Genomic DNA, 230,686 nt, shown 5'->3' with positions numbered 1-230,686 from the left:
TTCTTCTGTTTTTTCCCATGGCGATCGTCATGGTAGTAGTGCTGATAGTGTTCGTAATACTTCCCCCCCAGGCTCGTGGTACTTGCATTGTTATACACCATCCCCAGCACGTTTGCGCCTTTCAGAACCTCGAACATCTGGGTAAGGCCCTGCAGAGAAACACCGCCCTCTTTTACGACAACGAGGACCCCGTCGACAAGCATGCTCATGGCCTGGGTCTCGGCAAACAGAAGGATCGGCGCCGTATCAATAATGATATACCGGTCCTGGTATCGGTGCTTCAGCTCCAGCAGGAACTCCCTCATCCGCTGCGATGAAAGAAGCTCACTGGGGTTCTCCACTTTTTTCCCCGCCGACATAAATGAGAGTTTTTGTATCCCGGTCTTCACCATGGCCTTCCCGGCATCTATCCTGTCTTCAAGACAGTCGGCAAGTCCGACGTGGGACCCCATGCCGAGATACTCATGGAGTGAAGGCCTTCTCAGATCGGCATCGACCAGCAGCACCGTTTGTCCGTATTCCCTGGCCAGCATGATGGCCAGGTTTGCGCTGGTCAGGCTTTTCCCCTCGCCGCTTACCGCGCTGGTCACCATGACCGTATTCCGGAATTCCTCCCTGGTCATCCGCAGAATTACGGTTTTCAATTTTCTATATTCTTCGGCAATGGGTGAGTCAGGATTCCCATTCGTGATGATACAGGGGTTGTTTGGATGCATCGTCATTCCTTTTGGAGAAGTATTTTAGTATCTACTCAGGTCAATATCTTTTAGCCGCGAATGGCCTGTAAAATGAACCGGCCACTTCGAGAAGCCCGCAAGGAACGCAGAGAGCATTAAAACTGAAATACCTGGTTCCTGGTTTTTTCGTTGAGTTCTTGGAGCCTGCCCTCGAAATGTGTTATCGGGGGTTCTTTTGCGGCCAATCTTAATAGTTACGATTTTTATTCATGCAGTATCTTGGCGATCACTCCCAGTTTTTCCAGAACGATGACCGCACCCAGAAGCACGAGGTACAACCCGGATAACGTGTATAAGAAGATGTCTTTTCTCCTCGACTTGATCAATGCATGGGGGTCCTGAATATGCGGGATCATTGCAAGCACGGGGACGCCTAAACTCCTGATCGCATCAACGTTCTTAATGGAATCATCAAAGGTATCGAGGAGCACAATAAGACCGGCTGCGCCCGCGAGCCCCCCAACGATCCCCAACAGCATGATCATAAAGCGGTTCGGGCTGACCGGCGCGATGGGAAGCACCGCGGGATCCACGATCTTGAACGTTCCCGCTTTGTCCTGCAACTCTGCCTGCGTGGACACCTCGGATTTGCCGTAGGCCGCTGTCAATTCGTCAAATATCTTTTTGCTGGATTCGCGTTCGCGCTCAAGGACGGTCAGCCGGTTGATCACATTTGAAGCGCGCACCAGTTTTTTCTGTGAAATGGCGTATTTTGCCTTGAGCGCCTCGATCTCGGATTGTACTTTGATCACCTCGGGATGGTCCTCCGTGTACTGGACGAGAAGATCATCGCGCCGCTTTTGCAATTCAAGATATCTGCCATACAGGACAATACTTTCGTCTCTTTTCAGCACCGAGATCTCTGCGTCAAGTTTGCCCACCTTCTCCTTGTGCTGGTTGATCTGGTCAAGGAGAAACCTGTTGGCGCCGAATGATTCCTCTCTCTTGGAGCCGATGTTCGACTCAATATACTTGCTGACCACATTGTTCACGTAATCCCGCGCAAAGCGGGGGTCCCGGTGTTGAAAAGACACCGTGAAAAAATCAACGTCCTTCCTGCCCGATTTGCTGAATTCGATCGTGATCAGGGTCTTGTCCTGCGTGCTCTTAATGAGGCCCTCAACCTCCGCCTCGGTCTTCCCCTGCAGATCAACGCCAAGATCGCTGATCACTTTTAAAACCAGGGTCCTGCTCTTCATGATCGTTGAAAGTGCCGTGGCTTTATCATCGATCGACTGCGTGCCGCCGATATTTTTAAGAAGGACATCGTTTAAAAAGCTTTTTTCGATGGAAACGACGGTCTTCGCCTCATAAACCGGCGGTATGAAATAACTTATGATGACCACCGCGGTAATGATGAAGGCGGCCGTCATCGCGAAAAGGTATCGCCGTTTCAGAATAAGATGCAGATAGCGTTTTATGTCCAGTTCCTGGGTTTGTTCCACGTCCATCTCCTAAAATATGCCTTCCTTGACAACAATATAATCACCCGGCTGAAGCCGGGCGTTCTGAGTAATGTCGCCGTCATTGATCAGTTTCTTCATCTTGACGGATATCGTGACCTCACGAGCGCCATCTTTCCGATAGATCATGGTATCGTTCTGGCTCGCGTATTTCGTGAATCCGCCTGCTTCAAGGATCGCTTCCATGACCGTAAGACCGTCACGATACTCGACAAACTTCGGTGTATTCACGGCCCCCATCACATAAACGTTCTTATTCACATTTGTCGATATATAGATGATGTCGTTCGATTCTATGGCGATGTCTTCCGTCATGTCTCCCTGAAGATACAATCTGGTAAAATCCTCTTTGATCTTTTCCCCACGCCTGAGCACATAGGCTTTTTTCAGGTCCGCCTTTCTGACGTCCTCTATCTGGCACAAAAGCTGGAGGAGACTCGTGCGCTGGGTCAGGGCAAATACGCCTAACTTTACGCCTCCTCCGAACAGATAGACCTTATTGTTCGTGATCCCGGTGACCATGACCGTCACAATGGGATTTTTTACGATCCTCCCGATCTTTCCGGTCAGCGTCGTTTGAAGGTCCTTTACCGTGGAATTAGCGGCTGTCACTTCACCCACAGTGGGGATCGAGATTTTTCCATCAGGGCGGACGATCACCGGGAGGGTCAGGTCCTTCTCGCCCCAGACGGATATAACAAGCGTATCCCCTTCCCCGATAAGATAATCCGCTGCCGATGCCGACGACGTAAACAAGAGTATGAGCAGAATAACGAATATGTTTATTTTCATAATGGTTACCCTCTTTCTTTGAAGTCAGGAGTCAGGTTCAAGGTTCAAAATTCAGGGTTGCATTGTAAATGTTCGAACGTTGAACCGTGAACCTGGAACCCGATCATCCGCCTTTTGCATCTCAATGCACCTTAACAGGCTGCTGAATGCCCGTTCCGTTTACCCTTCGACGGTGCTTCGACTTCGCTCAGCAGAGCGCTCAGAACGGCGAACGGAACGGGCATTGAAATTGTTGTTCTTTATCCGTTCGTGGTGAGCTTGTCGAACCACTCTAATGACTTTTTCAGCAACCTGTTATGACGTTCCATTCTTCCTGATCTTTTCCAGCAACGCTTTTGCATCCTGATCCTCGGGAAATTCCCCGAGTGCGATCGCCTTCTGAAGATTCTCCTTGGCTTTGGACGAGTCTCCGTTCGCCTTATACGCGAGGGCCAGATGGTACAAAATACTGGGATTCTTCGGGCTGCTCTCCGACGCTTTTTTGAGCATCTTCAATCCCTGGTCGATCCTGTTGTTCTTGAGAAGCACATACCCGAGCGTGTCCCGGATGGAATCATCCTGGGGTGCGATCATAAAAGCCCGCGTGGCATACCGAAGTGCCTGGGGAAGGCTCCTGTTCTCTTCCAAATAGAGATAGGCGAGGTTGTTCAGCGCCATGGCGTGGTTGGGGGACAGCCGGAGCACCTTCTGGTATTCGACTTCAGCCTCCTTCTTCTTCCCCATGGCATGCAGGATGGTCCCCTTCCGGAAAAGAACCTGGTCGGAACCCGACTTTGCCTTCTCCGCCTTGCGATACTGTTCCAGGGCCAATACATAATTTTTCTTGATCGAGTACAGGTCCCCGAGCATAAAAGCGAGCGAGGCGTCATTTCGCTTGTTTGCGTTCCTCAGCACCTCGATTCCCTTATCGACCTCATTGCTGTTCTGATACGCAAGAGCAAGGGTCAGGTATCCGATGGGAGAATCCGGATCTTTCCGGATGATCTCGCGGGCGTTTTCTTCCGCCTCTTTCCTGTTGCCCATACGGAGATGGATCCGCGTGAGTTCCGCACTCAGGTTCGGATTTTCGGGATGTTTTCTGATCTCTGCCCGCACCTTCTCCAGCGCCTTGGCAGGCTCTCCCATGGCAATATACGTATTCACCGTATACGCGAATCCAGCCTGCGGGTTGAGACGTTCAATGGCATCATCCACTGCCAAAACATCTTTAAATTTCCTGTCCGCGAGAAGGATGCTTCCTTTTACCTCGTAGAGGCCGATGTCCGCGGGGGATCTGCTGATCCCTTCATTCAGGACCTTGAGCGCCTGCCCGGTATCGTTTGTTCTTTGCAGATAGCGCGCCGCTGCGACGATGCCATCTGTTTTTTTGGTATCAGCCGCCCGGAGATAGGTTTTGCGGGCCTCTTGTTCGTCCCCATTTGCTTCCGCGAGAGAAGCGAGCAGAAGCAGGGCCTGTACATTGTCCGGTGAATGCTCCACCAGACTGCGAAGTTCCTGGACCGCCTGCTCATGCTTATCCTGCATAACGAAAATTGACGCAAGCTTGAGATAGGCAAGGTCATATTTCGGATCGACCTCCTTCGCCTTCACGAAAAAGGCCGTGGCCTCTTTTACGTTATTTTGCCGGAGATAGGCTTCTGCCATGAGATAATACGAAACCGCATCCGAAGGCCCGCCCTGGATACCTTTTTTGAGCACTTCGACAGCCTTCACCGGTTCATTATGATTCAGGTAGTACAGCGCAAGAAGATGCCTCGTATCCCGGGCTTCGGGCTTGAGACGCACGGCTGCTGCCAGTTCCGACTCGGCCTCCTGGCTCTTTCCCCGTTTCATGGCCACGAGCCCTTTTTTGATATGTACGTCCGCTAAAGAAGGGTCAAGCTCGAGGGCCCTATTCAGTTCCGCAAGCCCTTCCGCATTATTGCCTTTCAGCAAATACGCGCTGCCGACAATGTTGTGCGCCAGGGCGTTCTCATCATCCTGTGCCAGAACCTTCTTCGCTTCCTTAATGGCTTCATCCGCCATTTTCTTGTTCAAGAGAAGCAATGCGAGGTGCACCCGCGCACGGGTAAAGGCAGGCTGAAGATCAAGGGCTTTTTGGAATTGATTTATCGCTTGTTCAAATTCATTCCGGTAATAATGAGTGAGGCCGAGGATGTAATAGGTCCCTGCATTCGGTTGCTGAAGGAGCGCTTTTTGGAGCGGCGCAATGGCGTCGCTATATTGCTTTTTGAAGAACAGGGCGAACCCCTGGAGACGATGGCCTTCCGGCCAATCGGGAGATTGCTTGATTATGTCCTTTGAGATGGCAAGGGCATTGTCAAAGTCATTGCTCTCAATAAAGAGCAGCCCCTTTCGATACAGCGCTTCAATATCGCCGGGGTTGGCCTGAATGATGCGGTCCAGCGTCTTTAAGGCGGCCGCTCCGTCCTTGCGGCGTGTTTGAATATCGGCAAGCAGAAAAAGCGCCTTTCTATTCTCCGGTTCTTTTTCCATGACCTTTGCCAGTTGTATTTCCGCCTCCGGCGCGTTCCCCATAGCGACATATACGGTGGCGAGCGAAAGGGCGGGTGAAACAGTGTTTGCACCACACAGCGCAACGGCCTTATTAAGCAGCATGACGGCTGCAGAATTGTCATCCTTCATGGCACGCGCCCATCCCGCTATCTCCAGCGCATCGCAATCAATCGCCTTATCGCTCAGATAGGAGGAGAGTTCTTTCAGTGCGTCATCAGGTCGATTGGTATGCACCATGACCCTGGCGATCTCGATCTGAACATCCCGGGAGGAGGGATTCTGTCTTCGTACCTTTTGGAGCTCCTTTTCCGCCACCTCAAAATTCCCAACAGCAGTATATGCCCTGGCAAGCTGGAAGCGGGCCTCAAAATAGTTTTGGTCTTTTTCCAGGGCATTCTTGAAAAGAATGATCGCGCCGCGAGGGTTCTTGTCCTGGACTAGTTTGATCCCGTCATTTACGAGCTGTTCCTTCGTCTTATGCTTGTCCGTACAACCGCTAAACAGGATGAGCAATAGCATAAGAAGTGAATATAATTTATACATTTTAACTCCCTGCAAAGACAAGACGTCCCCCCCCCAAACCCTGTTGGTGCACTTTACACTCAGCGTTTTTCTTTTTTTGTATTTAAAAATAGTATTAAATATCAATACAATATAATTTGGCATTATCATTGCATTTACTCTCTCTATAAGCCAATTGCGCTTATTAAGGCTTTCATTGCAGTTGAATTTATTAAAAATAATGATAAATTATATGCCGACTAATTCATGCTGTCAATACCAAAATATATGTTTATTTTTTCTTTCACCTTGCTAAAATAATAATATGGTATTAGGTTTCTACCACGTATAAATAAATGATAACTACCTTGATGACATTCATCACTGCGTACGCTAAAGACGCAGGTGAAACAAAAATATATCTGACGCCATTTTCGGAGTTCGGAATGGTAAAGCGTGTTCTCGAACCCGGCACTATGTTGTTGTTAGGTATCTGCCTTTTAAGCCTTGGCCTCTTTGCAATTAAATTCAAAAAATAATCCGGCATTCTACAGGTTATAATGCCCGCTCAATGAGTGGGGCCTGACCGTTGTGAACCTCGCCAAAGGAGTGTTAATTACCTTTGGTTGACAGGCCAACTCCCTTTCTCAGCTACGGCCAGTAACGGGCCATTCCAATAGCGTTCGATGCCGTTCCAACAACAACGATCTTGCCGTCCTGCTGGATCTGGACATCGGAAGCAGAGTCGTCATTTCCAATGCTAAGGTCGGTTGTGACCATGCCAAAGCCATTTCCAAACGTCGTCGTGTCAAGCACGCCATCTGCGCTATAGCGGAACAGAGCGAAATCTGTGGTCAATATAACTCCCACGACTGACTGGAACGTCGCCGCAACAACGATCTTTCCGTCCGCCTGTACAACAAGACCCGCAGCCACTTCATTGCCATGCATCATGTCATCCGAGATGACAGTCCCGTCCGTGCCGAATGTCGTGTCCAGCGTGCCATTGGCATTGAATCTCATCAGAAACACGTCAGCATTAGTGCTCTCGTTTGTCGTACCGGCAACGATGATCTTTCCATCCGGAAGTATCGCGATATCGGCAAGAACGGGATCCGTACCAGGAGATGCGGTCGCCATCCCGGAGTTGAACGATAGGTCCGGAGCGCCGTTCGAATCGTAGCGGGAGAGGTATAATGATTTTAGTCCGCTTGCGTCTTGCATGTTTCCTCCAACCACGATCATACCGTCGGTTGGTTGTATTTTCACAACAACCGCAGAAGATGTTATAGAGGGCGTCGATACAATTTTACCGTTTGAATTGAAGGATGCGTCCAATGAGCCAGCCTGAGTGAAGCGTGCAACAATAGAGACAGACTGGTTCGAACCCGAGTTTTTTCCCTCACCGGCCACGACGATCTTCCCATCTGTCTGAATTGCCAGTGAACGGACCACATCAAAATCATAACTCATGTCGCACGTTACGGTACCGCTTGATTGAGGGCCAAATGTTGGATCGAGTGTTCCGTTTGCATTGTAGCGCGCAATGAGAAAATCTGAGGTCGAATTATATCTGTTTAGGGTTGTTGTGACATCCGTTAAGATTTCTGTTGCGCCGGTATCTCCGGCCGCCACGATCTTTCCATCGGACTGCACTGCCACAGCCCTGGCTGTCCCGACAATATCATCCGACCAGCCATTCTGCGTAAAGCCAAACGTCGTATCGAGCGCACCGATTGGTTGAAATCGCGCGATCGTGAAATAATGATAATAAATGATAGTCGTACTGTTCGGCTGCATAGTCAAGATGGAATATCCCGCGGTGACTATCTTCCCGTCCATTTGAATAGTTGCTGCATATGCTGCATATGCTTTATCCGCAGAGGAACCAAGCGCTGTCGTGACCATTCCGCCCGTTCCAAAAGATGTATCAAGGGCGCCGGGGGCAGGAATCGTGGTAAAGGACCATGAAAAAGAAGGGGCGATGGCGTTCCCTGCAGCATCCGTAACAACCGTGGTGATAGTCGCTGTATAGAGGGTGTTGTGCTCCAGTGCGCTAATCGTCGTGAATGTTGCAACGTTGTTCAAAGCATCATACGTCACGGTCCCGGCAATCGTTGTCGTGGCAGTGCTTGTCACGCGTTCCAGCAGAAACGTCGCCTCATTGATCGTCGATGCGTTCATGGCCTCGCTGAACGTGCATGTGACCGCCGTGGCAACATCAACGGCAGTCGCGCCATTCGCGGGAGATATTGCCATAATGGAGGGCAATGTCGTGTCTGGTTTCTCAGCGACATGCCTGCTGCTGCACGACACGATCGCAAGAGCGGCAAGAATAACTGCATGCGAGACCAGAAATCGTTTCTTCATAATCCATCCCTTTCTATGCCCAGCCTGACCGGGGAACACCCCGCACAAGACGGGGCAGGCCTGAAAGCTTTTGGACAGGATCTCAGGATAAAATCGTAACCATGTTTAACATCCTGACAATCCGGCACATCCCATTATTCTGTCGAAGGCTTGAGATTTATCCGCACTGTTAGAATAATTTGATTCTTGAGTAACTACTCATCATCCAATGGAGGAGGAATATGCTCCCTTGTTTTCCCATCTCGTAATTTTAACAATATAACATTATTTTCTTTTAACATCAATACCTTTAAAGAGAACATGATGACGGGAATGGACGCCCTTATTATGAGCTGACATGGATTAGATCGGTTGCAGATTAGTTACCGGTTATCTGACTGGTCCGTGTCCAGGAGAGCTGCTTTGTTTTCCGAAACATCGTACGAATGTATCAAAAAACGAGCAATGGACACACGCTGAAGTCTTTCGGGGAGAGGCAGAGTCAACAAAGATGGCAGGATATATACATAAAACTACGAGCTGAAAAACTTTTACTGTGATTTTAAACTTTTCTTGACTTTGTATCAACTATCCACTATATTTATTCAGAAATTTCATGAGTTAATTGTTCATCTCATCATTGCGTCAATATACAGCGCCGCTTCAAATAAAAATATCTCTGGTATTTGACAATCTTCAACAGCGATTTGAATTCACATTTCGCGAGTGGACAGCCTTAACTGTAAAGTTAAGGCTGACAAAAGTGACGTAAAATTTTACACAATAGAATATCTCTATTGAAAATAAATATGTATTATTTATAATATCAATATGTTATGTAATAGCATTGAATTTGCATCTAATTAATCAAACCCAAAACATACATTAAGGAGCGATTAAGACATCCTATGCTTAGACGATCCGTCGAAAATCGAAGAAAGTTTTATGATCCAAGCTACAAGGGCGTTGAGAGGAGAAGTGGCGACGATAGAAGAGCCGTGATAGACCGAAGAAAATCGGCCTCTTCAGACATTCCAAGATAATATAACCAGTTTTCAGAAATGATTGTTATATTTTAACCCGCGCTTATCTGATTTCATCCTTTGCGTTTTTCTCGACTTGCTTACGTGGTGTTTTTTCTTTAACAGATATTTTCTTTTTTTGGATACTTACGTCTGATCACACTCCGTTGCCCGATCCTTTGTCCTTGAAGCTGGTTACATCAATCTGCTGCAAATGCGGAAGTATCTGCAGTTTTTTAACCTCTCCATTCATTTCTTTATGCAATAAATTGAAGAACGTCTTCGTGATCTGCTCGTCAAATTGCGTGCCGCCGCATTTCATTACTTCACGAAATGCTTCATCGAGCCCCAGTTTGTCCCGATACGGCCGGTCCGTTGTCATAGCGTCAAAGGCATCAACGAGCGTGAGGATCTTTTCTCCTTCGCTCAGCTCAACTGCCCTGAGCGCATCGGGATATCCCTTCCCATCCATCCGTTCATGATGATGCAGAACAAACTGTTCAATATTTCTCCACGGAAAGTTTATTTTTGAAAGGATATCGTACGATATCTGAGGATGTCTTCTGATCTCGTTTATCTCCGGGGTTGTGAGCCCTTCTCCTTTTTTGATGACCCTGGTGTCAATGATGATCTTCCCGATATCATGCAACAGGCCGGCAACATAGATACCCTCCACCTCGTTCTTTTTCCATCCCAGTTCCCGCGCGATGGCGACAGCATAACATGCCACACGGTAGGAATGGTTCTTGGTATACCCATCCTTGGCGTCAATGGCGGCGGAAAATGCCTGGATGGTATCATGGTAAATGCGCCGCATGCTTTCATAGAGTTTTTTGTTTTCTACGGCTTTTTTGGTGAGTTCTAAAAATAACATCGCATTATACAGCGTTATCGCCATTTGATGCGCCACAACGCGGAGAACGTCTTTCTCGCTCTGACGGAATGCGGCCCGACCGAGTTTTTTGCCGAGAGAAATAGCCCCGACAAACTCATCTTTTGCAAAGAGCGGAATGAAGAGTTTTGTATTCAGCTGCGAAAATACCTTGTCGTTCCGTTCGTAAAATGAGCTCTTGGCCATCTCATGAACGGAGTGCGGTTCGTTTGGAGTAAAACGACCAATATGCTGAGGCAAAACAGATAAGGTAATCTCCTGGAGCGCTCTCTTTTTATAACCCTTTTCCACGAGAAGTTCGAGACTTCTCTGCTGAGGATGATAAACGAACAACGCCGCCGCCGGCACGGAAAACGTTCCCGTAATGACGTAGAGTGCCGATTTCATTTTTAACGACAGGTCCTTTGAGGACGTTGCCTCCTGTCCGAGATCAACCAGAGATGCAATACTGAACAACAGTCGTTTGAGATGCAGTTTCCCGGCGGACATCTTAGGATCTCCCGTTCAGATAATCGAGAGCGTCCTTCTCATCTTTAAAGACTTTAACATGCTTTATCAATCCCGCCATCTCGAACATCTCGCGATGGTCTTTTTTCATATTCGTGAAACAGAGCATACTGTTCGATTCCAGCGAATTCTGCACAATGCTTAAAAATATTGAAAGGCCGATGGTGTTGATAAATTGAACATCGGAAAAATTAACAACAAGCTTCTTCGATCCTTTGTCGATAAACTTTTCACTCGTCGATTCGAGACGTTCTGCCCCGATGTTATTGATATACCCTTTGGGCATCATGACGTCTATGTCCCGTTCTGATCTGGATGACAGAGAAAAATTACTCATGATTTACGGTATCCTCCTTGTGTATGCCTGCAGATCTCTCGATTTTTTTGACAAGCTTTATCTTCGTACCGTACTTGGTTTTTTCAAACTTGACTTGATCGACAAAGCGTTTAATTAATTTTAAACCCCATCCCCTTCCTGTTGTTTTCGCGGCCTCCTGGTCCCGGTAAGGTTCTCCCGTTTCCTGAATGATGAACTCCTGTCCGGCACTTTCTATCGACACCTCAAGATGGTCATCTTCAGCGGTAATGCTGATATAGACTTTATCATCCATGCCCCTGCCGTGTTCCATGGCGTTGATACAGGCTTCGATAACAGCTATTTGCAGCTGACCTATGGCTTCCTGATTGATATTCAGATTTTTACCGATCTGCTCCAGACTCTGGGCAACAATAAGCTCCGCATCTCTGGCAATCGGCAAGGTCATTTCAAAATACACGGCCGTTTCCTTTTGCGGTACCAACGCTTCAATGAAGTGCCCCTCCAGATCGTGGGCGGACTTTGCCAGGATCTCCCTCATGAAGAGACTATCGACAATGTCACGCAACACCCGATCGTCCATTGCCCTGAACGTACCAAACTCACCGCGAATAAATCCAGCGAGATACAATGCTTGCACAATGGCATGCGCCTGGCTGTCCGTCAGCGCAAAGACCTTCGCGATCCGCTGGCAGGAAAGCGCCTCGGAGGTATGATAGATCTTCGAGGTTATTGCGAGGGCGGTTCTCCTCTGTCCCAGATCCAGGAAAAAGCTCTTCAAGACCGATGACCAGGAGTGGGCGAGTGTTCCTTCCATGATCTCCTGAATGTAGGCATTCCAGAAATCCTTTTCACCGGGATTATTCTTCTCGCACACCCTGTTGACGATGCACCCGAGATAATAAGGGTTTCCGCCGAGATGACGAATAAGAAGAGGAGGCATGCTGCCTTCGGCCTCATGTTCGTTCAGGAGAGAAAGAACCATCGACGAGGTCGCCTCGGGTCCAAGCGGATACACCTGAATCCGCTCCAATCCGCTCACGCCGGGCATTTCCTGGAGTTCGGCCATGTTCCCCGAGATTATATGGGGCGTTTTTCTGTGCGTCATCGGTTCTTGAAAAAGTGATGCCAGTCTTTGATCAGGGACACCGGCAAGATGGAGCCCCTGTATCAGTTGAAAATCATCGATCAGAACGGCTACCGGCATTCCGGTAGAAAGCGTCGAGCGATGCGGCGCCGCAAGTGCAATACGAAGCGCATCGAGGGGATCTCCGGAGCAGCGCATATACTGGTCAAGAATTTCCTTTGCCCAGAAAGCCTCCCGCTCCTCCACGAGAAGGGACAGGTCATCTATTGATATCCCGTCCTGATAAAAAAGTGCTTGATCTTTTTTTGGGAAAGCGAGTCGCTGGCAGATAAACCGGGCCAGATAGTTCTTTGAAAAGTCTGTTACCGACAACAGCGCTGGATTGACCGAGTACCAGAACGGGACCACCCGGTCCTGCTTCCAGAATAGCTGCCCGAATAAATGCTTGAGCAGTTCCGTTTTCCCGATGCCCCTTTGACCGGAGAGAACAGCGCTGCGCGCCTGGCCCTTCTCCGCAAGAAGCACCCTCTTGAAGAGGTTGGCCTGCTCTTGCAGTCTTCCGATAAAATCCTTTTCCTGAAGAGAATTGAATGGCATGTTATGAGAACACCTCTATCCTGTTTTTCCCTTTGTTCTTGGCGCGGTAAAGCGCCTTGTCAACATTTTCGAGAAGAAGTTCGATCGTTTTCCCGTGCCCGGGATAGCATGCGATGCCGATACTGGATGAAAGCGTATGCGGCCCCTTACCTGCCGCGTTCCGGGGAAGCACCGCATACTTCTCCACATTGCTCCTCAATCGTTCCGCGATATCGATCGCCAATGTTTCCTCGGTCTCGGGAAGGATCACCATGAATTCATCTCCTCCGTACCGTGCCACAATGTCCATTGACCGCACCGTGTTTAACAACGTTTCAGCAATGTCTTTGAGTGTCTTATCGCCGAACAGATGCCCCATCGTGTCGTTGCAATATTTGAACCCGTCAAGATCGAGCATGAGAAGACTGAGGTGGTGTCCATACCGTTCGGACCGTGCCAATTCATCCTTCAGCCGTTCATTCAAATATCTTCGGTTCAAAAGCCCGGTCAAGGGATCGGTTATTGTCAACTTTTTAAGCTCCTCCGCCCTATTGAAGAACACATTCCGCTCCATAACGATAGCGGCATGGGTCGCAAAGGACTGGATGAGCTTCAAGTCTTCTTCATTAAAAACCTCGCCGGATGTCTTGTCCGACAGATTGAGGACGCCGATGATGCGATCATCGATCATGAGCGGTACGCTTACGAATGACCGCGTTTTATAATTTTGTCTGTTTTTATGCTTGACCCTCGGGTCATTTTCAAGATTTTCAACGAGGATGGCCTCGCCGAATTCGGCAACCCTGCCGGCTATGCCTTCACCCCGATTGATTCTGAGATTTTCCATCACTCTTTCGATGTTGCCTTTTTTCGCTTCCACGAGAAGGTCTTCGGTCTCGTGGTCCAGAAGCATGAGTGACCCCTGCTCTGCCCTGAGCAGATCTGCGGATTTATCAAGGATCGTCTGGAGCAATGTTTCATAATTCCGAATGTGCGTTATTGTCTTTGTCAGTTCCGAAACTTCAGCAAAGCGGTCAAATTTTTTATCGAGGTCCTGGTGCAGACGCTGGTTCTCCATGGAGAGTGACGTCTGCTGGCAGTACGCTATAATGATCTGTTTGTCACTCTCTTTGAGAACCCTGTCGGTTATGCGCAGGATCCCTTCTAATTTTTTGAAAACCATGATGGGGAAAAAATACAGGGCACCCATGCCGTTCAGAAAGTCAGCCCTGGGATCTTTTACGGGTTCTGCTGAAAGGACAAACGGTTTTCCGCTGTTGAGTTCCTGCACGATCGTATCGTGCTCGTTGATGGTAATGGCCCCGGTCGTCCCGCAGCTTCTCGATAGACTATAGAGGCTGACATAGTTTTTCTGTTTGCGGTCAAAAACAAGGATGGCAATGCTTTCGATGTCGAGCAGTGAGGACAACTTGTCTATCATCTCTTGATAGAGCGTTTCCGGCCGTTCCTCTGCCGAAGCACCCCACTTTCCAATAATGCTTTTCAGGCTTTCGATCTTGCTCTTGAGCGTAACCGTTTCCCGGGCATTATTGATAAGCCGTCCCACGGAGTCGGCAACAAAACCCATGACCTTCCAGGTTTGCTGGGCGCTGGTAAAGGTGAGCGGTGTTGTTATGGAAATCGTGTCGATATCGCTGGACTCCAGGATATTCATGCATTCGCGAAAATCCTCGAACGAAGAGAACGAGCCATGACCCACTACCACTGCATGTTCATCCAGGTATTCGATAGGGAAAGAAAAGCACATGATCTTTGAATAACACTTGAAGACATCGGGTTTCCCCTTCGCGATCGTGTTCATCATGATTGGATGACAATATGACTCACACTGCGACTTGAATGATGCGGAAGACAAGCAAAACCCCTGGCAAAAGGGAGGAGTATTCATTGGAGCGAAGATAAGCGTCCCATCCGGTGAATAGATGCTCAGAGAATATCCAAGGCTATCGGAAAGAGCGGTGAATTGGTCCTGCCAGGTCTCGGTCGTGAAGAGATCTTTCAGCTGTTCTTCAGTAATCGCGCTCACCACTCTGCCTCCGACGTTCCACGCTTTCGTCGTTGAACAACTTTTTTATGCCCTAAATTCTGAGGAGTGGACATGTCAAATTCTGCAGTAAACGCATGCCGTTTTCGATGAGCGCGTGCAAAGCAGTGCATGTAAATTAGATCATAAATAGAATTACACGCTCAGTTTACAATATAGAGTACACTGCATTTTCATGCCTTCATTCCTCTGTTAACGTCTTGTTTTTTGATGAGTAATCATTATTATTACTTTGTTATATTTAACACAATACATGTAGTGCGTCAATATATTTTATATCAATATATAGTGTTTGCAATTACCCTTTGGAGAAGCACGTTGCTTTCTTCGTTCATGCAGCTAACAAGCAATGAGCAACCAAAAACAGGGGTGTTCTTCGAAAGAACACCCCTGTTTTTGGCTTTTATTGTCTTTCACTCATTTAGCCTTTAAATACTTTTTTCATGATCCCCACCCCAACAAGACCTGCGCCAAAAAGAACCATCGATGCTGGTTCAGGCACTGTAGCCACACCAGCTAACGCCAGTGAGGGGATACTCATGACCATAATTATCGCTGCCGATAGATTTTTCTTCATACTGCCTCCTTGTCTTATTATTGCCAATATTGATCGTATCCCCAAGACAGCTCATTGGGTATAATATTAGAACTTCTTTGTTATTCTCCTCAAGCCAGCCATACCAGCCAGGCCAAATCCAAGAAGCAGCATGGTTGCCGGTTCAGGAACTTGATGGTACAACTGGTTCTGAACATCACGTTTGCTACTATCGACAATATTGAGCACCTGAGTTCCCCAGGAATGTTGCAAATATGTGTAATTGTTATAATTGAGCAGATCAAGGGACCAAGGAGTCCCGATTAATCCATGATAAGAACCTGATACCTGCAGACTCCACATTGTCTTCTGCAGATCGGCCTGATTTATCTTGTTGTCATTTAACTCATCAGCGTATTCTCCACTCGCGAACCTATAAAAAAGGTAATCAACCGATTCTTTAAGAAGAGGGCCATTGGTACCTACCCTGTTTGAGATACCCTTTACTTCATACCACGTATTTGGATAGATGTACACATGTTCCTGAATGCAAAATGTGTCATATGAACCTGATACGAATCCGTCTTTGCTCTCTGACACCGCATAGGTCATTATACCGGCATTGTCGAGATTGTTATAAGCAATAAGCGTAATCCAATCATCGACGTTTATTGTAGTCGCCATAGCTGTCGGTGACATACACAGTGCAGCTACCAGTATCAGCGCCGATAGTGTTAAATTAAAATGCTTTTTCATGAAGTATCCTCTTTCAATAACGTAATTATTATTTCTTCATTACTACTATTGCAGTATATATGCCATTTTATAACACATTGTTTTTATATTATATTTTTATTTTACTCTTTTCAAATCACCTTTATGTAAGAAAAGCCGACAATATTATAGCAACTGCTATGGATTCAAATAAATAAAGCCATCAGAGTATCTGATGGCTTTATTTAATGGTGCCCCTGGGAAGACTCGAACTTCCGGCACGCGGTTTAGGAAACCGCTGCTCTATCCACCTGAGCTACAGGGGCAGTGATTAAATTGATAATGGCGAATTGAGAATAAAAATGCAGGAATTGTTTCGGCACCCTAACCGTTGTCATCCAACTTTCATTATCCATTTTCCATTGACCTTATTTCTACAACATTTCCTCAAAATCGATTTTTTTCCGTCTCGTGATGACCCTCAGTTTGTTGAGCGCCTGGGTCTCGATCTGCCGGACCCGCTCACGCGTGATACCAAACTCCTTGCCGATACTATCGAGCGTTTTGGGATCGCCATCACCCAGGCCAAACCTCAGTTCAACGACCTTCCGTTCACTCACCGAAAGCTGCTGAAGCCAGTCATCAATATGTTCCCGTCTGCGGATGTCCTCTGAAGCACTCGCCGGCGACAGCGAGTTGGTGTCCTGAAGGATGTCCTTGAGCGTTTCTTCCTCCTGATCGCCGATAAGCATGTCCAGAGAGTAGGTCTCTCGCACTACCTGTGAGATGCTCCGTACCTTATCGACGGTGACCTTCATTTTTTTTGCAATTTCTTCTATTTGAGGATCGCGGCCCAGGGTTTGTGTGAGTTGGCGCACCGAGCGCATGTAGGAATTGACGATCTCGGCGATATGGACAGGCAGGCGAATAGTTCGTGTTTGATTAACGATCGCCCGTTCAATGGATTGTTTGATCCACCACGAAGCGTAGGTGCTGAACTTGAAACCGCGCTGGTACTGAAACTTTTCCACGGCCCGGATCAGGCCAAGATTTCCCTCTTCGATAATATCCGAGAACTGCAAACCCCGATTGATGTATTTTTTTCCGATCGCCACAACGAGCCGGAGGTTCGCCTCGATCATTTTGGCGCGGGCATCCTGGTCGCCCTTCTCGATCTTCTTGGCAAGCTCCTGTTCCTGCTCAAACGTTAAGAGGGGTGTCTTGCGGATTTCCTTGAGATAATACTTTATGGCATCAAGGCCCTTCGATGCCGGGATCTCGGATGCGCCATCAGACGAGGAGTCCGTACTTGCCTGCTTATCTCTATTTTTACTGTCCTCGCGTTCCTCGCTGTAGGGATCTGAGCCTATCAGATCATCAACCGGCCGTTCCCTCTCACTCATGAACACCTCGTGTCGTGCAAAATAGGATTCAAGGTGCTCCTTTTACTGACTCGTTCCCGCGAACAGTCATTGAAAAAATGGTCGGGGCGAGAGGATTTGAACCTCCGACCCCTTGGTCCCGAACCAAGTGCGCTACCAGGCTGCGCTACGCCCCGACAAAACCGTCTCATAATATACTAACTAAATCCGCATGTCAACACCGTTAGAGATGAATAACGGATTATTTTGCCGCAGAATAAACCTTCATCCCGGACGGCGAACGCATGCTGCGATAATGCCAACAGGGTCAACGACTATTTTTCTTTTGTGCCGCTGCCATAAAATTATCGAAAGCTTCTTGATAGTAGTCTTTCTTTATCCTGATAAGGCTGGGAACGCGCCCTTCATACAGTTCCCTGCCCTCTTCAACATCCTTCCTGAGAAGATCATAAAAGGTCCCGTTCTTAAGCCCTTCGATCACCGCCTCCTGATTATAGAGGGCGATATCTGATACGATGATCCGCGCGAAACGTCGCGCCTTCTCCACGGCCTCGGGATCGGCTTCATCCACCCGGGGAATATTGCACTCCTCTTTCTGAAAGATCGAGGCCTCGAGACTGAGCGACTCGGGATACAGCGCGGACCCGTCCAGCCCGTCCGAAGATCCAGTCCTCTGAACTGCGGACCCGGATGGAATCGCTTCAGGGAAAGAGCGTTCCGTCTGCGCGTGATGCTGGGGACTGAGCAGAGCTGACTCGAACTCCCGTGCAGGAGGCCGTGACATCTCCGGCAGATCGTGGTGAGCATGGTCTTTGATCCCGCGTAATTCAGCTTCGACCTGTTCAGGGAAAATAAGTTTGCGCAGCTTGTTCACCAGAGAATCCGGGATGTGGTGCTTTTCGATGTAATCGTCTGCGCCATACAAGTTGGTCGGCGTACGTTTATACCGCCGCATGTCATACACCGAGGAGAGCAATATTATTTTGATCGATGATGTCTCCGGATTATTCTTCAACCGTTCGCAGAGTTCGAAGCCATAGATGCCCGGCAGCCCCACATCAAGTACCATGCCCCGAGGTTTGTTCTCGATCGCCTTCCTGAGCGCTTCAATGCCGTCAGCCGCGGTATCCACCTGGAATCCTGCTTCTGACAGAAAATCAGCGACCATCTTTCTGACAACATCGCTGTCATGCGCAACGAGCACCAGGGGGCCGGATGCTGACGCAGGAGGTGCGGTTGGAACTGGTGTTGCAATGGTTCTTGAGGGCATTGATGACGCCGGGGCCGGCTTCTGAACCGGGATCACATTTCCGCAGCGCGGACAACGCACCTTCACTCCCTTGCCGGATATCTTGGCATCATCGATCTTGAGTTTTGCGCCGCACTCACAGGAAACGATCATGGATAGCGAAATCCCCTCTTACCGCCGGACAACACGTCTCTGCGCTTGAACAATCCTATCAGGAATATCCCGGCTACGAAACCGGCGACATGCGTACGCCGTACCTCCACCCGAGCCGGCAACATAACCGGACAATTATCGCGATCAGTTTCACCCGTATACGAAAGACCGTCCTCAAGATACAAGAAATAGTATGCTTTGTCAATAAAATGGAACGGTCAATCCAAAGTGAGAACGCTAGGGCAGGTCGGGCATGTTTTCATGGAGCGATGAGTATAGCGCAGGACGACATTTATTTTCGCTTCTTAATTGCAGATTCCTTCACTTCACTGACATAATTGGCGGTAAAAATATAATCATCGATATAATCTCGTTTGCCGTCTCCGTTCAGATCGAACTTTTTCAATTTCGCGGATTCTCCGGCTTTGAGGAAAACAGTAAAGTCAGCTGCAGTCATCGAGCCCGATCCGGTTGGTTTCATGCTGATCTTCGGCGTGATCGTCAGAGGAAATACCATTTTCGCCTCTCCCCGAGATATGGCAAAGCCAGCCTTGTAGCCGCCTTTTTCAGGAATAAGCTCAATGATCCACGTATTCGTGTTGTCCGTATCGCTTTTCAAGGAAACAAGCCGCGCTCCCATGACCGCAACATCGGAAAACGTTATTTTTCCCGGAGGCGTCAGGAATACAACCTTCACCACGGATTTCCCGTCCGAGAACGCTATCGGAGGTTCTTGCCTGCACGCCACACCCGCCTGGTCGAACAGAGCGATGAACGCCTTGGGTGTCCGTTTACCACGGTACGCCTTGAAACGAGCAAGAACGCTTTCCTGGCTATAAATTCCCATATCCCCTCTTTGCGCATTTGATAGGGTGCCGCTGCTACTCATGACACTGTCGGTCTTCTCCCTGGGCATATTCGGTTCTCCGGTGGACTCCTGTGTTAACGGCAGCTCATTTTGCTCTTTTGCGATGCCTGTCTCTAAAGTCGGTTTGGCTTCTTCCCGCTTGCCCGGCTGACTAACAATAACGATCATCGAAGACGGCGCTACCGCTGTCACCGAATCATGAGCCTCGGTTAAAGCGGCACTGGTTGTCCCCTCGGCAGTTGTGACAGGCGGGTTGCTGACCTGCACTATTGTCGTGAGTGGAGCGCCATTGATGTTTGAGAGTTTGGCATTAAGAGAAGTGATCGTGCCCTGGCCATTTCCCAGAAGGTCAAAACTCAGCGTGGCGATAAGACCGTTGCCCGTAACAGGGGCCGTGCGGATAATCGCAATGCGCAGGATCCCGGGGACATTCGGGTTGACCGCCGTCATTGCTCCCGAAATCAATGGACCTACAACAACCCGGGGATTGGAAAGGGTTGCGGCATCATAGGAAAGTGTAATATCCATCGAGGCGACACCAGTCATATCGCTGCCCGTAATCTGAAATATACCGTTGTCTGTTGAAGACACTGACAGAAGTGCTGCGGATGCAATGGATGTCGGAACAAATAGAAGCGGCAAAATAAAAGACGACAACAAGATAGCGATAAAAACCTTTTTTCTCATATGCACCCCTCAGTAAATAAAAGCCCCTGCATGGGGTCGCGGCTCGCACATCAGGGGCAACATTCCGAAATTATGGCTGGGATCAATGCTAATGTATATCAGCGGTTAAGAATGCGCTCAGACCGCTGATTGCGCTTCCATTCAGATTCTTCGCTGTCATATTCACAGCGCTAAAATCCGCCTGCGTCGGATTACTACCTACCGCAATATCGCAATTCACCGTGACGAATGCCCCGGTGCTGAAGCCGTTCTAATTCGCGTGGATATTCTGATGAGGGTGGTTCGGCATTTTCACTGCGGAAATAATCAGGGTCGCGTGTCAACTCTTGTATTGATTGAAGTTGAGACGAGACCCTGATTTGCTCTCCCGTGTAAAACTCAGTCGTCTACTTCAACTTTTTTACATTTTAGGTTGCCTGTCTCATTTGAGGTGCATAATAACATTCCTGTGTGAACGCCCATAAAGTGAAAGCTGGTAGGTACATAATAAGAACCCGGTTTGTCAGCTTGACTAATACCATTCCAAGTTGTGCAACCTGAAATTAAGACAGTAGCCGAGGCCATCAATCCCATCGCAACTAAAATATTCTTCATATACCCCTCCCGTGCCGGTTATTTGTTATACAATATTTGTGTACCCTTAAAACAGTATAAACGTCAACTATTGATTATTGATTAGATACCGACCATGTAACACCTTCTGAGCTTGATATTGGCATCACAAATGTTCTCTTTTCGCTGGCTTTTGCCGTGCCGACAGGGTAGAACATACCAGACTGGTAGGCATCGTCGGAAATGTAATGTCTTACCGGAATATTCAGCAGCATTAAAGCTTGTTACTGTGTTAGACTTCCACAACAAGCACCTCCTCCCCTGCAATGCCAAATACCACAGCAACAAACAAACCCAACATCACTTTGACTACAGAGGTTCTTGCAAAAGTCTTTATTCGTCATTCCCGAAGTCTTTATCGGGAATCCAGTATCCTTTAAAAGCAAACACTTCTGGATACCCGCCTTCGCGGGTATGACGGCAAAAACGGTTTCTTCGATACATTTGCAAGAGGCTCTACATTCCTTCTTATGTCCTATCTCCCTGTTTGCGACCCAGAAAGATACTGTTAGACGCCAATCGCGCGACTTACCCTCCGGGCAAGTTCGTCGGAGTCGAGCCACTGGTCGAAATCAATTTGTTGCATATCATACGGCACAGGACGATCTTTAAGATTGCAATAAAGTGATGTTCTTAGTGAATGTCAGCGGTTAAGACTGCGCTTAGACCGCTGATTGCGATTCCATTCAGATCCTTCGCTGTCATATTCACAACGCTAAAATCCGTCTGCGTCGGATTACTACCCGCCGCAATATCGCAATTCACCGTGGCGAATTCCCCGGTGCTGAAGCCGTTCGGATTCGCCAGAACTATGTGCACCGTGCCGGATGACGCTGTATAATTCGCAACGACACTCGAGTTCGAAACAGCGAGTCCTGATGCCGTCACAATTCCGCTGTCTGTCTCGGGAGGATTAGTCGTGCTCTTGATGGTAACGCCCGCCGGCAGATGCATGGTAATGTCAATTCCACCAATTTGCGTACCCGTTGCGAGGGTCCCTGTTGCGGATAGTTTTACTATCGCCTGTGTGGACTGCGTCGTGGTGTTGCCTCCCGTGGTGTTGCCTTCCGTGGTCCCGCCGCCACCACCGCCACCGCATGCTGAGAAGAGCAGGGCCGACGTCACAAGCAGCAAAAGAATGATAAACGATGTTTTCTTCATGTAGTATGCCTCCTAATGTATGTCTCCTCCCCGTAGATCAAAGGAGGATTGATGGATTAATTCTTTCACGTCGTTAGAAACTAACCAGCCCTACCGATTTCCTCAAGATGACCACAACATCGCCGACATCAATCACGTCGTCCGGCTGTGGAACGTCGCTCACCAAGGGGGCGACATCGGAATGGGACATATCCGTTGCCGTAGCTGTTATAAGTCCGGCTGTGATCCTGAGCGCACGGAGCGCATCGGTGACTGCAACTCCTCCGCCGTCAAGATCACCGTCCGGCGGAATGATGCTTGCAGTCATGCTCGCTGTCATGGCAGCAAGACTGTAATTGGGAGCGTCTGTTCCGCTGAGGGTTATCCCCGAGACTGCAACAGGTTTGTTCTGGCCAACACTCTTGTCGTTGAATGCCGCCGAACCGCTGACCGTAAGCACATCTCCGGCAATGCGGTTGTCGGTAAAGGTAACCTGAGCCGCTGCCGTGCTGTCGTACATCTTGTCCGCGGCCGTTGCCGTTATGGTTAGCTGGATAGGAGTGATGTTCGCGCTCGCGCTTGCACTCGCCGCCGCGAGCGTGTAGTTGCCCACGTCTGCGCCGCTGATCGCAATGCCGGATATACTCACCGGTTTGCCCGTGCCGACGTTCTTATTGGCGAAAACATCAGTTGTAAATGAAATGTTCAACACATCCCCGCTTATCCGATTATCCTCAAGGGTTACGGTTGCGGCCGTAGTACCGTCGTACACCTTGTTGCTGCCAATTGCGGATACCGTCAATGACCGCGCCGTTATGCTGGCAGTTAGGTTTGCGGTCGTTGAAGATAGGATGTAGTTTCCGGCATCCACGCCGCTGATGGCAATACCGATCACGCTGACGGTCTTGCCGACGCCAACGCTCTTGTTTGCAAATGCGGCCGTTCCGGCAATGGTGACCGCATCCCCTGGAATTACGTTGATGTTAAACGTAGCTGATGTTGTTCCGTCATAAACCTTGCTATTACCGCTGAAGGTCAGCGTGAGTGCCGTTATGTTTGCCGTTGAGCTTGCAGTCGTCGATGTAAGACTGTAGTTCCCGGCACCCCCGCCGCTGATAGTGATACCGGTTATGTAAACGGCTTTTCCCGTACCCATGGTCTTGTCGGCAAATACCGCAGTTCCACTGACCGTGAGAACATCTCCAACCAATCGATCATCACCATACGTTACGGCTGCCACAGTCGTGCCGTTGTAGACTTTGTTCAAACCGGTTGCGGTGACTGTCAGCGATCTCGCGGTGATATTCGCGGTAATCCCAATCGGGTTTGTGACCGTGTAGTTGCCTGCCTCCGTACCGGACAGAGTGACGCCCGTAACAGATACCGCCTTGCCGGTCCCGACGTTCTTGTCGCTGAACACTCCGCTCTGTCCGCTGAAGGAGACTATATCGCCGGAGACAACACCCGATAACGCTCCGCCGGTCAGTGTTGCCGTTGTGTTTCCATCATAGGTTTTGTTGTTTGCTGTCATGCCGGTGACAGTGATCCCTTTGGAAGTAATGTTCGCGGTCAAGCCAATCGGGTTTGTGATCGTGTAGTTGCCCGCATCAACACCGGACAGCGCTATCCCTGTCACCATGACCGGCTTGGCAGTGCCGACGTTCTTATTATCAAAGGTACCTGTTTGTCCTGAGAATGTGACGACATCAACTCCGCTAACAGCTGCCAACGATCCACCGGTAAGGGCAGCGTTGGTATTCCCATCATAGACCTTGTTCGATGCAGTCATACCGTTTATCGTTAGGTTCTTTGGTGTGATATCTGCGGTCAGCCCTGCGGGATCAGTAACGGTGTAGTTGCCCGCATCGGTTCCGGAGAGCACGACGCCAGTCACTGTGACCGCTTTGGCGGTGCCGACATTTTTATTATTGAAGGACCCCGTCTGGCCGGTGAACCTCACTGAATCCCCTCCCACAACGCCAGACAGCGCGCCGCCCACGAGCGACGCAGCGGTAGTGCCGTCGTAGATCTTGTTCGATGCGGTCATGCCGGTAACGGTAATCGCCTTGGGGATGATGTTCGCTGTCAGGCCGATCGGGTTTGTGACCGTGTAGTTGCCTGCATCCGAGCCTGAAAGTGTTACACCCGTGACCGTTACGGTCTTGGACGTGCCAATGCTCTTGTCGCCAAACGTTCCGCTCTGGCCGCTGAAGGAGACGATGTCGCCGGAGACAACACCCAATAACGCTCCGTTGGTCAGCGTTGCAGTTGTGTTTCCGTCATATGCCTTGTTGCCCGCTGACATCCCAGTGACGGTTAAGTTTTTTGCGGTAATGTTCGCAGTCGCGTTTACGGTTGTTGCGGCCAATGCATAATTGCCCGCATCCGAACCGCTGACTGATATGCCTGATACGCTAACTGTCTTGCCGGTTCCGATGTTCTTGTCAGCAAAAGTAGCGCTTGTCCTCGTGATTGTAAGATTGTCGCCTGAGACCCGGTCATCGCTCAGTGTAACAGTCGCTGTCGTAGTTCCGTCATAGACCTTGTTGGCAGCTGATGCGTTAACCGTCAATGAATGTACGGTTATGTCAGCGATCGTGCTAGCCATATTCGCCGCCAGCGTGTAGTTGATGGCATCCGTTCCGCTGATCGCAATTCCCGTAACACTGACTGTCTTGCCGGTTCCCACGTTCTTGTTCGTGAATACCGCCGTTCCAGTGATAGTCAGTGAGTCGCCTGCCACTCGATTGTCACCGTAAGTGACTGTTGCGGTGCTCGTGCCGTCATAGACTTTAGTAACGGCTGTAGCAGTAACGGTTAACGTTTTTGCTGTAATGCTGGCCGTAGTGCTCGCTGTGGTTGAAGCCAGGGTGTAATTGCCCGCATCCGTACCGCTGATCGCAATGCCAGTCACATTAACAGTCTTTCCGGTTCCGACGATCTTGCTCGCGAATACGCCCGTTCCAGTGATCGTCAGTGCGTCGCCTGCCACCCGATTGTCACCGTAAATGACTGTTGCGGTGCTCGTGCCGTCGTAGACTTTATTTACACTTGTAGCGGTGACGGTTAAAATTTTTGCGGTAATGTTCGCAGTCGTGTTTACGGCTGTCGCGGCCAATGCATAATTGCCCGCATCCGTACCGCTGATCGAGATACCGGTTACACTTACGGTCTTGTCGGTTCCAACGGTCTTGGTTGCAAATACCGCGCCTATGTATGCGCTTGTCACAATGTCGCCTGCGATACGGTCATCTGACAGTGTGGCTGTAGATGTGACCGTACCGTCATAAACCTTATTAACGCCTGTGGCTGTAATAGTTAACGTTTTGGCGGTGATATTGGCAGTCGCGCTTGCCGTGGTCGCGGCCAAGGTGTAGTTGGCGGCATCGGCACCGCTGGCCATGATGCCGGAGACGCTGACAGTCTTGCTGACGCCGACATTCTCGTTTGCGAATACTGCAATTCCGCTGATTGTCAGTGTATCGCCTGCCACCCGATCATCGCTATACGTGACGGATGCGGCAGCCGTGCCGTTGTAGACCTTATTAACGCCTGTTGCTGTAACTGTCAGAGATTTTTTAGTTATGTTTGCGGAGGCGATTGCTGTATTCGACACCAGTGCATATTTTGCAGCGTCAGGGCCGCTGATAGAAATACCCGTCACCGTGACTGTTTTGCCTGTGCCAACGCTTTTGTCGGCAAAGGCTGCAATGCCGCTTACCGTGATATCATCGCCTGCCATACGGTCATCACCGAAGGTAACGGTTGCAGCCGCTGTCCCATCGTACGTTTTATTCGCTGCACTGACAGTGACATTCAGCATTTTGCCGGCCACGGTCAGCGAATCATTCGCACCACTCATGGCAAAAAGCCCTGAGTATGTTGCGGTCAATATATGACTTCCGATATTGGGCTGTGTAATAGTGAAAACTGCCGATGCTGCAGGCGGATTGGAACCATTTACAGCGGAAAGCGCTTGCGTTGTTGCGGAGCCGCCGTCCACGCTCAACAGGACATTTCCGGTAGGTGTATTCGATGCCGAACTAACCAACACCGTCACTATCCCATTGGCGCCGTATACCACAGAAGGAGCATTGATCGTCGTTGTCGTCGCAATGTTTTGCGGGTCAAGAACAAACAAAGCGAGTATCTGGTCTATATAATCCGACGGGTTTCCGGAATCCGTCACTCTGACCGTGAATTGCGTGCCCTGTGCATATACCTGCGCAGGTGTTCCTGATATCTGGCCTGTTGAAGCGTTTAATGAAATTCCGGAAGGCAGGCTGCCGGCAATGATCGAATAGACATACGGCGATGCTCCACCGGAAGCAAGGATCGTGTCCGTATACGGTACACCCCTGACAGCTGTCTTGAGACTCGTAGTGTTTATGCTCACTACGGTATAGGTCGTAACATCGTAATGCTTTGTGGCTTTCTGCATTGGATTACTTGAGTCAGTCACCGCAATCGTAAAGGAAGAGGTCCCGGCGCTGATCGGCGTGCCTGTTATTGTAGCAACAGTCGGCGATGATTGAAGGGTGAGACCCGCTGGAAGCGTTCCACTGTCCACAGTCCAGGCATAGGGTGGGGTGCCAAGCTTTGCCCCGATTGTAGTTGTATATGCCTTTGTGACCCTACCATTGGGTATGGTATTGGTGTTAATATACAGGCTGTCATACACATTCATGCTGAAGGTCTTCGTCGCGGTCTGCGCCGGGCTGTCACTGTCGCTCACCCGAATGGTGAATGAATAGGCTTGCTTTGTCGTCGGCGTACCGGACAACACGCCGGTGCTGCTGTTCAGTGTGATACCGGAAGGAAGTGTCCCGCTCTGCAAAAGCCACGAATAAGGAGGTATGCCGTTGCTCACGTTTAGAGCGTAGCTGTAGGGAGTCCCCTTCGCCCCATCAGGAACGGCGCTCGTTGTTATCGTCACGGTGTCGGATACATGCATGAAAAACTCTTTTTGAGCAGTCGCACTACTTGAGTCCATCACGGTCAGCGTGAAGATAAAATCGCCGGCTTCCGTTGGAGTGCCGGAGAGCTGGCCGGTTGCAGCAGCGAACGTCAATCCCTGCGGAAGCGCCCCACTGGTGAGCGCCCACGTGTACGGGGATGCGCCGCCCTTCGCAACAAAGACTATCGGGCTGATTGCAACACCTTTTTTGTTACTCGCAAGTACAGCCGTCGTAGTGATTGTCAGCTGGGTCCAAATGCGTATGCCCAGGTTCTGCGTGATGGTTTGATGAACGGGGTAGGTACTGTCGGTCACCGTGATGCTCACGTTCGTCAATCCCGCCGCAGTCGGTGTTCCGGAAATGATACCTGTAGCTGTATTCAACGTCAGCCCTGCAGGCAACTGGCCTGTCATGCTGAAAGTATACGGCCCGATGCCGCCAGCCAGCCTAATCGCCTCTGAATAGGCAGAGTTCAAGAAACCATTCGGCACCGACGCAGTTAGTATCTGGAGGGGATTGGAAACCTTGATGTTGAAATCTTTATACGTTATCCTGCCGTCTGCATCGGCTACTGAAAGAATAATAATTGAATTGGTCGCCGTTGTCGGTGTGCCCGAGATGATGCCTGTCGATCCATCAAGTGAAAGACCAGCGGGCAGGCTACCGGAATAGACGTCCCACTGATATGTTCCATAGCCGCCAGTGGCCGTGAGGGTCTGATTGAAGGATGAGCCGACGATGCCGTCATTGAGCCTCGTTGTTGAAATAGAAAGAGCATTGTCAATATTGAGGGTAAATTGTTTGGCTACGTTACGTCCTGAACTGTCGGACACGTTTATTGTAAAATTATGTGATCCGAGAAGGGCTATGGGAAATTTGATATTGTCAATTTTCGAAAAGGTATTTACCCTGGTAACGTTACTATTGTATGATTCCCATTTAAAAGTATGCACTCCTGCAGTAATGGCTTGCGCATATGCATTGATTACATTGTAATCAATGTGATACCAGCGTTTTTTTTCAACGCCATCAACATAGAAAATAAGATGCCCACAAAAATCATTTCCGCAATAAAAATAGTCGGTGAAATCAAAAGAGATATTTCCAGCCGTGCAATTTACCGTAATCTGAGCAGTTGCTGTAGTGTAATGTCCATCTAGAAATAGCTTATTCTCGCTATTAATGTAGGCATTACTGACACTCCACGACTTGTTCAATACACCTGACTCAAAGTCTATTGTATCAGTAATCTTATTCGTAATATTGCCGAGATTTGTAAGATATAGGTCTAAAGGAAAATCTCCTGAATACGAAAAAGTATAGGGTGCGGTACCTCCGGTGACATTTAGGCTTTGTTGATAAGATGCACCTATCGTGCCCCTATCTAAAAGAGAAGGTGTAGTAATTGTCAGCGGTGCTGTTACTTCAATAGTAAACTCCCTCTCAGAATATAAAGCATTATTGTCTGTCAAGCCGACAGCAAAAGTATAGGAGCCGACAATAGTAGGAGTTCCCGAAATGGCACCATTATATATATTTAGGTTTAGCCCGGGCGGAAGTGAGCCATAGGCTGTTGAAAACGTGTAAGGATATGAGCCACCGGTGACCATTACCCGGGAGCTATACGCATGACCTGTATCCGCTGGTGGAAGTGATGTGGTTATGATATTTAGCGGGCCAGTCGTAGGTAGCATGACGTTTAGCGTCTTCACCTGCCCAGCTTCTAAAACGATATTTTTAACAGTTACTGTCTGATAGCCTATTGCGCTAAAGGTGACGTTATACCAAGTATTGTAATTAATACCGTTAATAGAGTATATGCCACTGCTGTCAGTCTGGGTTGTAGTCCCGCCTAACACTGTAACGGTTACGCCCGCAATCGGACCGCCTGTTGCAAATGATGTAACTGTTCCAGACAACGCAGTCCCAAGTGATCCTTTTTGTCCAAGACGTACGGGCCATACATATTCACCACTGGACTTGTTAACGTTGTATGCTATGCCATAATAATCGTTTATACCGATGACCCATGCGAACTGCGCATTGCTTACGGAGGTTGTAGATGACCAATAATAGGGCATCACGTTTAAGAAAGGATTACCAGATGGGAGTGCATGGTTTGATTTGTCTGTGAGACTGTAAAGTTCTTTTCTGTTTGGCAATTTCCAGTCATTGTATCCCAAATAGTTATTGCTGTTCAGACATTTAATATAGTCTAGTGCCTGTTGCCACGTTTTTAACCCACCGGGGCTACACGCAGACGGTCCGGGCGAATTTGCATTCTTCGTCCATACTAAATATGTCAGACCATCGATTACAGTATTGCCGTTATCCGCGAAGCGCGTAGTAGGCCAACTTATGCCCTTTTGCAGGGCTCCATCGTCATTTGCATAGTAGCTAGCGGACTGCCCGGTTTTCCAAACTGCCGAAGGCACTATCAATAAAGTCTGGTCGGTCCGCACAGGCCATCCATAGCCTGAATTAGATTTAGAGTTTGAATCGTACACTGCACCAACGCCCATGTCGAGTACCCATGCCATAGCAGAGTACGTAGAATAGCTAGTGGACGTCCAGTATAGTCCCGCCTGCGTACCCGCAAAGCCCTGTGAGTTAAGCCACATTGCAGGATTCGCTTGTCCTGCATTAACGAGACTTTCAAGCTCATTAACATTAGGTAATCTCCAATCATTATATCCACACAAACCACTGCCCGTATTGATGGCCGAAATATAATCCATTGTCTGCTGCCACGTCTTATATCCGGGTAGATTGGCATTCTGCACCCACATGAGGCCAGTGAGGTGATCTGTTACGCAATTGCCTTGGATAACAAATCTAGGTTGAGGCCATGACACACCAGACTGCAATTCGCCATCCTGTCCTGTTGATGAACATGTTACAATATTACCCGTACCATCATAGCATATGGTCTGGCCAGTCTTGGGAAGATCAACAGGATAAGAGGTCAACGTTTGAGCACTTAGGACTCTATCGACTGCTAAAAGGAAAAGTCCTGAATACTTTACTGCTTGATTGAGTTGATATCTAAGAAAATCTACTTCATAGGGAGCACCACCCAATAAAGGGTTCATCATAGCAGTTTCATACGTAAATGAGAACTGGTCATCAGAATCCGAACCCGGTGTTTCGTAATATCCTTTCGGTCCATCGTCACAAACATTAGGCATAGTAGAAGTCGCCCAATTATCGCCACACCAGTCGTCACCGGTACCCTTATGCCAATAGGTCGTAAATACTGGGCTGCTCACAACAAGGTTAATCGTATTATTCCTTGCCCTTCTGTAGTATTCCGTCGGAGTCGGGCTGTCAGTTTCAGCAATGGTGTACGACGCGTAAAAAGGATTCTCATGCGCGAATATCTCCCAACCAACACCTTCAAAGTTATCGCATATAGCCGGATTAAAGGGGCAGCTATCTAATGCGGAGGTAGCTGCATGCTTGATATTCAAAGCGTGTGCAGGTACTGCCATATCTTCAACTAGATGAACTGCATATCCCAGATTCGATACCGCAGTCGCGAGAGCGGCTGAGTCACCAGGATCCGCTATGTATGCTTGATAAGCTGTCAGAAAATTCTGATAAAAAATATCAATTGGACCGCCATTTCTTGTGCCATCGCCGCGGTGCGCGGCTTTGTCCCATTCAGTGCTTAGGGCAGCATTATTATGGAATGTATAGTCCATAATATCCGCCAACTTATCCTTAAGAAACTGATTTTGCAGTTTCCCCTGAATTATCGAGCTGGTCTGCTTACTGATCAGATCATGAGTAGATTGGATGTTTGCATTCAGCGTTTCCGACCACCATGCATGCGATACATTGGCCATTACAGAAATCAGTGCAAATACCACCGTCATCACCACCAACAATGTCTTTCTCACAACAGCACCTCCTGGTACTTTTTTATTGGTTATCTGTCATCGACCACTCAAGGTCGATCTTATTCCATCTGTCTTGTCAAATGTTCTATAACTCTTTCCCGTTTAGTTGCACGGCGGGGCGCTGAAACACTCATGGGTTGTTATGATCTCGAATCTCGCTGGTGATTCACACGTCATCCCTGTCAGATTATCCGCGCCTCTTGTAAATAGGTGCGCACCTAAACCATTCGCACTGTACGAAAAACGATAGACCGGACAAACATTGTAATTCGTGCCGAGATATTTTTTGCTTCTATCCACCGCGTTCAATCTCCATGCGTACCCCAAATCCGCAGTTTGCGTGTATCCGGCATTGATTAATGCCTGGTAATCCGCGCTGTTCTTTTCAACCAAAATATGATCAGTTAATTTTGAGCACTGAACAACATGGAATGTATTGGGTATGGGATTGGTTGCGGCAACCCAGGCTTCAATCTCATATACATAGCCCGAGTAGGCAGCAGGTGGTGTTGTGATGTTGTTCCACATTCTGGCCCCGGTGTTTGGGTCTCTGAAGCGATATATAGCAATCCAGCACGATGCACAATCATCGATCAATCCATTGGCGTCATCATCAATTCCGTTTGCGATTTCCTGTACCGCTGTACTGATTTTGAATTGCGACAAATAGGGTATGGGGTCTTTCCAAAGAGCTGTATCAACGGTGACGGCGTAACCCGGTGGGCTCAGCCAAACACTGGAAAAGCGGCTATACAAGCCGGTGCCTATCTGAAAATGTAAATGTGTTGGCCAGGTATGTGTCCCGCTTTTTTCGATCTTCGCTATCACGCTGCCCTTACTCACGGTCGTATTCAGCGCGGGTCTGCTCGCATCATCGACATGACCATAGATGACAAAAAACGGCTGCGGTTGCGTTATTTGAAGTATGATGATACCGCCCCAGTTCCCGGTACCCGGCCTGAAGGTGGAAAGTACGATTTGGCCGTCTCCGACAGCCAAGACATCGCTATATTCGGTTGCCGCTAAATCAAGCCCCAAATGATAATCACCCGTCGAACGTTGATGGAGAAAATTATTGGTCATTGGCAACACCTCGCGCAACGGTGCGCCGAATGAATTGTCCAATGGCCATTGCAACGGTCCGCCACCGGCATTTACGACGGAACCACCTTCGTCTGCGGAAAATACTGTTTCTGCCGTCGCTGCCGTCGAACCATTAGTGACATCCTTGTTGTTGCCTGTATTGCAGGCACTAATGCATCCAAGTATCAGAAACAGAGCTATTATAGATTTATTAGAATTTCTCATTGTCTTTTTCATTTTTTCAAAAAATATTTCGTTAATCGCATTCTGTATAATCTGTCAGATAGCCATACCAAATCTTCTTTAGCTATAAATTTACGTAAATGATGACAAATAGATATAAGGCTTTTACAATTTGGATTCATCTTGTCTATAAAAACTCACCTTGACAATCTCCAGCTAAGAACTGCTAAATTGTCAAGGTGAGCGAGGCATAACGCTTAATCTCACTGTTCGTACGGTACACTCAATTTGAAGTCAGAAATACAGCCTGCCTATCGCGCATACGTCTTCAATGCGCTGGCCAGCGAAAGCGACAGGTTTTTCTCCGCCTTACTGACCATTTCCTCCTCTGATGGAGCCACCATTTCACTTTTCCGGGCGAGCGCTGAACTGCTACTGCTTAAAGCTTTTTCATCGCCGGTGAATGCTGCCCATTCGCAACTGAAATCTTCTTTCCCAATAAAGGAGTCGCTTTTCTTGAGCTTGGCGGTTTTAACCTCGATCAGTTTATAAGACCCCGCAATGGATGCCCCTGCGGAGCGCGAATAAATCGTTACTGTCGCAAAAACATCACCGTAAATATTTTTTGTCTGTTCCCTGCCTTTATTGTCTGTGTATTTTTGTTCACCAACAACAACACTTTCCTTCTCGCGGACATTCTTTTGTGTTGTCCTTTCAGGCGTATATGCAATCGAGGTGATTTTTCCCGTCAATATCTCATGCACACCAAGTATCTTGCCGACCTTGACGGCTGTTTGTTCATCGAGCAGACCGGTCATCCCGAGTTTCTGCTCCTGCATGACCTGCTCCATTTGATCTCGCGAGATTACTTCTAAAAATTCCATTGCGCTTTGATCATTCATCACATCACTGACAATCTGATCCAGAACGGTTTCCGCTACAGCGCCATATTTGCCGCCTTTGCCGGATTTATCCTCAAAGGGGATAATGGCAATTCTTTTTATTCCTGACTTGCGGCACTTTTCATAGAGCTCTTGGGCATCTTTGTAACCAGCGACAAATTGCCCTGCAGCTTTAAATTCCTTGGCTGCCTGTTTCTGGACATCCACTTCATCGTTCTTGCTTAGGCGCAAACCCTCCTGATAATGGGCTTCCGCGGCGCTCGATTTCGCCTTCGCAAAATTATCTGAATAGTTTTTTAGATCGAACTTAATCGTCTCTTTTGTTTTTCCTTCCGCCAGCGGCGGCAAACTTTTTATTGCCTGATGGATGCTTGTTAGGGCATTGTACTCTTGAACAACTTCGTCCCATTTGAACTTCGCGGAACCGGCACTCAGTTCTTGAATCCTACTTTCATGTACATCTACTGCTTTCGGGTAAGCCTCCTTGATTAACGCCTGTGACTTATCATACGTCGGATCCAACTTGAGCGATTTGACTACAGTAAACACAGCTGTGTCATAGTTCTTGGCCTCATAAGATTCACGGGCGCTTTTTTCCAGCTTTCCATATTCCATGAATGAGGCGCAACCTGTCACCACCGACAAAACACCACACAACGCCATCAGTACCGTAAACTTAAACAACCGATTCTTCATTTTGCATATCCCCTTTCGATTAGACATAATTGTGTTCTATGCTATAGGGCAGCATCAACTCGATGTGTGGCAATCTCGTTATTTCTCGGATATGTATAAGAAAGGCTGTCATTTAGACAGCTCATTATTCCGAATAAACCGCGAATGCACCAATGACACAAACCTTTTCAACCGATTGCATTCAAGCACATATACGCTTTATTGTCAACATATAATTCCGTATCATAGTCCCTGTTTTTTTGTTTTCGGTTCGCCTAATATACTGACCAAAGGTGAACTAATGGCGCACAGTGATATCTCCAAAAAAATACGAGAACTCCGGAAAGCGCTGAAACTGACACAGAGTCAGTTCGCGGAACTTGTGCATTTAAGCGTAGACAGCGTCGGCAAGATCGAAAGGGGCCTCGGCGGCGTCCCTACTGTTGAGACCTTGAAAAATATCGCCGCCGCACTAAAAATGCCGGTCGAAGACCTTATCTATCCCTCGAAAAAGAAGATTACGAATAAGCCAGCCAGAGAACTTGCAGACTTGATCGCATATCTGCAAACCCGCACTCCGGCGGACATCAAGTTCATCCATGAGCTGGCAATCAAAATATTGGAGAAAAAGTAATTCGATTTCGTAATTGATAGATCGAATAGTGCTTATTTATCCAATATTCTTCCTTGATATCACGACAGGCACCATAAGGAATGAAAAAAGGATACCAAAGGCGCTTTTTACTCCTCTCGCATTCATACTTCCCCGGCTCATCATGCCTCTTCATCCTCGAACAAAGCCTCGATGATCCTTACCGCTTTTCGCACTTCCCGGCGTTCTCTTCCCGCAAGCAACTTTCCGATTATATCAGCGGCATCGCTGCACGGGCACACGCGCTCATGCAGTGAATTCAGAAGCGAGCAGACCGGCGAATCCAGGGCTGCGGCGATTTTGCCGACCATGACGGCAGTGGGGTTTTTTATTCCCCGTTCCAGCTCTCCCAGGTACTTGGCATTGATGCCGGATTGTTCGGCCAAATGTTCCTGGGTTAGCCGTCTTTTTTGCCGCAGCTTGCGTATCCGGCGCCCGAGCTCCGTCCTGAACTCGTTTTTTCGTCTTTCGCCAAGCGCCGTATGGTCGCCATTATAGCGTTTCATTAATCCCTCTTGAACCAGCTATAGCCGGTATCATTCGGCAAGCCGGGGCCGAAGATGTATGTTTTTACCGAGGAGATTATACAAGACGGAAACACACGGATAACACACGGATTCGCGCAAATTGTAATTTTAGGAGGAGGGTTGTTTCCGCAACGACAAGATAGTGACGTTTTCGACCGGGGTGGCTTGTTCGCATCAAATCGAATGTCATTAGCTACCGCGAAACCGAAATACCACTTGAAATGCAAACGTGCATATCATACAATGTTGCTATGATCGAAACAGTCCGGAACGGAGGACACATTGTGGACAGACAATACACCGCTGTAATGAAACAATCGGAGAACTGATGGATCGGCTGGATAGAGGAAATACCCGGGATAAATTGCCAGGAACGAACACGCGAGGAGTTGATCGACAGTCTTCGACAAACGCTCAAGGAGGCCCTTGATTTTATCCGTCAGGATGCCATATCCGCAGTCGGTTCCGAGTACATAGAAGAGTCAATTACCGTATGAAGCGGGAAGCGCTGCTGAAGTATCTGCGAGCCCATGGATGCGAATTCATACGGGTAGGCAGTCGCCATTCATGGTGGTTGAATCCGGGTCAAAATAAACGATCATCAATACCATGACATGCCGAAATCGACGACAACCTCGCAAAGAAATCTGTAAAGATCGCAGAATAAAACAGGGAAAGTAACGGAAAACATCATGCGCTGCTGATAGCGCGATAAATTTCTTCCGTTATTGACGATGGAGTGATGCCGAGAGCTGTTAATAGACGATTACAGCAACATTGATAGGTCGTAGCCGCTTCGGCCTTGCGGCCGAGCTTGAGATTGCAGACCATGAGCCGTTGATAGAATTCTTCGCATAAATCATCGATTTCAATCCCTTTTTGAAAACAGGCAGCGGACAGATCGAGCTTTCCCTCTTCTTCCCAGTGCCTGCCCAGCATACCCGTGAAATGGATGAACTTGCTTTTCAGGCGGTCCCGAAGCGCCGATGTCCAAGGCTCCTTTACATCGCCCGTTAGAAAGTGTCCTTTATACTGCGAAAGGATCTTTTCCGTCAGTTGAACAACATCCTTCCGACAAACTCTTTCCTTCTCGCTCCTTTTCCCCTTCACGTCCTCCTGAAGCGCCCTCCAGCCCTGTTCGGCCATCTCAATCATCCGTTCAAGGTTCCGTACATCCACTGAGCAATGCCTCAGGTCAAGAGTGAGCTTGCCGGCATGAAGCCGAACCGCATTGTCGTTGCCGAGAATTTTTCGCAGGCGGTACAAGGCCAGTTCGCAGGATCGGTGCGCCGAATATCCGTCCGCCTCGGGCCAAAGGGCATCGGCAATCCGCTCCTCGGGCACAGCCTCCCCCCCCAGGGCAATGAGCGCTTTGAGCAGCGCAAGCGGTTTCTGTTGCGCCTTGCCGGAAAAAACAACAGGTTTCCCGTCCTCCAAGATCTCGAATCTTCCCAAGGTATGCACTTGCAGCGGATATGGCCAGTTTTCTGGGACAATAGAATTTTCCACCGGCACAAGTCCGCGCCTACGGATAAGACTCTGGACATATTCCGTCTCGATTCCGGCCTCCAGTGCCTTTGCGCAAAGGTTCGCCATGACCTCTGGCCGCCAAAGATACATATTTGAGAAGCCTTTGTCGCGGCCAAGTTTCATCGCCTTCCGAAGCAGCCCCAACCCTTTTCTTTCCTGTTCACTGCTATATGCTTGATCGGCCTCAATTATGTAACACATGTACGCAAGCATGGAGCTCTTCATGCTTATCGCAATTTTATATGCTTGAGATAAATAGTGCCGGGCTTCCTCTTTTTTATCATATTCGTAAAGCGCTTCGCACGTAAAAATACAGCTGGCCGCAATTGCTGGAATAAATCCTATGTTCCGGAATAGATCGGTTGCTTCCTGACAGGCTTGTATTGCTGCACTCATTGAGGCTTTGCTCATGCATTCCCATGCTTTGATCAATTGATATACAGCATAATCAAGTCGTCGGATCGCGGCGGGATCCGTATTTATGGTTTTTAAAAGAGTTTCAGCGAGACCCAAATCACCCATGCTCAGGGCTGCGGCGATACCATGTTCAGTAACATGAACATCCCACACATGGATGCCGGTTTTTCCTGCGAGAGCAATCGTTTCACGGACCGTTTTAACGCAGGTTTCGCAAGCGCCAGTGAAGAAGAGATAGAGCGCTTCAGTGGTTTTTACGGACAATCGCATGAAGTCGGTGACTTTCTCCGATTTTACCGTTTCAAAAAGTATGTCAAGCGCTGAACGGGCTTTGTCTACTTCTCCAACCCACAAATTATAGACCACGATATACATTCCCGATTTAATGCGAAGGTTCTCATCAGGAAAAGCGCGCAGCACATTCCATGCCCGTGTCTCCCAAAGTGGAATCTCATGGTGGGATGGCTGTCTCCACGCAAGCGCGCTGAACATACCCACGCCAACTACAGCCTCGATCTCCTCGGATGGAAATTCCGGATATTCCCTCCGCATTTTTCCCATGATGGAAATCAGCCGATCAAGCATGGTAAATTCGGAGCCGAAGAAAATGCTATCCACCGCCCCAGCCCAGGAAAGATACAAGCCTGCCCTGTCATCATTGCCTTTAAAAAGCTCAAATGTTCTTTCGAAATCTTCTCTGCTCTTCACCGGGCTATAGGGCATCATGGCAATGCCACGCCAATAGAGTAGCCAGGGCGCCCGTTCAAGCGCATCCAGCGGAAATCGGGCCGCCCAGCCTTGTACTACAAGCGCGCGGCCCTGCGCGATAATGCCGGGCGCAAGACTCGCAATCAATCGGGCCGCATTTTGCCAGTCGCCTGCCTGCTGAAATAGTTCTACCGCCGCTTCTCCCTGTCCGGCTTCCTCGAGTATGATTGCGGTGCCAATCTTGAGGCTTGTAAGCTCAACCATGGAGAACACGCGACCGCAGTGGGCCAGTAAAAATTCACGGAAAAGCGGATGGTATTGATATGCGGTGTCATGCTGAGCATGCTTTGTCGTAAAGAAATTGTGACGGTTCAGGTCAGACAAAATTTGTTCGGCTTTGTCCAGGCTGGTGAGTTTATGTGCCATTGCAGCAGTTAGTTTGGGAAGGTATGCTGTTTTGAGAAGCAACTCCTGGGTTTCTTTTCCCAATCTCTCGAAGACCTCTGCCGCGAAATATTCAAATATTCGCTCTTTGGGAAGCGTTGTCTGTGCGGGCGTCATGGCTTTCTCGGACGCGCCCCCTTCAACCATGAGCACCAAGCCGGCCGCCCACCCGTCGGTCGTGTCGCGCAAACGGCGCAACGCTTCTGGTTCCAGCCTCTTCCCCAGCTTCAGCCGTACGAATTCTTCGATTTCAATGGGATCGAGCCTGAGTTCGTCCCATCTGAGTACAGCCATGACATTGTTGGCCTGCAGACGCATGAGAGCGAACGGGGGTTCATTTCTGCTGATCAGGATAATCTGGAGGCCTTCGGGAACCTGGGAAAAACCGGCATGGATGATTTCGTGGAGCCCGGAGCCGGGTGGCACATCTTGATAATTGTCGATGACGATAGCGGATGGCTTCTTTAATCGCCCATAGAGACCTTCAAAGTACCTGCGTGCGAAAACTTCAACTCCGAGCAGGTATTCCGGGGTCAAAATGGGAAGTGGTTTCCTCGCCTTGGGCGCGGCTTTCTTGGCGGCAAGGCTCAAATAATAGAAGAACGTCGCCAAGTCCGCGTCTCCAGCATCCGCCTGGTACCAGAGCGTCGGAACCTTGCGAGACGCGAGAAAAGAGGCAACGAGCGTGGTTTTGCCAGATCCTCCCGGTCCTGAGACCCATATAATTCGCTTGTTTTTCTCCATATCAAGATGGGTGAACAAGCGCTGCCGTTTTATGATCCCGAAGAGAACAGGGCAGGTTATTTTTGTTATCGTATTGTAACGCTTGGCTTCCATCGGTGATCTATTCTGTGGAGCAATTATTCAGGTCCACTACCTCGTTTCGTCGCAAGGCGCGCCTGCTGAATCTCATAAATGGAAATCTGAAGCGATAAATCGACAATAGCGGGTCAAGTATAACAGTGAGCTCTTTGTCTTGTCAACATGTTTTGCCGAGTATCCATCATAAATATGGGGTATTTTACGGCTATGGGATTTTGCAACATATGAGTGGGGCCTACCCTGCGCACTGACGCCTGGTCCGTTCGGATATGATGCCCGTCGCCTGACGCAGTTTCAGCCAGTATAACCGTTCACGCCCCTCTTTCAATGAGAGCACAGAGGGGGAGCTTAGATGTTTTCCCATACCCGCTTAATATTTCAATATTTTCTCGGTGTTCTCTGTGGTTGGTTTTGGCAATACGGCGGATCGAGCCGGGAGGGTGTTTTAGGGCATTACAATTTTCTATCAGAACAATACCGGACAGATACCTCTATTTTTTCGGCTCAAAATCACGCTTGATCTTGAGAAACGTCGGCAGGTTCCTGAAAATCCGATAGGTACTGTGGGGAGACTTGAACATCAGCGGACCGAATTTACGGGTCCAGTTCTTCCCGGTGTAAAAACGCTTGATGAACTGTTTGTAAAGTTCATCGAGCCGCTCCTTGGACTCGATCCCCCGGGGCACGAAGACAAAGTTCAGGCAGTTCATGAGTTCCCACTTTTCCTCAAACACGCCTTCTTCACGAATGGTCTGGTAGATGGGGGATCCGGGAAAAGGCGTGAATTTGGTCATGTTCATGTCATCGAGTTCAAGGTCCGTGATGAAATCGGCCGTCACTTTTATCGTTTCCTCTGTTTCACCAGGAAGTCCCATCATGAAAAGGCCCTTGGCCCTCAGCCCGCTCTTCTGGATCCGTTTGACGGTGGTCTTCATTTCGTTGAAATCCACTTTAGTTTTATGCCGGGCAAGGATCTCGGGTGCGCCCGACTCTATGCCGAGGCTCACCATCCAGCAGCCTGATGCCTTGAGCATCTTGAGCAGCGCGTCATCGATATGCCCCACGCGCACAGCGCAATTAAAGGTCATTCCCAGCGGTCTGGTCTGCAAGAGTCCGCAGAATTTTTCGATCCTCTCGCGGTTGAAGGTGAACAGGTCATCATAGAAGAAAACGTGCCGGATATTGAATTCTTTTTTCAGGAAGGCCATATGATCGTAAAGATATTCAGCGGAGTTATATCGAAAACTTCTGCGGTACACCGAGCGGTCGCAATACGAACACTGGTAGGGACAGCCCCGGCTTGAAATAATCGTCGCTGACGGCGCTTTCGGGTAATTGAACAGCGCAGCCTCGAACTTTTTCGGGAACCCTTCAAGCTTGTGGTACGCGGGAAATGGCAGTGAATCAAGCTCGCACAGATCGTTTCTGAGACCGTTGTCCCTGATCTCCGTGCCCTCGCGATACACCAGTCCCTGGATCGAGCCAAGCTTTGCTCCCGCGGCAAGCTCGGCCATGGCCTTCTCTCCCTCACCGGTGACCAGAAAGTCGATGGCGGGATAGGATTCAAGAATCTTCGCGCGCAGAGCAGAGACATGCACGCCGCCGAAAATGATCGTAACATCAGAAACCGTTTTTTTTATCTCCTCCGTCAGGCGATAGGCATTCAGAAAACCTGACGTCACTGCCGTGAAACCGATCATATCGGGTTTGAAGGACTTGACTCGGGAGAGGACATCGTCAGCGCCGATGCGGCTGACAGCGCCCCGGCAGTCGTGAACCTCCACCTCATGCCTTTTTTCCAGCAAATAGGCGGCGATAGACAGGATTCCGATCGGCGCCATGCGAATGGCGGTCTCGGAAACGTCTTCCCTGCCTTCGACCCAATTCGAGCCAAAGGGATTGATCAGCAGGATTTTCATCTCTTCAACTTTCCACTTGCGGTTTTCGCCAACTGGTCCACAAATTCAAAATCCTTCGGTACTTTGTACCGCGCCAGGCGCTGGTAGCAGAACCGCCTCAGAACATTCGCATCCATAACATCGTTCTTGTCCCGTAATACGATCTTCGCCATGGGAAGCTGACCGCATTGAGCGTGCGCAGCGCCGTACACCAGAGACTCCTTCACCTGAGGATGCGTATTAAGAACAGACTCCACTTCCTGGGCGAATACTTTCATTCCCACAAAATTGATGACGTCCTTTTCCCTGCCTACAATGGTCAGGAAGCCGTCCTGGTCTATTTTCCCCAGATCGCCGGTCTTGAACCATCCATCGTTCAAGATCGCCTCCCTGCCCTGCCAGGGAGAATAATAGGCATCGAGCATCCCCTTGCCCTTGATCCTGATCTCCCCTACTCCATCGGCATCCTTCTTGTCGAGAAATATCTCGAAATCCGGCAGCGGCTTGCCCACGGAGCCTCGTTTATCCTTATCTCCCGAAAGGCGGATAAACGGCAAACCGACCTCGATGATCCCATAGGCCTCGGTCAGCTCAAGACCGAACTTGGCAAAAAACTCCTCTGCCACCTGTTCGGGAAGCTTCATGGCCGTTGAGACCGCAAGACGGATATGTTGCAAGGCATCTCCGGGCAGGGCCACGGTGCGGGCCAGGAGGCTGTAATAAAACGGCGATGAATAGATAAACGTCCCCTTATGCGACTTGATCCCCTCTATGAGGGATATCGGATATCGATGACCGCAGAGCACGATAGTCGCGCCGCGGCGCAGGAACAGGAGAATCGTAACCACAAAATGAAAGCTCATGGACAGGACCCAGAGCACCGTATCGTTCGACGTTATCTGCAACCCTTTGTCCGCGGCATCGGTCCGTTCTATGATCGCCTCATGAGAAAGGACCACGCCTTTGCTCATGCCGGTCGTGCCGGAACTGAACCGGATAAACGCCGGGTTGATCCTGAAATACTCTGCCTTCGGGCGCTCTCTCGTCGTCCTTTTCACGATGGTGAATTCTTTTTTAAAGAGACCGTTCGATTGCAGCGGATCGCCGTATCCACCCTGCCACAGACGCGGTTCGGCGATCAGATAATCAATGTCGATTATGTTGATGACGTTCTCCGCTTCTTCAGCCGTCTGCTCCGGAGAAATCGGAACGACAACCGCCGAGAGAGATAATATTGCCAGACTCGCGATAATATAGTCTATACTGTCATCGCAGAAAAGACCGACGCGATGGAGCCGGCCGACACCGCGCTGACGCAAGGTATCGGCAAGCCGTTCCGCGCCGTTGATCAGCTGCCCATAGGTAATGCGGTCATCATCCTCAATAACCGCGGTCTTCTGCGAGAGCGCTTCCGTCTCGCGCTTTATAGTGTCAAATATGTTCATGCTCTTTTCTTCGGTAAATAATCCTTATAGATGTTCCGCATGGCGAAAATATACCGCGTGCCGAGGTAAATGATCCTCACCAGTTCCTTGAACGGCACTTTGACCTTGTTCACCCGCAGCGGGTTCGCCTGAAGGGCCACCCGCGACAGTTTCGCGAAGTGAGCGTAGAACGTGTTCATATCGAGCTTTGTCGCCAGTATGGTATGCATGCAGTCGTAATAGAGATAGGGGTCGACAATATAATCGTTCTTATGCGTATGCCAGAGGTCGGTCCCGGGCGACGGCGAAAACACGGTGAAGGTGACCTCGGCCGGACAGACCTTCATGATTTCCTTTTCAAGATCCCTGAAGTCCTGGACCGAGAAGTCCGGATCCACCATGAAGCTCGCATGGAGGGTGATGCCGATCTCTTTCAGTATCTCTATGGCCTTTCGGTTCGTATCCACGGTCGTCCGCTTCTTATACTTGTCGAGCCGCGATCCGACCATGGCCTCGAGGCCGACGTAGACCACGCTGAGACCGGCCTGCTTCCAGAGTTTGAACAAATCGGGATATTTTACGATCGTATCAGCGCGCGCCCAGCTGATATACTTCTTTTTGATCCCCTTCTCGAGCAACAGGTTCGCGATCTTTGTCAACCGGTCCTTGTTCAGGAACGTCTCGTCGTCCACGAAATAAATATGGTTCTCCGCGATCTTCTCGATCTCATCCACCACGTCCTCGGGCTGTCGTTGGAGGTACTTGCCGCGCATCAAGTGATGCACAACGCAAAAGGAGCACGAAAAAGCGCATCCGGTCGACGTGCGCATGCTCGCGGTCCTCGGGAATATGGTGTCGAGCCTCTTCTCCGTGCTTGAGGTCCAGACGCAGAAATAGCGTGAGCGATCGACCAGCTCGCGCCGTGCCCGCGGTATTTGGTCCACGGGAGGAAATTCCGGCGGCAGGGCCGCGGCCTTTTCCGCGAATCCAGGATCTTTGGGTGAGAGAACAGCTTCGCCGAACGCGAGCGGTTCGCCTTTTTTAAAGCGTCTTACGATCTCGGCGAATGCCGTACCCCCTTCGCCGCGCACGATGATGTCGATCCCCTCGCCGTTCAATGCGTAATCCGCAGGTATGATCGTGGCATGCGTTCCGCCGACCACGGTCACGATCTTCGGATCATGCTTTTTCACGAGACCAGCCAGGGTCTTGACCAGGGCCGACTGGCTGCTGTAGCCGGTGAAACCAACGATATGGGGCTTCATCTCGCGTACTTTGTTCTGAAAACCGAGGATCGGGTCCTTCTCGAAGCTCAGGTCCTGGATCACCACTTCATCTTCCAACGGCACACCGCCGGCCACCATTTCGAGCTCCAGCGGTTCGAGGTGAAGAAATCCCTCCTGGAGACGCTTTGCCACAAGCAGCTGAGGATGCGGTTTGACGAGTAATATTTTCACTAAGACCCCCTATTTGGATAAACGTTCAAGCAACAAGAAACGTAACTACTCAGGTCAAGACATTGTCCGCAGATTACGCAGATTTCGCAGATTAAATCAAACGTGACTTATTTTTTATTAAAATCTGCGTCCATCTGCGAAATCTGCGGATAGAAAGGTTTCTATCTGGCGTAACACCTTTCGGGGTTCAGATGTGTTGAGTAGTTACGTTTTTATCAATACTCCTTTATGTTCTCAGGATACTTCCCGTTCCTGACCCGGTACGCCGCCGCTTTCCCAGCCTGTTCCCCCAGCGCCACGCAGGCGCCCATCACGCGCGTCGAACCGAGCGCCTCACGAGTGACCGATATGCAGCGTCCCGCGGTGAGCAGGTTCTCAACATTCTTGACCGTGATACACCTGAACGGGATCTCATAATAATCTCCGCGAGGGACATAGTAATAAACCGTCCCTTTCAACCGGTCCCAGAGTTCGATAGGCCAGGCATTCTTCACAATCCCATCGGAAAACTTTCTGGCGGAAAGGACATCATCTTTCGTAAGCGTGTACTCTCCCATGACCCTTCTGCCTTCGCGCTCAAGCACCTTGAGAGAAGTCCCGGCAATAAAGGAACCGTTAAAAGCCGGAATAACCGATGCGAGATAGGCATGCACTGCAGCGGCCTCTTTTCTCGTTTGTTCTTCCCTGCGCGGGCCCTCTTCAGTGTCAATGCTCATCTTGCAATACCCCTCAGTGATCGCATCTCCGGGACTGAAGGTCGTAAACCTTACCGTTGGCGAGAACGTCCCCTGTTTCACAGCCTGGGCAAGATGATAGGGGACTTTGAGCGCAAGCGCATCATCGGCGCCCTGCAGGCCCTTTATGTGAAGCGTGAAGCCTGCCAGCTGACGTTCTTCCGGACTGGACAGGTCGAATTCAGCACCGGCCAGAGCTGCAATCTCTCCGCTTCCTGTACAGTCGATAACCATTTTCGGTGAGATGACCTGCTCACCGTCAGGACCCTTGACCTTGATGCTCTCGATCCCTGATGACCGCTTCGTGACCGCGATTGCCGCGGTATCATACCGTACGGTAATGTTCTGTTCAGCACTGCAAAGCGAAGTGAGCACAGATTGCAGATCTTCACTCGAATACGGATGCACGTACACCCGGCCCATCTTTTTCATTGTTCTCTGCGGCGACTTCACGCTCAGAAGAGCAGCAAACTCGCGCGCGAGCCCCTGGTTCAATGTCTCTGTCGGGGCCGCATCACCATTCAGATAGAGGCCGCAGATATGTTGGAACATGCCCGCGGTACCGGTACCGCCGAGATAGCGTTCCTTCTCTATAAGCATCGTGCGCGAACCGCCCCGTGCTGCTGCCACTGCTGCCGAAACGCCGGCAACACCCGCGCCGACCACGAGAACATCACCGGTAATATTCATGATGCCTTCGAAACTCCGAATCGATCCCGTATCCCCTCTTCGAGCATCCTGATATCTTCATCACTCAGCAACCCATCCAGAGAGGAGATCACCAGGTTGAGTCGGTTGTTGTAATAATTACTGAAGAACCCGAGCCCGGGAGGCACGGGCACGCGCGGCATGTGAAACATATTCGCGATCCGCTTTTCCATGAACACGGGATGCTGGTAAGCGCTCTTCCCGAGATGGGAGAAGACAAAGGTTGCCATCTTCCCCTTCATCGGGAGGTGCAGCAGTTTCCCCAGCACGGGCAACGGTGCGATGCGGGTCAGCAAGCTCGCTTCCACAAGGTCTTTCGGAAAGCCCGATTTTACCTGGTCGTACATCTGTTGCTTGAGCAGGGCAATGAGGCCTTTGCGGTCATCGATCTCAAGGACCGGAACCTGGTAAAAAAGGTACGACACGTAGTTGAAAAATACTTCCTGCAGCGGGTCCAGGCCGGGCCGCAGGTCCATGGTCACGGGGATAAGGTAGCTGGCGCCGGTCAACTGCCTGCTCTTGAACAGTTCGCGCATGCTTTGAATGATCACGGACAGCAGGTACGGCGATTCCATAAGATACCCTGCCTCGGTGTATGCCCGTTCATAAATGCCCGCAGTCTCCTTTTCATTGAATGCAAGGAGATGATAACGGTAGCATCGATCTTTTCCGGACGGAAGATGCAGGGCTTCCGGTGTTGCTGTTTTCGATAGCATCATGATCCTGCGGTTCACGTTCCTGCCTGCCAGGAACCTTTTCGACCATCGGGTCAGGGCCGATGAAGAGACAAAGGCAATATCCCCGGACACCTCGGGTGCACCCCTTTTCAGGCTCTTCTGGAACAGGTCCAAAAACAGCTCTGCCCCGCGTGCGTCGAGGATGCGATGGTCGAAGGTCATGGCGAGCATGCTTCGCCCGTGGCCGATGAAAAGATGAAACGCGAGGTGATCGTTGTCGTCCCTAAACGCCGTATTCACGCTCTGCGCGAGCGCAAGAGGGAACGCATTGTCTGACGACCGGTCGTCCACGCGATGAACAACGAACGTGACCTCGTGCACGCCTTTTGCGGGTATCCTCCAGTAAGGCGCAAGTTTGAGGTCCCGCCCTACGCTTCCCTGCAATACCGGGAACCGGCCCGCGAACCTGCTCACCTGCGTTCGGACCTCATCCTCATCAAGCAGGGAATCGAACTGGAGCACCACCTGCGACATATTACCCGCGCAGGTCGAGGCCTTCATCAGATGATCGAAGGTATTGATCACCCAGTCGGAACCGGAGAGGTAACGTTTGCGTTTGGACACCAACATGACCGCTCCCACACTACACTTTTCCGCTGATGAACGAAGCCAGGGCGTGAATGGTCTCAAAGTCCTTCCTGGTCAGGTCCGATGCGATCAGCGGCAGTTTAAAGGTCTTTTCAATGAACACGAGGATCTCGATGAACCCGAGCGAATCGACCCCCAGATCGTGGAACGGTACATCAGGAGAAACGGCCGATGCCTCCTGGTTCGTGATCGAAGCGATCCCCTGAATTAAGGTATCTTCAATTTCCTGTATGGTCATGATTATTTATAACCTCTATCCTAATCCGTACAAACCGGAACCATAATATATATTTACCACGGATGCACACTGATGAACACGGATAATACATCAGGCTTTTTTCATTTGCTTTATTCAATCAGTGTCAATCCGTGCTACTCCGTCGTAATGTTCTTTAGATTTTATCCATTTTGAAAAGTATTTGATCGGTCAACCACCAAACTAAACTCACACCTTTGATAAATAGATCACCGACCTGTCAGCGTAACAGTTGATCCCGATACAGCGTATCGATTCGATATGACTGCTGCCGGATTCCGTGAGAAGGCGGATCCCTTGAGGGTTATCCAGCACCGGAGCGGCGTAGCGCGTTTGCTGTTTCAGCATCAGCGCGCCTGCCGCGGCATTGAAGGCGCTTCCGATCATCATGCTGCCGAAGAGCGGCGAATAGGCCGCTGTCGGGATATCCGTTGACAGGGACGAATGGTACGCGGACTCGTCGGGCAGCATGCCGTCGGCATCGATGATGTTGATATCGACGGACTTCCCTCTATCAGGATCGTCGCCCGTGTGAACAGCGTTGATGTCGCAATACACGTTGCCCTCGTTCCCCTTGCTTAAAAGAAAAAAAACAGCGCCTTCGCCCGGGACCTGACAGGTGGGATTGAAGGTGAAGGGTTTGATCCTTCCGTCCTTCGCCGTCGTGAGTTTATGATCGGAAACATACCCCAGGACGTCTCCGTACTGGTCCACTGCTCCGGCAAGGACATGATCGCAGCGGCCCTGGTCCAGCCATGCCTGCGCAAGCTGCAGCGCCGCCTGGAACGAGAACTGGAATTGGGAGATCGTCAGTGTAGGACCCTTTATGTTCAGGGAGGTTGCGACATAGGAGGCCGCTGCATTGTGTACCGAGTTCGAAAACGTGGTCGGCGATACTGCAGCATCGCCGTGGTCAAGGATGTCGTCCAGAAAATCGAACGTGGTCACGTGGGGACCAAAAGCGGTTGAAATGATGATGCCGATCTTTTTCCGGGCACTATTCTCGATCCCGCTGTTCAGCAGTGCGTCCGACGCTGCGACCACGGACATCTTGCTCAGCGTATCCGAGCGCCGCACTTTCTTTAACAACGCTTTAACGGGCGCCGTGGCAAGATCGACCAGGTACGCCGGCAACGTGCCTCCCATGACCGGATGAGCAGCCACTTCACCCGGCTTTTGCCATCCATTTTGCATGGCCTTCTCAAGACTTTCTATGCCCAGACCCTGCGTAAAGATCAGGCCGATCCCGGAGATCTTCATGCGTTTTTCTCCCGTCCGATCACGATCGCGGCATTGGTGCCCCCGAAGGCCAGCGAAGTGGATAGCGCGAAGCGTCCGGTGATGACGGTCTTTCCCCGCACAGGAGAAATGGGGATGGCCTCATCCCTGGTATGATAACCCGCGCTGGCCGGAACCCATCCTGCGCGAAGTCCTGCCGCCGTAAACACGGCCTCGATGCCTCCTGCTGCGCCCAGGGTATGTCCCGTGAACCCTTTGGTCGACAGCATGATGAGATCCTGTCCGAAGACGTCCGCCAGCACATTTCCTTCGACCAGATCATTTTCATGGGTTCCGGTGCCGTGGGCATTGACAAATCCGACCTCGCGGGGTGCGATGCCCGCTTCCGCCAGTGCGTCATGCAATGCAGCTCTCAAACCCACACCATCGGGACTTGGCGCGGTCAAATGATAGGCGTCGCTCGATGTGCCATAGCCTGAAAGAAAGAGAGGTGATACAACGCCCCTCGTGCGCGCTGTTGCTCTGGTTTCGATGACCATGACTCCCGCGCCTTCTCCGAGGTTTAATCCCTTGCGGTCCCGGTCAAAGGGCGCGCAAAGACCGGGATTGGCGATGCCGAGAGAGTTGAATCCGCAATAGGGCACGTGGTTCAACTCATCCGCCCCGCCAGCGATCGCAATATCGCACAGGCCGCCCTTGAGCCAGGAGAGCGCGACGCCGATCGCGTCGGTCGAGGAAGAGCAGGCGTTCACCACGGAGATCTGCGGGCCCCGCGCCCCGATCCTGCGCGCAATATATTCAGCAAGATTGCCCTTTAAAAATCTGTCCACTGATATCATCGGCGCCGCGCCGTTCTCGCGGTATGCTTTATAGAACTGCAGGGCGTTCAGCTGACTCGCCACGGTCGTTCCCATGCAGACACCCACCCGGAACCCCGTAAGGTCGGCAAGACGCGCGTCCTTCATCGCCTCATCAACAGCGATCAGGGCAAGGCTCAATGTCCGCCACCCTTCCAGATAATATGCATCCGGAAGATGCTTCACTTCAAAGGCCGGAGATTTCAAAATTGTAGGGAAGAGAGTCACCGGTCCCGCGTTCCTCGTCCCAAGCTCAAAGGACGAGAGCGTCTCGGCGACGTTGTTTCCCGCAGCGGATATTACACCGATGCCTGTGATCACCATTGAGGTATCTTGCATAGTTTTCGATTTCTGTTCAGTGTAGAGCCTGTTGCACAAACCCATTTTGTGCTTCGACAGGCTCAGCACGAACGGAATAAATCTGGCAATATCAATAGTCGTACCCGTTCGCCCTGGGCTTGTCGAAGGGTGAACGGAGGCTTGTGCAACAAGCTCAGTACGCTTACCGCGCGCTGTACGCTGGCTGTGCCGGAATCTCCGCCGCCAAAGGCGCCTGTTGCGCGATACCCAGAATGTCCAGCCCCTGATCGATCGTTACGATCCGCATGTCCGGATAGCGCGTGCGGACATACCGTATCATGTCGCGGATCTGGGCCCATTCGTCGTAGAGAATGCGATCGATGCGCGCCGATGCGCCGCTTGACTCACCAATGATCGTGTCCCCCGCCCCCGGTCTTCCCGAGAGCGGAACAAAATACAAAGACCCGAAGAACAAATACCAGGCCGGCGGTTCATACCTGCCCTGAGCCCCCGACGGGCTGAACATTAGTTTCTCCCCGGGGATGAAACTTCCATGTCTCTCTTCAACAGCGACCTTGATGTCCACCCGATGCTGGTAGAAAATGATCCAGGACCTGCCGGCATAAGCGCGGTCGATAAAACGCTCCATCCCGGCAAGATCATGTTTGATTGAATAGGATTTTAGATCATAGGGATCAACGATTGCCCCATTCACAGCGTTCCTGCCTCCCCGTCCTGAACGATAGTAGCGTCTCGCAACCGCCCTTACCATCTCATTGTTCTTGTTATACGGATAGACGAGGTTTTTGATGTTCAGCCCCAGACCTTCGAGCGTTGCTTTTGATCGGGACAATTCACCTTCGACCTGTGCGGACGAGAGAGACCTCAGGTTCGGATGGGTCGCTGTATGGGCCATGATCTCCCAGCCCGCATCCTTGAGCCCGATGATCTGCGCAACGGTCATATAACCCGGTCCGTTGATCCAGTCCGTCGTGATCGCCGAGCATGCAACAGCCCCCTGCTCCGCAAAAATGTCCCTTGCAACCAGATAATCCGTATCGTTCCCGTCGTCGAACACGAACGTGACCAGCGGGATTGACCCCGTTAGACCGCTCGTCAAATTGGATTTATTCGCTCTGTCCCCCGCCATGCTGCCTTCGCTTAAGTGGTCTAACGGGGTTGACCCAATCGGTGCTGCGGTTTCCCTGGTACCAATGCCGACGCAGGAAACAATGAACACCAGAAGCCACGCAACGATAAAATATCGTTTCATACGTTCCTGTGATCAAGCATTATGATGCTTTGTTTTTGTTATCATATACGAAATGGGCCATGGTATCAATGGAATGAAATATCTCTTTCCCCTGATCCATGTTCTTCACTTCCATACCGAAGTTGCGCTGCAGCAGCACGACGATCTCGACGGCATCGAGGGAATCCAGCCCAAGCCCTTCGCCGAACAAGACCTCATCGTCCTTGATATCCTCCGGCTTGATGTCTTCCAGCGAAAGGTCACGGACGATCATCTCCTTGAGATCTTTTCGTATTGCCGCCAGTTCCTGCTCTTTGTTCTTTTCCATCATGTTCTCCTTGCACGTAATATTGTTTTTTATTTTTGTATCTACTCAGATCAAAATCTGTTAGCCGCGAAAGAACCCCCGATAAGACATTTCGAGGGCAGGCTCCAGGAACGCAGAGAGATTTAAAAACCGAACTTCATGATGTCAGCTTTTCTTTGAGATCTTTGCGTTCTTTTGCGGCCAACCTGAATAGTTACTTGTTTTTTTCGTGTCTTCGCCTGCACCCAGCGGTTACGAGTGGTAACGCGAGTGCAGGGTGTGCCTTCGTGTGAGACCACTTTTCATTCTGAATTCTTGTTTCATCAAACTGATGCATTGCCTCGTTAAATATTCCCCTTCCACATGTCGCGAAACACGAACCACTGATAGGGGTAACGAACTGAATACTCTTCCAGGACGCGGGCGAACTCCTGAACACAGGCATGAATCTCCGCGTCCTTGTTTCCCCGCTTTCCCGCGGGAGGATCGATCACGTGCGAGACATCGGTAACGTGTTTTGTTGCTCCGACCTTCGCCGACAGCAGCACTGCCACGGGACATTGCGCTGCGGATGCGAGACTGAACGCGCCGTACGGGAACCGAACGTTCCCGCCGAGCAGCGATGCCTCTACCGAACCGTATCCGTAGGTGCGGTCTCCCATGATCGAAACAATGTCTCCCCGGTTGATGGCCTTCAGGGCTTCTATCACGCCGCCCATGGCGCCGTCGGTATAAATGATCCTGACGGTTTCCTTTTCGCTGTCGATGTTCAGCGCCTCTTTCACCGCGACATTGTCCTCGGGGCGCATCATCAGGTAGACCGTCCGTCCAAGTCCCCTGAGCGCCGTCATCGCCACCTGCCAGTTGCCCACATGAGCGGTCAGCAAAATGAGACCCTTCTGTCCGTCTGCCAGGAGCGCTTTGATCTTCTCATATCCGACGATCTCGAGACTGATCTCCTGTGCGCCGGCGGCCACGGAGAAACGGTCGATGAGGCTTTTCCCCTGGCTCACGAACAGCAAGTATACATCAAACAGCTGCCGGAGCACGCCGTGGTCCGGGAAGCGCCTCCTGACATAGGCCTTGGTCGCGGCAACTGCCGCATGATCAAAAGCCAGATAGTAGAGACAGACGATGGTGAGCAGTCCGTAGGTCCCCCTGAGGCCGAAGATACGCACTGCTGTCCGGAAAAACCAGAAGCCCAGCCGGTTGCCCCGCTTCCGCTCAATATCCTTCTTTTGCGACATTCGCGCACCTTACCCGTTTGATCACTGTCGCGGCGATAAAAATAACGCCTCCGATAATGACAGCGCTCAGAGGAGCAATGATCAGAGCTCCGAGAAACCACTCGTACAAACGTGATGAGAACTGTTCAAACACCGTCCTGAACGAGAGCTCGGTGAGCCACTGACCGTGCCGAAGATAATATCCCGTCTCGATGCACAATGCAGGAATGAAAGGCGGCATGGCCAGGTGCTGTATGTTGAGAGACACGACCTTGTTCAGGTTGAGTCGCATTGAAACATAGAGGATCACGAGCGTATGCACGAACAGGAGCGGAAGAACGGCAAGAAACATGCCGATCGCCCCTGACATCGCCAGGCCGACCGGTGTCGCGTTCTCAAGCAGGAGCATTTTGAGAACCTTTCCCGGATGACGCCAGAGCGAGAGATCGAATGCATTGAGATCCCTTACCAGCTTCTTGTGCGGCAAGGGAAGGAGACGCCTGCCCACAAGCATGGAATGTATGCCCGTGAGGCGCAGGTTGTCGAGAAAAGGCTTGAAACTCGAAACACGATCCCCGGGCTTTGGATAAATCACGCTGACCGGGACCGGTTTAAGTTTGAGCCCTGCCCAGGCCGACCTGGCAAGCGCCTCAGCTTCAAAATCGTAGCGCTTTCCCTTGAAGCGCAGTTGATTAAGATACTGAACAGGATAGGCTCGGAAACCGCTCTGGCAATCGTCCACGGTCAGACCGGTCTCGACCTTGAGCCAGAAATTCGCGAACGCTCTGCCGAAACGGCTCGATGCAGGGACGTTCTCTGTATTAAAATCCCTGCAGCCGATGATAAGACCTGGTTCGTCCTCCTTGATGAGCGGGATTAATCTCTCGATATCCCTCGGAACATGCTGACCATCGGCATCGATCGTGATGAGGTACAGACCGCCGTGGTCCTCAACATAGCGTGATGCGGTAAGGATCGCCTGACCTTTGCCGAGATTCTTCCCGTGTTTCAAAACAACCACGTCGAGACCGGCAAGAAGCCCCGCCACATCAACGTCCGTACTGCCGTCATCGATGACCACGACGTGCTGCAGGATGGCGCGGCATTCCTTTGCTACCTTCCTGACCGTTTCCCGGTTATTATAGACCGGCACTGCGCACCAGATGCGGTCACGCGGTAGTAAGCTACTTTGCGGCATGCCGTATCCTCTCTCTGGGTTTCTTCCCGGGAAGCAGCAGGTCCCACATCGGGCCCGTGTATCCGAGCTTATGGAGGACCTGGAGGCTGTTGTCCATTTTATCGGGCGGAAACACGCAATGACGCACGTCGGCAAAGGCCCTGGTCAATGTTTGCTCGAGCCATTCTTTATCCACGGCCGGAGACAGGTAGTAGACGGGCTTTAACAGCCCCTCATCCGGCGCGATGAGCTTTTCCTTGATCGCCAGACGTGCCAGCGGGGTATTAGGCAGGATGCGTATGCCCATGAAGATGAAGGCCACGCATTTTTTCAGGGCCAGGATGTTCCTGATCCCTTCCTGTACCGTCTCCTCGGTCTCCCCCGGTCCGCCGAACATGAAGAAATGCGACGCGGCGATCTCATGGCGCTCGAAAAGTTCATTGCACGCAATGACGTCATCAAAGGTAAAGCTCTTGCCCATCTTCCTGAGCGTGGTATCGCAGGCCGCGTCAGTGCCGATCTCGGCCGCGGCGAACCCGGTTTTCTTCATGCGTGCGACGATCTCGTCGGTCAGGCCCCCGGGCTTGATGAATGCGGTCCAGGGGATGTTGATGTTCCGCCTCTCCATTTCAACGAGCACCTCGAGATACGCGCCCTCATCATCATTGAACACGGAATCGACAAAGAAAACATATTTGGTCTTGAACGTGTCGCGCAGGAGTTCGATGTCGTCGACCACCGCCCGCGGTTCCCTCCTGCGAAGCACCGCGCCCTCGAGCAGGGGATACGTGCAGTACACGCATTTATAGGTACAGCCCCGCTTTGTCTGGATCGAAGCGATATTGCCGCTGTGGAGATAAAATTCGAGCAGCCGCTCATCGTAGAGGGCAGAACTGATCTGCGCGCCCGGGAGCCTGGTCGCTGAACCGATGAGGCGCTCCTTCGGGTAGATCCCTTTCGCCGCGTTGTCGGCAAACTCAACCGCCAGGACCTCGCCTTCACCGATAATGCCGTAATCAGCGCCGGTCTCTTTGAGGATCAGTTCAGGGATAAGAGAGAACCCCGCTCCTCCCAGAAGCACCTTCGCGTTCGAGGCCCCCCGGACCGTGGTCACGAGGTCCTTTACGTTCTGGATGTAATACTGCTCGTGCATGAGATTCACGTTGTCGATATTGCGCACCGATATCCCGACCAGGTCGGGTCCGAACTCCCGTACCTCCCGGCCGATCGCCTCAAGCGAGTTGTTCTGCTGCAGGAAGTCAGCCTGGTGAACCGTATGACCCGCCTTCGTGAGCACGGCCGCTATAATGCTCACCCCCAGGGGATAGAGCGGGTAGGGCGACAGGGTCACATTGGCCGAGATCAGCAGTATCTTCATCGGGCCGTCTCCGCGATCTCTTCCTGCTGCCATTTCCTGCGCCGGAGACTTGCCCCCCGGTACGTTCCGTCCGCCTTCTCCTTTTCAATGACCTTGAGAAAGAGCTTGGCCATCTTGAGGTTCTGACTGCTTTCCTCGTAGAACGTGTCCCAGGCGTAATAATACAGGTCCTGCAGCTTTGTCGGCGTCATCAGTGCCGGTTGATACACCACCTGCCCGCCTGTGTATTGGTTCCAGTCGTTCGTCAGGATCCTGCCCTCCTTCGCGAGCGCATCACGGACCGGTGTATTCGGGAACGGCGTCAGGATCGTGAACTCGGCCAGGTCCAGCTTGATCTCGAGCAGAAAATCGACAAGCCGCTTGACATAATCCTCATCCTGTTCATCCATTCCGAGGATGATCGTACCCTCGACGCCGATGCCGCGCTCCTGCAGCCGCTTTACGCGCTTCCGGATGTAGTCCGACGTGTCGAAGATGGCCTGGTACACATACCAGCAACCGGCCTCGGCCGCAAGGTCCAGGATCTCGTCGTCGTCCTTGATGGGATGAGAGACCCATTTCTTTTTGAGCGGGATCAACGCCTTGAACAGGTCCTTCTCCCACTGATCGTTCTGGGCCAGGGAGTTGTCCACGAAGAACAGACGGTTGTTATCAATGGCCGCGACCTCGCGAACAACGTCATCGATGGGACGGGGCCGGAACTTCCGTCCGCCCAGGAACGGGGTACAGCAGCAGAAACAGTTGAACCGGCAGCCTCGCGAGGCATGAATGAGATCAACCATCTGCACGCCACGATAGTTGTATCGCTCCCGGTTGAGGATATTCCGCCTCGCCGGCCCGACCACGCTCATGTCGGGAAAGTTCCATTGATAGTCATACACCTTCTTGAGGCTGTTGTTCTTCAGGTCTTGCAGCACTTGTCCAAAACGGCCCTCGGCCTCGCCGAGGAACACGGAATCGGCATGCATCCTGGTTTCTTCGGCATGCAGCATGGCGCCGATGCCGCCGAAGATGACCGGGATCCCCCTCGCGCGGAACCGGTCGGCGATCTCCCACCCCCGCTTGATCTGGCACGTGAGCATGCACGAGATGGCGACCAGGTCCGTCTTCTCGTCAAAATTGATCGCCTCCACATGTTCATCAGTGAACGCAAGCTCATCGTCGCCGGGCACGGTGGCCGCAAAACAGATCGGGCCGTGCGGCGGCAGATGGAACTCCGTCTGCCGTTCCAGCTTGGGCCACTTTGGATAAATGAGTCTGATCTTCACACTATGCCTTTCTTTCCGTCATTCGTATGATTTTTCGTAACAACTCAGCACATCTGAATCCAGAAGGGTGTTACATTAGAGAAAAACCCTTTTATCCGCAGATTTCGCAGATGAGCGTCACGCCTGGGCGTGATGAAATCTGTGTAATCTGCGGATAATATTTTGACCTGAGCAGTTACGTATTTTGCTGAAAAGTTATGAATTTTCTTACCAATCCTGCTACATCGGAGCCCGTTTCTGCAAGAGCCCGGGCCTCAGCCACATCACAGAGGACCGAACCGCCCTGATCGCGTTCCCGACGCAGGACGAAGAACAGTGCCTCATCGGCTTCCGCCTTCCCCGCAAGCATCACCGGCGCTTCGTCGGCAAGGACCATCTCGGTCGCCACGTCGAGCACGGCTGACAGTGCGTTGCTCTCTCCGGCCGCATACAGAACCGGCCCCAGAAATCCGAAATGAATGGCTGCTTCACCGATCGGGCTCGACGGCAGCGTGTAAATGAACAGGTTCCCCCGCGACAGCGTACGCCCGCTCTCAAGATAATCCCGGAAGTACCCGATATCGGACCGGAGTGAACCCTCTGCATTTGTTCCGACGATCCCGATGTCCTGTTTCCCTGTCGGCGAGTATTCGATGCCCGCGTCCTGAAGGGCGAGACTCACGCCAAAAACAGTCATTTTTGATATGGTGTCGAGCCGGCCGAAGTTTTTAAAGGGATGAGAAAAAATGTCCCTCTTCGGCAGGGTGAGAGCGCCTTCGCCGGCCTCATACACATGCTTGAGTTCGCTCCTGATACAACCATAGCCTTCTTTGGTGAGCCATCCTATGCCGTTGACGGAAATTGACATTGTTTCCTAACCTGGATAAACCAGAACCAAAAGGTCGTCTCTCGCAGAGTACGCGGAGCACGCAGAGTTAAAACAACACCGTTAAGTCTTGGCTTTAAACCAGAATATTTTTAAGCTTTTCTCTGCGAACTCCGCGCCTCCGCGAGATATATTCTTCCCCTTTTGATAAAATGCTATTCATCCGTCATAAATCCAGCACCAAGGCCGTGTTGATCCCGCTGAAACCCGCGTTCGTCATCAGGGCCAGAGACCGGCTGCGTACCGGCTGCGGTCGGTCAGAAGCCCATCCCCGCGCATCGTCATCAACCTCGATCAGGTTCACCGTGGGCGGGACAATCCCTTCCCGGAGCGCGCGTTGCGCGATGAGCATCTCCACGAGCCCCGCCGCTCCCATCGTGTGTCCAATGCCGCCTTTGATGGAATACACCGGACGGGGACCATCCGTGAATACAGCGCGAAAAGCACGCATCTCCATCTGGTCGTTGTACACGGTCCCGGTGCCGTGCGCGGCGATAAGCCCCACATCAGCAGGACGGATGCCGGCGGACACAAACGCCTTCCTGATGGCCAGGACAAGGCCTTCGCTCTCGCGAGACGGGCCGGTCATGTGGTTCGCGTCATCGCTCAGACCCCAGCCTGCTATCGTCCCGAGAACAGGACGGCCCTCGCGGACCGCGCGTTCTTCGCTCATAATAAGCGCATAGGCCGCGGCCTCGCCCACGTTCAGGCCTGCCCGGTTCCTGTCAAAGGGCCGTGCAGGCTGTTTGTCCAGCGCCATGAGCGAGGAAAAACCGGAAACAATAAATTCAGTCACGCTGTCGCAGGCAACCACGAGCACGCAGTCAGCGTGTCCGTTCCTGACCATGGCAGCTGCCTGCGCAGCCGCCGCGGCTGATGACGTGCAGGCAGCCGAAAGCACCAGCCCGCCGCCCTTGGCGGAGGTCAGTTCGGCCACCTTGCTGATGAGCCTGCTGACAATTGCTTCCTCAACATCGCCCTTGTTCTCAAGCATGCTCTGTTCGAGCAGGTCAATCTCCCCTTTGGTCGTTGCCAGCATAAGTTTCGCGTCTTCGGGGACGGCTGTTCCTGCAAACAGGGTCCGCAACATCTGCATGACCAGTGATTCCCGTTCGTGGTACCGCAGACCGCTGATGATACCCGCATAGTCAGAGTGGAACGCCGCGGTTTTGAAACGACTGACCCGCGATAGGGCGCTTTGCCCCGAAAGCAGACCCTTCCAGCATGCGTCTGTTCCCCTGCCATAGGGTGTCAGCATATCCGCCGATACGATGACCGGTTTCATAGCGTGCGATGGAACTCCCCTGCCTTCCATCTCCTCCGGCAGCGGTCAAGTAATTCCGGCGAAACCATGAAAGGTTCTCCGGTCTGATGGTCGGTGAACAAATGCACCATGTAAGCGCTCGAGGCAACGCTCTTGTCCTGCTTGAACAGAAGATACTCGATATTCAGCCGCGATCCTTCGTGCCAGATCATCGATGCCTTGATCGTGAATTCCTCATCGAGGAACAGCGGTTTATAGTAATCAATGTGGAATTCGACGACCGGCGCGCGCAGTCCGGCTTCGAAATAGTCCGCATACGACAGACCGCATTTTCTGCCAAGTTCCTCGGACGCCTCTTCGAAATAAAGGGGGTACCTCCCATGCCACGCGATCGCCATGGGATCGGCCTCATTGAAGCGGACCCGCCGCTTGATCTCAACGACAATGGGCTCGGGTACTCCCGGGACACGCTCAAAATAGGTTGTCCTGTTCTTTGACCTCATGCTACCTCTTGTTCTCCCCGATGTCATAGGAGACGCGCAGTTTCATTTCCGAGATCTTGTCGCCCGCCCGTGAGATGGCCGCTTTCACGACGATCTCGCCGCGGGTGTCCCCCATATCGATGATGACACAGGTCACCTCGTCGGCGGGGAACACGGGTGAAAAATACTTGGCAAGCACGACCTCTTTCAGGACCACGGCCTTTCCACTCCCTTTTTCGAGCAACGTGAGCGCGCACTGGATCTGGCACACACCCGGCAGGACCATCTTCTGGGGAAAGTGCCCTTGAAAACCAATGAACCCGGACGGAAACGTAAAACAGGACGTCAGCCTCTTTCCTTCCTTCGCGAGGCCGGTCATGGAGCGTTCGATCTCTGCCTTAATTGTGCTCAACAATAAACTCCTTCTGCCTTATGGTCAACCGGTAGCCGTATTGGTAGTGAATAAGGACAATGCCCTGCGGCCATCGTTTTCCATCCTGGTCATGGTATTCGTAATACGATACGTTCCAGACTATTCCGTCCTCTTCATAATAGTTCTTCTCGATCAGGTCCCCGCCCGTTCCGGCGAATACATACTCCAGAAAACCGGGGCCAAAAGGCTGACGAAAGATCAGTTTATATCTTCTCTTCCAGACAGTCGCTTCGGGACCGGGGGCCAGATCAAAATAAATGCGTCTGATGTCGCTGCCCACCGCAGTGGCGATATCGCCGTATCGGGAGAAATCCGCGATCGTATAATGGCTTGTTACGCTGCGCTGATCGCCGGAGAGCTCGAACAGTTTAACGCCCATGGGATTCATCCCGGCGACCCTGAAAACTCCATCCAGCTTGTTTATCTGCACGGTGCCGATGCCGGAAAATTTGCGTGAATTATACTCAAAAACAACGCTTGTTAGCAATTGAAAACTTGCCGGAATGCCCTTCTGAAAACGCGCTACCATGCCTCGGGGATCTTCGGAATCAAGCACTACCAGACCTGTTTTCTGAAACGGGACCGTGCTGCATCCGGCAATAAATACCTGCAGTATGACCAGCAAGACGAATCGCTTCATTGCAGTTGACCGTCCTGTTTCGAAATCTTCAGGATTCTGCACAGGGACGGTATCACGATCACCGAGGAAAGATATCCCGCGACCATGGAGATGACCATGGCAACGCCCGTGGAAAAAAAGGCGGGATGATGCGCGAAGAGCAGCGCCCCCGCTCCGATCACGTTGGATGCCGCGGACAAGGTCATTGCCATAACAGCGCCGAAGTGAAGGTTGCGGCTGTATTCATACGTTATCCCGATCCCGTAGTCCACGATAACGCCGCTCGCGATAATGCCGGCAACGATACTGATGACGTTCAGCGGCATCTTGAAAATCGCCATGAAGCCGAGCAGCCAGATGGCGCCGGTCACGAGCGGGACGAGCGCGATCAGCGTCTCTTTCCATTTCCTGAAAAAGAGCCAGGCCAGCACGACGTTAAAGAGGACCGCGAGCGGGGCGAGGATCATCGCTTCCCTCGCCGTATATGCGGATATCGACGAGGACAATGCCTTGCCCGATACAATGAACGTGCCGGGAAACTTTTTCGTCAATGCGGACAGCGGGTCGAAATTCTTCGGTTCGTCCGGGAAGAACGACATGATCCGGTATTCTCCGTTCTTCTGTATCACGAACCGGTCCTGCAGCCGCGCAATCATGCCGCCGGGATCCGCTGCAGCGCGTTGATGAGCATACAATCCGTCGAAGAACGGCGTAAACGCGCGCTCCGAGAAGCCGTATTCAGCGGACGTTTGCCTGATCAGTTCCTTCAACCTGCGTTCCCGCCCCTGACTCCAGAAACGGTCCCAGCGTTCCTGATTTTCCCTTCGGTTCTTTTCAGCCGGCCAGAACATCGCAAGGCTGGTAAATTCCTCTCCGCTGATTGTCTTCATTGCCTCGCGGAAGACCCGATCGTTCTTTTCCATGGCTTCCTCGAGGCTTGCGCCCGTGACCACCAGGATCGCCTGATTGGTCTTTCCGCCCCATACCTCATGGAACGATCGCTCGGCCTGCAGCACCTCCGGTCCGCTGCCGTCGAGTTTTTTTACGTCGCTGTCGAGCTTGATTGACAGGGACAGGATGAAAAAGATGATGGTAACGATTGCCCAGATCCCGACCGTGAGCTTTGCGGGCCATTGGATGTTCTTCAGCCGGTCGCCGACGGTCGGATCTTCCACGATCGCATATCGTTTCCAGGAAAGGGTCAACGGCAGCACGAAGAGCGAAAAGAGAAGGCAGATAAGGAGGCAGATGATCGAGAACAATGCCAGCTGATGGTATCCGCGGATATGGGAAAAATACAGGACAACGAAGCTGAAGATTGTCGTAATGGCATCAATGAACACAAGCTTGGCGAGCTGTACGGGCTGCGACGTGCCGGTGCCCCGTTTCATGGCGATATAGACGATCAATCCGTAGTCGGAGATTCCCACAATGGCCGTGCCGAACCCGATGACCAGGTACGATAGTGTGTGTTCAATGCCGGCCAGCAGAATGACGCCCCATATGACGGCGATCAGCGGGAAGATGAATACGAACATCGCCCGGGCGTCGCGGAACGCGAGAAAAAAGAGCAGGAAGAAGGCGATCGTGGCGATGAGGGAAGCGACAGCGATGTCCCGTTTGATCACCCGTTCGTTGCTGACCGTGTGAAGATGGCCGCCGATGACGTCGGCGTACACGTACCCCGGCAGCTTGTTGATGCGCTCCTCCAGCGCCTGCACCAGCTCCTTGCTCTTCCGGCTGTCCATCATCTTGACCGGGGTCTGGATGATGAGCAGGGCATGACGTCCATCGCGGCTGATGAAACGGCCATCCTCGATGGCGACATCAAAACCCATCGAGGCCGGGAGCGCCCGCAACTTGCCGAGCAGCAGCGTTTTGATGCTCAGGGGGTCTGTGCGCGATAAGGAGGTCATGAAGACGCTCTCGGGTCTGAGCGACTGGAGGTAGATCGCCTGCATCTTTTCGGAAACCGCTTTCGGCGTCAACTGGCGGTCGATGGCTGCGAGATCCTCCTCGCCGAGGATCTGCGGCGCGTACTGCAGGACCGAGAATTCCTCCATGGCGTCGGCCACGGAGACTCCCGTGATCACGCTTGTGAAGAGCGGCGGTTGAAGCGATGCCGCCAGCTCATCGACGGCCAGGAAGAGGTCCTGCTTCCCTTTGGACGGATCGGTCAGGGCCAGGGAGATAATAATCTTGTCGGAAAGGCTCGAGTCGCGGAGAAAATCCATGCTGCGGGTGATCTCCGGGTCCGGCGGGAGCATGATATCGATATTGCCTTCATAAGGGACAAAGAAAAGCCCTGCGCCGGCGGCAACCGTGACCAGGAGTACGGTCGCGAGCACCCCTTGTTTGTGCCGGTGCACGAACTGGTACAGCAGCGAGAAATACTTTTCAAACATGCTTTACCCCGTTAGAGAAGGCCACCGGCGCACGATGACCTTCCACAACATCCTTTCGGGATAGTTGGATATGAACGTTATCGGAGAACAAGGAGGTACTCCGTTCTCTAACGGGGTGAACCCCGTTAGAGAATCCGAGGTCTCCAAGAGGATGGTCAACATTCACAAGCGATAGTTGCATTCCCTTGCTGTCCATGATTGTTAGAGAACTATGTTTTCCAATGGGGCGGACCTCAAAGTCGCTGCTGTCGAGAGGCGCATTCAGGAGCGTGTTCGTGAACGTGATCGTGGTGATATCGCCGCTCAGTTCCTGCATACGGATCTGCTGTAAATAGGTCTCGTCCTGTCGGAAGGTAATCGTGATGTTCTTGATCACCTTCCGGGAGTCATTATTCGCGCGGGGAGAGAACTCGATCGTCAGGGGACTGCGTTTCACCAGCCGCACATCATTGGTCTCAAGAAGTAAGCCGTACTCGCCGGAGAACCAGACCGTCAACTGCTTGATCACGTTCTGGAACATCGGGTTTTTCGTCAACGAGAGTTCCTGGACCTGGTCCGTGTCTTCGTCCCACTGACGGATGAATGTATCAGTGATCAGGACGGAATACCGGAGCGGCTTATCCACATGCCAGGCGACCTTGTTCGGTTTCTGGAGATAGATCCTGCCCCTAAGCACGAGTTTCTCCTTGAACATGGCCATCTCTTTTTCCTGGGTGAAATCCGTTTTAAGGGTCTTGAAGTCCGAGACCTTTTTCCCGATGCTGTTCAGCACTGCGGACAGATCGGTTGATTCCGGCGCAGCATCAGTTTTCATGTCCTTTGCGAAAACCTGTCCAGCGTGCACCAGGATAAAGAGGATCAGGAAGAGAACGGCCCCCCCTTTCCCGCTATTTTTGTTCATCATCATACGGCCGCCTTGCTATCGCCCTGCCAGACCTTTACTTCTCCGCTGGCGATCAGGGTATCGCCATTCCTGACCTCTCCCTGGATGATGCCGAAGTCTCCATACCTCGCGACCTTGAACACTGATATGCGAAGGGTATCGCCGACGCACGCGCTTCCGGTGATCGCGAGGTTCTTGATGCCCAGCAGGAAGCCTTCCTGCTGGGGACTACGGCTCCCGAGCTTTCGAAATCCCTCCTGTGCGGCGATAGCCTGGGATATGATCTCGGGATACGAAGCATCATCGAGCTTCCCGTCCTTCCCCACAAATATCATGTCCGCGCGCACGATCATCTCGGACAGGGACGCCCGCTCCTGGATCTCGAGGAGCCGGTCGATGAGCAGCATGGGCTGTTTATGCGGAACGAGCTGACTGGCATCCACCGGCAGGAACATGATATCATCCCGTTTATCCAGGTTCTTCCAGCACAGGGGGTCGGAAGCCAGGTAGTCGCCGGTCATCTGGTATGCCGCTCCCCGGCAGCCGTAACATTCGCTCAACCGTTCGCATTCGCTGCACGGCCCTTTGATGGTCTCGGTATAGTTCTTGAGGTCCTGGACCACCTCACTCTCCCGCAGAATGTCCTTGAGCCGTTGTTTTCGGACATTGCCGATCGGGATCGTAACCCCTACGCACGGCTGCACAAAGCCTTCGGAGTTGACCGCGCAGGAGAACTGGTGACGAAGACACTCTCCGCCCACGAGCGGAGGCTTGGGGTCCCAGGTGTGTCCGTATTTTTTCCGGTCGATCCGGGAGATCCGGTGAAAAAGCTCTTCGATCTGCCGGGAATCGACTTCAAGCATATTGTGTTCTTTAGCGCCGCCCTGCGGGGTGATCATCTCGAAATAGGGTGCGATGTTCTGGTCCCGCAGCCACTCCCACATCCTCGGGAGCTCATCGATGTTCTGCTGACAAACAACCGTGCTGATGCCCATGAAACGGTCCGCCGATGGATAGCCGGCCAGTTTCAGGTTGTTGAAGGCTTCATGTATCTGGGCATACGCGCCTTTCCTTCCCGAGAGCATGTCCTGGATCTTTTCCTCGAACGTGTTCATCTTGAGTACCACGCGCACGCCGAGGTCATACAGTGTCCGGGCCATCTCAAGCGTGATGTTCGTCCCGTTCGTGAAGAGTTCGATGTCCATGCCGAGTCCCCTGATGTACTGGATCATCTCGATGATAGGGGGATAGAGCATGGGCTCGCCGCCGAGGACGATGATCTTTCTCGCGCCCAGTTCCCTGGCCTGGTTGATGAGGTCAAGGAACTCATGTTTGCTCAGCTCGTTCCGGTTGACGTTGCTGTCCGAAGCATAGCAGTAGAGACAACGAAAATTGCAGTTCTTGTTGAACTCCATCTCCATGGAAAGCAACCTGCCCTCACGGACGGCTTCGGCGACCTCCTGATGGGAGAATTCCGCGCCGTAAATACGGCTCTGACAGGATTTCATATTTTTTTTCTCTTATCCACAAATCGAATTGGTTTCCGGGAATTCCCGGGGTATACATCACGCTTCACGCTTTCCTCGCTCACGATGACAACCTCGGGCCTCACCCGCAGGTGCGCCTGGAGCTTTTCCATGATCATGGCCGCTGAACAGGATGCGTCGTTCACGGCGACCTGGACCATGATCACATCGGAGAGGTCGTAGTCGCTGGTCGCAATCACGGAGTACTCGCTGATCCCGGGAAACGAATCAAGGACCGTGTAGATCGAGTTCGGATACAGCGTCGTCCCGCGAAACTTTATCATCTGTTTCTTTCTCCCGAGGATGGGGCCCAGGCGGAGCGATTGCCGTCCGCAGTCGCACGGTTCGTCGATCAGAAAACTCACATCCCCGGTCTGAAACCGCAGCAACGGCATGCCTTCGATATTCAACGGCGTTACCACGACCTCGCCGGATTCCCCGCCCGGAAGCAGCTCACCCCGGTCGTTCACGATCTCGACGATCGCCAGGTCGGGATGCAGGTGTCCGCCCTGCTGTGCCGTGCACTCGCAGAATGAGGTAATGGTCTCGGAGGATGCATAGGTCGAATAGACCTTCGCCCCCCAGACCGCTTCCAGGTTCTCGCCCACCCGAAGAAAAGCAAGCATGCGGTCCCTCACGGGCTCGCCGATACAGATCATTTTTTTCACGCCAAGCGATCGCGGGTCGATGCCCTGGGATTGCACAAACTGCCCCAGTTTGAGCAGGAACGTCGGCACACCCACCAGGGCGGTCGGTGCGAGGCGCCGGAGGATCTCGAAATGGCTGTCAACACTGCTCAACCCGTTCCTGATAGCCGCCGCGCCCAGGCTCCGGACACCTGAAAAGTACGCAAGCCCTGCGATGAAGCAGCGGTCCATGGTACAGGTCAGCAGGACGATATCGTCCCGAGTCAATCCGCAGCTCGTGAAGGAGATCTCTTCGTTGTAAGCCAACCGCCTGAGATCGTTCTCAGTATACATCATCTTGGTCGGCTTGCCCGTGGTCCCTGATGACAGGACGATGTCCACGACCCGGGACATCGGCACAGCAAGAAAATCCTCATTACGAAGACTGAGCGCGGTTTTGTCCGTAAGCGGGAGATCGCTCAACCGGTCGAGCGTAACCGCTCCGGCGTCTATCCCCTGCTCACGGAACAACTGCCGGTAATAGGGAGAATGATCAGCGCAATATTGGACATGCTTTTTCAGCATACCTTCCTGCACCATCCTGATCTCCCCCGGAGCGGAGAATTCCAGCTTCTTATTTCGGTCGAATTCGATCATACGGTTTGATAAGCGCCAAATTACCAATAAATTCCGTAACGGCTCAGGCAAAATATTATCCGCAGATTACACAGATTTCACAGATTAAATCAAATCTAAATTTATTATTTTAAAAATCTGCGCTCATCTGCGAAATCTGCGGATAAAAAGGTTCTTCTTTGGAATTTTCCTCTCATGAATCGTTCTCCATAACGGACAACTCTTTATCGATGATATGCCACACCCTGTTCTTGAAGGCGAAGGCATTCAGGTCCTTATACTCATTCCAGGTAATGGCCGGCAACCTGCGTACTCGTATCGTACCGGGACGCAGAAGCAGCGACCCCTTGGGCGGGATATTTTCGTTCCCGGTGATGCAGAGCGGGACCACGGATGCCTTTGACTCAAGCGCCAAACGAAACGCCGCGCCGTGAAAACTCCCCATAGTCCTGCTCGCAGAACGCGTACCCTCGGGAAAGAAGATGATCGAGACGCCGTCCGACAGCAATTTCGTCGCTTGCGCCATGAATTGTTCGTGGGACATCATCCTGATATTCAGGTATCCGGAAAACCTCGCGTACAGTCCGAGCACGGGTATCCTGAAGGGCCAGACATTCACGATCTGCACGCACTCATGCGGCAGGACGCACATGAGGAATGCGTCAGATGCCGCACGATGGTTGCAGACAAAGATGAACGGTTCTTCCGCTCCATTCTTCCCAAGATCCTCATACCGGAGCTTGATAATCGGATACGGGATCGACGTAATGAGTATCCCATACCAGCTGATGGCGCGGCGAAACCGTTTCATGGTCAGACGGTGCGACAGGAAAATCCTCGAGATCGCGACCATCAGCGTCAGCGCCGGGATCGCGATCGCGGATAATAATACAAAGAACGTATAAAAATACAGATTCAGAAGAAACAGTTTGATCCTATACAACATCGCTAAACGCTCGTTTTGTTTTCCTCGGTCTTCAGCGAGGATATGAACTGGTAGATGTCCTGAAGCGTCCGGATGTCCCTGACCTTTTCCTCGTTCCTGATCTTGACGCCAAAGGCGTTCTGGAGCGCGACCACCAGGTCGACGATATCCAGGCTGTCGAGTCCCAGGTCAGTGAAGATATGCGCCTCGGGGACAAGACGCTCCTTCTCGATCTCAAAGGATTCCTCGAACACTTTATTGATCTTGTTGATGATCTCCTGATCGATCATGATTCCTCCGGAAAACTAATTTCAAATAACAAATTTTACAAATTCGAATAAAACAAAAATTTCACACGAAGGCACAAAGGCACGAAGAAAAGTTAATGAGTGGGGAGAATTTTCCTCTCCGTGGCTTCGTGGCTTTGTGTGAGTCAATACTAATTACGACTTTGTCAATTTTTGCGCTTATATCTTCCTGCACACCAGCGCCGCGTTGATCCCGCCGAAGGCGAATCCGTTCTTCAAAATGGTCTTAATCTGTTTTTTAAGCGGCTGCATTACGTGATGTATCCCTTCGCATTCCGAACTGACGGCGTCAAGGTTCAGCGTCGGGTAGATCACGCCCCGCTCCATCATCGCAAGCGAGGCAGCCAGCTCGATGGCGCCCGAAGCGCCGAGCGTATGACCGATATACCCCTTCAGACTGCTGACCGGAACTGCTGATCCGAAGACCTGCCCGATGGCCTCTGCTTCCTCCTGGTCTCCCTGAAGGGTGGCCGTGGCATGGGCGTTGATATAATCGACCTCTCCGGACTGAACACGGGCGTCGCGGAGCGCCTGCTGCATACAGACGACCATGGAGTCCCGGTTCGACTGGCTTACGTGAAGACCGTTCGCCGTGGTGCTGTAGCCCATTATCTCTGCGTAGATCTTTGCGTTCCGCTTGACCGCCCGTTCGTAGTCCTCGAGGACCAGCAGACCGCTCCCTTCCCCGCAGACCAGGCCGTCCCGGTCCTTGTCGAACGGCCGCGGAGTTATCTGCGGCGTGTCATTATATTTTGTCGACGTCGCGAACAGGATGTCGAACGACCCGGTTACCGTCGGGTGAAGCTCCTCGGCCCCGCCGCAGAGCAGGACGTCCTGTCTCCCAAGCCTGATCAGATCGTACCCCGTGCCGATGGCATGGAGGGCGGACGCACAGGCCGCGGCCGGCGCCATGATCGTGCCGTTCAGTCCCAGGTACTGGGCCGTGTTCACCGCAGCCGTATGAGACATGCACTGAAAGAACATGGTCGAGTTCAGCCGGCTCAGGTCCTTGTTCGGCAGCATGGTCTCAAAGGCGTCGTTGATGCTTTTCGCGCTCCCCATGGTAGAACCTATGACGCAGCCGACCCGCCACAGGTCTTCGCCGGAAAGGGAGATACCCGCGTCAGCGATGGCCTCATCAGCGGCCTGTGCCGCGAAGATGCTCATGCGTCCCATGGAACGCCGTTTCTGTCTCGGAATTCGCTTCTCGTCCTTGATATCCACCGTTGCCCCGACGAGACTGTGCAGGCCGATGTACTGGTCCCATCCTTCCATGCGCCGCACCGCGCTCCGGCCTTCCTCGATGCCCTTCATGAGAGCAGGCAGGCCGTTGCCGAAAGGCGAAACCACGCCGATCCCGGTTATGACGACTCGTTTTAATGTCATAATGCCCGGTTCAGCAGCCTGCCGTACTGCTCTTTGCCCACCACCGCACGGCCAACAATGAGTGATGACATCATGGCGCCGGTGATCCCCGGCAGGAGAGCACTTTGTCCCGCTGCATACAGGTTGTGCAGCGGGAGTTTCCCGATAAGATTGAACTGTCCCATCTTCTGCTTGATGCCGTAGGCACTGCCATCAGGACTGTTCAGGTATTCTTTGAAGGTCAACATGGATGCCGCATCCACGATTTCAAGACTCTCCCGATACGCGGGATAGACCCTGCATATATGGTCCATGATCGCTTCAATACGCTGCTTTTTATAATCAAGGTATTCCCCGGGCCTTTTCCCTCTCCGGGACTCGTTCCAGGGCATTACCTGTTCCGCGTGCGAGGGTTCGAGGATACAGACCGCTTTCCCTGCACTGTCATGACCAGGAGGCTTGATGATTACCACAGCCGGATCCCCTTTGTATAAAGGATCAAGCAGCCGGTTCACATCCTCGATCGGGAAAAGGGACGTGACCCCGGCGTCGGGATACGGGTCACGGGTCCCCGGTTTGATCGTTGCAAAAACGGAGAAGAAACCCACCGATGATTCGAACGACCCGATGCGGTCCGCAAAGGCCTTGCTGAAGTGTTTTGCGGGCAGGACCTTTAATACTTCCTTGGGGTGGATCGTGAATACGCACGTATCCGACGCAATTTCCTCGCCGGTGTTCAGGATAAAGCGGCCCACCTTGGTGTCGCGGATATCCGCCAGTTCCGTGATAGAGCATCCACAGCGGATATCCACGTCGTATTCCTTGAACTTTTTCTGAAAGGCATTGACAAATGCATCGCCGCCGTCTTTTACACAGGCAAAAGATTCGTAAAAGCTGAGCATCATTCTGCTGTGATTGGCAAAGGACATCTCATCCGGCCTTACACCGTAGCACATGGCTAACGCGGACAGCAGGCCGCGCAGTTGCGCATCCGAGGTCACATCCTTCAGGACCGCGTCAAGCGATATATAATCCTCGTCCAGGTTCGGAAACGTGATATTATTTTCATGAATATTGAGGGACGGGCTTCGTTGACAGACAGAAAACATCTTTTCAAAGTACCGGTCTATCGCGTTCGTCTCACCGGGAAAGTAAACCTTGAATTGCTTCTTTATGTTCCCGATCCCGCTGGGGAGTTCGAACGACCTGCCGGTCGCTTCGAACACAAACTGATTTTTGAATGTGTTGGAATAGTAAATCGGCTCGATGGAATCGCGGATCCCGAGGAACATCAGGATATCGGAGAGTATGCCGCCCTCATGAAGCCCGCCCGTGAAATGGAACCCCGTATCGAACGAGATTCCTCTCTTGGAAAATCGCGCAAGAGAACCGCCGATATGCGGGGCTTTTTCGAGCAGCAGAACGCGATGTCCGCTCATCGCGAGCAGAAGGGTCATGGTCAGTCCGCTGATGCCGCTCCCGACCACAATATCGTCATATTTTTTCATGAGAGAGCCTCTTACAAATTTCCCAACCAGTCATTCCCGCCCCTGCTTCAGTCATGCTGGGGCAAGCTTTGAGCGGGAATCCGGTTCTAACTGCGTGAAAAACCATATCCCCGACAGAGGCATTCGGGGATGACAACCAGTTTTGCAAGAGCCTCTATCGTTAATCACTTCGGGATAATTATTCGTTATCAAAAGAGGCCTTTGCTACGACTAAAATAAAGATCACCGGGTAAACACTACATCGCCAGTCCGCCGTTGATGCCGATCACCTGACCATGAATATACATATGCTCTTCCGTGCACAGGAAGTTCACGACCGCGGCCACATCATCAGTGCTGCCCAGTCGATTCAACGGGATCAACGGCAGGATCTGTTCCTTCGGGATCTTTTCGGTCATCTCCGTTTCAATGAATCCCGGCGCAACCACATTCACCACTATGTTCTTTTTCCCGACCTCGCGCGCGAGCGCCTTGGCCGCGCCGATCAGGCCCGCTTTTGAGGCTGAATAATTGACCTGGCCCGCCTGGCCGATCTGGCCCGATACGGATGAAATCACGACGATGCGGCCACGCTTCGCCTTCAGCATCGCGAAGACCACCGCACGGGTCACATTGAAGAACCCGTTCAGGTTTGTGGAGAGGACCGAGTTCCATTCGTCCTTGGTCATCCACATCAGGAGATTGTCGCGGGAGATGCCCGAGTTGTACACGAGAACATCGGGTGACAGGTTTTCCAGGCGCGCGCCCAGGGCGGCTTCGGTCTCTTCAAAACTTGAGACATCGAACGGGATGAGTTCGCAGGCACTTCCCGATGCTTCTATATCTGCTTTCGTTTTTTGCGCTGCCTCGTGGTTGCCTTTATAGGTCAACCAGATGGAGAAACCGGACTTTGCCAGCTTGAGCGCGATAGCACGCCCTATCCCCCGGCTTCCGCCGATGATCAATGCCGTTTTGTTTGTTTGATTATGCATGATTATGATCGAATGCCGATACCTCGCGGTCCCTGACGATTGATCGTCAAAAACCAGGAATAAAAGCCGTCTAAAGCACCACTCCCCTGCTGAAAATAATTCCTCTAACCATGGAATATTTCAGGCGTTTTCAGATAATTTCTGCAAAGGTCTGAATATTACACCAACATTCCTGCACTGTCAAGACTTTTCAGGATCAGGAGCAGCTCTCGCGCTGCTGTCTTCCAATAAAAAAATGCCCCCTTTGTTCCGGGGGCAGTGGGCTCTTTTCATGTGACGGACTGTCAGCAAAAGGGCAATTATTTGCAATCGCCGGTACGTTTTCCGGACATCTGCAAGGTGGACTCTGATTTAGACCCCTTTTTTTCCATCATTTCAGTATGGACTGTGCCGACAAAACTGTTTCCTTTATACGTTATATTCCCCGTACTGTCCGTGACGCCATTTTTATCCTTGCACTGCATGACCCAGGACACTGTATTTCCAACGATCTCATTCTTGATCGTTTTACAATCCTGGTTCTTCTCCTTCTTCTGAGGGATCATGTCCTTTTTGGTAAGACATTGGGTATACGACACCGGGATGGGAGGCATGGGAAACGGCAGCCCTTCGAGCTTCATTTCACCTTTGATTTCCCACATTCCTTCCTGCATGTTCGGTTCCGCAACAGCAACGGTCACGAGAAAAAGCGACACCATGATGATCGCGATCAAACCTGCACCTGTTTTTTTCATAACGGGAGTCTCCTTTTTTCAGATGGCCTTTCGGCACTATTACCGTTGTCGTATCCGGTCCAGATTGATCTCGAAGGCCGCGCAGGGCATGGTGATCTGAGTGCGTTCAAGCACTTCCGGTCGTACTTCGCCGATATAACCCAGTTCAATCCCGCCCACGACCACCCTGCCGCAGCGTCCCTGTATGAAGAGAGGATGTTCCGCCGGATCCAGTTTATATTCCTGACCGAGGTAGTAAAGCAGAATATCGAGCGTTGAATGCATCTCCGAGAAATTGGCTCCCGGGTGAGAAATGATCGCGCCCAGATTCAGGTCCGTGCGCGAGCCCATGTTCTCCTTCTCATCAAGCACGGCGACCTCGCCCACTTCGAACGTCCGGTGCGGATAGAAGGCTTTGGAGCTTGCCGCTTCCACGTTCAGCAGCGACGGAATGACCCGGTTCCTGAGCACCGAGTAGGCAAGCGACATCACGTTGTCCACCTCGATCAGTTTTTCCCCCTTCTGCAAAGCGTAATCAAGTTCTTCCCTCGAACACAGAATATTCGACATGATCTCCTGAAAACCCGAGCCGACCATGTGGCCGCGGATGGTATCGGACAATAATTCGATCCGGGAGATAGCCCCGACCGTCGATTGCCGCGGCATGATCGGTTTGAAGGATTCGTATCCCCTGCTGATCGCATAGTCTTCCACCAGGTCCATGGGATGCATGATATCGTCGCGGTACGGCGGCGCGATCACGGAAACTGTTCCGCGTCCCGCTCTCACGATGTGGCCATAGGAACTGAGATATTTTTTCACATCAGCGGATGAAACATCTTCTCCGAGCCCGGCAGAGAATGTGGCAAGAGGTATGGTGAACGTTCCCGAGGTATCACAGGGAAACGTAACGCGCTTCCCGAGTCCGGTTTCATACGGATAGGTCACCAGCACCGGCTCGATGTCCGCTCCCCGGTCGTAAAAACTCGTTGCCAGGATATTCAGGGTAAGCACCGTCATTCGCAGGTCCGTGCCGGTCACTTCGATCAGCACGTTTTTACTATTCGGTTTCACCTCGCCGATTTCCCTGCTGTTGATGATCGGGGGGAAGGAAAGTGCCCTGCCCAGGCTGTCCGTCAGCACCGGGTACTGCGGGAAGGGTTTCACGATACTGCCGTAGGCGATACCCTTGGGATGTTGTTCGAGGATCTCGGCGAGCGTAAGTTTCTTTTCCATGCCGAGCGGCATGAATGACACAGTGGACGGCCCGGCGAGCCGGTAATCCACGGGAAACTGAATGCGGTCGAGCTCATAGATGCCGATCGAAACCGTATCTCGCTTCCGGCCGAAGATCTCCGAGAGCTTGTCCTGACTCTGGATCATCTGCGCCAGCACGTCGTCGTTCATGTGTATGCCGATCGCGGTGCAGGCCGCGATGTACGGCCTCACTGATTTCATTCCCTTCGCGACCCTGATCTCCCGCGAGGCTTTCCTGCCATGCTTGTAAAAGGGATAGGTCTCGGGCTTTCCGGACAAAGCGATGCGGACCTGGCGCGCGATGCCTTCAGCCGACCAGAGGTCCGGCCGGTTGCTGTCCGACAACTCGACCTTGAGATCGTCGGTCTCCGCGTTGTACTCCTTCAGTTCCGCCTTGGCAAGCATGAGCTTCTTCTCAAGAACTTCGAGGGAGAGCTTTTTGCCGATGAGTCCGTCGAGGTCGTGTTTTTTAATGTCGATTGTTGGCATAGCACTTTAAATTTTAAATTCCAAGTATCTTCTCAGGTCAAATCAGGTCAAAATCTGTTAGCCGCGAATGGCCTAAAAAATGAACCGGCCACTTAGAGAAGCACGCAAGGATCGCAGAGAGAATTAAAATGATACATGGTTTCAGGTTTTTCTTTGAGTTCTTTGCGATCTTTTGCGGCCAATCTGAGTTGTTACTATTTGTTTTTATCATCCCAATTGTATCTTCTTCGTTCTTATAAAATCCAGGTCCCGGGAGAACAGGTCCCGGATGTCCTTGATCCCGAGCGCCACCATGGCCATGCGGTCGAGGCCGAGGCCCCAGGCGATCACCGGCACGTTCACCCCGAGCGGTCTGGTGACCTCGGGACGGAAGATGCCCGCCCCGCCGAGTTCCATCCAGCCGAGTTCGGGGTGCTTCACATGCAGTTCCACAGACGGTTCGGTGAACGGGAAATAGGCCGGCCTGAACTGGAACTCCCCTGCCCTGGCGATCTCCTGGCCAAAGAGCTTCAAGAGTCCGAGCAGCGCCTTGAAATTGATGTCCTCGCCGAGCACGATGCCCTCGACCTGATAGAAGTCGGGCGCATGCGTGGCGTCAACGGAGTCATACCGGAAGCAGCGCGCGATGGAAAAATATTTACCCGGGACCTTCGGTCCCGATGCGAGGGTGCGCGCCGATACTGCCGTGCCCTGACTCCTCAGGATCAGCCGCTTTGCCCGTTCGATGTCAAAGGGATAGCGCCATCCGGTGGAGCCGGTCTTGCCGCCGTTCTTGTGCGCAGTTGCCACGTTCCTGCCGAATGGTGCCTCGATCTCCCTGCATGCCACGGGCTCTTTTACAAAATACACATCGTGAATATTCCGGGCTGGATGGAACTGCGGCATGTACAATGCGTCCATGTCCCAGAACTCGTTCTCCACAAGCGGTCCGCGCATCTCCTCGAACCCCATGCCGACGAATTTGTATTTCACAAAATCGAGGAACTCTTTATAGGGATGTTTCCTGCCGATGCTCTGGCGGGGAGGATTGAGAGCGATGTTGTAGGCGCGGAATTTCTTGTTTTTCCAGGTCCTCAGCTTCAACATCTCGGGAGTGAGCATTGATGCCTCTTCGGCAACGACACCGCGCTCCCTGATCAGTCGGAGCAGTTCCTGCCCATCGTTCGTAAGATCGTAGGTGCGGTTCTTCTTTTCGTTGATGCGGAAGATACCCTTGCCCTTGCCGCGCTTGTGGAAGTTTGCAGTGAGGGCCGCCTGCTGGCCTTCAGAGAACGAGGTCAGATCACGCAGTTCTTTTCCTGCCACGGTCATGATGAGACCGGTGAAAAACTCGTAAACCGATATATCAGCCCCAACGACCAGGACAAGAACGCCACCCTGGGCGACTTGAACAACCTTAGCCTCCTTGAGCGCTCCAACAGCAGAACTCACCTCGGACGGATCCATACCCCAGGTCTGGATGATGTCTTTGACCGTAAACTGCTTTCCTTCACGAAGGGCATTGATGATCCTCATCTCCGGCGTGCCCTTTTCCAGAAACTCCGTTCCTGTTTCGGTAAGTGAAACAAGCGAAGTGACGGATTCGTCCTTCACCTCGAGCAACCCCTTGGACTGGAGCCAGCCCGATGCCATGTCCAGGCGGGACTCATCGAGACCCGATGCTTTCAGGAGTGCAATTGCAGTCAGAGGTTCTCCCTGCTGAAACGAGAGAAGCACCTTGCTTTCAAGCGGGTGGAGACTTTCGAGCAGTTTAATGAGGGGTGATGTCGCCATACGATGCGGATAAGATTACGTTGATTGAAAATATTTGTCAAGAAAAAACAGGGTGAAAGGTGCGTGCCTTTCAGAAGACCAACGGAGGGTGGGAGCGTCCAGCGGAGAAAAATAGAATGTACGCTTCTCTGGGGGCATGAATGAACCCGCCATTCTACCCCTTCATTTTCTCATAAATATTTTCGAAGTGAGCGGCCGTATCCTTGAATGCGCTGAGCACCTGCGGGTCGAAGTGATGGGGTTGCGTCCTGCCATCGCCCTCGGTGATTATGCCGTATGTCGTATTATGACCAATGGTCGGTTTGTATACCCGCGCATTTCGCAGAGCGTCATACTGGTCGGCAATGTTCATAATTCTGCCCTCGAGCGGTATCTGGTCCCCTTTCAATCCGTACGGATAACCACTTCCGTCCCACCGCTCGTGGTGGGAGAGTACCAGTTTTTTTGCCAGTGCCAGCCTTACATGATCGCCCAGTATTTTTGCCCCGAAAATGGTATGACTTTTCATTGTTTCATATTCATCCGGCGTCAGTTTCCCGGCCTTTTTGAGGATATCGGGATGGACATGGATTTTCCCGACATCGTGCAAGGTCGCCTGAACACGGATCCCGTTAATAAATGTTTCGGACATGCCAAGTTCTTTTGCGATCACGGCACAGTATTCACCGACCCGCAGGATATGATTGCCCGTGTCCTCATCATTCGCTTCCGACGCCCGTGCGAGGGCGCGAACGAGATAGTCAAAGGCATGCTCGGTTTCCCTTACCTGGGTGGCAAGGGATTTCATAAAGAGGCTCTGCATGGCAATGCTGTTCAGTACCTCGGCGTCATATCGGGACACTTGCTTGTCGTAATTAAGCGCAAGAATAGCGAATGAGTGCTCGATGAAACAAACTACGTTCGACACTTTGACGGGTATTTGTTCCAATTTCAAGATAAAAGGCCATATGGCAGCATCGGAAAGATCGTCATTATTATAAATGAACGTTTTCGACCCGCCCGTGTCGGTCTTGCGGGGAAGATTTAAGCTGTCGTGGATATCGAGCTTGAGCCACGTCCGGTTTTTGCCCGCCGGCAGTGACTCGAACAAATACCATTGCCACTCGCCTTTTTCGTCGATAAAACCCACGATGACCATCCGCGGTTTGTCCGGCGCCTCGACTGTCCGGCGTATGACATTGTTGACAATATCGTCGAACGACGAAATAAAATTGAAGTTCAAGGGATCAAACGACATCGCCATCTTTTTACCGAAACCGGTCAGATCCTTGATTTTGTCATAGGCGGAATCAAGATCGCCACGGAGGTCCTTCATCTTGAGCAGCATTTTGATCCGCGTGAGAAGCTCCGTTTGGTCGAATGGCTTGCTGATGAAATCCTCCGCGCCAGCCTCAATGCCTTTGATACGTTCCTCCTTCGACGTCAAACCAGTCACCAGTACAACGGGGATGTTCTGATACCGTTCGTCGCCTTTGATACTTTTGCAAACCTCGAATCCGCTTATGTCCGGCATGCTTACATCCAGGAGCACAAGGTCGATCTTTTGTCGATGGATGATTTCTATCGCTGCCCCGCCGCTATCCGAAAGGATGACCGTATATCCGCTCTGGACAAGCAGCCCCTCAAGGATGGTGCGATTCATTTCGTCATCGTCAACACAGAGAATTCGCTGTCCAAAGCTCATTATTCCCGTTCCCCCTTGGTTATAATTTTAAACTAGAAGAACATACCGACAATGCACGCATCATCATGCCGAGATGTCATGATGTCATTCTTAACTTTCCGCAGATCATTTTTTTATGTGCCAGTCCAGGTCCATCCGGAGTTCTCCTTTTTGAAATGTGTACGCACCGGTACGCTCCCTTCGACGCTCTGAGCGACACGACCCGATAATCGGCATAGTCACCCCGTAGGCAGTCCGCGAGTGGAGATGCACCACGCGCGGTAAATCGCAAGAACCAGGAACCAGGGGTAAGAAAGAAAAGGTTTTTTCAACGCACACATTGCATGCTACTGAATAGATAGCAGAAATCCCGCGCGATGACAATCAGGGAATCCCTGACTTTTCGCTTCGATTTTCCTGAGGCGGCGGATGACTGCCGGGGTGTGGAGGATTTATTGCAGATTCGTCTGTCTCTACTCTACAGCGAGGTGAGTCCTTCGCGGACGGCAAATTTGGTGAGTTCCGCTACACTGTGGATGTCGAGCTTTTCCATGATTTGTTGGCGGTACGTTTCAACGGTCTTTGCGCTGACAAGGAGTATGGACGCAATATCCCGCGTAGGTTTTCCTTCTGCCATAAGCTGAAGCACTTCCCGCTCTCGGGCTGTCAGAATCATGAGTGAGGACAACTCGGAATGAGGAAATCGACAGGTATAATCTTTGACTATCATGTCACTAATTTTCGGACTCAGGTACGTTCTCTGATCAGCCAGGGCATGTATGGCAGTAATCAATTCCTGAAAAGCGCATTCTTTCAAGAGGTATCCGGACGCCCCCGCGCTAAGCATCTCCACGATGAATCGTCTGTCAGTATGCATCGACAGCGCGAGCACCTTGACGTTGGGGGTTTTGGACATGATGTGGCGGGTGGCTTCCATTCCATTCATCCGCGGCATGGCGATATCCATGACGACGATATCGGGCTTCAACCTCGTGGCAAGTTCCACGGTGGCCCTTCCGTCGTCCGCCTCCGCAATAACAGTCATACCCTGCTGTTCTTCGATTAACCTGCGGAGACCCTCGCGCAGCATTTGATGATCATCGGCAAGTATTATTTTTATATTCATAGTACCCCTGATTCATATTTCGTTTCGCATGTGAGCGGCGCCTAAAGGCTCGCCGGTATCAGCTAACGGGCCGTCAGTCGATCGCGCAATATTTTTCCACCCGTTCGAACGCTCGTGAATCATAAACAGTCCGGTCCCGCCGTCTCTCCATGTGATCGCTTCCATCTCCCCTTCCGTGATAGTCATCGGAAAGAAATCTTTTATCCGGCGGTGTAACGATAGCAGGAGTAACAGCCTCCAGGAATTGCTACATGAAAAGCAAGTGAAAAGCCGTATCAGGCGTGCCCTATCGTTCCCGATACCAGTTATTGTATCATGATTACGACCGGCCTTTCAATAGCGCGGAGAAAACTGAGTTTTTTTGCTCGGTCAATATATAGAATTCAACACGAGGGCGGTAATTAGTTCTAAAAAAAGATTGACGTGAATGAAATCTGTGTGTTAAGGTATCGCTATGCTAAATCAGAAGATCAAACCACGGTTAAACTACACCATTCTCTGCGATGATGTTCGCCAGGAGATGGGCGGCAAGTTCAGCCTCATGGGCCTGTTCGAAAGCATCTATTCGAACACGTTCCCGGCACTGCACCCCCGTTTTGCAATTGTGAACGAATGGACGGGTGGAAAAGGCGAGTTCCTTTCCCGGATAAGACTGCTTGCCCCGGACCAGAAACAGGTCCTTTCCGAGTCTGATGCAAAGATAAACCTTTTCAACGAAAGCCAGCGTCACCGGGACATATCGGTCCGGTTCAATTCGACGTTCAACGTCCCCGGTACGTACTGGATAGAGACGCTCCTCGATCAGGAGCGGGCCGGCATCATTCCTCTCAACATCCAGATCATATCCAACAAGAATGTGCACTGATACGGGAATCTTTCTCTACTCCGATACAACGATGGTCAATATTCTTTCCTTTTCATGAATCGCCGTTTGGAGCTTTTCCGCCGCTGCCCTGTTCGAGAAACTCCCGATCCTTACGCGGTGCCGCACGCCTTTGCCCGGCAGTTCCGAGGAAACAATGAACGCGGCAAAACCCCGCCTTTTCAGCCGCTTCACCTCGTCCTCGGCCTGCGCCCGTTCCTGATATGACGCGGTCTGCACGGTATAGCGGGCTTTTACATTTGTGGATACAGCAGGCCCTCTTGTTGCCGGTTGTTGCGGTTGTTTAGACGCAACCTGATTGGATCTCGCTGACGGGACCGCCTCTTTGCCAAAGTTGATCTCTATCCGCTTTTCCTTCGGCGCTGAGGGGACCGGCATTGATTTTTGGGCCTCGGCGGCGGGCTGCTGCTTCTCAGTCCTGTTCTCCTCTGTCACGGTCCTGGGCTTGAGGTCGATTGATATTGTCTTGTCGTTCCTGTCGGTCAGTGTCTTGTAGAACGTAAATTCTTCCTGTTTCTGAGCAGCGCTTGACGCTATCTCCGGAAGCGGCGGTGCGATCTCTGCCGACACCCCTGACTTGCTCTGATATTTGCCCACATAATACCCCAAAAAAAAGAAGCCCACCATGAGGACCACACCCAGCGGGATATAAATTAATTTGGACAGAATGCCGCCTTGTTGATTATAGACCATGCTTGTTCCCCTTCGTGATATTCCGCAATCCGCATTCCGAATTCCGCATTACAAAATTGCCATCGCGTCCCCATAGCTGTAAAACCGGTACTTCTCCGCTACCGCCGTACGATACGCCGACAGCGTACGTTCCCTGCCGGCAAAAGCCGATACCAGCATGAGAAGAGTTGATTTCGGCAGATGAAAATTGGTAACGAGACCGTCCGTTACCGTAAATTGATATCCGGGATAAATGAACAGCTCCGAACTGCCTTCACCGGGCGCGACCCTGCTGCCGCCGGCTGCCGCGGTCTCGATCGTTCGCACGCTCGTGGTCCCCACCGCGATCACCCGTCTGCCTTCAGCCTTCGCAAGGTTTATCCGTGCGGCGGCGTCCCCGGTGATCGAGTAGCGCTCGGGCAGCATACGATGGTCCGTGATCCTTTCCACCCGGACAGGCAGAAATGTTCCCGGCCCGACATGGAGCGTGACCATGGCGAGCTGTATCCCTTTTGTTTCCAGCCGTTGAAGCAATTCCCGGGTAAAGTGCAGACCCGCGGTAGGAGCTGCGACCGCGCCCTCACGTGCCGCGTACACCGTCTGATAGCGTTCCCTGTCGGCGTTATCAGCATCACGCTTGATGTAGGGAGGAAGCGGGGTTTTACCGATTTCCGGAAGGGCTATCCGGATGTCGTTTATGCCGTGAAAGCGGACCGTTCTTACGTTGTCCGCGCCTTCACCCGTGATCTCGGCCTCTATTCCCGCTGTGATGCTCAACCGTTTTCCTTCACCGACCCCACCCTTCACGAGTGCTTCCCAGAGGTTCACTCCCTGTTCAGACAAGAGGAAAATCTCGGCCCTGCCGCCGCCTGGTTTTTTTGCCAAAAGCCTGCATGGGAAGACCTTCGTGTCATTCAAGACCAGCAGATCGCCGGGAACAAGATACTGTTCAAGTTCCGCAAAAATGCAATGCGTGATACTGCCGCTCGCGCGATCAACGGCCAGAAGACGCGAACAATCCCTCCGCATTGATGGTTCCTGTGCAATGAGCGATTCGGGAAGGTCGAAGTCGAAGTCGGAAAGTGTGAGGTTCTCTGCAACGGGTGAGGTCATGACGGGATAGTACCATATGATCGGATAAATTCCAAATGACAAAACTCAAATATCAAATAATATCGAGCCTGTTGCACAAATGCTTTCAGAGTGCTTCGACAGGCTCAGCACGAACGGATGAATCTAATGATATCAATGGCCTTACCGTTCGCCCTGAGCCTGTCGAAGGGTGAACGGGTATTTGTGCAACAGGCTCTATCCAAATTCAAAATCACAATATCCAAAACGTTTTGTTTTTTGTGCTTGGTAATTGGAATTTATTTGGAATTTGGTGTTTGTCTCTACTCAAGCGACCTCTTCCACCCGCGCTCGAATTCTTCATAGGACACCATGAGGCCGATGCTGATCGCTTTGCCAATGTCCGCTCCCCGGGCAAGTTCGTCCAGCACATCTTTAACGCGATACATGCCGAATGAATCGATCATGGAGCGGACCGCGGAGAGACTGATTAAATAGGCCGTCTGTGCCTGGCTGCTGCCGAGGCCCATGAACGAGCCTTCCAGGTTCGTGAGCGAGGGGAGCTTTCCGGCCTGCACGAGCTTCTTAAGCGCCTCCTGCTGCCGCGGATCGATCTGCCTCCCCTCGAAGTATTGTGCCAGCCCCTCATTCAACCAGGTCGGACAGCGCCGTGTTATTGCGCGCACGACCGCGTGCGTGTATTCATGGAGAAGAATACTCCTGAGCACCGGCGTCTCCTTTTCGATGCCGCCGATGGGAAGGCGGATCTTCCCATCGAAGAGGCCGCCGCTCCACCCCGGCGCTTCGGTCACTTCCTTAAACTGCTGTCCCGAATACAGGATCACCTGGATCTCCTGTTCAGGATAGTAGGACAGGGAGCGGCCCACCTCACTGTACGCGTCTTCGAGGATCCGGAGAACGATCCTCCCTGCCTCGATCTTTTCCCTGCCCTCATATTTGATCAGAAAGTGGCTTGTTACGTCGCGATTGAAGTCTTTCTCCGCCTTGTGCTCTTTGCGAATGCGGTCGAGCCTCGTGCGAAGATCGGTCGCCGAGGGATTTACTTCAACCGCTTTTTCCCAGTACGATACCGCTGTCTCCAGGTCGTCTTTGCGATAATAAAGCTCGCCGAGAAACTGATATGCTATCGATGCCTTCGGATTGAGCTCAACCGCCTTCGACAATTCCCTTTCAGCGTATTTATCATCCCGCAGGTGGAAGTAGGCAAGGCCGAGGCCAAGGTGGCCTTCAGACTCGGAATCGTTGTAGGTGAGAGCCTGTTCAAAAGAATCGCGCGCGGCCTGATAATCGCCCGCCTTCATCTGCTCGGAGCCTGTTCTCATAAAACGAGCGTAGGCATTCTGGTCAGCTGTCTGGGCAAACACTATGGAAGTTGATGCAATAAAGCCGATAAGCACAACGATGAACAATTTTGCTGATTTTACCATCGGTATCCTTTAGCCCTTACGGTTAATTCAAAAACACAAAGCCCACCTGGAATACATATTAACCAACTTCAAAGCTCCGATGTCTTAGCGGTTGCTGAAAAACATCTGAATAAGTCCAATACGCCAGTCTGGGTCTTTTGCTCGTCATTGTGATGCCCGCATCTCTCACTGCATTTATTTCGTTCCCAGATCCCCCACGATCTCCCGGAACTGCTCCAAAGCCGCTTCAAGGTCTTCAACTATCTCCTAGGCGATGACATCGGAATCGGCTTACATCTCAATCTTTAAGTCTGATAATCATATGAAGGCACCCCATACGTATGCATAAAGTCTCCTTTAATTGACAGGGTTTGTGAAAAAGCGGAGAGACGATATTGACAATGGGTTACCTTATCACCTCCCCAACGCTGCTGAAACAGCCTTCCAGAATACATCGAGCGCTGCATTCACGGCTTTTTGTTTTGCTGCCGTGCTGACAACTTTTGTCATCGAGAGCCCTGCCTCGAAAGCTTCGCGCTCGTCCTCGAGCTGGCGTTTCACATCAGCTTCCGTAATGGAACCGCTTATGTACGCCAAGCTTATCTTTGCAAGCGCTTCTCGCTCTTCTTCAATTACCTTACGCATGGAACTCTGAACATTTGGCCATTCTTTCGCGAGAACGACTTGCATAGCCGCCATCATCTGCTTTTCCGTCTGTTCTGTATTAAACGCCATGATCTTTTCCTCCCGCAAGCCTACTCGTTCGGCTTCTTCGCGTCTTCGGCCCGGACAGCATATCCGAACATCCGTGCCAAACGATCACGATCCAATTCCGCATTTCCTGTACTGTAAGTATTGTCGTTTTTATGTCGGGACTTGTACTTCTGCCACAGTTTTGCTATCCGTTCGGCAATGTCAGTCGAATCTTGGTTCAGACTGCGCACTTTATTCCGAAGAACGAGACCGTTCAGCTCGGACTCGATCGCGACATACTGATCTGAAAACTTGGAATACTGTCTGTTCTGTTCGTCTGCTTCGAGCAGCGTCCCGTAGAATCGATCCACCAAGCTTGCACAACGAAAAGTTGCTTGCTGAGTCTCGGCATTATAGGGTGAGATAAGCTGGATGCTGCATGAGGTGATGATCAGTACCAGAAGGATGCACAGTACTGCTATCCGGACAGATTTTGATTCAGAACGGCCAGAGATTAATTTCATGTGGTTGCCTCCTATTATATCTTATTGCGGTTTCAGATGTTCCTTCCCCGTGACGCCTTATGCCTTACGGCCATTTCCGAGATCAGTCGCAATCTCCCGGAACTGCTCCAGCGCCGCTTCAAGGTCTTCCACGATCTCCTGTGCGATGATATCGGGATCGGGGAGGTTGTCGGAGGCTTCGAGGGATTCGTCCTTGAGCCAGAAGATGTCGAGGCTGGCTTTGTCGCGGCTGATGAGTTCGTCATAGGTATATGACCGCCAGCGGCCTTCATTTTTCCCTTCCTCTCCCCTCCGGGGAGAGGATTGAGGTGAGGGGGAAGGCTTCCACGTCGCCTTACGCTGATGGCGATTCTCGGGATTGTAGTTCTTCACAAACTCGTCAAGGTCAGACCGCTGGAGGGAGCTCGTCTTGAGCGTAAAGTGCATGTTCGTGCGGAGGTCGTAGATCCAGAGCTTCTTTGTCCAGGGCGTTTCGGATGCCGGCTTTTTGTCGAAGAACAGCACGTTCGCCTTCACACCCTGGGCGTAGAACAGGCCCGTGGGCAGGCGCAGGAGCGTATGCACGTCGCACTCGTGCAGGAGCTTTCGCCTGACCGTCTCCCCTGCCCCGCCTTCGAAGAGGACGTTATCCGGCACGACAACTGCCGCGCGGCCATTCTGTTTTAATAGGGTCTTTACATGCTGGATGAAGTTGAGCTGCTTGTTGGATGTCGTGGCCCAGAAGTCCTGGCGCTCGATGATATCGGTCTCCCGTGATACTTTGCCGTTCTCGGCAACGATGGTGGTGCTGCTCTTCTTGCCGAAGGGAGGATTGGTCAGAACGATATCGAACCGGTCTCCCGGGTCGGCGGCAAGAGAGTCCGAAACGATGATAGGAAGGTCCTTGTCGGTCCCGATGCTGTGGAGCATCAAGTTCATGGCGCAGAGCCGGGCTGTGCTCTGGACCAGCTCCCAGCCCTTGAAGGTGGAGCCTTTGAGCTTGCGCTTCTCATCGGCGCTCATGTTCGGATTGTGTTTTACCACATAATCGTGCGCGGCTAAGAGAAACCCGCCGGTCCCGCACGCAGGATCGCAGAGGGTCTCTTTCGGTCTCGGCTGGATCACGTCAACCATGGCCTGGATCAAAGGACGAGGAGTGAAGTACTGGCCGGCGCCGGACTTGGTGTCCTGTGCGTTCTTCTCAAGCAGGCCTTCGTATGCGTCCCCTTTCACATCAGCGCTCATCACTGACCAGTTTTCCTTATCGATCAGGTCGACAACAAGCCGCCGCAGCTTTGAGGGGTCCTGGAACTTGTTCTGGGATTTATTGAAGATCAGACCGAGCAGACCTTTTTCATTGCCGAGGCTTTCGAGCATATGGCGGTAGTGGTCGAACAGATCGTCGCCGTCCTTCTTTAAGAGCGTCGGCCAATTGTACTTCGCGGGAACAGCACTCGGCTGGTTATACGGCGGCTTTGTGCGCTCGTCAGCCATTTTGAGGAACAGCAGGTACGTGAGCTGCTCCACGTAATCGCCGTAGCTCATCCCATCGTCCCGGAGGACGTTACAGTAGTTCCAGAGTTTGGATACGATAGCGGCAGGAGTCATAATTTCCCCGTATTACAAGAACCTCAATATTTGGTATCTACATACATGCCCACTCGTCCATAACAAGGGTACCCATTCTTGTCCTTATGTGGATTGAGCGCTGCGGTGTAAGTTTTGCGCGTAAATTTCTTCCCACACACTGTGCATTCAAAAATATATTGTGGCCCAATATTCGATGACATTCCCCATGAGCTGTTTCGTGATCGGCTTGGACGTGCTGGCCTCACGGTTTGCGGCGCATGAATCGGTCCTGTCTCACTCAATTCAATTACATACCTTGGCACAAATGCTAGCTGAGTGACGGTTGCACCCTGAATCCGGTCAACACGATAAGATCTCGGTTCTCCAGTGGCATGTTTAACTGCGTGCAATAGTAAATTTCCGTCTTGCGTTCTGCGCAGGGAATAAGGCTCAATAATTCGGCTGCTTCCATCGTAGCGGAGATCAACACAAAGCCTGTTCGCCGCCGCAAAACGAATGACTTCGAAAGGAACCGCTGCGTGCCATGCATGAGCCATAACAGGCGGGCGCCATGCGATATCTTCTCCAGCCGCAAGTGGCATCGAAGGCTGAGCAACTTTTTCCGCTGCGCCATGCAGCCACTCGAATACCATAGGCAATTCCTCCCAGAACTGATTAAAAGGAGGCAGTGCCGGTAATTGATGGGCAAGCATGTTTGCCCATTCGGCTTCAAGCTCGGCCCGCGCAGGTTCATGTTCGAGAGATACCATGGTCGGGACTGCGATGCCCTTAAATGCGCATTTCTTTTCAAGAGTGCTCAACACAACTTCTCTATCCGGCCGCATGTCCTTATGTCGATAGAGGTGGACGACATCATAAAGGTCTCTTGGACGTTCGCGCTCAGCCAGAGCTCTTACCTTTTCCGCAAACACTTCCTCAAAAGCATAAGTTTGGACGTGAATTCCGTCTTCCGGCCCGTCTGAATAGGGATGATGTACCTCCCTGCTCACTGGATCAAGAACAAGCACCTCATCGTTTGTAAGATCGAGCTTTATACGGGAGAGATCGCCATCCCTCATCATCGGGCCGCGATAACCGATCCTGCCTTGTACAGATATTTTCCCGCGCGGATTGGTGTACACTTGGAAACGAAGCGTTTCAGCAGGAATTTGAATGCCGGTTGTATCGTAGACCCAGCTTGCAATATCTTGAAATGCTGTTTTTAAATAAACCTCATCAAGATGATCCAGGCTCTTGATCGTGAAATCCAGGTCCTCGGAAAACCTGTACGTTTCGAAGTAACATTTTTTGAGGCAAGTCCCGCCTTTAAACACCCACTCTGGGCCGAGCACTGCATGCTGAGAAATACCCGCAAGGAGCCATCCCAGGACATAGTCTTTCTCAATGACCTGCGAAGCAAGCCCGAACTCTCTTGAAAAGTCCATCACTTCCTGGCGGTCGATCACTCAGCTCTCCTTGACCCAGCTCTGCGGAAGCCAGAGCCGCCACCGTGTGACCAGTTTATCAGCCGGCAGTTTCGGATCGAGTTTGGCATTCCCCGTTGTCAGCCCAGCCTTGCACGCATCCAGGGCGCTCTGCTCTTCCGGAGCATACCGTTCCAGGAGAAAACCGAGACGCTTGAACACAGCACCGTTTTCAAATTTCTTCGCGTACTCGATCAAGACGTCCATATTCTTGTTTTCCGATTTCAGGTAGGCATTGAACATGTCCACAGTTGAACGGATGCCGCCGCCAAGCTGCGGATCGCTCAACATATCGAGGATGGTGCGGGTCGGGTCGGAAACCGATACTTTGACCTGTCCTCGCCACACAGGCTTAAGGCCGAATAGATCCTTTTCCGACATATTACGCAGCAGGAAGTTCGTCCCTTTGATGACAGGCTTGCGGTCCCTTGGCTTTTGCGTTGTGAGCACCAGAACGGTTTTAAATATCTGTTCCGTCAAGTCCCAGTATTCCGCAGCGCTCCACCCGCCGATATAGCAGGGAGCAAACAAACGTTCAGCAATCGGCCACGCATCTTCCAAGGAGATATCGGCATTGCGTGATTCGATCGGAACGGGAATGTAGAATCCTCGCTTTATGCGTGTTACCCATCCCTTCTTTGCCCAAAGGGAAAGCATCTTCGCTGCGTCTGAGGAGGAGACCCCCAAAATACCGGAGGTCTGGGGAACCGAAATCGATCCTTTTGTTCCCCTCAGCACATCAGACAGTCTTTTTCTCTCAATTTTTCCTATGCCGTATTCCATAGTATATTATAGATGCAACAATTCATTCACAGCATGATCTACTACACATATAATATACCATAACCCTACCATTAAGTATACTATAAAGTTAGTAATTCATCATAATGGTGAATTTAGACGACAATACTATACTCAGTAAAAATGATTTTTTACGACCAATCCTCGTGCTTGTATTCTTTTTCAAAATGAATCGCTCTCAAATCCGCAGTACCTCGATAAAGCGGCTGGCCAGTGAGAATAAGGAATTTGATCTTCTCAGCATGTAGCAATAAGCACAATGTGTGCACGGCATAAAAAGGCACAAAACATATTGCTTCTGATCTTTTTCCCCGTATGGTTAATGAACCAATACTCTTCGGATTCTCCAAGCACTTTTCCGGATGTTCCATAACATCCGCAATGTTTCGATCTCCAACGATTCTGATCTCTATCAACCTGCCCTCAAGTTTCTTCGGTGCGAGTAATCGTCCGGTTATATTGATGTCCCTATCCTCTAGAAAAGGACCAAGCCTCGGTAGATCAGGCCGCGGTTTCAAGTCAGGACACGTTGAAAAATAGTAGGGCCAGTTCCATTCGGTTATTTCGAGTGGATAGTAAGTCGATTCATATTGTTCCGGTCGGTCCTTTTTCTTCATAGCGCGCTTTCGAGCATGTGGCGGTAGTGATCAAACAGATCGTCGCCGTCCTTCTTGAGCAGCGTGGGCCAGTTGTACTTCGCGGGCACGGCACTCGGCTGATTGTACGGCGGCTTCGTGCGCTCGTCGGCCATCTTGAGGAACAGCAGGTACGTAAGCTGCTCAGAGCCTGCCCTGAGCGATGTCGAAGGGTAATCGCCGTAGCTCATCCCATCGTCCTGGAGGACGTTACAGTAGTGCCGGATTTTTTGAACAATTGCGGAAGAGGTTATATCCACTATGAGTGGTTACCTTGAGCAGCTAATCGTTCAGCAATTTTTTTTAAATTTTCATAATTACCAGGTGCAAAGACATTATCATATTCTTCAATCTTATATATACTTTGGGGATCTTTAAATACGTCGTCAATGACTCGTAATTGCCGCACTACTTTTTCCTTCAGTGCTACTGTCTCAGCTTTTTCTTTGGCAATTTCCTTTTCTTTATCACTATTCTCAACGCTACGAATTCTTACGTCTTTATCAATTTGCTCAATTGCACCCCACTCCTCATCAGTCAGCTCATCTGGCTTTTTAGTTAATAGGGGATGTTTGTACAATATCGACTGTAATAATTGCCTTAATATGATATTTTTTTTCTGATTAACTTTGAGCTCAACGGTATCTCTTGCTTGTGATAAAAGCAACTCATAATCCTTTTCAGTCATCCACGCAGGCTTTTGTGATTTTAATATCGCTTCTGCATCTGATAAGTTTTTAAATTTAAAATATTCTTTGATTTCTGCGGCGTATGCAAATTTTTTTAGTTCATTTCTTTCCTTATCGTTTAATACATCCAAATCACATTTTTCAATAAACCTCATCGGTTCCCATTCATTCCCTAACTCCTGAAACAACATTGAATTATATTCTCTCCTTAAATACTTTAAATAATCAGCCCAACAATCATCTAATATGCCATCTGGCTTATTTTGTTTTAAATTACTCAATGTAATTTCAATTGATTGAAATAATTTATCTCCCTTTACCATAACGATATATTTTTGATTTAGATCTCTTGCAATTTCTGTCCACTCTTTTTCGGGAAAATGGAGTGGCTTAGGAATATTCAAAAGTTCTACTATACGACTTGGCTTCCAAGCCGTATAACTTTCGAAAGACAGCATCTTCGACAGCTGATTAATTGCTTTTCCCTTTATCGAAAGCCATTCTTCATCGTTTAAATAGTCTGGTTTATCAATCGACAAGATTTGATAGCTCGTACTTTTATCAGATCTTCTTTCCGAGTCGCGCTCAATCTTACTTTCCAGTGCTGTCTTGCGTATAGAATACCATTTGTCGCTATTTATATAAAAAGGCTTCTTTTTTCTTAATATCTTATCTGCATTATATTTGGCTGATGACTCTAAACTGTCTATTGCATTAACACGCATACTAAATAGTAATGATCCCCAAATAATTATTACCCATGCAATAGTGACAAATGAAATGATAGAAGCTATGCCGGTCTTAGCAAATGCTTCCTCCGCTTTCCCTTTACTGTGTGAAATGTCGAGATTTCCTTTATTAACACCGCTACCCACTGACTTAATCAATAATTTCAAATTGCCGCCAGGTGGCAAATTAGGGTAAACAATTTCTAGTGCATCCTTTGTTTTATATTCTTTGGGAGTATCGGCGTTTGAATATTTACGCAATTCATAAGATGAAATGCGAGCAGCAATGACTACTCTGATTTGTTTTGCTTCCGCATTGCCTATATTAAACACTTCTAATTGCTGTATGCTCTCGGTCGTTTTCTCTTCAAGCAGCTTTGTCGGTATTCGTTCAGACAATGCATATCTTATGTCAACTTTTTCAGCATTAAGATTATATGTAAATATAGCTATAATCAGACCAACAATAAGCGTACCTATAATTGTTTTCATATGTTACCCCCAGGCGTTACTGAGATATCTTGTTCTGTTCGCGCTTAGATTTGTCCGGTAAACGCCTTTTTCAATATAGACTGCCGCAGACGTTCACCTCGTCTTAAATTCGCATCAATATCCTTTTCGATATCCGTAATGATTGACATTCTTTCTTCAATTTTCTTAATGATCTCTTTCTGCTCTAGGAGGGGTGGCAACGGCATTGTAATCCATATCATCCGAGTCAATCCAAGATCTTGGTTGCCGACGCCATGGGTATACCGCTGCGATTGCCTATAACAATGCAGCGAATTTAGCGAATGCTGTAAGTAAAACCGCTCTATTGGAGCTACTATCTTTAATACAGCAACATGAACCCAGACGCTGAATTCCCGTTTTACTGTATTTATCCTTGCAATGCCAGTAGTGCCACCCTTTGTATATAAGAGATCACCGAATTCAGGCTTACATCTTTCAGTCAATTCAGCATGTAATGCAGGTGTAATGTATTTCGCCGTCGCAAAGTCTATCCCGTCGGGCCTAATATTTCCACCAGATATAAAAGGAATGCCAGACTGAGAATATTTCGGACTGAAGTGTGGCCCGTCTTTCACTGACCATGATAGTTGCCCCAGGTTAGTCCATACCCATGATTTCGGTATCTTGAAAGTATCCTCAGGCTTGGGTGGGTGTGCTTCGATATATTTTGTTTTCCACTTATCGTCCTTTGGTTTTTTCCCTTTCGCCTTCATCTTCGTCAGTACAGCCTCTTCCCACTTTTCCCTCCGCTCAGCCAGAATGCGCTTTAGAAGTTCACTCGCAGGCTCAACATAAGGATGAACCTTACGCCATTCTTCGGTAAGCTTACCCTCGACAGCAGCTTTGAGGACAGCGGCTTTGTATCGTTTAAGATTGGCCTTAACCCGTTTGAGATTGGCGACGGCTTCGTCCAGGCGGGAGAATTGCTTTTCGATCTCCGCGACGATGAGTTTCTGCTCCAGGATGGGGGCGACAGCTACCTGTACCGCATTGTAGTCATCTCTACTGAGGCCCGGGACAGCAGTGGACTTGTCTAACGTTTTTAAATTCAATCCTTTCAATAGATATTCAAAATAACGGAGATCAATATCTTCTCTTTTTTCGGCAAAATACGTTGTGTCTATTGGCCAGCATGGCTCAGGTGAATAATACACCGCCCCAACAGAACCCTTCCTTCCAATCAGTAACGCGGCTCTACTTGTAAGAGCCTGGGAATGCTGTCCAACTTTTCCACTTGATCCATAAACTGGATGTTTCCCTTTTGCATCGCGCTTCGATTCGGTTAAACTTTTACCATAGGAAATAGGCAAGGCTTCGCCGAGCGTGGTTATGGTCCAATCTTTTGGCAATTCATCAGAAACTTGTAAAGTATTTTTATTCATTGTTTAACATAAACTAAGCTGCTAATACTCCATTTAATTCGTCAAGAATCTTATTCAAGTCATTCCCGAATATCTGATGCACCCTGCCAATTCCACCTTCTTGTGCGAATGGTGCAAAATCAAAATCGTCTGCTTCAATACTCAGATTGGCGGCGATATGATCGCGAATCATTTCGAGCCAGCGAATTTGTTCTTTCGTAAACTCTGGATTCCCGCTTTCGCGGGAATGACGGATTGTTTGTGCCATCCACTTCTCGAAATTCGCATTCACCCGCTCAGGAAACGGGACAAGCTCATCGTCCCGGTGCATGGCAAAGCGCACGAGCGATACGAGATCCGTAAGAATATGCGGGGCGCTTGCGCCTTTGACCTTTGACTTCTCCAATGCTGCATAAGCATTCCAGAGATTATCCACTCTCCACTGATGCGGCGGCTTTTCAATGCGGCTTGCAAGGTCTTTGATATCTTCGTACCGCAGCCGCTGCTTATAAGGCATGCTGTAAAGAACCTGGAGCGCGGTGATCTCGTCCTTATGGTCTTTGATGAACTGCTCGAAGGACTGCACCAGGCCTTTCGCCTTTTCCAATGCCTGCGCGCTGAAACCTGCCTCTATGACCCGGTCCTGACTCACAACATCAATCGTTTGCTCGCTCTTCTTTTTGAGTTCCACGAGAAGCTTCCGAAGCTCCGGATTATGTAAAGGCTTTACTGCTTCCTGAATCAGCACGGCAGCAGCCTTTTGTATCTGTGCCTCGCTCGGTTCTGCCGCACCGGGGTTATCCAGCTTCGCCTGTTCAACCTGTCGGTCAGGATCAATGGCAGTGATGAGTCCTGCGCACAGGATCTTAAGGCTCTTATCCGCAAGCTTCCTGATCTCTGTATGGTCTTCGGCGCTGATGGCGTGCTCCATGCGCGCCATGCGCACGGCTATGGAGGAGATCACCTCGGGTTCGATATTCCCGAGAGACACGAACTGGAGCAGCTTTTCGAAGGACACGTTGCGCTTCTTTTCCATGGGCCGGGAATCGGTCTTATCCTGCTCGCACACGCCCACGGCATCGACGATGATGAAATGGTCCTTGGTCCGGGCATCGGGAGTGACTGCCTTCAGGTCGTCGTCATTGATTATGCGCACGCCGCGGCCTTTCATCTGCTCGAAGAAGCTCCGGGACTTGACCGAGCGCATGAAGAGCACCACTTCGAGGGGCTTGATGTCCGTGCCGGTCGCGATCATGTCAACGGTGACGGCGATGCGCGGCATGGGGCTCGTGCGGAATTCGGCGATCAGGTCCTCCGGCCTTCTGCCGGTGGTCCTGTAGGTGATCTTCTGGCAGAAGTCATTGCCTTTTGCAAACTCCTCGCGCACGATCTTGACGATGTCCTCGGCATGGGAGTCGTCCTTGGCAAAGATAAGCGTCTTGGGCACCCAGGTCCGCCCAGGGAAGATCTCGGTCAGTACTTTATCCCGGTAGGTCCGGACCACGGTGCGTATCTGGTCGGGCGTAACAACCTGCCGGTCGAGTTGGTCAGGATCGTAGGCCAGGTCCTCGTCGAGCCGCTCCCACCGCACGGCCCGGGTCTCGCGGTCGCGCTTGTCCACGTAAAAGCCGGCCTCGACCTTTCCGCCGCCCTCGGTGATCGCGGTCTTGATGCGGTAGACGTCGTAGTTCACGTTCACGCCGTCGGCAACTGCCTGCTCATGACCATATTCCATCACGAGATTTTGATTAAAGAACCCGAAGGTCTGCTTGTTCGGCGTGGCGGTCAGGCCAATGATCGAGGCGTCGAAGTATTCGAGCACCTGGCGCCAAAGGTTGTAGATGGAGCGGTGGCATTCGTCGGTCACGATAATATCGAAGGTCTCGATGGGTATGGCGGGATTGTATTCCAGGGGCGGCACTTCCTTATATACAGTATCCAGACCCTGCGCGGACACCTCGTCCCCTTCTTCGGGCAGATCCACACCTTTGAGCATGGAGTAGAGTCTCTGTATCGTGCAGATGCAGACCCGAGCAGTGGTATCGAGCGTATTTGAAGTGAGGCGCTGGGCGATGTACTCTTCCGTGAACTTGAAGTTGTTGTAGGGCGAGAGGTACTGCTGGAATTCCTTCAAGGCCTGCCTGCCGAGATTGCCCCGGTCTACGAGGAACAGGACCCGCTTGGCACCGCCGAACTTGATCAATCGGTACAGGAAGTTGATGGCAGTGAAGGTCTTGCCGCTTCCGGTCGCCATCTGAATGAGTGCCCGGGGGCGGTTCTCGGAAAGCGACTTTTCGAGGTTCTTGATCGCTACTATCTGAGCGGGCCAGAGGCCGTCTTCGATCAGGGGCGGCATTTGGCGGATGCGAGAGTTGAGGGTTGAGACGCCGCCGTAGATAGGTGACCTGAATGCAGCGTGATCGTCCGTGGCGGGAACGCCGTCTTCAAGCCATTTGGCCATCGTTTCGGGCTGATGAAAGGAAAAAACATTCCGGGACCGGGGCTCGGGATCGAATCCGTTCGTGAAGCGTGTCTCAATGCTCGTCGATTGATAACAGAAGGGCAGAGGCCGAAACCAGGCCGGTAGGCTGTCAGGAAGGCCGTTCTTGTACCTGTCCGACTGGATTTCCACACCGGTAAGGGTCGTGCCCTCTTTCTTCGCCTCGATCACCCCCGCAGCCTTGCCGCCGACATAGAGCAGATAGTCCGCAGTGCCGTAACCGGATTTCAGCTCGAACTCACGGATAGCCACGCCCTGTTTCGCGTACAGGTTAACCGCTTTAGTGTCCTGAACAACCCACCCTGCCGATACCAGCATGCGGTCGATCTGTTCTCGGGCTATGTCTTCGGGTCCTGGGGGCATGCGGCCTTTCAATAAAGCAAGTTTGCTAAAATCACGGCGCGCTGAATTGATTGTGCTGAGGATAGGTTTATGGCTGCTAATGTATTATAAAAAAAGGAATATGTCAAAGACATTCATGCTGTTCTTTATAGCGTCTTAGGGGCAACAAAAAAGAAGGGATCACAGGGCAAGACAATTACGGAAAGCGGATTCTTCACAAAATGGATGGCGAAACTCGTAAAACTAATAGGACTGGACGAATATCCCCCTCTAATCCTTCATCACCTTCACCATCACCCTGCGATCGCGCGGGCCGTCGAACTCGCAGTAAAATACCGCCTGCCACGTGCCGAGCGCGAGCCTCCCCTCCTCCACCATGATCGACTTGGACACGCCGATGATGCTCGACTTGATGTGCGCCGCGGAATTTCCTTCACTATGGCCGTACTGGTCGTCAAAGGGAATGACCTTGTTCAGTTCCTTCAGTATATCCCGCCCCACGTTCGGGTCTGAGTTCTCGTTGATCGTGATCCCGGAGGTCGTGTGGGGCACATAGACGTAACATACACCGGAGCGGATGCCGCTCTCCGCCACGAGCCGCTGCACGCCCTGCGTGATGTCCACAAGCTCTGTTCTGGAATTCGTCTTTACTCTGAGTTGTCTGATCATTGCTACCCCCTCCTTTAAAACGACGGACGATGGACGATCGTTCGCTTCGCTCTCTGGGACGACGGACGTGTATTTCACGATGGACGAGGGACGACCACTCGCTTCGCTCGTTAGGACGATGGACGATAACTTCTGAAATACATGACGGACGATGGACGATCGTTCGCTTTGCTCTCTGGGACGACGGACGCGCACTTCAGAAATACATGACGGACGTGTACCGCACGATGGACGATGGACGATCGTTCGCTTCGCTCTCTGGGACGACGGACGATAACTTCTGAAATGCATGACAGACGATGGACGCTTTTCACCTTGGATCTCAGTCATCTACAAAAGTTGTCAGCTTTTTTCTCCATCGTACTGAGCATGGCAAATATGTGTTCGTACTGTTCGTCCAGCTTATTAAACGTTGCATCATCAATGTAGCCGCACTGTAAAGCAAATTCCAGCCACGTTTGAGTTTCTGAGGCTTCCTGCCCGGAATCAGAAAGCTTATTGATGAACACTGCTTTATAATTCCTTTTTCTCCAGCCCTCGGAAAGATTAGCACACACGCTACGGGAAGACCTTCGAATCTGATCTGTTAATGAATATTTCTCTTCGGACGGGAACCCCTTAGAGATATGGTATATCTCCATGGCAGCCTCAAAAGCCATTTTATAAACATCGAGATCCCTTACGCTATTAATCCTCTTCGCAGTATTCTTTTTATCCATCGTCCCTCGTCCCTCGTCCGTCGTCTCTCGTCCCAAGCGCGTCCTCTCGTCCGTCGTCTCTCGTCCCAAGCGCGTCCCTCGTCTCACGTCCGTCGTCCATCGCCTCACTACGCCTCAATCCCCACATCCTCCCGCCCCTTCCCTCGTTTTTCATCGACGATTGGATAGATGATGTGAGTAATAAGCGAATTAATGCGCGCGAGGTTCCCGATCATGTCAAGGTGGATATGGCTCGTTTCAATGGATTCCCGGAACCCCTTGCGGAGCCGGTCGAGATGCGCCTGGACCAGTTCCCGCTCCATCATGCCGAGTTCTTCCTTGTTCCGGAGCACCTGGTCGGCAAGAACCAGGTCATTGCTCCCGAATGCCGAGATGGCGATATCAAAGTTCTCGATCACCTTTTTGTGGAAGAGGACTATCTCATCCAATCCTTCCTGGGAAAAGGTGATCCCTTTGCTGATCCGCTTCAGCGCCAGCGGCATGATGTTCCTGTCGATGATATCGCCGATATTCTCAAGGTTACGGGAGATCTCGAGCACGGCCATCGAACGCCGGGACTGGGATTCGGTAAGATTCGACGACGAAAGCCGGGTGATGTAGAGCCGGATATGCCGGTCCAGAAGGTCGATCAGGTTGTCCTTGTTCTTGATCGCGTTTATGGACGCGGGATCGTCGCTCTGGAAAACCTTCACCGCATCGATCAGCATCTCCCTCACGATATCCGAAACCCGGAGCGCCTCCCGGCTTGCCTGTCCCAGCGCCAGCGCGGGCGTGCCGAGCACATGCTCATCAAGGTATTGGGGCCCGACCTTTTTCTCTTCCTCCTGTTCAGGCACCAGTTTCATGACCAGCTTCGAGAACGGGCCAATCAAGGGAAGGAAGATGACCGCCATGATAACGTTGAACAGCGTATTGGCATTTGCAATCTGCCGGGTAAGGTCCGGGGTCGTGGTGGTGATCAGATGCGAAAACGTCGCGAGAAACGGCAGGAACAGCAGAACGCCGATTACCTTAAAGAGCAGATGCGCCCAGGCCACGCGCCTCGCCTCGGCAGGCGAGCGCAGGCTTGCCAGGAACGCCGTGGCGCAGGTGCCGATGTTTGCGCCGAGGACAATATAGATCGCGGCGGGAAGTGGTATCAGACCGCTCGCGGCAAGGACGAGCGCCATGCCCATGGTCGCCGCGCTGCTGTGAATAAGTGCCGTTACGCCCGCCGAGAGCACGATCCCGATGACCGGCGTATCAGTGAGGGCGATAAAGACCTGGCGGAACAGCTCGTCGTTCTGGAGCGGCGTCATGGCCTCGATCATGATCTTGATGGAGAGGAAAACAAAGCCGAAACCGAGCACGCCCTGGCCGAAGTTCCTGAAAAGCATTCTTTTGGCAAACAGGGTAAAGGACAAACCGATCCCGACCAGAAGCACGGCATAATCGTAGACGTGGAAGGCGATCAGTTGCACCGTAAGCGTGGCGCCGATGTCCGCGCCGAGGATAACTCCGAGGGTCTGGCGGAAGCTCATGAGCCCGGCGCTCACGAACCCGACGAGCATCACCGACGTTGCGCTGCTCGACTGGATGAGACCGGTGATGAACGCCCCGCCGCCCACGGCAGCAAAACGATTGCTCGTGAGGGACCGGAGAAGCGAGCGGATCCTGGAACCGGCGGCATTCTGGAGCCCGTCGTTCAGGATCTTGATGCCGTAGAGCAGGAGGAGCATCCCGCCGAAAAGGCTGATGAATATCATGGAGCTACTATGCCTATTTTTTTCCCGTTCGTCAACGGGAAACTGACGTATTATACAAAGTCGTCAGGGAGACGGGAACCGTAAACAACACGATGGATTTCCACGAAGCAGCCTCTACGGTTAGCAACCCTCTCCATGCAAGAGAGTGACACCATGATAAAACACCATATAGGCTCACATTGAGGTTGAAACCGCCTTCTGTTCCAAAACCGCATTAAACTGCTTCAGGGTGTCATCCGGAATAGGTTGCATCGAAATATCATTGAAAAGCTATTCCATATTTGCATATTAGTCTTTTGATCACATTCAAATAAATTCAGCTGGATACGTCATACTTTTTCTTAAATTCATTGACCACGCCAGCAATCTATGCTACTGTATTTCGTACCGATAATAACTTTTTATGTATAGTACAAAGAAGGAGAGGACCTATGGCGTTCTTTGAATGGGAAGACGATTATACTGTCAACATTGACGAGATTGATGCACAGCACAAGCGCCTTGTGGCCATGATCGAGGAGTTACACGAAGCCATAACGGCCGGGAAAGGCTCCTCCGCCCTCGACAAAATCCTGGCTGACATGGTGGACTACAGCAAGACGCACTTTGCGACCGAAGAAGACTACATGACCAAGTACGATTTCCCCGGATACGCAGCACATAAGAAAGAGCATGACGCTTTTGCAGCAAAAGCACGCGAGCTTCAGCAGCAAACCGGCAAGAGAACTATGGTGATCACCTTGGAGACTGCCAACTACCTCATGGATTGGCTGCGCGACCATGTGTTGGGTACCGATAAGCTGTATGCCCCCTTCTTGAACAGCAAAGGTGTTCATTGATTGCCTAACAAGAGCCGTCAACGTTACCGGCGCGAACCGCCAGGTTCTAAGGTTCGTAGTTCTGAGAACTCTGAATGCTTCTGAATAATATTTTTACTTCCCCCCGCTCCCCTTCCTCACGAACTCCATCTCCTCATCTCGGTTATGCACGAGACCGTCCAGCTTCGCGTCCAGCAACTCTGCAAGAAGCTTCTTGTACCGGGGTCCGGGCGGGATTCCCATTTTCTTGAGATCGTCTCCGCTCAGTTCCACCTTGATATTACGGAGGCGGGTAAGATACAGAGAAATATACTTCTTGGCCTTGTCCTGCTTTGCCTTGGCCATCATCAACAGAAGCGACTCGGTATCGAGCGTTACGAGCAGGTCATAGACGCGGCTGGGCGCTATTTTCGGTTCTTTGTAGAACGCGGCGAGAACCGCGCGGTACCGTTGACGTGAATGCCGCACCCGTTCCCTGGTCCTTACCGGGACCGACATCCGTTCGAGCGTCTCGTCCACCGCCCTGTCCTTCATCCGGTCAAGCAGCCCCAGAAAGAACACAAGCCATGTCTCTACCGTGACGTCCAGGTACAGAAGTCTGAACCAGGTGAGCGTTTCACTGATCCCGGTAAAGAGCCGGTCCGTTTCAGCCGTGGCCTTTAGATCGGGATGGAGGAACTTCAGCAGGTCGAAGTGCTTCATGCGTTTGAGGAGCTTCAGCGGTTCGGCCTCCGAGAAGAGCAGAACGAGTTCCGCATGCAGCCGCTTGCCGGTCAGCCGGTCAAAGAGCTTCATGTTCACGGCGCTCTTGATCAGGTTCTCGGTATGTTTGCTGAGGGTGAGATCGAACCGCTGTTCGAACCGGATGGCCCGGAGCACGCGCGTGGGGTCTTCCACGAACGAAAGACTGTGCAGCACGCGGAGTGTCTTCTCCTTGATATCGCGAAGTCCGCCGAAGAAATCGATGATCTCTCCCACGCGTTTCCGGTTCAGCCGTACCGCGAGCGTATTGATCGTAAAGTCACGGCGGTAGAGGTCTTTTTTGATGGAAGAAAGCTCCACGGTCGGCAGGGCCGCGGGCGATTCGTAATATTCGAGCCGGGCCGTGGCAATGTCGAGCTTCAGCCCGTTCGGCAGCACGACGACGGCGGTGCCGAACTTCAGATGGGTTTTCATGTGTCCGCCCGCGCGCTTCACGAGCATGCCCGCGAAAACGATTCCGTCGCCCTCGACCACGATATCGATATCCAGGTTCGTGACCCGCAGGAACAGATCGCGCACAATGCCGCCCACGAGGTAGACCGGGAAGCCGGCCTCGTCGGCTACTTCGCCGACCAGTCTGAGCGCTTCGCGCGCGTCCGGAGGGACACGCTCCTCGATCAATCCCTGAACATTCCTGGTGGAACGAAGCATGATCGCTTCGGTCCCGGTCACCTCGGCCAGACGCTCTTCGTGGAGGGAGCGCAGGAGGTCGGTACGGGTGATCGCGCCCACAAGTGTGCTGTTCTTGTCAAGGACCGGGAGAAAGCGCTGGTGCTCCTCGATCATGATCTTTTCCAGCAGTCCCATGGGCATGTCGGGAGACGCGATCGGACCGCCGGTGGTCATGAATTCCTTGACCTTCTTTTTTCCCAGGTTATGGAAAAGCGCCTTCTGCACGACCTCACGGGTGATGATGCCGAGGAACTTTTCATCGCCCATGATCGGCAGCACGTTCACGCTGAACCGTGTCATGGCCTCGCCCGCCTCGGCGATCGTACTGCCGGACGGGATGGTCTTGACCGGCGAGGACATGACCTCGCTCGCCACCTGTCCGGGCTTGATATGCTGTTTGAGGAGCTCGATCAGGCGCTCCGTGGTCTGCACGTGGGTCAGGTCCCTGGCCACCGCCGATGCCGCTGTGGCGTGTCCGCCGCCTCCCAGTTCCCCGGCCACCTTGCCGACATTCACCTGGGGTACCCTGCTGCGGGCGATCACGTGCGTCTTGTCGCCCATCTGCACCACGAGAAAGAGCACATCGAGGCCCTCCATGTCCCTGATCTTATGCGCAAGGATCGCGAGGTCCGGAACATAATGCGGTATCGCCAGCGTTGCGATCACCACCTGCACACCGTTAATGTCGTAGCTTTTGGCGGATTCGATCAGGTTATTCAGAATCGCGACCTGTTCAACGGTCAGCTCGCGGGATATGAAATCCGAGACAATGTTAAGCTGCGCCCCCTGGGAAAGGAGATAAGCGACAACCAGCACGTCCCGCTCCGTGGTGGACACGAACGTGAGCGAGCCGGTCTCTTCATAAATGCCAAGGGCGAAGATGGTCGCCTCGAGCGGCGTGATCGGGATCGCCTTTTGCCTCAGCAGTTCCACCATGATCGTGGTCGTTGCCCCGATCTCTTCCACGACTTCTATTGTTCCCCTGATATCTCCGGCCGTCGACGGATGGTGATCGTAAATGGTCACCGTCACACCGGGGCGCTTCAGCGCGCCCGCGAGCTTGCCGAGCCGCTCAGGGTTCCGGTTATCAACAATGATAAGCCCGGTTATGCCGTCCACATCGATGTTCTTAAGACGGTCCACCTCGAGCGCGTACAACGCCGACTGGAGAAAAAAATCCCGCATGCTCTTCTCCTGCGACCCCGGAAACACAAGCCGGGCGCCCGGATGGAGCTTCTTTGCCGCGACCATGGAGGCCAGGGCGTCGAAATCAGCGTTCGTATGACTGGTGATGATTTCCATAATTAATTATGAAACACGCACGAAATCCGAAATTCAAAATCCTAACCCGGACAATCCGGAACCAATGGCATCTCTCGCAGAGGACGCAGAGTACGCAGAGTTAAATCAAAACCTTTAAGTATTGGTTTTAAACCAGTACATTTTTTGAGCTTTTCTCTGCGAACTCTGCGCCTCTGCGAGAATATTTCTTGCCGTTCATTTGTTTACTCCGAACTCCGAACTCGGCACTCCGAACTATCCACGGGGATGATACTTTTCGTGCACCTTCCTGAGCCGCTCGCGGGAAACGTGCGTATAGATCTGTGTCGTTGAAATGTCCGAATGGCCGAGCATGGCCTGCACCGCCCGCAGATCGGCGCCGTTATCAAGCATATGCGTTGCAAAGGAGTGGCGCAGCGTATGCGGTGAGATGGCCCTGCTGATACCGGCCTTGAGTGCATAGTGTTTGATCCGCTCCCAGAACATCTGACGGGACATGCCCCGGCGCCTCGAACTGATGAACAGGTGGTCGGAATCCGCGCCTTTCAACAGGGAGGCACGCCCGCTCCCGAGATATTGGGAGATCGCGGCCATGGCGATCTCCCCCATGGGCACGGCCCGCTCCTTCGATCCCTTTCCCATCACGATCAGATAGCCCCGTTCAAGATTGATATCGCGCAGCTTGAGCCCCACCAGCTCGCTCACGCGAAGGCCGGCGGCATAGAGCAATTCGAGCATGGCCTTGTCGCGAAGCCCGAGAAGGGTGGCGGGATCCGGTTGTCCGAGAAGCGCGTCCACATCGGTTGTGGAGAGGGTCTTTGGCAGGCGTTTCCATCCCCGCGGGGTCTCGATGTTCTCGGTGGGATCGATGCGTGCGTGCTCATCGGTCATGAGATACTTGTGGAACCCTCTGACCGCGGCAAGGCACCTGGCGGCGGATGGGGTGGATAGCCCCGCTGAGGAAAGATGGGCCATGAACGAAACCACATCGGACCGGGTGATCGTGTCGGGTTCTTTTGCCTTCATGAAAAAGAGGTACTTGCGAAGGTCCCGCTCATAGGACTCCAGCGTATTCCGTGCAAGCCCCTTTTCCACGGCCAGGTAATTGAGGAAGTTCGCGAGAAGTGATTCTTGCATATTAGACGGTCACCATGCAAAGTTTGATGCAATAGGGAGTACGTAGGGATCGCCCTTCGACAGGCTCAGGGCGAACGGAGGAATCAATGCTTTTCTAGACTTTTATCCGTTCGTGGTGAGCTTGTCGAACCACTCACAACAACTTTCAACAGCCTCGCAATTTTTTAATGCATTCAGAATAAAGGTGATAGCGTACATGAATACGCTCCTCACCCGACATTCACCGCGCCGATAAGGTTTTTGATATCATCCACGCCCTGTTCGCGCATGAACGTCTCGATACCGTCGATCACGTTGAGCGTTGCCCGGGGATCAATGAAATTCGCTGTTCCCACGGCCACCGCGGAGGCGCCGGCAAGAATGAATTCGAGCGCGTCCTCTCCCGTGACGATGCCGCCCATGCCGATGATCGGGAGCGGTACCGCGTTTGCCGTTTGCCACACCATGCGCACGGCCACGGGCCGGATGGCCGGACCGGACAGGCCGCCGGTGCAGTTCGCGAGCCGCGGCTTCCGGGATCGCACATCGATGGCCATGCCGAGGAGCGTGTTGATGAGCGACAGGCCGTCGCATCCCGCGTCGCGGGCAATCCGGGCGAACTCGGTAATATCGGTCACGTTCGGCGAAAGCTTTGCGATGACCGGCAGTCTCGTGGCCTTCCGGACCGCGGAAAGGAGCTCAAAGGCCGCCTTGGCGTTCGTGCCGAACATGATCCCGCCCGCTTTCACGTTCGGGCATGAAATGTTCACTTCCAGGCCGGACACGCCGGAAACGTCGTCAAGCCGCTCCACGACGCCGACATACTCTTCAAGACTGTACCCGAAGACGTTCACGATCACCGCGGTGTCGAACTTTCTGAGGTACGGGAGCTTCTGGTTGATGAACACGTCAACACCGGGGTTCTCGAGCCCGATGGCGTTCAACATGCCCGACGGCGTTTCCCAGATCCGCGGCGGCGGGTTGCCCCGGATCGGTTTGAGCGATACGCCCTTGACGATCACGCCGCCGAGCCTGTTCAGGTCAACGAACTCCGCATACTCCTCGCCGTATCCGAAGGTGCCTGACGCGGTGAGCACCGGGTTCTTGAGCTTGATCCCGGCAAAGTCGATGGAGAGGTCGAGCCTCTTTAATTCGGATTTTGGATTTTTGATTTTGGATTTGTTTTTATTCCGCATTCCGCACTCTTAACTTTAGTTCACTTTAGGCACTTTAGCTCACTTTAGTTCACTTTAGGCACTTTTTACTTTGAACTCATTACTCCCCCCACTCGATCTCCCGCGAGTCGAACACCGGACCCTCTTTGCAGGCGCGTTTGTAACCGCCAGCCTTCATCGGGACCGAACAGCCCATACACGCGCCAAATCCGCAGGCCATGCGTTCCTCGGTCGAGACATAACAGGTGATCGAATGTTCAGCGGCGATCCTGCTCACCGCGGCCAGCATGGCATGGGGCCCGCAGGCGTACAGCGCAAAATGGGTCTTCTTCCCCTTCTTCGTCAGGAAGGCATTCAGGATGTCCGTGGATTTCCCCATTCGTCCCGAACTCCCGTCCTCGGTCGCAATGGAAACTTTGAGCGAATGGTCCCTGAAACTCTTCAGAACGCTGACCGGCGGAAGGCTCTCTGTGTTCCGTGTTCCGATAACTACCTGTGCCCGGGCATTGGTGCGAAGGGCTAAAAAATGCAGCGGAGGAAAGCCGCTCCCTCCGGTAACCAGGACCGGCGTTACCGTTTTATCCGGCATCGGGAACCCTTTTCCCAGCGGCCCGAGCAGGGAGAGCGTTTGACCGGCCTCCGCGCGGGTGAGCAACGCTGTCCCCCTGCCCGCGACGCGGTACAGTATCTCTATGGATGATTTTGAAGGAATGGAAGAAATGCCGAAAGGACGGGCGAGAAGGGGGTCCCTGTTCCCGGTGACTCTGAGCATCACAAACTGGCCGGGGACGGCCGCGGCTGCCGCCTCGGGCGCCTTGAGCACGAGACGGTAATATCCCCTGCCCGCGGGTTTGTGCAACAGTATCGTTGCCTTGTGCGGCTTAGTCAAGGGTTATCTCGATCTCCTGGATCTCGTACTCCACGGTCTTGACCGGGGTCTTGATCGACACCACATCGCCGACCTTGTGCCCGATGAGCGCCTTGCCGACGGGCGATTGGATCGATATCTTCCCCTTTTTTAAGTCAGCCTCTTCCTGACCCACCAGCATGTACTTTTTGGTGTCGCCGGAATCAGTGTCCGCGAGGGTGACTGTCGCGCCGAACACCACCTTCTCGTTCGAAAGCTTCGAGACATCGATGATCTGGGCATTCGCGAGCTTATGCTGCAGCTCACGCTTTTTGGCGTCAAGCATGCCCTGCCGGTCCTTGGCCGAGTGGAACTCGGCGTTCTCTGAAATGTCTCCGTGAGCCCGTGCTTCTTCGATGTCCCTTATGTTCTTGGGACGCTCGACCTTGATAATATGATCGAGCTCCTGCTTGAGCTTGTCGTAGCCATCTTTGGTCATGGGGATCTTTTGCGTCATGATGAATGATACTCCTGTAAGGACTTCACCTGCAAGGGTCTTGTTTTGATCGCCGAGATGCCGCGCACCGCGGCCTTTGCAGCCGAGGTCGTGGTGAAATAAGGGACCCCTTTCACGAGCGTCGTGCGCCTGATGGAATAGGAATCCTTCTGGGCTTCGGCGCCGTACACGGTGTTGATCACCAGGTCGATCTTCATATCGGTAATCTGGTCGACGATGTGCGGCCTGCCCTCGGTCACCTTGTTCACGGTCTCGACCGTGATCCCCCGCTTCCTCAGGTAATCAGCGGTGCCCCTCGTTGCGACGATGGAAAAGCCGGCATCCTGTAATCCCTGAGCCACCTCAAGCAGCCCGGGTTTGTCCTTGTCCTTTACGCTCAGGAATACGCGACCCGACACGGGCAGGGGATTGCCGGCCGCCATCTGGGACTTGGCAAAGGACATGCCGAAATCCTCGTCAATGCCCATGACCTCGCCGGTGGACTTCATCTCCGGGCCGAGCAGCGTGTCCACGCCCGGGAACTTGGCAAAGGGAAAGACCGCTTCCTTGACCGCGATGTGTTTGATCTTCACTTCAGTGGTGAATCCAAGTTCAACAAGGGTCTTGCCCGCCATCACCCGTGCCGCAAGCTTGGCGAGCGGAACACCGATGGCCTTGCTCACGAACGGAACGGTCCGCGATGCCCGCGGGTTCACTTCAAGAACGTAGACCCTGCCCTCTTTCACCGCGAACTGTATGTTCATGAGACCGACCACGCCGAGCTCGATCGCGAGCATTCGTGCCTGCCGGTCGATCTCACGAATGATGTCCGGCGGAAGCGAGAACGGAGGGAGCGAACACGCGGAATCGCCGGAGTGTACGCCGGCTTCCTCGATATGCTCCATGATGCCCGCAACGACCACGGTCGTTCCATCAGAGATCGCGTCCACGTCCATCTCGATGGCGTCTTCCAGATACTTGTCAACGAGCACCGGACGGTCCGGGGACGCCTTCACGGCGCGGGACATGTAATTCCGGACGCTCTCTTCGTCGTAGACGATCTCCATGGCCCTGCCGCCCAGCACGTAGGACGGCCGCACCATGACGGGATACCCGATGCGGTTCGCGGCATCCACGGCCTCATCGCAGGAAATCGCCGTGCCGCTCTCGGCCTGCAGGAGCCCGAGCTTATCGAGAAGCTCCTTGAACCGTTTGCGGTCCTCAGCGCGGTCAATGCTGTCGGGAGAGGTGCCGAGGATGCGCACGCCCTCTTTCTCAAGCGGCACCGCGAGTTTGAGCGGCGTCTGGCCCCCAAACTGCACGATCACCCCCATGGGCTTCTCCCGATGTATAATATGTAAAACATCTTCCAGTGTCAAGGGCTCAAAATAGAGCCGGTCCGAGGTATCGTAGTCCGTGCTCACGGTCTCGGGATTGCAGTTTACCATGATGGTCTCGAACTCGTCCTCCTTGAGCGCGAAGGCCGCGTGCACACAGCAGTAGTCGAATTCGATGCCCTGGCCGATCCTGTTCGGCCCTCCGCCGAGGATCACGATCTTCTTCCGGTTCGTCGGATTCGCCTCACATTCGGCATGCGGATGCTCTGAGGGTGCCGCATCACTCCGCACTCCGCACTCCGCACTCCGCACTTGATAGAACGGTTTCTCATAGGTTGAATACAGATACGGCGTATGCGCCTCGAACTCAGCGGCGCAGGTGTCCACGGTCTTGAACACCGGGGTAATGCCGAGCTCCATCCGCCTGTTTCGCACGGCGCTTTCGGTGGTGGTAAGGAGTTTGGCAAGCCTGCGGTCGGAAAATCCGTATTCTTTTGCCTGCCTGAGCGGATGATCGATCGAGGAAGACGTATCGCTCAATAGGCTTGCCCCCTGGTCCCGGATCTCTTTCTCCCGGTCGGTGATCTGTTTGATCTGATGCAGGAACCACGGATCGATCTTTGAAAGGTTGAAAATCTCATCAATACTCATCCCGGCGCGGAAACCGTCGGCGATGTACCAGATCCGCTCCCAGTTCGGCACGCTGATCTTTTGCCGGATATCGGCGATCCCGTGTTCTTCCGCTCCGTCGCGGTCGCGCCGGGACTCGAGTCCGTAGCGGTCGATCTCGAGCGAGCGGAGCGCTTTCTGGAAAGACTCCTTGAACGTCCTGCCGATGGACATGGCCTCTCCCACTGACTTCATTTGCGTCGTGAGTGTCGCATCGGCCTGGGGAAATTTCTCAAAGGCAAAGCGGGGAAACTTTACCACCACGTAGTCAATGGTCGGTTCGAATGAGGCCGGCGTGGCCTTGGTGATGTCGTTCGTGATCTCGTCAAGGGTGTAACCCACGGCGAGCTTTGCCGCGATCTTGGCGATGGCGAAGCCCGTGGCCTTTGACGCGAGCGCTGAGCTCCGTGAGACGCGCGGGTTCATCTCGATCACGACCATTCTGCCGTCCACGGGATTGACCCCGAATTGGATGTTCGAACCGCCGGTGTCCACGCCGATCTCACGAATGATCCGAAGCGACGCGTCGCGCATGATCTGGTATTCCTTGTCCGTCAGCGTCTGCGCGGGCGCCACGGTGATGCTGTCGCCGGTGTGGATTCCCATGGGGTCCAGGTTCTCGATGGAGCAGACGATCACCACGTTGTCCTTAGTGTCGCGCATCACTTCGAGCTCAAACTCCTTCCATCCCATGACCGATTCCTCAACCAGCACCTGGTGCACCGGGCTCGCCTCAAGGCCCCTCGTGATCAGGTCGGTGAATTCCTCTCGGTTGTACGCGATACCGCCTCCGGTGCCGCCGAGGGTGAACGCCGGCCGCAGGATCGCGGGAAAGCCGACTTTATCAAGGATCTCATAGGCCTGCTCCCTGCTCGTGGCAAAGCCGCTTTTCGGCACCTCGAGACCGATATGTTCCATGGCCTTTTTGAAAAGCTCGCGGTCCTCCGCCTTCTTGATGGCGGGCAGCTTTGCGCCGATCAGCTCGACGTTGTATTTTTCGAGTACGCCTGACTCGGCAAGGGACACGGCCGCGTTGAGCGCGGTCTGGCCGCCCATGGTCGGAAGCAGCGCATCGGGCCGTTCACGCTCAATGATCTTTTCGAGCACCTCGGGAGTGATCGGTTCGATATAGGTCCGGTGCGCCATGTCGGGGTCCGTCATGATCGTGGCCGGGTTCGAGTTCACGAGAACGATCTCGTACCCTTCTTCTTTGAGCGCCTTGCAGGCCTGCACGCCCGAGTAGTCGAATTCGCAGGCCTGCCCGATCACGATCGGGCCCGCGCCGATGATGAGGATCTTTTTAATGTCTGTCCGTTTCGGCATCTAACCCTTCCCTCTCAACAACTCAAATCTAACTTTTCTAAGTTTTGTTAACTTCCTCATTTAGAAGCCTTGGCACTTGCAGTGCTCAATATCTCAGCAAGCCAAGTTCTGGGTCTGTCAATTCCATGTTTAATATATGCATCAACAACTTCCTTAGCCTTGCTTTCGCCAGAATGCCCTAATTCAATCAGATTCTTGAATATCCGCCGAAATGCTTCTTCTGGAAAATCAAAACTATAAGATTCGAGCATTTTGATCCAAATCTTTTGAGCTTCGATTGCCTGTGTATCGCTAATCTCAGCAAGACTTTGCAGTAAATTAGACGCATTGTAATTTTCTTCTGCATAAGGTGCGATTTTAAGCAGCCAACCTTCTGTAGTCACGTCAATCTGTTCTACAAATGCTGCCCAATGACACAAACTAGAAGCAAGTATTCTTCCCTCTTTGGAAGTAACATCGACGAGTTCCAATATGCGGGGCCATAACTCATAAACTTTTTCAATTAATTTCTTATTTTTCTTATCGCGCAGTGTCCAAATAAACCACACGAGTTGCCCTAGCTCATCTATATTTCTTCGCTGAATAAGAATAGCAATTAGGCTTTCTGGTTGTTTTACATCTTCAAAATTATTTATGAATGCAATCGCGATGCTCTGAATGATTCTTTCTCTAACTTGCTTTTTAAGATGTTGATCATCAAGAGCCTTAAGAAAGTCGCCATTTATCTTTAAATGTTTATAAAATATTTCGTAAACTGTGCCTACATGGATATAACCTTGCATAGCGCAAAGCCATTTTTGATAATTTGATTGATCAAATATATCAGAAAGATGAGACTGAACCCATTCGCGGGACATATAGTCAAAATTAGGGAGAAACATTGCTACAAGTGTTATGAACTCGTATTCACCTTGATCGCTTCGTTTAAGCTCAGCCTCATATGTATCCACATATTCATTCCATACTTTCGTATGGGCTTTCAGTTCGTTATGCTCCAGACGGCACGAACGAAGGGTGAGATTAATCAGTCCTTCAACACAACGCCCACGAGGGCTGTTGATAGCGACAAAGACTGCATCGCTATCTAGATTAAACTCTTCACCTGCTTGTCGATCAAGCAAAATAAGAATAATATCCTTTGCTTCTGACAATAAGCTTTTATCAAAAGCGTGTTCATCAGTCTTTGTTCCATCTTCAATTAGTTGCCCGATCTCCTTCACTATCCAATGCCGATTTGCAACAAAATTAGACCTTTCTTTTGCTTCTTTATCTAACCAGAAAACATCTTGCTTAACAAGCTTTAGGCAAAAATCGAGCAGAAAGGGCCACACGTCATTCCAAGGCAGTTCTTTCTTTTCGTTCCACAATTCACGGTACGCCGCTATAAGCGGATAGATAAACGCCAAATCACATCCGGAAAACTTCGCCAACTCACGATAAATATCATTCGGCCTTGTTTTCACTACTTCTTTGAAGGTCTTTACCAAACCCTCCAACCCAGGTTCACCAAACCACCCGCGTCCCGTATCTTTGTAACTATTAACCGTCTTGACAAGCGTATCTACATCTAGGGATAGTAAGTTTTCAATAGGGATAGGAGATTTATGATCAACCCAGCCTGACGTCATATAGCTGGAAAAATCCGGGTGATCTGGCTCTACACCTGTGATATTTGCATATGTTTTGTAAAGTTGAGCTAATTTGTCATCAAAATCCTTGATTGCTGATAGCCATATTGCGCGTTTATAAGCAGTCGCCTTCTCATTTACGCCAGCGCCTTCGTCAGCAACATCTAATCCTTCTATTATTTCCAAGGCTCTATTTTGTTGCTCAGCACTTATGTCCCTATAGTGATTATTAAGAAAATGCCACAGCTCATACCGATAGCTATCATGGAAGTATTCAGGTCTGACAACAGAATCAACCAGGTCTTTAAGTTCCACATACTGCTTGTCTACTACATGGATGGCAACACGTCGAAGTGTCTGATATTGGCCATTAAAGAGAGCCCGAACATAGTCCTTAGTCGCTTGAATATTATGTCCCACGAATCCTAAGAGGCAATCTCTATACGCAGCCACTATAACATCATCTGTATCATTAAGACTGCCGTTTTGATCGTGTTCTTCAATTGCTTTGCGCCAGATTGAGGACCACGTATCATGGTCGCCTTCTTCAAGTATCGAAACTAGCCGTCTTTGAAAGAGCTCTACCGCGGGCAGCCCCAACTTCAGCCCGCTTAGCCTGGCAATTTCCTTTTTAGCCAGATTCTCTGCGCGGTAGGAATCAAATCTAAGTACCAGTTCTTTCGTTCCAGAGGAACCGGTCTTCTTATCAACAAAAACTACTTTATATAGACAATTCAATAAACGCAGGGCAATTTGCTGGCTGTGTTCATCCGTTTTATCAAGCAACTTCGGCAGCCACTGTTCTCCGATTTCCTCCGTTACAAGACCGCGCTCGAAAGGATCGTCCATCCAGAAATCAATGAGATCAATATCCTCAGGCAGTATTAATTGAACTGGAATATTTCTAATGACTTTGGCAAGCTGCCACCAAGTTCGATAGTTGCTGAACTTCTGATTCATAGCATACCATGTAACTTTCCTGATTAGTTCGATATACTTTATTGCATATTCTTTGTTATCTGGAATGGATAGTTCTTCGCTCGTAGTAACCAGATACTCCGTAACTGGCCAATGTGGGATGTTAACATATCCCTCTTCCTTCGCTGGCATGGGCTTTGGGTTCTTTTCAGGTGCGAAAAAACCGCCGTCACTTAGTGCGTTATACCAGTGCAAACCCTTTAACTTCCGAAAAAAGAAGGGTTGTAGATCAGGCTTATTTATAACGCGATCCAGTAGATCTTTTTCTTTCGGATTAAGCTCACGCATCAACGAAGAACCTCATCCATAAAATCCAATTCTGCTGCTAACGCTGAAGGTCTCACTTCAATTTGCTCTGACCATGCCTTTACTATGTCTTCCAACTGTCTATAGTCCTTATGGTCTCTAATAAAACCAACCAAATGCACTCCAAATGATTTCACATAATATCCATAAAGCATCGTGTAAAGAGGCATTTGACTTCTGAAAAATGGCATCAAAGCAAAACGTCTTTTATTCTTAGTGTCTGTTACTCTCCCCTTTCTCAATATATGCTCAAGAATTTCCGCTTCCTCAAGCCCGTAGCCGACGAATAGTATAGTCTTTTTTTCAAATAGTTCTCCGAGAAACTCCTTCACGATATCGTCTTCGTAATGTTCAAGGTACTGCTTCGTTGTAACTACCATGGTATCTGGCTTAGCCACCGAACCATGTAAATGCACTACAGTACCTGGCGTGTTTAAACGACCTGCGAGAAATTCCTTTTTTTGAAAAACTCTTGTTATGGGGGTTGCCGTTGTTGATCCATCTTTCACAGGATAATATCGCGGCTCAAGCAACTCGTCATAATTTGTTGTAACACTCGGACAACCAATTTTATTGAGATGGATATATATGCCTTTATCCCCTACCCCGGCTGTTAAATGCTTTGCTAAATCAAGTGAAATAGAATTTTCCGTGGCTATTAGCTCTGCGATAGACAACTGTTTCTTGGGATCAAGGACTTTCAGTTGTTCCAATTCTGAGTAGTTAATATGTCCTTTTCTTCGAAGATCTTCAAGCGCCAATCGTGCGAGGCCCTGCCACGACGGTAAATCAACGAGCATCGAAGTGCCAGCTCCGACGAATAACACGAGATTGCCGTCTAATGCAGCCTGCCGAACCTCGTCAGGTAGGTCTGGCATTTCTCTTAAATCTGGCGGTTTGCTCATCCCTGCACCTTTATCGGTTCACTCAAACTCCTGCACCCAGCCGTTCTTCAATCCGCACCTCATCTTGATATCATATGCCTTGTCGTACTCTTCTTCATTGATCCGTCGATTGAGCTCCTTGTATTCATTCGCCTTATATGCGGGAAAGTACTGTGACATAAGACTGATGTATACGTCCTTTGATATTTCCTCAGCCAGGAACTTCATGACGCCATCGGTCCCCGACAGTCCGCCCGGCAGTACCAGATGACGGATGATCAGGCCCCGCTGTGCCACGCCTTTCTCATCGAGCTCCAGGTTGCCGACCTGCCTGAACATTTCCCTGATCGCCGCTCGATTGATCTCCGGATAGTGCGGGGCGGCGGAATAACGAAGCGCCATTGCATCATCGGAGTACCGCATGTCCGGAAGATAAATATCGACTATGCCGTCAAGCAACCGAAGCGCTTCAAGGGATTCGTATCCGCTCGTGTTATACACGATCGGCAGGTTGAAACCACGCTCCCGGGCAATACCGAGCGCCTTCAGGACCTGCGGCATGAAATGCGTCGGAGTTACCAGGTTCAGGTTATGACAACCCTGTTCCTGCAGCCAGAGCATCTGGCATGCGAGTTCTCCGGTCGTCCGCTCCGCTCCATTGCCCATCTGGCTGATAGGATAGTTCTGGCAATAGACGCACTTCAGGTTGCAGTTGGTGAAAAAGATCGTTCCCGAGCCCCTGGTACCCGAGAGCGGCGGTTCCTCGCCGTGGTGCGGGCTCACGCTCGAGATGATCGGATTCAATCCCGACCGGCAGAAACCATCCTTCTCATTTTTTAAGCGATTGACCCCGCATTCACGGGAGCAGACGCGGCAGGATTCGAGGAGGCCATACGCCGCTTCGATACGTTTTTGTAATTCTGTATCTGAAATCATTGAAACCATTCAAACCAACACTACCACGGAGGCACGGAGACACGGAGAAAAGCAAATCGTTTTGACAGGACGAATAGAATAAAATCTGATCTTTAGAATTCCTCCGTGTCTCCGTGCCTCCGTGGTTATCTCTTATTTTTTTCCATCATATCCACAAATCTCTGGAACAGATACCTGCTGTCATGCGGGCCCGGCGACGCCTCGGGGTGATATTGAACCGAGAACGCGGGAAGGCTCTTATGCTGGATCCCTTCGCAGGTCTTGTCGTTCAGGTTCATGTGCGTCATCACGACCTGGTCCTTCACCGTTTCCATGTCCACCGCGAAACCATGATTTTCCGCCGCGATCTCTACCTTGCGGGTGGAAAGGTCCATGATCGGCTGGTTGCCGCCGTGATGGCCGAACTTGAGCTTGTATGTTCTTCCGCCGAGGGCGAGGCCGAATAGCTGCTGACCAAGGCAAATACCGAAGACCGGCTTTTTGCCGAGTATCTTTTTTATGTTCTCGATTGCATAGGTGACCGGCTGCGGATCTCCGGGCCCGTTCGACAGGAACACGCCATCGGGGTTCATGGCAAGCACTTCATCCGCCGGCAGGGTCGCGGGCACGACGGTCACATCACATCCCGCGCTCGTGAGGAGCCGCAGGATGTTCCGCTTGATGCCGTAATCATAGGCCACGACGTGATAGCGTGAAGACCCCTTCCCCCCATAACCGGTCTTGAGGTCCCAGTCGCCTTCATCCCACGTATACGCTTTTTTGCACGTGACTTCTTTCACCAGATCAAGTCCGCTCATGTTCGGGAGCGCCCTTGCCCGGGCAACGACGCTCTCGGGCTTCATGGCTTTTGTCGTAATGACCCCCGGTTGAGCGCCGAAATCGCGGAGGTGTCGGGTCAGCGCGCGGGTGTCGATGCCCTGGATGCCGACGATGCCGCTCTTCTTGAGATACTCGTGGAGGGACCTCGTTGCCCGCCAGTTGCTCGGGAAGTCGAGATATTCCTTCACGATGAAGCCCTCCACATACGGCTTCTCGGATTCCACGTCCTCGTCGTTCACGCCGTAGTTCCCGATCTGCGTGTAGGTCATGGTAACGATCTGGCCTTTGTACGACGGATCGGTCAGAATTTCCTGGTACCCGGTCATGCTCGTGTTGAACACGACCTCGCCGGAGGCCTCACCTTCCGCGCCAAAGGAGTGTCCTTCGAAAACCAACCCGTCAGCCAATGCAAGAATAGCTTTTTTCATGCTTTTGTCTCTTTGTTTTTCCGCACTCCGCACTCCGCACTCCGAACTCTTAACTCCGAACTATATCTTCCCACCCACGATCGTCTGCACAGCCCTGCCCTTCAGCTTCCATCCGTCAAAGGGCGTGTTCCTGGATCTAGATTTAAACTGCAATGCGTCCACGGTCCAATCCCCATCGGGGTCGATGATCGTGATGTCCGCGTCAGCCCCGATCGTCAGCGATCCTTTGTTCAATTTGAGTATTGACGCGGGATTCATGCTGAGTTTACGGATTGCCTCGGTCATCGAAAGAACGCCTTCCTGTACCAGTTTCAGCGTCAACCCGAGAGCGGTCTCAAGTCCCACGATCCCGAACGGCACGTTATCGAACTCGCCGGATTTCTCATCCATGCCATGCGGCGCATGGTCCGTGGCGATCACGTCGATGGTCCCGTCCTTTAGACCCTGCTTGATCGCGGCGACATCATCGGCGGTCCGAAGCGGCGGGTTCATCTTCGCCATGGGATCGTATCCCCGCACCGCTTCGTCGGTCAGCGTAAAGTAATGAGGACAGGTCTCCGCCGTGACCTTGACGCCCCGCTTCTTCGCTTCCCTGATCAGATTCACGGAACCAACCGTGCTCACATGGGCCAGGTGCAGCCTGCACCCCGTGAACTCGGCGAGCGAGATGTCCCGGGCCGTCATCACGTCCTCGGCTGAGCAAGGGATCCCGCGGAGTCCGAGTTCGGTTGAAATAGCGCCTTCGTTCATCACCCCTTTGTCTGACAGGGTGCTGTCCTCGCAGTGGGAAATGATCAATGTATCGAAGATCTTTGAATATTCCATGGCGCGGCGCATCAGCGCCGCATTCATCAACGGCCTGCCGTCGTCCGATACTGCAACGCAGCCTGCTTGATGCAGTTCGCCCATCTCGGCCAGTTCCTCTCCCTTCGAGCCCTTGGTGATGGCGCCGATGGGATACACCCGGGCCGAACCTTCCCGGGCCTGGGACAGAATGAATTCGGTGATCGAGCGGTTGTCATTCACCGGGTTCGTGTTCGGCATGCAGCAGACGGAGGTGAATCCTCCCGCCTTTGCCGCGGCCGTTCCGGTCGCTATCGTTTCCTTATACTCGAACCCCGGCTCCCGCAGGTGCACATGCATGTCAATGAGGCCGGGGACGATGAGTTTGTCTGCAGCATCGACCACCTGAGATCCATCAGATGAAAGAGAGCCCGGCTTGCCGAGTTTTGTGATCTTTCCATCTGACACGAGGATGTCGAGCTTCCCGTCGATCTTGTTCGCGGGGTCGATCACACTGCCATTTTTTATCAAGATATTCATCATGATCACCTGATTCAAAATCTCCTCAGTAACATTCTTCTCAAAACGGCAAGAAATTTTCTCGCGGAGGCGCAGAGTTCGCAGAGAAAAGCTTAATAAATGTTCTGGTTTAAAACCAATACTAAAGGTTTTGATTTAACTCTGCGCACTCTGCGCCTCTGCGAGAGACGCCTTTTAAGCCTCTGTCTTTATGCCTCCTGATAAGAGGAACATCACCGCCATCCGGACCGCCACGCCGTTTGTCACCTGTTCGAGGATCACCGACATGCCGTCTGCCACCTCGGACGATATTTCCACTCCCCGGTTCATGGGTCCGGGGTGCATCACGAGCACGTGCTTTGCCGCCCGCTTGACGCGAGACTGGTTCAAACCATAGAGTCCCGCGTACTCACGCACACCCGGGAAGAGTCCCGCTGTCTGACGCTCGGTCTGAAGCCGGAGCATCATGACCACATCCGCGCCCTCGATGGCCTTGTCCATGTCGTAGAAGACACTGGCCCCGAGGCTTTCAATACCGGGCGGCATCATGGTCGGCGGACCGCAAACCCGCACACTCGCGCCCATGGTGGTAAACCCGTAAATATTCGACCGCGCGACCCGGCTATGCCCGATGTCCCCGACGATTGCCACGGTGAGACCTTCGAGCTTTCCAAGTTTTTCGCGGATCGTGAACATGTCGAGCAATGCCTGCGTGGGATGTTCATGGGAACCATCACCCGCGTTGATGACCGAGCTCTTGAGCCTTTTGGAGAGATACTCAGGGGCGCCTGAGCAGAAATGCCGGACGATGATCATGTCGCACTTCATGGCCTCGATGTTCCGGGCCGTGTCGAGGAGCGTCTCGCCCTTTACCACGCTGCTGGTCGAGGTCGAGATATTGACCACATCAGCGGACAACCTTTTGCCGGCCAGCTCAAAGGACGTCCGCGTCCTCGTGCTCGCCTCGTAGAAGAGGTTGATCACAGTCTTGCCGCGAAGCGCCGGCACTTTTTTGATGTCCCTCTCGGACACGTCCTTGAACTCCGCCGCCGTGTCCAGGATGAGCTTGATCTCGTCCGCGGTCATGCCTTTTATGCCAAGCAGGTCTTTTGTACTTAACGCCATGGGTCAACCCCTCTTGTAACCACGGATGAATATGGAGACGACTCTAAGATTTGCGATTTTTCCGAACTCCGCACTACATCATTCTCCCATTATTACGATCTTCTCTTCCACTCCATCCTCTGCCAGCATCACTTCCACCTTCTCCTTTGCCGAGGTCGGGAGATTCTTGCCCACATAGTCGGCGCGGATCGGAAGTTCCCGGTGCCCTCTATCTACAAGGACCGCGAGTTGTATGCATTTTGGCCTGCCGTAGTCCATGATGCTGTTCAGCGCCGCACGGATGGTCCTTCCGGTAAAGAGCACGTCATCCACAAGGACCATGATCCTGTCCTTGATATCGAAGGTAATGTCCGTGGCTTGAAGCACGGGCTGGGACTTGCGCGTTGACAGGTCATCACGGTACATGGTGATGTCCAGACTTCCCACCGGGACCTCCACCTTCTCGATCTCGCGGATCTTTTTCGCCAGCCGCCCGGCGATGTGCACACCGCCGCGCTGGATGCCGACGAGTACAATATCCCCGGCCCCTTTGTTCTTTTCCAGGATCTCATGGGCCACCCGGGTAAGCGCCCGGTCGATGCCGGCCTTGTCAAGGATAAGTGCTTTTTCTTTTGAACTCATGTTAGTCACACCTGATTCTGCCACGAAGACGCTAAGACAATGTATAAGTCAAATTTCAAAATGTAAATTGCAAAATTGCGGTATGGCCTTAGGCCATGATTTAATATCCTTGCATTTTGACTTTTGCATTTTGCACTCTGCATTTTGCATTCATCAGTCTTTGTGGCCGTGTTTGATTTTTTTAAAAAAGACAAAAAAAACCTTCTCCCCTGAAAAGGGAAGAAGGTTGGCGTGTGTACAGTGCTTGACGGTGAAGTTAAGCGTTTTCATTTCAGACCCTTCCTGGTCTCACAGGACCAGACTTAAAGAGGATTTCTGCTGACGAACATACGATACCTCAACTGCTGATGTATGTCAAGAATTTTATTAGCGCAAAGCTGTCGTGTTTCACATAGCCTGCCCCGGCATGCTTGAAGCAGGGGTTCAACCCGACCCACTGTTTGCAAATAATTTTCAGATCGTCATGCAGGAAAACACCACCGCAGCCTGAATCAAATAGTGTTATCTCGCTGAAGCTCTGGGAAATAGTCCTCGCGACTTTGATTTTGCTGATTGCATCGCGATATGAGGCTGAGTCGGCTTGACGGGTTTGATGTCACTGGCCAATCCTTTGGAGTATTTCCGATTCACGATCTTTTCCGCTTCAATCCAATCCGAGAAATCGTTTCCCGCGGCGCACCCGCGTTTTTCATAAAGGCCGTAAGCTACACGAGCGATCTCACCACGCATATTCTTGTCCATAGTCATATCTCGTACCTCCTGTTCATTAGAATTTCCCCTTCAGGGTTATTGGCGATAGTCTATTGAATACGGGCTGTTGCCCAAACCCCTTTCACCCTTCGACAAGCTCAGGGCGAACGGTATAGCTTTTGATATTATGAACTTTGTCCGTTCGTGCTGAGCCTGTCGAAGCACACAATCGGTTTGGGCAACAGCCCGAATAGATGTGAACAGTCTGTCCAATAACACCTTGGCACTATTTTCAAATTGTCTATTGAAACGCTTACTCTGTCAGTATAGCAGAAATAATATAGTCAGTAGGAGACAGGTAAAACTCATAAGAAGAACTAATTTTACTAAAAAAATGCGGAAAGAAGGATCAAAGCGATGAATGTATTGCCTATAACGTTAATATATTTTACAATTTTCTCAACAAATAATTCTAAATAATAATATTAAAGTTGTAGATAATTATCATTTCTGAACCTAACATATCAGTAATTAAAACAATTTCGCTAATTGTCTTTTGATGTAAAATAAATAACTATTAATGTTGAAATGTCGGAATATTTTACTATCTTGAGAATATCTCAATTAATCTTATTATTATCCATTATAAATCATATAGTTATATTATGGTACGATACATGCATTATATAAAACAATTAGGCCACATCATATTTCCAATAAGTAAACAATCTAGATCGTAAAGGGGGGTCAAAGTAATGTTTAAGCATTTCGGTAAAATAATCTTTGTCTTGTTATTTGGATTTTTGCTGCTCAGTTTACCAAATACGGGTTCAGCAACAATATCTTTGGAATTTGATCCGATGAACCAGTCGGTATATGAAGGGAATACGGCCAGTGTAGGCGTTTGGGTAATGAACCCTGATACACTTGTGAGCGGATTTGATATTTCTGTAAAGTTTGATTCCAGCATTATTTCCTTAAATAGCATCGATTGGGGAACTTCGTTAGGTATTCTTGATGCTGATAACTCAGGATACGATGTATATGATTCCTATTTAATCAACATCTGGAAGGACTGGGACGGGATAACGTCATTCACTCAGGACACTAACGGCTTCAGCTTGTTTACCATGAACTTTGATACTGTTGGTATTGGAACGTCTGATCTCTTGTTCACAGATTTATTCGAATACGATGCTAATGAACCCGCTCTATATGGAGATTTAGTTCGCAACTTTTTCCTTTCTGATACTACATTTGAGTACATTCCTATCACTAATAATATCGAAACAGGCAGTATAACTGTTGCAAGCGCTACAACTGTTCCGGAGCCAGGGACGGCCTTACTCTTGGGACTCGGCTTAGCCGGATTAGCGTCGTTGAAGAAGAAAAAGGGATAGATCAAGCAGTTTTCTATTCTACAGTGTTATTTACACAAAACCCCCGTTTCCGCGGGGGTTTTGTTTTTACAGCGCGTCTGCAGCTCTTGCTATCACGAACGCGTCTTTTTCAAAAGCCACGCCATATTCTTTCCAAGGTTCTTCATGGTCTGCACACCCTCGGTGTCGTTACTGACCTCTCCCGGCTGGCGACCTATGCCGATGTTCCAGTAGCTCGATCCGGGGATGATCATTTCATTGATCGTGAAAAAATAATTAAGCGAGTTAAAAACATGGATCGCGCCCGCCCGCCTGACCGCCACAACTGCCGCGCCCACCTTGCGTTTGTACATGTCCGGATTCGCGCGCCCCACCATGCCGCACCGCTCGATCAACGCTTTCATTCCCGCCGACACATCGGCGAAGTACGTGGGAGAGCCGAGCAGGATCCCGTCCGCCTCATCCATCTTCCGGATGCACTCGTTGATGATGTCCTTCTCCACATTACAGCGCCGGTTCTTTTTCTCGAAGCACTTGAAGCAGGCAATGCAGCCCTGGATCGGTTTTCCCGCAAGTGAGTAGATCTCCGTCTCGATGCCCTCTGCTTTGAGCTCGTCGAGAACAAGATTCAAAAGAATAGCGGTGTTCCCTTCCTTCCGCGCACTGCCGTTGAATGCAATGACCTTCATAGAGCACCTCCTGTTAAATTCACCGAGAGAATAGTCGGTACCGTGAATAGGTTATACCACAAAAAAGCTTCCTTGTAAAAACAGTTATTGCGGCTTGCTTCGTTTGTGGCAACACAAAAATACCTTTACATACCATGATCGAGCCGCTAAAATTGATCTCATGAGGTGACGCATGATAGAACTGAAGAGTGTGACGCGAACCTACCGGCACGGCATAAAAGATATCCACGCTTTGAGCAATATCACGCTCAGCATACGGACCGGTGAATTTCTGTCCGTCATGGGGCCCTCCGGATCGGGCAAGAGCACTCTCCTGAACCTTATCGGAGGCCTGGACCAGCCGAGTCTCGGAGAGATCTTCATTGACAGGATACCGCTTCACGGAATCTCCGACGACGAGCTCACGCTTATCCGGCGGCGGCGCGTTGGCTTCATCTTCCAGTTCTTCAACCTTCTGCCCATTCTGACCGCGGCGGAGAATGTGGGCCTTCCCCTTCTGCTTGAGGGCATCCCTTTCGCAAAGATCAAACCCAAAGCGGAAGCGCTGCTGCATAAAGTCGGTCTCGGTGAGCGGATCGAACACCGGCCCGAGCAGCTCTCTGGCGGTGAGATGCAGCGCGTGGCCATTGCGCGCGCGCTCATCGCAAACCCTGCCGTGCTCCTGGCCGACGAACCCACGGGAAACCTCGATTCGCGCACCAGCGAAGACATTTTCCTGCTGCTCGCCGGCCTCCACCGGGAAGGCCAGACGATCGTCATGGTGACCCATGATCAGATGGCCGCGACCCACGGCACCAGGACCATAACGCTCAAGGACGGCAGCATAGCCGAGGACACGGCAACGAAAGGATAAATTCCAAACAACAAATATCAAATCACAAATAATATCCAATTTCTAAATCTCAATATAAAAACGTTACTAATTTGTAACAGCTCAAGTCAATACATTGTCCGCAGATTACGCAGATTTCATCACGCCTTGGCGTGACGTCCATCTGCGAAATCTGCGGATAAAAGGTTTTTCTCTGTGGGGGACATTCTTGTGAGTTCAGATGTGCAGAGAGTTACTCGAATTTTGTGTTTGGTACTTGGAGCTTATTTGTAATTTGGTGCTTGTTTTTTGGTGCTTAAGTGATGAACCTCCCCAATCTTCTCAAACATATCAGCCTCAAACGCATCCGGCTCCAGAAGGTCCACACCCTCATGACCGTGGCGGGCATCAGCCTCGGCGTTGCCGCCATCGTGTCCATCGGGATCGTGAACAAGAGCGTCATGCGCTCCTTCGAGGACTCGATCAACCGCGTGACGGGACGCGCCGCCCTCCAGATAACCGGAGCTGCTTCAGGATTTCCCGAGGAGCTTATCGAACGCGTTCAGAAGGTCCCCGGCGTCGAGTATGCCGTGCCGGTGATCGATACGCAGGGCATCCTCGTCGGGGCAAAGGAACAAACACTCATGGTCCTCGGCGTGGACGTGCTCCAGGACGGCAATATCCGCGAGTACAAACTCTCCGATGAAGGCGCCGATATCCCCGACCCGCTCCTGTTCCTTGCCCGGCCCGACTCCATCCTGCTCACCCGCGAGCTTGCGGAACGCGAAGGGATCAAGCTCGAGCAAAAGATACAGGTCCAGACCGTGCGCGGCATCCGTACCTTCCGCGTTCGCGGCCTGCTGAATCCCGAAGGTCCTGCAAAGATCATGGCCGGCAGCATTGCGATCATGGACTACCCCGCGGCCCAGATGGCCTTTGGCAAGGAAGGCAGGATAGACCGCATCGATGTGAGCCTCCTGCGCAACGAGGACCTGGATGTCGTCCGAGAACGCATTATAAAGGCACTCCCCGGAGGATACAGTGTCACAACGCCTGAAGGCAGGACAAAACAGGTCGAGGTCCTGATCTCCCACTTTCAGAAGAACATCAACCTTATCAGTTTTATCGCCGTCTTCGTGGGCATGTACCTGATCTATAATGCCGTCTCGATCTCCGTGGTCCAGCGCAGAAAAGAGATCGGCATCCTGCGCGCCCTCGGCTCCACGCGGAAAGAGATCATATCACTCTTCCTGGGAGAGACCTTTATCATGGCCATCGTCGGCTCCGGGCTGGGACTCGTTGTAGGCATCCTCTTTGCAAAATCGGCGATCGGCGCCGTGGGCCAGACCGTTTCCGAACTCTACCAGAGGACCTCGATCTCGGAGATCTCCATCTCCCTGCCGAATCTCGCCATCGGCTTCGTCACCGGCATTGCCGCGAGCCTTGCGGCGGCGTTGTTTCCCGCCCTCGCGAGCACGCGCATCACGCCGGTGTCGGCCATACGCTCAATGCCCTATTCCGAAGAAGGTTTTTTCTCCGGCAAGCGGCTAAAGATCGCGGCAATTTCGCTCGTCCTTCTCGCTGCCGTTCTCCTGTTCCTGTTCAAGACCTTTACGGAATCAGCGCTCTTTCACAATACCGCGACCATGTTCCTGGCAACGATCTTTTTCCTGCTCGGCATTTCGCTCGCGACACCTTCCGTGCTCCAGGGTTTTCTCGTCTTCTTTCGCAAAACCGTCTCGCCGCGGGTGGGAGCAACGGGCAGACTTGCCGGATTGAACCTCCAGAAGAACATCACCCGCAATGCCGTGGCCGCTGCGGCCATCTTTTATGGGATCTCGGTTTTTGTGAGTTCTTCGGGGCTCATCTATAGCACCAAACAGTCCGTGCTCGACTGGATCGATTCCTATGTGCGGGGAGACATTATCGTAACGTCCGGACATCCTATCGCGACCACGGGCTCTCAGAACATCCCCATGCCCATCGAGATGGGGAAAGATATCGAACAGGTTCCCGGTGTGCTCTCAGCAGACCCGTTCCGTAAGCTTTTCATCGATTATCACGGAAGGCGCATCCTGCTTCTCACTGTGGATATCGAACGAAGGATGGTATACAGCCCCTTAAAGATCGCCCAAGGAAAACGCGAAGACATGGCTCGACTGCTGCCGAACCGGAATTACATCGCCGTAAACGAAGCAATTGCCTCGCAGGAGCACCTCAAGCCCGGCGATGTCATGGTGCTCCCGACTCCTGAAGGGCCGGTCGAGTTCAAGGTCGCTGCCGTGAACGTGGACTACAGCTCGGACTCCGGATCCATCCTCATGGACATAAACACCTACCACCGGTACTGGAAGGAATTTCTGGCGGACTCATTCTCGGTGCGGGTAAGGCAGAAGAACGAGGTTGAAACAGTGCGGGATGAGATCGCGCGAAGGTTCGGGAATGACCGCCGTCTTTTCGTCCTGCCGGCCGGGGAGTTTAAAGGAGAGATCCGGAAGATCATTGACCAGGGCTTCGCCGTGAACCATGCGATCAATATCATCACGATGACCATTGCGTGCTTCGGTATCATTGTCACCCTGCTCGCGTCGGTGCTCGAGCGTACGCGCGAGATCGGCATCCTGCGCTCCATCGGCATGCTCAGGAGCCAGGTGTCCCGCGTGGTCATCATCGAATCCATGCTCCTCGGCATCATCGGCGGCATGCTCGGCGCCGGGGCGGGCATCATCATCGGCTGGATGAGCCTCGAGGGTTTTCTCAAAGGCGATTACGGGGCAAGCATGCAGTATCACGTCCACACAGCTTCACTCTTCTGGGCGATCGCTCTTTCGACCCTGCTCGCCGCCCTGGCAGGCGTTTATCCCGCGCAACGGGCGGCAAAGACCAATATCGTGGAGGCGCTTTCTTATGAGTAAGAGTCAGTTCGGAATTCAGCGTTCGAAGTTCGGAGTAAGGAGCGGCAAAACAAAAGAACCGGAGATAGGAATGGATTACTCAACCCCTGACTCCGAACTCCCAACTCCGAACTGGGCCGGTTGGGTACTGCGTTTTCTTTTAGCAACAATCATGCTCTCTGGAACATTGCAAACTACAGTCGCAAACGCAATGAGCGGCCGCGAAGTGTACGAAAAGGTCCACGAACAGCGCTCCCGGTCACTCGATAGGAAGACCGAAGTGACCATGGTCCTCTTCGACAAGGGCGGCGGCAAGCGCACGCGAACGCTCACGGAGTATGGGAAGAAGTCAATCCCCGGGGCATATAAGGTCCTCATCGTATTCAATTCGCCGCCGGACCTGAAAAACGTCGGGTTCCTGATCCACGCGCATACGTTCTCCGACCGCGACCTCTGGGCCTACTTCCCGGAGTACAGGCGCGTGCGGCGCATTGCCGCAAGCGCTCAGGATGATTCGTTCTTCGGGTCTGATTTTTCGTACGATGACTTCGGCGGGCCGCCGAACATGGATGACTACAATTTCAATATACTGAAAGAAGAGGTCCTCGACGGCAAACAGTGCTACGTTGTCGAAGTAACACCGGATATGCATAGGAAATACACAAAGTACATCGCCTGGGTGGCAAAGAACCTCTGGGTCCATCTGAGGATCGATTACTACCAGGACGATGTAATTTATCGAACCGGTCTTTTCACGGATATCAGGACCATTGACGGGATCCCGACCCCTTTCAAGATGAATATGGAGAATAAGAAAACAGGCCACCGGACAGAGCTTACGATCGAGAGCATCAAGTATCATACTCAATTTGCGGACGATCTATTCTCACAAAGGTCGATGGAGCGAGCAGGGAAGTAATTTTCTCTTTTAAATACCAACTAAGTATGATATTCTATAACTGTAGATTATCGTACCATACCATAGTTGCAGCCTCTCCTGAGTTGTAAGCGACTCTGAGAATGCGTATTCTTGATACTACCAATTATTACAAGGGGGTGTCGCATTGAGAAAAGTGAAGATTAATCTCTTTGACGATGACGTGACTGATCTGAATTTACTCGCTGCAATTCTGTCCCGGAGAAATTACGAGGTACATGTTTTTAATAGGGCGGTTATTTGCCCAATCTCCAGCGACCAGGCAGACAAATGTCCTAATACTAATCCGTGCTCTGATATTATTATAGCCGATAATCAAATGCCAGGCATGTCCGGAGTTGAAATGGTTCGTCTGCAGGCCCAGAGAGGATGTCCGGTTGACTCAAAAAATAAAGCGGTTGCGTCCGTAGATTTTGACAATGAGGCACGGAAGATGATCGAAGGGCTAGGGTGCACATCCTTCAGCAAACCGATTCAATTAAGCAGGCTTTTCGCCTGGCTCGATGACTGCAAAAAACGAATTGATCTGTCAAAACCCGCAGCGATCAAGAGAAAGCACACGCGTTATCCAGCGAACATCGATGTGTTTTATACTTATAGCAGTGACGATAAATTACAAAAAGGAACCGTCCTGAATTTCAGCAACAACGGACTTTGCCTAAAAGTATATACTCATCTTATGGAAAAACAATCTCTGAGAATTAAAACTGAACTGCCCAATGGCTGCGAGAAGGCATCTGTTCAATGGATAAAACAGATAGGCGCCGACTTTTTTCTTACCGGATTGATGGCACAGTAGCAAAACGTAGCTGGTAAAACATTAAAAGCAAATCGTTACGTTATGAACGACATTCAGATAAAAGCAATCTACTCAGTCGCTATCTGGTTTCGATCACTATCCCCCCTGGTCATTATTCTGCTTACCTTTTCCCTTTCCTTCGCCGATGATACCATCGGTATTTCGGGCAAACTTGATCTGCGAGGCGTGAAGAATCTGACCAGCGACAGCGTGAGGGAAGAACCGAGCTTGATCGGGCGGATCAAACTCGACACGCGCCAGTCCGCGTGGCGGTTCCACTCCTGGCTCGAAGGAGGATGGGACGGGACCATGAAGCGTCCGGCGCGGGACAGGAATCTATTCAAGAACTACGATGAAGTCTACCAGAGCAACACGCCTTATCTTGAGTTCAAAGAATTGTATTTTTCCCACACAACTGGGGACATTGAGATTCGGGCCGGTATCCAGCGCTTTGCCTGGGGCAGGCTTGACGAGTACCCGTCGAATGACCTGCTGAACCCCTGGGATTATACGCAGTTCCTGAGAAAACCGCTCGAAGACCGGAAGATCGGCGTGCCGTCGGTCTCTGCGAGCGTTAATACAGGGGACTGGACCTTTGACACGGTCTGGGTCCCGGTCTTCGTTCCCTATCGCCTGCCCCTCCCGAATGAGCGATGGTCGGGCATATCAGAAGCGTTGGCGCTTTCACAGATACCGAATGGCGAGATCGTCCCGGCCGAACCGGACCTGCCGCCGCGGACCATCGCGAACAGCGGCATCGGCCTGCGCGCTCGGCGTGCCGGAGATCTCGAGTGGGCGCTCAATGGTTATCATGGTTACGATCCGAAGCCGGTGTTCAGGACAACCTCGATCGAGATCGTTCCCCTGCCTGGAGCAGTGCTGATCGATCCCGGGTATACACCTGATTTTCACAAGATCACATCACTTGGATTTGATGCGGCAGTGGTAACGGGAGATTGGAGCGTCAGGGCCGAGGCCGCATATATCATGAACCGCTATTTTAATATCCGGCGAGAACTGTGGGGATATCCCGCAATTCCCGCGCCGGGAGCGATTGCCCTGAATCCAATCGAGCAAAAGAGCGACGCGCTTGACTACGGTATCGGCGCGGACTACCGGCTCTTCGAGGACGGGCTCCTGACCATGCAGGCCCAGCAGACGATCATCATCCATCGATTGGATACGTTCTATGAGCGGAGAGCCGAGACCATCCTCTGGGCAAACCTCAAGGCGGGCTGGATGAACCAGAAGATGGAAACAAACGTGAGCATCGCTTGCAACCCGGAGCACGGGGCTACCATGGCTAAAGTGAATGCCTGGTACGTGTTCACGGATTCGTGGAAGGCCGGTATCAGTGTGATCGATCTGAATGGACCGCCGCAGTCAATTTTTGGAAGGTATGCGCAGAATGATCAGGTTGAAGCGGAACTGGTGTATTCCTGGTAGGGAGAGACAGGGGGCAGGGGTCTTAACTCCGCATTCTGCGCTCCGCATTTCGCACTCCCATCACCGCGCTATCATTTTGAGAAACCGGTCAACAACCATCGGATTAAAAGAGGTGCCCTTTCCTTTCATCAGCACGGATACGATCAATTCCAAGGGTTTTGGTTCCTGATAGGAGCGCCGGCTCCTCATCGCATCGAAGACATCTGCGACAGAGATAAACTGGCTCGTAATATTCGGCGTCCATCCGCCCTTGATAGACGGATATCCGTTCCCGTCGAACTTCTGGTGGTGCTCCAATGCCGCGAGGACCGCCAACTTCGGGATTCCCTCGATCCCCATGAGATAGCGCGCGCCCTTGACCGTATGAGTCTCAATGGTCCTCCGCTCTTCCGGAGTGAGCATTCCGGCCTTGCTCAGGATCTCATCCGGGATGAATATCTTTCCGATATCGTGCAAGAGCGACGCGACGCCGATCTGATGCAGGTGCTCACCCGTGAAACCCAGATTCTCCGCAAGGCTCATGGTCAGGATACATACGTTCGTGACATGGGTAAACGTATATTCGTTCACGGACTTGAGCGATGCGAGAAGACCCAGGGGGTTGATCTCCTTCCGAAAACCCTGGATAAACCCCTTGACCATGTCGTCCACACTGCGGACATCGATCTTTTTGTGCAGTTTGGCGCGAAGGTAAAGATCTTTGAGGAGATCGAGTTCCTCACTCGTCAGGGCAAGCAACTCTTGAAGAACCTCCGGAGGGACATCGGGAGCGGAAACAAGGCCGGCATTCGGCACGGCATCCGCCCCGCCAGACGACTGCTGTTCGTCGAGCTTCTTGATCCTGAGTTCCACCTTGCCCAGTTTGATGAACGAGGTAGACCGTATCGAGAGCGTATCCGAAGAGGCGAGCTCCTGAATAAGTGCCCGAAGCTCCTCTTTCGGAAGTCCCGCGGCAAAGGTGATGCGTTCGATCGCCTGCTTTTTCAGTATCCGGATGAAGTTCGTCACATACGACGCGGCTCCCGAAGCCTCGATCGGCCGGTTTTCTGCGACAAGGTCGTTCCCGATGACAAGCAAAGTTATTTCCGGCCTGCTCTGCAGTATTTCCGAAAGCGCAACGTATGCCTTTTCGATGTACAACGCCACCTGGGGATGGATCGCTGAATACAGACCCGTATTCAGTACTGCCGCGGTGAGCTGCGAGATCACCCGCGACAACCCCTCATGCATGTCATTGTCTGCCATATTCCATCCTGTTTGAATCTCAATGGATGCGGAACACACTGCTTATCATGATGCTACTGCTTTTCCCTAAGCTGGCTGCACGTTCGGCGGATCGTGTCATTGTTAAGCTTCTCGCCGATCCTGAGAAGGCCTGCTATTGTATCCCTCGGATATCGGGCGAGCGACGCATAGATAGCTTCCTTCATATGCATGAGACTGGAAGGATAAAGCGACCAGGTCGTGCCGGCAAGTTTTTCAAGTTCAGGCACCGCTCGTGCGTCTCCGATATTCCCGAGTACCCTGATGAGCTCCTCATTCTCGACATAGTCCGTCTCAAAAAGGATGACCCGTTTGATCTTCGACAGGACATCCTCCGTAACATCCCCTATTCGATATTGTCCCGCCAGTACGACAGCCTTATAGGCAAAGTCCGGATCTTTATCATGGATCGCACTTCGAAGCAGGCTAATTGCTCCCGGATCCTTGAATTTCAGAAGCGTGCCGAGCGCTTCGATCCTTACCATCGGATCCTGGTGCCTCAGCAATGGTTTTATTTGAGGGATGGACGCTGCGGTGCCCGCGCGCCCTATTAAAAGGAGCAGATTCCGTACCGTGTGCGCCCGCGGGTCGCGCAGTCGCTTCTCAGCTTCGCGCACGGCCGGTTCACCGAAGAGACACAGCAGGTTAAAAAGAACGCGCCTTCCGCCCACCGTTTCATCATTGCTGAAAATATCCATCAGGCCCGGGATCGTCTCCGGCCCGAGGGCCTGAATCAGTCCGGAAGCCGCCTGTCCCTTTTCCCGCATCCATCGGTCGAATGCGCTCAGCGCCTTGGCGATGAATTCCGGCTCGATAAAGAACTTCCTCGATTCCGCGGCGATCTCCCGTATGCCTTGTATCGGCTTGTCCGTTGAATGCCTGCGGAGCGTCTCTAAAATATCCCAGAGCATCTCGAAATTGCCGGTCTCAAGGAATTGGGGTATGATGGCAACTATTTTTTTTGCGAACTCCTTATAATCCTCTTCATCGATATTTTCTTCTAAAAAAGCGAGAAGCGCCCGGCCGATCTGATAATCCAGATTCTCGTCCTCCAGTGATTGCAAGTGTTCTGTCAGCGAAAACTGTTCAACCGTTGCCTGAGAGGTCTCTGATAATTTCTTGAGCATCGATTGATAGTCATCAGTCACATACTCTTCATACTTTTCACGGTCAAACAGTTTTTGCATATGTTCGGGCTGGAAAACGGGAGCAACAAATCCCTTTGCCGGCTGTTTGCTGTTACCCTGCTGCGAACCGCTCGAGCCTTCGGTATGCGCGTGGGCAAGCTTGCCCACGAGACCCGCAAGCGTCGGCGATATTTCCCTCCCCTCGGCGCTTGCCTGCCCCAGCATCTCGATAACCATATCGTCGGTGAAGCCCCCGATCACCGCTTCGGCCTCTGCGGGAGATCCTGCTCGTGGCGAGATATTTTTGAACGCAACGGACAGAAACTGTTTCCTGAGTTCCGGGTGAAGGTCCTTTAAAAGAGCATTCATGTTCGCAAGTGTCTTTGATTGTTCCTGGGTAATCTGTTTTTTTTCAGCTGTTCCGCGTACATAGGTTGAGATGATCTGGTCATAGCTTTCTATGGCGGCGCTTGCATCCAGCTTGCGTTCATTGAGAAGCCGTGCGAGCTCGGCGGGGTCTATCTGCTCCGCGTCCTTCACCGACACCCCCAGCCCCGGTCCGGCGAGGGTGCCTGCCGAGAGGTGCGTTACAAAATCCTGCCACAGATGTCCGCCTGACTCTTCGCCTCCCCCGGCCCTGGCAGTCGCCTTGAAAATCTCCTGTTCTTCGGTGACGTGGAAACTGCTGTAATCGATGGACTGGATCCTGATATGGGGAATAACAGCCCCGGCTATGACCTGGTTGATCCCGCCCGAAGCCCTGATACCTTCCGGCTTGATGGTAAGGATCCCGTGGAATCGCACGAGTTCGTCCTTTTCCAGACCGCTGAGAAAGGTGACCGATGCGATCCCCTGCTGGCTCATGGAAAGCGCAAAATCCCGATAGACAGGGTTCTTCTGGTCAAGGTAATCCTTGCCGATCAGCAGGGTGTCCTTGGCCACTCCGAGGGTCATCTCGTTTCGGATCTCGAACATTTTCTGGAGAAGCTGGTAGGCACGTTCAATGCTGTTGGCGATCTGAATATGGCCTGGCGGGTAGATGCCCACGTTCTTTCGAGAAATATTCAGCTCGATCACGGCCTCAGTAAGGAGCCGCATATCGAGCGGGACTTCATGCTCGACGCGCTGGGGCGGTGAGGGCTGCGTGTCTTCTTTTTTGTTCTGCGGTTCGCTCATAGGTTTCTTGATATATTATAGATGTTTTTTAATTTATTTTCATACATTCTTCCTGTTTCGTTTGGGTCAAAGTAATTCTGCACTTCGGTGTTTTTTCTTGACAACATAACTTCGTGATGTTAAATTAATCACCTCGTAATGGTAGTGTTCGGGGCTGTAGCTCAGCTGGGAGAGCACAAGGCTGGCAGTCTTGGGGTCAGGGGTTCGATCCCCCTCAGCTCCACCAAAATAAACAAAGCTGGTCATCATTGACCAGCTTTTTTTATTTTTATGAGGGGGATCGAACCAAAGGAAGTTTGAGGGAAAGGATTTCCCTCATGCCTTAGGGGAGTACACGAGGGGACCAGTCCCTTCGTGAAGCGAGCATGCGAAGCGTGTAAGATTCCCCCTCAGCTCCACCAAGAATAAAATAAAAGGGTTGACCGAAAGGTCAGCCCTTTTATTGGTGGAGGGGGAGCGAACCAAGGGAGTTTGAGGGAAAGGACTTTGAAGTTTACTCCGAACTCGCCACTCCGAACTTACCCCCCCCCTCAGCTCCACAAAAAAATCCCTTCATCGTTATTGTTGCCGATCAAATATCTCTTCAAACACGGACGCGGTTTTCTTAAACGCCTCAAGGACAGCGGGATCGAAATGTTCCGGCATGGTCCTTCCGTCGCCTTCCACGATGATTTTCATGGTCTTCTCATGATCTAAAGCCGGTTTGTAGGGCCGTTTGCTCCGCAAGGCGTCATACTGGTCCACCAGCATCACGATCCTTCCCTCGATCGGCGCAGCCTCACCCTTCAGACCATTCGGATACCCCTTGCCGTCCCAGCGTTCATGATGATTCATGGCAATGGACTCGGCCATTTGGAGGATGGCGTGAGGCGAGTTGGTAAGCATCTTCGCCCCGAGAGTAGTATGGGTCTTAATGATATCGAACTCCTCTTTGGTGAGGGCGCCGGGCTTCAAAAGAATGCTGTCCGGTATCGCCACCTTGCCGATGTCATGAAGCACGCTGGCGAGTGATATTGTTTCGATAAAATCCTCGGACAGATCGAGCGCTTTCGCGATCGCTTCGGCAAACCCCCCTATCCGCGAATTATGCAGGCCGGTGTCCGTGTCCCGGTACTCGGCTACCCTGGTCAGGCGAAGGATGATCTCCTCGTTCAGATCCATCAACTCATATGTCTTTTTTCTCACCTCCTCTTCGAGGGCCTGGGTATAATTTTTTTCGAGGGTCTTGAGATTGCGGAACGTGCCCGCCCTGTCGACCGCATGTACGAGATAATCAGGATTGATCGGTTTGGTGATATAATCGAAAATCCCTTTCTTCACGGCATTCACCACTACATCAAACTCGGCATAGGCCGTCATGACCAGAACGGGTATTTCCGGATTAATCTCGTGAATTTTTCCGGCAAGTTCGATCCCGTCCATGCCCGGCATCCTGATGTCCGTCAGCACAATATCCACGTCCGTTTCCCGGAGTTTGTCAAGCGCTGCCTCGGCATTGTCGGCTTTGAGAACCTTATAGTTATGGGCGCTGAGCAGCATGAGAATCGATCCGAGCACGAGCGGGTCATCATCAACGACAAGGATCGTGTGCTTCTTCTGCGTTGCGGCTTGTTCCATGAAAACACCTCCTGGTATCTATTATTTCACCCCATACGGCACACTTCTTACCTTCTTCAAAAGCTTCACCGGATTCAGCGGTTTAAAGATCAGGTGGGCGCCTTCTTCGAGCGACGCCTTCTGCCGAATGATGTCGGGCGCGTATCCGGTGGCAATGATGACCTTCACACCCGGCATTATTGTCCGTATCTCGTCAAAGGCCTCTTTACCGTTTATCTTTCTGGGGAACCATGGTCTCCTCCGCTATCGAAGCGATCAGCGGCAGATATATCCTGAAGGTGGTGCCCTTGCCGGGCTCGCTGGAGAGGTTGATAAAGCCGTCATGCTGTTTGATGATGCCGTACACGACTGCCAGCCCGAGCCCTGTGCCTTTGCCGACCTCCTTGGTCGTGAAGAAGGGGTCGAAGATATGCTTCCGCGTCGCTTCGTCCATTCCCGAGCCGGTGTCAGATACGGTCATCATTGCATACACACCGGGCTTGCCATAGCCATGGGCCGCCATGAAGGCTTCATCCAGATCTACCTGCTCCGTTAAAATCGTGAAGACGCCCCCCCCGGGCATGGAGTCATGTGCGTTCGTGGCGAAGTTCATCAGCACCTGTTCAAGGTGATGTCTGTCGGCAAAAACCATCAACGGATGGTCCGTGACGATTTTCTTACAGGATATATCTTCTCCAATGATCCGCATCAGGAATTTATCGACCTGATTGATCACCTCGTTCAGGTCCACGGCCTTTAACTCGCTTATTTGTTTTCTGCTGAACAGGAGCAGCGATTTCGTGAGTTGCGCTGCCCGGTCCGTAGCCTCGAGGATGTGTTCTACGTTCTGTCTCTGCGGATCGTTCTCCTCCATCTTCATCAGGGTAACATGGCCGTAGCCGATGATCGCGGACAGAATATTGTTGAAATCGTGCGCCACGCCGCCTGCCAGGATGCCGATGGACTCCATCTTCTGGGCCTGAAGAAGCTGGGCCTCAAGCCTGCGTTGCTCGGTGATGTCGCTCCAGACACAGTGGTAAACCGGGTGGCCCGCGATATCAATGAACTGAGCCTTCACATGAATGTTCCGGATCTCTCCCTGACGGGTGCGTTGAAGGGTCTCATAATCGTTCCGTCCTTCGACCATTACTTTTGCCACGCGTTTTCTGGTGTCCTCCGGCTTTTCCTCCGCCTCCAGATCCGCTATGCTCAACCCGGCAAACTCTTCGCGCGAATATCCCAATTGCCTGCAGGCCGTTTCATTGAACTCCAGAAAACGGGTGGTTGTGGGATCAATAATCACAATTCCTTCGGGCGACTGATCGAATAACAGGCGGTAGCGGGTCTCGGCGTTCCGAAGCTCCTCCTCAGCCCGCTTGCGCTCGGTGATGTCCTCAATCATGCAGAGGTGGCGTGGACGGTCTTTATCTTCGACCTTCAGCGGAGAAATCGTCATATTGATCCAGACGGCGGTGCCATCGAGATGAAGATAGCGTTTTTCCATCTGAAATCCGGGTATCTTCCCTGCATTCAATAACGCCATATTATCCAGATCTTCCTTCACATTGTCAGGATGCGTGATGCTCATCCAGTCGATATTCAGCATTTGTTCCCTGGTCCAGCCCGCGATCTTTGCAAACATGAAATTCACTTCATGGATATGTCCGTTCAGGGAATCGATCACCGCAATGCCCAGGGGCGCTTCATTAAATATGGTCTTGAACCGGTCCTCGCTGTTCCGCAGTTCCTGCTCGGAGTAATTCCGCTCGGTAATATCAATTATAATTGCAAAGAATACTCTCTTGCCGTCTTCCGGGTGCAGCTGAAGATGGACCTCGACGGGATACTCGGTGCCGTTCTTCCTTCTATGGATTGTTTCAAAACGGAGCCTTTCCCTATCCTGCGTCATCAGCGGCCGGATCTTGGCCCTGAACGCCGCCTCGGTGAATTCCGGCTTGATATCAACCGGCGTCATGCTGGTCATTTCGGATAAAGTATATCCGAGGTTCTTCAGCGCGCCCTGGTTGAGGTATTCGAATTTCAGCGTTTCGGAATCAAAGACATAGATCTCGTTCAAGCTCTTTTCGATGATGTTCAAGAGCCTGAATTGCCCGCGCTCCGCAAGTTTGCGGTTCTCGATCTCCCTCTGCAAATTCCCGACAGCGGTGTAAGAGTCCCTCAGTTTCGCTGCCATTTTGTTGCTGGCGTCGGCCAGTTCAGCCAGCTCGTTGTTTCCTTGTATCTGGATGCGATGTTCCAGGTCCCCTTCCCCGAGGATCGCAACGCCCTGTTCCAGTTCCGCGATCCCTTTTGACAATATCCTGCTGATGAGCGCTAAGTTTGCTACTACGATGGCAATACCGCCGAACACGGATAATACGATGATAAAGACCGCCCGGTTCCGTGCCGACAGCTCGTTCTTTTCCGCTGATTCATACAGCCTCGTGATGTCGTTGGTCAGTGCATAGGCCTTCATAAAGACCTGGCCGAGGATGATCTTCTCCGCTTCCCCGGAGAGAAGAGCGCTCTCCATCCGGCCCCGGTATTTGGCCCGGTTCTCCATGACCTGTGAAAAAGCGGAGAACGTCACATTGAAATCATCTCGCGCCTCCTTGATCGTTGCCCGATCATCGCTGTTCAGGAACCTTCCCTCGGCCAGATCCAGCAACTTTCTGAGCTCTTCTGTCTTTGCCAGCCATTGCGTCCGTGCCCGGTCCTCATGGCGCAACAAATAATCGTCACGCAATATAATGCGTTCGAACGCGAGCTTCCGCATTTCCGACACCAGGTCCTTGTCCCGGTTCGCATTCGATACTTCCCGGAACGACCAGACGAGAAAAAGAACGATGAACAGGGCGAGACCCAGGGCAATACCAGTAGTGATCCTCAGCCTTGTTTTGATTTTCATGGTTCCCTCGCTTTACCGGATCATTATGACAGCTTCGGGTTTGATTGCCTTAAGTCCGGGGGATGACAATTCTAACTGCTCGTTTTTTCGTCATTCCCGCGAACGCGGGAATCCAGTCTTTGTTAACAATTCTTGTGCTTTCAACGTTTTCAAGAAATATCCATAAATTAAGGTTAATTTTATTCTGACGTTACAGGATGTTCAGTAGATAGCTTATAGCCCCAGAAATTTGCCCGATAAATCTAAAGGAGTTAGCCCTGTAACAGTCGCATAATATTTTTTTCTATTATTGTATCATAATTATCAACAGGTATGGGAAAGGAGCGCCAAAACGGTATATTTATAAGGATTTTCTCTGCGAATTTCCATCATAATTGCTTTTACCGGGGAATTCGAGTAGAATCGGGTTTGTTTACGTTTACCTGGATACATTCGGGAGCCGACCATGACCAGCCTTAACGCGACTCAACCCGCGCTCGATCATTTCACCACGCATAAAGCCGAACACCTGAACGCCCTCAAAGAACTCGTCCGCATACCAAGCATCAGTTTCCCCGGATTTGACCCGGCCCCGGTGAAACAGTGCGCAGGGGCCGTCGCAGCACTCCTGACAAAAAGTGGCCTGGCTGATGTGCGCATCCTGGAGATGGGTGCAGGCTATCCCGCCGTTTTCGGCCAATGGTCCGGCGCGACGGGCAAGCCCACCGTCCTGCTGTACGCTCACTACGATGTCCAGCCTACTGGCCGCGAAGACCTCTGGACCACTCCGCCCTTCGAACCATCCGAGCGCAAAGGCCGGCTTTACGGCAGAGGGACATCCGATGACAAGGGAGGCGTTGTGATGTATTCCGCGGCGATCGCTTCGTATCTTGCCTCGATCAAGAGTCTGCCGGTCAACGTCAAGGTCCTGATCGAAGGCGAAGAAGAGGTGGGGTCAACGAACCTGAACACGCTGCTTGAGCAACACCGGGGGCTTTTGTCCGCTGACGTGGTCGTGATCGCCGACAGCGAGAATTTCGACAGCGGCATCCCGTCGCTCACCGCGTCGCTCAGGGGCATCGTGACCGTGAACGTGGAGGTACGTTCGCTTGCGGCAAGCGTCCATTCAGGCACCTGGGGCGGCCCGCTGCCCGATCCGGTGCTCGCCCTTGCAAAAATGCTTGCGTCTCTCGTGGACGATCAGGGAAAACCCGCCATTCCCGGAATCATGGACAAGGTGCGTGCCCGGACGCCGCAAGAGCAGACAGACCTGAAGAACCTTCCCTTTTCGGAATCCACCTACCGGAAACAGTCGAGACTCCTTGAACGAGTGAAGATCATCGGCGGCGAAGGACCGCTCTACGGTAAAATGTGGCATCAGCCGTCCATCGCCGTCAATGCGATCGAGGCGAGCAGCCGCAAACAGGCCGCCAACATCATCAACGACTCTGCCTGGGCGCGTGTCGGCATCCGCACGGTCCCCGACATGGACCCTGAGGAAACGCTCGGACTTCTCACGGAGCATCTGCTGAAACAGGCCCCCTGGGGGGTACAGGTAACGATCGAGCCCGAGACGCCCTCCCGATGGTGGAAAACCGATACGGGCGGTCCCGCATTTAGTGCCGCGCGGATGGCCCTCGAAAAGGGCTATGGCGAAAAACCCGCGGTGGTGGGCGCCGGCGGATCGATCCCGTTCGTCCAGACCATCACCGACGCCCTCGGCGGGGCGCCCGCCCTGCTCTTCGGCGTCGGTGATCCCTACTCCGCGGCCCATTCGGAAGACGAAAGCATGCTGATCTCTGATTGGGAAAAGGGCTGCCGCAGTCTTATCCTGCTTTTATCGGAGTTTGCCGAACTGAAATGTTGACATCGGAGCCCATCCATGCTTTAATTTGAATTAAGGTCTCCATGTGCTGAAGGGAGTTGTTCATGTCAGCTAAAAAACAGGTCCTCATAATCTGCCATACTGCGGCGGGTCAGATGTATCTGGGCGTTCTCATGAACCGTATCTGGTTCACCCCCGTTCTTGCCACGACCACGGATGAGGCGATCCGACTTGCCCGGAAGGATTCATTCGCTCTCGTGTTATTTGACGGTGACCTGGCAGAGCCCGATCTCTTTACCGCCATCACCCTGCTCAGGACGGACCCCACGCTCAAAGAACTGCCGCTGGTCGTTTTTATAACCGATGATTTTACCGGAAAGAACCAGAAGCTGCTGGACCTTGGATGCACGGCTGTGCTGACGAAACCGCTGGACCTGGCAATCATGTACGGAGTGCTGGCGCGTCTCAGCGGACAGCCGAGGAACACTCCGCGCATCACCGTCAAAATGCGCGTGCACGTGGAAATAGAGGAAGGAACACCGGAAAATGTGCTGGCCAGTGTGAACATGTCGGAAAGCGGCTTGTATCTTCGGACCCTTCAACCGTTGCCGGAAGGTACGTTCATTCACATCAGGTTTACGCTCCCCCATGATACCGAAACAATAACTCTGTCGGCGGAAGTGGTCCGGACCTTGCCGCTCGGCACCCAGTTCGAGTGCGAACCGGGCATGGGTCTCCGTTTTGTCGACGTCCCGGAAGGCACGCTGCTGAAGATCAGAAATTTCATTCAATGGGAATTGACAGGCGACCTGGAATGGAATTCGAACCTCTGAACGTAAAACGGATGTTTGAAGGGTTGGACCTGAAGAAGGCTTGATAACCCTCCACCCATCCAACCCTCCGATCCCCTCAAATGCATCCCGTTACATTGACAGTGCCTTGTCGTCGATCTTGATCTCCGTCCTGCTCTGGATTCCGCTGAGATACGCACTCATGGCGTCTCTTTGCTTTTCCGCGAGGACCGTCATTTTGAACGTTTCTCTGTTCTTCTCGAACTCACCGGGCTTTGCATTGGGATTCTTTATCCGGTAGGAAGCCGCCAGTTCGGCATCAGTTACCACGACACTGTCTCTCACAATCTGCTCCAGCTTCTGCCTGAGCAAAAACTCCCGCTGGCTGGCCTCAAATGCCGCCGGTTTCATATTGATCTGATCCAGGATGCGCTCATAGGTTACTTTGTCGAACTTGCCGTCCCTGGCAAAAGAAGGCGTTTTCAAGATCACGGCCTGAAGCTCTTCATCGCTGATGCGCAGGCCAATACGTTCAGCCTCCTGAACAAGCAGTTTTCCCACGACCAGTTCCTGCAAGGCTTGTGATTTCAGGGTTTTGGCAAAGGACTCGTTGAACTGGTCCTTAAGCAGCTGCTTATAATTATCGTACATGGTCCGATATACCCTGTTGTACTCATCGGCAGTAATCACGTCCCCGCCGACCTTTGCCACCGACCTGCCGCCGATATCGGACGGATAGATCCCGAAGAACAGAAAAGTCACGGTGATCAGTACCACGATGGCCCACATTATCCAGCTCATGTGTTTGTGAATTGATTGAAGCATTTCAAGTCCCCCTGTAGTATATTTATTTTGAACCTTATCCTTGATAATTACATAGAAAGTCCTGTCTCACACAAAGCCACGAAGTCACAAAGAGAATAAAACTTCGTTATTCATGGGATTTTCTTCGTGATCTCCGTGCCTCCGTGTGAAAATTTGCTTTTTTTCGAGATCATCCTTCTTTATTCGCTTAGTTTCTTCTTCAGCAACTGGTTCACCATATCCGGATTTGCCTTGCCCTTGCTCGCCTTCATCACCTGCCCGACGAAAAAGGTGAACAGCTTCTCCTTGCCCGCCTTGTAGTCCGCGTGCTGTCCAGGGTTCGCCTTGATCACCGCGTCGATGATCGTTTCGAGAGCGCCGGAGTCCGATACCTGCACCAGCCCCTGCTCTTTGACAATGACTTCCGCGTCCTTGCCGCTCGTATACATCGCCTCAAACACGGTCTTGGCGATCTTGATGCTGATCACACCGGCCTCGATCATCTTGATCATGCCCGCCAGCCGGCCGGGTTGAATGGGGCTGTCCTCGACCTCCTTGTTGTCTGCATTCAACAGCCGCATCAGCTCTCCCATCATCCAGTTCGAGACCGTCTTGGGCTGTCCCGTAAGCTTCACCGCTTCTTCGTAATACGATGCGAGGGCCCGGCTCTGGGTCAGCATGTCGGCGTCGTATTCCGGCAAACCGTATTCCTTCGCGAACCGTTCGCGTTTCGCGTCCGGCAGTTCCGGAATACTCCTTCTGAGCTCTTCGACCGTGTCCCGCGAAACCACCACGGGAACGAGGTCCGGCTCGGGGAAATAACGGTAATCATGCGCCTCTTCCTTGCTCCGCATCGAGAAGGTGACGCCTTTGTTCGAGTCAAAGAGCCGGGTCTCCTGCACCACCCGACCGCCTTCGTCGAGGATCTGCGCCTGGCGCTTGATCTCGTACTCGATCGCTTTCTGCACGAACTTGAAGGAGTTTACGTTCTTAATCTCCGCACGGGTGCCGAATTCCTTTGCACCGACCGGCCGGATCGAGACGTTGGCATCGCACCGGAAGTTCCCCTTTTCCATATCAGCGTCCGAGACCTCGATGTAGCGCAGGATCGCGCGGAGCTTCTGCAGATACTCGGAAGCTTCCTCCGGCGTCCGGATGTCCGGTTCGGACACGATCTCCATCAGCGGCGTGCCCGCGCGGTTCAGGTCCACCAGACTCGCCCCGCTCTCGGCCTGATGAAGGTTCTTTCCCGCATCCTCCTCGAGATGGATGCGCGTAAGCCCGATGCGCTTGACAGCGCCGTCAACAACGATCTCAACGTACCCGTGCTCACAGATCGGCAGTTCGTACTGCGATATCTGGTAGCCCTTCGGGAGGTCGGGATAGAAGTAGTTCTTGCGCGCGAACCGGCTGAACGCGCTGATGGTGCTGTGCGTGGCAAGACCCGTCTTGACCGCGTACTCCACGGCCTTCCTGTTCAATACCGGCAGCACGCCGGGCATGCCGATGCAGACCGGACAGGTCCTGGTGTTCGCGTCCTCGCCGAATTTTGTCTCGCATCCGCAGAATATTTTCGTATTGGTCTGGAGCTGTGCATGCACTTCCAGACCGATGACCGCCTCATATTGCATGGATCTCTCCCTCGCCGTTGCTGTTACTCCGAACTCTGAACTCCGTACTCCGAACTAAAGCGCAGCGCGCTTCTTATGCCAATCCGTCGCTTGTTCATACGCGAATGACGCATGCAGCACGGATTCTTCATCAAAATGCCTCCCGAGCAGTTGGAGCCCGATGGGAAGATCGTTCTTCGTGAACCCGCAGGGTATCGAGATCCCCGGGATGCCGGCCAGGTTCACGCTGATCGTGAAGATGTCCGACAAATACATCTGGAGCGGATCGGCCGATTTTTCACCGATCTTGAACGCCGCGGTCGGCGCTGTGGGCGTGGCAATGATGTCCACGGACTTGAACGCCTCATCGAAATCGCGTTTGATGAGCGTCCGCACCTGCTGGCCTTTTTTATAGTAGGCGTCGTAATAGCCCGCTGAAAGCGCGTAGGTGCCCAGCATGATCCTGCGCTTGACCTCCGGTCCGAATCCCTGACTGCGCGACTTCATGTACATATCGAGGAGGTCCTTTGCGCCTTCAGCGCGGACCCCGTACTTCACACCGTCGTAGCGCGCGAGGTTTGAGCTTGCCTCTGATGTTGCAAGGATATAATAGGTCGCCACGGCATACGCAGTGTGCGGAAGCGTGACTTCCCTGACCGTCGCGCCGAGTCCCTCCAATGTCTTGACCGCATCCCGGACTGCCTTGTCCACATCAGGGTCCATGCCCTCGATGAAATATTCCCTGGGGATGCCGATCTTCATGCCCTTGACTTCCTTTTTGAGCGCGGAGGTAAAATCCGGCACCGCGATGTTCGCGGAGGTGGAATCCCGGGGATCATGGCCGGCGATGACGTTCATGAGGATCGCCGCATCCGTCACGTCCTTGGTGATCGGGCCGATCTGGTCGAGCGATGACGCAAATGCCACGAGGCCGTACCGGGAGACCCTCCCGTAGGTCGGTTTGAGCCCGACGACACCACAGCACGCGGCCGGCTGACGGATGGAGCCCCCCGTGTCCGAACCGAGCGCCGCTATACACTCGCCCGCCGCCACGGCGGCGGCTGATCCGCCGCTCGAGCCGCCGGGAATCCGTTCGAGGTCCCAGGGATTCCGGGTAATGAAGAATCCCGAGTTCTCGGTCGAAGACCCCATCGCGAATTCATCCATGTTCGGCTTGCCGCAGATCACGGAACCGGCCTGCTTCAGCTTGCGGACCACCGTCGCGTCGTAGGGTGGTATGAAGTTGGCAAGAATTTTCGAAGCGCACGTGGTCCTGATGCCCTCGGTGCACATGTTGTCTTTGATCGCCAGGGGAATTCCGAGAAGCGTTGCGGCATTGCCTGTCTTTCTTCGCTTATCTGCCTCAGCGGCCTCTGCCAGCGCCTGATCGCGTCCGGTCACCGTGATGTACGCTTTGACCTTGTCGTCAACGGACTGTATCCTGCCCAGCACGGACTCGGTAACGGCCCTGGCAGTGGTCTCGTTCTTCTTCAGCATGTCCTGCAGTTTGTGAATAGTGAGATCGTATAACTCCATGCCTACTCCTTGACCTTAATGGTGTGGCCGACGGAAACAATGCTGTTCCGTCCATCCACCGACACAATATTCGGTTTGAAGGCCTTGAGCTCCTGCTCATTGTAATATTCGTAGCAGAAGACGATGATCTTGTCTCCTTTCGCGCCCTTCCGTGCCGTGGGCCCGTTCAGACACATATCTCCGGACCCGCGCTTGCCCGGGATGAGATACGTCTCGAACCGTTCTCCATTATTGAGGTTCGAAACCCGCACCTGCTCGTAGGGAAGCATATCGGCGGCCTCGAGAAGAACGGGGTCGACGGTCAGGCTGCCTTCGTACTCAAGGTTCGCGTCCGTCACGGTCGCGCGGTGTATCTTTGAACGAAGCATTAATCTGAACATGGGTCTCCTTTGAATCTGGTTCAGGGTTCAGGGTTTAGGAAAAGCATTTCACTCCGCACTCCGAACTCCGCATTCCGAACTTATTCAATAATTTTAGGCACCTTGAAATGCCCCGCGGCCTTTTCCGGGGCATTGGCCAGCGCCCTCTCCTGAGTCAAGCTCTCTCCCGCTACATCGTCGCGCATGACATTGTTGATATCAAGGACATGGGACGTGGGTTCAACACCCGTGGTATCAAGCTCGTTCAGTTTCTCGACATAGGTAAGGATATTCGAAAGCTGATCAGTGAGTTTCTCTTTTTCCTGCTCCGATAGCTCCAGCCGGGCAAGCTTCGCCACGTGTTCAACTTCCTGTTTCGTGATCTTCATAAATGACTCCTAAAAGAATTCACCACTAAGGCACCAAGACACCAAGAAGTTCTTCGTATGAATGTCCGATGACATTTACCTGACGCATTCTCGCCGTTCTTTGTGCCTTCGTGTCTTTGTGGTGAAAGACTTATACTACTTCCAAGTTCGCGAACTTCACCGACAGTGTCTTTACTCCATACCCGGGAAAGCTTACGCTGATCTTCCGTTCGTCGTCCAATCCCTCGGAACGCTGTACCGTACCGAGCCCGAACTTGGCATGTCGCACCACCGCGCCTTTGTAATAAGGGTCCGCGAACCCCGCTTTCTTTGGCGGCGATGACACAATGTGCAGCTCCCTGCTCTCCTTGCCGGCCGTACCGGAAGAATCAAAACTCCATGGAGTACGCTGACGTATCGCAGAGGGTATTGACCGCTCCGTCCCAACGAACTCAATCGCCTCTTCCGGGATCTCCCGGACAAAGCGCGAAACGAGATTGGCCTGCGGATAACCGTAAAGTCTGCGCTCCACAGCATGGGTAAGGACCAGACGCTCCTTGGCCCGGGTGATGCCTACATAGCACAACCGGCGCTCTTCTTCAAGCTCTTCGTCGCTCTCGGCTGATCGGGAATGAGGGAACAACCCCTCTTCCATGCCGGCCATGAACACCAGCGCGAACTCAAGGCCCTTTGCATTATGCAGGGTCATCAGCGTCACGGTATCCGTGTTTTCGCGCTTTCCATCAGACGCGATTTGCTGTTCCGCATCGGTGATAAGCGCAACCTGATCCAAAAAAGCGGGTAACGATGCATCGCGGTTCTGTTCCTGAAAGTCCTCGGTCGCGGTCATGAGCTCATTCAGGTTCTCGAGCCTGATACGGGACTCAATGGTCTTCTCCTGATCGAGCGCCGCGCCATATCCTGCTTCGAGGATTATTCTCCGGACCAGCTCCGTGATCGTCAACGTTCCGAGATCATCGCGCATCCGGTCCATCATGCCGATGAACTCCCGGAGCTTTTTCTTCGCCGCCGGTGTGATATCGGTTGCCTCCGCATCCCGGGCAGTCTGATACAGCGACACCCCGGTTGCTGCTGCCGCGCGCTCCAGTTTGTCCACCGTGGTATCGCCGATACCTCGCGCGGGGACATTGATGATCCTTCGCAGGCTGACGATGTCCGCGGGGTTCTGCAGCACCCGCAGATAACCGATGATGTCCTTGATCTCTTTGCGGTCATAGAACCGCAGGCCGCCGAAGATACGGTACGGCGTCCCCCAGTTGCGCAACGCATCTTCGAGAGCGCGCGACTGGGCATTCGTGCGATAGAGCACCGCGATCTGGCGCAGGCTCCTGCCTTCGTCTACCTCCCGCTGAATGGTCCGGCAGATGAAACGGGCCTCGTCCTTCTCGTCAATTGCCTTGTAGCAGAGGATCTTATCGCCGCCCGGCTTCCTGGTCCAGAGCTCCTTCGGTTTTCTACCGAGGTTTCGCGCGACCACCGCGCCTGCCGCGCCAAGAATGTTCTGGGTGGAGCGGTAATTCTGTTCGAGTTTGATGACCTTCGCGGCGGTATAATCCTTTTCGAAATTCAGGATATTCGCGATATCGGCGCCGCGGAACTTGTAGATGCTCTGGTCGTCGTCCCCCACCACGCAGAGGTTCTTTCGTTGCATGGTCAGAAGACGTACGAACCGGTACTGGGCGTGGTTCGTATCCTGATACTCATCTATCAGAATATGGTGAAACAGTCCTTGATAGTAGCCGAGCACGTCCTGATGCTGTTCGAAAAGTTTCACGGTAAGCATGAGCAGGTCGTCGAAATCAAGCCCGTCTGATTCCCTGAGCTTTTCCTGATACAGGGAGTAGGTCCGGGAAACGGCTTCCTCAAAACCGAAATGAGCGCTCGTCTTCCCGAACTTCTCGGCATCCGTAAGATTGTTCTTGAGAGCGCTGATGCGGGCCCCGATCGCCCGGGGCTGATACTGTTCCGTATCGATCCGCAGGTCCGACATGCAGGCCTTGATAAGCGAAGAACGGTCGGTCTCATCGTAGATTACGAATGACCGCTTGTATCCGAGCCTGTCGATGTGCTGACGCAGGATCCTGACACAGGATGAGTGGAACGTGCTTATCCAGAGTCCGCCGTACCCGATTCCGCGCCCGAGCGGCATGTCGATCATCCGCTCAAGCCGCTCCCGCATTTCGTTTGCGGCCTTGTTCGTGAACGTAACCGCAAGGATATTTCCCGGATCAACTCCCCGCTCCCGGATCAGATGCGCGATCCGGCACGTGATCACCCGCGTCTTTCCACTCCCCGCGCCGGCGAGGATCAGCAGCGGCCCATCGCCATACAGCACCGCCTCGAGCTGGGGAGGGTTAAGGTCATTTAGATAATTCATATAGTTTAGTGTGGAATGCGAAGTGCGGAATGCGGAATGCTAAATGATAAAACATAAATCAAAACACTCCGCACTCGCCACTCCGCATTCCGCACTCGCCTCACTCCACCGTTACGCTCTTTGCCAGGTTCCTTGGCTGGTCCACATCAGCGCCACGCAGCACCGCGATATGATATGCCAGCAGTTGAAGCGGTATGGACAGAAGGATCGGCATGAGCAGCTGGTTGGTCGCCGGCACCGTTATAGAATGGTTGATCTTTTTAATGATCTCCCTGTCTCCCTCGGTGATGATCCCGATCACGATACCGCCCCTGGCTTTCACCTCTTCAATGTTCGATAGGATCTTTTCGTATACGGCATTCCTGCCCGCGAGTACTACAACGGGCAGATTTTCGTCGATAAGCGCTATCGGCCCGTGCTTCATTTCTCCCGCGGGATATCCTTCCGCGTGGATGTATGATATTTCCTTCAGCTTGAGCGCGCCCTCGAGCGCCACGGGAAAGTTGGGCCCCCGTCCGAGATAGAGAAAGTCGCTGGATTTAAAGTAGTGTTTTGCGATCTCCTCAATCGCGGCATCCTCTTCAAGACATCGTTCCACCAGTGAGGGAATGTGCACCAGATCGGTGAGCCGCTGTTTTATCTCATCAGCCGACAGTTTTCCGCGCAGCGAGGCAAAAAAGAGCCCGAAGAGATAGAGCGCCGCGAGCTGGGCGGTAAAGGCCTTGGTCGATGCCACTCCGATCTCGGGACCCGCATGGGTATAGACCACTCCGTCCGCTTCGCGGCTCGCCGTGGAGCCCACGACATTACAGATCGTGATGACGGTGGCGCCGCGCTTCTTTGCCTCGCGCATTGCCGCGAGCGTGTCGGCGGTTTCTCCGGACTGGGTGATGGCGATGAACAGATCATCCGTACCCACCAGCGGGTTGCGGTAACGGAACTCGGATGCTATATCGACCTCGGTCGGGATGAAAGCGAGCTCCTCGAACATATACTTGCCCGCCAGCCCGGCATGCCACGATGTACCGCAGGCGACGATGAATATTTTTTTTATCTTGAGAAGCCGCTCGTGCGCGAGGCCGATTTCTTCGAGATGAATGGTCCCCGTGTCCTGCGAAAATCTACCCCGGATGGTATCCATGATGGCGCGCGGCTGTTCGTAGATCTCCTTCAGCATGAAGTGGCGGTAACCACCCTTCTCGGCCATGACCGGGTTCCACATTACGCGGGTGATCTCCCGATGGACCTCCGCGCCTTTGAGATCGGTGATCTTCACTCCTTCATTGGACAGGATCGCCATCTCATCGTCGTTCAGGAACAGCACGTCCCGGGTCCGGTGCAGGATCGCGGGGATATCGGACGCGAGAAAGAATTCTCCCTGGCCCAGACCGATCACGAGGGGGCTGCCTTTGCGCGCGCCGACCACGATATCGGGATTTCGCTCATCGATTACCGCGATCGCGTAGGCTCCTTCCAGATGCCGGGCCGCCTCGCGCACCGCTTCTTCCAGGGACAGGCCCTTTTGTACGATGCTGTCGATCAGATGGGCTATCACTTCAGTGTCCGTTTCGGACTTGAAAACACGCCCCTGCGCCGCAAGCTCCTGTTTGAGCGCCAGATAGTTCTCGATTATGCCGTTGTGGACCACGACGGCGCCGCCCGCGCGGTGCGGGTGCGCATTCTCTTCGGACGGCCTTCCGTGCGTGGCCCAGCGCACATGACCGACGCCGATGGTTCCCGTAAGGGTTTCGGTCCGGAGCAGCGTCTCCAGGTTTTGCAGTTTTCCCACCGCCCTGCGAACTTCGATCTTGCCGTTCTGAAACACGGCAACGCCGGAGGAGTCATACCCCCGGTACTCAAGTTTTTTGAGCCCCTCGATCAGGATGGGAACTGCCGGTTCTTTTCCGATATACCCGATAATGCCGCACATGGGTTGCTCCGCTCCAATATGAATAAAATCCAGATTACAAATAATTTCCAAAAACCAAATCTCAATGACCATGCAGTTTGGAACATGGTATGAGGAACTAATCCGGAAATTGATGCTTGTTGTTTGGAATCTTTATTGCAACTTTTCAGGTCAAAATATCATCCGCAGATTACGCAGATTTCACAGATTAAAACAAGACTGAATGTATTTTTAAAATCTGCGTCCATCTGCGAAATCTGCGGATAAAAGTTTTTTCTGGTGTAAGACCCTTCTCTGTTCAGATAGCTGTAGAGTTACTTTTTAGTTATCTTCCCTTTCAACCTTCTTCTTCGGCTCGCAAACCCCTCCCGGCTGTCCTGAGGAACGCGGCTGATGGCAAGCGCGTCGGCCGGGACATCACGGGTGATCGTCGAGCCGGCGGCGATAAGGGCGCCGCGCCCGATCTTGACCGGCGCAATGAGCTGAGAATCGCTGCCCACGAACACGTTGTCCTCGATCACGGTGGGATGTTTGGCGTATCCGTCGTAATTGCAAATGATGACACCCGCCCCGATGTTCACCTCCCGGCCCACGGTCGTATCGCCGATATACGAGAGGTGGCTCGCCTTGCTGCCCTCGCCGATGGACGATTTTTTCACCTCAACAAAGTTCCCGATCTTGGCACGCGCTCCGATCATTGACCCGGGCCGTAAATGCGCGAAGGGCCCCACGACGGCGCCGACGGCGATTTCGCTCTCCTCGATCACCGAACAATCCTTTACCGTAACATTGTCCGCGATCATGCTGTTGACGATCCTCGATCCGGAATGGATAACACAGGCTGCTCCGATCCTGGTTCTGCCCTCTATCCTGACGTTGGGGTAAAGAACAACATCACGACCCAGACGGACATCGGTTCCAATGAAGACCGTTTCCGGGTCAAGCATGGTAACACCGTCGAGCATCCATTGGCGGTTGATCCGTCGCCGCATGATCGATTCGGCCTGGCTGAGATCGCAGCGGGAATTTACTCCCATGATCTCATGCGGATCTCCGCAAAGAAACGCTGAAACGCGATGTTTTCTCTTTTTCGCGAGTTCTATGGTGTCCGGGAGATAATACTCTTTCTGTGCATTGTTCTTTCCGAGGAGCGTCAGGGACGAAAGCAGGAACTTCCGGTCAAAGCAGTAGATCCCCGCGTTCACTTCCTGTATTTTCTTCTGCGCCGCGGTGGCGTCCTTTTCCTCAACCACGCGCATGACCCCGGTTTTTCCGCGCACCACCCTGCCGTAGCCGGAGGGATTGTCCACCTTCGCGGTGATGAACGTTACCGCTGCACGGGACGTTGTATGAAGCTCAATGACATCCTTCAGGGTTTTACTGGTGATCAGCGGCGTATCGGCGCACAGGACCAGGACCGGTCCTGCTCCCGCAGATATCGTTTCCGCCGCCTGTTGAACGGCGTGGCCGGTACCAAGCTGTTCGGCTTGAAGCACGATCTCCGGCCGATACTCACCCACCGCGTTCCGGACCTTGTCCGCCTGATAACCGAGCACGAGGACCGTCTTTTCCGGCTCGACACCCGCGGCCGCGTTCAGGACATGCTGAATGAGGGGACGACCGGCAAGTGGATGGAGCGCCTTGGCAAGTTCGGACTTCATTCGAGTGCCGAGGCCTGCGGCAAGAACTACAACAATCGGTTTCATGGATGCCGTTCCTCCGCGCCTTTCTTTTTCAGGTTGCCGGCCTGGATCTCGTTGAGAGACACGATCCCGAGAGACACAATGAACTTCATACCCTGATCAACGCTCATATCGAGCCGCTGTACTTCCGCTTCAGGCAGGATGAGGAGAAAGCCCGCCGTCGGATTCGGGGTGGTCGGGACAAAAACCGTCATGAACCTGCCGGTCATTCCCATGTCCTCACCCTGCAGTCCTCCGGTAATGAATCCCACGCTATAACACCCTTTCCGGGGATACTCAACAAGCCCAACGCCATGAAAGCTCTGTTTCATGGAAAAGGTTTCCATGATCTTTTTCATCGTGGAATAGACCCCTCGCACCAGCGGGACCCGCTGCATAAGGATATCATTATAGCGAACAACATTTTTACCGATATAGTTTGCCGAGAGAACGCCGACAAAAAGCACAAAGAGGACCAGGGTGATGATCCCGAGGCCCGGGAATTTCAGTCCTAAGAAATACCCCGGCAAATCACCGAGCAGGTTGTCGATCACACCGAGCAGGCCTGACAGTACATAGTAGGTGGCCCAGATCGGTATGATCACGAGCAGGCCGGTGATAAAATATTTTTTGAATGAATCTCTGAGTTTTTTCACGTCGTTATATTACTGATTTTACTACGATGTTGCAAGCTTTTTTTCAGAACAACGAAGAGGCATGAGCGCTGAAGGAACTGTTGAAATCGCTTGCTGAGTCTATACCGTAAGCGTGGTCCAGAACAAACGAATTCATAGAAACCGAGCAACGAGAACAGTTTTTCATTGTGGAAAAACGGGTGGAATGGAAGGAGGATGTTCTTTTCTCAACGGAGATGTCGGTACCGGGTGAAACTTCACCAGGTATTGTACGCGGTGCCGTCCAGAGCGACAAGCGGGCTGGAACTGTGTACATCGAAGACGTTGCCTTGAGAACCCGTCTCCGAACCGCCCCCCGTGCTGTCACCCGTGCTGCTGCCCGTGCCGCCCTCCGCGCCGCCCTCAGGCGCGACGATAATCCAGTCCTCGGCATTCGTGAAGGGGTCTTTGGGAATTGTACGCAGATAGCTCCTGGTCTTTTCATCTCTATTGAGCAGGTCTGTGAGCGCATCGGGATACTTGCCATTGTCGGCATAATACTGGTCAATAGCCTCTCTAATCTGGAACAGATCCTCCTTAAGTACAGCCTCCCTCGCCCGTATAATGGACTGTTTTAGGTTTGGCGCAGCAATGGAAATAAGGATCCCCATGATCGTAATCACGACCATGAGCTCTATGAGCGTGAATCCCCTCGGTCGGTCCTGACCTTTTCCCGGTTCAGTCTGTTCTCTGGCGTCTGCCATTTGTCTTCTCAATCGATCACCACGTATTGTACATCGTGCCATCAAGCGAGATCACCTCGCTCTTTGGATATACATCATACACATTTCCACCGCCCCAATCATTGGAGTCCGGCTCGTCGCCGTATGAGCGCAGCCCCCAGTTGTTCGGATTGTCCGATGATTCGAGAGCGGTCATCGGATCCCGGGGTATCCTGCGCAGATATTTTTTGGTCCTGTCCAAGGCGCCTGACAACTTCAACGGTTCCGTCAACTGCTCAAGTGACTCCGGGTAGTTGGATTGTTCCGACTTGCAGTAGCCTTCAAGCTTCGATAATATCGGGGGAATATGATCACAGTCCTTTTTAAATTCGTCGATCGCCGTGCGCAGGATCCTGAGATTTCTCCTGAGATCGAGCTCTTTTGTCCGCTGTACGGTCATACGCGCAAACGGCATTGCCGCCGAGGCGAGAATACCTATGATCGCGATGACCACGAGAAGTTCAATAAGGGTAATCCCCTTGTGCATGGTATGATATCCAGATATCATGGATCAATTTTTAAGCGCGTTTTCAGTCACTCGTTAATCCTGGCATTTGGCGCCTGCCTCTATTTCACAAGCACCTTTGCGCCTTTGAGCTCGGTCTTGATCTGCTCACGTTTGAAATTCGTAATTTTCACGCCCTTCATGGTCAGCATGCTCGCCCCCCCTGATTTGGCCTGGAACACCAGCGTGCCCAGACTCCCCGCTCCGTCCACACCGCCCACATCGCCTATGCGGGTCATGTAAATGTCAACGGTTCCTCCCTTGATATTGTTTGAGAACAGGAACGAGGTCTGCTGGTTGTCCTTCTTGAGGAGAGAGCCTTCGCTCGCCGTCTTGAATTCAATGACCTTGGGGTCATAGGTGAGCGTTACGATCGCCCCGTACAGGTCTTTCATGTTTCCCGCAAGCAAATCGAATCGGGCCTCCTGGCCGATGCTGACAGAAGCCTCCGTGGGTTTGATCTCTATAAGGGCTGCGGGCATTGCGAGAGGCTGGCCTTTTGTGGTGGATGGCGCTGACACCAGCGTGGATGTCTCACCGGACACAGGGGACGCGACCACTTCCCGTTTTGCCAGAGACTCGAGCACTTCCGATTTATCAAGCGATTTGGCAGCTGGTTTGGAACTCTTGCCGTCCGCGACGAAGAGCGGTTTCGTATTGTAGTCCAGTTCTGTTCCCGACCAGAATGCCTGGGACTCCTTGTCGGGTATTTCCATACCACGGACGATGTTCGGTGTGATGGACATGAGGATGTCTGTCTTGATCGTACCGTCGTCCGCCGAGGAGAAAAGCTTTCCCAGGATCGGAATGTCTCCGAGGATCGGGATCTTGAGCCTGCTCTTCCGTTCCTCGTCTTTGATGAGCCCTCCGATGATCACGGTCTCGCCATCCCTCAGATTGATGAGCGTTTCGGTTGTCCGGGTGCCGAACTTATACTGTATCTGTCCATTGCCGAAATTCAAGGCATCTCCGAGCGTACTGATCTCCAGCTTCAAACTAAGCGTAACCGTATTGTTGAGATGGACCGTTGGCTCGATATTGAGTTTGATGCCCACGTCCTTGTAGTCGAAGGTCGAAGTTGGCAGATACCCCGTTGTGGCGGTTGTCTGTGCGACCGAGGTCTGTATCGGTATCCTCTCACCAACATGGAATGTGGCTTTTTTATTATTCAGCACGCGCACCCGCGGATTTGCCAGCGTCTGCGCGTCGGAATCCCGCTTGATCAGGTTCACTACCACGCCGGGGAGCGTCAGAAAAATATTTTTATTCGACGCGCCCCTGAGCTCAGCCATCGAGATTCCGCCGCCGCTGGTCGTTGTGTTCGCTGAGGGTTCTGTGCTCTGTATCGCCCCGCTGACGGACAGGCCGCCCGGTGTGAAGTTCCACCCGTATTTCAGCGCATTGGTCCGGGAGATCTCAAGGATCTCAACATCAAGAATGATCTCCGCCTCCTTGAGGTCGTTCGCCGCGATCACCTTTTCCACGAGTTTCATCTTTTCAGGAGTATCGCGTACCGTGATAGCGTTCAACACTTCGTTCACATACACTTTTTTAATATCGAGCATGATTCGGAGCAGGTTGACGATCTCCTTCGACTTTGCGTTGTTGATGTAGAAGGTCCTGACCAGCAGGTCCTGATACTGGTCGGACTTTGCCTTGTTCTTGGGAATGATAATGATCGTGTCGGCGCTGACCTTCTTCATGAAAAGCTTGTTCGTCGAAAGCAGCAGGTTCATGGCATACTGGAACGACACATCCTTGACAAAAACCGTCACCGGCTGGGCCTTCACTTCTTCATCGAACAGAATGTTGATGCCCGACAGTTTAGAAAGGAACTCGAAGACGTCTTTAATGTTTGTGTTCTTGAAGTTCAGCGTTATGGGTTTGTCCGAAGCAAGTGTCAGCGCTTCATCAGGCTCCGCCTCGGTCTTCTCTTTCCGGAGCTTTTCAAGGGAATCGTGGTATTTTACGTTATCGGGATCGAGCTCCACCGCCTGACTCAGTTCATTGATGGCCTCCCCAAGCCGTGCCAACTCAACGAAGGTAAGCGATGCGCGGTAGTGCTCTTCCGCCTGTTTCAAATCGAGGACGGATCTGAGCGCGCTCTGAATAGCGACATTGGTCGGGTTCAGGTAGATGGCCTGCTGAAGCTCGGTTATCGCCTGGTCAAGCTTTCGTTCTTTCAAAAAACTGCGCGCCTTTTTGTAGTGATGATTCGCAGCCGTCTCCTCCGCCCTGAGCAGGGCCGAGCGGTATCCGATATCTTTAGGATTCCGACGGTTGGCCTCCCGATATTCCTTTACAGCCATGTCCCACTCGCCGCTCTGAGAATAACGTTCGCCGCGCTGGAACGCCTGCGAGCCCGCGCAACTCATGAGCACCGCTGTCAGAAAAACGGTCATAAGCAAAAGTACGATCCTTTTCATCATCATCCTCCTCACATCACACGGCTTTCCCTAACAGGAGAAACCGTAACCGACGCGTTATGTTTTATCAGGGAAACTCAGTGAGCAAAAATGTTTCGGGAAAACAGGAACTGAACAGTGGATGATTGACAATAAGAAAAGAACCGACGTTCCTCTTTTTTCATCCTTCATTTCCCGCATGCGCAAAGTTTTCTCCGTGACCTCAGCGCGTTCGTGATCTATTTCATCGGCATGGTGATGCTGCCGCCGGTCACCGGTTCCCATTTAAACTTCTTCTGCGTCAGCGGCGGCTTTTGGGACCCCTGCTGGGCCCCCTGTTGCGGCGATGTTTCTCCGCCCGTAAGAAACAACTTCACTTCGACGCCGGTTATAGTGTCGAGCAGGATCACGTAATTCTTGCTCGCCTCTTTAACGATGTAGCTTTTAAGCAGTTTGCTTCCTTTTTTTACGGTGAAGAGCTCTCCCTCCTTGGACAGGAAGAGCGTGCTCTCTTTGTCGGTCAGATACCCGAGCACCTGAAACTTCATCAGGTCCGCCCGAGCCGCCTGAGCAGCAGCCTCAACAGCAGCCTGGGCCGCGGCAACAGCGGCCTGGACCGCCTCGGCATCGATCTCCTCCTGCGTTTTCACATGCACCGGAGGCGTCACCTGCTTGCGAGGCTCTTTCGGTTTGGGGACCGGGTTCTCCATCCGGAAAATATCGCGGACCACCCCGGGGAATTTTTCCCTCCGCCGCTCCAGGAAGATGTTCAAAGGGTCTGCGCCTGCCTTTCCGGATAAAGGCCCCTGCCGGACCGGAGAAACGGCTCTTGCTCCGCGGGTGTACGTGAGAGGCGCGGTCTTCGGCTTCTCCCCGTTCAAATAAAAATATCCGTTGATGAGCACGAGCAGCGCAACCAGCACGACAAGAACCATCTGTTGCTGAGCCTTGATAAGCTTCATCGGATAGTGTCAGTTCCCTCTCACATACGTCATCAGTTTCATCTGCAGCTTCACCCTGCCCTTGTCTGATTCCAGCTTCACGTCCTGTATCCCGATGAGCCGGCCGGAAGTCTCCACCTCATAGATGAAGCGTTTGATATCAGGATACCTGCCCTCGACGGGAAACGAAAATGACAGCATGGCAAGTTCACCGCTCTCCCGCTGCGGGATGTCGTAATTGATCGCGGCCACGGTCAGGTTCAGCTTCTTCGCCATCTGCTCAAGCTCTTTCACGAGCAGCGGCATGTCTTTTTGCTCCGGGATCCCGGCCAGGAGCCCGGCAAAAAGCGGTTTCTGCTCCTTGAACAGCACTGCCTCGGAATGCCGCATCCTGAGTTCGACAGACGTTGGTTCCCATGTCTTCAGCTTGGCTTCAGAAGGAGCAATGCGGAAAACATACAGCAACAGGTTAACGCAGACAAGGACCGCGAATACGATCGCAACTGACCTCAGTTGCTTACCGTTTTCCCTGAGCCACAGCGCGACTTTTATCTTCCCGATAGACGGCAACCACATTGAATGAGATATTCCCCTTTTCCAGAGACTGATGTTTGAGAAACGGATCTTTGAACGAGGCGGACTTTTCCATCGCCACAACCATATTGCGCAGCGACTCAGGAGACCGCGCCATTCCGTTCAGTGTCAGTGAAGAGTCCTTGGGATTGAATTCCACGTGCTTGAGCGCAACACCCACCGGCACAACGGTCTCAACGCTCGTCAGAAGCCGTGTCCATGAAATTTTTCTCGCTTCCATGAGGCCGGACATGGCGGTCAGATCTTTTACCAGCCGCTCGCGCTCCAAAAGCGCAGGCCGCATCTGTTCGTCTGCCGCCTTAAGCTCCTGCATTTTTCGATCCATGTCGGAAACGTTCTCCCGAAGGGAAACAGCGATCAAGAGCATTCCCGCCGTTATCACGATCAAGATAATGCTCCCCGCTATCAGTCCGTAACGGATCCGCGCGATAAGCCGGTAATTCCTGCTCGCAAAGTTGATCGTGATCATAGAGAGTTCCCGGCGCCCAGCGCTGCCGTCATCTCCGGTCCGATGTTTCCATGTGACCGGGCGGCAACCGCAGTCGAAAGCACCTCAACGTTGAGCGACGTTACGGACCTGAGAGCCTCGGCCAGATCAACGGACATATCGGACTCCCCGGTGAGATAGAGGTCCCGGACCTCGGACTGCTGCAAGCGGTCCATATGGGCATAGAAATGGAGCGAATCTTCGATCTCGCGCATGATTTTGTCGCGGCTGTCCTCCGCGCTTCCCCGCTTTACATCCTTGTAACGGTAGAATCTCACCCCGCTCGGTTCCCGAATGATTGTCGCAAAGGAATCCTTGGAGAGGTGGGTCAGTGCGGAAACCGCGCTTTTATTCGTGAGATAAGAGGAATACAGGTTAAACGCGGAAAAAGACGAAGGACCCACGGCCCATGGCTCGAGCCCCAGCTCGATGAGAAGCGACTCATACTGCGCGATCACGGCCTGCTTGGCAACACAGGACAGCACGGTGAAACCCTTGCCCTGCCGTCCAAGTACCTGATACCGGAGGACCGTATCGGCCATATCAAAGGCGGCACCCTTCTCGAGTCGCCAGCGAATCAGCCGTTGCCGGTCTTCGTCCTTATCCGGAAGCTCGTCGAACTCGATCGTCTGTACGCGAAACACGCTGTCGGACAGGCTCAAGCCCGCCCGGCGAATGCCTGATGGGGCGTTGTCCAGGCCCTCCCGCAGTACGGCGCTCAACCGGGACATGTCAGGAACGTTCGGTGATGCGTACGATTCGCTCACCACTCCGTCCGGCACATCAACCGTCTTCGTGAACAAGATGGAAAGGTTCGCACCGTGACCCGATAACACTACAACTCTCACTGCCGTGGCAGTTATTTCGATCCCCAGTCGGGGTTTTCTCGCAAGTAATCGTAACATTGGTCCGTATAGTATCAAGGTATGTGGAGGAAGTCAATTGTTAATACGATTTGCAATGAACAGGGATCGTTCCTGTGACGGGTCATAACACAAAAATGAGAATTTCGTATCTGCTCAGTTCGATCAACGACGCTGGAATAACGTCTCAACCAAGAGCTTGGTCAGGCTTCGCCTCAGACAGATATGCAAACCAAAATCAAAAGCGCCTCACGCAAAGAAAATCTTTAGACCTTGATTTTAAACCCAATTGATTAGCCCTTCTTTGCGGGCTTTGCGTCTTTGCAAAAAAATCGGTTTTTTGACTCAAAAACTTGACTCAAGATTCAAGATGATGGTCGTAAGGTACTTTAACCACGCCTTGTCCTGTTTGATAAGACCCCAAATGTGGAGAATGGTTGAATTGAGATGAGGTCAATAAAATGAATCTGACAACTACACCTGCCACATCGTGGCCTCGAAATCATCGGTCGGGACCTTGAACTGGATATATCCGCGGGAGGGCCACTTTTCCACCTCCGAACCCGCGCGCTCGATAGTGACAAATAAATGTATCTCATCGCCCGGCTTTACGCCGAGCTGGTCGAAGGGCACGGCAAGCTCGATGATATCGTTCGCGGCAACCGTGTGGATCTCGGCGAACGGGCGCCGGGTGCCGTTCTCGCCGCGAGAGAGCGTTGCGCTTACCCGTCGCTCCTTCGGAACGATCCGCACTTCCACGTCAATACCTTTGGGCTCCAGAAAATTGATGAAGAACGTCAGCTCGGCGACCTTCTCTTCCCTGAGGTTTCCGCTCGGGTCGAGGCGTATGAACATGTTTTTGAGATCGAAACCGTAGTAGATGTGCGTAATGATGGAGGCGCCGCGGTGCATGGCCCCCCCGCCCTGGCTCACATCGTAGAAACCCGCGGGCAGCCATTCAAAGTAATTCGTGACCTGGCCGTCGATGGTCGGCTTGATGAATTCCGTAAGCTCCACCGTAGGCAGCGCCTGCCTGTCCTCGCGCAGGATGGATATCTGAAGTTCGTCGGGAACATCAAGGCCGATAATGCGATAGACGTTCATTAAATGGGTCCTATAGAGAAGGTCAAACTCCTTATCGTTCTCGGAAAAGTGGTCGTCGCCGTACCACCAGCACCAGTCGCTCCCTTCGGCGATGTAGATCTCCTCCCATGCCTTCGCGATCTTGTCCGGATCACCGTCCCGGGACACGTACTCGGTCAGCGCCTGGCGCGTCTGCGAGAGAAGGTCCCAGGCCCGGTTGTCCTCCTCGTGCCCGATCCAGATCCGATAATTCGCATTGATCCACGAGCCTGCGTGGAGATGTTCAATGTTCGTCTGCGCGGGATGCATCCTGAGGAATTCTCCGACGGTTACGCAGCGGAGTCCCTGCTCGCGACTGAGCCGCTCATAGAGCGTGAGAAAGAAGTCCCTGCCGTCATTCTGGTAATATTCCCATGCGTTCTCGCCATCCAGAATAATCGAGACCAGGTGCGGCCCGTCCGAAAGTCCGCGCCGTACCCGATGCAGCCGATCGATCAGATCATTCACCGCGTTCTTGGTGTCCCATTTTGAATACACAAACCCGACAAGGTCGGAGAGGGTGTGGTCCCGGAACACAATGGAGATGCGTTTATCTCCTTTGCCCACCCGGTAGGGTTTGTAAAGCACCTCGGGATTCTTCATGACTCCGGCGAAATCACGATCGATATGGATGCCGAGCGAACGGGCAAGCACTCCCTCGTCCGAGCCGATCCATTGGATCCCGGCGGCGGCGAGCAGCGGCACGATTTCCTCGGCCACCGAGCCCTCGGCAGGCCACATTCCGGCGGCCCGCGAACCGAAGAGCTTTTCGTGATACGCCATCGCCCGGTCGATCTGAACTTTGGCATCCTCAGGGTGGGAAAAACGGTTGGCCGGGAGATGAATATCAGGAATCGCGGCCTTCGCGAGATCAGTGTCGTAGAGAAGAGGAAGGATCGGGTGATAAAAGGGAGTGGTCGTGAGTTCGATCCTGCCGAGCTCAGCAAGCCGCTTGTACTCAGGGATGATGAGCGCCATGATCTCGCGCTGCTTCTGGATGAGAAGCTCCTTCTCGTTCTCGGTGAATCCCGAGCCCTTCTTCACCAACCCCTTGAGGAATGGGTCGTTGTTCTTAAAAAGCGGGTCGAACCAGGTGAGATTGAACCAGACCTGGAGGTCAAGATAATCCCGGGTGGTGTAATAGCGAATGGCGTTCAAAAGTTCGTTCGGTGAAACACTATAGCCCCTGCGGTCGAGCAGCTGCCAGTAGGCAGGATAAGGCTTGATCATGGTGTCCCAGTTCGCCATGAAAAAATTCCTGAGCAGGAACAGCTTGTCGTCTTGATCAAGTTCCGAGGCCCGCTTTTGCGTCAGGGTAAGAGCCTTGTCCGTGGCATTGTTCTCCACGTAGTCCTGAATCTGCTTGAGCAGTGAAGGAACAAGATTGAACGTCTGGTGAATTTCGGGGAAATCGGAGAGGAGTGCCGGCATGTCATAGTAGTCCTTGATGCCGTGCAATCGCACCCAGGGCAGGATATAGGAACCCGTGGCGTCGTCCTTATAGTAAGGCTGGTGCATATGCCAGACAAAGGCTATATAGAGAGGATGATCAGACATGGGCAAGGAAAGCACCAAATAGCACACACCAAATCACAAATAATCACCAAGTACCAATAACCAAACAGTTTGAAATTTTAAGTTTGTCATTTGGAATTTATTTGAGATTTGAATTTTGAAATTTGGAATTTCAATGTTATGGTTCCCCATAATAGTACACTATCTCTCCCGGACGCGCAAGCCCCAGTTTGTCACGGGCCACCCTTTCGAGATATGCGGAATCGCTTTTGAGAGAAACAACTTCCTTCCTGAGTCTGCCGTTGTCCTGCTTGAGTTTGGCGATGTCTTCCGTAAGCGCGGTGCATTGCGCCTTCATCCGATAGTATTTTACCACTCCCATCTCACCCATGAAGCGGGTGATCAGAAAGTAGAGCACGAGGAGAACGCCTGCCGCGATGAGGGGGGCTTTCCATCGGGCTCTCCGGGAACTCCGGTCAGCCTTTACATAGTTGCGTTTACGCATGGATACTGTCATCTCCAGTCAAGGCGCCCGTTCTGAACCGAAGAACGAAATGAGTTTCGTATCTACTCGGGTCAAAATCTGTTATCCGCGAATGGCCTAAAAAATGAACCGGCCACTGAGAGAAGCACGCAAGGATCGCAGAGAGCATTAAAATGAAATACATGGGAGCCTCCTGCAAAAGTCTCGTTCATGGTTCGACAGGCTCACCACGAACGGAAATATCCCTAGAAATTCAGTGCACCGCCGTTCGCCCTGAGCTTGTCGAAGGGTCATACATGGACTTTTGCAAGAAGCTCATGGTTTCAGGTTTATTCTTTAAGTTCTTGGAGCCTGCCCTCGAAATGTGCTATCGGGGGTCTTTTGCGGCCACTCTGAGTAGTTACTGAGTTTCTTTATATTCTTATAAAAAAACAAAACCACGAAGATCTTCTTCGTGGCAAAGTTTCAATCATTGATCATGAATATTTATCACCTTATTTCTTTTTGGTGGTCTTTTTCGCCTTCTTTGCCGGGGCCTTCTTCTTCGTTGGCATGGATTTTTCACCCCCTTTCATCCTTCATGGAAGCAATTTATTTAAGAAAATGCATGAAGCCGTATCTGTCGGCAACACGGTCGCTTTTAGAAAAATACGCCGGGGGCATTCATGCCCCCGGCAGTCCCACTCCAGGGACTTCGAAAAAGCTACTTCTTCTTGGTTGCTTTCTTCTTGGTTGCTTTCTTCTTCGCTGCTTTCTTCTTGGCTGCCATTATTTGCCCACCCCCTTTCGGCATACCGCGTATTTGATCCAAGCGGCCTTATCTTGAAACAAGCTGAGGTACATCATTCAGCAGGGACATCTGAGAATATTTCTCACGGATCCTTCCGTTCACGAGAGCGATAAACTCTTCCGCGTCCTTGATCGCCTGCTCCGCCTCGTATCGTGATATGATCCTGCCGGCATCCTCTACAAAGCTCTGGTACTTCCTTCTCATCCGGTCGAATTTATTGATAAGGCTCTTGTACTGCTCGCCAAGGATGACACCCGCCGCCGTCACCACGGTCTTTTGAGCATCCCTGCCCCGGACCCCCTTGGTCCTGAATCCCTCGGACAGGATAAGCGCCTTTCCTGAACGGGCCATGGCCTGGTAAGCAGCTGCAAAGGCCCACTCTTCATCCTTATCATATAAGACCTTGCTCGTTGCCAGGTCGCGTTCCGCCCTGGTCACCAGCGCGATGACCTCGGCAATATCAGCGGTCCGCTCCTCGACGATTCCCATTTCCTTCAGTTCTTTATAGTTCATCTTCCTTGCCTATCAGGAAAATCTTTTTGCCCTTCAACAACTCCCGGATAAAGGGATCCCTTAACTCCTTGCGCTTCTTATACTCCTGCTCATCAAAGACAAGGTAATCAATATCCCGTTTCAACTTCTCCTCAAGTCCCATGACCATGTCATTCAGTTCCGTAATATTCGCCTGGCCGATAACCATGAGGTTAATGTTGCTGTCCTCTTTTTCGGCCCCCTTTGCATAGGACCCGTAGATAAATGCCGTTTTGACCCCTTTCAGGCGGGAGAGCGAGGTTTTCATGGCGCCCTGCGCTCCCGTGGTCTTAAAGATCAGCCCTTTCATCTCCGAGAAGATGGGAGAGTTTTTATTAGCGAAATAGTACTTCTGAACGCCTCGTTTCTCTATTGCCAGGAGCCCCATTTTTACCAGTTTGTCGAGCTCCCGTTTAATCCCTGCCGCATCTTTTCCGATGTGGCGCGCTATCTCTCTCAAATAGAAGCGATCATCAGGATTATTAAAGAACAGGCCTAAAAGCTCCGCTCTGGTCGAAGAGAAGAGTTTTGTCAGCACGTTTTATTCACCTCGTGGACAAAATATACTACAAGAGTGTATGTTTTGTCAACAAGAAAATAAAAGAAATTATGTTTCCGTATGTTAGACAATTTATCAACAGCTGAATCCACAGATTTATAAACATTACCTTTATTTTTGGTAATATTGCCTATTTTACTATTTTTAATTGTTCTCTTTTTTTTCATGCTCTTCCTTTTAAAATTACTCCGAACAGGCGTATAAATATATTGTATTGTCTTCCCTCATCGTTACTTGAAGTAAATAACCGCGTAAACAAGCGTTCTTCTTCTTCATGGCCTGCGGATGTACGTTGCGCCGTCTTTCGCAATTATACAGGAGCAATAAAATCCTTAATCATCCGGCGATCTTTTTTTCGAAGACACCATGCCGTAAATTAGTCCATCCTGAGAAGCAGTGACAATCTCTTCATAAGGTCTCTTCCATAATTTTCCCTTCTCTCGCATCGCGACTTATGGTATACTACTCAAAATAATTTGTTGACAATATGTCCTCGACCGAGATCGGAGATGCATGAACTTCAGCGAACTGGACGTACCCTATGAAGTCAGACAAGGGATAGAACACATCGGTTTTACCATATGCACACCGGTGCAGGAAGCGGTGATCCCTCGGGCGTTGCGAGGAGAAGATGTTGCTGCTCAGGCTCAAACCGGCACCGGCAAGACCGCGGCCTTTCTCATCTCTCTTTTTTCCCGGATGATCAGAAATCCCGCAGTGGACCTCGGGGACTCTCCCCAAGCTCTGATCATCGCACCCACACGCGAGCTCGCCGACCAGATATACCATGAAGCCGCCCGGCTCGGGAAATTCACCGGCTTCCGACTCCTCGCCGTGTTCGGCGGCATCGATTACCAGAAGCAGATGGACACGCTCAAAAGCGGCGTCGACGTGCTTGTCGGGACGCCGGGCAGGCTCATCGACTACTATAAGCAGCATGTGTACAGCCTCAAGAAGACCCGCTATTTGGTCATCGACGAGGCGGACCGCATGTTCGACATGGGGTTCATCGACGATCTGCGGTTTATCATTAAGAAGATGCAGCCCTACACGAAGCGCCAGTCCATGCTCTTCTCCGCCACGCTCTCCTACCGCGTAATGGAGCTCGCCTACGAGCACATGAACCTTCCTGAAAAGATCTCGATTACGCCCGAGAAGGTCACGGTCGAGCAGGTGGAGCAGGTCCTTTACCATGTAGGAAAGCATGAGAAGATACCCCTCCTGCTCGGCATTCTCAAGAAGGAACAGCCGGACCGCGCGATCATCTTTGTGAATACCCGGCGCGCGGCAGAAATGGTTGTCGAGCGTCTGAACCGCAACAACTGGAAGGCGCAGGCGATCACCGGCGAGATCGAGCAGAAAAAACGTCTCCGGATACTGGCGGAGTTCAAGGAAGGAAAGCTGCCCATCCTCGTGGCCACCGATGTGGCAAGCCGGGGCATCCATGTCGAAAGCGTGACCCACGTGATCAACTACGACCTCCCCCAGGACGCCGAAGATTACGTGCATCGTATCGGCCGCACGGGCCGGGCCGGTTTGAACGGCAGGGCGGTCAGCCTCGCGGACGAAGAATATGTATATTCACTCGAAGAGATCGAAAAGTTCATCGGACAGAAGATCCCTGTGGATTGGGCCGAAGACAGCATGTATATCCGGGAAATCAGAAGAACCGCGGAAGAAAAACTCACGGCGGACAAGGCACGTCAGTCCCGTCAGGCGGCCCCCCGCCCCTCCGGTCAGCGCCGTTTCCAGTCGAGAGGCAAACGGTAGCAATCCACCCCTTGCTCGGGAGGTCGTTGCTCTTTATGTCTCATCATGGTCTCAGCCCCCTGCTCAACCGGATTATCATCATCCTCGCAACCTGTATCCTGACCATTTCCGGCTGCAGCTACGGCAACTATTATATGCGCAAGGCGCACTGGCGCCAAACCTTCGAGTACCTGCCGAGCGTGTCGGCGCTGAATCAGCTTGCGCCCGAGGATTCTCTGGTCCTCATCGGGCAGATCATCAGACTGCAGAAACGGCAGGAACCGTTGCTGCTCGTGGCGGTGAGCAACAAGTACCGGACGAACGAAAAAGTCGCTCTGGTGCAGATACAGAAGTCATCAGCGGATTACTATATGGCCTTCCTCCCCAAGGGAGACTATGAGCTTTTTGTTTTTGCGGACATGGACAGGAACGGAGACTTCGAATCGAATGAAATGATCGGCAAAACAAAGGTGACCGTAGGTCCCGAAAATTCCAAAGGCGGGGTTGTCGTGGAGGGTCCGTCGATCACGGTGGATTTCGATCATCCGGGAAATGTTGACTTTCGCCTCAGCGAAACTGTCCGGCCGACCGGCTACGTCTATAAATCCCTCGACGACGAGTTCTTCGATCCGAAATACGGCACCATGGGCCTCTATAATCCATCCGACCTGATAGCCCATAATCAGGGGTTCTTCTTTGGTCTCGAGGATTTCAATGAAGAGAAGACCATGGTCCTGTTCGTCCATGGCATCTCGGGGACCCCGCGGGACTGGAAGTACATTACTGACGGGCTGGACCGCAGCCGCTTTCAGCCATTCTTCTTTTATTATCCCTCAGGCCTGCCGCTGGACAAGATCGGGACCCTGCTGGCGCAATTGATCGAAACGATCGACAAGACGTCTAAGAACGGCGGCCCCAGGATCGTGCTGACGGCCCACAGCATGGGCGGTCTGGTGTCGATGTCGGCGATCAACAAGCTTTCAGAACAGGCATTCCCCGCCTCCCTCAAGCTGTACTGTTCGTTCTCCACTCCCTATGGCGGTGATGAGACTGCCAAGAAGTGGATAGACAACGCACCGGTCGTGGTGCCCTCATGGCGCGACATCGGGGCGCCGAGCGCGTTTCTCAATGATCTCACCAGCAGGCCGTTCCCGAAAAAACTGCCCTTCTATCTCTACTTTTCCTTCAACGATGATTCAAATTTCAAGAATGGAGAAAGCAGCGACGGTTTAGTATCCCTCCGTTCCCAGCTGCTCCCCTCTGTGCAGACAAGCGCCACCAGGGTCATCGGGGTAGACGAGACGCACGTCGGCATCCTGAACAGCAAAACAACGCGCGACTCGTTCCTTCGCCTCCTCGACACCGTCTCGCCGCCGGGGAGCGCGGGCGCGAATATGCCGTAAGATGAGCAGAGGTCGATCTTGTATCGCTACTGATCAGGAAGGCTGTCTGATGTGAAGGGTTCCGGGAACAGAGTGAATACTTTGAGATCTTCTAAGATATGTATTCAGTGCCGGAAATATAGTTCTCGAGCTTTTCAATCGTCGACTCCTGATCCGAGATGATCGTGTCGACCACATCGCGGCTGCTCAGGACTCCCAGGAGAAGTTCATTGTCCATGACCGGCAGATGGCGAATATGCTTCTGCGCCATCAACACCATGCAGTCCCGCAACGTCATTGCCGGCTTGATGCTGATCGGCGAACTGGTCATGATCTCCCGCACGGTAGTGCTTTTCGAAGCCTTTCCCTTCAGGATCACCTTGCGGGCGTAATCCCGCTCCGAAAATACACCAACAAGCTTTTCGTTCTCCATTACCATCAGGGCGCCTATGTTCTTGTCCGCCATGAGTTCCAGTGCGCTGTATGCCGTGGCATCGGGAGAGATCGAGTGAAAACCGTACCCCTTTGCCCTCAACACCTGTCCGACCGTGATAGAAGTATACATATACTTTTCCTCCTTCCGCGATTGTGGATCTGATAAAAATCCGGTGACACCAGAAGGCTTATCATCAGCTCGAAAGATCCGTTGATTAATGCGCCTTTCTCATAATGGGTCAGCCTTGCAGGCACTGCATTTCAATATTGAATAATGTATAGCACCCGGTTTCACCGCTGTCAAATGCTATTTCCGTTTAGCACGTCGTCAAAAGTTATTTTTTGTCACCTTTGGTAACTTTGATTGGGGATAATAACAGCGGAGTGCTCAACCTTCTTGGGGTGTGTAAGAACCATGCGACATGATATGGTAATCTGCTCCACCCAAACCTATCACGGACAAGACAGAACCAACAAACAAAAACTTAAAGGCGTCTCTCGCAAAGCCGCAGTCGAAGTATTTTTCAGTCTCAGTCGAATGGCCTTCTGGTCCCTGCTTCTCGCGCAGAGCTTTTCATCCTTTCTATTATTTGCATGTATGCTAAAACTATTCCATGATTTGCAGCTATGCAATGTTTAATTCAGCCGCTTTGTTATTAAAATCAATGTGTTATAACTTGGCACATTAGATGCAATCTATTAATCAGAGGCAAGCGAATGAAGTTCAATAAAAAAATACAGAATAAGGAGGAAAATAAAATGAAAAGAATCGAGACATCACAAAAGGGGTTGTATGTAGGTACCGGTGTAGGGCTTATCCTGTTCGTTCTCGTCGGTCTGCTCTCCGGCTCACTCGTCGGCGGCCTGGTAGGACTGAAGGTGGCGGGCTTCATTTTCGGCTCACCGCTGGAAGGTGCTTTGCTTGCCAGAGTGGTCGTGGCCATCTCAATGATGAGCGGCGTGTTCGTCTCCGCGCTGGTCTTCATCGGCGGGATGGGATTCCTCGGATGGACCGCAGGGTTCCTCTTTGATGCAAAGACCGGCGTTGAAGCGCCGCATGCCCATAAGGCATAAGAACACTGATCTCCATGAGGTAGAAAAGCAATGAGGGCTGGTTCCTTGACCAGCCCTCATTCATTAGGGGGACTATAGGAATCTATAGGGTCACCCATAGGTTCATAGGTTCCCCCCATAGGTTCCCCGGACTGAGCATCCATGCCTTTAAGCTTTAATTGAAATCCGACGTGAATGGTATCGGCGTCATGTTGGCGGGGACAGCGTCCTCGTCGGAATAAGGACAGTATATGCCTCCAGTACCCGGTTTACATCCGACTATCCCCATATAATGGTGCTGGCGAATCGGCACGAGCGTTTGACCATCAGGTCCGTATCCTTGACGGAATGTATCCACCGGCGTCGGCGTACCATAAACACCACTCTGGTCCACTTGGTTCACCACTCCCGTGAACGCAAGGGTCACGCTGTCCGAACGAACCGGGTCCTGCCACTCCAGTTTCACATAGTTATTGGCGCTCTGGTTTACGAGCACGATCGGCCGGATATGCGCGCCTGCGGGGATGTCAACGGTCACCGCGGGAATCATTGCCAGATTGTTCCAGAAAGAAAGAGTGAACATGCTGGCAACAGGCTGTAAGTACAGCTCGTCGGACAATGAATTGTCGTTAGTTTCATCCAGCCAGTTTAATAACGTGGTGTTCGTCTGAGCCATAGTTTGAAGCGTTTCAAATGTGTAAAGCTCGTAGTCCGAGCCGGGATACTGAAGGGAGAACATATCCGACAGGTTCCAGAACGTCAGGTGCGTGGGTTCCGTGATGTCTTTCATGCCCACGGCTATGGCGTTGTCGGCTTCGTTGCCGATCGTGCCTTTGAACACGACTTGGAGCGTGAGGTCGGTGATGCCCGCGGGGATGGGAGCGGGAGCGAAATCAAAGGTAATATCCGCATAGTCAGCGGCGCTGATACTGCTCACGGGCTCTGGCTGAGAAACGGAATAGGAGTATGGTACCGCTGACATTGCCATGCCGTCCGGTGGGTAGTTTGAGAGATCAGGGGCGTAGTTGGGAATGATTTTGTATCGTGCTACCGCTGTGAGATTGCCCGCCCCTATTGTTTCGTTCGGGGTGATATTCAGTATCTCTGCTTTGATTTTGGTGAACTGCTGGTGATGATTGCCGTTGGTGTCGGTATAGGGCGTCTGGCTGCCGTCGGAGATGGAGTAGACGCCGGTTTCGGGCCAGGATACATCGAGAGTGCCGCGGAAGAAGTAGTTCAGCAGTCCAGCGGAGTAGCCGACTGCGCGGGGAATTAAGTTTTGTGCATATTCTCTATAGCACAAATCATCTAAATATACAGGGGCATTAGCTACTTCAAACGGAGAATACGTTTGTAGAAAATTCCGCAATCTGCTTGCAACAGCTAAATGATTTATGACATCGCCACTGCCCATTTTTCTAAGATAGGTTATTTTGTTGCTATCGGGCCATGCGATCGTATCGCTCATTCGAGGATAAGGAAACCTTTGTATATCAACTCCGAATCCGAGTTCGCCCACTAAAGGCAGACTGCCAAGGGGGCGCATACCTAAGAAATTAGCATTGGTATATTCTGCCAAGCCTATAGGTTGCGGAGAATAATTTACAGTCTCTGTTATGCTGGGATTGTCACCGTTGTAGTGGTCAGTATCTATGATTTTTGAAATCGGGACAGGAGCAGGGTCCGGCGAAGATAGGTTGAGAATCGATTGATCAAAAGTTATAGGATTTGCAAGTAAAGTTGTCCAAACTGGACTTGTCATCAAAGCGTCCTGAACAAATCCCTCGTAACCAGACAATAAATTATGCGCGTCGTTTCTTACATGCTCAGGCACCGATGAATCTTGTACAAGATGCATTTGTTGACCGACAGCGCGGAAGGTACTAGCAAAGAATATGTTTTTCTCGGATTGAGTCGATGCTGTTACCGCCCCATTCAGGTCATAACCCGTCAAAGCTATGTAAAAATATTGCCTTGCATCCTGCCAGGACCAGTTACCACCTAATGTTTGGTTGGCATTCTGTGCCCATAGAATGGAGGACTGGCCAGAATAGACATCACTCAAACCCGCCTCAGCCCAATTTACTTTCAGCGGATTGTGAAAGTGATTGACCGAGCGTGTTTCGTTCCAAGGAAGAAAGTCGGACCACGCTCCAGGCCTATCCTCCTGCTCCCCACCGTAGCCAAGCCAGTCCGAAACAGTTTTGGTATCACCACGGCCATTAGCATTAATTCCATGTATAGGTTCTTCATACCCTCGCGCAAATCCTAAGTTCAAACGCAAATAATTTTCTAATGAAAAATCGCTTATAGCCGCTTGTGCTATATGCTGGTTAATTGCTCTATGCGTATTTTCCTGAAGTGAATAACTATTAGAATTCACAACTAGAATGCATAAGAGCGATATAAAAAATATTAACCATTTATTTTTCATAGTTAAACTCCCTAAGTAATTCTTTATACATTGATTTCTCTTGTAGCCCAGGATATAGATATGCGTCCTCTTCACTTAGAAGTTTAATTAGATTAATTAACTTCTTTTTCATGTTTTTATCATCTGGTAGTGATATGCTGCTATTTTTTTTCCTTTCCTCTCTATTTGTCAGCTTCGGCAGCTCAATTGTTTCACCTTCTCCAAGTTTATAATGACCTTGAGGATCTAATTCATATTTAATTTTTTCTTTACATGATTCAACGAACAAACCTTTAGGCCACGAGCAATATCCCGGTTTAAAGATAATAAATTGAGGTGGTTTGGTAATATACATGCGTGTAAGGAAGCTTACTATTGAAAGAAAATTGCCAAGCTTCCTTCCCTTTGGGCCGTCTATGCTCCATTTGCCGTCCTTGTCGGTAAGGGTCTCTTTCACATCCTTAAGCCGTGTACCGCCTCCACTCGGCGGTGTCGGCCGTTCTTCATGCCACGATAATACGACAACCGCACCTTCGATGGGCTCCCTTGAATCGGCATCAATTAATTGACCCTTGAATGTTGCACTGCAGGCTGGCGTACTCATAATAATTATTGATAGCAAAACACCAACGACAGAAACTATGACAAGAATTCCTGTTTTTGTTTTTACCATATCTTTATTCAGTTTCACTTTTTATTCCCTCCATATCATCGAGACTGTCACTGTCAATACAGCCATTAATATAGCAGACTTTGGTTGTCCATTAATCACAACCCGCTTAATAGAAATTTAATCGCCAAATACCGTTATTATCTTTAGTGAATACGACATAATATGCAGCTTCTGATCCATTCTCTATTATGCGCATTTCACATTCCGCAATGTTATCGCCCACCTTCAATACTGTGATATCGGTCATCCCTTGAGATACTTCCGGAAGATGGTCCAGCAATATCTGGTAATGGTATCCATAAATATTTTTTGCACTGTCTGCAAAACTATTTAATGCCGTCGGTATATCCTGATTTGCCAGAGCGCTCTTTATGTTATTCCATATTGCCCTGAGCGTACTGTTCATTACTCCGGCGTCCACCACATTCACAATCGCCGTCTCCGTGTAATGGCTCCCCGCCGTGTCGGTGACGGTGACGTTTGCGAGATACAATCCGACATGCTCATAACTCGCTGTTACATTGGAGTGGCTGTAGCACGTAAGCTGGCTTGTGCCTGAGCCGTTGAAATCCCACGCATATCTTTTAACGGGATTTGAAATCGACGTGGTCGTATTCAGCGCCACATTGAGCAAGGTCCGGCCGTTCTGTTTTAATGTCGGAATTCCCGCAGTCGGCGCCGCGTAGATATTGACATTGTTCGATTGTATCACACCAGTCACGGTAATACTCGTCTGATGTTGTGCGTTGTTCTGGTCCGTGGCGATGACCTTTATTATATTGCTGTCTGGTGCAAGCGGCACTTGCGCTGCAAAGTATTTACCGTTTACTACCACGGGGTAGGTGCCGGTCCCTGCTGAATTGATTACCTGAACAACGACGCCCATGACCGGAACGGTGTTGTCCATAGCGCCCTTGATGATGGTCTTCGATCCGGTTATGGTCTCTCCGTTATAGGGCGAGGCGATCAGGACAATGTTGTTTGATGACGGCACGCTGATCCCATTGGTAAAGGCGCTTGGGCCGACGAGAACTGTCCCAGTGCCCATACAATAAATGTTCGTGTCGTCATTGCCGGCTGATGCTGTGTCCACCGTAAACGTCACTTCGGCGAAATTGGCGTTGCCGACCGCGTCCGTTGCTTCCACGCGAACATTGTGGCTGCCGTTGGCGAGATTGTCGAGCGTACTGCCTGAGGCCATGTTGACAACTGATCCGTCCACCTTCACGACGACATCGCCGTCGCTTACCGTGTAGATAAACGGCAAGGTGTTGAGATTCGTAGTGCCTGCAACGGGCGAGGCTATGGTTACGGCCGGAGGAGTCGTGTCTATGGTTAAAGTCACTTGCGCCGAACCGATATTTCCGGCGGCGTCCACGGCTTCCACCCGCACCGTGTGCGCGCCGTCGCTGAGCGGACCGAGTGAACTGCCCGATACTTTGTTGACCGCTGCGCCGTCTACCTTTACGATGACGGTCCCGTCGCTCGCCGTATACGTCAGCATTTGTGTTTTAGTATTCGTAAAGCCGGCAACAGGTGAGGTCATAGTCACAGTCGGCGTAATGGTGTCCACTGTGAAGACCTCCTCTGCAAAACCCGTGCGCCCGTGCGTGTCCGTGGACTCGACCCGCAGCGTATGGCTGCCGTCTGTAAGGGTGTCAAGAGTGTTACCGGAAACCTTATTTGCCACAATACCATCCACCTTTACGACGACAGTCCCATCGCTAACAGTGTATACCAGGGCTGGAGTCTTGTTGTTTGTCGCCCCGGGGGCCGGTGAAGTTATCATCACCGTAGGCGCAACAGCGTCCACGGTGAAGGCCACTTCGGCGAAACCGATGTTGTTGGCCGCGTCCGTCGCTTCCACGCGCACGGTATGGGTGCCGTCGGCAAGCGTATCGAGCAGACTGCCGGAGATTTTGTTGACTATTGCACCGTCCACCTTCACGACCACCGTTCCCTCACTTGCCGCATATTCCAGAGGGAGTCGGTTAATATCAGTCACACCGACAATCGGCGATGCTATAGTTACGATCGGTGACGTGGTGTCAACGGTTATACTCACCTGCGCCGAGCCTGCGTTCCCAGCGGCGTCCGTCGCTTCCACGCGCACGGTATGGGTTCCGTCGGAAAGCGAGTCGAGCGCATCGCCGAAGACTTTGTAGACAATTGAGCCGTCCACCTTCACGACAACCGTGCCCTCGCTTGCCGTGTACATCAGCATTGGATTTCTGTTGTTCGTTGTTCCGGCAATCGGCGATGCTATAGTTACGATCGGTGGCGTGGTGTCAACGGTTATACTCACCTGCGCCGAGCCTGCGTTCCCGGCGGCGTCCGTCGCTTCCACCCGCACGGTATGGGTGCCATCGGAAAGCATATCGAGCAAACTGCCTGAGATCTTGTTGACTATTGAACCGTCTACCTTCACGACAACTGTCCCATCAGTCACGGTATATTGCAACAAAGGCATGCTGTTGTTTGTTGCCCCTGCAACCGGAGAGATAATCGTCACGACCGGCGAAGTGGTATCTAACGTAATCGACGCGCTGAAGGGAGCGGACCAGTTTCCGGCTGCGTCCTGAAACCTCACATATACCGTCTTAAGACCATCCCCTTCGCTTAATGTCCAGTTCTTGGTTGCGGCGTAATGCTCGGGAGTAGACCATGTTATTTCATCGGCACTGAACTGCATGTATGCCACTCCGCTTGTTGTGTCCCATGCGTTCAGCGTCAATGTCGCGGCCGTGCCGCTTGTGTAGCCGTCGCCATTGTTTATTACGATCACATCTCTATCGAATATATAATGCGGCATTGTTCGATCCTGGGTCGTACCATCACCTAATTGCCCATCTCCGTTATTCCCCCACGACCAAATCGTACCATCCGATTTCAGAGCAATACTATGGCAAAACGAGGCTGCGGCCGACGACCACAATGTTCCGGTAGCTATCGGGATCGGAACGTTTTTATCAGCAATGGTTCCGTCTCCCAACTGACCGCAGCCATTGAAACCCCACGCCCATAGGGATCCGTCTGACTTCAATGCCAGAACATGAAATCCCTGCCCGTTAGCGGAGATGGAAGACCATGTACTCTCTGTTCCTACTTGTACCGGAGCATATTTGTTATGATCACTGGTCCCGTCTCCGGTCCCGTCTCCCAATTCTCCGGACCAGTTCCCTCCCCAGGCCCACAGGGTGCCATTGGACTTGAGCGCATAGGAAGAATAGTATCCCGCTGCCGCGGAAATCCAGTCCTTATCGCTTCCAATCTGAAATGGAGCATGTTGATCGAGCGCGGTCCCGTCACCCAGTTGACCCCACTCGTTTGCTCCCCATGCCCACAACGTGCCGTCAGACTTCACTGCGACCGTATGGTATGCGCCGACTGCAACCGAAATTACGTTACCGGCTACCAGGACCGGGGCTAGTCTCTCAACAATGGTTCCGTCTCCCAACTCACCACTCCCATTCGCACCCCATGCCCATAAGGTGCCGTCTTGTTTCAACGCTGCACTGTGATAAGAGCTCGTGGCGATTGACTTCCAATTGTTGTCCGTGCCTATCTGAGCAGGCGCAGATTGGAAATTGTGTGTCCCATTCCCTAAATTCCCGTACCAATTCAAGCCCCATGCCCATAAGGTACCATCGGATTTCAACGCTAAGCTACAGTAATCGCTGGCGAAAACTGATGACCAAGTGGAATCCATTCCTATCTTTTCCGGGGTACTCGAAAAAACTGTTGTCATACCGTCTCCTAATTGACCGGTCCAGTTCGCCCCCCAAGCCCACAAACTTCCATCCGCAGCAATAGCAAGGGAATGGTCCCATCCAGCCGCGATTTCAATAAATTTTGGTGTGGTTCCAGCCAATGGCGGTGCAATATCGACCGTAAACGTCACTTCCGTAAAGGCGGCAATACCGAACTCATCCGTGGCTGTCACGCGCACGACATGTTGGCCATCAATCAACGGGCCAAGTTGGTCGCCGCTTCCCTTGTTCACGGCGGCCCCGTCTACCGTCACAATGACCGTACCCTTACTAACAGTGTAGCTTAACAACGGCGTGGCATTGTACGTGAGTCCCGAGGCCGGTGAAGTGACGGCCACGGTTGGCGGCCTCGCGTCGAGAATGATCGACGCACTGAAGACGGAAGACCAGTTTCCCGCTCCGTCCTGAAACATTACATATACCGTTTTTCTTCCGTCTCCCGCGGTCAGCGTCCAGTCCCTGGTCGTAGCATAAGGCTCGGGAGCAGACCAGGCCACACCATCATTACTAAACCGCATCAAGGCTATGCCACTTGTCATATCCGAGGCATTCAAATTCAGGGTAACGGAAACGCTATTCGTGGTATTGGCTCCACTGTTAATTGAGATGACATTGGATGTAACGGAAATATAATCAATCCTGTGCGGTGTATAGATATCCTGATATGTACCGTCACCGAGAAGACCTTGGTCGTTATACCCCCATGTCCATAAGGTTCCGTCTGGTTTTAGAGCAACGCTGTAGTATAATCCAGCCGAGATAGCTGACCAGGTATTATCGGTGTCTATCTGAATGGGTACATACTGATCGTAATAGGTCCCGTTCAGTAGCTGTCCGTTCCAGTTCGACCCCCATGCCCACAGTGTGCCGTCTGTTTTTAGCGCGAGAACATATTCTCCTTCACCTGAAGCAGCGATCGAAGCCCAATTATTATCGATGCCGATCTGGACCGGGGCGTGTTGATCGGTAAAGGTCCCGTCACCCAACAGTCCGTACCACCCCCCCTGATTGCCTCCCCACGCCCATAAGGTACCGTTTGATTTCAGTGCGAATGATCCGCTATCTCCTTCATCAACCGCGACCCAATCGGCATCAATTCCTATCTGAACCGGAGCATGTTTATCGTGAGTAGTCCCGTCACCCAACTGCCCATACCAATTCGCTCCCCACGCCCACAATGTACCGTCGGACTTGAGCGCCAAGCTATGCCAAAATCCTGCTGAAACGGCGGTCCAATTCGTATCGGAACCTATCTGGATTGGAAAGTGTCTGTCATCGGTGGTTCCATCCCCTACCTCCCCTTCCCAATTTACCCCCCAAGACCAGAGAGTTCCGTCTTGTTTCAGAGCTAATCCGTGATAACCCTTCATAGAAATCGATTTCCAATTGTTGTCAAGCCCTATCTGCACCGGAGCATGTTTATCGTCTGTGGTCCCGTCACCCAACTGCCCATACGAATTCGCTCCCCACGCCCATAAGGTCCCATCGGACTTGAGCGCCAAATTTGCATCATATCCTGCGGAAATAGCTGACCAAATTGTATCGGCGCCTATTTTTCTCGGAGAATTGCTCGGCTGCATTGTTCCATCGCCTAAATAACCGCTCCAATTTGTGCCCCAAGCCCACAAGCTTCCATCTGTTGCTATCGCGAGAGAATGATCATCACCCGCGGATATTTTGGATATTTTGGGCATTTCCCCCACTACTAATGGCGGTAAGGTGTCCACCGTAAAGCTTACCTCGGCAAAACCTAAGTTGTTTGCGGCATCAGTGGACGCAACCCGGACAGTATGCGCACCGTCAGTAAGGGAGTCGAGGTTACTGCCGGAAATCTTGGGAACGATAATACCGTCAACCTTTACGACCACGGCGCCGTCGCTCACGGTGTAGCTTAAGAGAGGCGTCTTATTATTTGTGAACCCGTCAGCCGGCGAATTGACACTCACTGCAGGAGGGGTGGTATCAAAAATGATCGTATTACTGGGAATTGCGTTAGACCAGTTGTCAGCATTGTCCTTGAAAATTGCAAAGACCGTCTTTATCCCATCGCCCGTAGTCAATGTCCAGTTTTTCGACGTTGCGTAGGGTTCAGGTGTCGACCATGTCGAGCCGTCATTGCTGAACTGCATCTCAGTCACGCTGCCGTCGCTGTCTGTTGCGCTGAGTGTCAGGGTCACATTCGTTGTATTCGTAAATGCTGCTCCGTTGTTGATCACGATTGAGCCAGTGGGTGGTGTTGATACGGGGCATCCTGACACAGGATCACACACACCAACCGGACAGAGCATGGGGGCCCCGGCCACACAGACCCCGCCCGAACAAGCGTCGTTTTCGGTGCAGACGTTGCCATCATCACAGGCTGTTCCATCGGCAACCGGCGCTCCCTTGCAAACTTTGTTCGCGCACACATCGCCCGTGGTGCAGACGTTGTTGTCGCTGCAGGGCAGGGTATTGGTGCCATGTACGCAGCAACCGGGAAGAACCGGGACGCTCGTATTAATTGTGCAGATATTCCCATCATCGCAGTTCGTGGTCGCCCCGGGCTTGCAGACGCCGTTCAAACACACATCGCCCACGGTGCAGGTATTGTTATCACTGCACGACAGCGTGTTGTTCGTAAAGACGCACCCGGTCGACGTGTTGCAGGTGTCGGTGGTGCAGACATTGTTGTCGTTGCAGGTCCTGGCCGTGCTGACGCACACCTGATTGACACATGAGTCGACGGTACAGGCATTGCCGTCAGTGCAGGGGGAACCATTCGGTTTTCCCGCGCATATACAATCTGGCACCGGGGAATACACACAACTGCCCGAGGCCGGATCACAGGAATTGGTGGTGCACGAGTTATAGTCTTCGCAGGTCTTGGACGTTCCCGCGCAGACGGCCTTTGCACACTTATCGTTTGACGTGCAGGCGTTGTTGTCGTTGCAGGACTTGGTATTGGGGACGTGGATGCAGCAAACTTCAATAACAGGAATCATCTTATCATCGGTGCAGATATTTCCGTCGTCGCAGTTCCTGACCACCCCGGACTTGCAGAGACCGTTCAAACAATAATCGCCGTCGGTGCAGCTGTTCTTATCACTGCACGGCAGCGTGTTGTTGATGGTGAACACGCATCCATTCAACGGGTCGCAAGCGTCGCTGGTGCAGGCGTTGCTGTCATTGCAGACAATGGCCGTGTGACCGCAAGCGCCTGTTCCCTCGTCGCAGGTGTCCGTCGTGCAAGCATCGTTGTCGTTGCACCGTATGGCGGCGTCGTCGCAGTTACCTGCAGCAGTAACCGTTGTTGATGCAAACGAGATAAGAATTACCGTAAAGAGAATCGCGAAAAGAACCTTGGCGATGTAATGATTGCTATTTCTCATTATAATGTTTGTTCTCATCTGACAATCATCCCCTGAATTAAATGACATAAATTGCCATTGATTGCTGAAAAAATACTAACGTTTTTAAAGATTGACCGCTTCGGACCAAAACGCTGACATAGCTGCCCCAAGTGTTGCTCTTGGTTATAGAACTGGCCAATACCTTTTAAAAAATAGCTGTTTTTTTGCACTTTCCCAAGAGGTGCAATATTAATACCTTATGGTAATGCCATATTAATCAAGCACATTGTTTTAATCGTAATAACTTTGTTTGTTATTTCGACAGTCATATAAATATACCCATAACTTATAAATATCAATGAACTATTAAAATAATAATACGAATATAGTATTAATAACGTAAGTTGTATGTTTTATTATTGTAAAGGATTCCGACAGGATTGTTTCAGGTGAGCTTGAGAATGTATCGAAGAGGCACTTGCCAGGTAAATCAGGCGGTCTCTATCCGTAACCGACAGGCAGGGTCATTGTTAATCATGTGATTACTTCTTTTCTTCATCTGCGGTTTCCATGATCTGCTCCCGCTGGATCGCGTCGATCGCTATCGCACCCACATCATAACCAATGTAGGACATGCCGAGAGATTCGAGTTTTGACCGGACTTCCACTTCCCTGCCTTCGCCGCAGACAATTGCCCGTATCTTGTTCCCCTGCATGACAACGGGAATGCGTCCAGACGTCTCTCCCGCCCGTTCTTGCATCGACCCCTCCAGACTACTGAGTTCGTTCTGCAGGGCTTTCTCAAGCGTTGTCCTGATGGTCCCTCCCCTGCGGTAGAGGTCGTGTTCCCCGATGAGCGCGACAAGCATCCGCTCCAGCACCTGCTGATAGCACTGTCCGCTGTTCCCCGCTGTAAGCGCGGAGAGATCCATCCGGTTCGAACCTTCCGGACGAAGGTTCAGAGGTTCTTGAAGCGCCGCGGCGTATTCATCCTGGGTGATGTCTTTTGCCTGCTGCATATTGAACAGCACCCGTTTCTGCCGCTTTCCGGCCGCTTCCGGTCTCTTATAAGGGTTGTAATAGCGGGGGTTCGGGAGCATGCCGGCGAGAAGAGCGGCTTCCGCAATGGTGAGTTCAGACGCATGCTTGTCGAGGTAAAAACGGCTCGCGGCTTCTATCCCATAGATATTCTCTCCCCACTCGACCTCATTCAGGTAAATCTCGAGGATCCGGCGTTTGGAAAGGATTTCCTCCGCCTTCCTGGCCAGGACATATTCCCGCAGTTTGCGGGTCAGGGTCTTTTCCCTGGAGAGAAACACGTTCTTGATCATCTGCTGCGTGATCGTGCTGCCGCCGCGCGAGAATTTGCGCTTCTTGACGTCATGCAGCATGGCGTCACGCGTTGCCTTGTAATTCACGCCATGATGTTCAAAGAACGTATCGTCCTCGGCGATCACGACTGCATTGATGACGATATCGGGAAGGCCGGTTATGGGGACCCATATCCGGAACTTGCGGTCATAGTAAAGGGTCAGGGGGTTGTTGTCCTTATCAAGGACCTCGGCGGCGGCAGCCGGCCGGTAGTGTTTCAGGGTGGAAACATCCGGCAGGTTGGAGAGGACCCGCATGGTCCACACAACAATGATGAGGACGCAGAAAACGAACGCTCCGAGTCCGGCAAAAAGATACTTTTTCATGATGCCGCTATTTTTTTTCCTCACCGCTGTGCTGGTGAGGTTCCTCGTCCCTCTTACAGAGGGGACCTGATGCCGCGCCTCAGCCCATGCCCTTGTTGAACCTGCCGACAACGAGTGCGACAGCAATGAGGATCAGTGTTGTTGTTATAAAATCAGACATGCGATGAACTCCACGTTAATGGATCATGAAATGCAACTACTCAGGTTGGCCGCAAAAGAACGCAAAGAACTCAAAGAACATCCTTAAATTCATGAAAATACGGTATGTAGCGGCTTACGTTTATTGCCGTCTTTGGCTTTAGAGATATGTCCTTCTGATCAGATTAACCGCCCTCTTTGCTTTTTCCTTGTGATCTCTGCGATCTTTCGCGGCTAACAGATTTTGACCTGAGTAGTCACCTTGCTTCTATAATATTCCGTAGGATCTGAATGCTCGCGGGGTCGGTCCAGTCCCGTGGTCCGATCGCCTTGTATCGCACCACACCCTCGCGGTCCACGATATAGGTCTCGGGTAATTTGTACGTTCCATAACGCCTCGCGGCCTCGCTTCCGGGATCCAGGAGCACGGGGAGACTCAATCTGTTTTGCTGGATAAATGACGCCACGGTACCTGTTCCTCCCTCGTCCTCGTTCACGGCGAGCATCAGGAAATCTTTCCCCGGCAGTGAGCGGTACAGCCTTTCGAGCGTCGGCAACTCCTCGACACAGGGGGGACACCAGGTGGCCCAAAAATGGACCATAACCACCTTGCCCTTGAGGTCCGCAAGGCTGACAGATCCGCCTTCAATTGTCTTCAAACGAAATTCAGGCGCACGGTCTCCGCTGGTGACGGCCTTCGTTCCCGTTGCCCTGTCCATGACAAGCCATCCCGCGATAAAGAGGGCCATCAGCACGACAAGAACGACCAGGAAGGCGATCTTTTTTTTACTGCCGCTTACTATGGTCATAGAGGTTCAGGGTTCAGGGTTCAGGGTTCAGGGTTCACTGTTCAAAGTTCAAGGTTGGAAAGTCGGAAAGTATAAACCGTGAACCTTGAACTCTGAACCTTGTTAACAGTTCCATTCCGCTTCGCATTATACGTTTTCCCCAGTGGGGTATCAAGGGAAATGTGTCGCGCGATCCCCGATCCCCTGCCCGCGCGCATGACAAACCGATAAAACCTCCATAATTGAAGCGAACACCATTTTTCCGTTTGAAAATCCGGGTTTGTTTGCTATAATGCCCGACATGATTCAGGAAATAAAGCTGCACGGCAAAGCCAACGATAAAATAGACTATTTTGTCACGATCACCGGCGCCGATCTGAGCAGCAGGTACTGCTATGAATCGCTTCCCGAGGGGGACCGGTTCTTTTCCGGAAGGAACGAGTTCATCATCTCCCCTGACGGCATCAGCCATACGGGGACCGGCGGCAGCCTCTGCGAATACATGTTCGGCGTGGACCTGCCTCTCAAGGACCTCCTGCGCAAAGATGTTTCGAACCGTCTGGTCATGTATGGCGCCTTTTACGACAATACCGACAACATCACCTTCACCAACACCACGGCCGGCAAAGAGTCCTTCGACCACGTATTTCTTACCGGCAACGCCGTCTCAAACTACTTTTTTTTCGTTCACTCCTCGTTCCAGAAAGAGATCAGGGACATTCAGCGCGATATTCTGAAATACATGGGAAAGCAGTTGAAACGGAGCACGACCGTGGGCCTCTCCGATGACACCCGCCTCTGCCGGGAGCTCTTTGAGGCCTTTGGCGACGCGAAGGGTCTGGTTTTTCTTTTCCGGATGCAAAACCGGCATAACGGGGAATATTTCAATACGTTCAATAAATTCTATGCCGAGCAGAAAATGCTTTCCCCTGAGGCCCTCACCCTGCTGAACGACCTGGCGAACCAGTACAAGATCATCCCCTATCAGCAGGAACGCATCAAGATCGACGGGATGTACAAGCTTCCCGAGAACAAGAAGATCGTGGATGAATACAAGGACATCCTCATTACCGTATCGGAAAAAGGCCAGGTGAACCCCTCGGAGCTGGCAAAGCTCTCACGACTCCGCACGTTGAGTCTGCGTCTCAATATTCCCCACACGCTCTTCGACACGCTCGACGAGCTTCTTCTCAAGGACATGCAGATCGTCGAGGTGGAGGAACCGGATTATGTCAAGGACACGCGGGCGATCTTCGAGGGGCTCTTCTTCAGGACGGACAAGATCAGAGGACACCTTTCGCAGGAGGACCTCATCAAGCTCCTGATAGCCAAGCAGAAATCCACCGCGGTAAGGGACCAGGCCTTTGAGGGGCTACTACTCGACACGGTCAGGGTCTGCGACGAGCATGCGCGGGACACCAATGACATGTTCGCGCTCGAATCCATGAGCTCCATCCTGACCTATTTCGACCGGTACGACAGCGCGGCAAGCACGATCAACAATCTCGCGTTCATGGAGAACTCGACCCTGAGCGAAGACAACATCCGGAGCCTCTTCGGCAACAAGGAGGTCTTCGATCAGATCAGCCCTGATCTGTTCCGCGAGATATTCATCGATCCCCTCCGGGAGAACCGTTACCTGACCCGGTACGGCCGGAAAAAAGTCGACATGCTGTTTCAGGGACTCCTGCAGATCAAGACCGGCGACACGACCTACCGGGAACGGGCCGCGTCCATCACCATGATCAACGATGAAGACAAGCTCTACACCGCCATCCACCGCTACATCAAGGACCGTTTCAAAAGCATCTATGCGGAACTGAACTCCCGGGAGGACCAGGAGATCTTCATCCAGGACCTGAACCGCGAAATCCAGTCCAGGCAGATCGTGCAGGGCCCGGTCCCGCACACCATCTTCGAGGAGATCATTCTCGATATCCGGAAGGAGTCGTTCTACCTCAACAACCTCCTGCCGCACATCATCGTGTCCCGCGACAGCCGGGTGCGGGAGGACTTTCTCCTGAACAGCGGTCTCGACCGGTTCTATATCGAAGAGCTGGAGAATGATTACTTTGAAATGAACAAGATCGACAAGAACATCCTCGAGGAGATCAGAAAATAACCATGTTCAGACCCCGCATAGTGGACCGCTACATATTCCTTGAGATGCTGCCGCCGTTCTTCCTCAGCATGGCGGTGCTCTTGTTCGTACTTTTTCTCCAGAAGCTGTTCCGGCTCGCGGACCTGGTCGTATCGAAGGGCGCCACCCTTGCAGATACCGCCGAAGTGCTCGCCTACGTTGTGCCCGGATTCCTCGTCATCACCATCCCCATGTCGCTCGTCGTCGCGTCACTTACCACCTTTGCCCGACTCAGCTCGGACTCGGAAATAACCGCCATGAAGGCCTCCCGCATCAGCCTCTATCGCATGATCAGGCCGGTATTCCTGTTCGCGCTGATCGCCTTCTCGATCACGGCGTTCACCTCGCTGTTCCTCGTCCCCGGCGCGAACTCGGCGCTCAAGGCCCGTCTCTTCTCCATGGTGAAGTCACGGGCGCTGATCGGCATCGAGCCCGGCGTCTTCAGCAGCACCTTCGAGGGCATGGTCCTGTATGTCGACAAGATGGACCCTCAGGACAACCTGGAAGGCGTCTTTATCTCCGACGAACGTTCCGCCAGGGAACCCTTTGCGATCGTCGCAAAACGCGGGAAGCTCATTGCCGACCAGCAGGCCATGAACGTGACCCTCGCCATGCAGGATGGCGCCATTCTCACGCAGCCCCGCGCCGGCCAGGCCTACTCGCTCATGGGGTTCGACAACGCGCGGCTCAATCTCGACATCAGCAGCGCGCTCCAAAATAACGCGCCCGGGAAAAGCGTCGATGACTTTGATACTCTTGAACTTTTCCGTGAGATCAGACGATTGCGCCGGGAAGGGAAACCCTCCTATGTCCCTGAGACGGAACTGCACAAACGCCTTTCGATACCCTTTGCCTGCATTATTCTGGGTCTGATCGGCGCGCCGCTCGGCATCAGGCGAAGCCGTTCCGGCAAGTCCGCCGGCGTGGCCGTCGCGCTCCTGGTTTTTCTTGTTTATTTTATTATTTTGAGCGGAGCGACCAATCTTGCGGAGACCGGGACATACCCCGCCTTTCTCGCTTTTTGGATACCGAACAGTCTTATGACCGTGTCAGCGATCTTTTTTATCATAAAAAGAGGGCAGGAGATCAATTTCGGGATCGGACGCCGCATCAGCCGGCTCTACTATGGGATCAAGGCACGATTGAAAGGAAAGACTTGACGAGGCATCGCCGATGACCAAAGAAACAACTTAATAGAACGGTCTCACACAAAGCCACGGAGACACGAAGAAAGAAAAAGACTGTTCAGGTTTTCTTTGTGAGCTTTGTGGCTTTGTGTGAAATTAGTTTTTTATTTGGAAATTTGATTAAAGGTGCACACGAAAATTCATGACGATCCTGAGCAAATATATTTTCAAGGAATTCATAGCCCTCGTGGCGGGGGTCCTGATCGGCATTCTCGTCGTGTACCTCTGCGTCGATTTTCTCCAGAAGGCCGACAAACTCATCAAGTATCATGCAACGATCTCCCAGATCGCCCGGTATTTCCTTTACAGCGTGCCTGGCATGATATCGATGTCGCTTCCCATGGCCACGCTCATCGCCGCGCTCCTGTCGCTCGGCAACCTTTCGCGCCACAACGAGATCATCGCCATGCGCGCAGGCGGCGTGAGCCTCGCGAAGATCGTCGCGCCGCTCTTTGTCGGCGGTTTCCTGATCTCAGGCCTCGGGTTTGTCAACAATGAATTTGTCATGCCGGTCTACAGTTCCCGTGCCAATTACATCCGGAAGGTTGAGATCGAGAAGAGCCGGCAGCGGGTGATGTTCCAGCAATACAAGTTGTGGCTCCGCGGTCCGGAAAACAGCATTGTCAACATTGAACTGGTCTCCCCGAACCGGAACGAAATGCTGGGGCTGAACATCTACAAGCTGAATGCCGACTACTCAGTGCGGGAACGGATCAAGGCCGACAGCCTGGCATGGGAAAATGGGGCATGGCGCCTGAAGAACAGTTTTACCTTCACCCAGGTGAACGACGCGGTGCAGTCCCGCGCGTCCGACAATGAGGTCTTCAATATCGTGGAGAATCCCAACGACCTCGGCATGATCGTTAAAAACTCGGAGGAGATGAACTTCACCGAGATGTGGGACTACGTTAAAAGGCTCAAATTGAGCGGCTATAAGGCCGTGACGTATGAAGTGGACCTTCACAGTAAACTGGCATACCCGCTGGCCAGCCTGCTGATGATCATGATCTCCATTCCCTTCGGCGTCCATAAGGTGCGTTCCGGAGGCGCCGGCAAGGGGATCGCGCTTGCCGTCGCGATCGCCGCCGTCTACTGGGTGCTCACGAGCGTCGGCGCCTCTCTCGGACACTCAGGCGCCCTCCCCCCATCGATATCGGCATGGTTTGCCAACATATTATTTACCCTAACGTCGGTAATTGTGCTTTTCCGGATGCAACGGTCGATCTGATGCATATTCTCTCAAACCAGATTCCCGATTAAACCTTCGGGAATGACAGTATCTTCGCACAGTTTCAGTCATCCCCGAGTGCTCTTATCGGGGATATGGTAATAGGCGCTTACGCCTATAACATCGACAAAAGATTGTCGATGTTTGGTTTTTTTATGTTTTCATTGAGTTGTAGGGCAACCCTTCAGGGTTGCGGCTTTTCGGTATCAGCAAGGCTGAAGCCTTGCCCTACAAAAACGTTAAATTCGAACTGCCCCGAAGGGCCATGTTTGCCGGGCGAAGTCCCGGCCGACATGTAGTAACTAAAGAATCAAATTCATCTCAAAATGGATAGAATATTAAGACTAAAACTTAAAACCTTCTCTCGCGCAATGGCCTATGAAGGAAAAGCGGCCACTTAGCACGTCCGCAAAGGTCGCAAAGAACGACAAAAACAAAAGAGATTATTGTTTTAATTCAAGACGTACAAGATTTCCTTTGCGCGCTTTGCGGCTTTGCGCGAAAATGATTTTCCTGGTTCCGGCTTGTCCGGGTTAGGGGTAGGTACCGTCATATGCATACCCCACTTAAATAGAATTTAACAACGGAGTCAGAGAGGACACGAAGAAGATCGCTCCCGTTCTCCGGTTTACATGATGGGTAAAAAAATCCTGAAAATTCTGTTCGGCCTGTCGCTGGTGCCCTTCTGTCTGGGTTTTACCTGGCAGTTCGCGACAACGGTCTTCACGGTCCACTACCGGCCGGACACTCCCTATTACTTTTTCGCGGGCGGGCTGATCTACCTGTGCATCCATGTTCTCTTCAAAAAACCGGTCTTAACCTATGTCATCGGTCATGAGCTCACGCATGCCCTTTTCGCACTGCTCTTCGGAGGTTCCGTGAAATCCATCCATGCCAGCGACCGCGGCGGTCGTGTCACAATAACCAAATCGAACTTTATCATTACGCTTGCCCCCTATTTTTTCCCCCTCTATACGGTTCTTGCGCTCATCCTCTACTGGACAGCGCGCGCAGCTGATGCCCGGGGCATGGCGATCGATATTCTCGTTTTTCTGTCCGGCGCGACCTTCGCGCTCCACCTGATCCTGACACTCGTTTTTCTTCAGACCGACCAGAACGATATCAGGGAGGAAGGCGCGATTTTTTCGTATCCGCTGATCTTTCTGTTCAATATCGCATTTGCGGCGTTCCTTATCAAGGTTTACCTTGCAGACAACATGGACTATCTGGGTTTTCTCTCCGGTGGTATAATAAGAACCGGACGGCTGTTGCTTCCTTTTTTGCAAAAAGGATACGCGTTCATCCATGCCTCATAGGCGGATGATTGGCGGCATGATTAATGAAAGGCATTACGATGTTCTTCGTTGGACTCACCGGCGGTATTGCGAGCGGAAAAAGCCTTGTTGCGCGGGTATTCAAAGACCTCGGCGCCCATGTCATCGATGCCGACCGGATCGTACATGAGCTGCTCGAACCCGAACAGCAAGCCTGCCGGGAGGTGCTTGATCACTTCGGCAAAGAAATCCTGCTGCCGAACGGCGGCATCGACCGCAGAAAGCTCGGCGAGCTCGTATTCAACGATCCTGAGAAACGGGCATGGCTGAACAGCTTCCTCCACCCCAAGGTCTTTAACACCTATACCGTCCAGGTACGGCATCTTCAAAGCCGGCAGCCGGACATCCTCGTCATTCTTGACGCCGCTCTTCTCATTGAGACCGGATACCACCGGAACATGGACAGGATCGTCGTGGTCTACGCAGACCGGGAACAGCAGATCAAGCGCCTCTCCCTTCGCGACAAATTCACGCGCGAACAGGCCCTGGCAAGAATAACGAGCCAGATGCCGCTCGCCGAGAAACGCGCGCATGCTGATTACGTCATCGACAATACCGGCAACCGGGAGGCTGCGGAGGCACAGGCTCGGGAAGTGTTTCTCAAACTGAAGCAGGACGCGGAGACAACAGCGTGAGAACCCGCACTGGTTTGATCATCCCCATGAGGCGCTCGCATAGAGAGGCCTGCGCTGCCATCACTGCCGCCTCGGAACCCTGGAAAACACTGCATGAGCGGGTCGACTTTTCAGCATACCTTGCGCGCAAGCAGGCTTACGTCTGCACGATCAGAGATGCTCCCGTGGGATTCATTCTCTTCACGCCGGAACCGGTGTTTGCCCGTGGCGGTTATATCCGCGCCATCGGCGTTGCTCCGGATATGCGCAGACAGGGCATCGGCAGAAAGCTCCTCGCCTTCGCCGAGTCCCGTATAGCGCGACGATGCCCGAATGTCTATCTCTGCGTCTCGTCCTTTAATCGCCAGGGCCAGGCCTTCTATAAAGGACTGGGATACGCGCGGATCGGGAAACTTTCCGGCCTGATCGTTCCGGACGCCTCGGAGTATATCTATTGGAAAAGACTCAAGACGTCAAGCTGACCGCGGCATGATCCATACGATTTCCCGGTGACCAAACAGTCCAATTTCCCGTCGAATGAGGCCGACGCTGCGAAGGCTTCACCATACCTGCCGCATCAGCGCGCAGCAGCAGATTTTCCTTTGACTTTCCTGTTTTCATCTGTTAAGGTTTATCATATTTTTTTACCGGGGGTCAATCCATGAAGCGAATAGTTTCCTCTTTGCCGTTTGTCGCGGCGTCTGCTGTTTTTTCTTTTTTTATCTCACTCGCTCCCGCAGGAGTTGACGCGGCCGAGCATCAAGTGGGTTCTGCGAGAGAGTTCAAAACCATCCAGGAGGCGATCTCGTCTCCGACCTTTTCGGCCGGTGACTCGATCGTGGTCGATCGGGGCATTTATGCCGGCCCCATCACGCTGCCGCACAACGTCACCATCAAAGGCGCGGAAACCGCCAAGACCTTTCTGACCGGCAACGGCGGCGGGCCGGTGGTGATCGTCGATGAAACACAGAACGTCGGAGCAATCGGCGCGGGCACCGTGAACATCCGTAATTTTACGTTCGTCAATGCATCAACCGGCATCAGTGTCTTGAACAATACCGCCAACTCCACCACGGTCAACATTATGAACAACGTGTTCGCGGTCGGTCCGGGAGGCACGGCCATCACCGAACAGAGCTCCATTCACACCAAGGTCGCCAACAACACCTTCTTTCAAAATGGGACCGCCCTCTCCTGTGATTGGGACTTAGATATTTCCAACAACATTTTCTCGCTCAATACCACAGCGATCGCCTACGCGACGGCTTACATCACGAATAACGCCAACAAGAACAACGCCTTTTTCGGAAATTCCGTGAGTGGCCCCACGGGCATGAATCCAATCGCGGGCGACCCCCTTTTCGTGGACCCGGTCAATCATGATTTTCACCTGAAGCAAGGATCGCCCTGTATCGGGACGGGGAATAACAGCGGCTCGCCGAATGACATCGGGGTATACGGCGGCTCTTCCGCGGATACGATCCCCTTCAAGATATCTGACCTCAGAGTTGAATCTACCACGGACACGTCGATCGATCTCAGCTGGTCGCCAAACAACTGCTATCTTGTGACGAACACAACCTCAACCCTGGTCGGTGGCTACCAGCTCTATTTCGGTTCGGCTCCCGGCACCTATACCGGTATACTCACGAGCAGCGGGACCATTACCTCTCCCATTCAGGTGGGGGCTTCTACCAGCTACACCCTGTCCGGTCTGATTCCTCCATCCACACCTCTCTCTGCGCCGGTCCTTGATGCGCCGAGCCCGCGCGACTCAAAGCTCATTCTTACCTGGTCCGCGGTATCCGGCGCAACAGGTTACCGGGTGCATTACGGCATATCCTCCCTCGACGAGCACGATCCCATTGACGTCGAGAACACAACATCCTACGAGCTCTCAGGACTTACTAACAATCAGACCTACCTCGTGGCGGTGTCTGCCTATGCCCGGCAAAAATACTTCTTCGCGGTCACCGCCTATGATAATCAATTCAGCAGCAGCGCTACAACGTCATTGCGTGAGAGCATCTATTCGGAAGAGACATCGACCCAGATCGGCGCAACGCGGTACAGCGATTTATCGAACGTGCCCCCCGACGTCTATCCCGAAGAGGTCATTGCGTATCCAGCCCTGCCGGACTCGGGCGGGCGTTGTTTCATCGCAACAGCCGCCTACGGATACTACTCCGCACCCGAGGTGCAGGCCCTGCGCGCATTCCGCGACCGCTATCTCCTGACCTCCGCGCCCGGCAGAATGTTCGTTCACTGGTATTATCGACACGGCCCTGCCGCTGCAACGTTCCTGAACGACCATCCCGGATACAAGCCCCTGGTGAGAATGGCGCTCATGCCTGCCGTGGGCGCCTCGATCTTAATGACCGGGACGTCGATGAGGTTCAAGGCAATTATGTTTCTGGTCCTCGGGGCAGCCATCGCCTTTGGATTCTTCAGAAAAAGATTATCAAGGACGGGAGGGCTTCGTTGAAAAACATTATTGCTTTTCTTATCCTCATGTTCATGATTCTTCCTTCAGCGGCAATGGCCGAAGACCCGATCCTGAGACAACCCCACTGGTCGCTGGAAGTAAAGGGCGGCAGGTTCACGCCGGTGCTCGAAAACTGGTCGCAGTTCTATGGGAAGAGAAGTATGCCCGAGTATGCGGCAACGCTGGCATACAAGCTTGTGCGTCAGGTCGAGGTCGGCGTCGGGGCAGGCACGCTCAGGGGCAAGGGGCAATCCTATGCAGTGCGTCATGGGATCTCTGTCGGCAACGTGACCTACGAGCTCTATCCGGTCAATGTCTTCGTCCTTGCGCGCGGCATTCTGAACGAAGATCAATGGCTGGTTCCCTACCTCGGCGGCGGCTGGACCAGGATGTACTACCGGCAGAATATCCAGGATCAGGGTACTGTGCGCGGCCATGCCGACGGATATCATATCAGGGGAGGATTGCAGTTCTCCCTGGACTACGTTGACCAGAGCTCATCAAACAGGATGTTTCTCGACTATGGCGTGTACCATACCTATTTCTTTATTGAGGCCGAATACACCCGTGCGATCGTGCGCTCTGTTTCGACCAACCTGGGAGGCACTGCCTACCTGGGGGGGCTGCTGTTCGAGTTTTAGCAGGTTGTTGAAAAAGTCTTTTTGTGGTCCGACAGGCTCACCACGAACGGATAATTACGACTAAATTCAATACACGCTCCGTTCGCCCTGAGTGCTCTGCTGAGCCTGTCGAAGCATTGTCGAAGGGTAAACAGAGCGTTTTTCAACATCCTGTTAGATGAGAATGGACTATTATATATGATGTCTCCTATGATGATAAATCTCAAAAAGATCGACCTCTTCAAAAACCTCTCGGATGAGGAACTCAAGGAACTGGAACATTACATCACCGCAGTTCCATTCAAGAAAAAAGATGATATCTTCACGGAAGGCGACGCGCCGGAGTGGTTTTATATCGTAGCAAAGGGAAAGGTAAAGGTGACCAAGATCTCCCACGACGGCAAAGAGATCATCCTCGAGGTCATCTCGCCGTATGACATCTTCGGCGGTGTGGCGGTTTTACGGAATTTTCCCTACCCGGCGAATGCCGTTGCCATGGAGGACTCCGAGATCCTGAAAATATCCCGGAAGAACCTCATGCGGCTTGTTGACCGCTTCCCGAACCTCATGTTCTGCATCGCGCTCCAGCTCGGCGACCGGATGAAAAGTTCCTTCGACTCGCTGAAGAACATCGCCCTCGAGCGCGTTGAGGCGAGGATCGCAGCGCTTTTGCTGAAACTGGGAAACAAGGTCGGGGTGGAGACGCCCGAAGGCCTGATGATCGACATGCGTCTCACCAAGCAGGATGTGGCCGACATGGTCGGGACCACGGTCGAGACCTCGATTCGCACCTTCAGCAAGTTCAAGAAAGACGGACTGGTGATGGATTCGGACGGGAAGGTAATCATCAAGGACCGTGAAAGGCTATCAGCGCTTTCGTCGTGAAGTAAGCGAGCTCGCATGGCGCATGGCGCATGGCGCAAAAACAGTAACAGAAAGCTTGCCTTTACGCTCTGCCCTATGCGCTTTGCGCTATGCGCATCTATTGCGGCTGTTCAACCTTGGTGAGCAGCGTCATCAGCATATTGTAGAGGAACAGAAATATCGCCAACGCCTGGACCGCGCCGGATACCACCGTAATGGTCCGATATAGGTCGCTCGGATTGTAGACGTTCAGGGCATAAAACAGGAGCATGGATACCAGAGAGATGTTCGAAAGGTAGAACTGCACCTCTCCGATCCTATTGCTGTACAACGCCCGTCCCATAAAGCGCGGCAGGATATGATAACCCACTCCGTAGATCATCATCGATACCCATCCGAGCATGTTCAAATGCGAATGAACGAATTTGAGCGCCATCACGTCCTGGTCGGCAAGCATGACGATTCCCATAACTGCTGAGGCGCCGAGATACACGACACTCATGACGATAAACCCCTTTACGAACTTGTCCATAATAGATTACCTCCTGGTGGTTTAAGTAGGGTGAAGTATAATGCAACTGGTCCGGAACCGCTATGACATGGCTCATAGTATACCATAGTTCATGCAGTATGATGCAGGTCATACCGGCGCACGGTCAGTTCTGGTAATGTGGTGACAACAAAAGAACAAAGGAGGCCACTATGGTTACGGAAAAGAAGACAGTCACAAAAGATACGCTTATCGGCGACGTGATACGCATGAGCCCCGCGGCCAAGGCGGTGATCGAGAAATACTTCGGAAATGGGTGTTTCACCTGCGCGGGGATCAACGTGGAATCGTTGTCCTTCGGCTCGATGATGCACAATCTCGACCCGAACAAGATCGTCGCTGAAGTCAACGCGGCTTTGGAGGAATAACATGGCAAGCAAAGAGATCAAATGTTTTGTCTGCGGGACTGACGATAAGACCAGGGTGTACCTCCCCTGTTATCATGAGGGCGATGAGAAGATCGTCTGCACGCGATGTCTCCCCATGCTCATACACGGGGCGCATTGAATCGACGAAGGACGAGGGATGACCGCTCGATTCTCTCGCTTGGACGAGGGACGCAACATCACTTATCCTTTATCACTCGTCCTTCGTCCCTCGTCCATCGTCCGTCGTCCCTCATCTCTCCCGTCCGCGCGAAAAGTGTGGAGATTTAAGTCCGACACTGGTAAACTGCTTCCATGAAAAACGAACTCGCAGTGGTCCTCGTGAGCGGCGGCATGGACAGTTGTGTCGCGGCCGCCATAGCAAATGAAGAATATCGGCTGGCGTTCCTGCATGTGAACTATGGACAGCGGACCGAAGCGAGAGAACTGCAGGCGTTCAATGAGATAGCGGATCATTACAAGGCCGAAAAACGCCTTACGGTCAGCATCGAGCATTTGAAGGTGATCGGCGGTTCAAGCCTCACGGACACCAGCATTCCTGTCCCGGAATTAGGTTCTCCTCAATCCGCAATCCATAATCCGCAATCCGCAATTCCAAACACCTACGTCCCCTTTCGGAACGCTCATCTCCTTTCCATCGCCGTTTCCTGGGCAGAGGTCATCGGCGCAACGAAGATCTTCATCGGAGCGGTCGAAGAAGACAGTTCAGGCTATCCCGACTGCCGTGAGGTCTTTTATCGGGCATTCAATAAAGTCATCGAGATGGGAACAAAGCCGGAAACGCGGATCGAGATCATCACGCCCCTTATCCATCTCAAGAAGTCGGCCATCGTGCAAGAAGGCATGAAACGCCGCGCGCCGCTTCACCTGAGCTGGAGCTGCTACCAGAACAACGACCGGGCCTGCGGCAGGTGCGAGAGTTGTATCTTGCGGTTGAAGGGGTTCACCGGGGCGGGAGTGGACGATCCGATTCCGTACGAAGAGATCCCGCACGAGCACCGGTCATGACTTTTTTAATAATTAAGATATCGCAAAACTGGTAACAAGCAGCATCACCGTCAGAAAGATAAGAATGGCAATGGTGATCCAGGCGATGATGTTCATCCTCTTTGAATTGACGTATTCTCCCATGATCAAAGGATCGTTCACCAGTCTCAACATAATAATAAGTACAAAGGGCAGCAGAATGCCGTTCACCGTCTGGGACAGGAACATGATCTTGATGAGCGGCGCATTCGGGATCATGATCACCCCTGCTCCGATCATAATAAAGGCTGTGTAGAATCCCAGAAATTGCGGCGCTTCACGAAAGGATTTATTAACCCCCGACTCCCATCCGAATGCCTCGGACAACCCATAGGCCGTTGCCAGAGGAAGAACAAATGCAGCCAGGACCGACGCGTTCAAAAGACCCACAGCAAACAGATGTGATGCGAACGGCCCTGCAAGAGGCTGCAAAGCCTGTGCAGCTTCTTCCGCGGAATCGACAATAACGCCCGCCGGATGGAGTATCGTTCCCGTGGCAAGGACAATAAAGAACGCGATGAAGATGGTCATGAAAGCGCCGGCGTAGACATCGAACTTGACATACTTGTAGTCTTCGATTCGTACTCCCTTATCAACGACCGCCGACTGGAGGTAAAACTGCATATAGGGCGTGATCGTCGTACCTACCATGGTGATGAAGAGGAGAATATAGTCGCGATCCATCCTGATGCGAGGGAGCGCGATCTGGCGCGCCACCTCGTGCCAGGGAGGATTCGACATGACCCCCGACACAACATAGGTCAAATAGATCATGCTGATCAGGAGAAGGAACCGCTCCACTTGTTTGAAGTTCCCTTTGACGACCACCAGCCAGACCAGAAAGGCCGAAATGGGAACGGAGATGTTCTTGTGCACTCCGAACAACTCCATGCTGGCCGCTATGCCGGCAAATTCGGCGATCGTGACGGTGAGATTGGCCACGATAAAAAGCAGCATAATGGCAAGCGTTACCTTGACGCCGAACTGTTCCCTCACCAGGTCGCCGAACCCCTTTCCGCTCACCACCCCCATGCGCGATGACATTTCCTGGATCACGGCCAGGGCCACGGTAATAAGGACCAGGACCCACAGAAGACCGTAGCCCTCCCGGGCGCCGACGATGGAATACGTGGCTATCCCGCCGGCGTCGTTACCCGCGTTTCCGGCGATCACTCCGGGTCCGATGACGGCAAGGATCAGGAAAATTCTTCTGTCCTTTAATTTTTTTATCCACTCAACTATTTTCACCGGCTGTGCACTCTCCAGACACCCTGCGACAAGTGACGCGGGACCATCGTAACACTTTATTTCGCTTCAATGTTCAGAAAATACCCCGTGTAAATCAGGCTATAGTTTTCTTCTTTTCTTTCGGGAGGCTGTCGGCAATAGGAAATCAACCACGTCATCCACGGTCACGATGCCGCGAAGGACATTATTCTCATCGACAATAGGCGCGGCAAGAAGGTTATATTTCGATATGAACTCCGACACGTCATTTCCATCCGCATCCAGCGGAAGCGTCTTGACCGGCGTAAGCATGATATCGCTCAGCAAGGTGTGCGGCATGGCGAGGATGAGGTTCTTAAGTGACACCACGCCGTTGACATGCTCGTCCTGGTCCAGGATATAGAGATAATAGATCGTTTCAACGTTCGGCGCCTCGAGCCGCAGCTCCTTGATCGCCTCTTCCACGGTCATGTCCGGCGGAAATGCGAGGAATTCGGTGGTCATGAGACCGCCCGCGGTGTTGTCCTCGTGCTCCATGAGCTCCTGGACGTCCTCGGCCTCCTCCTTCTCCATGAGGTTGATGAGCTCCTGCGCCTTGGCCTCGGGCAGGTCGCCGAGCACGTCCGCGGCCTCGTCAGGCGGCATGCGCTCAAGGATGTCGGACGCCCGCTCCTTGGACATGTCGTCGATGATGTCGGCCTGGACCCGTGGTTCGAGTTCGTGCAGTGCCTCGGCAGCCGTGTCCACGTCAAGGCTGCCGAAAATGGCCGTCCGCTCTTTCTGGGAGACCTCGCTGATGATCTCGGCAAGGTCCGCCGGGTGGAGGCTCGAAACTTTCTGGCGCGAGACCGTCAGGGTCAGCCTCGTCAACTTGGGTTCCACGGTCTGGACATAGGTCCAGGAAATAAGTTTATGCTGGAGTTTGTACTTGAACAGGGCCAGGAATTTTTCCCCGCGTTTTTCCACGCCGAGCCTGCGCAGCAGACCCCGGAGGCCGATGTCCGCGGCAACCAGGCAGAGTCTGCCTTTCACGTCCCCGAGTTCGAGGTCATTGACCCGCACCAGCTTGGCGCCGTTAATGTCCACGATCTGCTTGTCAAGGAGGTCCCGGCAGATAAGGATATCGGACGATGCGACCTCGGCGGGTTTCAAGACATCCCTGCGCGCATTCACCGAAATGACGCGTCGGTTAAAGAGGTTGATCATGTCCCAGGGGATCAGATAGGTGTCCTTGCCGGCTGAAATGACCACGGAGGTTACCGCGGGAAACGGCTCGCCCAAACCCACGATGACGTCCTTGAGCTTCCCGATCTCTTCGCCCGTCTGGTCAAGAACCGGCTTCTTAGTGACCTCGCTGACAAAGATTTCTCCTGCGAAAAAGGGCATGATTGCTCCGCTGCGATAGAAATTGTTTGATGATGTAGTTTATACCAGCGGCCTTTGGTTAAGTCAAGAAAAAATCCGCCAAGCCAAACAAAATATGCTAAAATATTTATAGACATAGGGGCAATTTAGCATACGGCCATAAGTGCCCCGGGGAGCATACCTAAAAGCAAAATCTATTAAACACAAATATATTGATATAAATAAAATTAACATGTCATCCCGGTGGTTTTCTGATATAGTTTCCTGAATTTCCCGCGTCACACGCGGAGATACTGTCATGGTCAACCGAAAGGAGCGTTCGTCATATGCCGGAACAAACTACAAAGGACCTGAAAAAAGAAATATACCTGTTGATGCACAAGACGCAGGAGATGCTCGAACTCGCGCAGGACGGGTTCACGAAGAACAAGCTCACCTCCCTGGATCAGGCCGATGAGCTCGCCAAAGAGATCCATGCCAGGGAAGACGTCCTGACCGCCACGCTCGCTAAAATAGCTTCAACGAACAGTGAAGCGCGGATGCTCCTTTCCGTTCCCTCCCATATTGAGAAGATCGCCACCAGCATTAAACGCATTACCGAGAGCAGTCGTACCCGGATCAAGGAAGGCATGCTCTTCAGCGACAAAGCCGTCAACGAGACCTGCAAACTCTTCTCCTGGACCCGGGACGTGCTCAAAAAGTCCGCCGAGTCCGCAGTTACCGGCTCCCAGGCTGTCGTTGAAACGGCGATGGCCGATGCCGATGCCATGGAGCGCATGGCCAACAATTTCGCGACCGCCCACGAAGACAGGCTCGTAACCGGCGAATGCTCACCCAAGTCCTCTTCAACCTATCTGTGCATCCTCTACGCATTTGAGGACATGGGAGCGCATATTAAAAATTCGGTAAAAAGGCTTTCTGGTAAATAAACAGAATCCGCTTTTCCACCTCCTTGACCCGGTAAAGCCCCGCCAATGGCGGGGCCGGCTTCATCGGTGAAGTTCTCTGAGCAATTCTTTTATTCGTCATCCCCGGATTCTTTTATCCCGTCAGGGAGGGATCCAGACCTCGAGTTTGACATAACCAGGGGGACACATGCCTCTCACATCGAATTCGGGAATCGGACTGGCCCTCTCGGGCGGTGCAGCGCGCGGCATCGCCCACATCGCCGTGCTGGATCTCCTTGAGCAGGAGGGAATCCCCATCCATGCCATTGCCGGAACGAGCTCCGGCAGCATCATCGGCGCGCTCTATTGCGCCGGCATGTCGGTCTCGGAAATCCGGCGCGTTCTTTTGAACGCCAAATGGACGGACATACTCAAGTTCACCGTCCCCCGGACGGGACTCATATCAAGCGACGGGATCTTCAAGTTCATGGAAGACATCCTTCCGGTAAAGAAGTTCTCCGCCCTCCCCCTCCCCTTTGCTGCTGTCGCCACAGACCTCCGTACCGGAGAAAAGGTCGCTATCACCACGGGCTCGATCGCCAAGGCAGTCCAGGCGAGCTGCAGCCTTCCGGTCATTTTTACGCCCACGGAGATCAATAATAAAATACTCGTTGATGGCGGTGTTTCCAGCCAAGTGCCGGTCAGGACAGTACGGGAAGAATTGGGAATACGGAAAGTGATCGCGGTAAATGTGAACTTCAGGGCATTGGAACTGGAGCAATTCGACAATATTGTAAAGATCGCGGCGCACCTTTCGGCACTCTGGGCATCAAGGAACGCGCGTGAAGAGGAAAAACTCGCGGATGTTCTGATTCAAGTGAATGCGAGGGGAATTCCCCTCTATGATCTGTCGAAGTCGATGGAATTACTGAGGCGCGGCAAAAAGGCTGCTGAAGAAAAGATGCCGGAGATAAAGGCTTTGCTGTGAAACCGGGTAATATGTATATGGGTAATTAATATCTTCAGCATCCGCATACATCAACCATCATCAGTTCTATCTCAATCTTCCATCGCTATTAATAACTGTTTGTAATTTTTCATTTATGATATATTTGTTTGGTAAGACCATCTTCCTGTACTCGCCATTTTTGTGAGCTGATCTTTGGTGCACATTTCAATCGGAATTTCGCTGGTCCGAATACCCTAGATGTATCCTGGATCGTTACCAGGCTTGTCTAAGGAATGCACGTAAATCCCTGATCGGCAAAATGAGGGTCGAAGGCGAATACCGTCTTGATACCTGATGAACGCATTGTTTCGAAGCTGACGCAATCTACAAGGCTGAGTTTTCTTTTTGAAGCCGCCAGAACGGCGCTCACAGCGGCGCGGTGGGTTGATTCTTTAATCCACTCAACGTTGATGATCGGCAGAACATCCTCTTGAAAACCCCTGACAGCTTCGAGGCCCAGACGGTGCTGCAGCAGGGCGAAGCACTCTACCAGGACATAATTCGAAGTAATAATGGTGTTATCAAAACCAAGAATATCGGTCCATGCCTTTTTCGCCTTAATATGATTAGCATCGTCCTTGTCAAGCAACGCAAAAAAAGCGGATGTATCGATAAACATTATCACTTCGAGAAGACCTCGGCAAGATGTTTGTCGTGTTCCTTGGAAATATCGCGTTTCCCGGATCGATATTTGCCGACCATGGCAAGAGCTCGTTTCCGCTTTTCAGATGCATCAATGACAACATTTGATCGTAAAACAACGTCCACCCCCTGCCTGACAAGTTCGGCAATGGAGAGATGACGCGATGAGGCCATTTTTTTCAAGGCCTTTGACTGCTCTTCTGTTAGTTGAACCTGCGTTCGTATCATTTTGCCTCCTGTGATTACACATTCGATCACATGATAACATATGACAAAATCGCTGTCAATAGTGAGAGCACAGGATTTATCGTTCTCTTAATGCTTGAACACGCGCTGGCCGGTAAACACCATGGTCACTTTTGGGTTTGCTTCGTTACAGGCTGAGATAACATCGAAATCACGGTCCGATCCGCCGGGCTGCACGATGGCGGTGATCCCTTCCTTGATGCCGACATCCACGCCGTCCCGGAACGGGAAGAAAGCGTCGGATACCATGGTCGAACCGATGAGGCCGCCTCTGTCCTTTTTGGCCTGCTCATCGATCTCCTTGAGCGCGCCCTTGTCCCGTTTCCCCTGCCCGGCCTCCAGCTCGAATGTTTTGTAGGGTATCCCGTATTTCCTGAAGCAGAGCGCGTCCGCATATTTCGTATAGGCCTTGAAGATAGCGATCTCGGCAACACCCACCCGGTCCTGTTCGCCGGTTCCGATGCCGACGGTGACGCCGTCTTTTACATAGATGACCGAATTCGAGGTGATCCCCTGTTCCACATTCCAGCCGAACAGCATGTCATCGTATTCCCTGTCCGTCGGCTTCCTTTCGATCCCGTACTCCTTGCCTTTATACAGCGCCTTTGCTTCCTTGAAATCGTCCTTCTTACGGACCGCGTTTTTCTGGGATTGCTGAACAATAAGACCTCCGTCGATAAGCGCCTTGAACTCCACAACGCTCATATCGCGGTATTTGGAAAGCTCGCTGATCTTTTCGAGCTTGATGATGCGCAGGTTCTTGCGCTTTGATAGGATCGCGACGGCGCCTTCTTCATAATCCGGAGCCGCGACGACCTCTAAATAGTTCGCGTTCGCCATCTCGGCGGTCTGCTTATCCATCGGGCGGTTGACCACAAGACAGCCGCCGAACGCCGCGATGCGGTCCGCCATGTTTGCCCGTTCGTATGCTTCTGCCACGGTTTTTCCATAAGCCGCGCCGCAGGGATTATTGTGCTTCATGATAGTTGCCGCAGGGCGGTCCATCAGATACTTCAGGATATTAAGTGCATTATCAAGGTCGGTGAAATTTGTTTTGCCCGGATGTTTGCCTGCCTGGACCATCTGTTCCTCGGTGATGGCGCTCACGAGACCATTGCCCGGGTCAATGAACCGTGCCCCGGCCAGCATCAGATTTCCCTTCACCAGTTCGTACATGGCGGCCTGCTGGTCGGGGTTCTCTCCGTAGCGCAGGCCTTTCTCGATGAGTTCCCCTGATCCTTCATCAGCGAGCTTCCAGGTCCTTTTCCGGTACACCAGCTTCTGTTCGCCAAAGGTAATGGTCATTTCCGGTGGGAAATTATCGGACATGATGGTCTTGTACATCTTCTTGAGATCGGACATGAGATACCTCCAAATAAGGAATAAGTTCGTAGTTCGGAGTTGATCGTTCGTAGAAGAATAAAGCCTCTATCTTAACCTATGAACTCTGAACTGGTTCGACTCATGCTTACCATCATGAGCGATAGTCGATTGATCTGAACTCCGAACTGATCTTAAACCTTATCCACTGACTTTTCCCCCAGCAGTCCCGAGGGACGGATGACGAGCACAATTATAAGAACGAGAAAGGTAAAAGCATCTTTATACACGCTCGAGATATAGCTCGCTCCGAAGTTCTCGATCAGCCCGAGCATGAACCCGCCGAGCATGGCGCCGGGGATGCTGCCGATGCCGCCAAGCACGGCCGCGGTGAAGGCCTTGATGCCCGCCAGATAGCCCATGAAAAAGTGCACGACCCCGTAATAGAGCGTAACCATGACCCCCGCCACGGCCGCAAGCGCGGAGCCGATCATGAAGGTGATCGAAATGACCTGGTTGATATCGATGCCCACGAGTCCGGCCATGACCTTGTCCTGCGATGTAGCGCGCATGGCCTTGCCCAGTCGTGTTCTCGCAACAAAAAGGTGGAGACCGGCCATGATCAGGACCGATGCGGAAAGGATGAATATCTGAACAGGCGAAACATTGGCGCCGAAAATGGTAAAACCTTCCGAGGGGAGCATGGGCGGCAGGTTCTTGTATTCCTTTCCCTGGGCAAGCATCACAAAATTCTGGAGGATGATCGACATTCCCACGGCGCTGATAAGCGGCGCAAGCTTTGATGCGTTTCTGAGAGGCCGGTAGGCAACGCGTTCAATGACCGCGCCATAGGCGGCGCAGAATGCCATGGATATGATGACCGTGAGCAGGAGTGACATCGGCAGGCTGTATGCCGTAAGCCCCAGGTACGTCAGTACGCCGAGGACGATGATTCCGAGATACGCGCCGAGCATATAGACCTCGCCATGGGCGAAGTTGATGAGCTGGAGGATGCCGTAGACCATGGTGTACCCGAGGGCGATGAGTGCATACACCGCTCCAAGGGCAAGGCCGTTTATGAGTTGCTGGGTGAACATGGGAGACCGCCGGTGTTATTACTTGATCATCTCAAAAAAATCAAATTTTCATACAAAGTCACAAAGATCACGAAGAACATCACATTACTAACGACGCATTTTTCTCTTTGTGGCTTCGTGGCTTTGTGTGAGACAGGTTTTTTACGTTTTTATCTCTACTTCACTTCAACAAATTTCCCGTCAACAACCTTCCACACGACATAAGGTGCCTTGGTCACATCACCGTTCTTGTCAAAGGATATGTCGCCAAAAGCGCCTTTAAAAGTGTTTCTGGATATGTTCTCCGCGACTTTCGAGCCGTCCGTCGTCCCTGTCTGCTGAATGGCGGTAAGAATGATATTGGCCGCATCATACGCATAGATGGAGTATGGTCCCGGAGCACCGTATTTCGCGGTGTATTTTTCATTGAACGACTTTGAGGTCGGCAGTCCTGAAGGGTCTTTTCCGAACGTCACATAGGTCCCTTCCGCGGATTTTCCCGCAATGTCTATGAACGTCGGGTCATACACGCCGTCCCCGGTAATCATGGGGATATTCATCCCCACCTCTTTAGCCTGGCGCACAAGCCTCCCGGCCTCGGGATAAACGCCGCCGAAGAAATAGACGTCCGGCTTCTTGTCTTTCATTGAGGTCAATACCGCTTTATAATCAGGGTCCCCGGTCAGAATGCCGTCGTAAAAAACCACCTGCACCTTGTTCTCCACGGATTTTTTAAAATAATCCGCGAGACCCTGACCGTAGGTCGTCTTGTCATGGAGAACGGCCACCCGTTTCGATTTCAATGAGTTCAGGATAAATTCCGCGGCAACGCCTCCCTGCTGGTCATCAGTGCCGCACACGCGAAAAACGGTTTTATACCCTTGCCGGGTTAGGCGGGGATTCGTCGAGGCCGGACTGACGGAGACAATACTGGCGGTATGGTAATACGTGGACGCGTTAATGGAGCAGTTCGAATTCCAGTGCCCGACCACTGCACTTACCTTCTGGTTTATGAACTTGTTGGCGACCGACACCGCCTGTTTAGGATCCGCCTGATCATCACCCGGGACCAACTGGATCTTTTTCCCCAGGAGGCCGCCTTTTTCATTCCATTCAGCAACAGCGAGATCAACGCCATTCCTCAGGTCGATGCCCATCTTGCTCTGGGCGCCGGTCATGGGGCCGGCAGCGCCGATCCTGATCACGTTTTCGTCCTGGTGGGTGCACCCGAAGAGCGCCGCCATGAACAGAAGTGAAATAATTTTCTTCATGTATGCCTCCTGAAGTTCGTCCAGAATTCAAAGCCCTGGACACACTACTACATTGCACAGCGGAGAAACACCCGCGGCCCGACTTTCGGGCCGCGGATAAGAAATACAATTTGCCGCGATCTACTGATAGCTGCCGGTGGTTGTAACGGAGAGGGGACCCGACCCCGCCGCGATCGTGGGAGTGCCCATCGGCGTGAGGCTCCCGTCAGCACCGATCGTGTACTGCGAGACGTTGGTGTCGCCGTCGTTCGTCACGTAGGCGTACTTCCCGCTCGGATCCACGGTGATGGAGGTGGGACCCGTCCCCGCTGCGACCGTGGGTGCGGTCATCGCCGTAAGGCTCCCGTCAGTGCCGATCGTGTACTGCGAGACGGTGGCGCTGTTGTAGCTTGCCACGTAGGCGTACTTCCCGCTGGGATCGACGATGACAGAGCGGGGATACAACCCCGTCGCGACCGTGGGGGCGCCCATCGACGTGAGGCTACCGTTGGCATTAATCGTGTACTGTGAGACAGTCGAACTGCCGCCGTTCGCCACATAGGCGTATTTCCCGCTCGGATCGACGGTGACGGAAGTGGGACCCGTCTCTGCCGCGACCGTGGGGCTGGCCATCGCCGTGAGACTCCCGTCTGCACCGATCGTGTACTGCGAAACGGTGGCGCTTATGTTGTTCGACACGTAGGCGTACTTTCCGCTTGGCACGACGGCGACGGAGTTGGGTTTCGTCCCCGCTGCGACCGTGGGTGCGGTCATCGCCGTAAGGCTCCCGTCAGCGCCAATTGTATACTGCGAAACGGTGGCGTTATTGTTGTTCGCTACGTAGGCGTATTTCCCGCCCGGATCGACGGTGACGGATTTGGGAAGCGGCCCTGCCGCGACCGTGGTGGGGGCCATCGCCGTGAGGCTCCCATCAGCACCGATCGTGTACTGCGAGACGGTGCCGCTGATGTCGCTGTTCGTCACGTATGCGTACTTCCCGCTCGGATCGACGGTGACGGAGACGGGATACGAACCCGTCGCGGCCGTGGCAAGGGTCATCGCCGTAAGACCCCCGTTCGCGCCGATCGTGTACTGCGATATGTTGGCGCTGCCGTAGTTTGCCACATAGGCGAACTTCGGCGTGTAGGTCACCGCCGCTGTGCCCTTGGTCATGGCGATGGAGTAGCTTGAGGTGCGGGCACGCACAGTTCCCAATGATGTGAGTGCTCCAGTGCTGGTGTTGATGCTGTAGGCCGAGACGTAGTAGTCGCCCGTCACGTAGACGAACTTTCCGGAGGGGTCGACGATGACGGAGTTGAGACCAGTATCCGCCACTGCGGCCGCGCCGACGCTGGTGAGCGCGCCGGTACCGGCATCGATGGTGTAGGACGAGATGCTGCCGCCCCAATTCGCCACGTAGGCGAACCGGCCGCTCGGGTCGACGGTGACGGAGGAGGAAACGGACCCCGCCGTCACGGTGCCGACACTTGTCAGGGCGCCGGTCGTGGGGTTGAGGGTGTAGGCCGAGACGGTGCCGCCCCTATTCGCCACGTAGGCGAACTGGCCGGAGGGATCGACGGTGACGGAGTAGGGATTGGCCCCCGCCGTCACGGTGCCGATACTGCTCAGTGCCCCGGTCGTGGGGTTGATAGTGTAGGCCGAGACGGTGGTGGAGCCACCATTCGCCACGTAGGCGAACTTGCCGGAGAGGTCGACAGTGACCGACTGGGCAGCGGTTCCCGCCGTCACGGTGCCGATACTGCTCAGGGCCCCGGTCGTGGCGTTGATGGTGTAGGCCGAGACGTTTCCGGAGGTTTGATTCGCCACGTAGGCGAACTTACCGGAGGGATCGACGGTGACAGAGACGGGATTGCTCCCGGCTGCCACGGGCGCGCCAATGCTGGTGAGCGCGCCGGTGCCGGCGTTGATGGTGTAGGCCGAGATGGTGCTGGAGATGTAATTCGCCACATAGGCGAACTTGCCGGTAGGGTCGACCGTGACGGACCAGGGAAAGCTCCCTGCAGCGACATAGCCGATATGGCGCAACTGGCCGGTGGCGGCGTTCACCGTGTAGATGGAAACGGTGCTATCACCGGAATTCGCCACATACGCATAGCGCGGCGCATACACGGAGGAACAAGTGATCGTGACACTGGTGACGTTCGCGGCTGAAACGGTTCCGGTGCCGCCGCTTATTGCGCAGTTCTGTGCGAGTAGGCTACTCGGCTGAGTCTTGACGGTGACGCTGTACCCCGCGCCGGAGGCCACTTTTGTGGCAAAGGTAAATGCGCCGTCCGCGGTGATCGTCAAGTCATCGGCATTGTTGTCCTGAAGTACCAGACCGGTGCCTGCAAGTCCGGTTACCGTGGCGCTTATGGTATATGCGTTGGTGGAGCAGATGACCGAGACGCCCGTGACGTTCGCGCCGGCAATCGTGCCGGCGTTGTTGTTCGCCGTGCAGGTCTGCGTCGGCCCGGAGGGCTGGGTCATGACCGTGACGGTATAACTCGCGCTGTCCGCGACCCCTGTGGCAAAGGTGAACGTACCGTTTGCCGAAACAGCAAGGCTATCGCCGCCGTTGTTCTGAAGCACAAGCCCTGTGCCGGCAAGGCCGGTGACCTCGCCTCCCACCGTGTAGCCTGAACCTGCAGGCGCCGCATCTCCTCCCCCGCCTCCCCCCCCCCCGCAATTAACCAGCGCGAGTGAACTGAATAGAACAAATGCCGCGATTACGGTGAAGCGAAAACGTGTATGTCTTGTGGTCTTCATGTATTCCTCCTGAAGTTAGTCCATATGCTGACGAGCTGTTCCGCCGCGAGCGTGATATCAGGGGCGGTTAGTACGCCCGATATCACTGCCGCGCCGTCTGCGCCTGCCTGAGCAACGAACTGAACATTCGCCTGATTGATGCCGCCGATCGCAATGACCGGGATGGCTACCGAATTTTTGATGATCGTCAGATTCTGGATTCCCTGCGTTTGTCCTGCGTCCTTGGTTGAAGATTTGAAGATGGGGCCGAACCCGATATAATCGGCACCTGCGGCCTCTGCCGCGCGGGCCTGTTCAAGATTGTGGGTTGAGATGCCGATGAGTTTGTCCCTGCCGAGCAGCTTTCGCGCGAATTCGATCGGAAGGTCGTCCTGCCCCAGATGCACGCCGTCTGCATCAACTGCCGCTGCGATGTCTGCATGGTCATTGACCAGGAAAAGCGCCTGTGCGTTCCTGGCAATCCGAGAGAGCATCAAGGTCGTTTCATGGATGCTCTTCCGCGCTCCGTTCTTGCTCCGGTACTGGAAGAACTTCACCCCCGCGTCGAGCGCCTGCCGCATCGCCTGCTCAGGACTGACGCGAAGGAGGTCCTGATCAAGGATCAGGCAGAGCCCTCTCATATCACTTTGCCGGGTTATTGTACCGCTCCATGAACTTCGTGGAAATATCGCCCTTCTGGAATTGAGGGTCGTCGAGAATTTTTATGTGCAGGGGGATCGTGGTCTTGACCCCTTCGATGATGAACTCATTCAGCGCACGCTTCATTCTCATGATCGCGTCAGCCCTCGTCTCCGCGTGCACGATCAGCTTTGCGATCATCGAATCATAATAAGGCGGGATCACGTACTGCGTGTATGCGGCGGTTTCCACCCGCACGCCGAGCCCACCCGGCGGATTAAAGGCCGTGACCGTTCCCGGCGAGGGAGTGAACTTTTCCGGGTCCTCGGCGTTGATCCTGCATTCGATGCTGTGCCCTTTGATCCTGATGTCCTTTTGGGTGAACGAAAGCGGAAGTCCCGCCGCCACACGGATCTGCTCCTTCACAATATCAATGCCCGTCACCATCTCGGTCACCGGATGCTCCACCTGGATACGGGTATTCATCTCCATAAAGTAGAATTTCCCATGCTCATCCATCAGGAACTCTATCGTGCCCGCGTTGCGGTATTTGACGGACTTGGCAATAGCAACGGCCATCTCGCCCATCTTTTTGCGCAGGCCGTCATCGACAATGACGGAGGGGGCTTCCTCGATGAGTTTCTGATGCCTGCGCTGGATCGAGCACTCCCGCTCTCCCAGATAAACAATATTGCCTTTTTCGTCGGCCATGATCTGGATCTCGATATGGCGCGGCTGGAGAATGTATTTCTCGAGATACACGTCGGCGTTGCCGAACGCCGCAAGCGCCTCGGTCTGGGCCATGACAAAGGCATTGGCGAATTCAGCCTCTTCCATCACGACCCGCATGCCTTTTCCGCCGCCGCCCGCCGAGGCCTTGACGATCACCGGGAACCCAAGTTCTCGTGCGATCTCAATGGCGCTGCTTTCCTCGGTCACGACACCCTTGCTGCCCGGCAGCACGGGCACCCCCGCCTTCTGCGCCGTTTCCCGCGCCCTGGCCTTGTCCCCCATCTGCTTGATGCTCTCGGGACTCGGTCCGATAAAACGGATCCCCGTGGAGTTGCAGATCTCGGCGAAACTCGAGTTCTCCGCCAGGAAGCCGTACCCGGGGTGAATTGCCTCGGTATCAGTGATCTCGGCTGCGCTGATGATGCTCGGCACGTTCAGATAGCTGTCGGAGCTCTTCGGCGGGCCGATGCACACGCTTTCATCCGCAAAGCGCACGTGCAATGAGTTTGCGTCCGCGGTGGAATGCACGGCAACGGTCTTGATGCCCATCTCCTTGCATGCCCGGATGATACGGAGCGCGATCTCGCCGCGGTTGGCGATCAATATTTTTTTAAACACTCATCCACCTCAACGCCATTATTTTACCTTTTCAATGTCACCAGCAGTCCTAATTCTGCTCGATCACGAAAAGCGGCTCGCCATACTCCACGGGGGCGCCGCTCTCCACCAGTATCTGAACGATCTTCCCGGCACCCTCGGACTCGATCTCATTCATGAGTTTCATTGCTTCGATGATGCAGAGCACCTGGCCTTTTTTCACTACGTCGCCGACCTCCACATACGCAGGTTTGTCCGGAGAACTTGACCGGTAGAACGTGCCGACAATGGGAGAGGTCACCTTGATGATGTTCGTTTTGACCGGCTCCGTTGCTTTCTCGGCAACACCCTCGGGTGCCGGCGTTACGGTGACCGCCGGCGCCACAATGGCCGCCGGCGGATATTCCATGCGCGGCATGGAGGGATGGAAAGTGACGTCGCCGCCCTTCCGGAGCCGTACTTTCACGCCGGAACGTTCGATCTCCAGTTCCGAGATGTCGGTGTTTTTCATCAGCTCTATCAGTTCCTTGATCTCTTTCAGGTTCATGACTACTCCTTTTTCACGTCGCTGATATGATAGTGAACTGGTCTATTTCTTGACCCGCTCGATAAAGGTCCCCGTGCGCGTGTCTACTTTGATGCTGTCGCCCTCGTTCATGTAAAGGGGTACCTTGACCACTGCACCGGTCTCAAGGGTTGCCGGCTTGGACCCCCCCGAGGCAGTGTCGCCCCGCACACCCGGATCTGTCCTGGCGATCACCAGTTCCACAAACATGGGCACTTCAATGTTGATCGGCATCCCCTTGTGATAGAGGACCTTGATCTCCATGTTCTCTTTGAGATAATTGGTGCTGTCGCCAAGCTGCTTTTCGTTCAGGGAGACCTGTTCGTAGCTGGTGGTGTCCATGAACACTCGGTCCTTGTCGGCGCCATAGAGGTACTGCATGGTCTTTTCCTCGAGGTCGGGGACATCCACTTTTTCACCCGCTCTGAAGGTCTTGTCGGTCACATTCCCCGATTTGAGGCTTTTGAACTTGGTTCTCACGAATGCCCCGCCCTTGCCGGGCTTCACATGCTGAAACTCCACGATCACGAACGGCTCACCGTCGATCTCGATTTTTAAACCATTTCTAAATTCTGTTGTAGATACCTGCACTTATTTACTACCTCCCTTTCATATTACGTGATGATGTTGCAATTTAACATTTGTTGTTTATCAACAGGTTAGACATTGTATGCTCTAGAAGATATTTAATCCATCCAGCTCTTTCGGAAGCGTGGTCAGCACCTTGGCACCTTTGTCAGTTACCTGGATCATGTCTTCGATGCGAACCCCTCCCCAACCAGGGATATACACGCCGGGCTCAACCGTGAACACCATGTTTTTTTCAACCGTATCCCTGGACAACTGAGACACGGCCGGCCCTTCATGGACCATGAGCCCGATGCCGTGACCGGTGCCATGACCGAAGTGTTTTCCGTGTCCCGCCCCTTTGATGACCTCCCGTGCGGCATCGTCAACAGACTTGCATGGAATACCGGGCCTGACGGATCGGATCGCTGCTGCTTGCGCTTGCAGGACAATCTCATAGATCTGTCGCTGTTTGGAGGAAGGCCGCCCGACACAGAAGGTCCGCGTTATATCGCTGTAATACCCATTCGCTTCGGCGCCGAAATCAAAGGTCACCAGATCGCCTTTTTTAATGCGCCGATTGGTGACCGAGGCATGGGGCATGGCCCCATGAGCGCCTGAAGCAACAATCGTATCAAAAGCCGCCTTGCGGGCGCCTTTCTCCCGCATCAGATATTCGAGCTTCGATCCGAGACCCTGCTCCGAGGCGCCCGGCTTGATATCCGCCTTTAACTCCAGGAACGCTTCCTCGGCCCGGCGGATTGCCGTGCGGATATTCGCAAGTTCGTGTTTGTCCTTCTGCTGTCTGAGCGTCCTGACCAGATCAGCGTGTCCCTTCAGCTTAAACCCATTTTGTTTGAATTTTTTAAGCCCTTCGACCGTGAGCGCTGACTCGTCAAACCAGAGCGTATCAACACCCATACGCTCGGCGGCATCCCGGACAGCCTTGCAGTGATCTTTTTTTTGGATCAGGATCGTGATGCCGGTGGTTTCGTTACGGGCCTGCACATTGTATCGGAAATCGGTGATCAGACATGACCTGCCGGAAGCGACCAGCAGGGAACCAAACGAACCGGTAAATCCGCTCAGATAGCGAATATCTTCGCGCCGGGTCACGAGAAGTGAATCGAGCCCGTTCTCGCTCATGATCTGCCTGAGCCTGGCGAGACGGTCCTGTTCAGGCCTCCGCATCACTTCTTGTTCCCACCGGCCTTCCCGAACCCGGCCGCTGCCCTGAAAGCGAGGAGGTAGCTTTCGGCCCCAAAACCGGTGACCTGTCCTATTGCCACACCGGAAATGTATGAATGCTTCCGGAACTCCTCACGTTTATAGATATTGGAGATATGCGCTTCCACGGTCGGTATGCCGGTGGATGATATCGCGTCCCGGAGTGCCACGCTGGTGTGCGTGTACGCGCCCGGATTGATCACGATGGCCCCGTAGACGCCCATGGCTTCCTGGATCTTCTGGACCAGTTCGCCTTCGTGATTCGACTGATAGAAAGACACTTCCACGCCGAGTTCCTTGGCAAGTAAGGAAAGCCGGTTGTTAATATCGTCGAGCGTGAAGGTGCCGTATATATCAGGCTCGCGCTTGCCGAGAAGGTTCAGGTTGGGCCCGTGCATGACCAGGATTTTCATGTTTCCCCCGCACAAAATAAAAAACTGCCCAAGGCAGTTTTTGGATATACCGCACAGCAGAGAAAAGTCAATGTTCTCAAAACTCTTTGAGCAGCCTGGGCGCCGCCATCCGAAGGAGGAACCTTCCTTTGCCGAAATTTCCGTCAGGTTTTATGATCAAAACGAAAAAATACTCATCGTTCAGCCTGCGCAGCATGATCATTGCTTTGTCCGCGATGACCGTCACTTCCTTCGTGGAGCCCATCTCCGCGGATTGGGAGCCTTTCTCTATTTCCTTAAGGAGCGATGAAAATTCAACGGTCATGGACTGGATGTCCATATCGCTGCTTTTGGCATATTCTTCGACAGGAATGCCGTCAAGACCCACGATCAGCGCGCCAAGGGCTCCTTCCGTGCTATTGACCACTTCTTTCAGGATATCGGCAAAGGGCATTTATTTCTCCTTTTTAATAGTAGTGAGCCAGGTTTCCAAACGCGCGATCGTTTCCTTGCGCCCGGCAATATGAGGGACGGATGTCTCGTGTTCTTGGTGAGAAGTTGCTTCCAGGGGCTCCTGCTCAATTTTAGGGGGGACATACTCCCGCGGTTCGAAATTTACCTTTAAACCGGTCTGCGCCTGGACAGAAGAGTCCTCCAAGACGGTGAATCCTTCACCTTCCCCTGCCGTCGTTTGGGCTTTCGGCCCTGCTTCAGGTTGATACGTACCGAACCCGGCATCGATATTCTCTTCCGATGACTTTTCCTCCGGCCCGACGACTGTATCCGGTTCCGCAACAACCTCAGCGTCTATGAACAGTTCGTCCAGTTCAACGGTCGGGACATGATCCCGGCCTTCAGTGACGGCCTCAGGTTGAAAACCTGTTGTATCCTCGTTTTGTTGCGGCAGGTGCTCTTCCAGCGGTTCTATTACAACTTCACCGGCTTTATCAGCAGGGATGTATTCCCGCGCTTCCTCTGCACCGAAAATATCCTCTTCAATTTTTTGTTCTGCTGCCGGAGTAACCGTCCGGGCAACTGCGGCCCTCACCCATGACAGTTTGTCCTGCAACCCCCGGCTGTTGGGTTTATCAACCAGCATCCGCTCGTAAATTTCAACGGCTTTTTCAAAGAAGCCCTGGGAAATATAAAGTTCTGCGAGCGTGTCGGTTGTGAAATCATCTGATTTTCCCGAAATGTCTTCGGATGACGGTTCCGGGACATTTTCAAGGACCTCTTCGCCGAATCCGGTTTCAACGATCTTATCTGCGCTTATTTCCTCGGAAACATCCGTCGGGATCGTTTCCCTGTCCTCACCATTGAATGGTTCTGTTTCAGGCCCGATGTCCTGGCTGACGACCGGCTCATCCGGATGTTGATCGCCCGTTGGAAAATCAAGGTCAAAACTTTCTGCCGCGACAACCGAAGGTACTGCCGGGAGTTCATGTGCCTCAGGAAGACCAATGCCGGCCGCCGGCGGTTCCTGCGCAGAAGCCTCCGGCTCCAGCGGTTCCACGACAAGAACCTCTTCCGGCTCTTCCGTTTCCGTCACCGAAGATGCCGACGCTTGCGCCGTCTCTGTAAATGGTGCCGGTGATACCGCCTGAGACACCGGCGGAGTTTCGACAGGTGTTATTGGCTCAACGTTCGATGGTTGAGAAGGAACAGGTCCAGGTGCCTGTTGGGGTGCCGCTGTTGATGCCGGTTGTTCCTGTTTACTTGCCTGCTCAACCGTTCCCTTCGCCTTTAACGCCTGGATTTTTGAACTGACATCCCGGCCTGCTTCGACATCTGAAATCAGGGAAGCCAACTCCCCATCACCAGTGTTGAGAGAGAGGGCAATTTTATAATGCGGAAGCGCATCAAGGGGCCTGTTCTGACGAATAAGAAGATCGCCCAGCTTTTTTTGGGCCATAACATTATCCGGGCTCGTCTTCACGACCTCTTCAAATTCCTTTTGCGCGCCTGCCAGATCTCCCTTTGCCAGCAGGAGTTTCCCAAGGGAGGACCGTGCGGTAACATAGTCCGGATTGTTTTTAAGCCCCTCCAAAAGCACATGGATGGCCATCTCAATGTCCCCGGCTTTTTTGTACTCTTCAGCGAGCGGGACAAAAAGCTTTGACTTGGGGTCTTTCGAAATACGCCCCGTTAACTTGGCTATTTCGGAGGTTTCTTTATCCATGGAATTTGCTTGTCATATCAAACTGATAGAAGAAATTTTACCAAACAATGGCAACTAATGTCAAGGTAATACTTTTCTGCGAAGTGCAATACAAACGGCAAACGCAAAACAACGTTTAGCATGCAGCATAAATGGATTGGAAACAACCTGTATCCATGACTGACACTGGCCGAAGCATTCGCCAGGTGGGGAGGGAGATTACGAGAGGTTACTAACTTGATAAATGCGCACGTTCGAGTTCCACAGAGAAAACAGCGTCGCTAACGACGTATCGTTAAGACTGGCGGGCTGCAGAATATCTTTTTCAATTACCGGCAAAAGAAAAAACCTTGACAATGAGCCCCCCATTCTGCTATTTTACCGTCTCGTCAAGCAGTCGTCAAAAACTGCCGAGGTAGCTCAGTTGGTAGAGCAGAGGCCTGAAAAGCCTCGTGTCCGCAGTTCAATTCTGCGCCTCGGCACCATTCTTTTATTTATTCCGCGTTCGATTATTCCTTGTCAAACAATCCCAACTGCAGCAACTTCTCGCCCGGAAACGGCACTGGATACGCCCCGTCAAAACACGCGGAGCAGTAATTCATGCGGTGCGGAACCACCTTTTGGATACCGTCCATGCTGATATATCCAATTGTGTCCGCGGTTATGTACTTCCTGATCTCTTCGATGCTGTGCGTTGAAGCAATGAGTTCCTGTCTCGTTGGCGTATCAATGCCGTAGAAGCACGGGAACGCCGTCGGCGGAGAACTGACCCGCATATGGATCTCCGTGGCGCCCGCGTTCCTTATCATCTTGATGATCTTTTTGCTCGTGGTGCCTCGCACGATGGAATCATCCACCACAACCACGCGTTTGCCTTTGAGCGCGTCCTTAACCGGGTTAAGCTTGATCTTGACCCCGAAGTGTCTGATGGTCTGGCGCGGCTCGATGAACGTGCGGCCCACGTAGTGGTTCCTGATAAGGCCGGTGTCAAAAGGAATTCCGGCTTCTTCGGCATATCCCAGGGCCGCAGGCACTCCGGAATCCGGGACCGGGATGACAACGTCAGCCTCTATTCCGGTCTCGCGGGCGAGTTGTCTGCCGAAATTCTTCCGGATCGTATACACATTCTGGCCGAAGACCATGCTGTCAGGCCGGGCAAAATAGATGAACTCGAAAATGCAGTGGGATGGCTCCGCCGGCTTGAAGGGAAATGATGAACGAATGCCATGATTGTTGATCACAACCATCTCGCCAGGCGCGATGTCGCGGATGTGGGTGGCCTCGATCAGATCGAAGGCGCAGGTCTCTGAAGCGACAACATACCCGTTGTCAAGTTCGGCCAGCGAGAGCGGTCGAAACCCGTTCGGGTCCCGGACCGCGATAAGTTCATCTTCGGTGATAATGAGCAGACTGTAAGCGCCCTGGACATGACTGAGGGCGTCGATGATCCTGTCGTGCAGAGTGGACATGCGAGACTGGGCAATAAGATGGACGATCACCTCGCTGTCCATGGTGGACTGGAAAATGGAGCCGTACGCCTCAAGTTCGTCCTTGAGGATGCCGGCGTTTACCAGGTTGCCGTTGTGGGCGATGGCAAGACCACCCAGCGCGAAATTCACGAGGATCGGCTGGATGTTGATCGCGACGCTGTCGCCGGTGGTCGAATAGCGGTTGTGTCCGATGGCGCTATGCCCGGGAAGTTTTTTTATTCGATCTTCGGTGAAGATGTCCGCAACGAGACCCATTGACTTTTCGCTATAGAGCTTCTTGCCGTCGGACGAAACGATCCCCGCCGACTCCTGGCCGCGGTGTTGCAGTGCGTAAAGCCCCAGGTAGGTGAGGTTCGCCGCATCGAGATGACCGAAGATCCCGAACACGCCGCATTCTTCATGAAATTTGTCGAACATACGTTTGTGTCCTTTCACCACTAAGACACTAAGGCACGAAGAAAGGCTTGAATGGTTTACTTCGAGTCTTCGCCTGCCCCGTTAGAAATTGCAATGCTTTCTGATGGGGTGAACCTTCATGGTGATTATTTATTTTTTTTCTTAAAGACCCTTTTAAAGATATAATCAACGTTCGTGAGCGTACGGGAAAGAGCAAAGCAGTCATCGATCTCCTTGCCGCTCAAGTAGCTGTGGATATCCTGATCGTTCTTCAGCCGCTGCTTGAAATCGCCGCCCTGTTTCCACACTTCCATGGCATTCCGCTGCACAAGGGAGTAGGCGGCCTCGCGCGTGAGCCCCTTGCCCACGAGCGCAAGCATCACGGTCTCTGAATGGAAAAGCCCTCTGGAGATCGCCATATTGCGCTGCATGTTCTTGGGATAGACAAAAAGCCTGTCGATCAGGGTATTGAAACGCGCCAGCATGTAATCAATGAGGATAATGCTGTCGGGTATGATGATCCGCTCGACCGACGAATGACTGATGTCCCGCTCGTGCCACAGGGCGACATTTTCCATCGCAGCGATCGAGTTCGCGCGCACGACGCGGGCGAGACCGGAAAGATTTTCTGCTGAGATCGGGTTCCGTTTGTGAGGCATGGCGGAAGAACCCTTCTGGCCTTCCGAAAAATATTCCTCCGCCTCAAGCACCTCGGTCCGTTGAAGATGGCGGAGCTCAATGGCGAATTTTTCGAGCGATGACGCGATAAGGGCAAGCACCGTCAGGAACTCGGCATGCCGGTCACGCTGGACCACCTGCGTCGCAACCGGTTCGGGTTTAAGACCCAGTTTGCGGCAAACGTAAGTCTCTACAAAAGGGTCGATGTTCGCGAAGGTCCCGACCGCGCCGGAAACCTTGCCGACGCTGATCACGTCCCGTGCTCGCAGCATGCGTTCGAGGGCCCGCTGCATTTCCTCGTACCAGAGGGCCATCTTGAGGCCGAAGGTGACCGGCTCCGCGTGCACCCCGTGTGAACGGCCGATCATCACCGTTTTTTTATACCGCAATGCCTGCTTTTTGAGTGTTTTGATAACAAGGCGGATATCATCGATGATAATGTCCGATGACCGTTGCATGAGCACGGCAAGAGAGGTGTCGAGGACATCCGAGGACGTGAGGCCGAGATGGATGTAGCGGGAATCGGGGCCGACATGCTCGCCGACAGCGGTAAGAAAAGCGATAACGTCGTGTTTCACGGTCTTTTCAAGAGCGTCGATCCGCTTTACCCTGAAGTCGGCTTTTTTCTTGATCGTGGCGAGCGCCCGTGCCGGGATCAGCCCCAGTTTTGCGTTCGCCTCGCAGGCAAGAAGCTCTACCTCGAGCCAGGCGCGATATCTGTTTTCCGGTTCCCAGAGAGTGGCCATCTCCGGTCTGCTGTAGCGAGGGATCATCAGGATCTCCTGTTTCCGTTATGCCTTGATCAATCGTGAAAGATTTTCGTAGGCTTCGACATCCGAAGCAATTACATGAACATCGAAGCCGCGTCCGCCGGCGCCCTCGTTCAATCCCTGATGCAGAGCGCTCATCCCGCCGTCCCGAGGCATATCAACGGATGGAAAATATTCAATTGCCGCGCTCCTGACACCCGCTCCCACGGCACTGGCCGCCGCGGTCCTCGCCGCGCTTCTCAGCGTTGTCAGGGTCAACCCGGCCCGGGGTCCCAACCCCACCAGGAAGATCTTTTGCGCGGGCACCTTGCCCTGTGAGGTTACGAGGGCCACGTCACCGAGCGCTCCGCGAAGTTTCTTCGTGAGAATGAGCGATGAGAGGGAGCCGCAGAGCAGCCAGTCGAGCTCTCCGGCAATGCCCTTCAGCGGCCGGACATCCTCATAAAAACCGACGATCAGGGCTTCTGTCGCAAGTTTCGTTATGTCCTGAAGGATTACCTTCACCGTCACGCTGGACATCGCCCCTTCTTCCTACGACCCACTCGTTGATGGGCTGGTTGAAAATAAAGAACTTCACGCGCAGACGCAACGTCGCGCGGAACGGCATATTGAAATGTGGGGCTGTTTCCGCGTGTCTTCGTGAGTTGTTTGAAACCGGACTTGCTACGACCCTGTCTTTCCCTCATCGAGGTTGCCGGTTGTCCTGGCAACACTGTCCAGAATGCCGTTCACAAACGAACCGGATTCTTCGGTACCGTATTTTTTGGCGATTTCTATGGCCTCATTGATCGTTACACTGGTGGGAATATCCATCCGGTGAAGAATTTCATATACCGCCATTCTGAGCACATTCCGGTCAACCACGGACATGCGGTCGAGGCTCCAGTTCTTTGCGCATGCGTGGATCAGCTTGTTGATCTCAGCCAGGTGCTTATAGGTCCCCTTGATGATCTCTTCTGCAAAGATCTTGACCTCTTCGTCCGGCTGGTACTCTGTCCAGAAATGCCTCAGGACAATAGCTGAAGGCTTCTCTTTTCTGATATCGAGCTGGAACAATATCTGGAGCGCATACTCCCTTGCCTTGCGTCTCTTCATACCCTGTCGCCTTACCGCCGTTCCTGCGCATGCATCCGCTGTTAAGCCAGCTGTTTCACGACGTTCGCCATCTCGATGGCTGAGAGAGCCGCGTCCCAGCCCTTGTTGCCGCTCTTGGCGCCGGCGCGCTCGATCGCCTGTTCAATGGTGTCGGTGGTCAGAACCCCAAAGATGACCGGCAAACCTGTTTCCTGGGAAACCGAGGCCACGCCCTTGCTCACCTCGGCGCTCACATACTCGAAATGCGGCGTCGCGCCGCGGATCACCGCGCCGAGACAGATGATGGCGTTGAGTTTTCTGGACTGCGCAAGCATCTTGGCTGCAAGCGGGATCTCGTAAGCCCCGGGGACCCTCACCATCTCAATGTCGGCCTCGGCTACCCCGTGCCGCTGCAATCCATCGAGAGCGCCGTCCACCAGCCTGCTCGTGATGAAATCATTGAACCGGGCGGCAACAATCCCGATCTTCAGACCCTTGCCGCTCAAATCTCCCTGAATTATCTTCGTCATCAAGCCCTCCTGTCGTCGGGAAAATCCAAATTCAAAATTCCAATTTCCGAAACGTTTGTGATTTGGCGTTTGAAAATTGTAATTTATTTGATATTTGGTGCTTGTTTATTGGTAATTGCTTGTTTTATACCTTTTCCAGCATATGCCCCATCTTGTTCTTCTTCACCTTGAGGTAATGGATGTTTTTGGAATGGGGATGCGTTTCGATCGGCATGCGCGCTACAACGGTCAATCCATAGCCTTCGAGACCCACGATCTTTTTGGGATTATTCGTCAGAAGCCGGATCTTGCGGACACCAAGGTCGCGCAGGATCTGCGCGCCGACGCCGTAGTCCCTGAGATCGGCCTTGAATCCGAGCGCCAGGTTCGCCTCAACCGTGTCCTTGCCCTGGTCCTGAAGCTCGTATGCCTTGAGCTTGCCCTCAAGGCCTATGCCGCGGCCTTCCTGGCGCATGTATAAGATCACGCCCTTGCCTTCTTCGTCGATTATCTTCATGGCGTTGTGGAGCTGGTCGCCGCAGTCGCAGCGAAGCGAACCGAATACATCGCCGGTGAGACACTCGGAGTGTACCCGCACCAGCACCTCATCATCCGGTTTGATGTCGCCCTTTACCAACGCGATGTGATTCATCCGATCGATGTCGTTCGCATAAAGGATTGCGGTAAAGTCGCTCCCGTAGCTGGTCGGCATTTTTGTGACCGCCACCCTGCGCACGAGCGACTCTTTTCTGACCCGGTAAGCGATCAGGTCCTTCACCGTGATTATCTTAAGGTGAAATTTTTTGGCGAATTCCATGAGCTGCGGAACACGGGACATCGTGCCGTCATCGTTCATGATCTCGCAGATCACTCCTGCCGGATACAGCCCCGCGAGCCGGGCAAGGTCCACGGACCCTTCGGTCTGGCCTGCGCGCTGAAGCACGCCGCCCACTCGCGCGCGGAGCGGGAACACATGCCCCGGACGGGCAAGGTCCGCCGGCTTGGACTTGGGATTGATGGCGGTCAGGATCGTCAAAGCCCGGTCAGCCGCGGAAATACCCGTGGTCACGCCCTTCTTCGCTTCGATGGAGATCGTGAACGCCGTGCCGAACGACGACGTATTGTCCGTGGTCATCATCGGCAGCTGCAGTTGTTCCACGCGCTCGGACGTAAGAGACAGGCAGATGAGCCCGCGGCCGTGCATGGCCATAAAATTGATGGCCTCGGGGGTTACGGCTTCCGCAGCCATGGTCAGGTCCCCTTCGTTCTCCCGGTCCTCATCATCAACAAGGATGACCATCTTGCCGTTCTTGATATCGGCGATGGCCTCTTCGATCGTGTTAAACTTCATACAATCACCTCAGAGTAGCGGGGACAGGGGCCGGTAAACAGGGGGGGAAAGGAATACTGCCTCTTGCTGAACCCCTACCCCCGGACGCCGAACCCTTTTATTTACGCAAATCCATTCTTTCTCAATAATTCCAGGCTCACTTCGCCTTCGACCCTGCCCTGCAGAAGCCGTTCAACGTATTTTCCGATCAGATCAGACTCCAGATTTACACTGTCACCCGCTGACTTGAACCCCAGCGTCGTAAGCTTCGCGGTATGAGGTATCATGGCGATGGAAAAACCGGTTTTATCAACATCGGCAACCGTAAGACTGATCCCATCGATCGCGATCGAGCCTTTTTTTATTACATATCTCAGCACGGTCTCCGGTGCATCAATGAAGATCCGCCAGCCATTTCCCTCTTCACGCCTCTCACGGACCCGTCCCACCCCGTCAACGTGACCGCTCACCAGGTGGCCGCCGATCCGCGCTGACAACTGAAGGGCCCGCTCGAGGTTGACCTTTGAGCCGTTCCTCAGGTCCCCGAAGTTCGTGACCTTCAGCGTTTCCACTGCAACATCGGCTGAAAAATCGCTTGTCGAGATATCGACGACGGTGAGGCAGACGCCGTTCACGCAGATGCTGTCGCCGGTACCTGTGCTGCCGAGCACCAGGGACGCGGATATTGTCAAACGGGCCGCTCCCGCGTCACGCCGGAGCGCCTTCACACTCCCCATCTCTTCAACGATCCCGGTGAACATCGTTATCCTTCTTTTGCATCCGCCGGCGCTTCGCACTCGGTAGAAATGAACACGGTCGGCATTGAAATCCTGGGGTTACAATAAACCGTGTAATCCTTTACAGGGGTGCCGCGAAGAACAACCCCCACCCTTGTTCCCTGCCGGTGAGGCGGAGAAACAGAGGTGGGGGTGCTTTTATCTTTGGGTACCTGTGGTTAATAAAACCGTAGTGCCCCTATTTTAACGGCGGCAGCAGGACGATCTCAATACGGCGATTCGCACTCTTTCCCTCATCGGTGTCGTTCGGAGCGACCGGCTGGTATTCACCATAGCCCGTCGCGGACAGAAGGATCGGATTGATGCCGCCGGTCTCCTGGAGATACCTCGCCACCTCGGTTGCCCGGGCAGTCGAGAGCTCCCAGTTTGTGGGGAACCGTTTTCTGAGCTCGCTCACGATCTTCACATTGTCCGTGTGCCCTTCGACCTGAATGCGCTTGTCTTTTACGTCTTTCAGGATGCTGATCACCTTGTCCATGACCGCTTTCCCTTCCTTGCTGATCTCCGTACTGCCGGAGGGGAAGATGATCTTGTCCACCATGGTCATGGTCAGGCGGTTCTTCATCTCCGTGATCTTCACCTGACCTTCCCTGATCTCTTTTTCGAGCTTCTTCTGGAGATCCTGATAGGTCTGCGTGGCCTTCTCAAGCTGCTCGGCCTTCTCGGCCTTCAGCGACAGCTCGTTGTTCTTTACCTGGAGCTCGTCCCTCTCTTTCTGGATCGCATCTTTTTGCTTTACGAGAGCCCCCCTGTCCATTTTGAGCACTTCGACGTCGCTGGTCAGGGTCTTTACCTGCGCCTGCAGGTCTTCACTTTGCGATGAGAGGGTCAGTGCTTCCTTTGCCTTGAGGTCGTACGTTGATTGCGAGACGCAGCCGATCAGGAGCAACAGAACAACTACTGATAAAACAGAAACTTTTTTCATAGTATCCTCCTTATCATTGCCATGCGCTGGTTGAACATGAGATGAAAAACTGTCGTTATAATAACTTCAGCGTGGTTTATTGTCAAGAATATTGTAGCAAAAAGAGGATGTTATTGAGGGCTCAGTATATCGTTGGGGGTGAAATATTCGAGGTTCGGGTTCAAAACCGGCGGTTGATCCAGGAGTCTGTTCCCAGCGAACAGTTTGAGAATACAATATGCAAACGGAGGGTGGATTGCTCATGTTTTTTCAAAACACGGGATACACACAACCTTGCCGTTCTTCTCACGGCTGCGGGATTCCATGAACTTCTCACCGCAAAGGAAACAACGCAGCGAACCGCGAATCGCTGCTTCTTCCGGTGGAGGCGATGAGGCCGGCGTCATGGTGAATATCTCCTGCTCATCAGCCTTCAGGATCGCCGAGGCCTTTTCCATCTTGAACATCTGCATCTCGCGGGACACGTCCTCCCCCGCCGCCTCCCGCTTCTTGAGCCCGGGAAAACGCTGATCATTCTCGAACCCGCGGTAATCCTCGGATATGCGAACGCCCCGACCGGTGCGGCGATTCGTGAATGTGTATACATGCTTGCCGTAATCGTGGAAGATGAGGTTACCCTTCCCGAAGGTGCAGCCCGTGATGAACTGGACGGCATCGACGGCGCAGGAATCGTTCTCCACGATTGCGACCAATTCCTCGTCCTGCGGCCGGTCGGCCGTAAGCTCGCGCAGCGCCGCCTTTGCCACGCGAAAGCCGAGCGCAAGCCCCGGGCAGAGGTGGCCGTGGAATTGGATGGTATCCCTAAGTTCTGTTCCCTGCAAATCCTTCATAACAGCACCTCATTATTCTCGAGGGACGATGGTAATGCAAGACGGACGATGGACGACCGTTCGCTATCGCTCACTAGGACGATAGACGAAAAGTCCATTGCATCTCTCGTCCGTCGTCCGTCGTCTTTCGTCCTTCGTCCCTCGTCCATCGTCCGTCGTCCCTCGTCCGTCGTCCCTCGTCACTCGTTTACTTCCTCATCACCAGCTTCGCCGCGAGAATCGCCTTCGCCCGCTTAAGATGCTTCTTCACCGCTTCGCTGTCGTCGATGGCAAGGTGTATCTCGCGCGACACTTCTTCTTCCCCAGCCTCACTCGCCTTAGCGGCCCATTCCGTATAGTTCTCAGCATGGCTGTCGCCGTGTTCGATCCAGTGCTCGATCATCAGCTGCAGCTTTCGCAGGGTCTCGGTTTCACCAGGATCATGGTCTTGACCAGGTCTGTGCGTATGATGTTTATGGCTGTCGTGCATAGCGCCTCCGTTCGAATGATAGTGTCCATAGTGGCCATGGCGGTGGACATGAGCGGTATCGCCATGCTGGTGCGCGTGTTCGTGGATCAGGTTGACCTTGAGCAGCAAATCGTCATTACCGATGATCTCAGAAAACGGCCCATCCGCGGCAATGGAGTGGTCTTCCGAAAGCACGATGGCCCGGTCCGCAATGTCTCCGGCGATCGACAGGTCGTGCGTTGCCGCAATGATGGTCTTGCCTTTTTTGTGCAAATCCCGCAGGAGCTCAATGAGCCAGACCTGCGTCCGCGGATCCAGCCCGCTCGTGGGCTCGTCGAGCAGCAGCACATCAGGATCAGTGGCAAGGCTCGATGCGATGGCGACCTTCTTTTTTTGGCCGTCCGAAAGGGTATGGGGAGCCCGGCCCCGCAGGTCCGCGATGCGGAGCGTTTCGAGCAGTCCCTCGACGGTTATTTTCACCTCTGCGTCGGAAAATCCAAGCTGGAGAGGACCAAAAGCCACGTCGTCCCAGACCGTTGCTGAGAATAATTGAACATCCGGGTTCTGGAACACGAAGGCCACCCGTTTTCTGAAATCAAGGGAAAAAGCGAGGTCCTCCAGCGCGACCTCCGATAATGGCTTGCCGAACGCATGGACCGTCCCCATCCCGGGAAAAACAAGGCCATCGAGCATTAAAAGGAGCGTTGATTTTCCGGTGCCGTTCGCGCCAAGGACAACTGTCCGTTCTCCCGACTGAAACTCCAGCGTCAGATCGTTCAGGACCGGCGTCCCGGAGCTATAGGAGTATACGACATTGCGCATGCTGAAAGCGGTTGTCATCTCGGCAGACCCCTTTCGATCAAGACCAGTATTCCGCTCAGGGAGATGACCGTCACCAGCCAGAGATAGTCAATCGCCCTGGCGTTGAATCCGTTGAGGGAGCGATATTCACCGCGAAAACCACGTGAGAGCATGGCATTGTAGATGTCCCCGCTCATCTCCACGGACTTTTTGAAGGTGACACCGATGCGCGAAGCAATCCAGTCCCGTTCAGCGGCAACCGGAAGCGGCCTGATGGTCCGGCTCTTCCTGGCACGATACATATCCTGGATCATCCGCAGCAGCACAAAGAGGTATCGCTCGGTCATGCTCAGGGTCAACACAAAGATCCGTGGAACGTGGAGTGAACGAAGACCGGCGAAGATCTCCGCCCAGCGGTGTGTAAGCGTGAAAAGCACGGCAAATGAGACCGAAGCTGCCACGCGCGACACAAATAGAATTCCGCCCCAGAGCCCCTGGCGCGTAACGGTAATTTCAGCCGGGATTGAATAGGGGCCCCAGGTGTGAGGATGCTTGAGCGTCATCACGGTCCAGAGCGGCTCTCCCGGCGTGATGATGTTCAGGACCGCGGGCAGAATGATGGCGGCCGCGAACAGGGGCACGAACAACCAGACCCGTTTCAGGAAGAACCAGAGCGGTATGCGGGAAACCGCGGCAAGCAGGAGGCTCAGTGCGTAGAGGACCCATATCATCCGGGGGGTGTGAAGAAAACTGATGAGCACAAGCAGGAACAGGAATGTTATGAGTTTTATCCTGACATCGAGCGATTGCAGAAACCCGGCACGGGCCGCGAACTGTTCGGAGAACAGAAACTGCTCCGCCACGTGTGAAACAGCAAGGAGTGTTTTATCCAGAAAATTAGCCTTTGACACAATGACCACCTAACGACCATTCTTCTTGCGAATCAGCGCTTTCGCGATAAGAAACATCAAACCCGAGGTCAACGCTATCCCGATTATGCCGGTGATGATATACCCGAAACTTTCTCCGGTCAAACCCCTGCCTTGCCCCGGTACAGCATAGCCCATCATCGGCGCTTCCCATTTTTGAGCAAGACGCTTCATGCCCTGAGGCATAAAACCAACCATTTTTTCGATCGTATCAGACCCCCACTCCCCCCATGCACCCTCAGACCCGAACCACTGCGGGATGATCAATCCCAGCGGCGAGAGCAACGCGAGAATGCCGATACCGATCCAGAGTTTTTTAGCGGTAGAAATTCTTTTTTCACCTTTTTTTTCATTCCGCATTCCGAAATCCGCACTCCGCATTCGACTACCCCACCATCTCAGGTTCGTTCTTCTGAAAATACTTGATGACCAGTGCCGTAACTGCGGCCTCGACAAAACCGAAGAGGAACAGATGCTCGATCGCCATTGCGGGAATGGCTATACTCAAGGGGAAAGGCGCGTACAGGGGCTGTCCTGATGAAGATCGTTCGATGATGGGCTGGATCCCGAACTGGATCGCGGTCAAAAGGGCGGAGACATTCAGACTAATATAAGCTGCTATGGCTCCTGCAACGATTCGTCTTTTGCCGCCAACTGCCGCCCCCAGTGACAAAAGGCGGTATACACCGTAGCCGACGAATACGCCCGCGATCGCCATGTTAAAACAATTCGCCCCGATTGCGGTTATCCCGCCATCACCAAAGAGCAGCGCCTGAATGATGAGCGCCACCGAGACCGCGATCATCGCGGCCCACGGTCCGATCAGGATAGCGATCAGCGTGGCGCCGGTCGCGTGTCCTGTCGTGCCTCCTATGATCGGGATATTGAACATCATGATCACAAAGCTGAATGCCGCACCGATCGAGAGGTAGGGCGCCTGTTTTGCCTTGAGGGCCCGGTTCATCTTCCATGACGCAACCGCCCAGAACGGGACCGTGATGGCATACATCGCTCCATACGTAACAGGACCAAGATAACCGTCAGGGATATGCATGCGGCCCTCTTCCTAAAACCTCCATGCCGTACCCGCGAGCACGGAATAATCCTCGGCATACTTGTTCAGACCCGCGCGCACGCCGAGATCAACATACCAGGACTTGGAAATATCGTAGATGAATCCGGCCAAAAAGGTAAATGGCCGTGAATAGGATTGGGTATCTATTGCCGCATCCGTCTCTTTCCGGCTTTCACCTGAAAGCTCCATGAGGAAACGGAAGGAATCCGTCAGCTTGTGTTCAGCGGCCAGACCGAATTTGAAAGCATAATCATGGGCATAGTGCCATCTTTTCATGTCCCTTCCGCGCACCTCGTATCCTATGTTCACATGAAAGGCATTATTGTGACATTCCTGTGAATCGATAACATTAACGCCCCACACAACATTGTTGGTCCCGAGGCCCTTTTCCACATCGCCGGTCGGCATATCAACGTATATTTCATACGCCATGGACTGTTTCACCTCGTTCTCGAATACCTGCTGCTTGAATTTGAGCCGCAGATCGCCCTTTCCGCTCGCGTATGCATCATTAACCGGGCCAGGGTCCGGCGGAGAGCCGGGTTCAGGCATGGGGCCGGGATCCAGTGTACGGTAGGGCACTTCGAGGGAAAAATTGACATGTTCGCCTGCGCCCACGGTGAAGATGGAGGTCAGCTTCGTCGACCGGAGCTCATTGTCCTTGCTGTAATCACCCGTAAGTTCAATGAGAATATTTCCTCTGCCTTCAGTTGCCGTGTCCTTCACTTGGAGCGGATGCGCTGCCCAGACCGCTGTAGGCGTCAGCATTAGTACGCATGTGACAACAGCTCTTACAAAACTCTTCATATCCTCTCCCTTACCCTTTTTATGAGCTTCTTTAATCGGTCATATAAAATTATGCCAGCTCTTTTCCAGTGGTCGTGGTCGTCAGCTTCCCGTGCTTCACGCCCCGGGTTCCGATCAGCCGGTCCGCGATCCTTCTGATCTCCTGGCTTTTTCCCTTCACGACAAGCACCTCAAGGCAATTGTGCGCGTCAAGGTGCACGTGGAGCGTGGAAATGATCCGGTGAAATGATTTGTGCTGCATGTCCGTGAGGGCGTGTTCGAGTTCGCGCGTGTGATGGTTATACACGATGGTGATCGTGCCCACGGTCTCCCGGTTTTCAGTTTTCCACTCCTGTTCGACGAGACCGTCTCGGATCATATCACGAATCGCCTCGGAGCGGCTAGTATACCCTTTTCGCCTGATGAGCGCATCAAATTTCTTTATCAATGTGCTGTCAATGGACACCCCGAACCGCGTCAGGTCGGACATAGTCACCTCCGTGTTACTAATTTTAAATAAATAGCACAGTTTGATATTTTCTGTCAAGAGCAATTTACCGACCCGCTACAATATCCTTGACAAAACCATGGACCTTTGATACGTTTACAATAATGCAGGATGATCCATCGACACTAACTTACGAGGAGACTGAAAAATGAAGAAAATACAACGGTATGTTGCATGTTTGTTTGTCCTTTCTATGCTCGTTGTTCCTTGCAGTGCGTTTGCATTCTTTGGCGCGGATGTTGGTGTGGGATACTGGAGGCAGGTACCGTCCGGCAGCTTGCAATACAAGCCGGTCTCTGCTGTAACCGGCGATATCGATATCAAAAATGACCTGCACTTTGATACCCAGAACAAACCTTTTGTCCGTGTCAAGATGGAACTCCCGCTGATCCTGCCGAACATTTATCTCATGGCCACACCGATGACCTTCGAGGGATCAGGACCGCTAACGAGGCCCATCAGTTTTGGCGATACCACATTCAATGCCAGCATCCCGATCGAATCAAAACTCAAACTGGACCATTATGATCTTGCGTTATTCTATCCCATTCCCCTGCTCAAAACAGCGACGCTCGGTGTGCTCAATGTCGAACTTGGTCTCAACGCGCGGAAATTTGACTTTGAAGGGACCATAACCCAGCCGACGTCAAATAATACCGCTTCTAAAAGTCTTTCGGTATATGTGCCGATGATCTATGGTGGAGTCCAGGTAAAACCTGTTTCGTCCTTAAGCATCGAATTTGAAATACGGGGGATCGCCTATAGCGGCAACCACTATTATGATTATTTGGGCAGGTTGAAGTTTAACCCGATCCCGCTGGTCTATGTCGCCGGTGGTTATCGGGCAGAGACTATTAAGATCGATGAGAGCGATGTGAAGGCGGATATCAAGTTCGGCGGCCCCTTCATTGAAGTAGGACTCAGCTTCTAAAAATCATAACGAAAACATTGCCCCAAAGCCCCCGGCCGTAAACCGGGGGCTTTTTGCTTCTCATGAGGTACTGTCTCCGGTATCCCCACTCCGAACTCCCAACTCCGAACTCATTACTCCTATGCCCTTGCCCCATGACCCTGTTTATGTTATATTCCCCCGGTGGAAACGAAAAGAGATGCGCTCATACTCAAGATATCCGGCTCCAACGTCGAGGGCGTTGTCGATGAAGTGGCATCCGAATTGCCGGTCAGGCTCATCCTGAACAACCAGCAGCTCGTGACGCTCCTCTGCACGCCGTCCGAACTCGAAGAGCTTGCCGTCGGCTTCCTTCTCTCGGAGGGTTTGCTCCGCGAAAGATCATCGATCAGGAGTCTGGATTTCATCGAGAGCGACGCCGCAATCCGGATCGAGTTGTCTGATCTTCCCGCGGACTGGGAGAACTTGTTCGAAAAACGCACCATCTCTTCGGGCTGCGGCAAAGGTATCACCTTCACCAGTTACCGGATTGATACCGACCGCAGGCTCGCCGTCACCGGACAGCTCGTGAGCCTCACGGGCATCAGGAACCTGCTCAATCACTTCCGGAATATATCGAAGCTCTATGTCGCAACCGGCGGAGTGCACAGCGCAGCGCTCTCGGACGGTAAAGACCTCCTGTTCTTTTCCGAAGATATCGGCAGACACAATGCCGTGGACAAGCTTATCGGGAAGGCGTTTCTTCGGTCAGTCCCGGTTGAGAACAAGGTCCTGATCACCAGCGGAAGGATCACTTCGGAGATCGTGACAAAGGCCGGCCGGAACCGCTTCCCGATCCTGATCAGCCGCGCCGCGCCTTCCTGCATGGCCGTCAGCTATGCCGAAGACATGGGCATCACGCTCGTGGGGTTTGCCCGGGGAGACCGGATGAACATCTACACCTGGCCGAACAGGATCAGGATGGAGTAGGACTGACCTGGACAAGCAGAAACTAAAAAGGCGTCTCTCGCAGAGCGCGCAGAGGACGCAGAGTTAAATCACAACAATTAAGTCTTGGCTTTAACCCAGAATATTTTAAGCTTTTCTCTGCGAACTCTGCGGAAGTCCTAAGTGGCCGCTTTTCATTCATAGGCTACTGCGAGAAATTTTATTTGGTTTTATCTTCGTTCATTTACATCCAGCTTCAGCTTTGAATACGTTAAAGGAGAACTATGAACAACGCTCTGCACGAATTTAACTCCGAGCCGATGATCGCTTATTTTTCCATGGAGATCGGAGTGAAAAACGACATCCCAACCTACAGTGGCGGCCTCGGAATCCTCGCGGGCGACACGATCAAATCCGCAGCGGATCTCAACCTTCCCCTTGTGGCCGTGACGCTGATCACGCACAAAGGCTACTTCAATCAGGAAATCGATGCGAACGGCTGGCAGAAGGAAAAACCGACGGTCTGGGACCCGGCACAATACATGACGCTTCTGCCCGCGAAAGTCACGGTGCTTATCGAAGGCCGGGAGGTCTCGATCCAGGCGTGGATGTATCGGGTTATCAGTCCCACCGGAGGCAAGGTGCCTATTCTCTTTCTGGACACGGACCTGCCCGAGAACGGAACAGAGGATCGGCGCATCACGGATTCCCTCTACGGCGGGGACATCACCTACCGGATCAAACAGGAGGTCGTGCTCGGTATGGGTGGTGTGCGCATGCTCCAGGCCCTTGAATTCCACATCAAGAAATTTCACCTGAACGAGGGACATGCGAGCTTTCTGGCGCTCGAACTGCTGCTCCGGTTCAAACGCGACATCGAAAGTGTGTGGGACGAGCGATCGGTATGGGACATCGGCAGAGTGCGCGACCTCTGCGTTTTCACCACGCACACACCCGTGGAGGCGGGCCACGACAAGTTCCCCTACCCCCTCGTCAAACAGGTCATCGGCGAGATCATCCCGTTCGACGTGCTCAGGGACCTTGCGGGCAAAGACAACCTGAACATGACGATGCTGGCGCTCAACCTGAGCAAGTACATCAATGGAGTCGCGAAGAAGCACGGCGAGGTTTCGCAGCACATGTTCCCCGGATACCACATCCACGCCATCACCAACGGCGTACACACGTTCACCTGGACCTGTAAAGAAATGGCGAAACTCTATGACCGATACATCCCCGGCTGGGCCAATGAACCCGAGCTCTTCGTCCGGTCCGGCAACATCCCCGAGCTGGAGATGTGGGAAGCACACCGTGAAGCAAAGAAGAGGCTCCTTTCCTACGTCGGCGATGCCACCGGTGTGATCATGGACCCGAATGTCCTCACCCTCGGTTTTGCACGGCGGGCCACCGCGTATAAACGTCCTCACCTTGTGTTCTCCGACATCGGTCGGTTGCTGAAGATCAGTGAAAAGGGGAAACTCCAGATCATCTATGCGGGCAAGGCGCATCCCCACGACGACAATGGGAAGCAGCTGATCCAGGGCATCTACGGATACCGCGACAAGCTCAAGGGAAGGATATCCGTCGTTTTTCTTCCCGGCTACGACATGGACATTGCGCTCAAGCTCGTCTCCGGCGTCGACGTCTGGCTCAACACGCCGCTCAGGCCGCTCGAGGCTTCGGGCACAAGCGGGATGAAGGCGGCGCACAACGGCGTAGTGAACTTCAGCGTGCTGGACGGATGGTGGATCGAGGGGCACATCGAGGGATTTACCGGATGGTCCATCGGCGGCATGCCCACCGAGAAGGCGCTGCCCGGCCTTGGCGGGGATGCCGAGGACGCGGAAGACCTCTACAACAAACTTGAAAAGCTCATCATTCCCAAATATTATGACCCTGACAAGAGTCACTGGAGCGGCATGATGAAGAACGCGGTCAGCAAAAACGCCTACTACTTCAACAGCCACCGCATGATGCGGCGATATGTTACAGAGGCGTACATTAGATAAATTTTAGAATGCGGATCATTCGACAGTCTCATGATGATGAGCACCGTCGAACCATTTCGAAATGCGGATTGAAAACCGAAACTTTCTGCTGCCTTTTTTTATTCCACAATCCGCACGCTGCAATCCGCATTCGGCTATATCCCTTCCGCCTCCTGCGTCACGCGGAGCACCTCTTCTATCGTGGTGATCCCGGCCGCGGCTTTGATCAAGCCTGCCTGGCGCAGGGTCTTGAATCCTGCTTGCGCGGCCGCGATTTTTATGGCAGAGCTTGATGCCTTGGAAATGATCAGTGTTCTGACCGCTTCGGTCATGTCCATCAACTCATAGAGACCGACCCTGCCCTGATACCCCGTTTTCTTGCACGCGGTGCACCCCTCGCCCCGATAGAAGGACACGTTGCCGGGCGCTATGCCGAGGCTCTTGAGGAGATCGGGGGTCGCGGTATAGGGTTTCTTGCATCGGTCGCAGATCTTCCGCGCGAGGCGCTGTGCCAGAATACCGATCGCCGAGGACGCGATAAGAAAGGGCTCTATGCCCATGTCAATGAGCCGGGTAGCGGCGCCGGCCGCGTCATTGGTATGGAGCGTCGCGAAGACCAGATGACCGGTAAGCGCCGCATGGATCGCGATCTCAGCCGTCTCCCGGTCGCGGATCTCGCCCACCATGATGATATCAGGGTCCTGCCGCAGTATGGAACGAAGGCCGCTGGCGAACGTCACGCCTGCCTTGGGATTTACCTGCACCTGATTGACCCCCACGATCTGATACTCCACGGGGTCTTCAATGGTAACCAGATTGTTAGCCTTCCGGTCGATCGTATTGATGCTCGCGTAAAGCGTAGTGGTTTTGCCGCTTCCGGTCGGTCCCGTCACGAGGATTATGCCGTACGGTCTGGTGATGAGTTTGCGAAACCGTTCGAACATCTCCTGTGAAAAATTCAGCCCCTCGAGGGTAAGGATGATACGTGACCGGTCGAGGATACGCATCACCACGGTCTCTCCCTGAATGACCGGCAGGGTCGAGACACGAATGTCCACCGTGTTGTCTTGATCCATACGCAGAACGCTCCGCTCGCGAAACACGGCGGTTACGACCGGGCCGGTTTCGGTATGGGTAACCCGGGCCTGAAAGCGGCCGTCCTGGGGAATGCGTTTCTCCGCGATGTCCATATTGGCCATGATCTTGATGCGCGAGACGATCGGCGCATGCATTTCCCGCGGCAGGGACCGGACCTCGGCCAGCACTCCGTCGATCCGGTAGCGCACCTTGATGCTTTTCCCTTCCGGATCGATGTGGATGTCGCTGGCATGGTCCATGATTGCCTGGGCGATCAGCATGCTCACCAGCTTGACAACCGGCGCGTCCTCGGACGTAACTCCGGGCATCTCCGCGGCTTCCGTGAGAACGGCGCTCATCTCGCCGGCGAAATCCATGGTCGCAGCCTCAATGGTCTGCGCCATTCCATAATAGTTGGAAATGGCTTGTTGGATGTCGCTCCGTGTGGCCACAACCTGCCGGATCTCTCTGCCCGCCGCCTTCTGGATATCGTCCAGGCCGAAGATATTAAGCGGATCAGCCATTGCCACGACCAGCGCTTCTTTGTCCCTGTACAGCGGGATTGCCGTAATGCGTCTCGCCATGTCCGCGGGAATAAGCTTTACGCTGTCAGGGTCCACCAGTTGTTTTTCAATCTCCAAAAAAGGGATGTGAAGCTGCCGGGCGAGAAATGTCGCCAGGTTATGCTCATTGATGAATCCCAGGTCCACGAGGATCTCGCCGACCTTCCCTCCCCTTTTCTTCTGTTCATCAAGCGCCCGTTCGAGCTGCTCTTCCTTGATCAGCCCGCCGGCAACCAGCAACTCACCGATCCTCTTTTTCTTCGTGTTCACAACCGCCATGGCATGCTCCTTATCCAGTCCATCCGTATTAAGAACAAGGCTACCGCGCTCGCACGCTTGTGCAGATTATACCAAATATTATGTGCCATGGGAAAGAGAATAATTCGACAAACTGTCTTATCATGGAATTTTTTCAGAATTTCGGGTATACTATAAATTAAAGAAAACAACAGAAAAACCATTGTCTGAGATCGAAGGAGGTTCTGAATAGATGAACGACAAAGAGAAAAACACGCTGCTCATTGTCGATGATGACCCTTATGTGCTTGAATCTATTTCAACTTTGTTGAAAACGTTCGGCTATACCGTACATTCCTGCCAAAATGCGAACGATGCCATGAAGGTCATCAAGAAGAACGCCGTCGATGTGGTCTTGACCGACATCAAGATGCCGCAGGTCACCGGCATCCAGCTTCTCAAAAACATTCACGACTACAATCAACAGATCCCCGTGATCCTGATGACCGCCTTCGCGGAACTGGACGTTGCCGTCGAAGCGATCAAGCAGGGCGCTTTTGATTTCGTCACGAAGCCCTATAATCCTGATTATCTCCTGTACTCGGTGGAAAAAGCGGTCAAGTTCTCCAGCTTTATCCAGATGGAAAAGAATTACAAGATCATGCTCGAGGACACGGTGCGGATACGGACGCAGGAACTGGCGGATGCGCTGCTGATGGTCAAAAAAATGAGCGCCGAGGTCATCCAGCGTCTGACGTCCATTGCAGAATACCGCGACACGGACACCGGGTCCCACATCGCGAGGATCGGCCTCTACTCGAACAAGATCGCGGAAGCTTTGGGCATGTCTGCTTATTTTGTGGAGACCATAACCTTTGCGAGCCCGATGCACGACCTGGGGAAGATCGGCATTCCCGACAGCATCCTCCTGAAGCCCGCTGCTCTGACGCGGGACGAATTTGAAATCATGAAAAAGCACTCTGCCATCGGGGCAAAAATGCTCGCCGGCTCGACCTATCCGGGTATTCAGGTTGCGGCGTCTGTTGCGCTCACCCATCATGAACGATGGGACGGGACAGGATATCCGAACGGGCTTAAAGGAACGGATATTCCCATTGAAGGCAGAATAGTCATGCTGGTTGACCAATATGATGCCCTGCGCAGCAAGAGACCTTATAAAACCGCCTATGACCATGAGGCAACGTATACAATCATTACTCAGGGCGACGGGAGAACCATGCCGGAACACTTTGATCCTGCTGTATTGAAGGCCTTTCGTGAAGTCGCCCGGGTGTTTGATGAGATATTTAATATGCAACATGACTAATAATATCATGCAAAACAGGCCTCTTCAGCACGGTTATCCATTTCCCTCTTCTCCCCTCCACACTCCACACCCCTTGCAATTGTTCTGATTTTATATTATAGTTTCGCATGCACAATAAAAGAAAGACCGTCCAGGAATTGCGTCCACTCCTCGAAATTCTTCGCGCAGCGGGCAGGAAGATCGTTCTTACGAACGGTTGTTTTGATCTGATCCATACCGGCCACACGCGCTACCTCGCGAAAGCAAAATCCTTCGGCGACATTCTTATCGTGGCTGTGAACAGCGACGCCTCCGTGCGCGGGATCAAGGGTGAAAAGCGGCCGATCAACACCGAGGCGGAACGCATGGAAACGCTTGCCTCGCTCGAGGCAGTTGACTATGTCGTTCTGTTCAATGAACCCGATCCGCACCGGATCATTGGAGAACTTCAGCCGGATGTTCTGGTCAAGGGCGGCGACTGGCCAGTCGAGAAGATGATCGGCCGCGACATCGTGGAGGCCAGGGGTGGCAAGGTCATCAGTGTGGGGTATATCGAAGGGGCGTCAACAACGGGGATTATTGAGAAAATACTAAAAATGTACTCGAAGGAATAAAGTTAATTACTTTGTTGCAATACGAGGTCCCGGAGATGCACTATTCTGTCAACCAGTTCACGACTTGCAGTCCGGAGCTTCTGATAAAATGAGAGGTATTGTTGGTTACCAGTGTAGCCTGATTGGCTTTAACAATGGAGTCGATAAGAATATCGGTATCCAAGCAGTAGATCAATAGTTGACCTCGCCTCGTCCGAACGAGTCGCGTTCTTTGAATATCTCTCTGTAAATATCGATTTCTTTTCCCACCTTGTTTCGCCAGATTCCGGCCAGTTTAAGAAAGCCCGCCTTGTCAAATTGCTGAGTTTCTATAGTCGCTTTGACTCTTGCGCCTTTTTTCAGTAACAAGACTTTTACGGTCATTTCTGGAATGGAAAGATGACCATCGCTCAGCAGTTCAGCCGTAAACACCGCGCTTTTACTCATGCAAACCACCTCCTCTTACGTTGCTATTTGAAATAATATCGTAGACTCTGCTTTTTTACAAGGGAAAAGAGGGCCAGCCATTCAGTTCTTACCGGCGGTGCTCCGGCGCTGAAAAGTAAAAATGAATATGCTGCTATCCCAAACATGTGCTTTTTGGCAGACTGATATATCAAGACTTTAATAACGCCGTGCCTTCATATTGTCCTCAGCGAAGAGGGGCCAAAAAAATGCCCCAGGCTATATATAAACCTGCGGCAACAGATGTAATAAAGTCGGGTTTCGTTTGCACTCTACCCGACCTACGGGTTTGCTGTGGAATGAGGATAAGATTGCCTTAAATAAACCTGTTCCGACATTGAGATGACGCAAAAATAACTCTTCGTCATTTACGCATAGTCGCTCATATGTTGCCCTTTTCACGATCCATTGCCTGCTCAATCTGCTTTTTGAGTTTCGGCAGGGATTTCTTTGCTGTCTTCCAGGTTATACTCAAGTCTACACCAAAATATTCATGGATCACCAGATTCCTCATCGCCTTCATCTTCGACCATGGGATTTTTGAATATTTTTCCTGAATCGCCTCCGGGATGTTTGAAGAGGCCTCGCCGATGACCTCAAAATTCCTGATGACTGCATCAATCCGCATACTGTCGACGCGAAACTTATTGAAATCGACACCCGCAGTGTATGACTCGATCTTGCTGATCGAATCCAGGATGTCACGAAAGAACAGGCGGTAGTCACGCTCAGACATAAATGACCTGATCCAGAATTTTATTCTTTATAAGGGGCTTCAAGGCCTTCTTCGTCACCAAGTCAACATTTCGCTCGAACATGTTTTCCAGATATTCCTTTAAATCGATAAATTCAAAAAAGTCCACTGTCCTCTCGAATTCGACCAATACGTCTATATCGCTGCCTCTCTTAGCTGTTCCTCTGGCAATCGATCCAAATACCCCGATCTGCTTCACGCCGAATTTTTTTCTAATGTTCGCTTTGTTCTTTTTCAATAGGTCAATCTCGCTCATGATTACAACCTCTCTCCGCACTAAATATGTTGCCGAATGTACAAACCGAAAGAGTAAACAACAGACAGATCAGCTCTGCTCCCGTTATCCATACTTCGAACTCGTGAGTATCTCCCTATGAGATATATTAGTATAGGTTGAGGATGAAGTCAACGGCAGAGTGGAAATAGATTTGCATGCTTGTCGTCGGTTTTTCTTATTACCCAATGCAGCATTCATTCAAAGGAAACGAAGCTGACATGTTAATCCTCTGCAGAACATATGGAGTCATAACCATCAGGATCACATCCTGTATTTTGATTAATTTACTCAACTATCAAGATACAAGACGCGACCCTGATATGGTTGACAGTTGTCAAGGAAAAAACAGTTTCCCCGCCCCTCCGTACAAAAGGGATGATATCAGTTATTGCTCCAGGGCATAACCAGAGACGGGACCTATCGGCGACGA

185 protein-coding genes, 4 tRNA genes and 1 pseudogene (1 of these 190 cut by a window edge) are annotated in these 230,686 nt (G+C 52.4%); 36 read left to right on the top strand and 154 right to left on the bottom strand.

Annotation, left to right across the window (positions count from 1 at the left end):
• From M0R70_00950 to M0R70_00850, 21 genes are all read right to left on the bottom strand, one after another.
• Positions 1 to 716: the 5' portion of an XrtA-associated tyrosine autokinase gene (locus M0R70_00950; protein ID MCK9417927.1), read on the bottom strand. Its footprint begins 7 nt before the window's first position; the window shows 716 of its 723 coding nt (coding positions 1–716); its start codon is at positions 714 to 716; its stop codon lies off the left edge, out of view.
• A 224-nt stretch (positions 717 to 940) separates the two neighbouring features.
• Complete coding sequence (locus M0R70_00945) at positions 941 to 2,182, bottom strand: Wzz/FepE/Etk N-terminal domain-containing protein (GenBank protein ID MCK9417926.1); 1,242 nt, start codon at positions 2,180 to 2,182, stop codon at positions 941 to 943.
• A gap of 9 nt (positions 2,183 to 2,191) precedes the next feature.
• Positions 2,192 to 2,992, bottom strand: a complete 801-nt coding sequence (locus tag M0R70_00940) for a polysaccharide biosynthesis/export family protein (protein MCK9417925.1) — start codon at positions 2,990 to 2,992, stop codon at positions 2,192 to 2,194.
• Positions 2,993 to 3,286: 294 nt separating this feature from the next.
• Complete coding sequence (gene prsT, locus M0R70_00935; GenBank protein MCK9417924.1) at positions 3,287 to 6,052, bottom strand: PEP-CTERM system TPR-repeat protein PrsT; 2,766 nt, start codon at positions 6,050 to 6,052, stop codon at positions 3,287 to 3,289.
• Positions 6,053 to 6,661: 609 nt separating this feature from the next.
• Positions 6,662 to 8,380, bottom strand: a complete 1,719-nt coding sequence (locus tag M0R70_00930; protein MCK9417923.1) for an Ig-like domain-containing protein — start codon at positions 8,378 to 8,380, stop codon at positions 6,662 to 6,664.
• Between the two features lie 1,158 nt (positions 8,381 to 9,538).
• Complete coding sequence (locus tag M0R70_00925; protein ID MCK9417922.1) at positions 9,539 to 10,762, bottom strand: HD domain-containing protein; 1,224 nt, start codon at positions 10,760 to 10,762, stop codon at positions 9,539 to 9,541.
• A gap of 1 nt (position 10,763) precedes the next feature.
• On the bottom strand, positions 10,764 to 11,117 hold the full coding sequence (locus tag M0R70_00920) for an STAS domain-containing protein (protein MCK9417921.1): 354 nt from the start codon (positions 11,115 to 11,117) through the stop codon (positions 10,764 to 10,766).
• Positions 11,110 to 12,780: an ATP-binding protein gene (locus M0R70_00915; GenBank protein MCK9417920.1), complete on the bottom strand. Its 1,671-nt coding sequence runs from the start codon at positions 12,778 to 12,780 to the stop codon at positions 11,110 to 11,112. The genes M0R70_00920 and M0R70_00915 overlap by 8 nt, the downstream gene beginning before the upstream one ends.
• A gap of 1 nt (position 12,781) precedes the next feature.
• Positions 12,782 to 14,806: a diguanylate cyclase gene (locus M0R70_00910; GenBank protein ID MCK9417919.1), complete on the bottom strand. Its 2,025-nt coding sequence runs from the start codon at positions 14,804 to 14,806 to the stop codon at positions 12,782 to 12,784.
• Between the two features lie 439 nt (positions 14,807 to 15,245).
• A complete protein-coding gene (locus tag M0R70_00905) occupies positions 15,246 to 15,401 on the bottom strand; it encodes a PEP-CTERM sorting domain-containing protein (protein ID MCK9417918.1) in 156 nt (51 codons plus the stop codon).
• Between the two features lie 66 nt (positions 15,402 to 15,467).
• Entirely contained in the window at positions 15,468 to 16,115 is a 648-nt protein-coding gene (locus M0R70_00900) for a PEP-CTERM sorting domain-containing protein (protein ID MCK9417917.1), read from the bottom strand.
• Between the two features lie 207 nt (positions 16,116 to 16,322).
• A tRNA-Arg gene (locus M0R70_00895) sits at positions 16,323 to 16,399 on the bottom strand.
• 108 nt (positions 16,400 to 16,507) lie between these two features.
• Positions 16,508 to 17,476: a sigma-70 family RNA polymerase sigma factor gene (locus tag M0R70_00890; GenBank protein ID MCK9417916.1), complete on the bottom strand. Its 969-nt coding sequence runs from the start codon at positions 17,474 to 17,476 to the stop codon at positions 16,508 to 16,510.
• Positions 17,477 to 17,554: 78 nt separating this feature from the next.
• A tRNA-Pro gene (locus tag M0R70_00885) sits at positions 17,555 to 17,631 on the bottom strand.
• 131 nt (positions 17,632 to 17,762) lie between these two features.
• Positions 17,763 to 18,857, bottom strand: a complete 1,095-nt coding sequence (locus M0R70_00880; GenBank protein ID MCK9417915.1) for a zinc-ribbon domain-containing protein — start codon at positions 18,855 to 18,857, stop codon at positions 17,763 to 17,765.
• A gap of 292 nt (positions 18,858 to 19,149) precedes the next feature.
• The gene (locus tag M0R70_00875) at positions 19,150 to 20,412 is read right to left on the bottom strand and encodes a cohesin domain-containing protein (protein ID MCK9417914.1); all 1,263 of its coding nucleotides are present in this window, start codon (positions 20,410 to 20,412) and stop codon (positions 19,150 to 19,152) included.
• A 378-nt stretch (positions 20,413 to 20,790) separates the two neighbouring features.
• Positions 20,791 to 21,006: a hypothetical protein gene (locus M0R70_00870; protein ID MCK9417913.1), complete on the bottom strand. Its 216-nt coding sequence runs from the start codon at positions 21,004 to 21,006 to the stop codon at positions 20,791 to 20,793.
• Between the two features lie 651 nt (positions 21,007 to 21,657).
• Entirely contained in the window at positions 21,658 to 22,185 is a 528-nt protein-coding gene (locus M0R70_00865) for a hypothetical protein (protein ID MCK9417912.1), read from the bottom strand.
• A 73-nt stretch (positions 22,186 to 22,258) separates the two neighbouring features.
• Positions 22,259 to 31,024, bottom strand: coding sequence for a YDG domain-containing protein (locus M0R70_00860; protein MCK9417911.1), 8,766 nt, complete (start codon positions 31,022 to 31,024; stop codon positions 22,259 to 22,261).
• A 102-nt stretch (positions 31,025 to 31,126) separates the two neighbouring features.
• Positions 31,127 to 32,344, bottom strand: a complete 1,218-nt coding sequence (locus M0R70_00855) for a M23 family metallopeptidase (GenBank protein ID MCK9417910.1) — start codon at positions 32,342 to 32,344, stop codon at positions 31,127 to 31,129.
• A 257-nt stretch (positions 32,345 to 32,601) separates the two neighbouring features.
• A complete protein-coding gene (locus M0R70_00850; GenBank protein MCK9417909.1) occupies positions 32,602 to 33,888 on the bottom strand; it encodes a CsgG/HfaB family protein in 1,287 nt (428 codons plus the stop codon).
• Positions 33,889 to 34,168: 280 nt separating this feature from the next.
• Here M0R70_00850 and M0R70_00845 point away from each other — a divergent pair, with 280 nt between their 5' ends.
• Entirely contained in the window at positions 34,169 to 34,501 is a 333-nt protein-coding gene (locus M0R70_00845; GenBank protein MCK9417908.1) for a helix-turn-helix domain-containing protein, read from the top strand.
• A 140-nt stretch (positions 34,502 to 34,641) separates the two neighbouring features.
• Here M0R70_00845 and M0R70_00840 read toward each other — a convergent pair whose 3' ends face one another.
• Positions 34,642 to 35,025 carry a helix-turn-helix domain-containing protein gene (locus M0R70_00840; GenBank protein MCK9417907.1) on the bottom strand — a complete coding sequence of 128 codons (384 nt, stop codon included), beginning with the start codon at positions 35,023 to 35,025 and terminating at the stop codon, positions 34,642 to 34,644.
• Positions 35,026 to 35,378: 353 nt separating this feature from the next.
• Here M0R70_00840 and M0R70_00835 point away from each other — a divergent pair, with 353 nt between their 5' ends.
• Positions 35,379 to 35,543 carry a type II toxin-antitoxin system HicB family antitoxin gene (locus M0R70_00835; GenBank protein ID MCK9417906.1) on the top strand — a complete coding sequence of 55 codons (165 nt, stop codon included), beginning with the start codon at positions 35,379 to 35,381 and terminating at the stop codon, positions 35,541 to 35,543.
• Positions 35,544 to 35,736: 193 nt separating this feature from the next.
• Here the strand turns inward: M0R70_00835 and M0R70_00830 are convergent, their stop codons facing one another.
• The 34 genes from M0R70_00830 to M0R70_00665 all read right to left on the bottom strand — a co-directional run bounded on the left by M0R70_00830 (position 35,737) and on the right by M0R70_00665 (position 77,610).
• Entirely contained in the window at positions 35,737 to 38,982 is a 3,246-nt protein-coding gene (locus M0R70_00830) for a hypothetical protein (protein MCK9417905.1), read from the bottom strand.
• A gap of 476 nt (positions 38,983 to 39,458) precedes the next feature.
• Positions 39,459 to 40,886 carry a B12-binding domain-containing radical SAM protein gene (locus tag M0R70_00825; GenBank protein MCK9417904.1) on the bottom strand — a complete coding sequence of 476 codons (1,428 nt, stop codon included), beginning with the start codon at positions 40,884 to 40,886 and terminating at the stop codon, positions 39,459 to 39,461.
• Positions 40,883 to 42,310, bottom strand: coding sequence for an acyl--CoA ligase (locus M0R70_00820; GenBank protein MCK9417903.1), 1,428 nt, complete (start codon positions 42,308 to 42,310; stop codon positions 40,883 to 40,885). Before M0R70_00820 ends, M0R70_00825 begins: the two co-directional genes overlap by 4 nt.
• Positions 42,307 to 43,746, bottom strand: a complete 1,440-nt coding sequence (locus M0R70_00815) for a B12-binding domain-containing radical SAM protein (protein ID MCK9417902.1) — start codon at positions 43,744 to 43,746, stop codon at positions 42,307 to 42,309. Before M0R70_00815 ends, M0R70_00820 begins: the two co-directional genes overlap by 4 nt.
• Before the next feature lie 215 nt (positions 43,747 to 43,961).
• Positions 43,962 to 45,170 (bottom strand): FAD-dependent oxidoreductase, encoded by a 1,209-nt coding sequence (locus M0R70_00810; protein MCK9417901.1) that lies wholly within the window; start codon positions 45,168 to 45,170, stop codon positions 43,962 to 43,964.
• On the bottom strand, positions 45,167 to 46,495 hold the full coding sequence (locus M0R70_00805) for a hypothetical protein (protein ID MCK9417900.1): 1,329 nt from the start codon (positions 46,493 to 46,495) through the stop codon (positions 45,167 to 45,169). Before M0R70_00805 ends, M0R70_00810 begins: the two co-directional genes overlap by 4 nt.
• Positions 46,496 to 46,508: 13 nt before the next feature.
• Entirely contained in the window at positions 46,509 to 46,751 is a 243-nt protein-coding gene (locus M0R70_00800) for an acyl carrier protein (protein ID MCK9417899.1), read from the bottom strand.
• A gap of 207 nt (positions 46,752 to 46,958) precedes the next feature.
• Positions 46,959 to 48,029 (bottom strand): beta-ketoacyl synthase chain length factor, encoded by a 1,071-nt coding sequence (locus M0R70_00795; protein ID MCK9417898.1) that lies wholly within the window; start codon positions 48,027 to 48,029, stop codon positions 46,959 to 46,961.
• The gene (locus tag M0R70_00790; GenBank protein MCK9417897.1) at positions 48,026 to 49,204 is read right to left on the bottom strand and encodes a beta-ketoacyl-[acyl-carrier-protein] synthase family protein; all 1,179 of its coding nucleotides are present in this window, start codon (positions 49,202 to 49,204) and stop codon (positions 48,026 to 48,028) included. The genes M0R70_00795 and M0R70_00790 overlap by 4 nt, the downstream gene beginning before the upstream one ends.
• 163 nt (positions 49,205 to 49,367) lie before the next feature.
• Entirely contained in the window at positions 49,368 to 50,438 is a 1,071-nt protein-coding gene (locus tag M0R70_00785) for a polysaccharide deacetylase family protein (GenBank protein MCK9417896.1), read from the bottom strand.
• 19 nt (positions 50,439 to 50,457) lie between these two features.
• Positions 50,458 to 50,745 carry a phosphopantetheine-binding protein gene (locus M0R70_00780; protein ID MCK9417895.1) on the bottom strand — a complete coding sequence of 96 codons (288 nt, stop codon included), beginning with the start codon at positions 50,743 to 50,745 and terminating at the stop codon, positions 50,458 to 50,460.
• Between the two features lie 323 nt (positions 50,746 to 51,068).
• Positions 51,069 to 51,971, bottom strand: coding sequence for a lysophospholipid acyltransferase family protein (locus tag M0R70_00775; GenBank protein ID MCK9417894.1), 903 nt, complete (start codon positions 51,969 to 51,971; stop codon positions 51,069 to 51,071).
• On the bottom strand, positions 51,949 to 53,148 hold the full coding sequence (locus tag M0R70_00770; GenBank protein MCK9417893.1) for a DUF2062 domain-containing protein: 1,200 nt from the start codon (positions 53,146 to 53,148) through the stop codon (positions 51,949 to 51,951). Before M0R70_00770 ends, M0R70_00775 begins: the two co-directional genes overlap by 23 nt.
• Entirely contained in the window at positions 53,135 to 54,505 is a 1,371-nt protein-coding gene (locus M0R70_00765) for a lipid biosynthesis B12-binding/radical SAM protein (protein MCK9417892.1), read from the bottom strand. The genes M0R70_00770 and M0R70_00765 overlap by 14 nt, the downstream gene beginning before the upstream one ends.
• Positions 54,502 to 55,773: a radical SAM protein gene (locus tag M0R70_00760; GenBank protein ID MCK9417891.1), complete on the bottom strand. Its 1,272-nt coding sequence runs from the start codon at positions 55,771 to 55,773 to the stop codon at positions 54,502 to 54,504. Before M0R70_00760 ends, M0R70_00765 begins: the two co-directional genes overlap by 4 nt.
• Positions 55,774 to 55,948: 175 nt before the next feature.
• Positions 55,949 to 56,620 carry a hypothetical protein gene (locus M0R70_00755; GenBank protein MCK9417890.1) on the bottom strand — a complete coding sequence of 224 codons (672 nt, stop codon included), beginning with the start codon at positions 56,618 to 56,620 and terminating at the stop codon, positions 55,949 to 55,951.
• A gap of 184 nt (positions 56,621 to 56,804) precedes the next feature.
• Positions 56,805 to 57,923, bottom strand: a complete 1,119-nt coding sequence (locus M0R70_00750; GenBank protein MCK9417889.1) for a beta-ketoacyl-[acyl-carrier-protein] synthase family protein — start codon at positions 57,921 to 57,923, stop codon at positions 56,805 to 56,807.
• A complete protein-coding gene (locus M0R70_00745; protein ID MCK9417888.1) occupies positions 57,920 to 58,405 on the bottom strand; it encodes an acyl-CoA thioesterase in 486 nt (161 codons plus the stop codon). The genes M0R70_00750 and M0R70_00745 overlap by 4 nt, the downstream gene beginning before the upstream one ends.
• Before the next feature lies 1 nt (position 58,406).
• Positions 58,407 to 58,796, bottom strand: coding sequence for a hypothetical protein (locus M0R70_00740; GenBank protein MCK9417887.1), 390 nt, complete (start codon positions 58,794 to 58,796; stop codon positions 58,407 to 58,409).
• The gene (locus M0R70_00735; GenBank protein MCK9417886.1) at positions 58,783 to 59,457 is read right to left on the bottom strand and encodes a DUF3261 domain-containing protein; all 675 of its coding nucleotides are present in this window, start codon (positions 59,455 to 59,457) and stop codon (positions 58,783 to 58,785) included. The genes M0R70_00740 and M0R70_00735 overlap by 14 nt, the downstream gene beginning before the upstream one ends.
• Positions 59,454 to 61,841, bottom strand: coding sequence for a hypothetical protein (locus M0R70_00730; protein ID MCK9417885.1), 2,388 nt, complete (start codon positions 61,839 to 61,841; stop codon positions 59,454 to 59,456). The genes M0R70_00735 and M0R70_00730 overlap by 4 nt, the downstream gene beginning before the upstream one ends.
• Positions 61,834 to 62,748: an outer membrane lipoprotein carrier protein LolA gene (locus M0R70_00725; protein MCK9417884.1), complete on the bottom strand. Its 915-nt coding sequence runs from the start codon at positions 62,746 to 62,748 to the stop codon at positions 61,834 to 61,836. Before M0R70_00725 ends, M0R70_00730 begins: the two co-directional genes overlap by 8 nt.
• Positions 62,745 to 64,232, bottom strand: a complete 1,488-nt coding sequence (locus M0R70_00720) for a radical SAM protein (GenBank protein ID MCK9417883.1) — start codon at positions 64,230 to 64,232, stop codon at positions 62,745 to 62,747. Before M0R70_00720 ends, M0R70_00725 begins: the two co-directional genes overlap by 4 nt.
• Entirely contained in the window at positions 64,229 to 65,533 is a 1,305-nt protein-coding gene (locus tag M0R70_00715; protein MCK9417882.1) for an AMP-binding protein, read from the bottom strand. Before M0R70_00715 ends, M0R70_00720 begins: the two co-directional genes overlap by 4 nt.
• Before the next feature lie 172 nt (positions 65,534 to 65,705).
• Positions 65,706 to 66,458, bottom strand: coding sequence for a 1-acyl-sn-glycerol-3-phosphate acyltransferase (locus M0R70_00710; protein ID MCK9417881.1), 753 nt, complete (start codon positions 66,456 to 66,458; stop codon positions 65,706 to 65,708).
• Positions 66,459 to 66,460: 2 nt separating this feature from the next.
• A complete protein-coding gene (locus M0R70_00705) occupies positions 66,461 to 66,727 on the bottom strand; it encodes an acyl carrier protein (protein MCK9417880.1) in 267 nt (88 codons plus the stop codon).
• A 177-nt stretch (positions 66,728 to 66,904) separates the two neighbouring features.
• Positions 66,905 to 68,131 carry a beta-ketoacyl-[acyl-carrier-protein] synthase family protein gene (locus M0R70_00700; GenBank protein MCK9417879.1) on the bottom strand — a complete coding sequence of 409 codons (1,227 nt, stop codon included), beginning with the start codon at positions 68,129 to 68,131 and terminating at the stop codon, positions 66,905 to 66,907.
• Positions 68,128 to 69,618, bottom strand: a complete 1,491-nt coding sequence (locus tag M0R70_00695) for an NAD(P)/FAD-dependent oxidoreductase (protein ID MCK9417878.1) — start codon at positions 69,616 to 69,618, stop codon at positions 68,128 to 68,130. The genes M0R70_00700 and M0R70_00695 overlap by 4 nt, the downstream gene beginning before the upstream one ends.
• A gap of 236 nt (positions 69,619 to 69,854) precedes the next feature.
• Positions 69,855 to 70,589 carry a 3-oxoacyl-ACP reductase FabG gene (gene fabG, locus M0R70_00690; GenBank protein MCK9417877.1) on the bottom strand — a complete coding sequence of 245 codons (735 nt, stop codon included), beginning with the start codon at positions 70,587 to 70,589 and terminating at the stop codon, positions 69,855 to 69,857.
• A 299-nt stretch (positions 70,590 to 70,888) separates the two neighbouring features.
• Positions 70,889 to 71,323, bottom strand: coding sequence for a DUF3617 domain-containing protein (locus M0R70_00685; protein MCK9417876.1), 435 nt, complete (start codon positions 71,321 to 71,323; stop codon positions 70,889 to 70,891).
• A gap of 39 nt (positions 71,324 to 71,362) precedes the next feature.
• A complete protein-coding gene (pheT, locus tag M0R70_00680) occupies positions 71,363 to 73,048 on the bottom strand; it encodes a phenylalanine--tRNA ligase subunit beta (GenBank protein ID MCK9417875.1) in 1,686 nt (561 codons plus the stop codon).
• 207 nt (positions 73,049 to 73,255) lie between these two features.
• Positions 73,256 to 74,821, bottom strand: coding sequence for a phenylalanine--tRNA ligase subunit alpha (locus tag M0R70_00675; protein MCK9417874.1), 1,566 nt, complete (start codon positions 74,819 to 74,821; stop codon positions 73,256 to 73,258).
• Positions 74,822 to 74,975: 154 nt separating this feature from the next.
• On the bottom strand, positions 74,976 to 76,463 hold the full coding sequence (locus M0R70_00670; GenBank protein MCK9417873.1) for a response regulator: 1,488 nt from the start codon (positions 76,461 to 76,463) through the stop codon (positions 74,976 to 74,978).
• Between the two features lie 499 nt (positions 76,464 to 76,962).
• Positions 76,963 to 77,610: a response regulator transcription factor gene (locus tag M0R70_00665; protein ID MCK9417872.1), complete on the bottom strand. Its 648-nt coding sequence runs from the start codon at positions 77,608 to 77,610 to the stop codon at positions 76,963 to 76,965.
• A 454-nt stretch (positions 77,611 to 78,064) separates the two neighbouring features.
• Between M0R70_00665 and M0R70_00660 the strand changes: the two genes are divergently transcribed.
• Positions 78,065 to 78,475, top strand: a complete 411-nt coding sequence (locus tag M0R70_00660) for a hypothetical protein (protein ID MCK9417871.1) — start codon at positions 78,065 to 78,067, stop codon at positions 78,473 to 78,475.
• A 15-nt stretch (positions 78,476 to 78,490) separates the two neighbouring features.
• Here M0R70_00660 and M0R70_00655 read toward each other — a convergent pair whose 3' ends face one another.
• The 16 genes and pseudogenes from M0R70_00655 to M0R70_00580 form a co-directional block, all read right to left on the bottom strand.
• Positions 78,491 to 79,186 carry an SPOR domain-containing protein gene (locus M0R70_00655; protein MCK9417870.1) on the bottom strand — a complete coding sequence of 232 codons (696 nt, stop codon included), beginning with the start codon at positions 79,184 to 79,186 and terminating at the stop codon, positions 78,491 to 78,493.
• 48 nt (positions 79,187 to 79,234) lie between these two features.
• Positions 79,235 to 80,278, bottom strand: coding sequence for a tRNA preQ1(34) S-adenosylmethionine ribosyltransferase-isomerase QueA (queA, locus tag M0R70_00650; GenBank protein ID MCK9417869.1), 1,044 nt, complete (start codon positions 80,276 to 80,278; stop codon positions 79,235 to 79,237).
• Positions 80,279 to 80,559: 281 nt separating this feature from the next.
• Positions 80,560 to 81,684 (bottom strand): tetratricopeptide repeat protein, encoded by a 1,125-nt coding sequence (locus M0R70_00645; GenBank protein ID MCK9417868.1) that lies wholly within the window; start codon positions 81,682 to 81,684, stop codon positions 80,560 to 80,562.
• Between the two features lie 393 nt (positions 81,685 to 82,077).
• Complete coding sequence (locus tag M0R70_00640) at positions 82,078 to 82,398, bottom strand: hypothetical protein (protein MCK9417867.1); 321 nt, start codon at positions 82,396 to 82,398, stop codon at positions 82,078 to 82,080.
• A gap of 20 nt (positions 82,399 to 82,418) precedes the next feature.
• Positions 82,419 to 82,880 (bottom strand): hypothetical protein, encoded by a 462-nt coding sequence (locus M0R70_00635; protein MCK9417866.1) that lies wholly within the window; start codon positions 82,878 to 82,880, stop codon positions 82,419 to 82,421.
• 57 nt (positions 82,881 to 82,937) lie between these two features.
• Complete coding sequence (locus M0R70_00630; protein MCK9417865.1) at positions 82,938 to 84,467, bottom strand: type I restriction-modification system subunit M; 1,530 nt, start codon at positions 84,465 to 84,467, stop codon at positions 82,938 to 82,940.
• 23 nt (positions 84,468 to 84,490) lie between these two features.
• Positions 84,491 to 85,894 carry a nucleotidyl transferase AbiEii/AbiGii toxin family protein gene (locus M0R70_00625; protein ID MCK9417864.1) on the bottom strand — a complete coding sequence of 468 codons (1,404 nt, stop codon included), beginning with the start codon at positions 85,892 to 85,894 and terminating at the stop codon, positions 84,491 to 84,493.
• Positions 85,895 to 86,695, bottom strand: coding sequence for a hypothetical protein (locus M0R70_00620; GenBank protein MCK9417863.1), 801 nt, complete (start codon positions 86,693 to 86,695; stop codon positions 85,895 to 85,897). It abuts the gene before it with no gap.
• 149 nt (positions 86,696 to 86,844) lie between these two features.
• Positions 86,845 to 87,330 (bottom strand): hypothetical protein, encoded by a 486-nt coding sequence (locus tag M0R70_00615; GenBank protein ID MCK9417862.1) that lies wholly within the window; start codon positions 87,328 to 87,330, stop codon positions 86,845 to 86,847.
• 8 nt (positions 87,331 to 87,338) lie between these two features.
• Positions 87,339 to 87,608, bottom strand: a pseudogene (locus M0R70_00610) (type I restriction-modification system subunit M N-terminal domain-containing protein).
• Entirely contained in the window at positions 87,608 to 89,257 is a 1,650-nt protein-coding gene (locus M0R70_00605; protein ID MCK9417861.1) for a hypothetical protein, read from the bottom strand. Before M0R70_00605 ends, M0R70_00610 begins: the two are co-directional and overlap by 1 nt.
• A gap of 44 nt (positions 89,258 to 89,301) precedes the next feature.
• Positions 89,302 to 90,660, bottom strand: coding sequence for a restriction endonuclease subunit S (locus tag M0R70_00600; protein ID MCK9417860.1), 1,359 nt, complete (start codon positions 90,658 to 90,660; stop codon positions 89,302 to 89,304).
• A 13-nt stretch (positions 90,661 to 90,673) separates the two neighbouring features.
• Complete coding sequence (locus tag M0R70_00595) at positions 90,674 to 93,502, bottom strand: DEAD/DEAH box helicase family protein (protein ID MCK9417859.1); 2,829 nt, start codon at positions 93,500 to 93,502, stop codon at positions 90,674 to 90,676.
• A gap of 249 nt (positions 93,503 to 93,751) precedes the next feature.
• Positions 93,752 to 94,150: a secondary thiamine-phosphate synthase enzyme YjbQ gene (locus M0R70_00590; protein MCK9417858.1), complete on the bottom strand. Its 399-nt coding sequence runs from the start codon at positions 94,148 to 94,150 to the stop codon at positions 93,752 to 93,754.
• A 326-nt stretch (positions 94,151 to 94,476) separates the two neighbouring features.
• On the bottom strand, positions 94,477 to 94,869 hold the full coding sequence (locus M0R70_00585; protein MCK9417857.1) for a four helix bundle protein: 393 nt from the start codon (positions 94,867 to 94,869) through the stop codon (positions 94,477 to 94,479).
• A 107-nt stretch (positions 94,870 to 94,976) separates the two neighbouring features.
• Entirely contained in the window at positions 94,977 to 96,614 is a 1,638-nt protein-coding gene (locus M0R70_00580) for a Na/Pi cotransporter family protein (protein MCK9417856.1), read from the bottom strand.
• A 431-nt stretch (positions 96,615 to 97,045) separates the two neighbouring features.
• Here M0R70_00580 and M0R70_00575 point away from each other — a divergent pair, with 431 nt between their 5' ends.
• Positions 97,046 to 97,453, top strand: coding sequence for a bacteriohemerythrin (locus M0R70_00575; GenBank protein MCK9417855.1), 408 nt, complete (start codon positions 97,046 to 97,048; stop codon positions 97,451 to 97,453).
• A gap of 93 nt (positions 97,454 to 97,546) precedes the next feature.
• On the opposite strand, the gene M0R70_00570 is transcribed toward M0R70_00575, so the two are convergent.
• From M0R70_00570 to M0R70_00505, 14 genes are all read right to left on the bottom strand, one after another.
• Positions 97,547 to 100,168 (bottom strand): CBS domain-containing protein, encoded by a 2,622-nt coding sequence (locus tag M0R70_00570; GenBank protein ID MCK9417854.1) that lies wholly within the window; start codon positions 100,166 to 100,168, stop codon positions 97,547 to 97,549.
• 234 nt (positions 100,169 to 100,402) lie between these two features.
• Entirely contained in the window at positions 100,403 to 101,284 is an 882-nt protein-coding gene (gene xerD / locus M0R70_00565; GenBank protein ID MCK9417853.1) for a site-specific tyrosine recombinase XerD, read from the bottom strand.
• A gap of 209 nt (positions 101,285 to 101,493) precedes the next feature.
• Positions 101,494 to 102,459: a dihydroorotate dehydrogenase gene (locus M0R70_00560; GenBank protein MCK9417852.1), complete on the bottom strand. Its 966-nt coding sequence runs from the start codon at positions 102,457 to 102,459 to the stop codon at positions 101,494 to 101,496.
• 79 nt (positions 102,460 to 102,538) lie between these two features.
• A complete protein-coding gene (locus tag M0R70_00555; GenBank protein MCK9417851.1) occupies positions 102,539 to 103,327 on the bottom strand; it encodes a dihydroorotate dehydrogenase electron transfer subunit in 789 nt (262 codons plus the stop codon).
• Positions 103,320 to 103,802 carry a transcription elongation factor GreA gene (gene greA, locus M0R70_00550; protein MCK9417850.1) on the bottom strand — a complete coding sequence of 161 codons (483 nt, stop codon included), beginning with the start codon at positions 103,800 to 103,802 and terminating at the stop codon, positions 103,320 to 103,322. The genes M0R70_00555 and greA overlap by 8 nt, the downstream gene beginning before the upstream one ends.
• Positions 103,799 to 107,110: a carbamoyl-phosphate synthase large subunit gene (gene carB / locus M0R70_00545; GenBank protein MCK9417849.1), complete on the bottom strand. Its 3,312-nt coding sequence runs from the start codon at positions 107,108 to 107,110 to the stop codon at positions 103,799 to 103,801. The genes greA and carB overlap by 4 nt, the downstream gene beginning before the upstream one ends.
• A 56-nt stretch (positions 107,111 to 107,166) precedes the next feature.
• The gene (locus M0R70_00540; protein MCK9417848.1) at positions 107,167 to 110,004 is read right to left on the bottom strand and encodes a hypothetical protein; all 2,838 of its coding nucleotides are present in this window, start codon (positions 110,002 to 110,004) and stop codon (positions 107,167 to 107,169) included.
• A complete protein-coding gene (locus M0R70_00535; GenBank protein MCK9417847.1) occupies positions 110,004 to 110,927 on the bottom strand; it encodes an SIR2 family protein in 924 nt (307 codons plus the stop codon). The genes M0R70_00540 and M0R70_00535 overlap by 1 nt, the downstream gene beginning before the upstream one ends.
• An 18-nt stretch (positions 110,928 to 110,945) precedes the next feature.
• Positions 110,946 to 111,842, bottom strand: coding sequence for a radical SAM protein (locus M0R70_00530; protein MCK9417846.1), 897 nt, complete (start codon positions 111,840 to 111,842; stop codon positions 110,946 to 110,948).
• A 125-nt stretch (positions 111,843 to 111,967) separates the two neighbouring features.
• Positions 111,968 to 113,089 carry a glutamine-hydrolyzing carbamoyl-phosphate synthase small subunit gene (carA, locus tag M0R70_00525; GenBank protein MCK9417845.1) on the bottom strand — a complete coding sequence of 374 codons (1,122 nt, stop codon included), beginning with the start codon at positions 113,087 to 113,089 and terminating at the stop codon, positions 111,968 to 111,970.
• A gap of 60 nt (positions 113,090 to 113,149) precedes the next feature.
• The gene (locus M0R70_00520; protein MCK9417844.1) at positions 113,150 to 114,412 is read right to left on the bottom strand and encodes a dihydroorotase; all 1,263 of its coding nucleotides are present in this window, start codon (positions 114,410 to 114,412) and stop codon (positions 113,150 to 113,152) included.
• 174 nt (positions 114,413 to 114,586) lie between these two features.
• Positions 114,587 to 115,516, bottom strand: coding sequence for an aspartate carbamoyltransferase catalytic subunit (locus M0R70_00515; protein MCK9417843.1), 930 nt, complete (start codon positions 115,514 to 115,516; stop codon positions 114,587 to 114,589).
• A 78-nt stretch (positions 115,517 to 115,594) separates the two neighbouring features.
• Positions 115,595 to 116,137, bottom strand: coding sequence for a bifunctional pyr operon transcriptional regulator/uracil phosphoribosyltransferase PyrR (gene pyrR / locus M0R70_00510; protein ID MCK9417842.1), 543 nt, complete (start codon positions 116,135 to 116,137; stop codon positions 115,595 to 115,597).
• Between the two features lie 501 nt (positions 116,138 to 116,638).
• Entirely contained in the window at positions 116,639 to 116,884 is a 246-nt protein-coding gene (locus tag M0R70_00505) for a DUF2934 domain-containing protein (GenBank protein MCK9417841.1), read from the bottom strand.
• 698 nt (positions 116,885 to 117,582) lie between these two features.
• Here M0R70_00505 and M0R70_00500 point away from each other — a divergent pair.
• Complete coding sequence (locus tag M0R70_00500) at positions 117,583 to 118,227, top strand: PEP-CTERM sorting domain-containing protein (GenBank protein MCK9417840.1); 645 nt, start codon at positions 117,583 to 117,585, stop codon at positions 118,225 to 118,227.
• 92 nt (positions 118,228 to 118,319) lie between these two features.
• Here the strand turns inward: M0R70_00500 and M0R70_00495 are convergent, their stop codons facing one another.
• Positions 118,320 to 118,895 carry a flavodoxin family protein gene (locus tag M0R70_00495; GenBank protein ID MCK9417839.1) on the bottom strand — a complete coding sequence of 192 codons (576 nt, stop codon included), beginning with the start codon at positions 118,893 to 118,895 and terminating at the stop codon, positions 118,320 to 118,322.
• A 172-nt stretch (positions 118,896 to 119,067) separates the two neighbouring features.
• Here M0R70_00495 and M0R70_00490 point away from each other — a divergent pair, with 172 nt between their 5' ends.
• The 5 genes from M0R70_00490 to M0R70_00470 all read left to right on the top strand — a co-directional run bounded on the left by M0R70_00490 (position 119,068) and on the right by M0R70_00470 (position 125,782).
• Positions 119,068 to 119,748: an ABC transporter ATP-binding protein gene (locus M0R70_00490; GenBank protein ID MCK9417838.1), complete on the top strand. Its 681-nt coding sequence runs from the start codon at positions 119,068 to 119,070 to the stop codon at positions 119,746 to 119,748.
• Between the two features lie 281 nt (positions 119,749 to 120,029).
• Positions 120,030 to 122,621 (top strand): FtsX-like permease family protein, encoded by a 2,592-nt coding sequence (locus M0R70_00485; protein MCK9417837.1) that lies wholly within the window; start codon positions 120,030 to 120,032, stop codon positions 122,619 to 122,621.
• Positions 122,614 to 123,519: an outer membrane lipoprotein-sorting protein gene (locus M0R70_00480; protein ID MCK9417836.1), complete on the top strand. Its 906-nt coding sequence runs from the start codon at positions 122,614 to 122,616 to the stop codon at positions 123,517 to 123,519. Before M0R70_00485 ends, M0R70_00480 begins: the two co-directional genes overlap by 8 nt.
• Positions 123,520 to 123,664: 145 nt before the next feature.
• Positions 123,665 to 124,336, top strand: coding sequence for a response regulator (locus M0R70_00475; protein ID MCK9417835.1), 672 nt, complete (start codon positions 123,665 to 123,667; stop codon positions 124,334 to 124,336).
• A 42-nt stretch (positions 124,337 to 124,378) separates the two neighbouring features.
• Positions 124,379 to 125,782, top strand: a complete 1,404-nt coding sequence (locus M0R70_00470; GenBank protein ID MCK9417834.1) for a hypothetical protein — start codon at positions 124,379 to 124,381, stop codon at positions 125,780 to 125,782.
• A gap of 60 nt (positions 125,783 to 125,842) precedes the next feature.
• Here the strand turns inward: M0R70_00470 and M0R70_00465 are convergent, their stop codons facing one another.
• The gene (locus M0R70_00465) at positions 125,843 to 127,027 is read right to left on the bottom strand and encodes an HD domain-containing protein (protein MCK9417833.1); all 1,185 of its coding nucleotides are present in this window, start codon (positions 127,025 to 127,027) and stop codon (positions 125,843 to 125,845) included.
• 53 nt (positions 127,028 to 127,080) lie between these two features.
• Positions 127,081 to 129,348: a HEAT repeat domain-containing protein gene (locus tag M0R70_00460; GenBank protein ID MCK9417832.1), complete on the bottom strand. Its 2,268-nt coding sequence runs from the start codon at positions 129,346 to 129,348 to the stop codon at positions 127,081 to 127,083.
• 150 nt (positions 129,349 to 129,498) lie between these two features.
• Between M0R70_00460 and M0R70_00455 the strand changes: the two genes are divergently transcribed.
• A tRNA-Ala gene (locus M0R70_00455) sits at positions 129,499 to 129,574 on the top strand.
• 332 nt (positions 129,575 to 129,906) lie between these two features.
• Here M0R70_00455 and M0R70_00450 read toward each other — a convergent pair.
• From M0R70_00450 to M0R70_00440, 3 genes are read right to left on the bottom strand one after another with little or no spacing between them, the layout of a single operon-like run.
• Positions 129,907 to 130,965: a response regulator gene (locus M0R70_00450; GenBank protein ID MCK9417831.1), complete on the bottom strand. Its 1,059-nt coding sequence runs from the start codon at positions 130,963 to 130,965 to the stop codon at positions 129,907 to 129,909.
• Between the two features lie 21 nt (positions 130,966 to 130,986).
• The gene (locus M0R70_00445) at positions 130,987 to 131,142 is read right to left on the bottom strand and encodes a hypothetical protein (GenBank protein MCK9417830.1); all 156 of its coding nucleotides are present in this window, start codon (positions 131,140 to 131,142) and stop codon (positions 130,987 to 130,989) included.
• Positions 131,143 to 131,170: 28 nt separating this feature from the next.
• Entirely contained in the window at positions 131,171 to 133,852 is a 2,682-nt protein-coding gene (locus M0R70_00440) for a PAS domain S-box protein (protein ID MCK9417829.1), read from the bottom strand.
• Positions 133,853 to 134,297: 445 nt separating this feature from the next.
• Here M0R70_00440 and M0R70_00435 point away from each other — a divergent pair, with 445 nt between their 5' ends.
• Together M0R70_00435 and M0R70_00430 are read left to right on the top strand one after the other, a co-directional pair.
• Positions 134,298 to 135,698: a M20/M25/M40 family metallo-hydrolase gene (locus M0R70_00435; protein ID MCK9417828.1), complete on the top strand. Its 1,401-nt coding sequence runs from the start codon at positions 134,298 to 134,300 to the stop codon at positions 135,696 to 135,698.
• Positions 135,699 to 135,760: 62 nt separating this feature from the next.
• Positions 135,761 to 136,489 carry a PilZ domain-containing protein gene (locus M0R70_00430; protein MCK9417827.1) on the top strand — a complete coding sequence of 243 codons (729 nt, stop codon included), beginning with the start codon at positions 135,761 to 135,763 and terminating at the stop codon, positions 136,487 to 136,489.
• A gap of 90 nt (positions 136,490 to 136,579) precedes the next feature.
• On the opposite strand, the gene M0R70_00425 is transcribed toward M0R70_00430, so the two are convergent.
• From M0R70_00425 to M0R70_00330, 20 genes are all read right to left on the bottom strand, one after another.
• On the bottom strand, positions 136,580 to 137,272 hold the full coding sequence (locus tag M0R70_00425) for a SurA N-terminal domain-containing protein (GenBank protein ID MCK9417826.1): 693 nt from the start codon (positions 137,270 to 137,272) through the stop codon (positions 136,580 to 136,582).
• Positions 137,273 to 137,451: 179 nt separating this feature from the next.
• Entirely contained in the window at positions 137,452 to 138,882 is a 1,431-nt protein-coding gene (gene gatB, locus M0R70_00420; protein MCK9417825.1) for an Asp-tRNA(Asn)/Glu-tRNA(Gln) amidotransferase subunit GatB, read from the bottom strand.
• 54 nt (positions 138,883 to 138,936) lie between these two features.
• Positions 138,937 to 140,397: an Asp-tRNA(Asn)/Glu-tRNA(Gln) amidotransferase subunit GatA gene (gatA, locus tag M0R70_00415; protein MCK9417824.1), complete on the bottom strand. Its 1,461-nt coding sequence runs from the start codon at positions 140,395 to 140,397 to the stop codon at positions 138,937 to 138,939.
• Between the two features lie 2 nt (positions 140,398 to 140,399).
• Complete coding sequence (locus M0R70_00410) at positions 140,400 to 140,777, bottom strand: aspartate 1-decarboxylase (protein MCK9417823.1); 378 nt, start codon at positions 140,775 to 140,777, stop codon at positions 140,400 to 140,402.
• 80 nt (positions 140,778 to 140,857) lie between these two features.
• Complete coding sequence (gene gatC, locus M0R70_00405) at positions 140,858 to 141,145, bottom strand: Asp-tRNA(Asn)/Glu-tRNA(Gln) amidotransferase subunit GatC (GenBank protein MCK9417822.1); 288 nt, start codon at positions 141,143 to 141,145, stop codon at positions 140,858 to 140,860.
• Positions 141,146 to 141,275: 130 nt separating this feature from the next.
• Positions 141,276 to 143,522 (bottom strand): UvrD-helicase domain-containing protein, encoded by a 2,247-nt coding sequence (locus M0R70_00400; GenBank protein ID MCK9417821.1) that lies wholly within the window; start codon positions 143,520 to 143,522, stop codon positions 141,276 to 141,278.
• A 100-nt stretch (positions 143,523 to 143,622) separates the two neighbouring features.
• Positions 143,623 to 145,452, bottom strand: coding sequence for a glutamine--fructose-6-phosphate transaminase (isomerizing) (gene glmS / locus M0R70_00395; GenBank protein ID MCK9417820.1), 1,830 nt, complete (start codon positions 145,450 to 145,452; stop codon positions 143,623 to 143,625).
• A 293-nt stretch (positions 145,453 to 145,745) separates the two neighbouring features.
• On the bottom strand, positions 145,746 to 147,137 hold the full coding sequence (gene glmU / locus M0R70_00390; protein ID MCK9417819.1) for a bifunctional UDP-N-acetylglucosamine diphosphorylase/glucosamine-1-phosphate N-acetyltransferase GlmU: 1,392 nt from the start codon (positions 147,135 to 147,137) through the stop codon (positions 145,746 to 145,748).
• Positions 147,134 to 147,769 (bottom strand): DUF502 domain-containing protein, encoded by a 636-nt coding sequence (locus M0R70_00385; protein ID MCK9417818.1) that lies wholly within the window; start codon positions 147,767 to 147,769, stop codon positions 147,134 to 147,136. The genes glmU and M0R70_00385 overlap by 4 nt, the downstream gene beginning before the upstream one ends.
• 236 nt (positions 147,770 to 148,005) lie before the next feature.
• Positions 148,006 to 148,491 carry a prepilin-type N-terminal cleavage/methylation domain-containing protein gene (locus M0R70_00380; protein ID MCK9417817.1) on the bottom strand — a complete coding sequence of 162 codons (486 nt, stop codon included), beginning with the start codon at positions 148,489 to 148,491 and terminating at the stop codon, positions 148,006 to 148,008.
• Between the two features lie 16 nt (positions 148,492 to 148,507).
• Complete coding sequence (locus tag M0R70_00375) at positions 148,508 to 148,996, bottom strand: type II secretion system GspH family protein (GenBank protein ID MCK9417816.1); 489 nt, start codon at positions 148,994 to 148,996, stop codon at positions 148,508 to 148,510.
• Positions 148,997 to 149,076: 80 nt separating this feature from the next.
• The gene (locus tag M0R70_00370; protein MCK9417815.1) at positions 149,077 to 151,440 is read right to left on the bottom strand and encodes a cohesin domain-containing protein; all 2,364 of its coding nucleotides are present in this window, start codon (positions 151,438 to 151,440) and stop codon (positions 149,077 to 149,079) included.
• 218 nt (positions 151,441 to 151,658) lie between these two features.
• Positions 151,659 to 152,381, bottom strand: coding sequence for a hypothetical protein (locus M0R70_00365; GenBank protein ID MCK9417814.1), 723 nt, complete (start codon positions 152,379 to 152,381; stop codon positions 151,659 to 151,661).
• A gap of 9 nt (positions 152,382 to 152,390) precedes the next feature.
• A complete protein-coding gene (locus M0R70_00360; GenBank protein MCK9417813.1) occupies positions 152,391 to 152,936 on the bottom strand; it encodes a type 4a pilus biogenesis protein PilO in 546 nt (181 codons plus the stop codon).
• A complete protein-coding gene (locus M0R70_00355; protein MCK9417812.1) occupies positions 152,878 to 153,423 on the bottom strand; it encodes a PilN domain-containing protein in 546 nt (181 codons plus the stop codon). The genes M0R70_00360 and M0R70_00355 overlap by 59 nt, the downstream gene beginning before the upstream one ends.
• Positions 153,420 to 154,346 (bottom strand): hypothetical protein, encoded by a 927-nt coding sequence (locus M0R70_00350; protein MCK9417811.1) that lies wholly within the window; start codon positions 154,344 to 154,346, stop codon positions 153,420 to 153,422. The genes M0R70_00355 and M0R70_00350 overlap by 4 nt, the downstream gene beginning before the upstream one ends.
• Before the next feature lie 432 nt (positions 154,347 to 154,778).
• On the bottom strand, positions 154,779 to 156,983 hold the full coding sequence (locus M0R70_00345; GenBank protein ID MCK9417810.1) for a glycoside hydrolase family 57 protein: 2,205 nt from the start codon (positions 156,981 to 156,983) through the stop codon (positions 154,779 to 154,781).
• Between the two features lie 136 nt (positions 156,984 to 157,119).
• Positions 157,120 to 157,446: a septum formation initiator family protein gene (locus tag M0R70_00340; protein ID MCK9417809.1), complete on the bottom strand. Its 327-nt coding sequence runs from the start codon at positions 157,444 to 157,446 to the stop codon at positions 157,120 to 157,122.
• Between the two features lie 796 nt (positions 157,447 to 158,242).
• Complete coding sequence (locus M0R70_00335; GenBank protein MCK9417808.1) at positions 158,243 to 158,728, bottom strand: HEPN domain-containing protein; 486 nt, start codon at positions 158,726 to 158,728, stop codon at positions 158,243 to 158,245.
• The gene (locus M0R70_00330) at positions 158,718 to 159,284 is read right to left on the bottom strand and encodes a hypothetical protein (GenBank protein ID MCK9417807.1); all 567 of its coding nucleotides are present in this window, start codon (positions 159,282 to 159,284) and stop codon (positions 158,718 to 158,720) included. Before M0R70_00330 ends, M0R70_00335 begins: the two co-directional genes overlap by 11 nt.
• A 534-nt stretch (positions 159,285 to 159,818) precedes the next feature.
• On the opposite strand from M0R70_00330, the gene M0R70_00325 reads away from it, so the two are divergent.
• On the top strand, positions 159,819 to 161,075 hold the full coding sequence (locus M0R70_00325) for a DEAD/DEAH box helicase (protein ID MCK9417806.1): 1,257 nt from the start codon (positions 159,819 to 159,821) through the stop codon (positions 161,073 to 161,075).
• Positions 161,076 to 161,110: 35 nt separating this feature from the next.
• Positions 161,111 to 162,457 (top strand): putative lipase, encoded by a 1,347-nt coding sequence (locus M0R70_00320; GenBank protein ID MCK9417805.1) that lies wholly within the window; start codon positions 161,111 to 161,113, stop codon positions 162,455 to 162,457.
• 91 nt (positions 162,458 to 162,548) lie between these two features.
• Here M0R70_00320 and M0R70_00315 read toward each other — a convergent pair whose 3' ends face one another.
• A complete protein-coding gene (locus tag M0R70_00315; protein MCK9417804.1) occupies positions 162,549 to 163,001 on the bottom strand; it encodes a CBS domain-containing protein in 453 nt (150 codons plus the stop codon).
• A 629-nt stretch (positions 163,002 to 163,630) separates the two neighbouring features.
• On the opposite strand from M0R70_00315, the gene M0R70_00310 reads away from it, so the two are divergent.
• Positions 163,631 to 163,945 (top strand): hypothetical protein, encoded by a 315-nt coding sequence (locus M0R70_00310; GenBank protein MCK9417803.1) that lies wholly within the window; start codon positions 163,631 to 163,633, stop codon positions 163,943 to 163,945.
• 154 nt (positions 163,946 to 164,099) lie between these two features.
• Here M0R70_00310 and M0R70_00305 read toward each other — a convergent pair whose 3' ends face one another.
• The 5 genes from M0R70_00305 to M0R70_00285 all read right to left on the bottom strand — a co-directional run bounded on the left by M0R70_00305 (position 164,100) and on the right by M0R70_00285 (position 176,753).
• Entirely contained in the window at positions 164,100 to 166,358 is a 2,259-nt protein-coding gene (locus M0R70_00305; GenBank protein MCK9417802.1) for a hypothetical protein, read from the bottom strand.
• Positions 166,348 to 167,010 carry a hypothetical protein gene (locus M0R70_00300; GenBank protein MCK9417801.1) on the bottom strand — a complete coding sequence of 221 codons (663 nt, stop codon included), beginning with the start codon at positions 167,008 to 167,010 and terminating at the stop codon, positions 166,348 to 166,350. Before M0R70_00300 ends, M0R70_00305 begins: the two co-directional genes overlap by 11 nt.
• A gap of 106 nt (positions 167,011 to 167,116) precedes the next feature.
• Positions 167,117 to 174,148, bottom strand: a complete 7,032-nt coding sequence (locus M0R70_00295; protein ID MCK9417800.1) for a hypothetical protein — start codon at positions 174,146 to 174,148, stop codon at positions 167,117 to 167,119.
• A gap of 503 nt (positions 174,149 to 174,651) precedes the next feature.
• On the bottom strand, positions 174,652 to 175,806 hold the full coding sequence (locus tag M0R70_00290; protein MCK9417799.1) for a penicillin-binding protein: 1,155 nt from the start codon (positions 175,804 to 175,806) through the stop codon (positions 174,652 to 174,654).
• Between the two features lie 395 nt (positions 175,807 to 176,201).
• Positions 176,202 to 176,753: a TlpA family protein disulfide reductase gene (locus M0R70_00285; GenBank protein ID MCK9417798.1), complete on the bottom strand. Its 552-nt coding sequence runs from the start codon at positions 176,751 to 176,753 to the stop codon at positions 176,202 to 176,204.
• Positions 176,754 to 177,033: 280 nt separating this feature from the next.
• Here M0R70_00285 and M0R70_00280 point away from each other — a divergent pair, with 280 nt between their 5' ends.
• The 9 genes from M0R70_00280 (at position 177,034) to M0R70_00240 (ending at position 187,225) form a co-directional block, all read left to right on the top strand.
• The gene (locus tag M0R70_00280; protein ID MCK9417797.1) at positions 177,034 to 178,854 is read left to right on the top strand and encodes a TIGR04442 family protein; all 1,821 of its coding nucleotides are present in this window, start codon (positions 177,034 to 177,036) and stop codon (positions 178,852 to 178,854) included.
• 2 nt (positions 178,855 to 178,856) lie between these two features.
• On the top strand, positions 178,857 to 180,032 hold the full coding sequence (lptF, locus tag M0R70_00275; protein MCK9417796.1) for an LPS export ABC transporter permease LptF: 1,176 nt from the start codon (positions 178,857 to 178,859) through the stop codon (positions 180,030 to 180,032).
• A 169-nt stretch (positions 180,033 to 180,201) separates the two neighbouring features.
• Positions 180,202 to 181,287 carry an LPS export ABC transporter permease LptG gene (gene lptG, locus M0R70_00270; GenBank protein ID MCK9417795.1) on the top strand — a complete coding sequence of 362 codons (1,086 nt, stop codon included), beginning with the start codon at positions 180,202 to 180,204 and terminating at the stop codon, positions 181,285 to 181,287.
• Between the two features lie 632 nt (positions 181,288 to 181,919).
• Complete coding sequence (locus tag M0R70_00265; GenBank protein MCK9417794.1) at positions 181,920 to 182,603, top strand: M50 family metallopeptidase; 684 nt, start codon at positions 181,920 to 181,922, stop codon at positions 182,601 to 182,603.
• A gap of 23 nt (positions 182,604 to 182,626) precedes the next feature.
• Positions 182,627 to 183,256, top strand: a complete 630-nt coding sequence (coaE, locus tag M0R70_00260) for a dephospho-CoA kinase (protein ID MCK9417793.1) — start codon at positions 182,627 to 182,629, stop codon at positions 183,254 to 183,256.
• A complete protein-coding gene (locus M0R70_00255; GenBank protein MCK9417792.1) occupies positions 183,253 to 183,717 on the top strand; it encodes a GNAT family N-acetyltransferase in 465 nt (154 codons plus the stop codon). Before coaE ends, M0R70_00255 begins: the two co-directional genes overlap by 4 nt.
• Before the next feature lie 179 nt (positions 183,718 to 183,896).
• The gene (locus M0R70_00250) at positions 183,897 to 185,720 is read left to right on the top strand and encodes a hypothetical protein (protein MCK9417791.1); all 1,824 of its coding nucleotides are present in this window, start codon (positions 183,897 to 183,899) and stop codon (positions 185,718 to 185,720) included.
• The gene (locus tag M0R70_00245) at positions 185,717 to 186,361 is read left to right on the top strand and encodes an MXAN_2562 family outer membrane beta-barrel protein (protein MCK9417790.1); all 645 of its coding nucleotides are present in this window, start codon (positions 185,717 to 185,719) and stop codon (positions 186,359 to 186,361) included. The genes M0R70_00250 and M0R70_00245 overlap by 4 nt, the downstream gene beginning before the upstream one ends.
• A gap of 189 nt (positions 186,362 to 186,550) precedes the next feature.
• A complete protein-coding gene (locus M0R70_00240) occupies positions 186,551 to 187,225 on the top strand; it encodes a Crp/Fnr family transcriptional regulator (GenBank protein ID MCK9417789.1) in 675 nt (224 codons plus the stop codon).
• A 97-nt stretch (positions 187,226 to 187,322) separates the two neighbouring features.
• Here M0R70_00240 and M0R70_00235 read toward each other — a convergent pair whose 3' ends face one another.
• Complete coding sequence (locus tag M0R70_00235; GenBank protein ID MCK9417788.1) at positions 187,323 to 187,736, bottom strand: hypothetical protein; 414 nt, start codon at positions 187,734 to 187,736, stop codon at positions 187,323 to 187,325.
• Positions 187,737 to 187,906: 170 nt separating this feature from the next.
• Here M0R70_00235 and M0R70_00230 point away from each other — a divergent pair, with 170 nt between their 5' ends.
• The 3 genes from M0R70_00230 to queC all read left to right on the top strand — a co-directional run bounded on the left by M0R70_00230 (position 187,907) and on the right by queC (position 189,148).
• Positions 187,907 to 188,122, top strand: a complete 216-nt coding sequence (locus M0R70_00230; GenBank protein MCK9417787.1) for a DUF1858 domain-containing protein — start codon at positions 187,907 to 187,909, stop codon at positions 188,120 to 188,122.
• 1 nt (position 188,123) lies between these two features.
• Entirely contained in the window at positions 188,124 to 188,261 is a 138-nt protein-coding gene (locus M0R70_00225; protein MCK9417786.1) for a hypothetical protein, read from the top strand.
• Between the two features lie 173 nt (positions 188,262 to 188,434).
• Positions 188,435 to 189,148 (top strand): 7-cyano-7-deazaguanine synthase QueC, encoded by a 714-nt coding sequence (queC, locus tag M0R70_00220; protein MCK9417785.1) that lies wholly within the window; start codon positions 188,435 to 188,437, stop codon positions 189,146 to 189,148.
• Positions 189,149 to 189,160: 12 nt separating this feature from the next.
• Here queC and M0R70_00215 read toward each other — a convergent pair whose 3' ends face one another.
• Positions 189,161 to 190,408 carry a divalent metal cation transporter gene (locus M0R70_00215; protein ID MCK9417784.1) on the bottom strand — a complete coding sequence of 416 codons (1,248 nt, stop codon included), beginning with the start codon at positions 190,406 to 190,408 and terminating at the stop codon, positions 189,161 to 189,163.
• 105 nt (positions 190,409 to 190,513) lie between these two features.
• A complete protein-coding gene (locus M0R70_00210) occupies positions 190,514 to 191,779 on the bottom strand; it encodes a CBS domain-containing protein (protein MCK9417783.1) in 1,266 nt (421 codons plus the stop codon).
• A gap of 305 nt (positions 191,780 to 192,084) precedes the next feature.
• On the opposite strand from M0R70_00210, the gene M0R70_00205 reads away from it, so the two are divergent.
• The gene (locus tag M0R70_00205; GenBank protein ID MCK9417782.1) at positions 192,085 to 192,687 is read left to right on the top strand and encodes a hypothetical protein; all 603 of its coding nucleotides are present in this window, start codon (positions 192,085 to 192,087) and stop codon (positions 192,685 to 192,687) included.
• Positions 192,688 to 192,853: 166 nt separating this feature from the next.
• A complete protein-coding gene (locus tag M0R70_00200) occupies positions 192,854 to 193,633 on the top strand; it encodes a patatin-like phospholipase family protein (protein ID MCK9417781.1) in 780 nt (259 codons plus the stop codon).
• Positions 193,634 to 193,880: 247 nt separating this feature from the next.
• Here the strand turns inward: M0R70_00200 and M0R70_00195 are convergent, their stop codons facing one another.
• From M0R70_00195 to M0R70_00130, 14 genes are all read right to left on the bottom strand, one after another.
• Entirely contained in the window at positions 193,881 to 194,273 is a 393-nt protein-coding gene (locus M0R70_00195; GenBank protein MCK9417780.1) for a PIN domain-containing protein, read from the bottom strand.
• A 2-nt stretch (positions 194,274 to 194,275) separates the two neighbouring features.
• Positions 194,276 to 194,524, bottom strand: coding sequence for a CopG family transcriptional regulator (locus M0R70_00190; GenBank protein ID MCK9417779.1), 249 nt, complete (start codon positions 194,522 to 194,524; stop codon positions 194,276 to 194,278).
• Between the two features lie 87 nt (positions 194,525 to 194,611).
• Positions 194,612 to 195,904, bottom strand: a complete 1,293-nt coding sequence (locus M0R70_00185; protein MCK9417778.1) for an IMP cyclohydrolase — start codon at positions 195,902 to 195,904, stop codon at positions 194,612 to 194,614.
• A 152-nt stretch (positions 195,905 to 196,056) separates the two neighbouring features.
• Positions 196,057 to 196,959, bottom strand: coding sequence for a branched-chain amino acid ABC transporter permease (locus tag M0R70_00180; protein ID MCK9417777.1), 903 nt, complete (start codon positions 196,957 to 196,959; stop codon positions 196,057 to 196,059).
• A 155-nt stretch (positions 196,960 to 197,114) separates the two neighbouring features.
• Entirely contained in the window at positions 197,115 to 198,209 is a 1,095-nt protein-coding gene (locus M0R70_00175; protein MCK9417776.1) for a branched-chain amino acid ABC transporter substrate-binding protein, read from the bottom strand.
• A gap of 120 nt (positions 198,210 to 198,329) precedes the next feature.
• Positions 198,330 to 200,957 carry a lactonase family protein gene (locus M0R70_00170; GenBank protein ID MCK9417775.1) on the bottom strand — a complete coding sequence of 876 codons (2,628 nt, stop codon included), beginning with the start codon at positions 200,955 to 200,957 and terminating at the stop codon, positions 198,330 to 198,332.
• Positions 200,954 to 201,577: a thiamine phosphate synthase gene (gene thiE, locus M0R70_00165; protein MCK9417774.1), complete on the bottom strand. Its 624-nt coding sequence runs from the start codon at positions 201,575 to 201,577 to the stop codon at positions 200,954 to 200,956. The genes M0R70_00170 and thiE overlap by 4 nt, the downstream gene beginning before the upstream one ends.
• A gap of 1 nt (position 201,578) precedes the next feature.
• Positions 201,579 to 202,925, bottom strand: coding sequence for an acetyl-CoA carboxylase biotin carboxylase subunit (accC, locus tag M0R70_00160; protein MCK9417773.1), 1,347 nt, complete (start codon positions 202,923 to 202,925; stop codon positions 201,579 to 201,581).
• 49 nt (positions 202,926 to 202,974) lie between these two features.
• Positions 202,975 to 203,451 (bottom strand): acetyl-CoA carboxylase biotin carboxyl carrier protein, encoded by a 477-nt coding sequence (gene accB / locus M0R70_00155; GenBank protein ID MCK9417772.1) that lies wholly within the window; start codon positions 203,449 to 203,451, stop codon positions 202,975 to 202,977.
• A gap of 42 nt (positions 203,452 to 203,493) precedes the next feature.
• The gene (gene efp, locus M0R70_00150; GenBank protein MCK9417771.1) at positions 203,494 to 204,060 is read right to left on the bottom strand and encodes an elongation factor P; all 567 of its coding nucleotides are present in this window, start codon (positions 204,058 to 204,060) and stop codon (positions 203,494 to 203,496) included.
• A gap of 84 nt (positions 204,061 to 204,144) precedes the next feature.
• Positions 204,145 to 205,227, bottom strand: coding sequence for a Xaa-Pro peptidase family protein (locus M0R70_00145; GenBank protein ID MCK9417770.1), 1,083 nt, complete (start codon positions 205,225 to 205,227; stop codon positions 204,145 to 204,147).
• Positions 205,227 to 205,676, bottom strand: a complete 450-nt coding sequence (gene aroQ, locus M0R70_00140; GenBank protein ID MCK9417769.1) for a type II 3-dehydroquinate dehydratase — start codon at positions 205,674 to 205,676, stop codon at positions 205,227 to 205,229. Before aroQ ends, M0R70_00145 begins: the two co-directional genes overlap by 1 nt.
• A gap of 76 nt (positions 205,677 to 205,752) precedes the next feature.
• Complete coding sequence (locus tag M0R70_00135) at positions 205,753 to 206,109, bottom strand: roadblock/LC7 domain-containing protein (GenBank protein ID MCK9417768.1); 357 nt, start codon at positions 206,107 to 206,109, stop codon at positions 205,753 to 205,755.
• Positions 206,110 to 207,567: a hypothetical protein gene (locus M0R70_00130; GenBank protein MCK9417767.1), complete on the bottom strand. Its 1,458-nt coding sequence runs from the start codon at positions 207,565 to 207,567 to the stop codon at positions 206,110 to 206,112.
• Positions 207,568 to 208,222: 655 nt separating this feature from the next.
• On the opposite strand from M0R70_00130, the gene M0R70_00125 reads away from it, so the two are divergent.
• Positions 208,223 to 208,298 (top strand) — tRNA-Phe (locus M0R70_00125).
• A gap of 24 nt (positions 208,299 to 208,322) precedes the next feature.
• On the opposite strand, the gene purF is transcribed toward M0R70_00125, so the two are convergent.
• From purF to nikR, 15 genes are all read right to left on the bottom strand, one after another.
• Entirely contained in the window at positions 208,323 to 209,720 is a 1,398-nt protein-coding gene (purF, locus tag M0R70_00120) for an amidophosphoribosyltransferase (GenBank protein MCK9417766.1), read from the bottom strand.
• A 125-nt stretch (positions 209,721 to 209,845) separates the two neighbouring features.
• On the bottom strand, positions 209,846 to 211,150 hold the full coding sequence (gene purB, locus M0R70_00115) for an adenylosuccinate lyase (GenBank protein MCK9417765.1): 1,305 nt from the start codon (positions 211,148 to 211,150) through the stop codon (positions 209,846 to 209,848).
• Positions 211,151 to 211,168: 18 nt separating this feature from the next.
• Positions 211,169 to 211,666 carry a hypothetical protein gene (locus M0R70_00110; protein ID MCK9417764.1) on the bottom strand — a complete coding sequence of 166 codons (498 nt, stop codon included), beginning with the start codon at positions 211,664 to 211,666 and terminating at the stop codon, positions 211,169 to 211,171.
• A gap of 144 nt (positions 211,667 to 211,810) precedes the next feature.
• Positions 211,811 to 212,242, bottom strand: a complete 432-nt coding sequence (gene nusB, locus M0R70_00105; GenBank protein ID MCK9417763.1) for a transcription antitermination factor NusB — start codon at positions 212,240 to 212,242, stop codon at positions 211,811 to 211,813.
• Between the two features lie 41 nt (positions 212,243 to 212,283).
• Positions 212,284 to 212,751, bottom strand: coding sequence for a 6,7-dimethyl-8-ribityllumazine synthase (gene ribE, locus M0R70_00100; protein MCK9417762.1), 468 nt, complete (start codon positions 212,749 to 212,751; stop codon positions 212,284 to 212,286).
• A gap of 124 nt (positions 212,752 to 212,875) precedes the next feature.
• The gene (locus M0R70_00095) at positions 212,876 to 214,081 is read right to left on the bottom strand and encodes a bifunctional 3,4-dihydroxy-2-butanone-4-phosphate synthase/GTP cyclohydrolase II (protein MCK9417761.1); all 1,206 of its coding nucleotides are present in this window, start codon (positions 214,079 to 214,081) and stop codon (positions 212,876 to 212,878) included.
• Positions 214,082 to 214,182: 101 nt separating this feature from the next.
• Positions 214,183 to 214,821: a riboflavin synthase gene (locus tag M0R70_00090; GenBank protein ID MCK9417760.1), complete on the bottom strand. Its 639-nt coding sequence runs from the start codon at positions 214,819 to 214,821 to the stop codon at positions 214,183 to 214,185.
• A 214-nt stretch (positions 214,822 to 215,035) separates the two neighbouring features.
• Positions 215,036 to 215,782 (bottom strand): OmpA family protein, encoded by a 747-nt coding sequence (locus M0R70_00085; GenBank protein ID MCK9417759.1) that lies wholly within the window; start codon positions 215,780 to 215,782, stop codon positions 215,036 to 215,038.
• A 239-nt stretch (positions 215,783 to 216,021) separates the two neighbouring features.
• Positions 216,022 to 216,612, bottom strand: coding sequence for an FmdE family protein (locus M0R70_00080; protein ID MCK9417758.1), 591 nt, complete (start codon positions 216,610 to 216,612; stop codon positions 216,022 to 216,024).
• 187 nt (positions 216,613 to 216,799) lie between these two features.
• Positions 216,800 to 217,900: an energy-coupling factor ABC transporter ATP-binding protein gene (locus tag M0R70_00075; protein MCK9417757.1), complete on the bottom strand. Its 1,101-nt coding sequence runs from the start codon at positions 217,898 to 217,900 to the stop codon at positions 216,800 to 216,802.
• Complete coding sequence (cbiQ, locus tag M0R70_00070) at positions 217,897 to 218,772, bottom strand: cobalt ECF transporter T component CbiQ (protein MCK9417756.1); 876 nt, start codon at positions 218,770 to 218,772, stop codon at positions 217,897 to 217,899. The genes M0R70_00075 and cbiQ overlap by 4 nt, the downstream gene beginning before the upstream one ends.
• A 9-nt stretch (positions 218,773 to 218,781) precedes the next feature.
• Positions 218,782 to 219,150, bottom strand: a complete 369-nt coding sequence (locus M0R70_00065; GenBank protein ID MCK9417755.1) for a PDGLE domain-containing protein — start codon at positions 219,148 to 219,150, stop codon at positions 218,782 to 218,784.
• Positions 219,151 to 219,175: 25 nt separating this feature from the next.
• Entirely contained in the window at positions 219,176 to 219,844 is a 669-nt protein-coding gene (gene cbiM / locus M0R70_00060) for a cobalt transporter CbiM (GenBank protein MCK9417754.1), read from the bottom strand.
• 12 nt (positions 219,845 to 219,856) lie between these two features.
• Positions 219,857 to 220,633: a transporter gene (locus tag M0R70_00055; GenBank protein ID MCK9417753.1), complete on the bottom strand. Its 777-nt coding sequence runs from the start codon at positions 220,631 to 220,633 to the stop codon at positions 219,857 to 219,859.
• Positions 220,634 to 220,721: 88 nt separating this feature from the next.
• A complete protein-coding gene (nikR, locus tag M0R70_00050; GenBank protein MCK9417752.1) occupies positions 220,722 to 221,141 on the bottom strand; it encodes a nickel-responsive transcriptional regulator NikR in 420 nt (139 codons plus the stop codon).
• A gap of 166 nt (positions 221,142 to 221,307) precedes the next feature.
• On the opposite strand from nikR, the gene M0R70_00045 reads away from it, so the two are divergent.
• The 3 genes from M0R70_00045 to glgP all read left to right on the top strand — a co-directional run bounded on the left by M0R70_00045 (position 221,308) and on the right by glgP (position 225,005).
• Complete coding sequence (locus M0R70_00045) at positions 221,308 to 222,090, top strand: TIGR04219 family outer membrane beta-barrel protein (GenBank protein MCK9417751.1); 783 nt, start codon at positions 221,308 to 221,310, stop codon at positions 222,088 to 222,090.
• 162 nt (positions 222,091 to 222,252) lie between these two features.
• The gene (gene fdhD / locus M0R70_00040) at positions 222,253 to 223,038 is read left to right on the top strand and encodes a formate dehydrogenase accessory sulfurtransferase FdhD (protein MCK9417750.1); all 786 of its coding nucleotides are present in this window, start codon (positions 222,253 to 222,255) and stop codon (positions 223,036 to 223,038) included.
• Between the two features lie 242 nt (positions 223,039 to 223,280).
• Entirely contained in the window at positions 223,281 to 225,005 is a 1,725-nt protein-coding gene (glgP, locus tag M0R70_00035; GenBank protein ID MCK9417749.1) for an alpha-glucan family phosphorylase, read from the top strand.
• A gap of 134 nt (positions 225,006 to 225,139) precedes the next feature.
• Here the strand turns inward: glgP and tadA are convergent, their stop codons facing one another.
• Complete coding sequence (tadA, locus tag M0R70_00030) at positions 225,140 to 226,903, bottom strand: Flp pilus assembly complex ATPase component TadA (GenBank protein MCK9417748.1); 1,764 nt, start codon at positions 226,901 to 226,903, stop codon at positions 225,140 to 225,142.
• Positions 226,904 to 227,114: 211 nt separating this feature from the next.
• Between tadA and M0R70_00025 the strand changes: the two genes are divergently transcribed.
• Positions 227,115 to 228,188, top strand: coding sequence for a response regulator (locus M0R70_00025; GenBank protein ID MCK9417747.1), 1,074 nt, complete (start codon positions 227,115 to 227,117; stop codon positions 228,186 to 228,188).
• A gap of 107 nt (positions 228,189 to 228,295) precedes the next feature.
• Entirely contained in the window at positions 228,296 to 228,781 is a 486-nt protein-coding gene (rfaE2, locus tag M0R70_00020) for a D-glycero-beta-D-manno-heptose 1-phosphate adenylyltransferase (GenBank protein MCK9417746.1), read from the top strand.
• Between the two features lie 171 nt (positions 228,782 to 228,952).
• Here the strand turns inward: rfaE2 and M0R70_00015 are convergent, their stop codons facing one another.
• The 3 genes from M0R70_00015 to M0R70_00005 form a co-directional block, all read right to left on the bottom strand.
• On the bottom strand, positions 228,953 to 229,207 hold the full coding sequence (locus M0R70_00015) for a hypothetical protein (protein MCK9417745.1): 255 nt from the start codon (positions 229,205 to 229,207) through the stop codon (positions 228,953 to 228,955).
• A 400-nt stretch (positions 229,208 to 229,607) separates the two neighbouring features.
• The gene (locus M0R70_00010; protein ID MCK9417744.1) at positions 229,608 to 229,961 is read right to left on the bottom strand and encodes a DUF86 domain-containing protein; all 354 of its coding nucleotides are present in this window, start codon (positions 229,959 to 229,961) and stop codon (positions 229,608 to 229,610) included.
• Positions 229,954 to 230,235 carry a nucleotidyltransferase family protein gene (locus M0R70_00005; GenBank protein MCK9417743.1) on the bottom strand — a complete coding sequence of 94 codons (282 nt, stop codon included), beginning with the start codon at positions 230,233 to 230,235 and terminating at the stop codon, positions 229,954 to 229,956. The genes M0R70_00010 and M0R70_00005 overlap by 8 nt, the downstream gene beginning before the upstream one ends.
• Positions 230,236 to 230,686: the final 451 nt, after the last annotated feature.

The sequence above is a fragment of the Nitrospirota bacterium genome, from assembly GCA_023229435.1.
Taxonomy (GTDB): domain Bacteria; phylum Nitrospirota; class UBA9217; order UBA9217; family UBA9217; genus JALNZF01.
The sequence above is the reverse complement of the archived record's forward strand: the minus strand, read 5'-3'. Positions and strand labels throughout refer to the sequence as shown.

Excerpts from the sequence above, each read along its gene's own strand:
- M0R70_00940 (MCK9417925.1), bottom strand. The coding sequence starts at position 2,992 with ATGAAAATAAACATATTCGTTATTCTGCTCATACTCTTGTTTACGTCG.
- prsT (MCK9417924.1), bottom strand. The coding sequence starts at position 6,052 with ATGTATAAATTATATTCACTTCTTATGCTATTGCTCATCCTGTTTAGC.
- M0R70_00930 (MCK9417923.1), bottom strand. The coding sequence starts at position 8,380 with ATGAAGAAACGATTTCTGGTCTCGCATGCAGTTATTCTTGCCGCTCTT.
- M0R70_00925 (MCK9417922.1), bottom strand. The coding sequence starts at position 10,762 with ATGTCCGCCGGGAAACTGCATCTCAAACGACTGTTGTTCAGTATTGCA.
- M0R70_00920 (MCK9417921.1), bottom strand. The coding sequence starts at position 11,117 with ATGAGTAATTTTTCTCTGTCATCCAGATCAGAACGGGACATAGACGTC.
- M0R70_00915 (MCK9417920.1), bottom strand. The coding sequence starts at position 12,780 with ATGCCATTCAATTCTCTTCAGGAAAAGGATTTTATCGGAAGACTGCAA.
- M0R70_00905 (MCK9417918.1), bottom strand. The coding sequence starts at position 15,401 with ATGAAGAAAAATCTATCGGCAGCGATAATTATGGTCATGAGTATCCCC.
- M0R70_00900 (MCK9417917.1), bottom strand. The coding sequence starts at position 16,115 with ATGAAAAAGCATTTTAATTTAACACTATCGGCGCTGATACTGGTAGCT.
- M0R70_00890 (MCK9417916.1), bottom strand. The coding sequence starts at position 17,476 with ATGAGTGAGAGGGAACGGCCGGTTGATGATCTGATAGGCTCAGATCCC.
- M0R70_00880 (MCK9417915.1), bottom strand. The coding sequence starts at position 18,857 with ATGATCGTTTCCTGTGAGTGCGGCGCAAAACTCAAGATCGATGATGCC.
- M0R70_00875 (MCK9417914.1), bottom strand. The coding sequence starts at position 20,412 with ATGAGAAAAAAGGTTTTTATCGCTATCTTGTTGTCGTCTTTTATTTTG.
- M0R70_00870 (MCK9417913.1), bottom strand. The coding sequence starts at position 21,006 with ATGAAGAATATTTTAGTTGCGATGGGATTGATGGCCTCGGCTACTGTC.
- M0R70_00865 (MCK9417912.1), bottom strand. The coding sequence starts at position 22,185 with ATGAAGAAAACATCGTTTATCATTCTTTTGCTGCTTGTGACGTCGGCC.
- M0R70_00855 (MCK9417910.1), bottom strand. The coding sequence starts at position 32,344 with ATGAAAAAGACAATGAGAAATTCTAATAAATCTATAATAGCTCTGTTT.
- M0R70_00850 (MCK9417909.1), bottom strand. The coding sequence starts at position 33,888 with ATGAAGAATCGGTTGTTTAAGTTTACGGTACTGATGGCGTTGTGTGGT.
- M0R70_00845 (MCK9417908.1), top strand. The coding sequence starts at position 34,169 with ATGGCGCACAGTGATATCTCCAAAAAAATACGAGAACTCCGGAAAGCG.
- M0R70_00840 (MCK9417907.1), bottom strand. The coding sequence starts at position 35,025 with ATGAAACGCTATAATGGCGACCATACGGCGCTTGGCGAAAGACGAAAA.
- M0R70_00830 (MCK9417905.1), bottom strand. The coding sequence starts at position 38,982 with ATGGAAGCCAAGCGTTACAATACGATAACAAAAATAACCTGCCCTGTT.
- M0R70_00825 (MCK9417904.1), bottom strand. The coding sequence starts at position 40,886 with ATGAAAATCCTGCTGATCAATCCCTTTGGCTCGAATTGGGTCGAAGGC.
- M0R70_00820 (MCK9417903.1), bottom strand. The coding sequence starts at position 42,310 with ATGAACATATTTGACACTATAAAGCGCGAGACGGAAGCGCTCTCGCAG.
- M0R70_00810 (MCK9417901.1), bottom strand. The coding sequence starts at position 45,170 with ATGAATATTACCGGTGATGTTCTCGTGGTCGGCGCGGGTGTTGCCGGC.
- M0R70_00805 (MCK9417900.1), bottom strand. The coding sequence starts at position 46,495 with ATGTTGGTGTCCAAACGCAAACGTTACCTCTCCGGTTCCGACTGGGTG.
- M0R70_00800 (MCK9417899.1), bottom strand. The coding sequence starts at position 46,751 with ATGACCATACAGGAAATTGAAGATACCTTAATTCAGGGGATCGCTTCG.
- M0R70_00795 (MCK9417898.1), bottom strand. The coding sequence starts at position 48,029 with ATGAAGATCTCCGGGATCGGCCTGATCTTTACGCAGGGTCTGGGCATA.
- M0R70_00790 (MCK9417897.1), bottom strand. The coding sequence starts at position 49,204 with ATGCAAGATACCTCAATGGTGATCACAGGCATCGGTGTAATATCCGCT.
- M0R70_00785 (MCK9417896.1), bottom strand. The coding sequence starts at position 50,438 with ATGAAACGATATTTTATCGTTGCGTGGCTTCTGGTGTTCATTGTTTCC.
- M0R70_00780 (MCK9417895.1), bottom strand. The coding sequence starts at position 50,745 with ATGGAAAAGAACAAAGAGCAGGAACTGGCGGCAATACGAAAAGATCTC.
- M0R70_00775 (MCK9417894.1), bottom strand. The coding sequence starts at position 51,971 with ATGTCGCAAAAGAAGGATATTGAGCGGAAGCGGGGCAACCGGCTGGGC.
- M0R70_00770 (MCK9417893.1), bottom strand. The coding sequence starts at position 53,148 with ATGCCGCAAAGTAGCTTACTACCGCGTGACCGCATCTGGTGCGCAGTG.
- M0R70_00765 (MCK9417892.1), bottom strand. The coding sequence starts at position 54,505 with ATGAAGATACTGCTGATCTCGGCCAATGTGACCCTGTCGCCCTACCCG.
- M0R70_00755 (MCK9417890.1), bottom strand. The coding sequence starts at position 56,620 with ATGTCAATTTCCGTCAACGGCATAGGATGGCTCACCAAAGAAGGCTAT.
- M0R70_00750 (MCK9417889.1), bottom strand. The coding sequence starts at position 57,923 with ATGAAACCGGTCATCGTATCGGCGGATATGCTGACACCCTATGGCAGG.
- M0R70_00745 (MCK9417888.1), bottom strand. The coding sequence starts at position 58,405 with ATGAGGTCAAAGAACAGGACAACCTATTTTGAGCGTGTCCCGGGAGTA.
- M0R70_00735 (MCK9417886.1), bottom strand. The coding sequence starts at position 59,457 with ATGAAGCGATTCGTCTTGCTGGTCATACTGCAGGTATTTATTGCCGGA.
- M0R70_00730 (MCK9417885.1), bottom strand. The coding sequence starts at position 61,841 with ATGTTTGAAAAGTATTTCTCGCTGCTGTACCAGTTCGTGCACCGGCAC.
- M0R70_00725 (MCK9417884.1), bottom strand. The coding sequence starts at position 62,748 with ATGATGATGAACAAAAATAGCGGGAAAGGGGGGGCCGTTCTCTTCCTG.
- M0R70_00720 (MCK9417883.1), bottom strand. The coding sequence starts at position 64,232 with ATGAAATCCTGTCAGAGCCGTATTTACGGCGCGGAATTCTCCCATCAG.
- M0R70_00715 (MCK9417882.1), bottom strand. The coding sequence starts at position 65,533 with ATGATCGAATTCGACCGAAATAAGAAGCTGGAATTCTCCGCTCCGGGG.
- M0R70_00710 (MCK9417881.1), bottom strand. The coding sequence starts at position 66,458 with ATGTTGTATAGGATCAAACTGTTTCTTCTGAATCTGTATTTTTATACG.
- M0R70_00705 (MCK9417880.1), bottom strand. The coding sequence starts at position 66,727 with ATGATCGATCAGGAGATCATCAACAAGATCAATAAAGTGTTCGAGGAA.
- M0R70_00700 (MCK9417879.1), bottom strand. The coding sequence starts at position 68,131 with ATGACATTAAAACGAGTCGTCATAACCGGGATCGGCGTGGTTTCGCCT.
- M0R70_00695 (MCK9417878.1), bottom strand. The coding sequence starts at position 69,618 with ATGAAAAAATATGACGATATTGTGGTCGGGAGCGGCATCAGCGGACTG.
- fabG (MCK9417877.1), bottom strand. The coding sequence starts at position 70,589 with ATGCATAATCAAACAAACAAAACGGCATTGATCATCGGCGGAAGCCGG.
- M0R70_00685 (MCK9417876.1), bottom strand. The coding sequence starts at position 71,323 with ATGAAAAAAACAGGTGCAGGTTTGATCGCGATCATCATGGTGTCGCTT.
- pheT (MCK9417875.1), bottom strand. The coding sequence starts at position 73,048 with ATGCCAACAATCGACATTAAAAAACACGACCTCGACGGACTCATCGGC.
- M0R70_00675 (MCK9417874.1), bottom strand. The coding sequence starts at position 74,821 with ATGGCGACATCACCCCTCATTAAACTGCTCGAAAGTCTCCACCCGCTT.
- M0R70_00670 (MCK9417873.1), bottom strand. The coding sequence starts at position 76,463 with ATGAATCGCACCATCCTTGAGGGGCTGCTTGTCCAGAGCGGATATACG.
- M0R70_00665 (MCK9417872.1), bottom strand. The coding sequence starts at position 77,610 with ATGAATATAAAAATAATACTTGCCGATGATCATCAAATGCTGCGCGAG.
- M0R70_00660 (MCK9417871.1), top strand. The coding sequence starts at position 78,065 with ATGCTAAATCAGAAGATCAAACCACGGTTAAACTACACCATTCTCTGC.
- M0R70_00655 (MCK9417870.1), bottom strand. The coding sequence starts at position 79,186 with ATGGTCTATAATCAACAAGGCGGCATTCTGTCCAAATTAATTTATATC.
- queA (MCK9417869.1), bottom strand. The coding sequence starts at position 80,278 with ATGACCTCACCCGTTGCAGAGAACCTCACACTTTCCGACTTCGACTTC.
- M0R70_00645 (MCK9417868.1), bottom strand. The coding sequence starts at position 81,684 with ATGGTAAAATCAGCAAAATTGTTCATCGTTGTGCTTATCGGCTTTATT.
- M0R70_00640 (MCK9417867.1), bottom strand. The coding sequence starts at position 82,398 with ATGGCGTTTAATACAGAACAGACGGAAAAGCAGATGATGGCGGCTATG.
- M0R70_00635 (MCK9417866.1), bottom strand. The coding sequence starts at position 82,880 with ATGAAATTAATCTCTGGCCGTTCTGAATCAAAATCTGTCCGGATAGCA.
- M0R70_00630 (MCK9417865.1), bottom strand. The coding sequence starts at position 84,467 with ATGACTCCTGCCGCTATCGTATCCAAACTCTGGAACTACTGTAACGTC.
- M0R70_00620 (MCK9417863.1), bottom strand. The coding sequence starts at position 86,695 with ATGGAATACGGCATAGGAAAAATTGAGAGAAAAAGACTGTCTGATGTG.
- M0R70_00615 (MCK9417862.1), bottom strand. The coding sequence starts at position 87,330 with ATGAAGAAAAAGGACCGACCGGAACAATATGAATCGACTTACTATCCA.
- M0R70_00605 (MCK9417861.1), bottom strand. The coding sequence starts at position 89,257 with ATGAAAACAATTATAGGTACGCTTATTGTTGGTCTGATTATAGCTATA.
- M0R70_00600 (MCK9417860.1), bottom strand. The coding sequence starts at position 90,660 with ATGAATAAAAATACTTTACAAGTTTCTGATGAATTGCCAAAAGATTGG.
- M0R70_00595 (MCK9417859.1), bottom strand. The coding sequence starts at position 93,502 with ATGCCCCCAGGACCCGAAGACATAGCCCGAGAACAGATCGACCGCATG.
- M0R70_00590 (MCK9417858.1), bottom strand. The coding sequence starts at position 94,150 with ATGATCAGACAACTCAGAGTAAAGACGAATTCCAGAACAGAGCTTGTG.
- M0R70_00585 (MCK9417857.1), bottom strand. The coding sequence starts at position 94,869 with ATGGATAAAAAGAATACTGCGAAGAGGATTAATAGCGTAAGGGATCTC.
- M0R70_00580 (MCK9417856.1), bottom strand. The coding sequence starts at position 96,614 with ATGATATTCATCAGCCTTTTCGGCGGGATGCTCCTCCTGCTCTACGGC.
- M0R70_00575 (MCK9417855.1), top strand. The coding sequence starts at position 97,046 with ATGGCGTTCTTTGAATGGGAAGACGATTATACTGTCAACATTGACGAG.
- M0R70_00570 (MCK9417854.1), bottom strand. The coding sequence starts at position 100,168 with ATGGAAATCATCACCAGTCATACGAACGCTGATTTCGACGCCCTGGCC.
- xerD (MCK9417853.1), bottom strand. The coding sequence starts at position 101,284 with ATGCAAGAATCACTTCTCGCGAACTTCCTCAATTACCTGGCCGTGGAA.
- M0R70_00560 (MCK9417852.1), bottom strand. The coding sequence starts at position 102,459 with ATGCGGAATAAAAACAAATCCAAAATCAAAAATCCAAAATCCGAATTA.
- greA (MCK9417850.1), bottom strand. The coding sequence starts at position 103,802 with ATGACGCAAAAGATCCCCATGACCAAAGATGGCTACGACAAGCTCAAG.
- carB (MCK9417849.1), bottom strand. The coding sequence starts at position 107,110 with ATGCCGAAACGGACAGACATTAAAAAGATCCTCATCATCGGCGCGGGC.
- M0R70_00540 (MCK9417848.1), bottom strand. The coding sequence starts at position 110,004 with ATGCGTGAGCTTAATCCGAAAGAAAAAGATCTACTGGATCGCGTTATA.
- M0R70_00535 (MCK9417847.1), bottom strand. The coding sequence starts at position 110,927 with ATGAGCAAACCGCCAGATTTAAGAGAAATGCCAGACCTACCTGACGAG.
- M0R70_00530 (MCK9417846.1), bottom strand. The coding sequence starts at position 111,842 with ATGATTTCAGATACAGAATTACAAAAACGTATCGAAGCGGCGTATGGC.
- carA (MCK9417845.1), bottom strand. The coding sequence starts at position 113,089 with ATGAAAAAAGCTATTCTTGCATTGGCTGACGGGTTGGTTTTCGAAGGA.
- M0R70_00520 (MCK9417844.1), bottom strand. The coding sequence starts at position 114,412 with ATGAATATCTTGATAAAAAATGGCAGTGTGATCGACCCCGCGAACAAG.
- M0R70_00515 (MCK9417843.1), bottom strand. The coding sequence starts at position 115,516 with ATGGCGTTAAGTACAAAAGACCTGCTTGGCATAAAAGGCATGACCGCG.
- pyrR (MCK9417842.1), bottom strand. The coding sequence starts at position 116,137 with ATGAGTTCAAAAGAAAAAGCACTTATCCTTGACAAGGCCGGCATCGAC.
- M0R70_00505 (MCK9417841.1), bottom strand. The coding sequence starts at position 116,884 with ATGACTATGGACAAGAATATGCGTGGTGAGATCGCTCGTGTAGCTTAC.
- M0R70_00500 (MCK9417840.1), top strand. The coding sequence starts at position 117,583 with ATGTTTAAGCATTTCGGTAAAATAATCTTTGTCTTGTTATTTGGATTT.
- M0R70_00495 (MCK9417839.1), bottom strand. The coding sequence starts at position 118,895 with ATGAAGGTCATTGCATTCAACGGCAGTGCGCGGAAGGAAGGGAACACC.
- M0R70_00490 (MCK9417838.1), top strand. The coding sequence starts at position 119,068 with ATGATAGAACTGAAGAGTGTGACGCGAACCTACCGGCACGGCATAAAA.
- M0R70_00485 (MCK9417837.1), top strand. The coding sequence starts at position 120,030 with ATGAACCTCCCCAATCTTCTCAAACATATCAGCCTCAAACGCATCCGG.
- M0R70_00480 (MCK9417836.1), top strand. The coding sequence starts at position 122,614 with ATGAGTAAGAGTCAGTTCGGAATTCAGCGTTCGAAGTTCGGAGTAAGG.
- M0R70_00470 (MCK9417834.1), top strand. The coding sequence starts at position 124,379 with ATGAACGACATTCAGATAAAAGCAATCTACTCAGTCGCTATCTGGTTT.
- M0R70_00465 (MCK9417833.1), bottom strand. The coding sequence starts at position 127,027 with ATGGCAGACAATGACATGCATGAGGGGTTGTCGCGGGTGATCTCGCAG.
- M0R70_00460 (MCK9417832.1), bottom strand. The coding sequence starts at position 129,348 with ATGAGCGAACCGCAGAACAAAAAAGAAGACACGCAGCCCTCACCGCCC.
- M0R70_00450 (MCK9417831.1), bottom strand. The coding sequence starts at position 130,965 with ATGGAACAAGCCGCAACGCAGAAGAAGCACACGATCCTTGTCGTTGAT.
- M0R70_00445 (MCK9417830.1), bottom strand. The coding sequence starts at position 131,142 with ATGCCGGGTGTGAAGGTCATCATTGCCACCGGATACGCGCCCGACATC.
- M0R70_00440 (MCK9417829.1), bottom strand. The coding sequence starts at position 133,852 with ATGAAAATCAAAACAAGGCTGAGGATCACTACTGGTATTGCCCTGGGT.
- M0R70_00435 (MCK9417828.1), top strand. The coding sequence starts at position 134,298 with ATGACCAGCCTTAACGCGACTCAACCCGCGCTCGATCATTTCACCACG.
- M0R70_00430 (MCK9417827.1), top strand. The coding sequence starts at position 135,761 with ATGTCAGCTAAAAAACAGGTCCTCATAATCTGCCATACTGCGGCGGGT.
- M0R70_00425 (MCK9417826.1), bottom strand. The coding sequence starts at position 137,272 with ATGCTTCAATCAATTCACAAACACATGAGCTGGATAATGTGGGCCATC.
- gatB (MCK9417825.1), bottom strand. The coding sequence starts at position 138,882 with ATGCAATATGAGGCGGTCATCGGTCTGGAAGTGCATGCACAGCTCCAG.
- gatA (MCK9417824.1), bottom strand. The coding sequence starts at position 140,397 with ATGGAGTTATACGATCTCACTATTCACAAACTGCAGGACATGCTGAAG.
- M0R70_00410 (MCK9417823.1), bottom strand. The coding sequence starts at position 140,777 with ATGTTCAGATTAATGCTTCGTTCAAAGATACACCGCGCGACCGTGACG.
- gatC (MCK9417822.1), bottom strand. The coding sequence starts at position 141,145 with ATGAAGATCACGAAACAGGAAGTTGAACACGTGGCGAAGCTTGCCCGG.
- M0R70_00400 (MCK9417821.1), bottom strand. The coding sequence starts at position 143,522 with ATGAATTATCTAAATGACCTTAACCCTCCCCAGCTCGAGGCGGTGCTG.
- glmS (MCK9417820.1), bottom strand. The coding sequence starts at position 145,452 with ATGTGCGGCATTATCGGGTATATCGGAAAAGAACCGGCAGTTCCCATC.
- glmU (MCK9417819.1), bottom strand. The coding sequence starts at position 147,137 with ATGAAACCGATTGTTGTAGTTCTTGCCGCAGGCCTCGGCACTCGAATG.
- M0R70_00380 (MCK9417817.1), bottom strand. The coding sequence starts at position 148,491 with ATGGCAGACGCCAGAGAACAGACTGAACCGGGAAAAGGTCAGGACCGA.
- M0R70_00375 (MCK9417816.1), bottom strand. The coding sequence starts at position 148,996 with ATGCACAAGGGGATTACCCTTATTGAACTTCTCGTGGTCATCGCGATC.
- M0R70_00370 (MCK9417815.1), bottom strand. The coding sequence starts at position 151,440 with ATGAAAAGGATCGTACTTTTGCTTATGACCGTTTTTCTGACAGCGGTG.
- M0R70_00365 (MCK9417814.1), bottom strand. The coding sequence starts at position 152,381 with ATGAAGCTTATCAAGGCTCAGCAACAGATGGTTCTTGTCGTGCTGGTT.
- M0R70_00360 (MCK9417813.1), bottom strand. The coding sequence starts at position 152,936 with ATGTGGTTGCCGTCTATCGGGAAGATAAAAGTCGCGCTGTGGCTCAGG.
- M0R70_00355 (MCK9417812.1), bottom strand. The coding sequence starts at position 153,423 with ATGATCACGATCAACTTTGCGAGCAGGAATTACCGGCTTATCGCGCGG.
- M0R70_00350 (MCK9417811.1), bottom strand. The coding sequence starts at position 154,346 with ATGTTACGATTACTTGCGAGAAAACCCCGACTGGGGATCGAAATAACT.
- M0R70_00345 (MCK9417810.1), bottom strand. The coding sequence starts at position 156,983 with ATGTCTGATCATCCTCTCTATATAGCCTTTGTCTGGCATATGCACCAG.
- M0R70_00340 (MCK9417809.1), bottom strand. The coding sequence starts at position 157,446 with ATGCGTAAACGCAACTATGTAAAGGCTGACCGGAGTTCCCGGAGAGCC.
- M0R70_00335 (MCK9417808.1), bottom strand. The coding sequence starts at position 158,728 with ATGAACTATAAAGAACTGAAGGAAATGGGAATCGTCGAGGAGCGGACC.
- M0R70_00325 (MCK9417806.1), top strand. The coding sequence starts at position 159,819 with ATGAACTTCAGCGAACTGGACGTACCCTATGAAGTCAGACAAGGGATA.
- M0R70_00320 (MCK9417805.1), top strand. The coding sequence starts at position 161,111 with ATGTCTCATCATGGTCTCAGCCCCCTGCTCAACCGGATTATCATCATC.
- M0R70_00315 (MCK9417804.1), bottom strand. The coding sequence starts at position 163,001 with ATGTATACTTCTATCACGGTCGGACAGGTGTTGAGGGCAAAGGGGTAC.
- M0R70_00310 (MCK9417803.1), top strand. The coding sequence starts at position 163,631 with ATGAAAAGAATCGAGACATCACAAAAGGGGTTGTATGTAGGTACCGGT.
- M0R70_00305 (MCK9417802.1), bottom strand. The coding sequence starts at position 166,358 with ATGAAAAATAAATGGTTAATATTTTTTATATCGCTCTTATGCATTCTA.
- M0R70_00300 (MCK9417801.1), bottom strand. The coding sequence starts at position 167,010 with ATGGTAAAAACAAAAACAGGAATTCTTGTCATAGTTTCTGTCGTTGGT.
- M0R70_00295 (MCK9417800.1), bottom strand. The coding sequence starts at position 174,148 with ATGAGAAATAGCAATCATTACATCGCCAAGGTTCTTTTCGCGATTCTC.
- M0R70_00290 (MCK9417799.1), bottom strand. The coding sequence starts at position 175,806 with ATGAAAAAGTATCTTTTTGCCGGACTCGGAGCGTTCGTTTTCTGCGTC.
- M0R70_00285 (MCK9417798.1), bottom strand. The coding sequence starts at position 176,753 with ATGACCATAGTAAGCGGCAGTAAAAAAAAGATCGCCTTCCTGGTCGTT.
- M0R70_00280 (MCK9417797.1), top strand. The coding sequence starts at position 177,034 with ATGATTCAGGAAATAAAGCTGCACGGCAAAGCCAACGATAAAATAGAC.
- lptF (MCK9417796.1), top strand. The coding sequence starts at position 178,857 with ATGTTCAGACCCCGCATAGTGGACCGCTACATATTCCTTGAGATGCTG.
- lptG (MCK9417795.1), top strand. The coding sequence starts at position 180,202 with ATGACGATCCTGAGCAAATATATTTTCAAGGAATTCATAGCCCTCGTG.
- M0R70_00265 (MCK9417794.1), top strand. The coding sequence starts at position 181,920 with ATGATGGGTAAAAAAATCCTGAAAATTCTGTTCGGCCTGTCGCTGGTG.
- coaE (MCK9417793.1), top strand. The coding sequence starts at position 182,627 with ATGAAAGGCATTACGATGTTCTTCGTTGGACTCACCGGCGGTATTGCG.
- M0R70_00250 (MCK9417791.1), top strand. The coding sequence starts at position 183,897 with ATGAAGCGAATAGTTTCCTCTTTGCCGTTTGTCGCGGCGTCTGCTGTT.
- M0R70_00240 (MCK9417789.1), top strand. The coding sequence starts at position 186,551 with ATGATGATAAATCTCAAAAAGATCGACCTCTTCAAAAACCTCTCGGAT.
- M0R70_00235 (MCK9417788.1), bottom strand. The coding sequence starts at position 187,736 with ATGGACAAGTTCGTAAAGGGGTTTATCGTCATGAGTGTCGTGTATCTC.
- M0R70_00230 (MCK9417787.1), top strand. The coding sequence starts at position 187,907 with ATGGTTACGGAAAAGAAGACAGTCACAAAAGATACGCTTATCGGCGAC.
- M0R70_00225 (MCK9417786.1), top strand. The coding sequence starts at position 188,124 with ATGGCAAGCAAAGAGATCAAATGTTTTGTCTGCGGGACTGACGATAAG.
- queC (MCK9417785.1), top strand. The coding sequence starts at position 188,435 with ATGAAAAACGAACTCGCAGTGGTCCTCGTGAGCGGCGGCATGGACAGT.
- M0R70_00210 (MCK9417783.1), bottom strand. The coding sequence starts at position 191,779 with ATGCCCTTTTTCGCAGGAGAAATCTTTGTCAGCGAGGTCACTAAGAAG.
- M0R70_00205 (MCK9417782.1), top strand. The coding sequence starts at position 192,085 with ATGCCGGAACAAACTACAAAGGACCTGAAAAAAGAAATATACCTGTTG.
- M0R70_00200 (MCK9417781.1), top strand. The coding sequence starts at position 192,854 with ATGCCTCTCACATCGAATTCGGGAATCGGACTGGCCCTCTCGGGCGGT.
- M0R70_00195 (MCK9417780.1), bottom strand. The coding sequence starts at position 194,273 with ATGTTTATCGATACATCCGCTTTTTTTGCGTTGCTTGACAAGGACGAT.
- M0R70_00190 (MCK9417779.1), bottom strand. The coding sequence starts at position 194,524 with ATGATACGAACGCAGGTTCAACTAACAGAAGAGCAGTCAAAGGCCTTG.
- M0R70_00185 (MCK9417778.1), bottom strand. The coding sequence starts at position 195,904 with ATGTCCGATCTCAAGAAGATGTACAAGACCATCATGTCCGATAATTTC.
- M0R70_00180 (MCK9417777.1), bottom strand. The coding sequence starts at position 196,959 with ATGTTCACCCAGCAACTCATAAACGGCCTTGCCCTTGGAGCGGTGTAT.
- M0R70_00175 (MCK9417776.1), bottom strand. The coding sequence starts at position 198,209 with ATGAAGAAAATTATTTCACTTCTGTTCATGGCGGCGCTCTTCGGGTGC.
- M0R70_00170 (MCK9417775.1), bottom strand. The coding sequence starts at position 200,957 with ATGAAGACCACAAGACATACACGTTTTCGCTTCACCGTAATCGCGGCA.
- thiE (MCK9417774.1), bottom strand. The coding sequence starts at position 201,577 with ATGAGAGGGCTCTGCCTGATCCTTGATCAGGACCTCCTTCGCGTCAGT.
- accB (MCK9417772.1), bottom strand. The coding sequence starts at position 203,451 with ATGAACCTGAAAGAGATCAAGGAACTGATAGAGCTGATGAAAAACACC.
- M0R70_00145 (MCK9417770.1), bottom strand. The coding sequence starts at position 205,227 with ATGCGGAGGCCTGAACAGGACCGTCTCGCCAGGCTCAGGCAGATCATG.
- aroQ (MCK9417769.1), bottom strand. The coding sequence starts at position 205,676 with ATGAAAATCCTGGTCATGCACGGGCCCAACCTGAACCTTCTCGGCAAG.
- M0R70_00135 (MCK9417768.1), bottom strand. The coding sequence starts at position 206,109 with ATGCCCTTTGCCGATATCCTGAAAGAAGTGGTCAATAGCACGGAAGGA.
- M0R70_00130 (MCK9417767.1), bottom strand. The coding sequence starts at position 207,567 with ATGGCCCAAAAAAAGCTGGGCGATCTTCTTATTCGTCAGAACAGGCCC.
- purF (MCK9417766.1), bottom strand. The coding sequence starts at position 209,720 with ATGTTCGACAAATTTCATGAAGAATGCGGCGTGTTCGGGATCTTCGGT.
- purB (MCK9417765.1), bottom strand. The coding sequence starts at position 211,150 with ATGATCCCTCGCTACAGCAGACCGGAGATGGCCACTCTCTGGGAACCG.
- M0R70_00110 (MCK9417764.1), bottom strand. The coding sequence starts at position 211,666 with ATGTCCAGCGTGACGGTGAAGGTAATCCTTCAGGACATAACGAAACTT.
- nusB (MCK9417763.1), bottom strand. The coding sequence starts at position 212,242 with ATGAAGAGACGCAAGGCAAGGGAGTATGCGCTCCAGATATTGTTCCAG.
- ribE (MCK9417762.1), bottom strand. The coding sequence starts at position 212,751 with ATGACGAAGATAATTCAGGGAGATTTGAGCGGCAAGGGTCTGAAGATC.
- M0R70_00095 (MCK9417761.1), bottom strand. The coding sequence starts at position 214,081 with ATGAAGTTTAACACGATCGAAGAGGCCATCGCCGATATCAAGAACGGC.
- M0R70_00090 (MCK9417760.1), bottom strand. The coding sequence starts at position 214,821 with ATGTTCACCGGGATCGTTGAAGAGATGGGGAGTGTGAAGGCGCTCCGG.
- M0R70_00085 (MCK9417759.1), bottom strand. The coding sequence starts at position 215,782 with ATGAAAAAAGTTTCTGTTTTATCAGTAGTTGTTCTGTTGCTCCTGATC.
- M0R70_00080 (MCK9417758.1), bottom strand. The coding sequence starts at position 216,612 with ATGAAGGATTTGCAGGGAACAGAACTTAGGGATACCATCCAATTCCAC.
- M0R70_00075 (MCK9417757.1), bottom strand. The coding sequence starts at position 217,900 with ATGACAACCGCTTTCAGCATGCGCAATGTCGTATACTCCTATAGCTCC.
- M0R70_00065 (MCK9417755.1), bottom strand. The coding sequence starts at position 219,150 with ATGCGGAATGAAAAAAAAGGTGAAAAAAGAATTTCTACCGCTAAAAAA.
- cbiM (MCK9417754.1), bottom strand. The coding sequence starts at position 219,844 with ATGCATATCCCTGACGGTTATCTTGGTCCTGTTACGTATGGAGCGATG.
- M0R70_00055 (MCK9417753.1), bottom strand. The coding sequence starts at position 220,633 with ATGCTGACGCCTACAGCGGTCTGGGCAGCGCATCCGCTCCAAGTGAAG.
- nikR (MCK9417752.1), bottom strand. The coding sequence starts at position 221,141 with ATGTCCGACCTGACGCGGTTCGGGGTGTCCATTGACAGCACATTGATA.
- M0R70_00045 (MCK9417751.1), top strand. The coding sequence starts at position 221,308 with ATGAAGAAAATACAACGGTATGTTGCATGTTTGTTTGTCCTTTCTATG.
- glgP (MCK9417749.1), top strand. The coding sequence starts at position 223,281 with ATGAACAACGCTCTGCACGAATTTAACTCCGAGCCGATGATCGCTTAT.
- tadA (MCK9417748.1), bottom strand. The coding sequence starts at position 226,903 with ATGGCGGTTGTGAACACGAAGAAAAAGAGGATCGGTGAGTTGCTGGTT.
- M0R70_00025 (MCK9417747.1), top strand. The coding sequence starts at position 227,115 with ATGAACGACAAAGAGAAAAACACGCTGCTCATTGTCGATGATGACCCT.
- rfaE2 (MCK9417746.1), top strand. The coding sequence starts at position 228,296 with ATGCACAATAAAAGAAAGACCGTCCAGGAATTGCGTCCACTCCTCGAA.
- M0R70_00015 (MCK9417745.1), bottom strand. The coding sequence starts at position 229,207 with ATGAGTAAAAGCGCGGTGTTTACGGCTGAACTGCTGAGCGATGGTCAT.
- M0R70_00010 (MCK9417744.1), bottom strand. The coding sequence starts at position 229,961 with ATGTCTGAGCGTGACTACCGCCTGTTCTTTCGTGACATCCTGGATTCG.
- M0R70_00005 (MCK9417743.1), bottom strand. The coding sequence starts at position 230,235 with ATGAGCGAGATTGACCTATTGAAAAAGAACAAAGCGAACATTAGAAAA.